The organism is Leclercia barmai, assembly GCF_049312895.1.
In the GTDB taxonomy this organism is placed as follows: Bacteria; Pseudomonadota; Gammaproteobacteria; order Enterobacterales; family Enterobacteriaceae; genus Enterobacter; species Enterobacter barmai.
This window is the reverse complement of record NZ_JBMNWZ010000003.1, coordinates 57672-288357: the sequence shown is the minus strand read 5'-3', so window position 1 is coordinate 288357 and position 230686 is coordinate 57672. Positions and strand designations below refer to the sequence as shown.

209 protein-coding genes, 3 tRNA genes, 1 pseudogene, 1 riboswitch and 1 other annotated feature (1 of these 215 running past the window's edge) are annotated in these 230686 nt (G+C 56.1%); of the genes and pseudogenes, 108 read left to right on the top strand and 105 right to left on the bottom strand.

The features are described from left to right. Window positions 1-142 precede the first annotated feature (142 nt). The 13 genes from ACOYA6_RS14030 to hpaB form a co-directional block, all read right to left on the bottom strand. Complete coding sequence (locus tag ACOYA6_RS14030) at window positions 143-1309, bottom strand: nucleotide sugar dehydrogenase (protein WP_422654866.1); 1167 nt, start codon at window positions 1307-1309, stop codon at window positions 143-145. A gap of 83 nt (window positions 1310-1392) precedes the next feature. Further along, complete coding sequence (locus ACOYA6_RS14025) at window positions 1393-2370, bottom strand: NAD-dependent epimerase/dehydratase family protein (RefSeq protein ID WP_422654865.1); 978 nt, start codon at window positions 2368-2370, stop codon at window positions 1393-1395. Next, window positions 2357-3301: an acyltransferase gene (locus ACOYA6_RS14020; RefSeq protein ID WP_422654864.1), complete on the bottom strand. Its 945-nt coding sequence runs from the start codon at window positions 3299-3301 to the stop codon at window positions 2357-2359. The genes ACOYA6_RS14025 and ACOYA6_RS14020 overlap by 14 nt, the downstream gene beginning before the upstream one ends. 18 nt (window positions 3302-3319) lie before the next feature. After that, window positions 3320-4483 (bottom strand): glycosyltransferase family 2 protein, encoded by a 1164-nt coding sequence (locus ACOYA6_RS14015; protein WP_422654863.1) that lies wholly within the window; start codon window positions 4481-4483, stop codon window positions 3320-3322. 11 nt (window positions 4484-4494) lie between these two features. Next, window positions 4495-6909, bottom strand: coding sequence for a glycosyltransferase family 2 protein (locus tag ACOYA6_RS14010; RefSeq protein ID WP_422654862.1), 2415 nt, complete (start codon window positions 6907-6909; stop codon window positions 4495-4497). Between the two features lie 2 nt (window positions 6910-6911). Then, complete coding sequence (locus tag ACOYA6_RS14005; RefSeq protein WP_422654861.1) at window positions 6912-9554, bottom strand: class I SAM-dependent methyltransferase; 2643 nt, start codon at window positions 9552-9554, stop codon at window positions 6912-6914. A gap of 121 nt (window positions 9555-9675) precedes the next feature. Beyond that, complete coding sequence (locus tag ACOYA6_RS14000) at window positions 9676-10878, bottom strand: sugar transporter (RefSeq protein WP_422654860.1); 1203 nt, start codon at window positions 10876-10878, stop codon at window positions 9676-9678. 12 nt (window positions 10879-10890) lie between these two features. Continuing rightward, on the bottom strand, window positions 10891-11541 hold the full coding sequence (locus tag ACOYA6_RS13995) for an ABC transporter ATP-binding protein (RefSeq protein WP_039030507.1): 651 nt from the start codon (window positions 11539-11541) through the stop codon (window positions 10891-10893). 11 nt (window positions 11542-11552) lie between these two features. Then, window positions 11553-12353 carry an ABC transporter permease gene (locus ACOYA6_RS13990; RefSeq protein ID WP_422654859.1) on the bottom strand — a complete coding sequence of 267 codons (801 nt, stop codon included), beginning with the start codon at window positions 12351-12353 and terminating at the stop codon, window positions 11553-11555. Window positions 12354-12407: 54 nt separating this feature from the next. Continuing rightward, on the bottom strand, window positions 12408-14147 hold the full coding sequence (locus ACOYA6_RS13985; protein ID WP_286172782.1) for a polysaccharide biosynthesis/export family protein: 1740 nt from the start codon (window positions 14145-14147) through the stop codon (window positions 12408-12410). Window positions 14148-14188: 41 nt separating this feature from the next. Then, window positions 14189-14563 (bottom strand): hypothetical protein, encoded by a 375-nt coding sequence (locus tag ACOYA6_RS13980; RefSeq protein ID WP_039030504.1) that lies wholly within the window; start codon window positions 14561-14563, stop codon window positions 14189-14191. Between the two features lie 485 nt (window positions 14564-15048). Continuing rightward, window positions 15049-15561 carry a 4-hydroxyphenylacetate 3-monooxygenase reductase subunit gene (locus ACOYA6_RS13975; protein WP_039030503.1) on the bottom strand — a complete coding sequence of 171 codons (513 nt, stop codon included), beginning with the start codon at window positions 15559-15561 and terminating at the stop codon, window positions 15049-15051. Window positions 15562-15578: 17 nt separating this feature from the next. Then, window positions 15579-17141, bottom strand: coding sequence for a 4-hydroxyphenylacetate 3-monooxygenase, oxygenase component (gene hpaB / locus ACOYA6_RS13970; RefSeq protein ID WP_039030502.1), 1563 nt, complete (start codon window positions 17139-17141; stop codon window positions 15579-15581). Window positions 17142-17425: 284 nt separating this feature from the next. On the opposite strand from hpaB, the gene ACOYA6_RS13965 reads away from it, so the two are divergent. From ACOYA6_RS13965 to ACOYA6_RS13955, 3 genes are read left to right on the top strand one after another with little or no spacing between them, the layout of a single operon-like run. Continuing rightward, on the top strand, window positions 17426-17917 hold the full coding sequence (locus ACOYA6_RS13965) for an Hcp family type VI secretion system effector (protein WP_138370352.1): 492 nt from the start codon (window positions 17426-17428) through the stop codon (window positions 17915-17917). Next, entirely contained in the window at window positions 17914-18459 is a 546-nt protein-coding gene (locus ACOYA6_RS13960) for a DUF2778 domain-containing protein (RefSeq protein ID WP_422654858.1), read from the top strand. The genes ACOYA6_RS13965 and ACOYA6_RS13960 overlap by 4 nt, the downstream gene beginning before the upstream one ends. Beyond that, window positions 18443-18730: a hypothetical protein gene (locus tag ACOYA6_RS13955; protein ID WP_422654857.1), complete on the top strand. Its 288-nt coding sequence runs from the start codon at window positions 18443-18445 to the stop codon at window positions 18728-18730. The genes ACOYA6_RS13960 and ACOYA6_RS13955 overlap by 17 nt, the downstream gene beginning before the upstream one ends. Before the next feature lie 137 nt (window positions 18731-18867). Here the strand turns inward: ACOYA6_RS13955 and ACOYA6_RS13950 are convergent, their stop codons facing one another. From ACOYA6_RS13950 to hpaG, 9 genes are all read right to left on the bottom strand, one after another. Beyond that, window positions 18868-19050: a hypothetical protein gene (locus ACOYA6_RS13950; RefSeq protein WP_422654856.1), complete on the bottom strand. Its 183-nt coding sequence runs from the start codon at window positions 19048-19050 to the stop codon at window positions 18868-18870. Window positions 19051-19177: 127 nt separating this feature from the next. Beyond that, window positions 19178-20068 (bottom strand): 4-hydroxyphenylacetate catabolism regulatory protein HpaA, encoded by an 891-nt coding sequence (gene hpaA / locus ACOYA6_RS13945; RefSeq protein WP_223074367.1) that lies wholly within the window; start codon window positions 20066-20068, stop codon window positions 19178-19180. 9 nt (window positions 20069-20077) lie between these two features. Further along, a complete protein-coding gene (gene hpaX / locus ACOYA6_RS13940) occupies window positions 20078-21424 on the bottom strand; it encodes a 4-hydroxyphenylacetate permease (protein WP_422654855.1) in 1347 nt (448 codons plus the stop codon). 21 nt (window positions 21425-21445) lie between these two features. Further along, complete coding sequence (hpaI, locus tag ACOYA6_RS13935; protein ID WP_422654854.1) at window positions 21446-22243, bottom strand: 4-hydroxy-2-oxoheptanedioate aldolase; 798 nt, start codon at window positions 22241-22243, stop codon at window positions 21446-21448. Between the two features lie 10 nt (window positions 22244-22253). Further along, on the bottom strand, window positions 22254-23057 hold the full coding sequence (hpaH, locus tag ACOYA6_RS13930) for a 2-oxo-hept-4-ene-1,7-dioate hydratase (RefSeq protein ID WP_422654853.1): 804 nt from the start codon (window positions 23055-23057) through the stop codon (window positions 22254-22256). 72 nt (window positions 23058-23129) lie between these two features. Continuing rightward, window positions 23130-23510 carry a 5-carboxymethyl-2-hydroxymuconate Delta-isomerase gene (locus tag ACOYA6_RS13925; RefSeq protein WP_139564237.1) on the bottom strand — a complete coding sequence of 127 codons (381 nt, stop codon included), beginning with the start codon at window positions 23508-23510 and terminating at the stop codon, window positions 23130-23132. Between the two features lie 9 nt (window positions 23511-23519). Next, window positions 23520-24371 (bottom strand): 3,4-dihydroxyphenylacetate 2,3-dioxygenase, encoded by an 852-nt coding sequence (gene hpaD, locus ACOYA6_RS13920; RefSeq protein WP_422654852.1) that lies wholly within the window; start codon window positions 24369-24371, stop codon window positions 23520-23522. 1 nt (window position 24372) lies between these two features. Further along, window positions 24373-25839, bottom strand: coding sequence for a 5-carboxymethyl-2-hydroxymuconate semialdehyde dehydrogenase (gene hpaE / locus ACOYA6_RS13915; protein WP_039030495.1), 1467 nt, complete (start codon window positions 25837-25839; stop codon window positions 24373-24375). Continuing rightward, window positions 25839-27125, bottom strand: coding sequence for a 4-hydroxyphenylacetate degradation bifunctional isomerase/decarboxylase (gene hpaG / locus ACOYA6_RS13910; RefSeq protein ID WP_422654851.1), 1287 nt, complete (start codon window positions 27123-27125; stop codon window positions 25839-25841). Before hpaG ends, hpaE begins: the two co-directional genes overlap by 1 nt. A 272-nt stretch (window positions 27126-27397) precedes the next feature. Between hpaG and hpaR the strand changes: the two genes are divergently transcribed. Both hpaR and tsr read left to right on the top strand, forming a co-directional pair. Further along, window positions 27398-27838: a homoprotocatechuate degradation operon regulator HpaR gene (gene hpaR / locus ACOYA6_RS13905; protein WP_139564241.1), complete on the top strand. Its 441-nt coding sequence runs from the start codon at window positions 27398-27400 to the stop codon at window positions 27836-27838. 86 nt (window positions 27839-27924) lie between these two features. Further along, window positions 27925-29589 (top strand): methyl-accepting chemotaxis protein, encoded by a 1665-nt coding sequence (gene tsr / locus ACOYA6_RS13900; RefSeq protein WP_039030492.1) that lies wholly within the window; start codon window positions 27925-27927, stop codon window positions 29587-29589. A gap of 129 nt (window positions 29590-29718) precedes the next feature. On the opposite strand, the gene opgB is transcribed toward tsr, so the two are convergent. The 8 genes from opgB to ACOYA6_RS13860 all read right to left on the bottom strand — a co-directional run bounded on the left by opgB (window position 29719) and on the right by ACOYA6_RS13860 (window position 36593). Beyond that, window positions 29719-32010: a phosphatidylglycerol--membrane-oligosaccharide glycerophosphotransferase gene (opgB, locus tag ACOYA6_RS13895; RefSeq protein ID WP_422654850.1), complete on the bottom strand. Its 2292-nt coding sequence runs from the start codon at window positions 32008-32010 to the stop codon at window positions 29719-29721. A 216-nt stretch (window positions 32011-32226) separates the two neighbouring features. Continuing rightward, on the bottom strand, window positions 32227-32718 hold the full coding sequence (locus ACOYA6_RS13890; RefSeq protein WP_223074361.1) for a YjjA family protein: 492 nt from the start codon (window positions 32716-32718) through the stop codon (window positions 32227-32229). Between the two features lie 82 nt (window positions 32719-32800). Next, window positions 32801-33538 (bottom strand): replicative helicase loader DnaC, encoded by a 738-nt coding sequence (gene dnaC / locus ACOYA6_RS13885; RefSeq protein ID WP_039030489.1) that lies wholly within the window; start codon window positions 33536-33538, stop codon window positions 32801-32803. Then, the gene (gene dnaT / locus ACOYA6_RS13880) at window positions 33535-34080 is read right to left on the bottom strand and encodes a primosomal protein DnaT (protein WP_138370369.1); all 546 of its coding nucleotides are present in this window, start codon (window positions 34078-34080) and stop codon (window positions 33535-33537) included. The genes dnaC and dnaT overlap by 4 nt, the downstream gene beginning before the upstream one ends. A gap of 105 nt (window positions 34081-34185) precedes the next feature. Next, a complete protein-coding gene (locus tag ACOYA6_RS13875) occupies window positions 34186-34614 on the bottom strand; it encodes an organic hydroperoxide resistance protein (RefSeq protein WP_039030487.1) in 429 nt (142 codons plus the stop codon). 30 nt (window positions 34615-34644) lie between these two features. Further along, window positions 34645-35286 carry a TetR family transcriptional regulator gene (locus tag ACOYA6_RS13870; RefSeq protein ID WP_422654849.1) on the bottom strand — a complete coding sequence of 214 codons (642 nt, stop codon included), beginning with the start codon at window positions 35284-35286 and terminating at the stop codon, window positions 34645-34647. 66 nt (window positions 35287-35352) lie between these two features. Continuing rightward, on the bottom strand, window positions 35353-35826 hold the full coding sequence (locus ACOYA6_RS13865; RefSeq protein ID WP_039030485.1) for a threonine/serine exporter: 474 nt from the start codon (window positions 35824-35826) through the stop codon (window positions 35353-35355). After that, the gene (locus ACOYA6_RS13860; protein ID WP_039030484.1) at window positions 35817-36593 is read right to left on the bottom strand and encodes a threonine/serine exporter family protein; all 777 of its coding nucleotides are present in this window, start codon (window positions 36591-36593) and stop codon (window positions 35817-35819) included. Before ACOYA6_RS13860 ends, ACOYA6_RS13865 begins: the two co-directional genes overlap by 10 nt. Window positions 36594-37102: 509 nt before the next feature. On the opposite strand from ACOYA6_RS13860, the gene ACOYA6_RS13855 reads away from it, so the two are divergent. Together ACOYA6_RS13855 and bglJ are read left to right on the top strand one after the other, a co-directional pair. After that, complete coding sequence (locus ACOYA6_RS13855) at window positions 37103-37759, top strand: helix-turn-helix transcriptional regulator (RefSeq protein WP_251929683.1); 657 nt, start codon at window positions 37103-37105, stop codon at window positions 37757-37759. Further along, window positions 37759-38394, top strand: a complete 636-nt coding sequence (bglJ, locus tag ACOYA6_RS13850; RefSeq protein WP_422654973.1) for a DNA-binding transcriptional activator BglJ — start codon at window positions 37759-37761, stop codon at window positions 38392-38394. The genes ACOYA6_RS13855 and bglJ overlap by 1 nt, the downstream gene beginning before the upstream one ends. A 42-nt stretch (window positions 38395-38436) precedes the next feature. Here the strand turns inward: bglJ and ACOYA6_RS13845 are convergent, their stop codons facing one another. Next, window positions 38437-38895: a YbaK/EbsC family protein gene (locus ACOYA6_RS13845; protein WP_039030482.1), complete on the bottom strand. Its 459-nt coding sequence runs from the start codon at window positions 38893-38895 to the stop codon at window positions 38437-38439. A gap of 328 nt (window positions 38896-39223) precedes the next feature. Between ACOYA6_RS13845 and ACOYA6_RS13840 the strand changes: the two genes are divergently transcribed. Then, on the top strand, window positions 39224-40567 hold the full coding sequence (locus tag ACOYA6_RS13840; protein ID WP_039030481.1) for a PTS sugar transporter subunit IIC: 1344 nt from the start codon (window positions 39224-39226) through the stop codon (window positions 40565-40567). Window positions 40568-40663: 96 nt separating this feature from the next. On the opposite strand, the gene fhuF is transcribed toward ACOYA6_RS13840, so the two are convergent. Then, window positions 40664-41452 (bottom strand): siderophore-iron reductase FhuF, encoded by a 789-nt coding sequence (gene fhuF, locus ACOYA6_RS13835; protein ID WP_223075008.1) that lies wholly within the window; start codon window positions 41450-41452, stop codon window positions 40664-40666. A gap of 156 nt (window positions 41453-41608) precedes the next feature. On the opposite strand from fhuF, the gene ACOYA6_RS13830 reads away from it, so the two are divergent. After that, window positions 41609-41839, top strand: coding sequence for a DUF1435 domain-containing protein (locus ACOYA6_RS13830; RefSeq protein WP_039030479.1), 231 nt, complete (start codon window positions 41609-41611; stop codon window positions 41837-41839). Between the two features lie 39 nt (window positions 41840-41878). On the opposite strand, the gene ACOYA6_RS13825 is transcribed toward ACOYA6_RS13830, so the two are convergent. The 4 genes from ACOYA6_RS13825 to rsmC all read right to left on the bottom strand — a co-directional run bounded on the left by ACOYA6_RS13825 (window position 41879) and on the right by rsmC (window position 43366). Beyond that, a tRNA-Leu gene (locus tag ACOYA6_RS13825) sits at window positions 41879-41964 on the bottom strand. Between the two features lie 32 nt (window positions 41965-41996). After that, window positions 41997-42083, bottom strand: a tRNA-Leu gene (locus ACOYA6_RS13820). Window positions 42084-42112: 29 nt separating this feature from the next. After that, window positions 42113-42198, bottom strand: a tRNA-Leu gene (locus ACOYA6_RS13815). Between the two features lie 139 nt (window positions 42199-42337). Then, entirely contained in the window at window positions 42338-43366 is a 1029-nt protein-coding gene (gene rsmC / locus ACOYA6_RS13810; protein ID WP_139564251.1) for a 16S rRNA (guanine(1207)-N(2))-methyltransferase RsmC, read from the bottom strand. A gap of 102 nt (window positions 43367-43468) precedes the next feature. Between rsmC and ACOYA6_RS13805 the strand changes: the two genes are divergently transcribed. The 8 genes from ACOYA6_RS13805 (at window position 43469) to ACOYA6_RS13770 (ending at window position 49878) form a co-directional block, all read left to right on the top strand. Further along, entirely contained in the window at window positions 43469-43882 is a 414-nt protein-coding gene (locus ACOYA6_RS13805) for a DNA polymerase III subunit psi (RefSeq protein ID WP_422654848.1), read from the top strand. Then, window positions 43851-44294 (top strand): ribosomal protein S18-alanine N-acetyltransferase, encoded by a 444-nt coding sequence (gene rimI / locus ACOYA6_RS13800; RefSeq protein WP_138370374.1) that lies wholly within the window; start codon window positions 43851-43853, stop codon window positions 44292-44294. Before ACOYA6_RS13805 ends, rimI begins: the two co-directional genes overlap by 32 nt. An 18-nt stretch (window positions 44295-44312) precedes the next feature. Then, window positions 44313-44990, top strand: coding sequence for a pyrimidine 5'-nucleotidase (gene yjjG, locus ACOYA6_RS13795; protein WP_138370375.1), 678 nt, complete (start codon window positions 44313-44315; stop codon window positions 44988-44990). Window positions 44991-45080: 90 nt separating this feature from the next. After that, on the top strand, window positions 45081-46670 hold the full coding sequence (prfC, locus tag ACOYA6_RS13790) for a peptide chain release factor 3 (protein ID WP_039030474.1): 1590 nt from the start codon (window positions 45081-45083) through the stop codon (window positions 46668-46670). A 314-nt stretch (window positions 46671-46984) separates the two neighbouring features. Further along, a complete protein-coding gene (gene osmY, locus ACOYA6_RS13785; protein WP_039030473.1) occupies window positions 46985-47602 on the top strand; it encodes a molecular chaperone OsmY in 618 nt (205 codons plus the stop codon). Between the two features lie 127 nt (window positions 47603-47729). Next, window positions 47730-47891: a DUF1328 domain-containing protein gene (locus ACOYA6_RS13780; protein ID WP_002887716.1), complete on the top strand. Its 162-nt coding sequence runs from the start codon at window positions 47730-47732 to the stop codon at window positions 47889-47891. Between the two features lie 137 nt (window positions 47892-48028). Further along, complete coding sequence (locus tag ACOYA6_RS13775; protein WP_422654847.1) at window positions 48029-49099, top strand: patatin-like phospholipase family protein; 1071 nt, start codon at window positions 48029-48031, stop codon at window positions 49097-49099. Next, window positions 49096-49878 (top strand): TatD family hydrolase, encoded by a 783-nt coding sequence (locus ACOYA6_RS13770; protein ID WP_422654846.1) that lies wholly within the window; start codon window positions 49096-49098, stop codon window positions 49876-49878. The genes ACOYA6_RS13775 and ACOYA6_RS13770 overlap by 4 nt, the downstream gene beginning before the upstream one ends. On the opposite strand, the gene ACOYA6_RS13765 is transcribed toward ACOYA6_RS13770, so the two are convergent. Together ACOYA6_RS13765 and ACOYA6_RS13760 are read right to left on the bottom strand one after the other, a co-directional pair. Continuing rightward, a complete protein-coding gene (locus ACOYA6_RS13765; RefSeq protein ID WP_039030470.1) occupies window positions 49873-50733 on the bottom strand; it encodes a YjjW family glycine radical enzyme activase in 861 nt (286 codons plus the stop codon). The two genes, ACOYA6_RS13770 and ACOYA6_RS13765, sit on opposite strands and share 6 nt — an antisense overlap. Further along, a complete protein-coding gene (locus ACOYA6_RS13760) occupies window positions 50705-52255 on the bottom strand; it encodes a YjjI family glycine radical enzyme (protein WP_422654845.1) in 1551 nt (516 codons plus the stop codon). The genes ACOYA6_RS13765 and ACOYA6_RS13760 overlap by 29 nt, the downstream gene beginning before the upstream one ends. Before the next feature lie 261 nt (window positions 52256-52516). Here ACOYA6_RS13760 and deoC point away from each other — a divergent pair, with 261 nt between their 5' ends. The 5 genes from deoC (at window position 52517) to yjjJ (ending at window position 58309) form a co-directional block, all read left to right on the top strand. Next, on the top strand, window positions 52517-53296 hold the full coding sequence (deoC, locus tag ACOYA6_RS13755; RefSeq protein ID WP_052246194.1) for a deoxyribose-phosphate aldolase: 780 nt from the start codon (window positions 52517-52519) through the stop codon (window positions 53294-53296). Window positions 53297-53420: 124 nt separating this feature from the next. Then, window positions 53421-54743: a thymidine phosphorylase gene (gene deoA / locus ACOYA6_RS13750; protein WP_422654844.1), complete on the top strand. Its 1323-nt coding sequence runs from the start codon at window positions 53421-53423 to the stop codon at window positions 54741-54743. 51 nt (window positions 54744-54794) lie between these two features. Further along, the gene (gene deoB, locus ACOYA6_RS13745; RefSeq protein WP_039030466.1) at window positions 54795-56018 is read left to right on the top strand and encodes a phosphopentomutase; all 1224 of its coding nucleotides are present in this window, start codon (window positions 54795-54797) and stop codon (window positions 56016-56018) included. A gap of 102 nt (window positions 56019-56120) precedes the next feature. Next, window positions 56121-56843 carry a purine-nucleoside phosphorylase gene (deoD, locus tag ACOYA6_RS13740; protein ID WP_014068806.1) on the top strand — a complete coding sequence of 241 codons (723 nt, stop codon included), beginning with the start codon at window positions 56121-56123 and terminating at the stop codon, window positions 56841-56843. Between the two features lie 137 nt (window positions 56844-56980). Further along, the gene (gene yjjJ / locus ACOYA6_RS13735) at window positions 56981-58309 is read left to right on the top strand and encodes a type II toxin-antitoxin system HipA family toxin YjjJ (RefSeq protein WP_422654843.1); all 1329 of its coding nucleotides are present in this window, start codon (window positions 56981-56983) and stop codon (window positions 58307-58309) included. 60 nt (window positions 58310-58369) lie between these two features. Here yjjJ and lplA read toward each other — a convergent pair whose 3' ends face one another. Together lplA and ACOYA6_RS13725 are read right to left on the bottom strand one after the other, a co-directional pair. Continuing rightward, window positions 58370-59386, bottom strand: a complete 1017-nt coding sequence (gene lplA / locus ACOYA6_RS13730; protein WP_138370381.1) for a lipoate--protein ligase — start codon at window positions 59384-59386, stop codon at window positions 58370-58372. 38 nt (window positions 59387-59424) lie between these two features. Continuing rightward, on the bottom strand, window positions 59425-60069 hold the full coding sequence (locus ACOYA6_RS13725; RefSeq protein ID WP_039030464.1) for a YtjB family periplasmic protein: 645 nt from the start codon (window positions 60067-60069) through the stop codon (window positions 59425-59427). Window positions 60070-60190: 121 nt separating this feature from the next. On the opposite strand from ACOYA6_RS13725, the gene serB reads away from it, so the two are divergent. The 3 genes from serB to nadR all read left to right on the top strand — a co-directional run bounded on the left by serB (window position 60191) and on the right by nadR (window position 63888). Then, window positions 60191-61159 carry a phosphoserine phosphatase gene (gene serB / locus ACOYA6_RS13720; protein ID WP_138370382.1) on the top strand — a complete coding sequence of 323 codons (969 nt, stop codon included), beginning with the start codon at window positions 60191-60193 and terminating at the stop codon, window positions 61157-61159. Between the two features lie 75 nt (window positions 61160-61234). Continuing rightward, entirely contained in the window at window positions 61235-62620 is a 1386-nt protein-coding gene (radA, locus tag ACOYA6_RS13715; RefSeq protein ID WP_039030462.1) for a DNA repair protein RadA, read from the top strand. A gap of 35 nt (window positions 62621-62655) precedes the next feature. Next, entirely contained in the window at window positions 62656-63888 is a 1233-nt protein-coding gene (gene nadR / locus ACOYA6_RS13710) for a multifunctional transcriptional regulator/nicotinamide-nucleotide adenylyltransferase/ribosylnicotinamide kinase NadR (protein WP_223074998.1), read from the top strand. 91 nt (window positions 63889-63979) lie between these two features. Here the strand turns inward: nadR and ettA are convergent, their stop codons facing one another. Next, a complete protein-coding gene (ettA, locus tag ACOYA6_RS13705; protein ID WP_039030460.1) occupies window positions 63980-65647 on the bottom strand; it encodes an energy-dependent translational throttle protein EttA in 1668 nt (555 codons plus the stop codon). Window positions 65648-65867: 220 nt separating this feature from the next. Here ettA and sltY point away from each other — a divergent pair, with 220 nt between their 5' ends. Continuing rightward, window positions 65868-67805 (top strand): murein transglycosylase, encoded by a 1938-nt coding sequence (gene sltY, locus ACOYA6_RS13700; protein ID WP_039030459.1) that lies wholly within the window; start codon window positions 65868-65870, stop codon window positions 67803-67805. Between the two features lie 56 nt (window positions 67806-67861). Beyond that, window positions 67862-68191, top strand: a complete 330-nt coding sequence (gene trpR, locus ACOYA6_RS13695; protein ID WP_422654842.1) for a trp operon repressor — start codon at window positions 67862-67864, stop codon at window positions 68189-68191. Between the two features lie 30 nt (window positions 68192-68221). Here the strand turns inward: trpR and yjjX are convergent, their stop codons facing one another. After that, on the bottom strand, window positions 68222-68737 hold the full coding sequence (yjjX, locus tag ACOYA6_RS13690) for an inosine/xanthosine triphosphatase (RefSeq protein ID WP_039030628.1): 516 nt from the start codon (window positions 68735-68737) through the stop codon (window positions 68222-68224). A gap of 49 nt (window positions 68738-68786) precedes the next feature. Here yjjX and gpmB point away from each other — a divergent pair, with 49 nt between their 5' ends. Further along, window positions 68787-69434 carry a 2,3-diphosphoglycerate-dependent phosphoglycerate mutase GpmB gene (gene gpmB / locus ACOYA6_RS13685; RefSeq protein ID WP_039030457.1) on the top strand — a complete coding sequence of 216 codons (648 nt, stop codon included), beginning with the start codon at window positions 68787-68789 and terminating at the stop codon, window positions 69432-69434. Here gpmB and robA read toward each other — a convergent pair. Then, entirely contained in the window at window positions 69431-70300 is an 870-nt protein-coding gene (robA, locus tag ACOYA6_RS13680; RefSeq protein WP_039030456.1) for an MDR efflux pump AcrAB transcriptional activator RobA, read from the bottom strand. The genes gpmB and robA overlap by 4 nt on opposite strands. Window positions 70301-70512: 212 nt before the next feature. On the opposite strand from robA, the gene creA reads away from it, so the two are divergent. Genes creA through creD form a run of 4 tightly spaced genes read left to right on the top strand, consistent with a single transcriptional unit; the run spans window position 70513 to window position 74519 of the window. Beyond that, window positions 70513-70983, top strand: coding sequence for a protein CreA (gene creA / locus ACOYA6_RS13675; protein ID WP_039030455.1), 471 nt, complete (start codon window positions 70513-70515; stop codon window positions 70981-70983). A 14-nt stretch (window positions 70984-70997) separates the two neighbouring features. Continuing rightward, the gene (gene creB / locus ACOYA6_RS13670; RefSeq protein ID WP_039030454.1) at window positions 70998-71687 is read left to right on the top strand and encodes a two-component system response regulator CreB; all 690 of its coding nucleotides are present in this window, start codon (window positions 70998-71000) and stop codon (window positions 71685-71687) included. After that, window positions 71687-73111 carry a two-component system sensor histidine kinase CreC gene (gene creC, locus ACOYA6_RS13665; RefSeq protein WP_422654841.1) on the top strand — a complete coding sequence of 475 codons (1425 nt, stop codon included), beginning with the start codon at window positions 71687-71689 and terminating at the stop codon, window positions 73109-73111. Before creB ends, creC begins: the two co-directional genes overlap by 1 nt. Before the next feature lie 58 nt (window positions 73112-73169). Further along, complete coding sequence (gene creD, locus ACOYA6_RS13660) at window positions 73170-74519, top strand: cell envelope integrity protein CreD (protein ID WP_422654840.1); 1350 nt, start codon at window positions 73170-73172, stop codon at window positions 74517-74519. A 45-nt stretch (window positions 74520-74564) separates the two neighbouring features. Here the strand turns inward: creD and arcA are convergent, their stop codons facing one another. Then, entirely contained in the window at window positions 74565-75281 is a 717-nt protein-coding gene (arcA, locus tag ACOYA6_RS13655) for a two-component system response regulator ArcA (RefSeq protein ID WP_039030451.1), read from the bottom strand. A gap of 95 nt (window positions 75282-75376) precedes the next feature. Here arcA and yjjY point away from each other — a divergent pair, with 95 nt between their 5' ends. The 7 genes from yjjY (at window position 75377) to ACOYA6_RS13620 (ending at window position 82187) form a co-directional block, all read left to right on the top strand. Then, a complete protein-coding gene (yjjY, locus tag ACOYA6_RS13650) occupies window positions 75377-75517 on the top strand; it encodes a YjjY family protein (protein ID WP_001541509.1) in 141 nt (46 codons plus the stop codon). Window positions 75518-75916: 399 nt separating this feature from the next. Then, on the top strand, window positions 75917-76603 hold the full coding sequence (locus ACOYA6_RS13645; RefSeq protein ID WP_039030450.1) for a tRNA/rRNA methyltransferase: 687 nt from the start codon (window positions 75917-75919) through the stop codon (window positions 76601-76603). A 212-nt stretch (window positions 76604-76815) separates the two neighbouring features. After that, window positions 76816-76884, top strand: coding sequence for a thr operon leader peptide (thrL, locus tag ACOYA6_RS13640; protein WP_138370475.1), 69 nt, complete (start codon window positions 76816-76818; stop codon window positions 76882-76884). Beyond that, window positions 76823-76940 (top strand) — a sequence feature (Thr leader region). (Overlaps the previous gene by 62 nt.) A gap of 25 nt (window positions 76941-76965) precedes the next feature. Further along, complete coding sequence (thrA, locus tag ACOYA6_RS13635) at window positions 76966-79428, top strand: bifunctional aspartate kinase/homoserine dehydrogenase I (protein WP_138370389.1); 2463 nt, start codon at window positions 76966-76968, stop codon at window positions 79426-79428. Window position 79429: 1 nt separating this feature from the next. Then, entirely contained in the window at window positions 79430-80359 is a 930-nt protein-coding gene (gene thrB / locus ACOYA6_RS13630; protein WP_039030449.1) for a homoserine kinase, read from the top strand. A 3-nt stretch (window positions 80360-80362) separates the two neighbouring features. Next, entirely contained in the window at window positions 80363-81649 is a 1287-nt protein-coding gene (thrC, locus tag ACOYA6_RS13625) for a threonine synthase (protein ID WP_139564281.1), read from the top strand. A gap of 250 nt (window positions 81650-81899) precedes the next feature. Next, the gene (locus tag ACOYA6_RS13620; protein ID WP_039030447.1) at window positions 81900-82187 is read left to right on the top strand and encodes a DUF2502 domain-containing protein; all 288 of its coding nucleotides are present in this window, start codon (window positions 81900-81902) and stop codon (window positions 82185-82187) included. A 30-nt stretch (window positions 82188-82217) separates the two neighbouring features. On the opposite strand, the gene yaaA is transcribed toward ACOYA6_RS13620, so the two are convergent. Together yaaA and ACOYA6_RS13610 are read right to left on the bottom strand one after the other, a co-directional pair. Next, on the bottom strand, window positions 82218-82991 hold the full coding sequence (gene yaaA / locus ACOYA6_RS13615) for a peroxide stress protein YaaA (protein WP_039030446.1): 774 nt from the start codon (window positions 82989-82991) through the stop codon (window positions 82218-82220). Between the two features lie 66 nt (window positions 82992-83057). After that, window positions 83058-84488, bottom strand: coding sequence for an alanine/glycine:cation symporter family protein (locus ACOYA6_RS13610; RefSeq protein ID WP_422654839.1), 1431 nt, complete (start codon window positions 84486-84488; stop codon window positions 83058-83060). Between the two features lie 261 nt (window positions 84489-84749). Between ACOYA6_RS13610 and tal the strand changes: the two genes are divergently transcribed. From tal to ACOYA6_RS13595, 3 genes are all read left to right on the top strand, one after another. Continuing rightward, window positions 84750-85703 (top strand): transaldolase, encoded by a 954-nt coding sequence (gene tal, locus ACOYA6_RS13605; protein ID WP_039030444.1) that lies wholly within the window; start codon window positions 84750-84752, stop codon window positions 85701-85703. 111 nt (window positions 85704-85814) lie between these two features. After that, the gene (gene mog / locus ACOYA6_RS13600; protein WP_422654838.1) at window positions 85815-86402 is read left to right on the top strand and encodes a molybdopterin adenylyltransferase; all 588 of its coding nucleotides are present in this window, start codon (window positions 85815-85817) and stop codon (window positions 86400-86402) included. A 123-nt stretch (window positions 86403-86525) separates the two neighbouring features. Next, on the top strand, window positions 86526-87815 hold the full coding sequence (locus ACOYA6_RS13595) for an MFS transporter (RefSeq protein ID WP_139564289.1): 1290 nt from the start codon (window positions 86526-86528) through the stop codon (window positions 87813-87815). Window positions 87816-87844: 29 nt separating this feature from the next. Here ACOYA6_RS13595 and ACOYA6_RS13590 read toward each other — a convergent pair whose 3' ends face one another. The 4 genes from ACOYA6_RS13590 to satP all read right to left on the bottom strand — a co-directional run bounded on the left by ACOYA6_RS13590 (window position 87845) and on the right by satP (window position 91665). Next, window positions 87845-88981 (bottom strand): ABC transporter substrate-binding protein, encoded by a 1137-nt coding sequence (locus tag ACOYA6_RS13590; protein ID WP_422654837.1) that lies wholly within the window; start codon window positions 88979-88981, stop codon window positions 87845-87847. 15 nt (window positions 88982-88996) lie between these two features. Then, complete coding sequence (locus tag ACOYA6_RS13585) at window positions 88997-89773, bottom strand: ABC transporter ATP-binding protein (protein WP_138370396.1); 777 nt, start codon at window positions 89771-89773, stop codon at window positions 88997-88999. After that, window positions 89770-90843 carry a FecCD family ABC transporter permease gene (locus ACOYA6_RS13580; protein WP_039030439.1) on the bottom strand — a complete coding sequence of 358 codons (1074 nt, stop codon included), beginning with the start codon at window positions 90841-90843 and terminating at the stop codon, window positions 89770-89772. Before ACOYA6_RS13580 ends, ACOYA6_RS13585 begins: the two co-directional genes overlap by 4 nt. 252 nt (window positions 90844-91095) lie before the next feature. Beyond that, the gene (satP, locus tag ACOYA6_RS13575; protein ID WP_039030438.1) at window positions 91096-91665 is read right to left on the bottom strand and encodes an acetate uptake transporter; all 570 of its coding nucleotides are present in this window, start codon (window positions 91663-91665) and stop codon (window positions 91096-91098) included. Window positions 91666-91961: 296 nt separating this feature from the next. On the opposite strand from satP, the gene dnaK reads away from it, so the two are divergent. The 4 genes from dnaK to nhaR all read left to right on the top strand — a co-directional run bounded on the left by dnaK (window position 91962) and on the right by nhaR (window position 97406). Beyond that, window positions 91962-93881, top strand: coding sequence for a molecular chaperone DnaK (gene dnaK / locus ACOYA6_RS13570; RefSeq protein WP_039030437.1), 1920 nt, complete (start codon window positions 91962-91964; stop codon window positions 93879-93881). 86 nt (window positions 93882-93967) lie between these two features. Then, on the top strand, window positions 93968-95101 hold the full coding sequence (gene dnaJ, locus ACOYA6_RS13565) for a molecular chaperone DnaJ (protein ID WP_039030436.1): 1134 nt from the start codon (window positions 93968-93970) through the stop codon (window positions 95099-95101). A gap of 171 nt (window positions 95102-95272) precedes the next feature. Continuing rightward, window positions 95273-96448, top strand: coding sequence for a Na+/H+ antiporter NhaA (gene nhaA / locus ACOYA6_RS13560; protein ID WP_422654836.1), 1176 nt, complete (start codon window positions 95273-95275; stop codon window positions 96446-96448). 58 nt (window positions 96449-96506) lie between these two features. After that, the gene (gene nhaR, locus ACOYA6_RS13555; protein ID WP_039030434.1) at window positions 96507-97406 is read left to right on the top strand and encodes a transcriptional activator NhaR; all 900 of its coding nucleotides are present in this window, start codon (window positions 96507-96509) and stop codon (window positions 97404-97406) included. A 57-nt stretch (window positions 97407-97463) separates the two neighbouring features. Here the strand turns inward: nhaR and rpsT are convergent, their stop codons facing one another. Beyond that, the gene (gene rpsT / locus ACOYA6_RS13550) at window positions 97464-97727 is read right to left on the bottom strand and encodes a 30S ribosomal protein S20 (protein ID WP_012015991.1); all 264 of its coding nucleotides are present in this window, start codon (window positions 97725-97727) and stop codon (window positions 97464-97466) included. A 101-nt stretch (window positions 97728-97828) separates the two neighbouring features. Here rpsT and ACOYA6_RS13545 point away from each other — a divergent pair. From ACOYA6_RS13545 to ispH, 6 genes and pseudogenes are all read left to right on the top strand, one after another. Beyond that, window positions 97829-98047: pseudogene (locus ACOYA6_RS13545) on the top strand (DUF2575 domain-containing protein). A 7-nt stretch (window positions 98048-98054) separates the two neighbouring features. After that, complete coding sequence (gene ribF / locus ACOYA6_RS13540) at window positions 98055-98993, top strand: bifunctional riboflavin kinase/FAD synthetase (RefSeq protein WP_138370399.1); 939 nt, start codon at window positions 98055-98057, stop codon at window positions 98991-98993. Between the two features lie 33 nt (window positions 98994-99026). Continuing rightward, window positions 99027-101843: an isoleucine--tRNA ligase gene (gene ileS, locus ACOYA6_RS13535; RefSeq protein WP_039030432.1), complete on the top strand. Its 2817-nt coding sequence runs from the start codon at window positions 99027-99029 to the stop codon at window positions 101841-101843. Then, entirely contained in the window at window positions 101843-102343 is a 501-nt protein-coding gene (gene lspA / locus ACOYA6_RS13530; RefSeq protein WP_039030431.1) for a signal peptidase II, read from the top strand. Before ileS ends, lspA begins: the two co-directional genes overlap by 1 nt. Before the next feature lie 93 nt (window positions 102344-102436). Then, window positions 102437-102907 carry an FKBP-type peptidyl-prolyl cis-trans isomerase gene (gene fkpB / locus ACOYA6_RS13525; RefSeq protein WP_138370401.1) on the top strand — a complete coding sequence of 157 codons (471 nt, stop codon included), beginning with the start codon at window positions 102437-102439 and terminating at the stop codon, window positions 102905-102907. Next, window positions 102888-103838 (top strand): 4-hydroxy-3-methylbut-2-enyl diphosphate reductase, encoded by a 951-nt coding sequence (gene ispH, locus ACOYA6_RS13520; RefSeq protein WP_039030429.1) that lies wholly within the window; start codon window positions 102888-102890, stop codon window positions 103836-103838. The genes fkpB and ispH overlap by 20 nt, the downstream gene beginning before the upstream one ends. A gap of 17 nt (window positions 103839-103855) precedes the next feature. Here ispH and ACOYA6_RS13515 read toward each other — a convergent pair whose 3' ends face one another. After that, on the bottom strand, window positions 103856-104761 hold the full coding sequence (locus ACOYA6_RS13515; RefSeq protein ID WP_039030428.1) for a LysR family transcriptional regulator: 906 nt from the start codon (window positions 104759-104761) through the stop codon (window positions 103856-103858). A gap of 92 nt (window positions 104762-104853) precedes the next feature. Between ACOYA6_RS13515 and ACOYA6_RS13510 the strand changes: the two genes are divergently transcribed. From ACOYA6_RS13510 to ACOYA6_RS13500, 3 genes are all read left to right on the top strand, one after another. Further along, window positions 104854-105498 (top strand): alanyl-tRNA editing protein, encoded by a 645-nt coding sequence (locus ACOYA6_RS13510; protein WP_422654835.1) that lies wholly within the window; start codon window positions 104854-104856, stop codon window positions 105496-105498. A 100-nt stretch (window positions 105499-105598) separates the two neighbouring features. Beyond that, window positions 105599-106162, top strand: coding sequence for a glucose-6-phosphate isomerase family protein (locus ACOYA6_RS13505; protein WP_039030426.1), 564 nt, complete (start codon window positions 105599-105601; stop codon window positions 106160-106162). Next, window positions 106155-106925, top strand: a complete 771-nt coding sequence (locus ACOYA6_RS13500) for a glucose-6-phosphate isomerase family protein (protein ID WP_138370405.1) — start codon at window positions 106155-106157, stop codon at window positions 106923-106925. The genes ACOYA6_RS13505 and ACOYA6_RS13500 overlap by 8 nt, the downstream gene beginning before the upstream one ends. Window positions 106926-106952: 27 nt before the next feature. On the opposite strand, the gene ACOYA6_RS13495 is transcribed toward ACOYA6_RS13500, so the two are convergent. The 5 genes from ACOYA6_RS13495 to ACOYA6_RS13475 are packed head-to-tail and all read right to left on the bottom strand — an operon-like array spanning window position 106953 to window position 111257. After that, window positions 106953-107771 carry a PTS system mannose/fructose/sorbose family transporter subunit IID gene (locus ACOYA6_RS13495; protein ID WP_422654834.1) on the bottom strand — a complete coding sequence of 273 codons (819 nt, stop codon included), beginning with the start codon at window positions 107769-107771 and terminating at the stop codon, window positions 106953-106955. After that, window positions 107771-108568, bottom strand: coding sequence for a PTS mannose/fructose/sorbose/N-acetylgalactosamine transporter subunit IIC (locus tag ACOYA6_RS13490; RefSeq protein WP_039030423.1), 798 nt, complete (start codon window positions 108566-108568; stop codon window positions 107771-107773). Before ACOYA6_RS13490 ends, ACOYA6_RS13495 begins: the two co-directional genes overlap by 1 nt. Window positions 108569-108578: 10 nt before the next feature. After that, entirely contained in the window at window positions 108579-109073 is a 495-nt protein-coding gene (locus ACOYA6_RS13485; protein ID WP_039030422.1) for a PTS sugar transporter subunit IIB, read from the bottom strand. A gap of 10 nt (window positions 109074-109083) precedes the next feature. Beyond that, the gene (locus tag ACOYA6_RS13480) at window positions 109084-109512 is read right to left on the bottom strand and encodes a PTS sugar transporter subunit IIA (RefSeq protein WP_422654833.1); all 429 of its coding nucleotides are present in this window, start codon (window positions 109510-109512) and stop codon (window positions 109084-109086) included. A gap of 2 nt (window positions 109513-109514) precedes the next feature. Next, window positions 109515-111257 (bottom strand): class I mannose-6-phosphate isomerase, encoded by a 1743-nt coding sequence (locus tag ACOYA6_RS13475; RefSeq protein WP_422654832.1) that lies wholly within the window; start codon window positions 111255-111257, stop codon window positions 109515-109517. 187 nt (window positions 111258-111444) lie between these two features. Here ACOYA6_RS13475 and ACOYA6_RS13470 point away from each other — a divergent pair, with 187 nt between their 5' ends. The 5 genes from ACOYA6_RS13470 to ACOYA6_RS13450 all read left to right on the top strand — a co-directional run bounded on the left by ACOYA6_RS13470 (window position 111445) and on the right by ACOYA6_RS13450 (window position 118675). Further along, entirely contained in the window at window positions 111445-112452 is a 1008-nt protein-coding gene (locus ACOYA6_RS13470) for a LacI family DNA-binding transcriptional regulator (protein ID WP_039030419.1), read from the top strand. Window positions 112453-112584: 132 nt separating this feature from the next. Continuing rightward, window positions 112585-113406 carry a 4-hydroxy-tetrahydrodipicolinate reductase gene (dapB, locus tag ACOYA6_RS13465; protein WP_138370411.1) on the top strand — a complete coding sequence of 274 codons (822 nt, stop codon included), beginning with the start codon at window positions 112585-112587 and terminating at the stop codon, window positions 113404-113406. A gap of 455 nt (window positions 113407-113861) precedes the next feature. Further along, window positions 113862-115010 carry a glutamine-hydrolyzing carbamoyl-phosphate synthase small subunit gene (gene carA / locus ACOYA6_RS13460; RefSeq protein ID WP_039030417.1) on the top strand — a complete coding sequence of 383 codons (1149 nt, stop codon included), beginning with the start codon at window positions 113862-113864 and terminating at the stop codon, window positions 115008-115010. A gap of 18 nt (window positions 115011-115028) precedes the next feature. Next, complete coding sequence (carB, locus tag ACOYA6_RS13455) at window positions 115029-118253, top strand: carbamoyl-phosphate synthase large subunit (protein WP_223074979.1); 3225 nt, start codon at window positions 115029-115031, stop codon at window positions 118251-118253. Between the two features lie 188 nt (window positions 118254-118441). Further along, window positions 118442-118675, top strand: a complete 234-nt coding sequence (locus ACOYA6_RS13450) for a YgdI/YgdR family lipoprotein (protein WP_223074978.1) — start codon at window positions 118442-118444, stop codon at window positions 118673-118675. 51 nt (window positions 118676-118726) lie between these two features. On the opposite strand, the gene ACOYA6_RS13445 is transcribed toward ACOYA6_RS13450, so the two are convergent. After that, entirely contained in the window at window positions 118727-120721 is a 1995-nt protein-coding gene (locus ACOYA6_RS13445; RefSeq protein ID WP_422654831.1) for an autotransporter family protein, read from the bottom strand. A gap of 316 nt (window positions 120722-121037) precedes the next feature. Between ACOYA6_RS13445 and ACOYA6_RS13440 the strand changes: the two genes are divergently transcribed. The 4 genes from ACOYA6_RS13440 (at window position 121038) to folA (ending at window position 124962) form a co-directional block, all read left to right on the top strand. Further along, window positions 121038-121577 carry a hypothetical protein gene (locus ACOYA6_RS13440; RefSeq protein ID WP_231568137.1) on the top strand — a complete coding sequence of 180 codons (540 nt, stop codon included), beginning with the start codon at window positions 121038-121040 and terminating at the stop codon, window positions 121575-121577. 402 nt (window positions 121578-121979) lie between these two features. Continuing rightward, entirely contained in the window at window positions 121980-122510 is a 531-nt protein-coding gene (gene kefF, locus ACOYA6_RS13435) for a glutathione-regulated potassium-efflux system oxidoreductase KefF (protein WP_039030413.1), read from the top strand. Then, window positions 122503-124368 (top strand): glutathione-regulated potassium-efflux system protein KefC, encoded by a 1866-nt coding sequence (kefC, locus tag ACOYA6_RS13430; RefSeq protein ID WP_422654830.1) that lies wholly within the window; start codon window positions 122503-122505, stop codon window positions 124366-124368. Before kefF ends, kefC begins: the two co-directional genes overlap by 8 nt. A 114-nt stretch (window positions 124369-124482) precedes the next feature. Beyond that, window positions 124483-124962 carry a type 3 dihydrofolate reductase gene (gene folA, locus ACOYA6_RS13425; RefSeq protein WP_039030411.1) on the top strand — a complete coding sequence of 160 codons (480 nt, stop codon included), beginning with the start codon at window positions 124483-124485 and terminating at the stop codon, window positions 124960-124962. 44 nt (window positions 124963-125006) lie between these two features. On the opposite strand, the gene apaH is transcribed toward folA, so the two are convergent. The 6 genes from apaH to lptD are packed head-to-tail and all read right to left on the bottom strand — an operon-like array spanning window position 125007 to window position 131731. Continuing rightward, window positions 125007-125855 carry a bis(5'-nucleosyl)-tetraphosphatase (symmetrical) ApaH gene (apaH, locus tag ACOYA6_RS13420; protein WP_138370414.1) on the bottom strand — a complete coding sequence of 283 codons (849 nt, stop codon included), beginning with the start codon at window positions 125853-125855 and terminating at the stop codon, window positions 125007-125009. A gap of 2 nt (window positions 125856-125857) precedes the next feature. After that, window positions 125858-126235 (bottom strand): Co2+/Mg2+ efflux protein ApaG, encoded by a 378-nt coding sequence (gene apaG, locus ACOYA6_RS13415; protein WP_039030409.1) that lies wholly within the window; start codon window positions 126233-126235, stop codon window positions 125858-125860. Window positions 126236-126238: 3 nt separating this feature from the next. Then, complete coding sequence (gene rsmA / locus ACOYA6_RS13410) at window positions 126239-127060, bottom strand: 16S rRNA (adenine(1518)-N(6)/adenine(1519)-N(6))-dimethyltransferase RsmA (RefSeq protein ID WP_039030408.1); 822 nt, start codon at window positions 127058-127060, stop codon at window positions 126239-126241. Next, entirely contained in the window at window positions 127057-128043 is a 987-nt protein-coding gene (gene pdxA / locus ACOYA6_RS13405) for a 4-hydroxythreonine-4-phosphate dehydrogenase PdxA (protein ID WP_138370415.1), read from the bottom strand. The genes rsmA and pdxA overlap by 4 nt, the downstream gene beginning before the upstream one ends. After that, window positions 128043-129329, bottom strand: a complete 1287-nt coding sequence (surA, locus tag ACOYA6_RS13400; protein WP_039030406.1) for a peptidylprolyl isomerase SurA — start codon at window positions 129327-129329, stop codon at window positions 128043-128045. The genes pdxA and surA overlap by 1 nt, the downstream gene beginning before the upstream one ends. A 53-nt stretch (window positions 129330-129382) precedes the next feature. Then, complete coding sequence (lptD, locus tag ACOYA6_RS13395; protein ID WP_138370417.1) at window positions 129383-131731, bottom strand: LPS assembly protein LptD; 2349 nt, start codon at window positions 131729-131731, stop codon at window positions 129383-129385. Between the two features lie 240 nt (window positions 131732-131971). On the opposite strand from lptD, the gene djlA reads away from it, so the two are divergent. Beyond that, entirely contained in the window at window positions 131972-132790 is an 819-nt protein-coding gene (gene djlA, locus ACOYA6_RS13390) for a co-chaperone DjlA (protein ID WP_039030404.1), read from the top strand. Window positions 132791-132830: 40 nt separating this feature from the next. Here the strand turns inward: djlA and rluA are convergent, their stop codons facing one another. From rluA to araB, 6 genes are all read right to left on the bottom strand, one after another. Beyond that, window positions 132831-133490 carry a bifunctional tRNA pseudouridine(32) synthase/23S rRNA pseudouridine(746) synthase RluA gene (gene rluA / locus ACOYA6_RS13385; RefSeq protein ID WP_422654829.1) on the bottom strand — a complete coding sequence of 220 codons (660 nt, stop codon included), beginning with the start codon at window positions 133488-133490 and terminating at the stop codon, window positions 132831-132833. A gap of 12 nt (window positions 133491-133502) precedes the next feature. Further along, a complete protein-coding gene (rapA, locus tag ACOYA6_RS13380; protein WP_039030402.1) occupies window positions 133503-136409 on the bottom strand; it encodes an RNA polymerase-associated protein RapA in 2907 nt (968 codons plus the stop codon). Window positions 136410-136538: 129 nt separating this feature from the next. Further along, a complete protein-coding gene (gene polB / locus ACOYA6_RS13375) occupies window positions 136539-138896 on the bottom strand; it encodes a DNA polymerase II (protein WP_422654828.1) in 2358 nt (785 codons plus the stop codon). Window positions 138897-139050: 154 nt separating this feature from the next. Further along, on the bottom strand, window positions 139051-139746 hold the full coding sequence (gene araD, locus ACOYA6_RS13370; protein ID WP_138370419.1) for an L-ribulose-5-phosphate 4-epimerase: 696 nt from the start codon (window positions 139744-139746) through the stop codon (window positions 139051-139053). Window positions 139747-139797: 51 nt separating this feature from the next. Further along, window positions 139798-141300: an L-arabinose isomerase gene (gene araA, locus ACOYA6_RS13365; protein WP_039030399.1), complete on the bottom strand. Its 1503-nt coding sequence runs from the start codon at window positions 141298-141300 to the stop codon at window positions 139798-139800. A 10-nt stretch (window positions 141301-141310) separates the two neighbouring features. Then, complete coding sequence (gene araB / locus ACOYA6_RS13360) at window positions 141311-143020, bottom strand: ribulokinase (protein ID WP_039030398.1); 1710 nt, start codon at window positions 143018-143020, stop codon at window positions 141311-141313. A 335-nt stretch (window positions 143021-143355) separates the two neighbouring features. Here araB and araC point away from each other — a divergent pair, with 335 nt between their 5' ends. Further along, a complete protein-coding gene (araC, locus tag ACOYA6_RS13355) occupies window positions 143356-144201 on the top strand; it encodes an arabinose operon transcriptional regulator AraC (RefSeq protein ID WP_039030397.1) in 846 nt (281 codons plus the stop codon). Window positions 144202-144330: 129 nt separating this feature from the next. Further along, a complete protein-coding gene (locus ACOYA6_RS13350; protein ID WP_422654827.1) occupies window positions 144331-145098 on the top strand; it encodes a DedA family protein in 768 nt (255 codons plus the stop codon). 6 nt (window positions 145099-145104) lie between these two features. On the opposite strand, the gene thiQ is transcribed toward ACOYA6_RS13350, so the two are convergent. From thiQ to sgrR, 4 genes are all read right to left on the bottom strand, one after another. Continuing rightward, window positions 145105-145800 (bottom strand): thiamine ABC transporter ATP-binding protein ThiQ, encoded by a 696-nt coding sequence (gene thiQ / locus ACOYA6_RS13345; protein WP_039030395.1) that lies wholly within the window; start codon window positions 145798-145800, stop codon window positions 145105-145107. Then, window positions 145784-147394 carry a thiamine/thiamine pyrophosphate ABC transporter permease ThiP gene (gene thiP / locus ACOYA6_RS13340; protein ID WP_422654826.1) on the bottom strand — a complete coding sequence of 537 codons (1611 nt, stop codon included), beginning with the start codon at window positions 147392-147394 and terminating at the stop codon, window positions 145784-145786. Before thiP ends, thiQ begins: the two co-directional genes overlap by 17 nt. Then, window positions 147370-148353, bottom strand: a complete 984-nt coding sequence (gene thiB, locus ACOYA6_RS13335; protein WP_138370423.1) for a thiamine ABC transporter substrate binding subunit — start codon at window positions 148351-148353, stop codon at window positions 147370-147372. The genes thiP and thiB overlap by 25 nt, the downstream gene beginning before the upstream one ends. A gap of 34 nt (window positions 148354-148387) precedes the next feature. Then, window positions 148388-148487: riboswitch (TPP riboswitch) on the bottom strand. 36 nt (window positions 148488-148523) lie between these two features. Then, window positions 148524-150179: an HTH-type transcriptional regulator SgrR gene (gene sgrR / locus ACOYA6_RS13330; protein ID WP_422654825.1), complete on the bottom strand. Its 1656-nt coding sequence runs from the start codon at window positions 150177-150179 to the stop codon at window positions 148524-148526. An 87-nt stretch (window positions 150180-150266) separates the two neighbouring features. On the opposite strand from sgrR, the gene sgrT reads away from it, so the two are divergent. Together sgrT and ACOYA6_RS13320 are read left to right on the top strand one after the other, a co-directional pair. Then, the gene (sgrT, locus tag ACOYA6_RS13325; protein WP_072036676.1) at window positions 150267-150419 is read left to right on the top strand and encodes a glucose uptake inhibitor SgrT; all 153 of its coding nucleotides are present in this window, start codon (window positions 150267-150269) and stop codon (window positions 150417-150419) included. A gap of 103 nt (window positions 150420-150522) precedes the next feature. After that, window positions 150523-151701, top strand: a complete 1179-nt coding sequence (locus ACOYA6_RS13320; protein ID WP_039030391.1) for a sugar efflux transporter — start codon at window positions 150523-150525, stop codon at window positions 151699-151701. A gap of 55 nt (window positions 151702-151756) precedes the next feature. Here the strand turns inward: ACOYA6_RS13320 and leuD are convergent, their stop codons facing one another. The 5 genes from leuD to leuL form a co-directional block, all read right to left on the bottom strand. Next, entirely contained in the window at window positions 151757-152362 is a 606-nt protein-coding gene (gene leuD, locus ACOYA6_RS13315; RefSeq protein ID WP_422654824.1) for a 3-isopropylmalate dehydratase small subunit, read from the bottom strand. Between the two features lie 10 nt (window positions 152363-152372). Next, complete coding sequence (leuC, locus tag ACOYA6_RS13310; protein WP_039030389.1) at window positions 152373-153773, bottom strand: 3-isopropylmalate dehydratase large subunit; 1401 nt, start codon at window positions 153771-153773, stop codon at window positions 152373-152375. A 2-nt stretch (window positions 153774-153775) separates the two neighbouring features. Further along, window positions 153776-154867, bottom strand: a complete 1092-nt coding sequence (gene leuB / locus ACOYA6_RS13305) for a 3-isopropylmalate dehydrogenase (protein ID WP_422654823.1) — start codon at window positions 154865-154867, stop codon at window positions 153776-153778. After that, the gene (gene leuA, locus ACOYA6_RS13300; protein ID WP_039030387.1) at window positions 154867-156438 is read right to left on the bottom strand and encodes a 2-isopropylmalate synthase; all 1572 of its coding nucleotides are present in this window, start codon (window positions 156436-156438) and stop codon (window positions 154867-154869) included. The genes leuB and leuA overlap by 1 nt, the downstream gene beginning before the upstream one ends. 94 nt (window positions 156439-156532) lie before the next feature. Beyond that, a complete protein-coding gene (gene leuL, locus ACOYA6_RS13295; protein ID WP_072036675.1) occupies window positions 156533-156619 on the bottom strand; it encodes a leu operon leader peptide in 87 nt (28 codons plus the stop codon). Window positions 156620-157254: 635 nt separating this feature from the next. On the opposite strand from leuL, the gene leuO reads away from it, so the two are divergent. The 23 genes from leuO to mutT all read left to right on the top strand — a co-directional run bounded on the left by leuO (window position 157255) and on the right by mutT (window position 184408). Further along, on the top strand, window positions 157255-158199 hold the full coding sequence (leuO, locus tag ACOYA6_RS13290) for a transcriptional regulator LeuO (protein ID WP_039030386.1): 945 nt from the start codon (window positions 157255-157257) through the stop codon (window positions 158197-158199). A 385-nt stretch (window positions 158200-158584) separates the two neighbouring features. Beyond that, window positions 158585-160309 (top strand): acetolactate synthase 3 large subunit, encoded by a 1725-nt coding sequence (gene ilvI, locus ACOYA6_RS13285; protein WP_422654822.1) that lies wholly within the window; start codon window positions 158585-158587, stop codon window positions 160307-160309. Between the two features lies 1 nt (window position 160310). After that, complete coding sequence (gene ilvN / locus ACOYA6_RS13280; RefSeq protein ID WP_032616525.1) at window positions 160311-160802, top strand: acetolactate synthase small subunit; 492 nt, start codon at window positions 160311-160313, stop codon at window positions 160800-160802. Window positions 160803-160981: 179 nt separating this feature from the next. After that, a complete protein-coding gene (gene cra / locus ACOYA6_RS13275) occupies window positions 160982-161986 on the top strand; it encodes a catabolite repressor/activator (protein ID WP_039030384.1) in 1005 nt (334 codons plus the stop codon). Window positions 161987-162585: 599 nt separating this feature from the next. Continuing rightward, window positions 162586-163044: a division/cell wall cluster transcriptional repressor MraZ gene (mraZ, locus tag ACOYA6_RS13270; RefSeq protein ID WP_039030383.1), complete on the top strand. Its 459-nt coding sequence runs from the start codon at window positions 162586-162588 to the stop codon at window positions 163042-163044. A gap of 2 nt (window positions 163045-163046) precedes the next feature. Further along, a complete protein-coding gene (rsmH, locus tag ACOYA6_RS13265; RefSeq protein WP_422654821.1) occupies window positions 163047-163988 on the top strand; it encodes a 16S rRNA (cytosine(1402)-N(4))-methyltransferase RsmH in 942 nt (313 codons plus the stop codon). Continuing rightward, window positions 163985-164350: a cell division protein FtsL gene (gene ftsL / locus ACOYA6_RS13260; RefSeq protein WP_039030381.1), complete on the top strand. Its 366-nt coding sequence runs from the start codon at window positions 163985-163987 to the stop codon at window positions 164348-164350. The genes rsmH and ftsL overlap by 4 nt, the downstream gene beginning before the upstream one ends. A gap of 15 nt (window positions 164351-164365) precedes the next feature. After that, window positions 164366-166132, top strand: a complete 1767-nt coding sequence (locus tag ACOYA6_RS13255; protein ID WP_039030380.1) for a peptidoglycan glycosyltransferase FtsI — start codon at window positions 164366-164368, stop codon at window positions 166130-166132. After that, on the top strand, window positions 166119-167606 hold the full coding sequence (gene murE, locus ACOYA6_RS13250) for a UDP-N-acetylmuramoyl-L-alanyl-D-glutamate--2,6-diaminopimelate ligase (RefSeq protein WP_139564330.1): 1488 nt from the start codon (window positions 166119-166121) through the stop codon (window positions 167604-167606). The genes ACOYA6_RS13255 and murE overlap by 14 nt, the downstream gene beginning before the upstream one ends. Continuing rightward, on the top strand, window positions 167603-168961 hold the full coding sequence (gene murF, locus ACOYA6_RS13245; protein WP_422654820.1) for a UDP-N-acetylmuramoyl-tripeptide--D-alanyl-D-alanine ligase: 1359 nt from the start codon (window positions 167603-167605) through the stop codon (window positions 168959-168961). Before murE ends, murF begins: the two co-directional genes overlap by 4 nt. Beyond that, complete coding sequence (gene mraY / locus ACOYA6_RS13240) at window positions 168955-170037, top strand: phospho-N-acetylmuramoyl-pentapeptide-transferase (RefSeq protein ID WP_422654819.1); 1083 nt, start codon at window positions 168955-168957, stop codon at window positions 170035-170037. Before murF ends, mraY begins: the two co-directional genes overlap by 7 nt. A 2-nt stretch (window positions 170038-170039) precedes the next feature. Further along, a complete protein-coding gene (gene murD / locus ACOYA6_RS13235; protein ID WP_422654818.1) occupies window positions 170040-171356 on the top strand; it encodes a UDP-N-acetylmuramoyl-L-alanine--D-glutamate ligase in 1317 nt (438 codons plus the stop codon). Further along, a complete protein-coding gene (gene ftsW, locus ACOYA6_RS13230; protein WP_039030375.1) occupies window positions 171356-172600 on the top strand; it encodes a cell division protein FtsW in 1245 nt (414 codons plus the stop codon). The genes murD and ftsW overlap by 1 nt, the downstream gene beginning before the upstream one ends. After that, window positions 172597-173661, top strand: a complete 1065-nt coding sequence (murG, locus tag ACOYA6_RS13225; RefSeq protein ID WP_039030374.1) for an undecaprenyldiphospho-muramoylpentapeptide beta-N-acetylglucosaminyltransferase — start codon at window positions 172597-172599, stop codon at window positions 173659-173661. The genes ftsW and murG overlap by 4 nt, the downstream gene beginning before the upstream one ends. 59 nt (window positions 173662-173720) lie before the next feature. Beyond that, window positions 173721-175196, top strand: coding sequence for a UDP-N-acetylmuramate--L-alanine ligase (murC, locus tag ACOYA6_RS13220; RefSeq protein WP_039030373.1), 1476 nt, complete (start codon window positions 173721-173723; stop codon window positions 175194-175196). After that, the gene (locus tag ACOYA6_RS13215) at window positions 175189-176109 is read left to right on the top strand and encodes a D-alanine--D-alanine ligase (protein WP_422654817.1); all 921 of its coding nucleotides are present in this window, start codon (window positions 175189-175191) and stop codon (window positions 176107-176109) included. The genes murC and ACOYA6_RS13215 overlap by 8 nt, the downstream gene beginning before the upstream one ends. A gap of 1 nt (window position 176110) precedes the next feature. After that, window positions 176111-176944 carry a cell division protein FtsQ gene (gene ftsQ / locus ACOYA6_RS13210; RefSeq protein ID WP_039030371.1) on the top strand — a complete coding sequence of 278 codons (834 nt, stop codon included), beginning with the start codon at window positions 176111-176113 and terminating at the stop codon, window positions 176942-176944. Window positions 176945-176946: 2 nt separating this feature from the next. Next, window positions 176947-178203 (top strand): cell division protein FtsA, encoded by a 1257-nt coding sequence (gene ftsA, locus ACOYA6_RS13205; protein ID WP_039030370.1) that lies wholly within the window; start codon window positions 176947-176949, stop codon window positions 178201-178203. A gap of 63 nt (window positions 178204-178266) precedes the next feature. Then, on the top strand, window positions 178267-179418 hold the full coding sequence (ftsZ, locus tag ACOYA6_RS13200) for a cell division protein FtsZ (RefSeq protein WP_039030369.1): 1152 nt from the start codon (window positions 178267-178269) through the stop codon (window positions 179416-179418). Window positions 179419-179519: 101 nt separating this feature from the next. After that, window positions 179520-180437, top strand: a complete 918-nt coding sequence (gene lpxC / locus ACOYA6_RS13195; protein WP_039030368.1) for a UDP-3-O-acyl-N-acetylglucosamine deacetylase — start codon at window positions 179520-179522, stop codon at window positions 180435-180437. Between the two features lie 251 nt (window positions 180438-180688). Then, the gene (secM, locus tag ACOYA6_RS13190) at window positions 180689-181192 is read left to right on the top strand and encodes a secA translation cis-regulator SecM (RefSeq protein ID WP_171029968.1); all 504 of its coding nucleotides are present in this window, start codon (window positions 180689-180691) and stop codon (window positions 181190-181192) included. 60 nt (window positions 181193-181252) lie between these two features. Then, complete coding sequence (secA, locus tag ACOYA6_RS13185; RefSeq protein WP_039030367.1) at window positions 181253-183958, top strand: preprotein translocase subunit SecA; 2706 nt, start codon at window positions 181253-181255, stop codon at window positions 183956-183958. Window positions 183959-184015: 57 nt separating this feature from the next. Further along, window positions 184016-184408: an 8-oxo-dGTP diphosphatase MutT gene (mutT, locus tag ACOYA6_RS13180; RefSeq protein ID WP_223074961.1), complete on the top strand. Its 393-nt coding sequence runs from the start codon at window positions 184016-184018 to the stop codon at window positions 184406-184408. A gap of 34 nt (window positions 184409-184442) precedes the next feature. Here mutT and yacG read toward each other — a convergent pair whose 3' ends face one another. Genes yacG through coaE form a run of 3 tightly spaced genes read right to left on the bottom strand, consistent with a single transcriptional unit; the run spans window position 184443 to window position 186001 of the window. Continuing rightward, the gene (yacG, locus tag ACOYA6_RS13175; protein ID WP_039030365.1) at window positions 184443-184637 is read right to left on the bottom strand and encodes a DNA gyrase inhibitor YacG; all 195 of its coding nucleotides are present in this window, start codon (window positions 184635-184637) and stop codon (window positions 184443-184445) included. Between the two features lie 9 nt (window positions 184638-184646). Next, window positions 184647-185390 (bottom strand): cell division protein ZapD, encoded by a 744-nt coding sequence (zapD, locus tag ACOYA6_RS13170; protein WP_039030364.1) that lies wholly within the window; start codon window positions 185388-185390, stop codon window positions 184647-184649. Continuing rightward, entirely contained in the window at window positions 185390-186001 is a 612-nt protein-coding gene (gene coaE, locus ACOYA6_RS13165) for a dephospho-CoA kinase (RefSeq protein ID WP_039030363.1), read from the bottom strand. The genes zapD and coaE overlap by 1 nt, the downstream gene beginning before the upstream one ends. A 236-nt stretch (window positions 186002-186237) precedes the next feature. On the opposite strand from coaE, the gene ACOYA6_RS13160 reads away from it, so the two are divergent. Further along, the gene (locus tag ACOYA6_RS13160) at window positions 186238-187281 is read left to right on the top strand and encodes a GMP reductase (RefSeq protein WP_039030362.1); all 1044 of its coding nucleotides are present in this window, start codon (window positions 186238-186240) and stop codon (window positions 187279-187281) included. A gap of 30 nt (window positions 187282-187311) precedes the next feature. On the opposite strand, the gene hofC is transcribed toward ACOYA6_RS13160, so the two are convergent. From hofC to nadC, 4 genes are all read right to left on the bottom strand, one after another. Beyond that, on the bottom strand, window positions 187312-188508 hold the full coding sequence (gene hofC / locus ACOYA6_RS13155; RefSeq protein ID WP_422654816.1) for a protein transport protein HofC: 1197 nt from the start codon (window positions 188506-188508) through the stop codon (window positions 187312-187314). Then, the gene (gspE, locus tag ACOYA6_RS13150; RefSeq protein WP_422654815.1) at window positions 188498-189883 is read right to left on the bottom strand and encodes a type II secretion system protein GspE; all 1386 of its coding nucleotides are present in this window, start codon (window positions 189881-189883) and stop codon (window positions 188498-188500) included. Before gspE ends, hofC begins: the two co-directional genes overlap by 11 nt. Further along, the gene (gene ppdD / locus ACOYA6_RS13145) at window positions 189873-190331 is read right to left on the bottom strand and encodes a prepilin peptidase-dependent pilin (protein ID WP_039030359.1); all 459 of its coding nucleotides are present in this window, start codon (window positions 190329-190331) and stop codon (window positions 189873-189875) included. Before ppdD ends, gspE begins: the two co-directional genes overlap by 11 nt. Window positions 190332-190515: 184 nt before the next feature. Beyond that, complete coding sequence (nadC, locus tag ACOYA6_RS13140) at window positions 190516-191409, bottom strand: carboxylating nicotinate-nucleotide diphosphorylase (RefSeq protein ID WP_139564339.1); 894 nt, start codon at window positions 191407-191409, stop codon at window positions 190516-190518. A gap of 87 nt (window positions 191410-191496) precedes the next feature. Between nadC and ampD the strand changes: the two genes are divergently transcribed. Continuing rightward, a complete protein-coding gene (ampD, locus tag ACOYA6_RS13135) occupies window positions 191497-192060 on the top strand; it encodes a 1,6-anhydro-N-acetylmuramyl-L-alanine amidase AmpD (protein ID WP_138370439.1) in 564 nt (187 codons plus the stop codon). Then, window positions 192057-192911 carry a beta-lactamase regulator AmpE gene (ampE, locus tag ACOYA6_RS13130; protein ID WP_039030356.1) on the top strand — a complete coding sequence of 285 codons (855 nt, stop codon included), beginning with the start codon at window positions 192057-192059 and terminating at the stop codon, window positions 192909-192911. The genes ampD and ampE overlap by 4 nt, the downstream gene beginning before the upstream one ends. A gap of 18 nt (window positions 192912-192929) precedes the next feature. On the opposite strand, the gene ACOYA6_RS13125 is transcribed toward ampE, so the two are convergent. From ACOYA6_RS13125 to aroP, 3 genes are all read right to left on the bottom strand, one after another. Then, on the bottom strand, window positions 192930-193880 hold the full coding sequence (locus tag ACOYA6_RS13125) for a glycoside hydrolase family 43 protein (RefSeq protein ID WP_422654814.1): 951 nt from the start codon (window positions 193878-193880) through the stop codon (window positions 192930-192932). Window positions 193881-193890: 10 nt separating this feature from the next. After that, window positions 193891-195288: a glycoside-pentoside-hexuronide (GPH):cation symporter gene (locus ACOYA6_RS13120; RefSeq protein WP_039030354.1), complete on the bottom strand. Its 1398-nt coding sequence runs from the start codon at window positions 195286-195288 to the stop codon at window positions 193891-193893. Window positions 195289-195449: 161 nt separating this feature from the next. After that, window positions 195450-196820 (bottom strand): aromatic amino acid transporter AroP, encoded by a 1371-nt coding sequence (aroP, locus tag ACOYA6_RS13115; protein ID WP_422654813.1) that lies wholly within the window; start codon window positions 196818-196820, stop codon window positions 195450-195452. Window positions 196821-197358: 538 nt separating this feature from the next. Here aroP and pdhR point away from each other — a divergent pair. The 4 genes from pdhR to lpdA all read left to right on the top strand — a co-directional run bounded on the left by pdhR (window position 197359) and on the right by lpdA (window position 204545). Beyond that, entirely contained in the window at window positions 197359-198123 is a 765-nt protein-coding gene (gene pdhR, locus ACOYA6_RS13110; RefSeq protein WP_422654812.1) for a pyruvate dehydrogenase complex transcriptional repressor PdhR, read from the top strand. Window positions 198124-198365: 242 nt separating this feature from the next. Beyond that, a complete protein-coding gene (aceE, locus tag ACOYA6_RS13105; protein ID WP_039030351.1) occupies window positions 198366-201029 on the top strand; it encodes a pyruvate dehydrogenase (acetyl-transferring), homodimeric type in 2664 nt (887 codons plus the stop codon). A 14-nt stretch (window positions 201030-201043) separates the two neighbouring features. Beyond that, window positions 201044-202945, top strand: coding sequence for a pyruvate dehydrogenase complex dihydrolipoyllysine-residue acetyltransferase (gene aceF, locus ACOYA6_RS13100; protein WP_223074953.1), 1902 nt, complete (start codon window positions 201044-201046; stop codon window positions 202943-202945). A gap of 175 nt (window positions 202946-203120) precedes the next feature. After that, window positions 203121-204545, top strand: coding sequence for a dihydrolipoyl dehydrogenase (gene lpdA, locus ACOYA6_RS13095; RefSeq protein ID WP_039030349.1), 1425 nt, complete (start codon window positions 203121-203123; stop codon window positions 204543-204545). A gap of 55 nt (window positions 204546-204600) precedes the next feature. Here the strand turns inward: lpdA and ACOYA6_RS13090 are convergent, their stop codons facing one another. Both ACOYA6_RS13090 and ACOYA6_RS13085 read right to left on the bottom strand, forming a co-directional pair. After that, window positions 204601-205395, bottom strand: coding sequence for a DUF2950 family protein (locus tag ACOYA6_RS13090; protein ID WP_422654811.1), 795 nt, complete (start codon window positions 205393-205395; stop codon window positions 204601-204603). An 11-nt stretch (window positions 205396-205406) separates the two neighbouring features. Then, the gene (locus tag ACOYA6_RS13085) at window positions 205407-207029 is read right to left on the bottom strand and encodes a DUF3300 domain-containing protein (RefSeq protein WP_422654810.1); all 1623 of its coding nucleotides are present in this window, start codon (window positions 207027-207029) and stop codon (window positions 205407-205409) included. A gap of 510 nt (window positions 207030-207539) precedes the next feature. On the opposite strand from ACOYA6_RS13085, the gene acnB reads away from it, so the two are divergent. Together acnB and yacL are read left to right on the top strand one after the other, a co-directional pair. Continuing rightward, window positions 207540-210137, top strand: a complete 2598-nt coding sequence (gene acnB / locus ACOYA6_RS13080; protein ID WP_072036672.1) for a bifunctional aconitate hydratase 2/2-methylisocitrate dehydratase — start codon at window positions 207540-207542, stop codon at window positions 210135-210137. Between the two features lie 242 nt (window positions 210138-210379). Beyond that, window positions 210380-210742 (top strand): protein YacL, encoded by a 363-nt coding sequence (yacL, locus tag ACOYA6_RS13075; protein ID WP_039030345.1) that lies wholly within the window; start codon window positions 210380-210382, stop codon window positions 210740-210742. A gap of 30 nt (window positions 210743-210772) precedes the next feature. Here yacL and speD read toward each other — a convergent pair whose 3' ends face one another. The 3 genes from speD to ACOYA6_RS13060 form a co-directional block, all read right to left on the bottom strand. Continuing rightward, a complete protein-coding gene (speD, locus tag ACOYA6_RS13070) occupies window positions 210773-211567 on the bottom strand; it encodes an adenosylmethionine decarboxylase (protein WP_039030344.1) in 795 nt (264 codons plus the stop codon). Window positions 211568-211572: 5 nt separating this feature from the next. Further along, window positions 211573-212430, bottom strand: a complete 858-nt coding sequence (gene speE / locus ACOYA6_RS13065; RefSeq protein ID WP_138370446.1) for a polyamine aminopropyltransferase — start codon at window positions 212428-212430, stop codon at window positions 211573-211575. 110 nt (window positions 212431-212540) lie between these two features. Next, the gene (locus ACOYA6_RS13060; protein WP_039030342.1) at window positions 212541-212888 is read right to left on the bottom strand and encodes a YacC family pilotin-like protein; all 348 of its coding nucleotides are present in this window, start codon (window positions 212886-212888) and stop codon (window positions 212541-212543) included. 145 nt (window positions 212889-213033) lie between these two features. Between ACOYA6_RS13060 and cueO the strand changes: the two genes are divergently transcribed. Beyond that, window positions 213034-214575 (top strand): multicopper oxidase CueO, encoded by a 1542-nt coding sequence (gene cueO / locus ACOYA6_RS13055; protein ID WP_422654809.1) that lies wholly within the window; start codon window positions 213034-213036, stop codon window positions 214573-214575. A 95-nt stretch (window positions 214576-214670) separates the two neighbouring features. On the opposite strand, the gene ACOYA6_RS13050 is transcribed toward cueO, so the two are convergent. Beyond that, window positions 214671-217061 (bottom strand): glucose/quinate/shikimate family membrane-bound PQQ-dependent dehydrogenase, encoded by a 2391-nt coding sequence (locus ACOYA6_RS13050; protein WP_138370448.1) that lies wholly within the window; start codon window positions 217059-217061, stop codon window positions 214671-214673. Window positions 217062-217266: 205 nt separating this feature from the next. Between ACOYA6_RS13050 and hpt the strand changes: the two genes are divergently transcribed. Beyond that, the gene (gene hpt / locus ACOYA6_RS13045) at window positions 217267-217803 is read left to right on the top strand and encodes a hypoxanthine phosphoribosyltransferase (protein WP_138370449.1); all 537 of its coding nucleotides are present in this window, start codon (window positions 217267-217269) and stop codon (window positions 217801-217803) included. 89 nt (window positions 217804-217892) lie between these two features. Here hpt and can read toward each other — a convergent pair whose 3' ends face one another. Further along, window positions 217893-218555: a carbonate dehydratase gene (gene can, locus ACOYA6_RS13040; RefSeq protein WP_039030338.1), complete on the bottom strand. Its 663-nt coding sequence runs from the start codon at window positions 218553-218555 to the stop codon at window positions 217893-217895. Between the two features lie 107 nt (window positions 218556-218662). Here can and ACOYA6_RS13035 point away from each other — a divergent pair, with 107 nt between their 5' ends. From ACOYA6_RS13035 to ACOYA6_RS13020, 4 genes are all read left to right on the top strand, one after another. Continuing rightward, window positions 218663-219589: an ABC transporter ATP-binding protein gene (locus tag ACOYA6_RS13035; RefSeq protein WP_039030337.1), complete on the top strand. Its 927-nt coding sequence runs from the start codon at window positions 218663-218665 to the stop codon at window positions 219587-219589. Further along, the gene (locus ACOYA6_RS13030) at window positions 219586-220356 is read left to right on the top strand and encodes an ABC transporter permease (RefSeq protein WP_032616576.1); all 771 of its coding nucleotides are present in this window, start codon (window positions 219586-219588) and stop codon (window positions 220354-220356) included. The genes ACOYA6_RS13035 and ACOYA6_RS13030 overlap by 4 nt, the downstream gene beginning before the upstream one ends. 105 nt (window positions 220357-220461) lie before the next feature. Next, window positions 220462-220902, top strand: coding sequence for a PTS sugar transporter subunit IIA (locus ACOYA6_RS13025; RefSeq protein ID WP_422654808.1), 441 nt, complete (start codon window positions 220462-220464; stop codon window positions 220900-220902). A 65-nt stretch (window positions 220903-220967) separates the two neighbouring features. Further along, window positions 220968-222215: a polysaccharide deacetylase family protein gene (locus ACOYA6_RS13020; protein WP_422654807.1), complete on the top strand. Its 1248-nt coding sequence runs from the start codon at window positions 220968-220970 to the stop codon at window positions 222213-222215. A 2-nt stretch (window positions 222216-222217) separates the two neighbouring features. On the opposite strand, the gene panD is transcribed toward ACOYA6_RS13020, so the two are convergent. The 9 genes from panD to thpR all read right to left on the bottom strand — a co-directional run bounded on the left by panD (window position 222218) and on the right by thpR (window position 229231). Continuing rightward, complete coding sequence (panD, locus tag ACOYA6_RS13015) at window positions 222218-222598, bottom strand: aspartate 1-decarboxylase (protein WP_039030334.1); 381 nt, start codon at window positions 222596-222598, stop codon at window positions 222218-222220. 85 nt (window positions 222599-222683) lie between these two features. Further along, window positions 222684-223538, bottom strand: a complete 855-nt coding sequence (gene panC / locus ACOYA6_RS13010) for a pantoate--beta-alanine ligase (RefSeq protein ID WP_138370452.1) — start codon at window positions 223536-223538, stop codon at window positions 222684-222686. Window positions 223539-223549: 11 nt separating this feature from the next. Next, window positions 223550-224341, bottom strand: a complete 792-nt coding sequence (panB, locus tag ACOYA6_RS13005; RefSeq protein WP_039030332.1) for a 3-methyl-2-oxobutanoate hydroxymethyltransferase — start codon at window positions 224339-224341, stop codon at window positions 223550-223552. Window positions 224342-224463: 122 nt separating this feature from the next. Continuing rightward, the gene (gene folK / locus ACOYA6_RS13000; protein ID WP_422654806.1) at window positions 224464-224943 is read right to left on the bottom strand and encodes a 2-amino-4-hydroxy-6-hydroxymethyldihydropteridine diphosphokinase; all 480 of its coding nucleotides are present in this window, start codon (window positions 224941-224943) and stop codon (window positions 224464-224466) included. Beyond that, a complete protein-coding gene (gene pcnB / locus ACOYA6_RS12995; RefSeq protein WP_205735744.1) occupies window positions 224940-226337 on the bottom strand; it encodes a polynucleotide adenylyltransferase PcnB in 1398 nt (465 codons plus the stop codon). Before pcnB ends, folK begins: the two co-directional genes overlap by 4 nt. A 53-nt stretch (window positions 226338-226390) precedes the next feature. Beyond that, window positions 226391-227281 (bottom strand): tRNA glutamyl-Q(34) synthetase GluQRS, encoded by an 891-nt coding sequence (gene gluQRS / locus ACOYA6_RS12990; protein WP_422654972.1) that lies wholly within the window; start codon window positions 227279-227281, stop codon window positions 226391-226393. Window positions 227282-227350: 69 nt separating this feature from the next. Next, entirely contained in the window at window positions 227351-227806 is a 456-nt protein-coding gene (gene dksA, locus ACOYA6_RS12985; RefSeq protein ID WP_012016093.1) for an RNA polymerase-binding protein DksA, read from the bottom strand. Between the two features lie 177 nt (window positions 227807-227983). Beyond that, window positions 227984-228688 carry a DNA/RNA nuclease SfsA gene (gene sfsA, locus ACOYA6_RS12980; protein ID WP_039030329.1) on the bottom strand — a complete coding sequence of 235 codons (705 nt, stop codon included), beginning with the start codon at window positions 228686-228688 and terminating at the stop codon, window positions 227984-227986. Between the two features lie 12 nt (window positions 228689-228700). Continuing rightward, window positions 228701-229231, bottom strand: a complete 531-nt coding sequence (thpR, locus tag ACOYA6_RS12975) for an RNA 2',3'-cyclic phosphodiesterase (RefSeq protein WP_138370456.1) — start codon at window positions 229229-229231, stop codon at window positions 228701-228703. Window positions 229232-229304: 73 nt separating this feature from the next. Here thpR and hrpB point away from each other — a divergent pair, with 73 nt between their 5' ends. After that, window positions 229305-230686: the 5' portion of an ATP-dependent helicase HrpB gene (gene hrpB / locus ACOYA6_RS12970; protein ID WP_422654805.1), read on the top strand. Its footprint extends 1048 nt past the window's final position; only the first 1382 of its 2430 coding nucleotides appear in the window; its start codon is at window positions 229305-229307; its stop codon lies off the right edge, out of view.

Here is a 230686-nt window from a genome sequence, read left to right as displayed (position 1 = left end):
AACGAAATTTAAAAGGCCCGATTAACGCTCCAATACATGCTTAATCATGCGGAACAGTAATGTTCGCAGAACCGAGGGCAGTTAAAACATGCAATCCGGAGTCTGTGAATTCAGCTTTCCTTGCTGGTAATTTCCTTTTTAATCAATCAGATCCAAAAAGATCTCTTGTGTAGACTTTGTCCTTAACATCACTTAACTCGCTTGCCATTCTGTTGCACAGAATCACGTCGCTCATGTCTTTAAATTCGTTCAGATCGCGAATGACACGGGAGTTAAAGAAGCTGTCGGTTTTAATGGTGGGTTCAAACACCACCACTTCGATACCCTTCGCCTTGATACGCTTCATGATCCCCTGAATCGCGGAGGAGCGGAAGTTGTCAGAACCGGCTTTCATGACCAGACGGTGAATACCCACAACCTTAGGCTGGCGGGCGATGACGCTGTCGGCAATAAAGTCCTTACGAGTGGTATTCGCATCGACGATTGCGCGGATCAGGTTGTTAGGCACTTCCTGATAGTTGGCTAACAACTGCTTGGTGTCTTTAGGCAGACAGTAGCCGCCATAGCCAAACGAAGGGTTGTTGTAATGCGTGCCAATACGCGGGTCCAGACCGATACCTTCGATAATCTGACGGCTATCCAACCCATGAGACTGAGCATAAGTATCCAGCTCGTTGAAATACGCCACTCGCATGGCGAGGTAGGTATTCGCAAAGAGCTTGATTGCTTCGGCTTCAGTACTGCCGGTTAGCAGCACCTGCACATCCTGCTTGATAGCACCTTCTTTGAGCAGATCGGCAAAACGCTGTGCACGCTCGCTGCATTCACCTACCACGATACGAGACGGATGCAGGTTGTCATACAGAGCGCGACCTTCACGCAGGAACTCAGGAGAGAAAATCAGATTCTCTGTATTAAACTCCTGGCGCATGCGTTCAGTAAAGCCCACCGGGATGGTGGATTTGATGACCATAACCGCATGTGAGTTAATGCTCATGACATCACGAATAACGGCTTCGACGGTGCTGGTATTAAAGTAGTTGGTCTCAGGATCGTAGTCGGTCGGCGTGGCGATAATGACAAAATCGGCGCTTTCGTAGGCTTCAAATTTATCCAGCGTGGCCCGAAGATTCAGAGGTTTATTCGCTAAATACTCTTCAAGCTCTTTGTCTGCAATCGGGGACTGTCGTTGGTTAATTTGCTCGACCTTCTCAGGTACTACGTCCAGAGCAATGACTTGATGGTGCTGTGCCAAAAGAACGGCGTTGGAAAGACCGACATAGCCGGTTCCGGCGATAGTTATTTTCATTATAGATCGCTTAAATAAAGTAATTACATTCCATTGAAAGACAATATTGACAAAGCCATCTCAGCCAATACATAAAGATATCGTTATAATTTATGATATTCCCTGAACCAGGCGACGAAGCGATTGATTCCTGATTGAAGGTTAGTATCAGGTGAGAATCCGACAGCCTGGTTTAATTTACTAGTATCAGCGTAGGTTACAGGAACATCGCCATCCTGCATTGGGTAATTAACTTTTTGAGCCTCAATGCCACAAGCTTTTTCTATCGCTGCAATAAAATCTGCTAGTTTTTCAGGTCGATTATTACCGATGTTATAAATTTCATATGGCAAGTCTTTACCTGGTGGAGTGTCAATCAATCTGACTATGCCTTCTACAATATCATCGATATAAGTAAAATCTCGCAGCATATCCCCATTGTTGAAAACTTTAATAGGACGGTTATACAAAATGGCATCTGTGAATAGCCATGGTGCCATATCAGGACGTCCCCATGGGCCATATACTGTAAAGAAGCGAAGTCCAGAAACAGGTAGATTGTATAAATGCGAATAACTTGCAGCCATTACTTCATTCGCTTTTTTAGTCGCTGCGTAGTAACTCACCGGCAGATCAACGCGATCTTCTTCAGAGAAAGGTACTTTTTCATTTCGACCATACACGCTTGATGAACTGGCAAATATCAAATGCTTTATTTTGTGATGGCGGCAGGCTTCCAGAATATTTGAAAAACCGACCAGATTGCTTTCTGTATAAGCCCTAGGGTTTTCAATTGAGTATCTAACACCGGCCTGAGCTGCGAGATTGACCACGTAGTCGAATTGGTATTTTTCATAAAGTTCATCCAATGACTGGTAGTCTGCAATGTCCATTTGATAAAAAGCAAAATCAGGATGACCTTGCAGGGTAGCTAATCTTAATTTTTTAAGCTCAACGGAATAATAAGTATTCATATTATCAATACCTACTACTTCGTAATTTCCAATTCTTAAAAGATAGTTGCTTAGAGCATGACCAATAAACCCTGCTGCACCAGTTATCAGTATTTTATTTTTCTTCATGTATCATATCTTCCATAACAATATCAGCAATGTGAATTAATTCACTAGGAGTTTTAGCATATAATGAATAAAAATCACTTACTTCTAATAAATGCTCAAATCCACAGTCTATATAGACTTGCTTATCTTCTTCCATTTTAAAAAAAGTTCTAACAACATCTGGTCTTTTTTTATTAATTGATAATGTGTTAGAGGAGTATTGTGTTTTAACCAAAATATCATTTAGCTCAGGGTGGAGTAACCATCCTCGTAAGAAAAATCCATCGTGACATGAGATATATGAGTTGAACTTCATATCAAGATGATATCTAAGTTCTGAATTTTTATCCTCTAGACTAAATTTTGCTAAGGGAAGTTCCCTTCTATCTTTTAGTCGCTTGGCTGGGTTTCCTGCAATGATCGAATATTCAGGGAAAGACTTAGTTACAACTGCCCCGGCAGCAACAATACTATGACTGCCTATTTTTGAACCATCAAGGATAATTGCATTTGCTCCAACCCATACATCATCACCCAAAATTACACCCTTACTTGTAGAAGGTTGATCCTTTATATAGATATCAGTACGGCTGTGACCATGATTGAAACCATATATGGATACCAGACTAGCTATTCTACATCCTGTGCCGATTTCAACTTTACCTGCAATGTGTGCATTTGGATTTACAGAGCAATGTGGTCCGATAGATACTTCACCACGGATTATGGACCCAGAGGCTATCCAAGAGTTTTCACCCAAATAGAATTTTGAAGTGAAAATATTTGCATCAGAAGCTATATAACAATTATCAGCTATTTTTGCATTGGCTTTTTTACGTAATAATTCTTTTATTTTTTCCTGTTCATCACTTTCATTGATGCTATTTATTGTCAACCATGGTTGTATTTGTTTTTTTCTTTTGTCATAAAGTTCTTCATTTAAATTATGCATGCTTATATACCATGGACCTTAAACTGGATAAATGTTATGGTCGATAAAGCCATTAGTTATTTTTATATTTTTTGTTTTTTTCTTGTCTATTTTGTACGAAAAACCACAAAGCATTCGATCAGTTTTTTCCGAACCTAGTATTGCTTTTACAACATCAGGCCTTTTGATGTTTGGTTGCAGTCGTTTCTCGCCATCTTCACTATAAATTACTAATTCATAGTTGGTTCCGATTTTGTTAATGGCCCAGCAAGATACTGTGCTTTCATTAAGTAAATCTATATGAAAATAAGAGTTAGCATTCAAATATTCTTCAAAGTGCTGAAGATAAAAAGGAATGTGGCCTAACTTTATTTTAGAAAATGCAACTAGTTCGGCTATTTTGAGGTACGTATTATGAATAATAGTATCATTAACTTTTTCAGTAACTTCATTTCTATCATAACTTAAGAAATAGCTCTTTCTATCAACTGGTCTTTGTGTGGAGGCATTTCCTCTTAAAGATTTCCCCACAAAATACTCTTGAAGCGATTTTATAACATAATGGTTTATTCTAATTGTTTCCCAATTAACATCTTTAGATAAGCCTATGCCTAAAGTAGGATGGTTAATTAGTTTACTCCCGTCAGAAACAACATATTTTTGAGACGTTTTTATATGATGTGGATTTACAAAGCCACTTGAGTCTTTGGCCCTAAAGATTGTTTTGTAGTGATGATTTGCTGAAAAAGCATTTAATGAGTGCTGTGTGAAACGCTCAATGGCTAGGCCTGGCTCTTTAAATATTGCATTGCTAGAACCATAATTGCACCAGTTAACTGCTAAAGCACCGACATCTTTATTTGAAAAAATGTTGTTTATCAGCGTGTTTATTTTTACGTCGCCATTCGTTGGATATAAAAATTCATCAGCATCAATAAAAGCCATTAAGTCACATTGATGCTTGTATTTTTCAAGCATGTAATTAAAAGCTGGTAGTTGAGGTCTGGATGATTTAGGTGTTTCAAAATCAAAATATTCAAGGTTACAAAAGTCGCTTAGTAATTCTAATATTTCTACCGTCGCGTCTGAACTTTCGTTGTTCGCAACAATGAACGAGTCGACTCCAATAGCCAGATGATAACATATCCATTCAATTAATGAATCGGCTTCATTTTTCATCATCGTTGCAATGCAAAGTTTCATATCTAGGCCTTTTAAATTGAAAAATCTTCTCTGTCTTTTGTGAGATTCTGGCTATAGAAAGGATCAATATCTAAATGAGCGCCCCATTTAGTTTTCATGAAATTAACTTCCTGAGCAAATCGGGCAATTTTCTCTGGTGAGTCTTCTGCGCCACGACTTATCGACTCATAATGATAAAGTTCTGCGTAAGGCGTCCAGAGGTTGCGATACCCGGCTTCACGTACCTTGAGGCAAAAATCAACATCGTTAAACGCAACCTTGAGATTTTCTTCATCGAGGCCAGAAACTAAATCAAAGATCTCTTTACGAATCAGCAAACAAGCTGCTGTAACTGCGGAGAGTGATTGTGGCAGCACTAGCCGACTGAAATAGCCAGGATGCTGGCGAGGGAAGTGTTTATGTGAATGCCCACCGACACCACCAATTCCAAGGATAACGCCACCGTGCTGTACTGTATCGTTGCTGTAGTAGAGCTTGGCACCGACACAACCAATTTCAGGTCGCAGACATTGGCTTACCATTTCGGTTAACCATTCTGTGTTGATCACTTCGACATCATTATTTACTAAGCCAATAACGGAACCTTTAGCATGGCGCGCACCGAAGTTGTTAATTGCTGAGTAGTTAAATGGGAAGTCATACGCCAGCACTTTAACGCGACGATCTTCTAACTGGATATCACGGAAAAATTCCAGGGTATCGGCTTCGACGCTGCCGTTATCCAAAATAAGAATCTCGAAATTGGTATAGGTACTTTTCTCAAGAATACTGCGCACTGCCGTCTCAGTCAGTGAACGACGGTCACGAGTAGGAATTAACAAGCTAACCAGTGGTGCGGGCTCGGGTATTGGGTAACGTACCCGATAGGTGTTTGGTACCAGACCGGCATCAACTTCTACGCCTGGTTGCTGGGTTGCAAAATAATCGCGTAACGCTTTAATGCCCGCATCGGTGGTATAGCTTTTCTCGCCTGAAGCCAGTGCTGTCGAGCCTTCAATGGTACGCCAGTGATATAGCACACGAGGGATATGCACGATCTGGTCTGCTTGCACATGCGGCAGGCAACGCAGCAGCAGATCCTGATCCTGACTGCCTTCTACACCCAGACGGAATCCACCGATTTGCTGAAGCAGTTTGCGGCGATAAACCCCAAGGTGAGAGACGTAGTTTTGTGAGAAGAACAGATCCGGGTTCCAGTCGCTTTTGAAATGAGGATCAAAACGTTCTCCGCGGCCGTTGAGTTTGTCTTCATCGCTGTAAAGAATCTGCGTTTCTGGCTGGGCATTAATGGCCTGAGCCATAAACAGTAGGGCATGCTCTGGGAGAGCATCATCGTGATCAAGTAACGCCACAAAATCGCCTTTGGCAATTTCCAGGGCGCTGTTAGACGCTGCTGAAATGTGCCCATTCTGTTGGCGGTAGACCACTTTAATACGCTTATCTTTGGCTTCGTATTCACGCAGCACCCGCTGGACATGTTCTTTTGGGGATTTGTCGTCAGCGATGCACAGCTCCCAATGAGGGTAGCTTTGTGCAATGACTGAATCTAAGCAGGCACGCAAGTAGATTTCTGCCGGGTTATAGACAGGCATCACTACTGAAATAACAGGCGGTGTAGCCATCGTCGCCAGTATCGCGGCAACGTCTTCCCGATTGGGCAGGGATGGCGTTTCGACGGTCTCGATCCACTCTTCATAGTCCACGGAAGGTAGCGTGAAACTAAAGGTCTCGTTATAGAGGGACACCAGGCGATCCATCGACAGGCTACCGCTTTCAGAAGAAATAGATTCCTTAATCTTCGTCAATTCCATATCACGATAGCTTTGGTGTTCCTGCTGGATGCGTGCCAGCAATGCAGGTTCTATTTGGCTGTCGCTGATTGCCATGATTTCGAACTGACTGACTGAGAATGCACCTTCTTGTTCCAGGGGATCAAAGCGCAGCGCAACAAGCGGAGAATCGAGATAAAAAAGGCGGCTCGCCGTTACTGCTTTTTTGTAGGGCAGAGTCACGGTTTCAAATTCATTAAATCCTTTTCCGGTATCCAGATAGAACTTGGCTAACCCTTGTTTTCCTGAGCAATCCAGCGTCAGGTTAAACTGATACCACCCTTTTCCTGTTTGAGACAGGTGCTCTAAATCAAGGATGAAATAAGGGTCATTCCCTTCTGAAGTCCACCCATGCATGCGCTCAGGATCTACGGAAAGTTGGTTCAGTGCGATCCATGGCAGATGTACTGCTGGTGCCACTGGACTTAGTGCCGAAATTACCCAGTCAGCACAGGGTTTACGTCCCAGCAGCGTACCATAGCGTTTGAAATGCTCTCTGGCAGGTAATCCTGTCTGGCTTACGTCCCGATAGGTCTGTAAATACCATTGCTCATCAAAATGCGTGAGCAGCTCGTCCTTGTTGTATTCAACTGTCATTGTTATTTTCTCGTGTTGTCTGGCAGGCAATGACGCTGTTCTGCCTTTCCGTGCAGTATGTAATGAAGTAATGGATTGATAGAGCCTTGCGCTACGTCCGCATAAGTCTGCAAGTACCAGCGCGTATCAAATAAAGCACTCGGGCTATAACCTTTATCAGCACCAATCTGGATAAAGTGCTCAAGAGCCGACAGACCGGAGTCCGCAACTTCCGGATAACGATGCGAATACCAGAGTTCGTCGAACAGGCCAGATGCCGCAATACGTTCTGCATTGCTCATGGAAACCGCTGGTGTAGCTGTTGGATTTTCTTTAAATGTGCGGCCCAGGGCGCGCACGGGGGCGGTCAGTTTCCAGGACACGGTCTGCTTCAGGTTTTGAGCGCGATCTTTTGCTTTCTGGAGTTGCTGTTCTTTTTGTTGCAGTTCGCGAGTTAATTGCTCGGTATGGCGTGTCATGGTTGCCAGTTCGCGGAAACGTTCGCTGACACTGGATTCCAGCGCTTCGTTTTGCTTAACCAGATCATTAATACGCGACCCAAGCTGAGCTTGCTGCTGCGTGGCTTGCTGCTTGAGGGTCGTCAGCTGCTGTTGCAGGTCTGTATTAGTCTGGGCCAGGCTGGCTTGCTCTTTAAGCCATGCTTGCTGATGATCGTTGTATTCTACAGCCGCTTTAATTGCTGCATGGTCACGCTCTTCCAGGGTGCGGGTTAGTGTTGCGATCTCAGTAGCCTGTTCACTCAGCGTTTGTCTCAGATCGCTCACCTGCTGATGATGCTCTTCTGTCAGTTTTCTCTGTTCATTTACTGACGTCTGCTCACGCTCTTCAAGCCATTGGGTCAGCGTTGCGATCTCAGTAAACCGTTCGCTCAGGCTTTGATTTAGCTGGCTCAACTGTTGCTGAGATTCCGCTTGTTCTGCATGGTGTCGCTGCAGCAATACCGCGAGTTCATCACGGGCCAACTCAAGCTCATTATTCTGCTTATCAATTGTCTGAGTGCTTTCTGCGAGGCTCTGGGTCAGATGATTAATTTCGCGATCACGAGCATCTAAGGCGCTATCCAACTCCTGCTCGCGCGTCTGCCATATTTGCTGTGCCGCTTCAAACTGCTCCAGCACAGCGCGACTTGCCGCGAGATCGGTAGTCAGGGCATCGCACTGAGACTGTAGCTCGTCATGCGCTTCAGTCAGTGTTTGTTTCTGCTGTTGCCAGTGGCTGGCTTCGGTCGCCAGAGTCTGGCTGAGTTGATCCTGCTGCTGATGTGCTGCAGTCAGTGCGGTAGTCAGCTCATCAATCTGCTGCTGCAATGCGCTGAGCTGTAGTGAATACTCACTAAGCACCACGTTGTTTTTATTAAGCGCGAGGGTCAGTTGCGCGGCACGCTGAGTTTCTTCATTAAGGTGCAATGTTTGCTCATGCAGTTGCTGTTGCAGGACGTTCTGCTGTTCCTGCGCTTCTGTTTGTTGTTCCTGCAGTGTGTGCTTTTCTTGTGCAATCAGGTCACGTTCGGCAACCGCCTGGGTAAATTGCTCTCGAGTTTCTGCAAGCAGAGTTTCCAGGTTTTGCTGATTTGCCAGACCTTCGTCTCGTTGTTGTTCACAAAGGGTGAGGGTCGTTTGCAGTTTGGCGGCATGCTGGTTGGATTTTTCTAACTCTGCGGTTAACGCGCTGACCTGCTGCTTCTGATGGGAGAGTTCAGTGGTTTGATCGGCCTGTTGCGCGAGCTTTTCTTCCAGCGCTTTAATGGTGTGGTGCTGAGCGGTGATGCGTTCCGCCAGACGTCCCCTTTCCAGGGCCTGTTGCTCCATCACATCCTGGGTTTCTGCTTGCTGGCTTGCTTGCAGCGCAACCATCTGGCGCTTTATTTCGCTGTTTTCCCAGCTATAACCACAGGCTTTACCCAGACGAGAGAAGACTTCCTGTACCTGTCTGGTAGCAGATGGATTATCTGAGAGACCATACAGGCTCATCATCTCTGATGACTGCTCGCTGCCGACACCAATCACGCCCAGCCCGTGCCCATGGGCAAACTCAAAATGAGGGTACTGCTGCTTAAGCTCATCCAGAAGCTGGAATACTCCAAAGCCGCGCTCACGTACGTTGGTGTCATGCATGATGACAACGGCTCTATTAGAGAGCTTCGGCAACCAGCTCTCAAAATCATGACGTACAGCTTCCAGGGTATGCAGGCCATCGATATGCAGCAAATCAATGCTGCCTTGCGGGAAGTGTTCCAGTGCCTGATCGAATGTGCTGCGTACGAGGGTAGAGAAGTCAGAGTAATGTTGCTGGTTGTATTCAGAAACCTGACGATAAACCTCTTCGCCATACTGGCCTGCATGTTCATCACCGCCCCAGGTATCTACCGCATAGCATTGGGTCTGGAGATCCAGCTTGGTCACGGCCTGGCAGAAAGAAAAATAGGAGCTGCCGTAATGGGTACCCAGCTCAACAATCTTGCGGGGTTGCAGGGTGTCAATTAACCAGAAAGCAAACGGAATATGTTCTAACCAGGCGGATTGCGCAATGTAGGAAGGACGCCAAAAAATAGGGCGCTTAAAAATAAAATCCAGCTCGGTTTTTGTTTGTTTTTCGGATGCTTGTTTTAGGCGCGCCTGTGAACGGCTGCTTTGCTGAGTGCCCATGGGATATCCCTTCAATATGAGAACAATGGTTAATTAGCGTGATCGGCAGGTTGACCACTTTATGATTGTTGCGTGTGAGCCAGATCCCCTGGTTGGGTTCTGGCTCAATCACAGGATGTTGTTAGTCCTGATGCTCTCGCAGAGTTGCCAGGCCCATCACGATCAAACCGTATAACAGGCACAGCAGAACGCCGATGGTAGCCAGGTTATAAAGGCGACGTGGGTATTCGGCATCTTCAGCCAGCGTTGGCTGACTGATAACCAGCAGGTGTTTAAGTTTGCGGAACGCTTCAATTCTGGCTTGCTCCAGGCTGATAAGGCCTGTTTTATAGAGGTCCGCCGCAAGTGTGGCCTGCGTTTGAACATCCATATAGCTGGCGGTCACTTCATTCATCGAGTTTTTATCCGACCCGGTGAGTCGGGCTTGTTCTTGCGCTAACTGCTCGGTTAACGCATCGACTCGAGCCTGAACGGAAACAACAGCAGGTGCGGTTGATTTCATATAGCTTTGCAGCTGTTTTAATTGGGCCTGTTGCTGTGCTAGTTGAGCTTCAATCTGGCTTACTACACCCATGCGGGCCGTGCTGGTTGATTCTGGACTAATAAGGTGATGGGTATTTTGAAACTCCAGCACTTTGGCTTTTTCGGTCTGTAATCGTTGATAGGCGTGATCAACTTCTTTTTCAACAAAGGCCAATTGTTCCAGTGCGACCTGGTGTCCTAGTTTATTGATAAAGCCTTCGGACTCTTTAAGCATTACTCCAACCACTTTTTGCCCATAGGCAGGGTCGAAGGCCTGAAGCTCAATCGTCAGCACACCGGAGATATCATCCAGACGCAATGTAAGATGTTCACGGTAGTATTTAAGAAATTCTTCGCGGCTGACATTGTCTGGAAGGCGAGAGAAGTAATCGACTTTGTGGCTTTGATAATGAGCTTTCAGACCTAGCTCTTTATCTAGCTTGTTAAGAAGATCGGCAGATTTAAGATAGTCCTGAATCAGCAGCACATCCTGATGATTGTTGCCGCCCAGCCCTAACATCGATAGGGCATCAGGCAACATTTTAATCTGGTCTGCTTGCTTAACTACTAACTCTGCCCGGCTCACATAACGATCTGAAGCAATAAATCCAAAATAGATAACTGCGATAGCAAAGCAGGCCACTACCCACTGGAAGCTACCAAGTTTGAGGCTCTGTTTCCAGGAGTGCTGGGCAAGGCGATAACCTTTAGAATCGACAATAAAATGTTTTGGTTTCGTTTTTAATTTATTTAGCTTGCGCATCAAGCCGGAGGATTTGTTGGAACGAATTGGCTGAGTCATGATTTTAACTTGTTATAAATTCTGATAAATACGGATGGCGTCGTCAATATTGTCGAATATCTCAAGGGTACTGTTTCGTAGCAAAATGCCCATATCACATTGTTGACGTAAATTCTTCATATCGTGTGACACCATAATCAGGCTGGCGGTCTCGCGTTTTTGGTTAAAAACATCAATGCATTTCTGTTTAAAACGGGCATCACCTACGGAGGTGATTTCATCGGTCAGGTAGATTTCAAAATCAAAGGCCATACTGACAGCAAAAGAGAATTTTGATTTCATGCCGCTGGAGTAGGCTTTAATCGGCAGTTCGAAATGCTGACCGATTTCTGAAAACTCTTTTACCCACTCTTCAATAGCCTGAGTATCACGAACACCATGTATACGGCACACAAAACGGGTGTTTTCGCGTCCGGTCATACTTCCCTGAAATCCGCCCCCTAATGCAAGTGGCCATGAGACACGACAATGACGTGTTACTTTTCCTTTGCTTGGCGTATCCATCCCGCCCAGCAAACGCAGCAAGGTCGATTTACCAGCTCCGTTGGCACCCAAAATACCGATATTGCGGTCGCGGGGCAGTGTGATGCTCACATCGCGTAATACATAGTTTCGACCAAACTTGGTGGGATAATACTTTGAGACGTTATCTAAAATGATCATCGTAATTCGCTTTAGCTGGCAATCAGGCGACGATGGCTCAGACGGTAGCAACTCATCGCAAAGGTCAGCAACACTAAGGTAACCACGGATAAATACATCCAACTGACATTCGGGCTGGTATAACCGGCAATCCAACCCGCTCGAATCAGCTCAACTGCATGTACAAGTGGGTTCCACAAGAACCAATGCTGAAACTGCGCAGGTACGGTTGCAAGGGGATACATGACGCATGAGATAAACATAAGCGGCATCATCAGTAAATCGAGAAACTTATTGGCTTCTTTGAATAAATTGCCTAGCACGCAAAAAACGATGCCTAACGAAAATGAAAAGATCATTAATAGGAAATAGATAATAATTACTTGTAAAGGGTCGCTAGGAATAGCATCAAAACCAAACCAAATTAATCCTAATACCAGAACGCAACCCACCACCAACCCAATGATGACTTCGAGAATAAAGCGAGCAACAAAAGTCGCGAAGGGGGTCACCTGTCGATAACAAAATAGTCCCATATTGGCACCAACCGCCGACTTCAACTGGCTGACTACTTTGTTGAAAAACATGAATGGCAAATAACCTGCAGTAATGAAGACCTGCACAGGTACACCGCCAAATCCACTTTGACTACGCATCCCAAAAATCGCGCTAAACAAACCAATCATCAACAACGGATCCAACAGCGCCCAGGCATACCCCAGCCGGTAACTCCCAAATCTCGTTTTCAGTTCACGAATAAGCAGGCCAAACGTCACATCGCGCAGCACCTGGAACGAGCTGCGGGGCGTTTGATTGAGAACAGGTTTAAGCATAAGAAGGCCGATGTAACAGAACGGGCCCGCGAGAAAGCGAGCCCGCTTTGAGGGTTAATTCAGGACCACGTTGGCCGCCACGGCAACCTGATAGATGACCTGGGTGATGTCCTTGATGGACTGCATCATTTTGCTGTCCACTTTCGGCATGACCAGAATCTGATCGCCCGGCATCACATCACCGCCGTCTTTAAACTCCATCAGCCCGTTGGCATGTACCACGGCAATACGACTGTCGTTAGCACGGTCGGTAAAGCCGCCTGCCCAGGCCACGTAGTCTTCCAGGCTGGCGTTTTTGTTGAATACCACCGCCTGCGGCATCATCACTTCGCCACCCACCTGAATCAGGTCGGTTTTGTTCGGGATCACAATCTGGTCGCCCTGTTCCAGCAGGATGTTGGCGATCACGCCCTTATCTGACACCACCACTTTACCCAGCGGCTGGATCTTGCGGGCTTTTTCCACAAAGCGCATCACCAGTTCGGCTTCTTTGGTACGGATGGAGGCTTCACCGTCGGAGCTGGCTGGCGCGGTAAACACGCTGCGCTCCAGGCGGTTGAGGGAGTCTTCCAGCATCTCTTTCTGCCGCGCGGCCACGCTCTTACGCATGATGTAGATCGAGCCGTAATCCGCCATGTTCGGGTCAATCGGGATGTGGTTCAGCAGATCGTGCAGACGGGTCTCTTTACGCACGGTGAAGTAAGACGGCCCACGGTAGCTGCCCATCACCTGCACGTCGTACACCTGCGCATGCATGTCGTCGTTGAACAGCACTTTGTCGCCGTCGCTCAGCTGAATGCGGTCGAAATCTTTATACGGCATATAGACCGAGAACGGACCGTTGGAGCGATCGCCAATCACGCCCACATGGCTGACCTTGGCGAGCGGCAGGGCATAGTCGATCAGTTCAGAGCCCAGCGCGGTGCTGTTCTTCAGCTCGAAACGGAACGGGTTACGCACTTTCCCCGCCACGTTGATCATCGGCCCCTGCGGTTCAACCAGGATCACGTCCTGATCTTTCAGCGACAGCTTCGGCATTCTGCCCTGCTGCATAAACTCGTAAAGGTCGATCTGCTGGATCACGCGGTTCTGGCGCAATACTTTAATATGGCGATAGCTTCCGCGGTCGGAGTCGATCCCTCCCGCGCGTTTCAGAAAATATAAAACGCTGTCGGATGACTGTCCGGCATATTGTCCAGGGCGGATCACCGGCCCGGTGACATATACGCTGACCGGCGTCGCGGTCAATAAATTAACGTAAACATTAACGTTATTGGTGAATACTTCGCTGATATGGCTGGTGACTAAGTTATTAACCTTGCTCGCCGCAACGTTTTTAACGTTAATTGGCCCGACATCAGGAATGAAAATATTACCCTGATTATCCACGGTCACGACGTTGGAGAAATTTACTGCGCCCCAGATCCAGATATTCAGCTTGTCGCCGGGGGCAATCAGGTAATTATCGTTCAGGCCGTCGCTGCGCTCGGTTTCATAGCCACCGGCAAACAGGTTGGCACCGTAAGGAGGGGGCAGGCCGGACTCGGACTGCGGGAGTAATTTACGCACGTCGGACTCGCCCGGCAGTAACATGCCCTGACGGTTTTGCTGCGCGAAAGTCCCGGTGGTGGAGGAGGTGTTCGCCTGGCCGCTCATCGCCTGCTCGCCGCCAAGTTGCAGTCGGCCATCGCCGTTATCTGCCGGGGTGTTCATCCCAAAAGCCTGGGCTTCTTGCTGGGTGGGGGCGGCTAAAGATGCGCAGGAGACGCAGGCCAGCAACAGAACGGCACTCAATTGCCGTAAATTCGTTATCTTCACAACATTTCTCTTCAAAATTATTGCACGGCAAGCAGGTTACTGGCGGAAGCCTGTTCCAGCTGTGGTACCAGATACCAGGTATCACCGTTCTTGCAGGTCACACCGCGCTGGGACTGGTTGTAGTTGCGGTTACGCAGCAGTTCAATGCATTCCAGCCCAAGGGCAGAGACATAGCGCTGGCCTAAAGTGTAGGTATTGCCATTGGCGCTGAGCGATGCGCCCTGCGGCAGCGTGTTCAGAGGTTGTTGCAGGTTGGCTGCCATAGCCTGGAGGTCGGTAGAAGCAGTCTGATTCACAAGCGGTCGGGACGCTTCAACCTGCTTCGGGGAATATGCGCAGCCACTCAGCATGAGGGCGAGCGAAATCACCAGAAGGCGAGTTGCATTCTTCATAAGATCAATATTTTCCAACAATTCTAAAACTGGAATGTGAAATAAAACTTTGATGATATTCGGCTGATTTTAATAGCAAATCAGCGGAGAAATCTTGCAGGCGCAGGAGTTGCAAAAACGCAGGCGTAAGTAAGAGAATCCAAAAAAAGGGTAGGCTACCGCACGGAAAAGTCCCATTCCGGCTAAAAATTGCGCAGCTTTTATTGTAATGACGCAGGGGTACTATTCAGCCAACAACTAATTTGACTTTTATTATTCACTAAAATGTTTGCGTGACGGAGATTACATAATTAGGACGATTCTGTCATTTGAAATTCATTCAATTTGCGTATCGATCGCGGAAAAATAGCAAAAGCCTATTAACTCTGGTGGGGGCGAGAAAATTCTTATTGGGCTATGAGAATTAATGTCAGTGATTATTTCTAAGGTAAACTAAATCGTATGAAAAATAGCCAGCCGCGAAGGCGGCTGGCTGGGGGAGGGAATTAAACGGTTAATTCTTGCTCAATTAACACCGGATGAAATCTGCGTTTAAAGTAAATCAGCCCGTGTCCGTCCTCACTTAAGTGGATATTTTTGATTGCCACCAGGTAGACCAGGTGGGTGCCGATGGTCTGTACCTGGCTAATCTCACCTTCCAGGCTCGCCAGCGCTCCGCTTAACACCGGCTGGGCCAGCGCCCCTTTTTGCCAGCAGGAGAGGGTGAACCGCTCCTCCATCGCCATACCGGTCATTCCGGCAAAATGCCGCGCCATCAGCTCCTGTTCGTGGTTGAGCACGTTAATGCACAGCTTACCGTTCCCCTGGAAAACCGGGTTCATGGCGCTGTTGGCATTCAGGCACACCATCACCGACGGTGGGGTATCCGTTACCGAGCAGACGGCGGTAGCAGTGATGCCACAGCGTCCGGCTTCGCCGTCGGTGGTAATGACATTGACCGCCGCAGAGAGGCTGGCCATCGCGTCGCGAAAACGCAGGCGTTGTTCATCATGTTGCATGTTTACCTCCCGCTGCCTTATTTCAGCAGCTTGTCCAGCAGGTTGATATCGGTGTTGTTGTGCAAGTGCGGAACCGTCCAGCCGTTCTGGTCGTACTCAGACAGGCAGCGGTCGACCATCGCCATCATCTTGTCCATGTTGCCGGAGGTCTGCGCCTGGCGCAGGCACTGCAGGCGGATCTCATCCTGGCTACCGGAGTAGTTGATCTCGTACAGCTCGTGGCGACCGCCGAACTCGCTGCCGATGGCATCCCACATCAGTTTTAAGATCTTGATGCGCTCGACGTGGTCCATGCCGTTGGAGCCGCGCACGTATTTCGCCAGATATTTGTCGATCTGCGGATTGTTCAGATCCCGGGCGCTGGACGGCAGGTAGATCAGGCCGCTGGTGACGTTGCGCTCGATAATGTTTTTGATCTTCGCGTAGGCCATCGGGGCCATCACGCGGTAGGTTTGCAGCGCAGCGTGGTCCGGCAGGTACGCACCGTTGACCCATGGGGTGGCTTCGGAACACATGGAGTCGCTCAGCGCCCAGAACATGTTGCGCCAGGCCACCACTTCGCCCAGATCGGCCTGCACGCCGCGGAATTCGGCGGTGCCGGTACACTCCAGCGACTTTTTCAGCAGCCCGGTGATGAAGTCGAGCTTCACCGCCAGGCGCACGCACGCCTGCAGGGGATACATGCGGGCGAAACCGCCCTCCATGGTCCAGCGACGGCAGCGGTCGAAGTCGCGGTAAATCAGCACGTTCTCCCAGGGAATGAGCACGTTATCCATCACCAGGATCGCATCGTTCTCGTCAAAGCGGCTGGTGAGCGGGTAGTCGTAAGGGGAGCCAGTCGCGCCGGCCACCAGTTCGTAAGAGGCGCGGGAGATCAGCTTCACCCCTTCGGCATCCATCGGTGCGACAAACATTAAAGCGAAGTCGGGGTTATCGCCCATGACCTGCGCCGAGCCAAAGCCGATCATGTTGTAGTGGGTCAGCGCCGAGTTAGTGGCAACTACTTTTGCGCCGCTGACGATGATCCCCGCGTCGGTCTCTTTTTCCAGCTTGATGTAGACGTCTTTCACTTCGTCGGCCGGTTTGTGACGATCGATCGGCGGGTTGACGATAGCGTGGTTAAAGTACAAGCCGGTTTCCTGAATGCGGGTGTACCAGTTCCGGGCATTCTGCTCGAACTGACCATAAAACGCCGGGTTAGCGCCCAGCGCACAGCCGAAGGCGGCTTTGTAGTCCGGGGTGCGTCCCATCCAGCCGTAGCTCAGGCGGGACCACTCGGCGATGGCGTCGCGCTGCTGGCGCAGATCGCTGGCACTTTTCGCCACGCGGAAGAACTTATGGGTGTAACCGCCGCTGCCGGTATCGGTGTTCCAGCACAGCGTGTCCTGCATATCAGGTTTGTGCAGCGCATCGTATAGCTGCGCGACCGAGGCCGCCGCATTGCGAAACGCCGGATGGGTGGTCACATCTTTCACGCGCTCGCCGTAGATGTAGATCTCACGGCCATCCTGCAGGCTCTTCAGATACTCTTCGCCGGTTAACGGACGTTGGGTGCTCGCGCGGAAATCTTCAGGTTTCATAGGGACCTCGTATCGGAATAGGGTTGTTAAATTTATGTGTTGTTTTTGTTGTTTAATTGAAGCGTGAGAGAGGCGGGCCGTGAAGGGACGAATGGGTCAACGACGGGTACTTTTCAGGCGGGTTTGAGAATTGTGATCGGGGTGGGGTTTGAGGGTGGGTTGCACCGGACTACTGAACGAATGATGACGGCCAAAAATTCAGAAAATAACCATACGATTTAGCACGATATTTTTTTGAGAAAGGATTAATAAGGATTGAGCATAAAATAAACAAGGAGAGTATTATGGCCGTTCCCGCTTATCTCTGGCTTTATAACCAGTCCGGTACGCTTATCCCTGGTGGAAGCCAGGTCCTGAGCCGTGAAGGTGCAATAGAAATGCAGAGCTTTAATCACGGTGTACATATTCCCTACGATTACAACATGGGCCGGCTGACCGGTACTCGCGTCCATGACCAGTTAAGTGTCACTAAGGAGTTTGATAAATCCACGCCGTTTCTTTACCGTGCCGTATCGACCGGTGAACCTCTTCAAAAGGCGATAATTAAATGGTATCGCATCAGTGACGCAGGTGTAGAGGAGGAGTTTATGCACTTTATCCTCGAAAATGTGAAAATCGTGGCGGTAACACCGGTAATGCATAATTTCAAGAGTGCATCTGGTTTAAGCAGTAACCCTACTGAATCAATATCGCTGGCATACGAGAGAATTACCTGGCTATATCTCGACGGTAATATCAAATTCACGGACTCGTGGAACCAGAGGATGACGGCATGATCCATTGTCGGCTGGACTTTAATAATCTTTATGATGATGGCCGGGTGGCACGTCTCGATGTAGGCGGCGTGGGGTCATTCCCCGTTTTTAGTGGTCTTGGTGAGTTAGCGAATAAACCGGAATGCTCGTATCTATCAAATGCAGCCGTTCCGCCGGGTAGTTACTGGATTGTTGACCGGCCAACAGGCGGGGCGCGTTCGCGTGCAGAAACCTGGCTAAAACATGCCTTCACTGGCAATAATTATTACGACTGGTTTGCACTCTTTCGCAAAGATGGCGTGATTGATGATGTTATGCGGTTTGATGTCGGTACTTTCCATTACAACCGAAAACATTTCCGGCTACATCCGCCCCGCCCGGACGGCTCAGGAATTAGTGAGGGTTGTGTTACGTTCTTCCGTAACGTGGATTTTTACCTCGTAAGAGCCGCGCTTCTGCGGGCGCATAAACATAAAATTTTGGGAGGGAGTGAGTTGTGGGCTTACGGCGATATTACCGTGATTGGCAATACAAATGGAGTTTGTAATGTTAAGGCCCCTTAAATGGTTGCTTCGTATTTTCCTGTTTCTGGCAATTACATTTCTGTTCCTGATAAGCGGCATTTTTGATCCACTGGCTGAAAGCCTGAGAGTACCCATTGCCAGATTTATGACCCGGTTTAATCATGATGATTTCACTCTGTATGCGGATTACTACTCTGACAACCGGGAAAATGCCTGGCTGTATATTTATGTGTTGCTGAATGTCATCGTCGGCATAGTTTCTGTCGCAACATTTGAGTTTCTGGCCAAATTAGCCAGAAAGAGTAATTAACTTCCTGCTGATGGCCCGCAAAATGCGGGCTTTTTTATTCGGTCTTATTTGGCGTCCATCATGGCTGTCAGGCTGCATGTCAGTGCGGCCTGCCTGCCGGGTGGCGCTTCGCTTACCCGGCCTACAGTTCGGAAAATCTACACGACTGCGTGCTGCCCGGAGATTGTCGCAATGCGGGAGCCAGGAAATCCAGTGGCAGACGCGACGGCTGCAACGCGTTTAGCGTTAACCGTCATTCCGCCGGTGGCTTCAATCTCAAGAAATGCCTGGTGAAGGTAGATCGGTGCAAATGCAGGATCCTCTTTGAGGAGTTTAACCATCGCATCATCATGAAGCACTGACTTCGTCCGCTTAAAGCCAGCCGGGTGGAATCTGGAAGCATGCTCGTAAATTATTTTCGTAGCCCCGGTAAGCGTAGCGCCACCGGGGAAGAAGGCCGCAGAGGAGTCAAGACACCGGCACCTTCTGCGCCCGATACATGCTTGGCGAGCACCCCACTAACCGGTTAAAAAACCGCGCGAAATAGGCCGGGTCTTTAAACCCCAGCTGCCAGGCGATCTCATTCACCGCGCTGTCGGAAAAGACCAGCAGCCGTTTGGCTTCGCGCAACTGGCGGTCGAAGATGAGCCGTTTCGGCGGGCGGTTGGCAAAGCGGCGGCAGATGTCGGTCAGGCGCGATTCGGTGAGGTGCAGCTCGCTGGCGTAATCGGGCACCGTCCAGTGCTGGTGGAAGTGCCCGTCGACCATCTGGTTGAAACGCTGAAACAGCTTCAGCTCGCCGCGCATGCCGTTAGCCGCATGATCGTCGAGCTTCGCGTTGCGCAGCAGCAGGGTGAAGACCGCCTGCGCCAGCAGCACCAGGGTGTGTTCCCGTCCGGGCAGATCCCCGGTGGACTCCCGTTCAATCAGCCGCCAGTAGTGGCTGAGCGCCGCCAGCTCGTCCGGTTTATCGGCGAGTGACAGGCACATACCCGGCAGCCCGAAGGTCTCCCGGGTCCCGGGGTAGAGCACTTCCAGCAGCGGCCAGATGAGATCTTCGTGTACCGTCAGCACGTGCCCGTCGCTGTCCGATTCGGTGAAAAACGCGTGCGGCACCGACGGCGGGGTCAGGACAAACAGCGGGGCCTGCACCGAGTAGCGGTGATCGTCCAGCTGGAGCTCGATCTGCCCGGTATCAAGAAAGTGCATCTGAAAATAGTGGTCGTGGCGATGGGCCTGCATATCGCGGCCAAAAAAGGCCGCCATGCGGGCAAAGGACTGGTAGTGCACATCGTCAGTACCCAGACTCTCGTCGTACTCTTTGCTGATGTCGATATTGGCAATCGGGCTCTGGCACATAGCTGCTCCTCAGTGGATCTTCTGCGTCGCCATGTCCGGCACGGTTTCCCGGCTCTCCTGCCGGGTCATTGGAATACGCGTCAGCACCAGCGCTCCCACCACCAGCAGCCCGGCCACGAACCACAACCCGGAGCTGAAGCTGCCGGTGGCGTCGCGCAGAATGCCGATCAGCAGCGGGCTGACGGCGGAGCCGACGTTGCCGATGGCGTTGATCACCGCCAGCGCCACCGCCCGGGACTGCAGGCTAATAACCTGATCCGGGGTGGTCCAGAAGATCGCCATGGCGGTAAATGACCCGGTTGAGGCCATGATGATGCCAAGCAGCTGGATCAGGCTGTGATCGGTCGCCGACGCCAGCAGCCATCCCGCCGCCGCGAACAGATACGGCAGGATGGTGTGCTTTTTTCGCTCTTTCAGCCTGTCGGAGCGGCGGCTCCACCAGATCATCCCGAGGATGGTGCAAAACTGCGGGATTGCCGCCAGCAGGCCAATCACGATATTGCTGCTGCCGGTGTTAAAGCTCTGCAGGATCTGCGGCGTCCAGATGTTGATGGCGCTCAGGGTGTTGGTCAGGCAGAAGTAGGCCAGGGTGTAGAGCAGCACCGCCGGGGTCAATACCTCGCGAAGCGTCGAGCGCGGTGTCGCGGCGTGGGCAATGGCGTTCTCCTGCTCCCGGGCGATCATCGTCTTCAGGGTCTGCTTCTCTTCATCGTCAAGCCAGGTGGCCTGATCCGGCGTGTCGTTCAGGAAGAACCAGGTCACCACGCCGAGCACCACCGACGGCAGCCCCTCCAGCAGGAACAGCCACTGCCAGCCCTTCAGGTTCCACAGGCCGTCCATCGCCAGAATGTAGCCCGAGAGGATCGAGCCCAGCATCATGGTCACCGGCATGGCGATCATAAACAGCGCGTTGGCGCGGGCGCGGTGATAGGCGGGGAACCACCAGGTGAGATAAACCAGGATCCCCGGCAGGAAACCGGCTTCGGCAATGCCCACCAGCATGCGCAGAACGTAGAGCGTTTGCGGGCTGGTGGCGAACATGGTGCAGGTGGAGGCGATGCCCCACACCACCATGATCCCGGCGATCCAGCGGCGGGCGCCGATCTTCGCCAGCATGATGTTGCTGGGGATCCCGCACAGCACGTAAGTGACGTAAAACAGCGTCGCGGCCAGGCCAAACATGGTGGAGGTGAGGCCCAGATCTTTGCCCATCGTCAGCCCGGCGAAGCCGATGTTGATGCGGTCGAGAAACGAAAAGACAAACAGGATAAAGAGAAACACGATCAAGCGACGAAACAGCTTATTGATCACGCGATGTTCAACGGCTTTACTGTCTTGTGTTTGTAGGGTCGTCATGGTGCGCTCCAGATCTTACGTTTAGTAGACGGATTTATTGTTATTAACTGACGTAACTGGGTTATCGATAAAACGTGCTGCCAGGGCTTCGGCGCCGCGGGCGAGCAGGGTGGTGTCCACGCCGACGGCGACAAACAGCGCCCCGAGTTCAAGGTAGCGACGGGCCAGCTGTTCGTTGGCCATCAGGATGCCGGGCGCTTTGCCCGCAGCACGGATCTGCGCGATGGCCTGTTCAATGGCGGCCTGCACCTCCGGGTGCTGCGGATTACCGGCAAAGCCCATGTCGGCGCTGAGATCCGCCGGGCCGATAAAGACGCCGTCCACCCCTTCGACATCCAGGATCTGCGGCAGATTTTTCAGTGCCTCACGGGTTTCAATTTGCACCAGCACGCACATGGCGTCGTTGGCCTGTTGCAGGTAATCCGGGACGCGGTTCCAGCGCGAGGCGCGGGCCAGAGCGCTGCCGACGCCGCGAATGCCCGCGGGAGGATAACGGGTCGAGCGCACCGCCAGCCGCGCTTCGTCGGCATTTTGCACCATCGGCAGCAGCAGGGTTTGCGCCCCGACGTCCAGCAATTGTTTGATCTGCACCGGATCGTTCCACGACGGGCGCACCACCGGCTGGCTGGGGTAGGGGGCGATAGCCTGCAGTTGGGTCAGAACGGTCTGCACGCTGTTGGGCGCATGCTCGCCGTCGATCAGCAGCCAGTCGAAACCGGCTCCGGCCAGCAGTTCGGCGCTGTAGCTGCTGGTGAGCCCCAGCCATAAGCCGATCTGCGGTTTGCCCGCTTTCAGCGCGTCTTTGAATCTGTTTTCCATGCGCTTCTCCTTAGACAAAGCGGCAGCTGATGGAGCCCATGTTGCCGTAATCGACGTGGAAGGTGTCGCCCTTGCTCGCCGCCACCGGACGGGTAAAGGAGCCGCCGAGGATGATCTGGCCGGGTTCCAGCTGCACGTCGTAGGGTGCCAGCTTGTTCGCCAGCCACGCCACGCCGTTCGCCGGGTGGTTCAGCACACCTGCGGCGACGCCGGTCTCCTCGATCACGCCGTTGCGGTAGAGCAGGGCGGAGATCCAGCGCAGATCCAGCTCGTCAGGGCGGATCGGGCGACCGCCGAGGATCACCCCGGCGTTGGCGGCGTTATCGGAGATGGTGTCGAACACCTTGCGCGGGCGCTGGGTTTCCGGGTCGATGTTGTGGCAGCGGGCGTCGATCAGCTCCAGCGCCGGGATCACGTAATCCGTGGCGTTGTAGACGTCGAACATCGTGCAGTTCGGGCCGCGCAGGGGTTTGGCCAGCACGAAGGCCAGCTCCACTTCAATGCGCGGGACGATAAAGCGGTCGGTGGGGATATCGCTGCCGTCGTGAAAGAACATGTCGTCGAGCAGGGCACCGTAGTCAGGCTCGCTGATCTGCGAGCTGGCCTGCATCGCTTTCGAGGTCAGGCCGATTTTGTGGCCCTTGAGCACGCGGCCTTCGGCGATCTTCAGGTTCACCCATTCGCGCTGGACGGCGTAGGCATCCTCGATGGTGATGGACGGGTAGTCCAGCGAGATCGCACGGATCTGCTCCCGGGTCTGTTCCGCCTGATGCAGGCGATGGGCAATCAGGGTATGGGTGTGTTTATCGAGCATGGCGGTATCCTGTGACGGTATTATCCCCTCTCCCCTGTGGGGAGAGGGTCAGGGTGAGGGGCAAGCAGACGGCTACTTAAACAAGGCGTGCACGTTGTTCTGCTTGAAGTTCAGCGTCGGGTGCAGCTCTTCGATCTCAAACGACAGCGCCAGATAGCGCGCCGCCATCAGCCCGGCGAAATGGTCTTTAATCAACCCAAAAAGCATCTCGCCCACCTGCTGACGGCTCTCCAGGCTGCGGCCGGTGCCGATTTTCAGCGTCATATGCACAAACGCGTAGTCGTGCTTGCCGTCGGCCATCTGCCAGGTATCCACCCAGTGCGCACGGCTGCGGATGCCGCCGAGGGGGAAGATCCCGGTGGCTGCCAGCGCCTCATTGACCTGAGCAAACAGGCCCGGCAGGTCCGCCTGGTCGCGGATGTTCTCGGTACATTCGACAATAAAGTGCGGCATGGGGCGTCCTTATGCGGGCAGAGGGAAGACGGCGTTAACCTGGCCGGTGCCGGAGCTCGGGAACAGCTCGGTGAGAAACTCCACCTTGCCGTCGTATTTGTCCCAGCCGAGCATGCCCAGCAGCATCACCGTGTCGTGCATGTTGCCCTCGCCGTAGCAGTAGTCTGCGTACTCCGGCAGCATGCTGCAAAACTCTTTGAACTGGCCTTCGCGCCACAGCTTCACCACGCGCTCGTCCATCTGCCGGTCGAACTCGCGGGTGTAGCTGTTCATCCCCTCTTCGGCGCGCTGGTCGTCAATAAAGCGGTGCGACAGCGAGCCGCTGGCGAGCACCGCCACGGTGCCGTCATATTTTTCGATGGCGCTGACGATGGCCTCGCCCAGCCTGCGGCTGTCGGCAAAGTCATGCACGGTGCAGAAGGCGGAGATCGACACCACTTTGAAGTGCTTATCCGCGTTCATGTAGCGCATCGGCACCAGGGTGCCGTACTCCAGCTTCAGGCTCGGGATGTTATGCGCTTTGGCGCGCACGCCCTTTGCCACCGCTTCGTCGGCGATCAGCTGGCCCAGCGCCGGGTTGCCGTCGTAGTCGTAGGTCATGTCGCGGATAAAGTGCGGCAGCTCGTTGCTGGTGTAGACGCCTTTAAAATGATCCGCACAGTTGATGTGATAGGCGCTGTTCACCAGCCAGTGGGTATCGAACACGATGATGGTATCAACGCCCATCTCGCGACAGCGCCTGCCGATCTCTTTATGCCCGTCGATAGCCCCCTGACGGCAGCCAAAGTTTTTGCCAGGTATCTCAGAGAGATACATCGACGGAACGTGCGTGATTTTTGCTGCTAACGCTAACTTGCCCATTTCACACCCCCCATTTTGGGATCGGATGGTCGCCCATCGAGATACAGACGTTTTTCATCTCGGCGAACACCTCAAAGCTGTACTCACCGCCTTCGCGGCCGGTACCCGAGGCCTTCACGCCGCCAAACGGCTGACGCAGATCGCGCACGTTCTGGGTGTTCACAAACACCATGCCCGCTTCGATGTTGCGCGCCAGACGCAGCACTTTGCTGATGTCCTGGGTCCAGATGTACGACGCCAGGCCGTATTCCACGTCGTTAGCCAGACGCAGCCCTTCGGCTTCATCCTTAAACGGCAGCAGGCAGGCCACCGGCCCGAAGATCTCTTCCTGGGCGACGCGCATGCGGTTGTCGACATCCGCCAGCACCGTCGGGCGCAGGAAGTGGCCGTTTTTCAGGTGCGCAGGCAGATCGGATGGTTTGTCCGGGCCGCCCGCCAGCAGGGTGGCGCCCTCTTCAATGCCGAGACGGATATAGCCGGAGACTTTCTCCCAGTGCTGTTGGCTGATAAGCGCCCCGACCTGGGTGTTCGGATCGGTCGGATCGCCCACCCGCAGGCGGTTGGCGCGTTCGGCAAAGCGCTTGACGAATTCCGGGTAGATGCTCTGCTGAATAAAGATGCGCGAGCCTGCGGTGCAGCGTTCGCCGTTGATGGAGAAGATGGTGAACAGGGCGGCATCCAGGGCGCGTTCGATGTCGGCATCTTCAAACACCAGTACCGGCGATTTACCGCCCAGCTCCATCGAGTATTTTTTCAGTCCGGCGCTCTGCATGATGCGCCGTCCGGTGGCGGTGCCGCCGGTGAACGACACGGCGCGCACGTCATGATGGCGCACCAGCGCGTCGCCCGCCGTCGCGCCATAGCCCTGCACCACGTTCAGCACGCCCGCCGGAATGCCGGCTTCCAGCGCCAGCTCCCCCAGACGGTCGGCGGTCAGCGGCGAGAGTTCCGACATCTTCAGTACCGCGGTGTTGCCCAGCGCCAGGCAGGGCGCAACCTTCCAGGTGGCGGTCATAAAGGGCACGTTCCACGGCGACACAAGGGCGCAAACCCCCACCGGCTGCACCAGGGTGTAGTTCAGCATCTTGTCATCGACCGGGTAGGTCTTGCCGTTCATCTGCTGGCACACTTCGGCAAAAAACTCGAAGTTGTGCGAGGCGCGCGGGATCAGCACGTTTTTGGTCTGGTGGATCGGCAGGCCGGTGTCGGCGGTCTCCATGGCGGCGATCTCCGGCACGTTCTGGTCAATCAGATCGCCCAGACGGCGCATCAGGCGCGCGCGCTCCTTCATCGGCAGGTTGGCCCATTTCGGGAACGCCGCTTTCGCCGCCTCTACCGCCTGGTTTATCTCGGCTTCGCCGCCGGAGGCCACTTCCGCCAGCACCTCGCCGGTGGCCGGGTTGGTGGTGTGGAAGTAGTCGTTACCCGCTACGTTTTTACCGTTGATCCAGTGGTTAATCTTCTTCATTACCGTGTCTCCTCGCTGACAATCCGGTTGACCTGACGGCCAACGCCTTCCACTTCCACTACCACTTCATCCCCCGGGCGTACGTCGGCCAGCCCTTTCGGCGTGCCGGTGGCGATCATGTCCCCCGGCTGCAGGGTCATAAATTCACTCAGGTACGCGATCAGGAACGGGACGCTGAAGATCAGATCCCGGGTGCTGCCCTGCTGGCGCAGTTCGCCGTTGACCCAGGTGCGCAGGGTGAGGTTGTGCGGGTCGGCAATCGCCGATTTATCCACGATATCCGGGCCGATGGGCGTCAGGCCGTCGCGGCTTTTTACCCGCAGGTTGGGGCGGTAGTAATTCTCCAGATAGTCGCGGATCGCATAGTCGTTACAGACCGTGTAGCCCGCCACATAGTCCATGGCGTCGGCCTCAGAGACGTTGCGGGCGGTTTTGCCGATCACCACCACCAGCTCGGCTTCGTAGTGCATGTACTCGACGTTGTCCGGGCGCACCGAGGTCTGGTTATGTTCGTTAAAGGTGTTTGGCGCTTTGATAAATACCAGCGGCTCGGTAGGCGGCTTAAAGTCCAGCTCGCTGGCGTGATCGGCGTAGTTCAGCCCCAGGGCAAACAAGGTGCCGCTGGTGGAGAGCGGCCAGGCAAAGGTGCGGTTTTCCGGCAGCTCGCGGGCGTTGATCACGCTGTTTTCCAGGGTCGGCAGGCCTGCGGCCAGCACGCGTACGCTGTCGCCCGGGTGCAGGGCCACGCGGGACTGCGGGGTGCCCAGCAGAATGGCGTCGCCGGGGTTCAGGGTGGCGAAGGCGCTCAGCTCGCTCAGCAGGGTGGCGGCGTTGCGTTGCAGATCGGCGGTGTTCCAGCGATCCACTTCCCGGCCGTTGATCTCGGTGGTGATGTTCAGGTTATCGACGCTGTTTATCGTCGCCATCTCGCCTACGGGGCAAAAACCGTCCCGGCATTTGGCTTTGATCGCCGGGCGGTAGAAGCTCTCTTCCGGCAGGCTCACTTCGTTTGCGAGGGCGTAGCCGGCGATGTATTCCGCCGCCTCTTCCGGGCGGATTTTTGTCGCGGTTTTGCCCACAATCAGCGCTACCGTGGCGCCGCTCAGCACCTGTTCTCCTTCCGGATGCGGGATGGTATCGCCGGAGCGGATCAGGGTGTTGCGCGGTTTGATAAACCAGACGGCGGTTTTCGGCGGCGTGTTGTAAGGGGGCTGGTTAAATGCGTCGCGCCAGGCGTCGAGCTGGCTGCGGTGATTGAGTGCCACCGCGAAAACAGTACCTTTCATTCCTTTCTCCTCTGGCCCGCTTACCGGGTTTTGAGTTCATTAATATGTTAATGAATAGGTTTTAGACCTCCGGTGTGCGTTTGGCAAACAGAAGTAAATAATTTGTGATAGTGATAACAATAAATTTACATGTATATATAATTAGTGTTATATATCAGTAAGTTAATTTTTTAATGTGATATCTGTTAGACTTTTCAGTCGCGCCGCTGGCGTGCAGATGCAGCATTATGCATTGATTGTTTCGTTATTAATGATGTTGAGGTGGGAGCGCCATGCACGATTCGTTAACTATCGCACTACTCCAGGCGCGGGAAACCGCGATGACCTTTTTTCGCCCGATTATTAAGCAGCAGAATCTGACGGAGCAGCAGTGGCGGATCGTGCGCGTGCTGGCGGAACATCCGTCGATGGATTTTCACGACCTGGCGTTTCGCACCTGCATTCTGCGCCCGAGCCTGACCGGCATTCTCACGCGGATGGAGCGTGACGGGCTGGTGCTGCGCTTAAAGCCGCTCAACGACCAGCGCAAGCTGTACGTGTCGCTTACCAGCGAGGGTAACGCGCTGTATGAACGCGCCCAGGCGCAGGTGGAAGAGGCCTATCAGCGGATTGAGGCGCAATACACGCCGGAGAAAATGCAGCAGCTGACGGCGCTGCTGCAGGAGTTTATTGCTCTGGGTGACGGAACGGGGATGCCAGAAGAAGAGGAGTAGATCGCTGCGGTCATCAACACAATTTCCGTAAAGTTTTCCTGTTTCAGGCCGAAAATTCTGTACCAGTCTGGTGGGAAAGAGAAATCATGTTAAAACGTATCAAAATTGTTACCAGCTTATTGCTGGTCTTAGTTATTTTTGGCCTTTTACAGCTCACATCCGGTGGTCTTTTCTTTAATGCCCTGAAGCATGACAAAGAAAACTTCACCGTCCTGCAAACCATTCGTCAGCAACAGTCCACGCTTAACGGCAGCTGGGTAGCGTTGCTGCAAACCCGTAACACCCTGAACCGCGCGGGCATCCGCTACATGATGGATCAGAACAACATCGGTAGCGGCGCGACCGTAAACGATCTGATGCAGATTGCGGCGGCTTCCCTGAAGCAGGCGGAAAAGAACTGGGCGGATTACGAAGCTCTGCCGCGCGACCCGCGCCAGAGTGAAGGCGCCGCGCTGGAAATCAAACGCAACTATGATATCTATCACGGTGCGCTGGCCGAACTGATCCAGCTCCTGGGTGCTGGCAAGATCAACGAGTTCTTCGATCAGCCGACCCAGAGCTACCAGGACGGCTTTGAGAAGCAGTACGTGAACTATCTGCAGCAGAACGATCATCTGTATCAGACCGCCGTGGATGACAGCAACAGCTCCTACAGCCAGGCTATCTGGATCCTGTTAAGCGTGCTGATCCTGGTGCTGGTGGTGATCGTCGGCGTCTGGCTGGGTATCCGTCACTCGCTGATCTCTCCGCTGAACCGCCTGACCGACAGCATTCGCCACATCGCCAGCGGCGATCTGGTGAAACGCATCGAAGTTGACGGCTCTAACGAGATGGGCCAGCTGGCCGATACGCTGCGTCATATGCAGGCTGAACTGATGCGTACCGTGGGCGACGTGCGTAATGGCGCGAACGCCATCTACAGCGGCGCAAGCGAAATCTCCATGGGTAACAACGATCTCTCCTCCCGTACCGAGCAGCAGGCGGCCTCGCTGGAAGAGACCGCTGCGAGCATGGAAGAGCTGACCGCCACCGTGAAGCAGAACGCCGAAAACGCCCGTCAGGCGAGCCATCTGGCGCTGAGCGCGTCCGAGACCGCGCAGAAGGGCGGTAAAGTGGTGGATAACGTGGTGCAAACCATGCGTGACATCGCCGGCAGTTCGCAGAAGATTGCCGACATCATCAGCGTGATCGACGGTATTGCCTTCCAGACCAACATTCTGGCACTGAACGCGGCGGTAGAAGCAGCGCGTGCCGGTGAGCAGGGTCGTGGTTTTGCGGTGGTGGCGGGTGAAGTGCGTAACCTGGCCCAGCGCAGTGCCCAGGCGGCACGCGAAATTAAGAGCCTGATCGAAGACTCTGTAGGTCGCGTTGAGCTGGGTTCCACGCTGGTAGAAAGCGCCGGTGAGACCATGGGTGAAATCGTCAGCGCGGTGACCCGCGTGACCGACATCATGGGCGAGATCGCCTCTGCCTCTGACGAGCAGAGCCGCGGTATCGACCAGGTGGGTCTGGCGGTGGCTGAGATGGATCGCGTCACGCAGCAGAACGCCTCGCTGGTGCAGGAATCTGCAGCGGCAGCGGCGGCACTGGAAGAGCAGGCGAGCCGCCTGACTCAGGCGGTGGCGGTGTTCCGTATTCAGCAGGAGCAGCAGAAAGCCCGTGCCAACGCAGCGGTGAAAACCGTGGTGTCGCCGGTCACGACGCGTAAAGCGGCCGTAACCGACAGCGGTGATAACTGGGAAACCTTCTGATGTAAAAAGCGCCCTGTTCAGGCAGGGCGCGCGTATTTTTGCCGGGTGGCGCTTCGCTTACCCGGCCTACAAAACCACGCCATCATCCCTGTAGGCCCGCGCAAGCGAAGCGCCGCCGGGCGATGCTCATTACCCTTCGGCGTTAACCACTTTGATCTCCACCATGCCAATTCCCAGCTGACGCGGAGAGTGGCCGAGAATATTCCCTTCGTTGGTGGACTCCGGTGCAGGCGGCACAATCACCAGCGTGCTGCTGCGCGACGGGTTGTCGAAATGCAGCGTGGTGGTGGTGACGTCATGACCCAGCGTCAGGGTCTGTTCTTTATCGCCAATGCGCACCGGGATCGGCTTGTTGACGTTCGGCCCCCAGGCTTTGGCGGTGATCACCAGATCGAATTTCGCCGGCAGCGGCTGGTTGTATTCGATCTTCACCTCATTGCCCAACTGGGCGTTGGACCAGCGGCCCCAGGTTTCCGGACGTGAAATCCCGCTGAACTGCTTCACCTCTTCTGGCGCGCCGGCCACGTTAAAGACAAAGCTGTCGGCCTTGTAGCGGATATCGTTGTCGGACACTTTCAACAACTCGACGTTACGCTGATAGCGATCGGTGCTGATCACCGTATCCTTAAACGCCGTCTTGCCTTTCCACTGCGCTTTATCGACGTGCTGCACGGTCTGCTCGCCGCCCAGCTGGCCCTGAGAAACGCACCAGTCGGTGGAAAGCGCCAGCGGCTGCGACCACAGCTGGCCCATCTTGTAGCAGCGATCGACCCAGACGAAGTTGTCCCGCGGGGCAAAGTCCGCCAGCTGATAGCGCAGCGGAGCGGAGTACTCGCTTTCCGGCAGCGGTTCGACCCGCTTATCGGAGACGCGCAGCAGCAGCGGCAGACGGAAATGGCTGCCAGAGAAGGCCATCATGTTTTTCTGGCTGTCGATGGTGAAGTCTTTCAGCTCTTTCGGGAAGTTCCACAGACGGATCACGTCCGGTTTCCACGCCAGCACCTTTTCCTTCATGTTAAGGAACACTTCGGAGAGCGACTGCCCGGAGAGGCTACTGCGCCCGAGGCCGATAAAGTTATCCCCGCCGAGGATATCCAGCACCGTGGCGCCGTTATCCATGGTGTTGCGCTTCACCGCCATCACCTCCTGCTGGGGCTTATCGCCACGCAGAATAAAGAACAGGTTGCTGCGATCGAGTTTGTTCAGCGCATCCCAGGCGGTGTTTTTCATCGCCAGATGGTCGGAAGAGACCACAATCACCGTGTTTTTAAAGTATGGCGAGGCTTTGATTTTTTCGATCAGCGCCGCGATATGCTCCTGGCTGCAGCCCACCGCGCTGAACGACTGGTTCGGTTTGCCGTCAATCGCGTAGCGCTTGCGCTGACAGGTGCGGGAGATAAAGCCGTCCGGGTGGTGGGTATCCACCGTCAGGGCAAACAGCGAGAAACGTTTGCCGGACTTCGACAGCTCCTCGAATTTTTTCCAGGTTTCATCCAGCACCGTATCGTCGTAGAAGCCCCAGTCGTTGCGGTACTTAGGGTCTGCCACGGTGGTTTTCAGCTCTTCTGCGCCATACAGATGGTCAAAGCCGTGGGACTGCAGGAACACGTCTTTCCCGGCGAAACGCAGGTTGGCGCCCTGCATGAAATAGTTCTGATAACCGGAGTTTTTCAGGATATCGCCGAGGCAGATATTCTGCGGGAAGAAGCTGGACACCGACGCGGAGGCGTTGCCTTCAAACGGGGCGAACAGCGGAATACCGCACTGGGAGGCGACCATCCCGGCGATGGTGTAGTCGGTGCCGGGCAGCTGCGCGGTATGGCTGAAATCGATCCCTTCGTTCTTGATAGCACCCAGCTCCGGGGCGAGATCCGGGAAGGCGTCGTTATCAAAATAGGTCCGCTCCAGGCTTTCGCCGTAGATATAGACCAGATTGAGCTTCGGATTGGGAATGGTTTTACCCGGCTCTTTGTAATACGCCGCAAAGTCCGGATCGCCATCGCGGGACTGCGATTTCACCAGCTCGGTGATCTGGTGAAACGCCGGGCTGGCGTCCACCGAGGCGAGGGCCAGCACCAGCGCCAGAAGGCTGTAGCCGAGATGGTGCGGATGATGGCGACGGCGGCGCAGGATCCAGCCCAGCAGGCCGAACACCGTCACCAGCGCTACCACGATGCCCACACCAGGAAGTATGTACTTACTAACCCCAGCGCCGGTCAGGCTGTTGGTCAGGGTGTAGAGAACGGCATCGTTAATGCCATCACCGGTAAAGTAATCACTGGCGTAGAGGGTAATGTTTAAAACGACAAAAAGCCCCAGCACCATAAGGGTGACGGCAAACCACCAGGTGTTACGACCCGCTTTGCGGGAATAGATAACGACCGAGGCGAGAAACAGGGCAACAGAAATAAACTCTGACAACAGCTTATCCTCAACAAAGGCATCCGCAGATCAGCGGATTAACTGTTTAATTTTTGGGTGATCCAATGTAATGGCGATGCCATCAAGCTGCAATTGTAGTGTCACGTAATTGTGCTGTTGTTAGGATTTGGTTTAGAAAATCGAATGTTTGACCGGGGTCGCTTTCTGCGGGGGATGGGGGTAAACGCCGCGGCAAGAGTCGCGGCGTTTCGGGGATCAGGAGATAAAGCTCATGCCCTGTTTCAGGACAAAATCACAGGCCTGGGCTTTGACCTTTTTCGCCAGCGGTGAGTTACCGATGGTTTCCAGATTCAGCTGCTCGCCGTTATTGGCATTCAGCAGACCCTGGATGCCCTCCAGATAGTTGGTGTCCTGCTGCTGCTCTTGCGGGGTATCGATACCCAGTTTCCCCAGCACCTGGTTTTTAATATTGGTGGCATCGGTCATCGAGGCCAGCTTCTCTTTGGCGCAGTACTCGAGGATCCCGGCGGCGTTATTCATGTTGCTGGCGGAGAGCGACTCGGTGCCGCTGCCCAGCAGACCGGTCAATGCGGAAGCGGAGAGGCCGCCGCTCTGGGAAGAGGTGCTGCCCGCGCTAAGCTGGCTGGCGGCGCTGTTAAGCGTGTCCTGCCAGGAGGAGGCTGCTTGTGCTGCACCCGTCATCAGAAGGGCGCTGACTGCGGCGCTGAGAAGAAAATGTGTTTTCATAAAGCATGCTCTGTCGATTGCCCGTCGGGCGGAATGGCAGCCAGTATAAACCTCATGCTTGTGCGCTTCGCGGTAAACAATCCTAATACTCTTTACCGGTAACGCGGCTGCGATAGCTTTCCCAGTCAAAAATCACATACAGGCTGTTGCCGAGCTTCATGCGATCCATCACCCGCTCGCCCAGCAGACGCGTCATTTCATCAACGTTATGGTTGGTGAGCATGCCGGTCGGGCGCTTGGAAGAGGAGCGGCGATCGACGATCTGGTTGATGATCACTTTTTCATAGCGCGATTCGGTCTGCACGCCGATCTCGTCAATCACCAGCAGGTCGACGTTGCTGAGATCGTTAAGCAGCTGCTCCTCGCTGGTCTCCCGGTTGCTGAAGGTATCCTTCATGGCTGACATGATGTCGGCCACGGTGATAATCAGCACCGATTTACCGCGCAGCAGCAGCTCGTTGCAGATGGCCGCCGCGAGATGGTTTTTGCCGGTGCCCGGCTTGCCGCTGAAGATAAAGCTGGCGATGTTGCCGTCGAACTCTTCAACGTACTGGCGCGCCTGCTGCAGGGCTTTCAGCTGCCCCTGACTCTCCACTTTGTAGTTATCGAAGGAGCAGTTCTGATGCAGGGGACGAATGCCGGAGCGGTTAAAGGTGCGCTGCATTTTCATGGCGCGGTTTTCCCGTGCCAGCGCCGCCGCGCGGATTTCTCCCTGCTCTTTTTGCCACGCCAGTAGCTCTTCGCCGGTGGTAAAGGCCGGTTTGACGTTGGCCGGCATCATCTTTTGCAGACGCTTCATCAGTTCGCCGAACTCTTTCATTTGGCACCTCGGAATCCGTGGGGGATCTGTTTATCCGGTTCTGAAAAGGTATTCACATCGCGTTTGGCCTGACCGCCGTTGCTGGCCCGGTTGATCTGCACGCTGCGCGCCAGCTTTTGCTGCCACTGGATATGATGAAACACTTTCCCTTCCGCCTGCCAGTAGGCGGTGAAGGCGGCCAGCTCTTCCGGGGCAACAGGCTGGGTGAGGGCGATGCCCCACAAAGCCGCCTGGCGTTGAAAGTCGGGGTCAGGCTGCCAGCCGTTATACATGGCGAATTTCCCCATCGGCACCGCAACCGGCGCGCTGGTGGGTTCGTCGAAGAATTGGGTATCCAGAGTGACATCGCTGGTCGGGCGCGACAGGCGCGCTTCCGTTTCCAGCAGCTCGGCCAGACGCTGCGGCGTGATCGCATAAAACGCCGGTGCGTTATCGGCAAATACGGCGACGGTACCGCCTTGCGCATTCGCCAGCACGCCGCGGGGATCGTGCATAAAGGCATCAATGCCAGTGACGCTGGTGGTCAGGATTCTGGAGGACATAGCACTTCTCTACTGAATTACTGCGGACGAGATATGGGCTTATGGTAGCACAGAGAGGAGGGGGCAGGCAGGGGTCTGAGACCCGCTCCCTGACCCCCTGAAAAGTCAGGAGATAATATTCAGCGTCACGTCAATATTGTTGCGGGTGGCGTTAGAATACGGGCAGACAATGTGTGCCGCATCGACCAGTTTTTTCGCCTCGGCGGCGTCCATCCCCGGCAGGTGAATATTCAGTTTTGCTTCGATGCCAAACCCGGTTGGCAGCGGCCCAATTCCCACTTCGCCTTCAATAAAGGCATCCTGCGGCATGGTGATTTTGTCGCGCCCGGCCACGAACTTCATCGCGCCGAGGAAACAGGCTGAATAGCCCGCCGCAAACAGCTGTTCCGGGTTGGTGACTTCACCGCCCGCGCCGCCCATCTCTTTGGGGACGCCCAGCTTCACATCGAGCACGCCATCGGACGAGGTGGCGCGACCATCACGGCCGCCGGTGGCTTTGGCTTTGGCGGTATAGACAACTTTTTCTAAAGACATGGCTGGTTCCTTATCTCAGGGTTGAGTGAGCTAAGGACAGGTATAACGCAAGGCAACCTGAACCGCCATTTTTCGGTAGTGTTGCCGCTGGGCCTGTTCATCGGCCCCGTCTTCAAACAGCAGGGTGAAGGTGTAGCTGTTGGCCACATAGTGAAAGCTGAAGCTGCTGATCAGGCGGTGCAGATCCCGGGCGTTCACCGTCTCATTAAACAGCTGCTTCTCTTTGCCGCGGTTAAGGATGGTTTCCAGCAGATCCAGCGCGCTGCGGTTGACCTGGCGCAATAAGGCTGACTGCTGCATAAACCGGCCGCGCTGCATGTTCTCCATGCAGATGATACGAATGTAGTCGGGATGATCGGCGTGATAGTCAAAGGTGGTTTCCACCAGCTGCACCAGCGCTTCCACCGGCGGCATCGCCTCCAGACTGAGCTGCTTTTCACTGGTGCGGATCTGGGTGTAGACATACTCCAGTATCAGCAGGTAGAGGTTCTCTTTGGTCTTAAAGTGATACACCACCATTCGCTTGGTGGTGCCCGCTTTCTCGGCAATCTGCTCCATGCGCGCGCCGTTAAGCCCGTACTCGGCAAACAGCGAGAGGGCGCTGAGGAAGATTTTATCTTTCAGGCGGGATCCGTCGCTGTTTTCTGCGTTTTCGCTGCCAGGGTTAGCCACATCCGCTCCTTACTTAGCCATATGAGAACAGAGGATTATCGCCACGGCTGCGGGAGAACACAACTCTCAGACCCGGGGACGCTTGCGGTAGAGCCAGAGTCCGGGTATCGACAGCCCGATTGAGAGGGCGCCGACAATCGACGAGGCCTTCAGGAAATTGGTCAGCAGCATGATCATCTGCGCTTCGCTGTAGCCAAAATGGCTAATCTTCACCGCCGAAATCATCGCGGTATAGGCTGAGATCCCCGGAAACATCGGGATCACCGCGGCGACGGTGAAGACTTTCGGGTGCGCCAGATACCAGCGCGACCACTGGATCCCGATGCTGCCGACCAGCATTGAGGCCATAAAGGTCGACCATTCGATATTCATTCCAGCGGTCATCATCGCCATGCGCGAGCCGTGGCCGATAGCCCCCAGCAGCGCGCACCACGGCAGGGCGCGACGGGGAACGTTAAACACCATGGCAAACCCCACCGCCGGAATGGCCGCCAGGATCATGTCCTGGGCCAGCGCCCAGAGAAAATCGATTACGCCCATCCGCGAAGCCCCCATAAGGTCATGGCCATCACCACCCCGATACAGGTGGCGAGGGTCAGTAAGCTGGCAATCGCCCAGCGTGCCAGGCCGGTATTAATGTGCCCTTTAAACATATCCGCCACGGCATTGATCAGCGGAAAGCCCGGCACCAGCAGCAGCACGCTGGCGGCCATGGCGATGGTGGGTGTCGTGGCGAAACCCGGCAGTCGCAGCAGTAGCCCGGAGACGGTGGTTGCGACGAACGCGGTGATACAGAAATTAATTTGCGGGTGCAGATGCCGGCCTGTCAGCACCTGTCGTACGTACATGGCGAGGGTACTGGCGATGAAGGTGATCAGGGCGCCGTCCCAGCCGCCATTGTTGAGCTTGCAGAAGCAGGCGCAGGAGAGGCCCACCATCAGCACCACCAGCCAGCGGGGATAGCGCAACGGCCTGATCTGGCTAAAGCGTTTTTCGACGCCCTGCATATCCAGCAGCTTGTGTTCCGCCATGATCACGATGTGTTGCACCTCGGTGACGACGTGCATGTTGATCCCGCGATCGTGGTTTTTTCGCGTTGAGGTCAGGCACTGGCCCCCTTTGATGGTGGTCAGCACAATGGCGTTGGAGGAGATGGAACTTTCTACGCTGTCCATGCCCAGCGCCAGCCCCAGGCGGGTGGAGAGCTCTTCGACCAGGGCGCTTTCGGCGCCGTGTTGTAATAAAAAAAGGCCGCACTGAATACACAGTCGCGTGGCGGCGCGTTGTGGGGACTGATCTGCCTGCATCTGTTGCCCTGAGGGAGAGTTGGTGTTGAATGGCCGGAATGTCTACTTTTAGCACACAACCCTGTGGCGCTTGCGCTGGGCCAGATCAAGGTTTAAGCAGATTGGTGCTGTCACCAGGCGTTATTTTCAGATGATTAATTATTAATTTCTATGTTTTTTATATTTTTATATTTATTAAATTTATATTTAGAGTATCTAATTTACTCTTTCTGAAAATATCACGGGGCAAGGGTTAACATTTAGTCATTATTTTGCGATATTAACGCCGTTTTGGCGGTGTATACATTTGTGATGCTGGTTCTTATCGCACTCTCATTTTGCTCAGCTAACGAAAAAGGAAAAACATTACATTTTTACGTCGCCATTTTAAATGATCAGGTATTTCAACTGGATGAAAGACACGGAATGGCCGTATGAATGGATTCGGAACACAAGTACCGACAATAGCTTGTAAAAGCGTAATAATAATTGGTAAATCACCCATAATGCAAACCGGTATCGGGAGCATTATGTCACGCTATTTCCCAGACTACGAACGTTCATACTGCCGCTCCCATGAAGAACTCACGCTTCTTCAACTGCGTCGCGCCATTGTGATCATCGTTGATATTTCAGGTGAACAGCATAATCCGCGTAATATTTGCAATCAGTATTACGCATTACAAAATCAGTATAGAGATATTCACTGGATATTTTTGGTTTCTCGCGCATTTTATCCTCTTGCCGTTGAACTTCTGATGCGACCAGAAAGTACGTTACTGTCTGACGCAGAACCTGTCGAAGGCCTGGTTAAGGCAGTTCGTTCCGGCAGTGAACATGCCGAACGTATTAGTCAGACGTTATTAAGACCCGATCCGGAAGAGTTTTATGACAATCAGGACGATGTCATGTTGACGTTCTCGGAGCGTAAAGTATTACGCTTGCTTGGGAAAGGATGGGGAATTAATCAAATCGCCGCATTGCTCAAAAAGAGTAATAAAACGGTAAGCGCGCAAAAAAATAGCGCAATGAGAAGACTCGCCTTAACGAGTAACGCCGAAATGTATGCGTGGATTAACAGCACCAAGGGAATGAAAGAGCTGAGTTTATTCTCTGCCTATGGAGAGCAAGACGAATGGAAAAGAGCGCTACAAAAAGACATATCGCTATCGTCGAAAAGTGCATGATGAGTGCTATGGGGCTGAAGCATCTTTTTGCCAGTCCGGCATTCAAAGGTTATGAAGTCCATCTGTTTAGTAATATTGCCAGTTTTCAGTCCTCACTTAATTTTGTTCCGTACGCGTCTTTGATTTATTCGCTCTCTGATGAGCGTGAAGAGCGGCGTAACTGTCTGGTATGTATTAAGGAAATTTCAGCCACTCACGGTGCTATCCAGCGAATTGTGCTGGCATCGGATGCGTCAGAAGCAAGCCTGATTAATCAGCTTTCGCCGTCACGTCTGCACGGAGTCCTTCTGAAATCCGCGCCGCTGGCCGACCTGCAGGAGCAACTGAGCAAATTATTGAGTGAAAACCGGCGGGTAAATGACGGCCATAATAATCACTGGAATATTCACCGTGGGCGTTTGCTGAGCCCGACTGAACGTGCCATTTTGCAGTTCATGTCGTGCGGCTTTTCCATCCCGGAAATCGCCATCCGACTGGATCGCAACATCAAAACCATTCGTGCGCATAAGTTTAATGCCATGCTTAAGCTTGGTGTACGTTCTGACGTGGGGTTACTGCACGCGGCAGATATCCTGACGCATTTCCCCGTACCGGATCACCGCGCGCCGCGCTTTATTGTTCCGCATTTTTCATAATCGGCATATAAGACTGCGCCAGAATAATGTCTGGCGCGGGTCTTACAGACAAACGTCCACCCATGTAGCCTGTGTGAGCTCCGCCATTCTTTCCGGAGAAATGCGCACCGCGCTGTGGATCGCCCCGGCGGCAGGCAGAACTTCCGCATACTCCCTGAGCGAAATATCACAGTAAACCGCCAGCGGCGTTTCCAGTCCAAACGGGCAGACGCCACCAACGGGATGTCCCGTTATTGTCACCACTTCATCGCTGCTAAGCATCCGGGCTTTTGCGCCAAACGTCTGCTTCAGCTTTTTGTTATCAAGGCGCGCATCGCCTTTGGCGACCACGAGGATCACCTCGTCTTTAATTTTCAGCGACAGCGTTTTCGCTATCTGTCCCGGCGCAACGTTGTGCGCTTCGGCCGCCAGCGCAACGGTGGCGGTACTCTGACCCAGCTCGATGACTTCAACATCCGGGGCGTGATCAGCAAAAAACTGGCGCACAGACTGCAAACTCATTGTTTCCTCCAGAAAAATACTCTGCGTAATCTGTCATAAGAAATTATGCTCTGTAAATATTTCCTAAATCACCCACTTCTGATATCAGCGATTTCTGGATCCTCTTCACAATCACGGAAACCGGTTACAGTAACCGGTTGCAGACCATGATGCGGAGATTAATACTGATTACGTCATTTCCCCTGTATCCAATAATAAGAGTCGATTATGAAACCTATCCGTTTGAGCAGTACCGCTGGTATGCGAACCAGCAAGGTGGTGAAAGTGGTATATGGAACAACGTGCGGCGTAACAGCGCCCGAACCGATCGTCTGACAGGAGAGCCGTTATGTCTGCCAACCATGCTGCGTTTAACCTGATATTCCGCTTTGTCGAAAACTATGTCAGCCCCATTGCCGGACGCATCTCTTCCCAGCGTCACGTGATGGCGATCCGCGACGGCTTTATCTCCGCCATGCCGTTTATGATTGTCGGCTCGTTCTTATTAGTGTTTGCCTACCCGCCGTTTTCACCGGACACCACCCTGGGCTTCGCCCGCGCCTGGCTGGATATGGCGAAACAGTTCGAAGGCCAGATCCTCACCCCCTTCGATATGACGATGGGCGTGATGTCCCTCTATATTTGTGCCGCTATCGCTTACAACCTCGGCAAGCATTACGTTAAGTCGCATCAGCTCGATCCCTTCATGTGCGCCATGCTGTCGCTGATGGCCTTCCTGCTGATTGCCGCGCCAAAAACCAAAGGTGCGTTGCCGGTGGATAGCCTCGGCGGCACGGGGATCTTCACCGCCATTCTGGTGGCGATCTACTGTGTGGAGATGATGCGTTTTCTGAAGGCTCACAACATCGGTATTCGCCTGCCTGACCAGGTGCCGCCGATGATCAAAAACTCTTTTGATCTGCTGATCCCGGTGCTGGTGGTGGTGTTAACCCTCTATCCGCTGAGCCTGCTTATTCAGTCACAGTTTGGCATGCTGATCCCGCAGGCGATCATGGCCATCTTTAAACCGCTGGTGGCAGCGGCGGACTCGCTGCCGGCGATACTGCTGGCGGTGCTGATTGGGCACCTGCTGTGGTTTGCGGGCATTCACGGGGCGGCGATTGTCTCCGGGATGCTGCAGATGTTCTGGCTCACCAACCTGGGGATGAACCAGACCGCGCTGGCACAAAGCACGCCGCTGCCGCACATCTTTATGGAGGCGTTCTGGACCTTCTTCATTGTGATTGGTGGCTCCGGGGCTACGATGGGGCTGGTGTTCTGCTATCTGCGTAGTCGCTCCGCGCATCTGCGCTCCATTGGGCGTCTGAGCGTGGTACCGAGCATTTTCAACATCAACGAACCGGTGATCTTCGGTACGCCAATCGTCATGAACCCGGTGTTCTTTATCCCGTTCCTGCTGGCGCCAATGGTTAACGCCGTGCTGGCGTGGGCGGCGATGAAGCTGGATCTGATTGGCCGTGTGATTTCCGTTGTTCCCTGGACCGCGCCTGCGCCTGTAGGAGCCGCATGGGCGCTGGGCTGGGACTTCCGCGCGGCGATCCTCGTAGTGCTGCTCGCCGTGGTTTCCGCCATCATCTACTACCCGTTCTTTAAGGTGTATGAGAAACAGCTCCTGGCGCAGGAGGCCGAAGAGGCCCAGCGCACAGAAGAGGAAAGCCAGCAGGTGGCATAGGTAAAAGCAAAACGGCGACCCAAGGTCGCCGTTTTTAGTGTTTGTTCCCTCTCCCTGTGGGAGAGGGCCAGGGTGAGGGCATCAGGCCGCACCTGTTTATTTAAGCGTGCAATCCCCGCACTGTTGAACATCCGGCAGGCGATAGCGCTGACAGCAGGTGCGGCGCACCAGCAGCCCGTCGCGTGGAACGACGGTGCGGTAAAGCGGGTTGTCACGGCCATCAGAAAGCTGGCGGGCAAAGAAAATTCCTTGACGCAGGGCGTCCACTTTCTCATCCCCCAGCAGGGTTTTCATTTCGGTCAGATACCAGTGAATTAAGTAGCCGGTATTGCTCCAGATAAGTTTGGCGTTGATCTCGCCCGTCTCTTCCAGCGCTTCCACAACCGGGATCAGCGCGCGGGTAATCAGCACGTCCATCCGCTGCTGCGCCGAAAGCGAGGTCGTCTGGCTGTCTTCGTGGACGTCGATCCAGAAGCAGGCGGCGCGCCCGGTCTCATGGAACTCAACGTGGAAGTGCTCAGGAGAAAGATCCAGCGCCACGTCCTGGGTAAGCAGGGCCAGCATCAATGGCGGCACCATCAGCCCGATATACCACTGCGCCCACAGCGACAGCAGCGGCTTGTTCTCGCGCGCCAGCGTAGGCTGATTACGGTAAATATGATCGGAGTAGGTCGCCAGCAACGACTGCAGCTCGGCAGGGCGTTGCCACTGCGCCAGCGTCAGAGCGTGATGCGGATGGGGTTCGTCCAGCTTGATGACGTCCAGCAGATAGGCACGCGTCCCGGCAATGGTCTCACGCACCGCGTCCGCAAGCCCTGAAGGCCCGGTCGGGAGGGGAGTTTGCCAGATGATATTCTCGACGGCTTGTGCAGAACGTATGGACATAAGTTAGCTGGATAAAAATCTAAATGATAATGATTGCCAATCCTAACTATAGATAAAACCGTTCGCAAGGAATTTTACGCATTCAGACTTAACGCTGACAAATGAGAAAATCTATCATATGATATTGGTTATCATTATCGAGATGAGAGACGGATCATGTTGAGCAGGGCGTTAGGAAGTGGATGGGGAGTGATACTGCCGGGCATGGTGATTGCCGGGCTGGCGTGTACCGATCTGTCGCTGGCGGTCTGGAAAGTGATTATCGCGTCGGGATTGCTGATTTCATCTGCCATGATCTGGCATAAACAACTGCGGCATTTCGTGCTGCTGCCATCATGTGTCGCGCTGATAGCGGGCATGTGGGTTCTGGTGATGAATCTGAACTAACGGGAGAAAGAGAGAATTTCTAAGGAGAGATAAGATAATTGGTGCGAGGGGGGGGACTCGAACCCCCACATCCTAAGGACACTAACACCTGAAGCTAGCGCGTCTACCAATTCCGCCACCTTCGCACAGTCATCTTATTTTGTTGATATCGCCTCGTTGGTGCGAGGGGGGGGACTCGAACCCCCACATCCGTAAGGACACTAACACCTGAAGCTAGCGCGTCTACCAATTCCGCCACCTTCGCCCAGTGCGAGCAATATCAATCATGGTTATTGGTGCGAGGGGGGGGACTCGAACCCCCACATCCTAAGGACACTAACACCTGAAGCTAGCGCGTCTACCAATTCCGCCACCTTCGCATACCATCGATACAAAAAAAGTATCGTAACCACGGAGGCGCATTCTAGATGTTTTCAGCTGTTCGTCAACAGATAATTGTGCCGGATGTTTTATTTGTTGCAAAAATGGCCTGATCGGGCGGATCAGGCCTGGGGGGCGTTATTTCTTCGCCTGGCGGGTCATGATCGCGCGGTAGATCTTAAAGCGGCCGGTTTGCGCCAGCACTTCGTGGAAACCAAAGACTTCGTCCAGCACTTTCGGGTACGGCAGGAAGGCGTTTGCCACGATACGCAGCTCGCCGCCGCTGTTCAGATGACGCACCGCGGTGCGGATCAGGGTCTGCGCCGCTTCGAGGGTGGTTTCTACCCCATCATGGAACGGCGGGTTAGAGATAATCATATCGAAACGGCCGGTCACGTCGGACAGAACGTTGGAGGCAAACACTTCACCTTCAATGCCGTTGGCCGCAAGGGTGGCGCGGCTGGCTTCGATGGCTGATGCGCCAACATCCGTCAGGGTTAAACGCACTTTTGGTGAGTGGCTGGCCAGCACGGCGGAGAGCACGCCTGCGCCACAGCCGACGTCCAGCACTTTGCCTTTGGTGTGCGGCGTGAAGGTGGAGAGCAGCAGCTGGCTGCCCACGTCCAGGCCGTCGCGGCTGAAGACGCCCGGCAGGGTTTTGATGGTCAGGCCATCAAGCTGATATTCGCCCCAGTATTTTTCCGCGTCGAAGGACGGTTTTTTGTCCAGACGGCCATGATAGAAGCCGCAGCGACGGGCGCTGTCGATTTTGGTCAGGGTGGCGTACTCCGCCAGCATCTGCTCAGCGCTGCGCACGCCGCTGCGGTTTTCACCGACAACGAAGATATCGCAACCCACCGGCAGCAGGGAGAGCAGGTTCATCAGCTGGAACTGGGCTTCAGGTTTGTTCTTCGGCCAGTAGTAGATCAGCGTGTCGCAGTCGGCCACGTCGGCCTGTTCGGCCACCAGGCTGAAACGGACGCGCTCGCCCATCTGACGGCTCAGCACCTGCCAGTGGTGATACTGCTGGGTGTGCGCACGGCTGTCGGCACACTCGAAACGGGCAGGCAGGTCATCCTGCATATCTCCGGCAAACAGAATACGGCTTTGTTCGAAATCATCACTGTGGCGCAGCAAGACTTCACTTGCCGGGGTAAATGCAGACATGAATTGTTCCTCAATAAACTCAGGCGGGGATTATAGTAGGTAGATGGCGCAGATTCGACACATTTGGTATATTTGCGCGCCTGACAAACAGGAGTTTTGGCAATGGCATCCCGACGAGACAGGCAATTACAGCAACTGGGCATTACCCAGTGGGCGCTGCGCCGCCCGGCGGCATTGCAGGGTGAAATCGCCATCTCGCTTCCGGCGCATATTCGTCTGGTAATGGTGGCGAAGAGCCTGCCCGCGCTGAGCGAGCCGGTGGTGGCCGACGTGCTGCGCGCGCTGAGGCTGGGGGCCGATCAGGTGCTGCAGCTGACGCCCGATCGCGTCGCCATGCTGCCCGAGGGCAGCCGCTGCAACAGCTGGCAGCTTGGCGTACAGGAAGAGATTGCTCTGGAGGGCGCGAGCATGGCCACGCCAGCCCTGGACGAACTTAACGTAAACCCGGCGGCATGTCGCGCGCTGTGGCAACAAATCTGCGAACATGAACACAATTTCTTCCCTCAAGACGACTGATTTAGCGCAGGCTTTTGACATCGAAAAACGCGCCCACGCCTTTCCGTGGAGTGAAAAAACCTTTGCCAGCAACCAGGGTGAGCGTTACCTCAACTATCGGCTGGATGTCGATAATCAGCTGGCGGCATTTGCCATCACGCAGGTCGTTCTGGATGAAGCGACGCTGTTTAACATCGCTGTAGATCCTGCTTTCCAGCGCCGTGGGCTGGGCAGAGAACTGCTGGAACATTTAATTCGCGAGCTGGAAGCACGAGACGTGTTCACGCTGTGGCTGGAAGTACGGGCCTCGAACGTCGCCGCCATCGCACTCTATGAAAGCCTGGGCTTTAACGAGGCGACGATCCGCCGTAACTATTACCCCACCGCAGAAGGACGTGAAGACGCCATCATCATGGCTCTGCCGCTTGGATAACTAATAAAGGTTGTAACGATGAACTGGGACTGGATTTTCTTTGATGCTGACGAAACGCTGTTTACCTTTGACGCGTACGGCGGCTTACAGCGGATGTTTCTCGACTACAGCGTGACCTTCACCGCTGAAGACTTCCAGGATTACCAGACGGTGAATAAACCGCTGTGGGTGGACTACCAGAACGGCGCTATCACCGCGTTACAGCTTCAGCACCAGCGTTTCCAGGGGTGGTCCGATCGCCTTAACGTTCCGCCAGGCGATCTGAACAATGCCTTCCTGAATGCGATGGCCGAGATCTGCGCCCCGCTGCCGGGCGCCGCGTCGCTGCTCGCCTCCCTGAAGGGCAAGGCGAAGCTCGGGATCATCACCAACGGCTTCACCGCGCTCCAGCAGATCCGCCTTGAGCGGACCGGTTTTCGTGACTACTTTGATTTATTAGTGATTTCAGAACAGGTTGGCGTGGCCAAACCGGCCCCGCAAATCTTCGATTATGCGCTGGCTCAGGCCGGGAACCCTGACCGGTCAAAAGTGCTGATGGTAGGGGACACGGCGGAGTCCGATATCCTTGGCGGGATGAACGCCGGGCTGTCAACCTGCTGGCTGAACGCGCACAATCGCACCCTGCCTGAGGGAATCAAACCGACCTGGACCGTGACCTCCCTCGGCGAACTGGAGCAACTCCTGTGTAAACATTGATTGCCTGCCCCCCATTGATGGGTAAAATAGCCGCATTTTCGTATTCATGATGCGCGGCCTGCTGTCGCGCTTTTTAAAGAAGATTTAATTATGACGTTGTCTCCTTATCTGCAAGAGGTGGCGAAACGCCGTACTTTTGCCATTATCTCTCACCCGGATGCCGGTAAAACGACAATCACCGAAAAGGTGTTGCTGTTCGGACAGGCTATCCAGACCGCCGGTACGGTAAAAGGCCGTGGCTCCGCCCAGCATGCAAAATCGGACTGGATGGAGATGGAAAAGCAGCGTGGTATCTCTATTACCACCTCCGTGATGCAGTTCCCGTATCACGACTGCCTGGTGAACCTGCTGGACACCCCGGGTCACGAAGACTTCTCCGAAGATACCTACCGTACCCTGACGGCGGTGGACTGCTGCCTGATGGTTATCGATGCCGCAAAAGGCGTTGAGGATCGTACCCGTAAGCTGATGGAAGTTACCCGTCTGCGCGATACGCCGATCCTGACCTTCATGAACAAACTCGACCGCGACATTCGCGATCCGATGGAAGTGATGGATGAAGTGGAGCGCGAGCTGAAGATCGCTTGCGCGCCAATCACCTGGCCGATTGGCTGCGGCAAACTGTTTAAGGGCGTTTACCACCTCTATAAAGACGAAACCTACCTGTATCAGACCGGTAAAGGTCACACCATCCAGGAAGTGCGCGTCGTGAAAGGGCTGGATAACCCGGATCTGGACGCGGCGGTAGGCGAAGAGCTGGCTGGCCAGCTGCGTGATGAGCTGGAGCTGGTCAAAGGCGCTTCCCACGAATTTGACCAGGAGCTGTTCCTGAGCGGCGAAATTACCCCGGTCTTCTTCGGTACCGCACTGGGTAACTTCGGCGTAGACCATATGCTTGACGGCCTGGTGGAGTGGGCGCCGCAGCCGATGCCGCGTAACACCGACACCCGTGAAGTGGTCGCCAGTGAAGAGAAGTTCACCGGCTTCGTCTTTAAGATTCAGGCCAACATGGACCCGAAACACCGCGACCGCGTGGCGTTTATGCGTGTGGTCTCCGGCAAATATGAAAAAGGCATGAAGCTGCGCCAGGTGCGCACCGGTAAAGACGTGGTGATCTCGGATGCGCTGACCTTTATGGCCGGCGACCGTTCCCACGTGGAAGAGGCGTACCCGGGCGACATCATCGGTCTGCATAACCACGGCACCATCCAGATTGGTGACACCTTTACCCAGGGCGAGATGATGAAGTTCACCGGTATTCCGAACTTCGCACCAGAACTGTTCCGCCGTATCCGCCTGAAGGATCCGCTGAAGCAGAAACAGCTGCTGAAAGGGCTGGTTCAGCTGTCGGAAGAGGGCGCGGTACAGGTGTTCCGTCCAATCGCCAACAACGACCTGATCGTGGGCGCCGTGGGTGTGCTGCAGTTTGACGTGGTAGTTGCCCGTCTGAAGAGCGAGTACAACGTTGAAGCGATTTACGAATCGGTGAACGTGGCGACCGCCCGCTGGGTAGAGTGTTCTGACGTGAAGAAATTCGAAGAGTTCAAGCGTAAGAACGAGATCCAACTGGCGCTCGACGGCGGTGATAACCTCACCTATATCGCCCCGACCATGGTTAACCTGAACCTGGCGCACGATCGTTATCCGGATATTCAGTTCCGCAAAACCCGCGAGCACTAATCCCTTCCCGGAGCACGGCAGCCGCCGTGCTCTGCTTAAATTTCTTTAAATCCCTGCCTTATTAATCCCTTGCGGAATGTTCTTAATTCAACGGCTTTTGCTGCTTATTGCTCATTTTTTGCCCGATTCTGAAAGCGCGCCTGTGAGAGTGATCTATATTTAACTCAGTGTTTAACACCGGGCGCAGATGAAAGCTCTATTCAATGCGTGTTGATAAGGTTCTCATCTCGCCCGAGTGTTGATTGGTAGTAATAAAGACTACTTGCACGTAATGATTGACGCTCGAAGTCGGAGCAAAACACAGGAATACATCGATGAATACTAAAAAACTGAAGATTTCGAAAACTCTGCTGGCGGTAATGATGGGTAGCGCACTGGTATGCGGTTCTGCGATGGCGGAAACCACTGCAACCGACAAAGCGCAATCCACAGCCAATACCGCTGGTGAAAAAATCGATAACTCTATGAATAAAGTCGGTAACTTCATGGATGACAGCTCTATCACAGCAAAAGTAAAAGCTGCGCTGGTGGATGCTGATGACATTAAGAGCACCGATATTTCCGTAGAAACCGATAAAAACGTCGTTACGCTGAGTGGCTTTGTAGAAAGCCAGGCGCAGGCTGAAAAAGCCGTTAGCGTGGCGAAAGGTGTTGAAGGTGTGAAATCCGTCAGCGATAAACTGCATGTCCGTGATGGCAAAGAGCAATCTGCCAAGGGCTATGCCGGTGACGCAGCGACCACCAGCGAAATTAAAGCCAAACTGCTGGCCGATGACATCGTCCCATCACGTCACGTGAAAGTGGAAACCACTGACGGCGTGGTACAGCTGAGCGGTGAAGTAGAGTCAAAAGCACAGAGCGACCGTGCTGAAAGCATCGCCAAAGCTATTGATGGCGTGAAAAGCGTTAAAAACGATCTGAAAGTGAAATAAAAATCGATAATTCGTCCTTCTGGCTGAGGCCAGAAGGCGAGATAAGAATTAAACATGTAGATATCGCCGTGAGCAAACCTGAGCGCTCACCATGCGGTCGACATTAACTATGGTAAAGGAGAGTCATATGTTTCGTTGGGGCATCATTTTTCTGGTTATCGCGTTAATTGCCGCCGCTCTGGGTTTTGGTGGTCTGGCGGGTACCGCGGCGGGTGCGGCGAAAATTGTCTTCGTCGTCGGTATTATCCTGTTCCTGGTAAGCCTGTTCACCGGACGCCGTCGTCCATAGCTCAGGTAACCGTTATGCTGAAGAAAAGGCCCATGTTAAGCATGGGCCTTTTTATTTGGCGTACATCCGGTTTGGGAAAACCGGCGGGTGTGCGCTACTGTGTAGGGATATAACAAATAAAAAAACAGGAAGCAGAGGTGGGGCAGCGAATTCCGGTTACGCTCGGCAACATTGCGCCGTTAGCACTGAAACCCTTTCGGCCAGGCCAGATTGCGCTGGTATGTGAAGGCGGTGGGCAGCGAGGGATCTTCACGGCCGGCGTGCTGGATGAGTTTATGCGCGCGCAGTTTAACCCGTTCGATCTCTTTTTTGGCACTTCCGCCGGAGCGCAGAATCTTTCGGCCTATGTCTGTAATCAGCCGGGTTACGCCCGCAAAGTGATCATGCGTTATACCACCTCCCGCGACTTCTTCGATCCGCTGCGCTTTGTGCGCGGCGGCAATCTGATCGATCTCGACTGGCTGCTGGATGCCACCGCCAGCAAAATGCCGCTGGCGATGGACAGCGCCTCGCGCCTGTTTGATGCCGGCAAAGCCTTCTGGATGTGCGCCTGTCGCGGCGATGACTACTCGGCAAGCTACTTTTCGCCGCAAAAAGAGAACTGGCTGGATATTCTTCGCGCCAGCAGCGCCATCCCCGGTTTCTACCGCACGGGGGCGCTGCTGGACGGGATTAGCTATCTGGACGGCGGCGTCAGCGATGCGATCCCGGTGCAGGAGGCGGCCCGACGCGGCGCGAATACCATCGTTGTGATCCGCACCGTGCCGTCGCAGATGTACTATACGCCACAGTGGTTTAAGCGGATGGAGCGCTGGCTGGGTGAAAGCAGCCTGCAACCAATGCTCAACCTGGTGTCGCACCATGAGGCGAGCTATCACGCCATCCAGCATTTTATTGAAAAGCCGCCGGGCAAACTCAGGATCTTCGAAATCTATCCGCCAAAACCGCTTAACAGCATGGCGCTGGGCAGCCGCATCCCCGCCCTGCGGGAAGACTACAAAACCGGACGTCTGTGCGGGCGCTATTTCCTGGCGACGGTGGGCAAACTGCTGGCCGAACAGCCGCCGCTGCGCCGCCACCAGCGGATCATCGCCCCGGCCACGGTGGTGGTTCCTCCTGCAAGCGTGGCCAACGATGCGCTTACCACCCCGCTCGTGGATGCCCCGCAGGCCAACGACACCCTGTTTGATAACGAGGATCTGGCGTGACTTACCGCTTTGTTGATACCCATTGTCACTTTGATTTCTTCCCCTTTACCGGTGATGAGCCCGGCAGCATCCAGCGTGCCGCCGAGGCGGGCGTTATGGCCATCGTGGTTCCGGCCATTGATGTGGCGAGCATCGATCGGGTGCTGGATCTCGGGGCGCGCTATCCGGCGCTGTATATGGCCCTGGGTCTGCATCCCATTGTGATTGAATCCCATCAGGATGCGCATCTGGACACGCTGGAAGCGGCGCTGGCGGCAAAGCCGGAAAGGCTGGTGGCGGTGGGGGAGATCGGCCTCGATCTCTATCGCGAGGATCCTCACTTCGAACGACAGGAAGCGATCCTCGATGCCCAGCTGAAGCTGGCGAAACGCTACGATCTGCCGGTGATCCTCCATTCCCGGCGCACCCACGACAAGCTGGCGATGCACCTCAGGCGCCACAATCTGCCGCGAACCGGGGTGGTCCATGGCTTTGCCGGAAGCCTGCAGCAGGCCCAGCGTTTTGTGGAGATGGGCTATAAAATTGGCGTCGGCGGCACCATCACCTATCCCCGCGCGAGTAAAACCCGCGATGTGATGGCGCAGCTACCGCTCTCCGCCCTGTTGCTGGAGACCGACGCCCCCGATATGCCGCTCAACGGTTTTCAGGGCCAGCCGAACCGCCCCGAGCAGGCGGCGAGGGTATTTACAACGCTATGTGAACTGCGCCCGGAGCCTGCGGATGAGATCGCCCAGGCGCTGCTGGATAACACCCGGGCGCTGTTCAACCTGCCGCTATAGATAGAGCGCCGGGCGGATCACTGCGATCTGCTCCCGCTCCAGCAGCTGCGCCAGCGGTTCGACATCATCGGCCGTCGCGCTGCGCCAGTGACGGGCTTCGCCGTAGACGCCATGGGCATGAAAAGCGTTGATCCTGACCGGAACATCCCCCAGCTGACGGATAAATTTGACCAGTTCGCGATGGTGCGTCAGGTAATCACAGCGATCCGGGATCACCAGTAAACGCAGCTCGCTCAGCCGGTGGTGTGCCGCCAGCCAGCGAATGCTGTGCTTGATAAGCGCGTTGTCGCGCCCGGTCAGAAAACGGTGATGGGCGTTGTCCCAGGCCTTAAGATCGACCATTGCGCCATCAAACACCGGGAGCAGCTTTTGCCAGCCGGTTTCGCTTAGCAGGCCGTTACTGTCCACCAGACAGGACAAATGCTGCAGCTGCGGATCGGCTTTCAGCGCGGAAAACAGCGCCACCAGAAACGGCAGCTGGGTGGTGGCTTCCCCGCCGCTGACGGTGATGCCGGAGATAAAGGGCGCGACCTTGCGGATCTGCACGATAACCTCCTCCACGCTTAACCGCTGCGCCATGGGCGTCGCCTGCTGCGGGCACATCTGCAGACAGGTATCGCACTGCTGGCAGGTCGCGTCATCCCACCAGACCCGTCCGGCCTGAATATTCAGCGCATCGTGCGGGCAGTGCGGCACGCAGGCGGCGCAGTCGTTGCAGCGCCCGATGGTCCACGGGTTGTGGCAGGTTTTGCAGCGCAGGTTGCACCCCTGCAGAAACAGGGCCAGGCGGCTGCCGGGCCCGTCAACGCAGGAGAACGGGATAACCTTACTGACTAAAGCGCATCTGCTGTTCATGGCTTATCACGCGCGGCTGGCGCTCCAGTATGCGGGTGTTGCGGGCGGCCTCTTCGCCCAGCCAGGTGGTGTTGGTGCGCGAGCCTTCGGCGCGGTATTTTTCCAGATCGGACAGCCGCACCATATACCCCGTCACACGAACCAGATCGTTCCCTGAAACGTTAGCGCTGAATTCGCGCATCCCGGCGCGGAAAGCGCCCAGACAGAGTTCCACCACCGCCTGCGGATTGCGCTTCACGGTTTCATCCAGGGTCAGGATGTCGCTGATCCCGGCGTGGTAGTGGCGATGATGCGGCGCGACCGCCAGCAGGTGGCTAATCGGATCCGGCTCATCGCCATACGGCAGACGCGCCCCCGGCGTGGTGTCCACGTCAGAGCTGATCCCCGACTGGGCATGGAGCATGGCGCGGTGTCGCCAGCCATGTTTGACCGGGGTGGCTTCCACAAAGGCCGCCAGCTGTTCGCTGATGCGATACCCCAGCGCATTGGCCTGGTCATCTTTGCCGTAGCGCCCGTGAATCCCCGCTTTTTCGCACAGCACGTTCACCGCTTCGGCGAGACCGTACATGCCGAACATCGGCACAAAACGGTCGGGATCGATCAGCCCTTCTTTCACCAGGAAGCTATTCTCAAAGAAGCCGGAACGCTGATACAGGAAGTCGCAGCGCGCATCGATGATGGCAATCTGCTGCTGACAGTAGTGCGGCAGGGTGTGGGTAAAGAACGCCTCGAGGGTTTCGCTCTGCTCCGCGATGGCCTTCAGGTTGAGGCGCACCAGGGTGCTTCCCCCGCCTGCCAGCGGCAGCGAGTTGTAACAGCTGACCACGCCAAAGCCATTTTTTGTGAAAATTTTATCATTTACCGGCCCGTTGGAGATATGCGGTTTACTGCATTCGCAGATGTTCTTCGCCACCTCCAGCAGCAGTTCGTCCGGCGTGATTTTGGGATCGTAAATAAAGGTGAGATTGGGTGAAACCTGCTTAAGCTCTGCATCGGCGCGTAAAATGGCGCGCGTTACCGGGCCGTCTGCCGGGCCGATGTTGGCATGGACGAAGGCATCCGGCAGGGTACGATCGAGGTAGCGCCAGAAACGTTTTATTCGAATATCGATTTCTTCTTGTGTTAGAATTCTAACATACGGCTGCAGCAGCGTATCGAGATGGCCGAGGAACACCGGCATGGCGGTAACGGACGGAACATGGTGGTAAAGGATGGTCAGCAGCGACAGCGCATCATCCAGATCCTGAGCGCCTTCCAGTTCCAGCCATTTTGAACCCTGTTTCAGGAACAGCGCATAGTCAGGCAACACGTAGCGCGGTTTGTAAGGCGCGTGGCCTTCAAACATATCGCAGATAAATCCCCCGGCCAGCGCCAGACGCGCATCGTTATCCAGGGCCGGGTAGGGCAGATTGTTTTCCGCCTCCAGCGCCAGAAAGTGGCGTTTTTGTTCGGGACTTAACACCGGGCTTGTCACAATTTTCTGGCAACGTTGTTGCAGGGCGGCGGGGGTGGATGGGGACATTGTCGCTTCCTTATTCTTCTGCATGGACAGGGGAAGATTGTAGAAAGACTCCTGCCAGCTGCTTTTGATCCTGCGCGGGTGCCTGACGCTTTAATCAGCAGTTGTAGCTAAATTATTTGAAGTTGATCTCATTATGGTTATGCAAATTTGTATGCATATTTCATTAACTGTGATGAATGTCGAAGTGAGAAAGCGGGTGAATGTTAGAATACTCACAGACCCGCAAGGTGAAATTTTACGGCTATACGCCCGGAGAATGTTATGACCGATTTAACCGCAAGCAGCCTGCGTGCTTTAAAACTGATGGATCTGACCACCCTGAATGACGACGACACGAACGAGAAAGTGATCGCCCTGTGTCATCAGGCGAAAACCCCGGTGGGCACCACGGCGGCTATCTGTATTTATCCGCGTTTCATTCCGATCGCGCGTAAGACCCTGAAAGAGCAGGGCACGCCGGACGTGCGTATTGCCACCGTGACCAACTTCCCACACGGTAACGACGACATCGAAATCGCGCTGGCAGAGACCCGCGCCGCCATCGCTTACGGCGCTGACGAAGTGGACGTGGTCTTCCCGTACCGTGCGCTGATTGCCGGTAACGAGCAGGTGGGCTTTGAGCTGGTGAAAGCCTGTAAAGAGGCCTGCGCGGCGGCAAACGTGCTGCTGAAAGTGATCATCGAAACCGGCGAGCTGAAAGAAGAGGCTTTAATCCGTAAAGCGTCTGAAATCTCTATTAAAGCGGGTGCAGACTTCATTAAAACCTCCACCGGTAAAGTGCCGGTCAATGCCACCCCGGAAAGCGCACGCATCATGATGGAAGTGATCCGCGATATGGGCGTGGAAAAAACCGTGGGCTTCAAACCGGCGGGCGGCGTGCGTACCGCAGAAGACGCGCAGCAGTTCCTGGCGATTGCCGATGAGCTGTTCGGTGCCGACTGGGCTGATTCCCGCCACTACCGTTTTGGCGCATCCAGCCTGCTGGCCAGCCTGCTGAAAGCACTGGGCCACGGCGACGGTAAGAGCGCAAGCAGCTACTAATAGCACTATTCGTTGTAGGCCGGATAAGGCGTAGCCGCCATCCGGCGTTGTTCCGGTTCGCCGGGTGGCGCTACGCTTACCCGGCCTACGGTTAGCCTTCGACTCACTTCCTCAGGGGGTTATTTTGTTTCTCGCACAAGAAATTATTCGTAAAAAACGTGATGGTCATGCTTTAAGCGACGAAGAGATCCGTTTCTTTATCAACGGCATTCGCGACAATACCATCTCTGAAGGGCAGATTGCCGCCCTGGCGATGACCATTTTCTTCCACGATATGGCGATGCCGGAGCGCGTGTCGCTGACCATGGCGATGCGGGATTCAGGAACCGTTCTGGACTGGAAGAGCCTTAACCTTAATGGCCCGATCGTGGACAAACACTCCACCGGCGGCGTGGGCGATGTCACCTCGCTGATGCTGGGGCCAATGGTCGCTGCCTGCGGCGGCTACATTCCAATGATTTCCGGGCGCGGCCTCGGTCATACCGGCGGCACGCTCGACAAACTGGAAGCCATTCCGGGCTTCGATATCTTCCCGGATGACAACCGCTTCCGCGACATTATTAAAGATGTGGGTGTGGCGATTATCGGCCAGACCAGCTCCCTTGCTCCGGCGGACAAGCGTTTTTACGCCACGCGTGACATTACCGCGACCGTCGACTCCATCCCGCTGATCACCGCTTCGATTCTTGCCAAGAAACTGGCCGAAGGTCTGGATGCGCTGGTAATGGACGTGAAAGTGGGCAGCGGCGCCTTTATGCCGACCTACGAACTCTCAGCGGCGCTTGCCGAAGCGATCGTTGGCGTTGCCAATGGCGCTGGCGTGCGCACCACCGCACTGCTTACCGACATGAACCAGGTGCTGGCTTCCAGCGCGGGTAACGCGGTTGAAGTGCGCGAAGCGGTACAGTTCCTGACAGGTGAATACCGCAACCCGCGCCTGTTCGAGGTGACCATGGCGCTGTGCGTCGAGATGCTCATCTCAGGCAAACTGGCGAAAGATGACGCTGACGCCCGGGCGAAACTGCAGGCGGTGCTGGATAACGGCAAAGCGGCTGAGATCTTTGGCCGCATGGTTGCTGCCCAGAAAGGCCCGACCGATTTCGTGGAAAACTACGCCAAATACCTGCCAACCGCGATGCTCAGCAAAGCGGTGTACGCGGATACCGAAGGCTTCGTCTCGGCGATGGACACTCGCGCGCTGGGTATGGCGGTAGTCTCCATGGGCGGCGGTCGTCGTCAGGCTTCCGACAGCATTGATTACAGCGTCGGCTTCACCGATATGGCCCGTCTGGGCGACAGCGTTGACGGTCAACGTCCGCTGGCGGTGATCCACGCGAAAGATGAAAACAGCTGGCAGGACGCGGCGAAAGCCGTGAAGGCTGCCATTACTCTGGCGGATAATGCCCCAGAAAGCTCGCCTTCGGTCTATCGTCGTATTACCGAATAGCGGTATACTGATCTGATCGCTTTTTTATGAAGCACTGAGTACGGAGAACATATGAAACGTGCATTTATTATGGTGCTGGACTCTTTCGGCATCGGCGCTACAGAAGATGCAGATCGCTTTGGTGACACCGGTGCAGACACCATGGGTCACATTGCTGAAGCCTGTGCAAAAGGCGAAGCGAACAACGGTCGTCAGGGCCCGCTGAATCTGCCAAACCTGACCCGTCTGGGCCTGGTTAAAGCCCATGAAGGTTCCACCGGTAAAGTGGCAGCCGGTATGGACGCCAACGCCGAAGTGGTTGGCGCATACGCCTGGGCGCACGAGCTCTCTTCCGGGAAAGACACCCCGTCAGGCCACTGGGAAATCGCCGGTGTGCCGGTTCTGTTCGACTGGGGCTATTTCTCCGATCACGAGAACAGCTTCCCGCAGGAGTTGCTGGATAAGCTGGTTGAGCGCGCAAACCTGCCGGGCTATCTCGGCAACTGCCACTCTTCCGGCACCGTCATTCTGGACCAGCTCGGCGAAGAGCACATGAAAACCGGCAAGCCGATTTTCTACACCTCTGCTGACTCCGTGTTCCAGATTGCCTGCCACGAAGAGACCTTTGGCCTGGATCGTCTTTACGAGCTGTGCGAAATCGCCCGTGAAGAGCTGACCGAAGGCGGCTACAACATTGGCCGCGTGATCGCGCGTCCGTTTGTGGGCGACAAACCGGGCAACTTCCAGCGTACCGGCAACCGTCACGATCTGGCCGTAGAACCGCCAGCGCCGACCGTGCTGCAGAAACTGGTTGAAGAGAAAGACGGGCAGGTGGTTTCCGTCGGTAAGATTGCGGATATCTACGCTAACTGCGGCATCACCAAAAAAGTGAAAGCCACCGGTCTGGACGCGCTGTTTGACGCTACCGTGAAAGAGATGAAAGAGGCGGGCGACAAGACTATCGTCTTCACCAACTTCGTCGATTTCGACTCCTCCTGGGGTCACCGTCGCGACGTCGCTGGCTACGCTGCGGGTCTGGAGCTGTTCGACCGCCGTCTGCCGGAGCTGATGGAGCTGGTGGGTGAAGATGACATTCTGATCCTGACCGCCGACCACGGCTGCGACCCGACCTGGACCGGTACCGACCACACCCGCGAGCACATTCCGGTGCTGGTGTACGGCCCGAAAGTAAAACCAGGCTCTCTGGGTCACCGTGAATCCTTCGCGGACATCGGCCAGACCATTGCGAAATACTTTGGTACGTCTGATATGGAATATGGCAAGGCCATGTTCTGATAGCTTCGCCCGGTGGCGCTTTGCTTACCGGGCCTGTGGTTTGTAGGCCGGGTCAGGCGCAGCCGCCACCCGGCAAAAACAACAATGTAAAAGGAACTGAAGATGGCAACTCCTCACATTAATGCAGAGATGGGTGATTTCGCTGACGTCGTATTGATGCCTGGCGACCCGCTGCGTGCGAAGCACATTGCAGAAACCTTCCTCGAAGACGTGCGTGAAGTGAACAACGTTCGCGGCATGCTGGGCTTCACCGGGACCTACAAAGGCCGCAAAATTTCCGTAATGGGTCACGGTATGGGTATCCCATCCTGCTCCATCTACACCAAAGAGCTGATCACCGATTTCGGCGTGAAGAAGATCATCCGCGTGGGCTCCTGTGGCGCCGTGCGTATGGACGTGAAGCTGCGTGACATCGTTATCGGGATGGGTGCCTGCACCGACTCCAAAGTTAACCGCATGCGCTTCAAAGACCACGACTTTGCGGCAATCGCTGACTTCGGCATGGTACGCGACGCCGTTGACGCAGCCAAAGCGCTGGGCGTTGACGCTCGCGTGGGCAACATCTTCTCCGCGGACCTGTTCTACGCGCCAGACGGCGGCGAGATGTTCGACGTGATGGAGAAATACGGCATCCTGGGCGTGGAGATGGAAGCGGCAGGTATCTACGGCGTAGCGGCTGAGTTCGGTGCGAAAGCCCTGACCATCTGCACCGTGTCTGACCACATCCGCACTCACGAGCAGACCACTGCCGCTGAGCGTCAGACCACCTTCAACGACATGATCAAAATCGCGCTGGAATCCGTTCTGCTGGGCGATAAAGAGTAAGACTCTTCCTCGGGGGCGTTCTGCCCCCGCTTTTCAATCTATTCATCTTTATCTTTCTGCTTAGCTATTTCTCTTTGCATTTCAGCTGAATATAGTACTAAATTTATTCAAGTATCTATTCATGAAACCATTCACTGATGACGACGATAAGTGACCTGTTACTGCAGGGACCGCGTGCGGCTCCCGAGCTTCGCCAGCAGCTTGGCATCAGCCAGGCGACATTTTCACGTCTGGTTTCCGCCCAGGATCGAGTGATCCAGTTTGGAAAAGCACGCGCCACTCGCTACGCCCTGATAAGGCCGGTGCGGGGCGTCAGCGCGTTTCCATTCTGGCAGGTAAATGCCCAGGGAAAGGCCGTCAAAGGTGGCGAGATTTACCCTACCTGGCCCCAGGGAAGTTGTCTGGTGCTGCAGGCTGATGGGCAATGGCAATGGTTTGATGGTCTTCCCTGGTACCTGACCGATCTCCGTCCTCAGGGCTTTTTAGGACGCGCCTGGGGTCGTCGTATGGCGCAGCAATTCTCACTCCCGGAAGATATCCGCCTGTGGCAGGAAAACGATGTGCTTTATGCGCTAAGCCAGTTTTCAGGTGAGCACTCTGGCGGCTGGCTGGTAGGGGAAGAAAACTATCAACGCTGGCTCTCTGCGACGCCGCCTGATGCTATCGCCGACGATCAAAAAAATCGGATTTATACGCAGCTATCCCGCGAGGCGCTGGCGGGGGAGATCGTGGGGTCTTCGGCAGGCGGAGAACAGCCTAAGTTCTCCTGCTTTTCCCGAACGGTATCGGGTGATGCACATGTGCTGGTTAAGTTTACCGCCCCGCAACTGAGCGCGGTTTCAGTACGCTGGGGCGATCTGCTACTGGCGGAGGCCATTGCCCTCAGCACCCTGGCATCTGCAGGGCTGGCAGCCAGCGATGCCGTCGTGCTGCAGGGTGAAAACGGACAGGTTTTTCTTGAGGCGAAACGCTTTGACTGCGAAGGCGTAACGGGCAGACGGGCCATCGTGTCTCTGGAGGCAGTGCAAAGTGAATTTGTCACCGCCAGTGGCGCATGGCCGCACACGGTCGATAAGCTGGTACAGGCTGGGATCGTGGAGGACACCGCCGCCGGGCAGGTGGAAAAAATCTGGGCATTTGGTCGCCTTATCGCTAACAGCGATATGCACGCGGGGAACCTCTCTTTTTATTATTCTGCGTTCCCGTTATCCCTGACGCCCGTTTATGACATGTTGCCCATGGCGTTTGCGCCTTCCAGTGCAGGTATGATGCGGGAAGAAGCATGTGAGTTGCGTTTCGACAGCACGATATCGCGTCAGGCCTGGGAGTTTGCCCTGCCTCTGGCGACACAGTTCTGGGAGCGGGTAACGGCGGAGAAGCGAATAAGTGAAAACTTTCGCACAATCGCAGCGGGCATGAAAGCGCGGTTAAGTGCCATCGATGGAATGGTGCAGAGAATGGCCTGAGGAGAGCTGCCCGGTGGCGTTTCGCTTACCGGGCGTACAGTTTTCCATCCGGCTTTTTTATTACCGCACCGCCCCCGCAATCCACGCCGACAGCTCCCGTAGCTCTTTTTCCTGTTCCGGGAAGTCGCCAGTCAGGGCATCACACTCCTGCTGCAACATATCCGCCCGATACAGGCAGCCCTGCAGACGCGCCGCCAGCGCCTCTAACGGGGCCGGGTTCAGGCTGTCGGTAAAGACTTGCGTGCGTGAGATATGGCCCTTCTCGACGTCGAAGTGCAGCTCCACGCCGCCCCAGGTAAAGCGTTCATCCAGCAGATGTGAGAAAGCAGGTGCCTGACCAAAGTTCCACTCCCAGCTGCTCTGGCGGGCAAAGGTTTCGGCGAAGTTTGGCAGATCCGGCGTTTTGTCAGGGGAGATGACTTCGGCTTCAACGCGCTCGCCATAGTGGGCAAAAAACGCCTCTGTAACGGCGTCGCAGATCCGCTCATGGGTGATGCCCGGCAGCAGATCCACCAGATTCGCCACCCGGCCACGCACGGAGGTGATGCCCTTGGCCTGCAGCTTTTTCTGGTCGGGATTGAGGTAGTTCGCCAGGCGGCTGAGATCGGCATTCAGCAGTAGGGTACCGTGGTGAAAACCGCGATCCATGGTTTCGCGGTAGGCCGAGCCGGAGACCTTCCGGTCACCCTCTGCCGTTTTTACTACCAGGTCGTTGCGCCCGGAGGCTTCCGCCGTGGCGCCCAGGGCCTGCAGCGCATTCAGCACAATGCGGGTGGAGATGGTTTTGTCGTACTCCGGCTTTCCGGCCATAAAGGTAAAGCAGGTATTGCCGAGGTCGTGAAACACCGCGCCACCGCCGCTGCTGCGACGCGCCAGGCGCACGTTGTCCTCTTCCATGCGTCGCGTGTTGCACTCTTTCCACGGGTTTTGCGCCCGGCCAATCACCACCGTGTCGGCGTTGCGCCACAGGAACAGCACGCGCTGGGTGGCGGGCATCTGGCGGAAGATGCACTCTTCCACCGCAAGGTTAAACCAGGGATCGTATGAATCTGAGATAAGCAGACGCAATGTAGACATGCAGATTTCCTTTCCTGAAACGGTTATCGACAAAACCACTAGGTTTTCTTTTCGCTCTCTTCCTCTTCGGGTACCGATTTACTGGCGGTGAGCAGGAACGGCGACTGCTGCCAGCGGGTGCGTTTGCCCTGCAGCAGCGTGCGGGTCAGCACCACGCCAATCGCCAGCGACAGCAGCAGCATCAGGCGCAGAATATTGGTGGTGTTATCCACCTGTTTGGCCTCGGTGGCCAGGGTATGGGTGTCGAGCGTCAGGCGCAGATAGCCGAGCGGACCGTTTTTGCCCTGAATTGGCTCCACCAGCTGCTGGTTAAAGTAGCCGCCGGCTTTTTTACCGTCCAGCGCCAGCCGGTCGCGTACCTCGACCTGCTCCCCTGAGCGGGCAATCAAGCCACCTTCTTCGTCGTAAACGCTGGCGTCGAGGATGCGGCTCTCTTCCGTCAGAACATGCAGCACCTGGCTGATGCGCTTCTCATCCGGCGTTTCGGTTCGCATCAGCGGGGCGATGTTGAGCGACACCTGTCGCGCCAGCGTGTGCGCCAGCTCTTCAAGCTGCGGATTGCGCTGCCGTTGATGATTCTGGCTGAACCACGATGCGCCCTGCATCAGCGCCACTAACAGGGCGAGACAGGAGAGGACAATCACGGCACGATGAAGCCGGAATTTCAGTTTTGCACGAGCCATATTCCACCTGCTGAAAATTTTCGGGGTTAATGTTGCCAGAAGTGATGGTTACAAGGTAGCCTCATGCGTTATTTTCACCCCCTGGATGATTCCCGGCGCGAACGATTTTACAGGAGCTTTAATGCCAAACATTACCTGGTGCGACCTGCCCAATGATGTCTCTCTCTGGCCAGGATTGCCGCTCTCATTAAGTGGCGATGAGGTAATGCCACTGGATTACCATGCTGGCCGTAGCGGCTGGCTGCTGTATGGACGCGGCCTGGATAAACAGCAGTTAACAACCTATCAGCGCAAGCTGGGCGCGGCGATGGTGATCGTGGCGGCCTGGTGCGTGGAAGACTACCAGGTGATCCGCCTGGCCGGCTCCCTGACCCAGCGCGCCACCCGTCTGGCGCACGACGCGGGCCTCGATGTGGCACCGCTGGGTAAAATCCCGCACCTGAAAACCCCGGGATTGCTGGTGATGGACATGGATTCTACCGCCATTCAGATCGAATGCATCGACGAGATTGCTAAACTTGCCGGTACGGGCGAGATGGTGGCCGAAGTGACCGAGCGCGCCATGCGTGGCGAACTGGACTTCACCGCCAGCCTGAAACAGCGCGTGGCGACCCTGAAAGATGCCGATGCGAATATCCTGATGCAGGTGCGTGAAAAGCTGCCCCTGATGCCGGGCCTGGTGCAGCTGGTGCTGAAGCTGGAGACCCTGGGCTGGAAAGTGGCTATCGCCTCCGGCGGCTTCACCTTCTTTGCCGAGTATCTGCGCGACAAGCTGCGTCTGGACGCCGTAGTTGCCAACGAGCTGGAGATCCGCGACGGCAAACTTACCGGGAAGGTGATTGGCGAGATCGTCGACGCCCAGTTTAAGGCCAACACCCTGACGCGTCTGGCGGAAAAATATGACATCCCGGTTGCCCAGACGGTGGCGATTGGCGACGGCGCGAACGATCTGCCGATGATTAAAGTGGCCGGGCTTGGCATTGCCTATCATGCCAAACCGACCGTGAATGAAAAGACGGAAGTCATTATCCGTCATGCTGACCTGATGGGGGTGTTCTGCATTCTCTCCGGCAGCGTAAACCAGAAATAGTTGTATAGGCCTGCTTGCCGGGCAAGCGAGAGCACCACCCCGCAAGCAGGCCGCGCAGAAATAAAGAGGTAAAACGTGGCGAAAGCTCCAAAACGCGCATTTGTCTGTAATGAATGTGGGGCGGATTATCCGCGCTGGCAGGGGCAGTGCAGCGCCTGTCATGCCTGGAACACCATCACCGAAGTGCGCGGCATTGCCGCTTCGCCAACCGTTGCCCGTAACGAGCGTCTGAGCGGTTATGCGGGCAATGCGGGCGTATCGAAAGTCCAGAAACTCTCCGAGATCAGCCTCGAAGCCCTGCCGCGCTTTTCCACCGGTTTTAAAGAGTTTGACCGGGTGCTGGGCGGCGGCGTGGTGCCGGGCAGCGCCATTCTGATTGGCGGTAGCCCGGGGGCGGGTAAATCGACCCTGCTGCTGCAAACCCTCTGCAAGCTCGCGTCGCAGATGAAAACGCTCTATGTCACCGGGGAAGAGTCGCTGCAGCAGGTGGCGATGCGCGCCCACCGGCTGGGGCTGCCCACCAACGACCTCAATATGCTCTCCGAAACCAGCATCGAGCAGATCTGCATGATTGCTGAAGAAGAGCAGCCGAAGCTGATGGTGATCGACTCCATTCAGGTGATGCACATGGCGGACGTCCAGTCGTCGCCGGGCAGCGTCGCCCAGGTGCGCGAAACCGCCGCCTACCTGACGCGCTTTGCCAAAACGCGCGGCGTGGCAATCATCATGGTCGGCCACGTCACCAAAGATGGCGCCCTGGCAGGCCCGAAAGTGCTCGAGCACTGTATCGACTGCTCGGTAATGCTGGATGGCGATGCTGATACCCGTTTCCGCACCCTGCGTAGCCACAAAAACCGCTTTGGCGCGGTGAACGAGCTGGGCGTGTTTGCCATGACCGAGCAGGGGCTGCGTGAAGTCAGCAACCCGTCGGCCATCTTCCTGAGCCGCGGCGATGAAGTCACCTCCGGCAGTTCGGTGATGGTGGTCTGGGAAGGAACGCGTCCGCTGCTGGTGGAGATCCAGGCCCTGGTCGATCACTCGATGATGGGCAATCCCCGTCGTGTGGCAGTGGGTCTTGAGCAAAACCGTCTGGCGATCCTGCTGGCGGTACTGCACCGTCACGGCGGCCTGCAGATGGCGGATCAGGATGTGTTTGTGAACGTGGTCGGTGGGGTCAAAGTCACCGAAACCAGCGCCGACCTGGCGCTGCTGCTGGCGATGGTCTCCAGCCTGCGCGACCGTCCGTTGCCGCAGGATCTGGTGGTCTTTGGCGAAGTCGGTCTGGCCGGTGAGATCCGTCCGGTGCCGAGCGGTCAGGAGCGCATTTCCGAGGCGGCAAAACACGGCTTCCGCCGGGCGATTGTGCCCGCCGCCAACGTGCCGAAAAAAATCCCCGAAGGGATGAAAGTGTTTGGGGTGAAGAAACTCGCAGATGCGTTAAACGTCTTTGACGACTTATAATTACCTATTCGATGTTGCAGGAGGCACCGTAATTTATGTCGTCATTTGACTATATCAAGACCGCAATCCGCCAGAAAGGCTGCACCCTGCAGCAGGTGGCGGAAGCCAGCGGTATGACCAAGGGCTATTTAAGCCAGCTGCTGAATGCCAAAATCAAAAGCCCCAGCGCGCAGAAGCTGGAAGCGCTGCACCGCTTTCTGGGACTTGAATTTCCGCGGATGCAGAAGAACATCGGCGTGGTGTTCGGCAAGTTCTATCCGCTGCATACCGGGCATATCTATCTGATCCAGCGCGCCTGTAGCCAGGTGGACGAGCTGCATATCATCATGGGCTATGATGAGAAGCGCGATCGCGAGCTGTTCGAAGCGAGCGCCATGTCCCAGCAGCCCACCGTCCCCGACCGCCTGCGCTGGCTGTTGCAGACCTTTAAGTACCAGAAAAATATCCGCATTCATGCTTTCAACGAAGAGGGCATGGAGCCGTATCCGCACGGCTGGGACGTGTGGAGCAACGGCATCAAAGCCTTTATGGAAGAGAAGGGCATCCAGCCTGACTTTATCTACACCTCTGAAGAGTCTGACGCCTCGCAATATCCCGAACATCTGGGCACGGAAACGGTGCTGATCGACCCTAAACGCACCTTTATGAACATCAGCGGGGCGCAGATCCGTGAGAACCCGTTCCGCTACTGGGAGTACATCCCGACGGAAGTGAAGCCGTTCTTTGTGCGCACGGTGGCGATCCTCGGCGGCGAATCCAGCGGTAAGTCGACCCTGGTCAACAAGCTGGCCAACATCTTCAACACCACCAGCGCCTGGGAATATGGCCGGGATTACGTCTTCTCGCACCTCGGCGGCGATGAGATGGCGCTGCAGTATTCCGACTACGACAAGATTGCGCTGGGGCACGCACAGTACATTGATTTCGCGGTGAAATACGCCAATAAAGTGGCGTTTGTCGATACCGATTTCGTCACCACCCAGGCGTTCTGTAAAAAATACGAAGGGCGCGAGCACCCGTTTGTGCAGGCGCTGATCGACGAATACCGCTTCGACCTGGTGATCCTGCTGGAGAACAACACCCCCTGGGTGGCGGATGGGATGCGCAGTCTCGGCAGTTCAGTGGACAGAAAAGAGTTCCAGACCATGCTGGTAGAGATGCTCGACGCGAACAATATCGACTTTGTGCATGTGGAAGAGGCGGACTATGACAACCGCTTCCTGCGCTGCGTGGAGCTGGTGAAAGAGATGATGGGGGAGAAGGGGTAGGTTTGTGCGGCCTGATGCCCTCACCCTGGCCCTCTCCCACAGGGAGAGGGTACAAACACTAAAAAAGGCAACCGAGGTTGCCTTTTTGCGTTTATTTCGAAATACGCTTGTACTTGATACGCTTCGGCTCCAGGGCGTCGGCGCCCAGGGTGCGTTTCTTGTACTCTTCGTACTCGGTGAAGTTACCTTCGAAGAACTCCACTTTACCTTCATCCTGGTAATCCAGAATGTGGGTAGCGATACGGTCGAGGAACCAACGGTCGTGGGAGATAACCATTGCGCAGCCCGGGAACTCCAGCATGGCGTTTTCCAGCGCACGCAGGGTTTCGATGTCCAGGTCGTTGGTCGGTTCATCGAGCAGCAGGACGTTACCGCCAACCTGCAGCAGTTTCGCCAGATGCAGACGACCACGCTCACCGCCGGACAGCTCGCCCACGCGTTTACCCTGATCAACACCTTTGAAGTTGAAGCGCCCTACATAGGCACGGCTTGGCATTTCGGTGTTGCCGATACGCATGATATCCAGGCCGCCGGAAACTTCTTCCCAGACGGTTTTGCTGTTATCCATTGCGTCACGGAACTGGTCAACGGATGCCAGCTTCACGGTTTCGCCGAGGGTGATGGTGCCGCTGTCAGGCTGTTCCTGACCGGACATCATGCGGAACAGGGTCGATTTACCCGCGCCGTTCGGACCGATGATCCCAACGATAGCGCCTTTCGGTACCGAGAAGCTCAGATCGTCGATCAGAACGCGGTCGCCGTAGGATTTACGCAGGTTGCTGACCTCAACGACTTTATCCCCCAGACGTGCTCCAGGCGGAATAAACAGTTCGTTGGTTTCGTTACGTTTCTGGTATTCGGTATTGTTCAGCTCTTCAAAGCGTGCCAGACGGGCTTTGCCCTTAGACTGACGGCCTTTAGTGCCCTGACGAACCCACTCCAGCTCTTTCTCAATCGACTTACGACGCGCCGCTTCCTGAGAAGCTTCCTGCGCCAGACGCTGATCTTTCTGCTCCAGCCAGGAGGAGTAGTTACCTTCCCACGGAATACCTTCACCGCGGTCCAGCTCCAGGATCCAACCGGCAACGTTATCGAGGAAGTAACGGTCGTGGGTGATCGCCACAACGGTCCCTTCGAAGTCGTGCAGGAAGCGTTCCAGCCAGGCTACGGATTCCGCATCCAGGTGGTTCGTTGGTTCGTCGAGCAGCAGCATGTCTGGCTTTTCCAGCAGCAGACGGCACAGCGCAACGCGGCGGCGTTCACCACCGGACAGTTTTTCAATTTTTGCATCCCAGTCTGGCAGGCGCAGGGCATCGGCCGCACGCTCCAGCTGCACGTTCAGGTTGTGACCGTCGTGTGCCTGGATGATCTCTTCATATTTACCCTGCTGGGCAGCGAGCTTGTCGAAGTCCGCATCCGGCTCGGCGTACTTCGCGTACACTTCGTCCAGACCCTTCAGCGCGTTAACCACTTCGGAAACGGCTTCTTCAACGGATTCGCGAACGGTGTGTTCCGGGTTCAGCTTCGGTTCCTGTGGCAGGTAACCGATTTTGAGGCCAGGCTGCGGACGGGCTTCACCTTCGATGTCTGTATCGATGCCCGCCATGATGCGCAGCAAGGTGGACTTACCGGCACCGTTGAGACCCAGCACACCAATTTTTGCGCCCGGGAAGAAGCTCAGCGAGATATTTTTAAGAATATGACGTTTCGGCGGTACCACTTTGCCGACACGATGCATGGTATAAACGAATTGAGCCACGTTGGACTTCGCCTCTTTTATCGTGATGAGAATAGTGGCGAAGTGTAGCCTTTTTCCCCGCCTAATCCCAGCCATCGACGTCTGGAGTGTTAAAACGCGCAAGAAAGGTAAAAATGTGTCGGTAACGTGGCGCGTTGGGGGATGCCTGGTTAGCATAAGTTAATTACGCTTTTGCGCGGCACGATGCTGCATTTAATGACGATTAACAGAGGATGAGCGTGTGGTAAAAGCCAAACAAGTGGGCTGGCGACTGTTGGCTGCCAGCGTCTGCGTGCTGACCATCAGCAGCGCAGCGCGAGCCGATTCACTGGATGAACAACGTAACCGCTATGCACAGATCAAACAGGCATGGGATCAGCGACAGATGGAGACAGTGCAGGCCCTGATGCCGACGCTGAAAGCGTATCCGCTCTATCCCTATCTGGAATACCGTCAGCTTACCGACGATCTGATGAACCAGCCGACGATCACCGTCAAAAACTTTATTCAGGCCAACCCGACGCTGCCCCCGGCGCGCACCCTGCAGTCGCGCTTTGTGAACGAACTGGCGCGACGTGAAGACTGGCGCGGCCTGCTGGCCTTTAGCCCGGATAAACCGGGCACTACCGAAGCGCAGTGCAACTACTATTACGCAAAATGGGCGACGGGCCAGCAGGAAGAGGCCTGGAACGGCGCCAAAGAGCTGTGGCTCACCGGTAAAAGCCAGCCTAACGCCTGCGACTCGCTGTTTGGCGCCTGGCGCGCTTCCGGCAAACAGGATCCTCTGGCGTATCTGGAGCGTATTCGTCTGGCGATGAAAGCGGGTAATACCCGTCTGGTCACCACCCTTGCCGGGCAGATGCCGTCGGATTATCAGACCATCTCCAGCGCCCTGATCCAGCTGGCGAACGATCCGAAAACGGTGATGGACTTCGCCCGCAACACCGGCGCGACCGATTTTACCCGTCAGATGGCGGCGGTGGCCTTCACCAGCGTGGCGCGGGATGACGTGGAAAACGCCCGGCTGATGATCCCAACCCTCGCTCAGGCGCAGCAGCTTAATGAGGATCAAACCCAGGAGCTGCGCGATATCGTGGCGTGGCGACTGATGGGCAATGACCTCACCGACGAGCAGGCACGCTGGCGTGATGACGCCATCATGCGTTCAAACTCCACCTCGCTGGTGGAGCGTCGTGTGCGCATGGCATTGGGGAACGGCGATCGCCGCGGCCTGAACACCTGGCTGGCGCGTCTGCCGATGGAAGCAAAAGAGAAGGATGAATGGCGCTACTGGCAGGCGGATCTGCTGCTGGAGAGGGGGCGTAATGAGGAGGCAAAATCGATCCTGCGCAGCCTGATGCAGCAGCGCGGTTTCTATCCGATGGTGGCGGCCCAGCGGCTTGGCGAAGAGTATACCCTTAAGATTGATAAAGCGCCGTCCGGCGTCAACGCCGCGCTGGTGCAAGGGCCGGAGATGGCGCGGGTGCGCGAGCTGATGTACTGGAATCTGGATAACACCGCCCGCAGCGAATGGGCGAACCTGGTCACCAGCCGTACCGTAGATGAAAAAGCCCAGCTTGCGCGCTATGCCTTCGATAATCACTGGTGGGATCTCAGCGTGCAGGCGACGATCGCCGGCAAGCTTTGGGATCATCTCGAGGAGCGTTTCCCGCTGGCCTATAAAGATCTGTTCGATCGTTACACCAGCGGGAAAGACATTCCCCAGAGCTATGCGATGGCGATTGCCCGTCAGGAGAGCGCCTGGAACCCGAAAGTGCGCTCGCCGGTCGGGGCCAGCGGTCTGATGCAGGTAATGCCCGCCACGGCTGCCCACACGGTGAAGAAGTTTGGTATTCCGGGCTACTCCAGTCCGTCGCAGCTGCTGGATCCTGAGACCAACATCAACATCGGCACCACCTATCTGCAGAGCGTCTACGACCAGTTCGGCGACAACCGCATCTTCGCCTCGGCGGCCTATAACGCCGGGCCGGGACGCGTACGCACCTGGCTTGGCAACAGCGCTGGACGCATCGACGCGGTGGCGTTTGTTGAGAGCATTCCGTTCTCGGAAACCCGCGGCTATGTGAAGAACGTGCTGGCGTATGATGCTTACTATCGCTACTTCATGGGGCAGAAAGATACCCTGATGAGCGACAGTGAGTGGCAGCGACGTTACTGATCGGTGAGGGTTATGTTATGCTTGTACTCGTTTAAGAGTACGAAAGGCGGCATAACATGACCCAGAATTCACCTTACTCATCGGCGATGGCCGAGCAGCGTCATCAGGAGTGGCTTCGTTTTGTGGAGCTGCTTCGCCAGTCATATGAACAGGATCTGCATCTGCCGCTGCTGCAGCTGATGCTCACCCCCGACGAGCGCGAGGCGCTGGGTACCCGTGTGCGCATCATTGAGGAGTTGCTGCGCGGTGAAATGAGCCAGCGCGAGCTGAAAAGCGAGCTGGGGGCGGGGATCGCGACCATCACCCGCGGCTCAAACAGCCTGAAGTCCGCGCCGGTAGAATTACGCCAGTGGCTGGAACAGATATTGCTTGAAGGCAAACCGTAGGCCGGATAAGGCGAAGCCGCCATCCGGCAATTAACGGTAAATCGCGTTATGAAACGGGCTTAACGCCAGGATCACCGCCTGGTGGTAAACGCTTGAACGCGTGAGCGCACCGGCGGTAAACACCCCAATCGCCCCCTCTTTACGTCCGATCTCATCGATGCCGGTGTATTTCGACATCACCGGCCCAAGGGCTTCCCCTTCGCGTACTTTATCCAGAATGATCGCCGGTAACGGCAGGGTGGCGGAACGTGCTTCACCGCGCTGATGTGCGCTTTCGATCACCACCCAGCTGAAGGTACTGCCTTCGTCGATCCCGGCTTCAATGGCGACCCAAAAGTCCGCTTGCGGATATGCCTGCCTGGCGTTTGCCACGCGATTCCGTGCGCCAGCGCGGGTTTCTTCGCTGCCGATTGGCTGTTCCGGGACGCCGCTCTCGACGTTGACGGATTCGATATGGCAGGATCCTTCGCCGAAGATCTCGGCAAATGCCCTTAGAATTGCCTGAATTTTGGCAGGATTAGTGGTAGCTGAGACAACCTGGTGCATAATTAAGCCTAACTCTAAAAATATCATCGCAGTATAACGGAAAAAAAGCATGTTACAGGTATACCTTGTTCGCCACGGTGAAACGCAGTGGAACGCCGAGCGACGTATTCAAGGCCAGTCAGACAGTCCACTCACTGCCAAGGGCGAGCAACAGGCCTGGCAGGTTGGCGAACGTGCCAAAACACTGGGCATCACCCACATCATCGCCAGCGATTTAGGTCGCACGCGACGCACAGCGGAGATCATCGCGCAGGCCTGCGGCTGCGATGTCACTGTGGATGCCCGCCTGCGCGAGCTGGATATGGGGGTGCTGGAACAGCGTCTTATCGATACCCTGACCGAAGAAGAAGAGGGCTGGCGTCGTACGCTGGTCAACGGCAGCGAAGAGGGCCGTATCCCGCAAGGTGAATCGATGCTGGAGCTGAGCGAGCGTATGCACGCGGCGCTGGCGGCCTGCCTGGATCTTCCGCAGGGGAGCCGACCGCTGCTGGTCAGTCACGGGATGGCGTTGGGCTGTCTGGTCAGCACCATTCTCGGGCTTCCGGCATGGGCTGAACGCCGCCTGCGTCTGCGCAACTGCTCGCTTTCCCGCATCGACTATCAGCAGAGTCCGTGGCTGGCTTCAGGCTGGATTGTGGAGATGGCAGGGGATATCTCGCATCTCGATGCCCCTGCGTTAGATGAGCTGCAGCGTTAACGGCGGACAGGAATCAGGTATTCGCAACGCAGTTCGATAGGACCTTCTTCCGGTTTCAACTCAGTGGCAGGATAGTAACGTTCAATATCCTGCCCCTTTCTGCGGTTCAGGTTCAGCATCGGCATGCAGGTGCCGTAGACCGTCAGGATAAAGTCCTGCACGCCGGTCCCCAGCCCTTCGTAGGTGAACATCACGTATTCACCGCCTTCCAGCACAACCGGTTTCGACCCCTGAATATAGCCATTGGCCATTTCCGGCGTTAACGCGGTGGTGTAGAAGACCTCCTGCTCGTCGTCTTTTTCCAGACTTGGACGCGTCTCGTTCAGGCCATACAGCAGCGGCGGGATGGCCGGCGCGTGACTGAGGAACTCGCGCCAGAACTGGACGCGCATCTGATGACGGAATTCGGAGATCTGCTCCAGCGAGCAGGAGTAGCTCTGCGTGGTGCCGATCAGGTGGGTCTCTGGCAGAGTGATGAACTCATGCTGCGGCATGGTGAACTCGCCGAGGCGCAGCGGCGGACGCATGCCGAACGAGCTCCAGTCCGGCGAGCGGCGATAGAGCGCAGGCGTCAGCGAGAACTGTTTTTTGAACGCGCGGGTGAAGGTCTGCTGTGAATCAAAACGGTACTGCAGGGCGATATCCAGAATGGGACGCGCAGTCAGGCGAAGCGCCACGGCGGATTTGGAAAGACGACGGGCGCGGATATAGGCGCCAATGGCGTGACCGGTGACATCCTTAAACATCCGCTGTAAATGCCACTTAGAATATCCCGCTTTTGCCGCTACATTATCGAGTGACAAAGGCTGATCCAGATGGCCTTCCAGCCAGGTAAGAAGATCGCGAATAATTCCAGCCTGATCCATATACTATCCTCATCCTTAAAACAGCAGGTACCCTGCTAACAGGTTAGCGGATAATAGCATTTTTTGATGTTTTAGCATTCAGTGTTTTTTTTGCGCTTAAATGCGATTTTCCTGATGATCCGGAAGGATATTTTCTAATGCTGTGATCTTGCTGCTTTTTTTATATGATTGTTGAATAATTACGCAGTTCAATTTTCAAATATGGTAACAATATGAAATACAAGACATTGATCGTCACGGCGCTGCTGGTATTAACCGGTCAGGCCGCGCAGGCAGAGGAAATTGGCTCTGTTGATACCGTGTTCAAGGTTTTCGGGCCGGACCACAAAATTGTCGTTGAAGCCTTTGACGATCCCGATGTGAAGAACGTGACCTGCTATATCAGCCGGGCAAAAACCGGCGGGATAAAAGGGGGCCTTGGGCTGGCGGAAGACACCTCTGATGCCGCCATCTCCTGCCAGCAGGTGGGGCCAGTCGAGCTGAGCGAGAAGATCAAAAACGGTAAATCCCAGGGTGACGTTGTGTTCCAGAAACGCACCTCGCTGGTGTTCAAAAAACTGCAGGTAGTGCGTTTCTATGATGCGAAACGTAACACCCTGGCTTACCTGGCCTACTCGGATAAAGTCGTCGAAGGTTCGCCGAAAAACGCGCTGAGCGCGGTGCCAATTATGCCGTGGCATTAATTCAGGGATACAGCATGCAGCAACCTGTGGTCTGGCTGGTTGAAGATGAAATCAGCATTGCCGATACGCTGATCTATATGCTCCAGCAGGAGGGGTTTGCGGTGACGGCCTTTGAGCGTGGCCTGCCGGTGCTGGAGGAGGCGCGCCGACAGAGCCCGGCGATCGCCATCCTGGACGTGGGGCTGCCGGATATCAGCGGGTTTGAACTGTGCCGTCAGCTTTTGGCCCTGCATCCCTCGCTGCCGGTGCTGTTCCTGACGGCCCGCAGCGATGAGGTGGATAAGCTGCTCGGGCTTGAGATCGGTGCGGATGATTACGTCGCCAAACCCTTTTCCCCCCGGGAGGTATGCGCCCGGGTGCGGACCATTCTGCGGCGCATGCAAAAATCCGCCGCGCCTTCAGAGATCGTTCGTATCGGCCAGTTTGAGCTGAACGAACCTGCCGCCAGAATCAGCTGGTTTGGTGAGCCCTTACCCCTGACGCGCTACGAGTTCCTGCTGCTCAAAACGCTGCTGAACGCGCCGGGCCGCGTCTTTTCTCGCCAGCAGCTGATGGATAAGGTGTGGGGGGAAGAGGGCGACAGTTTCGATCGCACCGTCGACACTCATATCAAAACTCTGCGCGCCAAGCTTCGGGCGGTAAACGATCGGCTCTCCCCCATCAGTACCCATCGCGGCATGGGCTATAGTCTGGGACTGTATTAATGCGCATCGGCATGCGGCTGTTGCTGGGCTACTTCCTGATCGTGGCCATCGCCGCGTGGTTTGTGCTGTCGATCTTTGTTCAGGAGGTGAAGCCCGGCGTGCGCAGGGCCACCGAAGGGACGCTGATTGACACCGCGACGCTGCTGGCGGAGGTGGGGCGAGACGACTTGCTCTCGGACAACCCGCAGGAAGGCAAGCTGGCCCAGGCCTTTTCCCGCCTCCATCAGCGTCCGTTTCGCGCCAATATTGGCGGCATCCACAAAGTGCGTAACGAGTATCACGTCTACATGACCGATGCCCGCGGCAGGGTAGTATTTGACTCCGCCGGACGTGCGGTGGGCGAGGATTACTCACGCTGGAACGACGTCTGGCTGACCCTGCGCGGGGAGTACGGCGCCCGCAGCACTCCGGGCAATCCGCAGGATCCTGAGAGCACGGTGATGTACGTTGCCGCGCCGGTGGTGGATCAGGGCAAGATCATCGGCGTGCTGTCGGTCGGAAAACCCAACAGCGCGATGGCGCCGGTGATCCAGCGCAGCGAGCGGCGGATCCTGTGGGCAGGCGGGGCGTTGCTGGGCCTGGCGTTGCTCATTGGTCTGGCGGTGGCCTGGTGGATCAACCGCTCGATTAACACGCTGTCGCGCTATGCCGACTCGGTGACCACGGATAGCCCTCTGCCGTTGCCCGATCCGGGCAGCAGTGAACTGCGCAAGCTGGCGCAGGCATTAGAGAACATGCGCGTTCGCCTGGAGGGGAAAAATTACATCGAACACTATGTGCACGCGCTCACCCACGAGCTGAAAAGCCCGCTGGCCGCCATTCGCGGGGCGGCGGAGATCCTGGCAGAGCAGCCCCCGCCGCAGGTGGCGGCGCGGTTTATCGATAACATTCTGGTGCAAAACGCGCGCATGCAGTCGCTGGTGGAAAAACTTCTCGCTCAGGCGCGGCTGGAAAACCGGGTCGAGATTGTTCCGGTCAGCGTCAGCATTGACGAGCTGTTCTCGCGACTTGCCGACGCGCGCGCGGCGACGCTGGCCTCGCGAAATATCACCCTGAGCTGGCAAAAGAGCGGGTGCTGCGTGGAGGGGGATGCCGATCTGCTTGAGCAGGCGCTGGGCAATTTACTGGATAACGCTATCGACTTCACGCCGCAGGGTGGGACGATCCAGCTTGCGGCCAATCAGTCTCACAGGCAGGTTGAGATCGCCGTGACCGATACCGGAAGTGGGATACCGGATTACGCCCGGCCGCGAATTTTTGAACGCTTCTATTCGCTCCCGCGCCAGAACGGGCTGAAAAGCAGCGGGTTGGGGTTGGCGTTTGTGCAGGAGGTGGCGCGTCTGCATCAGGGAAGTATCGATCTGCAAAACCGTACTGACGGCGGCGTGATCGCCACGCTGACACTTCACCGTCCCTTCACATAACTTCAAACTGGCCCCACATAGCGTTGTTAGGCTCTCCCCATCACAAAGGAGACCTGATATGAAATCCCCCCTGTTCTGGAAAGTCACCACCCTGTTGGGGTGCATCCTGCTGTTACTCGTCCCGCTGATGATGGTGGGCAACCTGATTTCGGAGCGCGAGAGCTACCGCGACGAGGTCGAAAATACCCTGCGTCAAAGCACCAGCGGCCCGCAGCAGCTGGTCGGCCCGCTGATCGCCATTCCGGTGACGGAGGTCTATTACAAGCAGGAGGACGCGAAAAAGGTAGAGTACAAGAAGCGTTATATGCACTTCATTCTGCCGGAGACGCTCCGTGTCGATGGCAAGCAGCACGTGCAGACGCGAAGCATCGGCATTTATGACGGGCAAATCTGGAATAGCGATCTCAACATTAAGGCGCAGTTCACCACGGAAAAACTGGCGGAGCTTGAGGGTGAGACGATGACGCTCGGCAAGCCGTTTATCGTGGTCGGCGTGGGTGACGCGCGCGGGATTGGCGCAGTGAGCATCTCAAAAATCAATGGTGAGACGCTTAACATCGAGCCCGGCGCTGGCGTGTATGGGGCGTTATCCGGCATTCATATTCCGCTGACCGACAAGGCGCTGGAGTCTAAAACCCTCTCGCTGGAGATGTCGCTGAATCTGGCCGGCACCGGTAGCTTTGCGGTGGTTCCGGTGGGACGTAACAGCGAGATGACCCTTACCAGCAACTGGCCGCACCCGGGCTTTATGGGCAATTACCTGCCGGTTAAGCATGAGATTAGCGCGTCCGGTTTCCAGGCGAACTGGAAAAGCAGCTGGTTTGCGAACAATCTGGCGGGCTGGTTCAACGACAATGAGGTTCCAGAATGGAACGCGATCCCGGCGTTCAGCGTCACGGTTGCGACCCCTGCCGACCAGTATCAGCTGACCGACCGGGCGATTAAGTACGCCATTCTACTGATTGCGTTGACGTTTATGGCCTTCTTCGTCTTCGAAACCTTAACCGGGCTGCGGCTGCACCCGATGCAGTATCTGCTGGTGGGGCTGGCGCTGGTGCTGTTCTACCTGGTGCTGCTGGCGTTATCTGAGCATGTGGGATTCACTCCGGCATGGATTATCGCCAGCCTGGTGGGAGCATTAATGAACGGTGTCTACCTGCAGGCGGTGCTGAAAAGCTGGAAACGCAGCGGCCTGTTTGTGCTGGCGCTGCTGGGGCTGGACGTGGTGATGTGGTTCCTGCTGCGTTCGGAAGACAGCGCGTTGCTGCTGGGTTCAGCCGTACTGGCACTGGCGCTGTTTGCGGTGATGTACCTTACGCGGCACTTTGACTGGTACTCGCTCTCCCAGCCGAAACGCACGGAGCCACCGGCGTCACCGGATAAAGATGCGATGCGGATATGGAAATAAAAAAACGGCGCGAAAGCGCCGTTTTTTTATGGCTTGCGTGCGGGATTACTCCTGCAGGTCGCCGCAGAAACGATAGCCTTCACCATGAATGGTGGCGATGATTTCTGGGGTATCCGGCGTGGATTCGAAGTGTTTACGAATACGGCGGATAGTTACATCGACGGTACGGTCGTGCGGCTTCAGCTCACGGCCGGTCATTTTTTTCAGCAGTTCTGCACGGGACTGGATCTTGCCCGGGTTTTCGCAGAAGTGCAGCATGGCGCGGAATTCACTGCGCGGCAGCTTATACTGGTCGCCCTGTGGACTCACCAGAGAACGGCTATTGATATCAAGTTCCCAGCCGTTGAATTTGTAGCTCTCTACGCTACGACGCTCTTCGCTGACCGTGCCCAGGTTCATGGTGCGGGACAGCAGGTTGCGTGCACGAATGGTTAACTCGCGTGGGTTAAACGGTTTGGTGATGTAGTCATCCGCACCGATTTCCAGGCCAAGAATTTTATCAACTTCGTTGTCGCGGCCGGTCAGGAACATTAACGCAACGTTCGCCTGCTCGCGCAGTTCACGCGCCAGCAGAAGGCCGTTTTTACCCGGCAGGTTAATGTCCATGATAACCAGGTTGATATCATTTTCAGAAAGGATCTGATGCATCTCTGCGCCATCGGTCGCTTCAAAGACATCGTAGCCTTCTGCTTCGAAAATGCTCTTTAACGTGTTGCGTGTTACCAACTCGTCTTCAACGATAAGAATGTGCGGGGTCTGCATGTTTGCTACCTAAATTGCCAACTAAATCGAAACAGGAAGTACAAAAGTCCCTGACCTGCCTGATACATGCCACAAATTAACATGACCGGCGTAACGTGACTAAAGTACGTAATTGCGTTCTTGATGCACTTTCCATCAACGTCAACAACATCATTAGCTTGGTCGTGGGTACTTTCCCTCTGGACCCGACAGTGTCAAAAACGGCTGTCATCCTAACCATTTTAACAGCAACATAACAGGCTAAGTGACACCGGACACCCAATAAAACTACGCTTCGTTGACATATATCAAGTTCAATTGTAGCACGTTAACAGTTTGATGAAATCATCGTAGCGGATTGCTAGCCTTTGTCACAAATTTTCAATAAACCAACTAGTTGCAGTAGTTTATTAATAAACAAGGTGAATCCAATGTCAACATTGAGCCTGAGAAACTATTATCATTATTAAACATAAGGATAAGCGTTGTTCTTTAACATTATCGCGTAAAGTTCATTCATGAAATAGTTTAGTGTTTTTAATTTGTAGTGAAACGCTATTTCGGTGATTTCTGTTGCAAATTTGTAAATTCGTGATGCGTAATATGATGATGCCCATCACATTTTTATCGGCTAACTGCCTAAAAAGAGAACATAAATGCATTTGTCTATCGTACTGGTTTCCCCAGCAAGAGCAGAGAATATCGGCGCCGCCGCACGGGCCATGAAGACCATGGGGTTTACCGATTTACGTATTGTCGCCAGTGAAGCGCACGCCGAGCCTGCGGCGCGTCGTGTCGCGCATGGATCGGGAGATATCCTCGATAATTTAACCACTTACGAAACGCTTGCCGACGCGCTGCACGATATTTCTTTTACCGTAGCGACGACCGCCCGCGGTCGCTCAAAGTTCCATTACTACGCCACGCCCGCTGAGCTGGTGCCTTTACTGGCAGAAAAAAGTCAGTGGCTGCCCAAAATGGCGCTGGTTTTTGGCCGCGAAGATTCCGGCCTGACGAACGAGGAACTGGAACTTGCGGACGTGCTGACCGGCGTGCCGATGGTGGCAGATTATCCGTCGCTGAATTTGGGTCAGGCCGTGATGGTCTACTGCTATCAATTAGCATCCTTGATGCAAAACCCTGCTTCGCCTCCGGCTGAGGTGGATGAAAACCAACTTTCTGCTTTGCGTTCGCGCACTGAACGTCTGTTGACGTCGCTGAATGTCGCCGACGACCAAAAAATGGCGGAGTGGTTACAGCAGCGGTTGGGTCTGTTAGGACAGCGAGACACGGCAATGTTGCACAGATTACTGCACGATATCGAAAAAAAACTGGCAGAGTAAAACGCTGTCATAGTTTTTCGTTATGGTTGAATGCTCCAAAAAGTGAGCTGTGTACGGTCTGATCTGGACGGAAATAAAAACTCAGGCAGAGAGACGTGAAAGGGCCGGAAAATGTGATCAAATTAGAAATTCGTTGACTTACCGGCAGGTTTGCTTTAACCAATAGAGTCAGACAGCACAGACAGATAAAAATTACAGAGTACACAACATCCATGAAACGCATCAGCATCATCACCATTACCACAACCATCACCATTACCACAGGTAACGGTGCGGGCTGACGCGTACAGGAAACACAGAAAAAAGCCCGCACCTGAACAGTGCGGGCTTTTTTTTCGGCCAAAGATTACGAGGTAACAACCATGCGAGTGTTGAAGTTCGGCGGTACATCAGTGGCAAATGCAGAACGATTTCTGCGTGTTGCCGATATCCTGGAGAGTAATGCCAGGCAGGGGCAGGTGGCGACGGTACTCTCTGCCCCGGCTAAAATTACCAATCACCTGGTGGCGATGATTGAGAAAACCATCGGGGGTCAGGATGCGCTGGTGAACATCAGCGACGCTGAGCAGATTTTTGCCAGCCTGCTGCAGGGCCTGGCAGATGCACAACCTGGTTTTCCTCACGCCCAGCTCAAGGCCTTTGTTGAGCAAGAATTCGCCCAGATCAAACACGTTCTGCATGGTATCAGCCTGTTGGGGCAGTGCCCGGACAGCATTAACGCGGCGCTGATCTGCCGCGGTGAAAAGCTCTCTATCGCCATCATGGCGGGCCTTTTGGAAGCGCGCGGCCATAACGTCACGGTGATCGATCCCGTCGAAAAACTGCTCGCTGTTGGTCATTACCTCGAATCCACCGTAGATATCGCCGAATCTACCCGCCGCATTGCGGCAGGCAAAATCCCTGCCGACCATATGATCCTGATGGCGGGCTTCACCGCCGGGAATGAAAAAGGGGAGCTGGTGGTGCTGGGCCGTAACGGCTCTGACTACTCCGCCGCCGTGCTGGCCGCCTGTCTGCGCGCCGACTGCTGTGAAATCTGGACCGACGTCGACGGCGTCTATACCTGCGACCCGCGCCAGGTGCCCGATGCCCGCCTGCTGAAGTCGATGTCTTATCAGGAAGCGATGGAGCTCTCCTACTTCGGCGCCAAAGTGCTTCACCCTCGTACCATCGCCCCTATCGCCCAGTTCCAGATCCCTTGCCTGATTAAAAATACCGGCAATCCGCAGGCGCCAGGTACGCTGATTGGCGCCAGCAGCAATGAAGATGGGCTGCCGGTGAAAGGCATCTCCAACCTCAATAACATGGCGATGTTCAACGTCTCCGGGCCGGGCATGAAAGGCATGGTCGGCATGGCGGCGCGCGTGTTTGCGGCTATGTCGCGCAACGGTATCTCGGTGGTGCTCATCACCCAGTCCTCGTCTGAATACAGCATCAGCTTCTGCGTCCCGCAGGTGGACTGCCTGCGTGCCCGCCGCGCGCTGGAAGAAGAGTTCTATCTGGAGCTGAAAGAAGAGCTTCTGGAGCCGATGGCGATTCAGGAGCATCTGGCGATCATCTCCGTGGTGGGTGACGGCATGCGCACCCTGCGCGGCATCTCTGCGAAGTTCTTTGCCGCGCTGGCGCGGGCGAACATCAATATTGTCGCCATTGCCCAGGGCTCCTCGGAGCGTTCTATCTCCGTGGTGGTGAATAATGACGATGCCACTACCGGCGTGCGCGTGACGCACCAGATGCTGTTCAACACCGATCAGGTCATCGAGGTATTCCTGATTGGCGTCGGCGGCGTCGGTGGAGCGTTACTGGAGCAGCTTAAGCGCCAGCAGGAGTGGCTCAAGAAAAAGCATATCGACCTGCGCGTCTGCGGTATTGCCAACTCCAGAGCCCTGCTGACCAACGTTCACGGGCTGAATCTGGAGAACTGGCAGGCAGAGCTGGCGGAAGCGAAAGAGCCGTTTAATCTTGGCCGCCTGATCCGCCTTGTGAAAGAGTACCATCTGCTGAACCCGGTGATTGTCGACTGTACGTCCCATCAGGCGGTGGCCGATCAGTATGCCGACTTCCTGCGCGAAGGTTTCCACGTGGTGACGCCAAACAAAAAGGCCAACACCTCGTCGATGGATTACTACCATCAGATGCGCCATGCGGCGGCGAAATCACGGCGTAAGTTCCTGTATGACACCAACGTTGGTGCCGGGCTGCCGGTTATCGAAAACCTGCAAAACCTGCTCAACGCCGGTGATGAACTCCAGCGTTTTTCCGGCATCCTGTCGGGCTCGCTCTCCTTTATCTTTGGCAAGCTGGACGAGGGCATGAGCCTGTCGGAAGCGACCAAAGTGGCGCGTGAGCTGGGTTACACCGAACCCGACCCGCGTGACGATCTCTCCGGCATGGATGTGGCGCGCAAGCTGCTGATCCTCGCCCGCGAAACGGGGCGTGAGCTGGAGCTGTCGGATATCGTCATCGAACCGGTCCTGCCGGAAGGTTTTGACGACTCGGGCGATGTTGCGACTTTTATGGCTAACCTGCCGCAGCTGGATGACGCTTTTGCGTCCCGCGTCGCAAAAGCCCGTGATGAAGGCAAGGTATTGCGCTATGTTGGCAACATCGAAGAAGACGGCGTCTGCCGGGTCAAAGTCGCGGCGGTAGACGGTAACGATCCGCTGTTCAAAGTGAAAAATGGCGAAAACGCCCTCGCGTTTTACAGCCACTATTATCAGCCACTGCCGTTGGTCCTTCGCGGCTATGGCGCGGGGAACGATGTCACGGCGGCGGGGGTGTTTGCCGATCTGCTGCGTACCCTGTCATGGAAGTTAGGAGTTTAACATGGTCAAAGTTTATGCCCCGGCTTCCAGCGCCAATATGAGCGTCGGGTTTGATGTGCTGGGCGCGGCGGTGACGCCGGTGAATGGCGCATTGCTGGGTGATACGGTTACGGTAGAAGCCGCGGAGAGCTTCAGTCTGAACAACGTCGGGCGTTTCGCCAGCAAGCTGCCGACCGACCCGCGCGAGAATATTGTCTATCAGTGCTGGGAGCGTTTTTGTCAGGAGATCGGTAAAAACGTGCCGGTCGCCATGACGCTGGAAAAAAGCATGCCGATTGGCTCCGGGCTGGGTTCGAGCGCCTGTTCGGTGGTCGCCGGGCTGGTGGCGATGAACGAACATTGCGGCAAACCGCTGAATAACACCCGTCTGCTGGCCCTGATGGGCGAGCTGGAAGGGCGCATCTCCGGCAGCATTCATTATGATAACGTCGCCCCTTGTTTCCTGGGCGGTATGCAGCTGATGATCGAAGAGAACGGCATCATCAGCCAGCAGGTGCCAGGCTTTGACGAGTGGCTGTGGGTACTGGCGTATCCGGGCATTAAAGTGTCGACCGCGGAAGCGCGCGCCATTCTGCCGGCGCAGTATCGCCGTCAGGACTGCATCGCGCACGGTCGTCATCTGGCGGGCTTTATTCATGCCTGCTATACCCGTCAGCCGCTTCTTGCGGCAAAACTGATGAAAGATGTTATTGCTGAGCCGTACCGCACCAAACTGCTGCCTGGCTTCAATGAAGCCCGCAGCGCCGCGCTGGATATCGGCGCGCTGGCCTGCGGTATTTCCGGTTCCGGGCCGACCCTGTTTGCACTCTGCGACAAGCCGGATACGGCTGAGCGGGTTGCGGGTTGGCTGGAGAAAAACTACCTGCAAAATCAGGAAGGCTTTGTTCATATTTGCCGTCTGGATACGGCGGGCGCACGAGTACTGGGATAAACGATGAAACTCTACAATCTTAAAGATCATAACGAGCAGGTAAGCTTTGCACAGGCCGTAACGCAGGGGCTGGGCAAAAACCAGGGGCTGTTCTTCCCGCACGACCTGCCGGAATTCGGTCTGACCGAAATCGACGACATGCTGAAGCAGGATTTCGTCACCCGCAGCACCAAAATTCTCTCCGCCTTTATCGGCGACGAGATCCCGCAGGAGCTGCTGGAAGAGCGCGTCCGCGCGGCCTTTGCCTTCCCGGCACCGGTAAGCCAGGTGGAGCCGGACGTCGGCTGTCTTGAGCTGTTCCACGGCCCGACGCTGGCCTTTAAAGATTTCGGCGGCCGCTTTATGGCGCAGATGCTGACCCACATCAGCGGCGATAAGCCGGTGACCATCCTGACGGCCACCTCCGGCGATACCGGTGCGGCGGTTGCGCATGCCTTCTACGGCCTGAAAAACGTCCGCGTGGTGATCCTCTATCCGCAGGGGAAAATCAGTCCGCTGCAGGAAAAACTGTTCTGTACTCTCGGCGGCAACATTGAAACCGTCGCCATCGACGGCGATTTCGATGCCTGTCAGGCGCTGGTTAAGCAGGCCTTCGATGATGAAGAGCTGAAGGTAGCGCTGGGTCTGAACTCCGCAAACTCCATCAACATCAGCCGTCTGCTGGCGCAGATCTGCTACTACTTCGAAGCGGTGGCGCAGCTGCCGCAGGAAGCGCGTAACCAGCTGGTGATCTCGGTGCCGAGCGGCAACTTTGGCGACCTGACCGCAGGCCTGCTGGCGAAGTCTCTGGGCCTGCCGGTGAAACGCTTTATCGCCGCCACCAACGCCAACGACACCGTTCCGCGCTTCCTGAAAGAGGGCAAGTGGACGCCAAACGTTACGCAGGCCACCCTGTCTAACGCGATGGATGTGTCCCAGCCTAACAACTGGCCGCGTGTGGAAGAGCTGTTCCGCCGTAAAATCTGGCGTCTGAACGAGCTGGGCTACGCGGCGGTGACCGACGAAACCACCAAAGAGACCATGCGTGAGCTGAAGCAGGTGGGTTACACCTCTGAACCGCACGCTGCGGTGGCCTATCGTGCCCTGCGCGATCAGCTGAACCCGGGCGAGTACGGCCTGTTCCTCGGCACGGCGCATCCGGCGAAGTTCAAAGAGAGCGTGGACGAGATCCTCGGTGAATCTCTGCCGCTGCCGAAAGAGCTGGCCGAGCGCGCCGATCTGCCGCTGCTGTCGCACAACCTGCCGGCCGATTTTGCTGCGCTGCGTAAGTTGATGATGACCCGCGGGTAAGCGCTTTTTGCCCGGTGGCGCTGCGCTTACCGGGCCTACAAAACATGCGATCGCGTAGGCCGGGTAAGGCGAAGCCGCCACCCGGCTTTTTTGTGAAGAAATTAAGGAGAAAAATAGCAGGGAAAAAGTAGAAATTCCCAATAAATGCGGTCACTTACAGAATAGGATTGCAGAGAATAACATCCTCCATGCCCCTCACGTAATCTCCTTACATCGGCCCACAACGGGCAGGATTAATAAGGAGTAACCTATGTCTAAACTGAAACCTGTGCTTATCGCGCTTTCTCTGATGCTGGTGGCTCCGATGGCGGTTCAGGCCTCTGAAATCACCCTGGTACCGGCGGTCAAATTACAGATTGGCGATCGGGATAAACAGGGACACTACTGGGATGGCGGCCGCTGGCGCGACCATGACTGGTGGAAGTCACATTATGAGTGGCGGGACAACCGCTGGCACCCGCATGACGGCCATCACGATAATCACCACAACGATCGTCATGACGATCACCGTCCGGGACCGGACTGGAAGCATCATTAACAAAACCCCGCCAGGTGGCGGGGTTTTGCATTACTGTTCGTGACGCTTAAAGACCAACTCGCCTTTTCCTGAAGCTTCTTCATCAAAGAAATAACCTTCGCTGTTAAAGGCGGTCAGTTGCTCTGGCTTCGTCAGGCGATTTTCAATGATGTAGCGGCTCATCAGTCCACGCGCCTTCTTGGCATAAAAGCTGATGACTTTAAACTTGCCGTTTTTCTCGTCGAGGAAGACCGGCTTAATAATCTCTGCATTCAGCTTCTTCGGTTTGACGGCTTTGAAATACTCATCCGACGCCAGATTGATGACAATGTTGTCACCCTGGGCTTCCAGGGCATCGTTCAGCTTGTTGGTAATGGTCTCGCCCCAGAATTGATAGAGATCTTTCCCTTTCGCATTTTCCAGGCGGATCCCCATCTCCAGACGGTAAGGCTGCATCAGATCCAGCGGGCGCAGCACGCCGTACAGGCCGGAGAGCATACGCAAATGCTGCTGGGCGAAATCAAAATCCGCTTCGCTAAAGGTTTCTGCCTGCAGGCCAGTGTAGACGTCGCCTTTGAAGGCCAGAATCGCCTGACGCGCATTCGACGGCGTGAAATCCGGCTGCCAGTCGTGAAAACGGGTGGCATTCAGATCCGCCAGCTTGTCACTGATGCTCATCAGGGTCGCAATTTGCGGGGCCGAAAGCTTACGCGCTTCGCGGATCAGCTGTTGCGAATGATCCAGCAGTTCCGGCTGGGTATAGCGCCCGGTGGCAAGTGGGCTCTGGTAGTCGAGCGTTTTAGCAGGTGAAATCAGAATCAGCATATCCAGTCCTTGCAGGGGAAGTGGTGCGACTTTATCAAAAAAACCGCCTCGAGTGATCGATGGCTGTTATCGACGCGGCAAATCATCCCAGGCGCCGGGGGCAAGCTGCTCTTCAATCTCGGGATAACGCGAGACGTCGAAAACCGGCTGAACCCCCAGCTTGCGCTGGCGCAGATAGTCCCGGGCGATCAGGGTCACCACCGGGGAGAGCAGCAGGATGGCCGTCAGGTTAGTGATCGCCATCAGGGCCATGATGATATCCGCCAGCTGCCAGACCGTCGGCAGGCTCAGCAGCGATCCGAGCAGCACCATCACTGCAACGCCGCCCCGCAACAGCCAGCGCGAGCGCCGGGCATCAGGGTGCAAAAAGAGCAGGTTGTTTTCGGCATAAATGTAATTCACCACAATTGAGCTGAAGGCGAACAGGATGATGATGAATCCCACGAATCCGGCACCCCAGCCTCCGGTCAGATTTATCAGCGCCTGCTGTATTATCTGTATGCCTGCGGTATCTGCCGGGAGATCCACCGGGCCTGCCAGCAGCACAATCATGGCGCTGGCGGTACAGATGATGATGGTATCGACGAATACGCCGATCATCTGCACGATCCCTTGGGAGGCCGGGTGAGGGGGCCAGGACGCGGCAGCTGCGGCGGCATTGGGGGTTGAGCCCATACCCGCTTCGTTGGAAAACATGCCGCGCTGAAAACCTGCCGTCAGGGCCTGACTCAGGGTGTAGCCCAGCGCTCCGGCCGCCGCTTCGCGCCAGCCAAAGGCGCTTTTAAAGATCAGGTTGAAAACCGCCGGTAACTGTTCGGCATGCCAGGCACAGATAAGCAGGCTGGCCATCACCCACAGCAGCGCCATCACCGGCACCATCCACTGCATCAACCTGGCGACGCCTTTAATACCGGTGACGACCACCACCAGGGTGAGCGCGGCCAGCGTGCCGCCGGTCAGGAGCTCAGGGCAATCGAAGGCAAAGCGCAGCGCGTGGGCGACAGAGTGGGCCTGAACGGTGTTGAAAATGAGGCCGTAGGCGACGAGCAAAAAGATCGAAAACAGCACGCCCATCCAGCGCATGCCCAGCCCGCGGGCCATATACCAGGCCGGGCCGCCGCGAAACTGCCCCTGTTTATCCGCTTCTTTATACAGCTGCGCTAACGAGCACTCCGCGAAGGAGGTCGCCATGCCGATGATGGCGGTCATCCACATCCAGAATATTGCCCCTGGACCACCGGCGGAGATCGCCAGCGCGACCCCGGCTAAATTCCCGCTGCCGACCCGGGCCGCCAGGCTGGTGCAGAGCGCCTGGAACGAGGTTAAACCTCCCGGCTGGGGGCTCAGGCTATTTTTCAGATTCTTTCGCAGTTGGGGGATAGAGCGAAACTGAATAAAGCCGCTGCGAACGGTGAACCAGATACCTGCCGCAAAAAGCAGGTAAATCATCATCGAACCCCACAGGACTTCATTAATAAACGACAGATAATCAGGCATTAACGTCCCTCTTGTTGATGCCAAAGTGAATAGGTAATCGTTTCGAATGATTGAGCAAACAGTTAATTAGCAGCCAATTAATTTGAGGAGTTTATCACAGTATTCTTCAGCGCATTGTCTGCGGTTGCGCTGACATTCCGTCGTGTTATCATCAGGGCAGACCGGTTACATCCCCCTAACAAGTAAACCTGTCATTTTTCCGTTTCTGGCATCCTGCTGGTAACGCGAATTATCCAGGGCAAGTTAAAGAGAAACACTATCATGACGGATAAATTAACCTCCCTTCGTCAGTTCACGACTGTTGTCGCTGACACCGGAGATATCGCGGCAATGAAGTTGTACCAGCCGCAGGATGCCACAACGAACCCTTCTCTGATCCTTAACGCTGCACAGATCCCTGAATACCGCAAACTGATTGATGAGGCTGTTGCCTGGGCGAAAAGCCAGAGCGATTCCCGCGATCAGCAGGTTGTTGATGCGACCGACAAACTGGCCGTCAACATTGGTCTGGAGATCCTGAAGCTGGTTCCGGGCCGTATCTCTACCGAAGTGGATGCGCGTCTGTCCTACGACACCGAAGCGTCCATCGCTAAAGCCAAACGCCTGATCAAACTGTACAACGATGCTGGCATCAGCAACGACCGTATCCTGATCAAACTGGCTTCCACCTGGCAGGGCATCCGCGCTGCAGAGCAGCTGGAAAAAGAAGGCATCAACTGTAACCTGACCCTGCTGTTCTCCTTCGCGCAGGCGCGCGCATGTGCAGAAGCGGGCGTGTTCCTGATCTCTCCATTCGTGGGCCGTATTCTGGACTGGTACAAATCCAATACCGATAAGAAAGAGTACGCGGCAGCTGAAGATCCGGGCGTGGTTTCCGTTACCGAGATTTACGAATACTACAAGCAGCACGGCTATGAAACCGTGGTGATGGGCGCAAGCTTCCGTAACGTGGGCGAGATCCTGGAACTGGCTGGCTGTGACCGCCTGACCATCGCACCTGCGCTGCTGAAAGAGCTGGCAGAAAGCGAAGGCGCAATCGAGCGTAAGCTGAGCTTCAGCGGCGAAGTGAAAGCCCGTCCAGAGCGCATCACTGAATCCGAGTTCCTGTGGCAGCACAACCAGGATCCAATGGCGGTAGACAAACTGGCGGACGGTATCCGTAAGTTTGCCATCGACCAGGAAAAACTGGAAAAAATGATCGGCGAACTGCTGTAATCATTCTGGCGTGACCGGGCTCCCGGTCACGCTACCTCTCTCGTATCCTGTCTCAATCTCCTTCCTGCGTGTATCATTCCCCTCAATCTGTATTGTTTGAATGGAATGAATATGAATACCTTACGCATTGGCTTAGTTTCTGTCTCTGACCGCGCCTCCAGCGGTGTTTATGAAGATAAAGGCATTCCTGCGCTGGAAGCCTGGCTGGCTTCTGCCCTGACTACGCCGTTTGAAGTGCAAACGCGTCTGATCCCGGATGAGCAGGCCGTCATCAAGCAAACCCTGTGTGAACTGGTTGATGAAATGAGCTGTCATCTGGTGCTGACCACGGGCGGAACAGGGCCCGCGCGCCGGGATGTGACGCCGGACGCAACCCTTGCCGTTGCCGACCGTGAAATGCCGGGCTTTGGCGAACAGATGCGCCAGATCAGTCTACACTTTGTGCCAACGGCAATCCTGTCACGCCAGGTCGGGGTGATCCGCAAGCAGGCGCTGATCCTCAACTTACCGGGCCAGCCGAAGTCGATCAAAGAGACGCTGGAAGGCGTAAAAGAGGCTGACGGCAAGGTGGTGGTGGCGGGAATTTTTGCCAGCGTACCGTATTGTGTACAGCTTCTGGAAGGGCCTTACGTCGAAACCGATCCGCAGGTGGTAGCAGCTTTTCGCCCGAAAAGCGCAAGGCGTGAAATAATCTCCTGAAATTAACAATAATGTGACATAAGCTGTAACGACGGTAGCCTGCTAATTGATTTACGGTATAGTAATTTTTTCTTTACGATTGCTGTAAATATAACTCAACAATTCAGCCCATAATGGTTCGCTATGTCACACTACACCCGGCCTCTCAATCGTCAGGATTATAAAACCCTCACGCTTGCCGCTCTCGGCGGCGCGCTGGAGTTTTATGACTTCATCATCTTCGTCTTTTTCGCCGCTGTCGTAGGGGAGCTGTTCTTCCCGGCAGACATCCCCGAATGGCTGCGTCAGGTTCAGACCTTTGGCATTTTCGCCGCCGGTTATCTGGCGCGCCCGCTTGGCGGCATCGTGATGGCCCACTTTGGCGATCTGGTGGGGCGCAAAAAGATGTTCACCCTCAGCATCCTGCTGATGGCGGTACCGACTCTGGCGATTGGCCTGCTGCCGACCTATGCCTCGATGGGCATTCTCGCGCCGGTACTGCTGCTGCTGATGCGCATCCTGCAAGGGGCGGCGATTGGCGGTGAAGTGCCGGGCGCATGGGTGTTTGTGGCGGAACATGTTCCGGCCCGGCGGATCGGCATTGCCTGCGGCACGCTGACCGCAGGGCTGACCGTCGGCATTCTGCTCGGCTCGGTGGTGGCGACGCTGGTCAATACCAGCATGACCCAGCAGGCGGTGCACGACTGGGGCTGGCGTATTCCGTTCCTGCTGGGCGGGGCCTTTGGTCTGGTGGCCATGTATCTGCGTCGCTGGCTGCAGGAGACGCCTGTATTTCTTGAGATGCAGCAGCGCAAGGCGCTGGCGCAGGAGCTGCCGGTTAAAGCGGTAGTGGTGCGGCACAGAAAGGCGGTGGTGGTATCGATGCTGCTGACCTGGCTGCTGTCGGCGGGCATCGTGGTGGTGATCCTGATGTCGCCGGTCTGGCTGCAGAAACAGTACGGCTTTGCCCCGGCGGTGACCCTGCAGGCCAACAGTATTGCCACCATCATGCTGTGCTTTGGCTGCCTGATTGCCGGTCTGGCGGTGGATCGTATTGGCTCCAGCCTGACCTTTATCATCGGCAGCCTGCTGCTGGCCGGGTCGAGCTGGGCGTTTTACCATCTGGCGGGCAGCCATCCCGAACAGCTGTTCCTGCTGTATGGCACGGTGGGGCTGTGTGTGGGCGTGGTGGGTGCGGTGCCTTACGTGATGGTCCGCGCCTTCCCGCCGGAAGTACGCTTCACCGGTATTTCGTTCTCCTATAACGTTTCATACGCCATCTTCGGCGGGCTGACGCCGGTTGCCGTCACCCTGTTGATGGGCGTGTCGCCGATGGCGCCCGCGTGGTACGTGCTGGCGCTGTCGCTGATGGGGCTGGCGCTGGGGATCTGGCTGCGTCAGAAACCGGTGGAAGTACCGGTCCTCGCGGGATAAAAAATGCCGGGCTCTGCCCGGCATTTTTATTAGTGCGAAGGGGTGTAGCTCAGGATGATGTTGTCATCCGGGATGTGGGTGAAATCAGTGATGATGGCGTGGTAATCCGCCTGCGGATCCACATCCTTAAACAGCGTTGGATAGAAGATTTTGCTCAACGTCTCGATGGCGACGATGTTGTATGGGTTGTTATAGAAGTGGTGATAGAGCGCCCCGGTATGGCCCTGAGCTACCGCCGGAATGCTGGCCACTCCCTGACGCCCCACCAGCGCGTTGAACGCCGTCGTTACTTCGCCTGCCGGGACGTTATAGCCAAACGGGATTATGGCCGTGCCCTTGCCCGGACGTTTTGAGCCGGTCATCAGGTAGTAATCCGGGTTGAGGGAGATGATCTTCTCCACAGAGACATTCCCGGTCGCGCCAGGCAGCAACTGTGACCCGATATTGGTCCCGCCCGCGGCTTCTACCAGTCCGCCCCAGCCGTTACGCGCGTGGGTAAAGCAGCAGCCATTATCCAGCCCGCCGACGCCGGCAATAGGTTCGACAAAGACCAGCGGTTTTTTGCTGGCGGTTGAAAGACGCTGGTGGATTTTATCCAGACGCTGCTGATAGAAATCGATATAGGTCTGGGCGCGGTCGGTCTGGCCCAGCACCTTACCCAGCAGGGCAATGCTCGGCAGGGTGTTTTCTACCGGGTGCAGCTCGTAGTCAACGAAGATGACCGGAATGTGCAGGGCTTCGAGCTTCGTGAGTACGCCGGACTGCACCAGCGAGGGCTTAGCGCGCAGCTGGGCGATCATCAGGTCTGGCTGGCGGGAGATAACCGTTTCGAGGTCGACATTTCCCTGGTCGGAAAACTTCATGTCGAGGATCTTCTCCGCTTCCGGCCACTTGCCCTTCAGCACATTCCAGGTTTCGGTATCCTGCTTTTTCGGCAGATTGTTCCACGCCACCACTTTCGCGAACGGGTTATCGCGCTCCAGCAGCGCCAGGGCGAAGATGTCGCGTCCGTCCTGCAAAATAATGCGCTGCGGTTCGTGTTCTACCGTGACCGTGCGGTTATCCATATCCTTGACCGTTACCGGCCAGCTCTGCGCCTGGGCGATGAGCGGCGTAATGAACAGTGCCAGCCCTCCGGCGGCGGCGATGAGTTTTTTTAGCGTCATGTTTTCCCCGTCTTTTTATGGTGTTAACCCGTCGACCACCACATGGGGCAGTCCGCGGGAGCAGTATTCAACCCGGCCGTCCACGCCATAAACCGCTGCCAGATTGACGGGCGTGACCACCTCTCCCGGCAGGCCGCTGGCGATCAGCTCGCCGGCTTTCAGCATCAGGGCATAGTCCGCATGGCGCAGGGCAATGTTGATGTCGTGGATCACCACGACGGTGACGATGTTGCGCAGCCGCGTTTCGCGGGCGACGATGTCCATCACATGGAACTGGTAGTTAAGATCGAGGGCGCTCAGGGGCTCGTCCAGCAACAGCAGGTCGGGCTGGCGGATCAGAGACTGCGCGAGGCCAATCAGCTGCTTTTGCCCGCCGGAAAGCTGATCCAGAAAACTCATTGCCAGATGGGCGACGCCCAGCTTTTCAAGAATGGCGTACGCCTCCTGCTCAACGTTTTGCGTATTCACGCTGCCGCTGGCACGACGGGCAACGATCACCGATTCCAGCGCATGCAGATGCACGCCCTGGGGCAGGGATTGCGGGAGATAAACCACCTTCTGCGCCCGCTTTGCGGGGGGCAAAGTCATCAGATCCTCGCCATTAAGCAGTAGCTCGCCCTGAGCGGGATTGAGGTCTGCCAGCGCGCGCAGCAGGGTCGATTTACCCGAGCCGTTCGGCCCCAGCAGGGCGGTGATCTGTCCGCGAGGAAGTCGTGGGGTGGTTAGCCCGCTGATGACTTTTTTCTTGCGATAGCCGGTGTGCAGATCCCGGACGCGAAGGCCGTCGGTCATACGTTCCCCCGGTTACGAATAATGATGCTCAGGAAGAACGGCACCCCCACCAGCGAGGTGACAATGCCAACAGGAATGATGACGCCGGGAACGATGTTCTTGGAAAACACGGAGGCCAGCGAAAGCACCAGAGCGCCAATCAGCATGCTGCCGGGCAGATAAAAACGGTGATCCTCGCCAAACATCATGCGCGAGATATGCGGCGCCACCAGGCCAATAAAGCCCACCGGCCCGACAAAGGCGACGGTCAGCGCCGAAATAATGCTGATGCGTAGCAGCGTCGCCAGGCGCAGCTTTTTGACGTTAATCCCGAAGCTGACGGCGCGATCTTCTCCCAGACGCAGCGCCGTTAGCTTCCAGGCGTTTTTCAGTGACAGCGGCACGATAATCAGCAGCGCCACGGCCAGGATCGCCAGCTTATCCCATGAGGCCCTTGCCAGGCTGCCCATTGTCCAGAAGACCAGCCCCTGCAGGGTGTCTTCGCTGGCAACAAACTGCAGAATGGAAATCAGGGCGTTGAAGGTAAAGACCAGCGCGATGCCGAACAGCACCACGCCGGACGTCGCCACGCGGGTCCAGCGGCTGATGCCATCCAGAATAAAGCAGGCCAGCAGGGCAAAGACAAAGGCGTTTGCCGGAATAAACCACTTATCGGCAATACCGGGAATGCCCAGCCCGAGCACAATCGCCAGGGCAGCGCCGAAGGAGGCGGCAGACGACACCCCAAGCGTGAACGGGCTGGCGAGCGGGTTGTTAAGGATGGTTTGCATCTCGGCTCCGGCAAGCCCCAGCGCCATACCGACGGCGACCGCCATCAGCGCAAACGGCAGCCGCAGCTCCCAGACAATGACGCGCGTACCGGCATCGACTGAAGCGGCATCGACCAGGGTGTGCCAGAGCGTAGAAACGGAGATGCCCGAAGGACCGAGCGTGAAATCGAGGATCAGGGAGCAAAGTATAAAGAAGAGCAGCACGCCTGCCAGGGTAAAACGCCTGACAAGGACTTTACGGTAATGCGACGCGATAATGGCTTCGCCAGTTTGCTCGCGGGCGGCAAGGCTGGAATTCATCAGATAACCCTATGCAACACAAAAGAATCATTTATCCCCTGCTGGTTCCATTTTGGTGGCTGCCTGATATCCATTATCCGGGATGCGCGGGTCACACTATTCGCAATGATAATGCTTATCAATTAAATGAGGTGATTATTGCCGTTCTGTTTACGTATCGTTTCTGATGCGGCTAAAAAACAGTCAGATTTAAAAAGGGGAAAGCGCAACCGCAGAGGGGAGTTCGTGCCCGCAGGGCGGGCACGAAGGGGATCAGTGTTTTTCACCAATCGGCAGCACGGTACGACCGAACTGCTCGTTCAGGACTTCACCCATTGCCAGGTAAATGGCGCTGGCGCCGCAGACCAGGCCAATCCAGCCCGCCACGTGAATAATGGCTTCGCCGTTGCTCACCAGGTGGCCTACGCACAGCAGGGCGAACAGCACGGTCAGGCTCAGGAACACGAACTGCAGCGCGCGGTTACCCACCAGCGTGCCGAAGAACATGAACAGCGTGAAGACGCCCCACAGGCCCAGATAAACGCCCAGGAACTGCGGGTTTGCCGCTTCGGTCAGGCCCATTTTCGGCATCAGCAGAATGGCGACCAGGGTCAGCCAGAATGAACCGTAAGAGGTGAACGCGGTTAAACCGAAGGTGTTGCCTTTCTTATATTCCAGCAGGCCCGCGAAGATCTGTGCGATACCGCCATAAAAAATGCCCATCGCCAGGATAATGCCGTCCATCGGGAAGAACCCGATGTTGTGCAGGTTCAGCAGGATGGTGGTCATGCCAAAACCCATCAGGCCCAGCGGAGCCGGATTAGCCAACTTAGTGTTGCCCATAAGTCCTCAAAAAAATCATCATTAATATGGTGAAATGGTGAATCCCACGCCAATTCTCCCTGGCGGGGCGCGGCATCATAATGGGCGCTATCGATGCCGTCTATGATCTAATCAGGGTGAAATTAAAAATTTTTTTATCTGCCCCCCTTGATGGTTGCCGTTGCGACCCCATCTTGTAGTCAACCGCAGTGTGTGGACCTGAAAAAATTCAAATCTGGACAGTTGAAAAAGCATCTTCTGCCCTTATTACAGGTACACAACCACATGTTGACCGAATTTATAGTGGAGACGTTTAGATGGGTAAAATTATTGGTATCGACCTGGGTACTACCAACTCTTGTGTAGCGATTATGGACGGCACTACTGCACGTGTGCTGGAGAATGCCGAGGGCGATCGCACCACGCCTTCTATCATTGCCTATACCCAGGATGGTGAAACTCTGGTTGGTCAGCCGGCTAAACGTCAGGCAGTGACAAACCCGCAAAACACACTGTTTGCGATCAAGCGCCTGATTGGCCGTCGCTTCCAGGACGAAGAAGTGCAGCGCGATGAAGCCATCATGCCGTACAAAATCATCGGCGCTGAAAACGGCGACGCCTGGATTGATGTTAAAGGTCAGAAAATGGCACCGCCGCAGATCTCTGCTGAAGTGCTGAAAAAAATGAAGAAAACTGCTGAAGATTACCTGGGTGAGCCGGTAACTGAAGCCGTTATCACCGTTCCAGCTTACTTCAACGATGCTCAGCGTCAGGCGACCAAAGACGCCGGCCGTATCGCGGGTCTGGAAGTCAAACGTATCATCAACGAACCAACCGCAGCGGCACTGGCCTACGGTCTGGATAAAGAAGTTGGCAACCGCACCATCGCGGTATACGACCTCGGTGGCGGTACTTTCGATATCTCTATTATCGAAATCGACGAAGTTGACGGCGAAAAAACCTTCGAAGTTCTGGCAACCAACGGTGATACCCACCTGGGTGGTGAAGACTTCGACAGCCGCATGATCAACTATCTCGTTGACGAATTTAAGAAAGATCAGGGCATTGACCTGCGTAACGACCCGCTGGCCATGCAGCGCCTGAAAGAAGCCGCAGAAAAAGCGAAAATTGAGCTCTCTTCTGCGCAGCAGACCGACGTGAACCTGCCGTACATCACTGCAGACGCGACCGGTCCAAAACACATGAACATCAAAGTGACTCGCGCGAAACTGGAAAGCCTGGTAGAAGACCTGGTTAACCGTTCCATCGAGCCGCTGAAAGTTGCTCTGCAGGACGCGGGCCTGTCCGTATCCGAAATCCAGGACGTTATCCTGGTCGGTGGTCAGACGCGTATGCCAATGGTTCAGAAGAAAGTGGCTGAATTCTTTGGTAAAGAGCCGCGTAAAGACGTTAACCCGGACGAAGCCGTTGCTATCGGTGCTGCCGTTCAGGGTGGTGTACTGACCGGTGAAGTGAAAGACGTACTGCTGCTGGACGTTACCCCGCTGTCTCTGGGTATCGAAACCATGGGCGGTGTGATGACGGCGCTGATCGCCAAAAACACCACCATCCCGACCAAGCACAGCCAGGTGTTCTCTACCGCTGAAGACAACCAGTCTGCGGTAACCATCCATGTGCTGCAGGGCGAGCGTAAACGTGCTGCGGATAACAAAGATCTGGGCCAGTTTAACCTCGATGGTATCAGCCCGGCGCCGCGCGGCATGCCACAGATCGAAGTCACCTTCGACATCGATGCTGACGGTATCCTGCACGTTTCCGCGAAGGACAAAAACAGCGGTAAAGAGCAGAAGATCACCATCAAGGCCTCTTCCGGTCTGAATGAAGAAGAGATCCAGAAAATGGTTCGCGAAGCAGAAGCGAACGCCGAGTCTGACCGTAAGTTTGAAGAGCTGGTTCAGACCCGCAACCAGGGTGACCATCTGCTGCACAGCACCCGTAAGCAGGTTGAAGAAGCAGGCGATAAACTGCCAGCTGACGACAAAACGGCTATCGAGTCTGCACTGAGCGCGCTGGAAGCGTCCCTGAAAGGCGAAGACAAAGCCGACATCGAAGCGAAGATGCAGGCGCTGGCGCAGGCTTCCGAGAAGCTGATGGAGATCGCTCAGCAGCAACACGCACAGCAGCAGGCTGGCGCGGGTGCTGACGCTTCTGCCAACAACGCGAAAGATGACGATGTTGTCGACGCAGAGTTTGAAGAAGTGAAAGACAAAAAATAATCGCCCTTTGAACGGGTAATACACTGGCACGGGCGAAGAGGTTTCCTCTCCGCCCGTGCACGCATGTTAGGGGCAGATAAAACAAGATGGCAAAGCAAGACTATTACGAGATTTTGGGCGTTTCCAAAACAGCGGAAGAGCGTGAAATCAAAAAGGCGTATAAGCGCCTGGCCATGAAATATCACCCGGACCGCAACCAGGGTGACAAAGAGGCCGAAGCCAGGTTTAAAGAGATCAAAGAAGCCTACGAAATCCTGACCGATGCGCAGAAACGTGCAGCCTACGATCAGTACGGCCATGCCGCGTTTGAACAGGGCGGTATGGGCGGCGGCGGATTCGGTGGCGGCGGCGCAGATTTCAGCGATATCTTTGGTGACGTGTTCGGCGACATCTTCGGTGGCGGCCGCGGTCGTCAGCGTGCAGCCCGTGGCGCAGACCTGCGTTACAACATGGAGCTGACGCTGGAAGAGGCGGTGCGTGGCGTGACGAAAGAGATCCGCATCCCGACTCTTGAAGAGTGCGACGTCTGCCACGGCAGCGGCGCGAAAGTCGGCACCAAGCCACAGACCTGTCCAACCTGTCACGGTTCAGGCCAGGTGCAGATGCGCCAGGGCTTCTTCGCGGTGCAGCAGAGCTGTCCGCACTGTCAGGGTCGCGGTACGCTGATCAAGGATCCATGCAACAAATGTCACGGCCATGGTCGCGTCGAGAAGACCAAAACTCTGTCGGTTAAAATCCCGGCGGGCGTGGATACCGGCGATCGTATTCGTCTGTCTGGCGAAGGCGAAGCAGGGGAGCACGGCGCACCGGCAGGCGATCTGTACGTTCAGGTGCAGGTGAAGCAGCACGCGATTTTTGAACGTGAAGGCAACAACCTGTACTGCGAAGTGCCGATCAACTTTGCCATGGCGGCAATGGGCGGCGAGATCGAAGTGCCAACGCTGGACGGTCGCGTAAACCTGAAAGTGCCTGGCGAAACCCAGACCGGCAAGCTGTTCCGCATGCGCGGTAAAGGTGTGAAATCCGTCCGTGGCGGCGCTCAGGGCGACCTGCTTTGCCGCGTGGTGGTGGAAACCCCGGTTGGCCTGAACGAGAAGCAGAAGCAACTGCTGCGAGAACTGCAGGAGAGCTTTGGCGGCCCGACGGGTGAGAACAACAGCCCGCGTTCCAAAAGCTTCTTTGATGGCGTAAAAAAGTTCTTTGACGATTTGACTCGCTAACGCTGAGCTGATGTCGTTCCCGAAGCCCGGAAGCGATTCCGGGCTTTTTTATATCTGCTAAATTTAGATCGGAAAAACTGAATCAACAGTCAATATTAACCTGCTTTTACCGATGAATTTCCGCGCGTATGATGGTTTAACGAAGGATTGTCGTAAAAAGAGAGAGTAATAGTGAAACTTCTGAATCGTTTTTTCCAGAATGAGGCTGCGGGCGGCATCATTCTTATCCTGGCCGCAGCCATCGCCATGCTGCTGGCAAATCTGGGCGCGACCCGCGACCTGTACCACGCTTTTCTGGAAACCCCCGTTGAGTTACGGGTCGGCGTGCTGGAAATCAACAAGAACATGCTGCTGTGGATCAACGATGCCCTGATGGCGGTCTTTTTCCTGCTGGTGGGGCTGGAGGTCAAGCGTGAGCTGATTCAGGGCTCCCTGGCAAGCCGTCAGCGTGCGGCATTCCCGGTGATTGCCGCTATCGGCGGGATGGTCGTCCCGGCGCTTATCTATCTGGCGTTTAACTATCAGGATCCCATTGCCCGTGATGGCTGGGCGATCCCGGCGGCCACGGATATTGCCTTTGCATTAGGCGTCCTGGCGCTGTTAGGCAACCGCGTGCCGATGGCGTTGAAAATCTTCCTGATGGCGCTGGCAATCATCGATGACCTGGGCGCGATAGTTATTATTGCCCTGTTCTATACCAGCGAGCTGTCGATGCTGTCCCTGGGCGTGGCGGCGGCAGCTATCGCCGCACTGGCGCTGCTGAACATCTTCAACGTGCGTCGGATTGGTATCTATGTGCTGGTGGGGATGGTGCTGTGGACGGCCGTACTGAAATCGGGCGTGCATGCCACCCTGGCCGGGGTGATTATTGGCTTCTTCGTGCCGCTGAAGAAGCAGGACGGTAAATCGCCAGCGAAGCAGCTGGAGCACGTGCTGCATCCATGGGCCGCTTTTATGATCCTGCCGCTCTTCGCCTTTGCTAACGCCGGTGTCTCCCTTAAGGGCGTCACGCTGGATGGAATGATGTCAATGCTGCCGCTGGGGATCATCGCCGGGCTGTTTATCGGTAAGCCGCTGGGGATCAGCCTCTTCTGCTGGCTGGCGCTGAAGCTGAAGCTGGCCACCTTGCCGCACGGAACCACCTGCCGCCAGATCATGGCCGTTGGCGTCCTTTGCGGGATTGGCTTTACAATGTCGATCTTTATTTCCACGTTGGCGTTTGGCGCGAGTGCACCTGAGCTCATCGACTGGGCTAAGTTGGCTATCTTAACCGGATCGCTGTTGTCGGCATTCACTGGCTATGCCTTACTGAAAACGAAATTGCCGGGGCAGGTGCATCCGGAGTAACGGGACTCCGGGAGGGCAGGCCGCCCTCCCGTTAACACTATCAGGGAGCGAGGAGCGTATGTCTCATCTTAATTACAACCATCTTTACTATTTCTGGCATGTCTATAAAGAGGGCTCGGTTGTCGGCGCGGCGGAGGCGCTCTATCTGACGCCACAGACCATTACCGGGCAGATCAAAGCCCTTGAAGAACGCCTGCAGGGGAAGCTGTTCAAGCGCAAAGGGCGCGGTATCGAGCCAAGCGAACTGGGCGAGCTGGTGTTTCGCTACGCGGACAAAATGTTCACCCTGAGCCAGGAGATGCTCGATATCGTCAACTATCGCAAGGAGTCGAACCTGCTCTTCGACGTGGGCATTGCGGATGCGTTGTCAAAACGGCTGGTCAGCGGGGTGCTGGATGCGGCGGTGGTGAAGGATGAGCAGATCCATCTGCGCTGTTTTGAATCCACGCACGAGATGCTGCTGGAGCAACTGAGCCAGCACAAGCTGGACATGATTATCTCCGACTGCCCTATCGACTCCACCCAGCAGGAAGGTCTTTTCTCAGTGAAAATTGGCGAGTGCGGCGTCAGCTTCTGGTGCAGCAATCCGCCGCCAGAAAAGCCGTTTCCCGCCTGTCTGGAAGAGCGGCGTTTACTGGTGCCCGGACGTCGTTCGATGCTGGGCCGCAAGCTGCTGAACTGGTTTAACTCCCAGGGGCTGAACGTTGAAATTCTGGGTGAGTTTGACGATGCCGCGCTAATGAAAGCCTTCGGTGAGGCGCATAACGCGATTTTTGTCGCCCCAACGCTGTATGCCCAGGATCTGTATGCGGACGAGAAAATTACCGAGATAGGGCGGGTGGACAACGTGATGGAAGAGTATCACGCGATATTTGCTGCAAGAATGATTCAGCACCCGGCGGTGCAGCGTATCTGTAACCAGGATTACAGCGCGTTGTTTACGCCACCGGCACTCTGAAGGCATAAAAAAACCCGCGTTAAGCGGGTTCTTTAAACAAGCAACAACAAGTGGCGATTAAGCCAGTTTGCTGATCTGCGCGGTCAGATTTGCTTTATGACGCGCTGCTTTGTTTTTGTGGATCAGACCTTTAGCAGCCTGACGATCCACGATTGGTTGCATTTCGTTAAATGCGTTCTGCGCTGCAGCTTTGTCGCCAGCTTCGATTGCTGCGTATACTTTCTTGATGAAAGTACGCATCATAGAGCGACGGCTTGCGTTGTGCTTACGAGCCTTTTCAGACTGAACGGCACGTTTCTTAGCTGATTTGATATTAGCCAAGTCCAACTCCCAAATATGATCTATGTGGACAATTCAAAGGCCGAGGAATATGCCCTCTTTGCCCTCTTTTGTCAATGGATTTGTGCAAATAAGCGCCGTTAATTAGCGACGCTACGTTACGTAGTGATGGCGCAGGATTCTACCAGCTTGTCTCTCCTGAATACAGCTTTTCGACACAAAAAACGTCATCTGTAGACAGATTTTTTCGCTGTGAAAGGCAACCCTGATGAAATCATTACGGCTTTCTGTTTTGCGTGAACAATCGCCGGTTAACCTTAACCGCTGTACAAGGTATACTTTGGCGATTTTCACTGTTTTGAGCCAGTCATGAAGCTGATACGCGGCATACATAATCTGAGTCAGGCCCCGCACGGGTGTGTGCTGACTATTGGTAATTTCGACGGCGTGCATCGTGGGCATCAGGTGCTGTTGCAGGGATTGCGTGAAGAAGGGCGGGCTCGTGGTCTGCCGGTTGTAGTCATGATTTTTGAGCCGCAGCCGCTGGAGCTGTTTGCCAGCGATAAGGCGCCTGCACGCCTGACCCGCCTGCGTGAAAAATTACGTTATCTCGCGCAGTGCGGCGTGGACTATGTCCTGTGCGTCCGTTTCGACCGACGTTTTGCCGCGCTGACGGCACAAAATTTTGTCGGCGACCTGCTGGTCGATCGTCTTGGCGTGCAGTTTTTGGCTGTGGGCGATGATTTCCGCTTTGGCGCTGGTCGTCAGGGGGATTTCTTGCTATTACAGAAGGCTGGCCTGGAGTATGGCTTTGACGTCACCAGCACCCAGACCTTTTGCGAAGGCGGCGTGCGCATCAGCAGCACGGCGGTTCGTCAGGCCTTAGCCGATGACGATCTCGATACCGCAGCAAAACTGCTCGGACGCCCGTTCTCCATTTCCGGGCGTGTGGTGCATGGCGATGAACTGGGTCGCACCATTGGTTTCCCTACGGCGAATTTACCGTTGCGCCGTCAGGTTTCCCCGGTCAAAGGGGTTTATGCGGTAGAAGTGACGGGGCTCGGCGATAAGCCTTTACCCGGCGTCGCCAATATTGGCACCCGTCCGACAGTGGCTGGCATACGCCAGCAGCTCGAAGTGCATTTGCTGGACGTTGTAATGGACCTCTACGGTCGCCATATAGATGTAATCCTGCGTAAAAAAATACGCAATGAGCAGCGATTCGCCTCGCTTGATGAGCTGAAAGCGCAAATCGCGAGAGATGAATTAACAGCCCGCGACATTTTTGGGCTATCAAACCCGGCTTAATGCCTGAGATATAAATACGGAACCGAGAATCTGATGAGTGACTATAAATCAACCCTGAATTTGCCGGAAACAGGGTTCCCGATGCGCGGCGACCTCGCCAAGCGTGAACCGGGAATGCTGGCGCGTTGGACCGATGATGACCTGTACGGCATCATCCGTGCAGCCAAAAAAGGTAAAAAAACTTTCATTCTGCATGATGGCCCTCCCTATGCGAATGGCAGCATTCATATTGGTCACTCTGTAAACAAGATTCTGAAAGACATTATCGTTAAGTCCAAAGGCTTAATGGGCTATGACTCGCCTTACGTTCCAGGCTGGGACTGTCACGGTCTGCCGATCGAGCTGAAAGTGGAGCAGGAGTTCGGCAAGCCGGGCGAGAAGTTCACCGCTGCTGAATTCCGTGCCAAATGCCGTGAATACGCCGCTACCCAGGTTGACGGTCAGCGCGAAGACTTTATTCGTCTGGGCGTGCTGGGCGACTGGTCGCACCCGTACCTGACCATGGACTTCAAAACCGAAGCCAACATCATCCGTGCGCTGGGCAAAATCATCGGCAACGGCCACCTGCACAAAGGCGCCAAGCCGGTGCACTGGTGCGTGGACTGCCGCTCTGCGCTGGCTGAGGCGGAAGTTGAGTATTACGACAAAACGTCTCCATCCATCGACGTGGCCTTTGAAGGTGTCGATCAGGATGCGCTGCAGGCCAAGTTTGGTCTGCCGGGCGTCAATGGCCCAATCTCACTGGTTATCTGGACCACCACGCCGTGGACCCTGCCTGCTAACCGCGCGATCTCCCTCTCTGCGGAGTTCGAATACGCGCTGGTACAGGTTGAAGGCCGCGCGCTGATCCTGGCAAAAGATCTGGTTGAGAGCGTGCTGAAGCGCGCCAACATCACCGATTACAAAATCCTCGGCACCGTGAAGGGTGCTGAGCTGGAGCTGATGCGCTTTAAACACCCGTTCCTTGATTTCGACGTTCCGGCAATCCTGGGCGAGCACGTTACCCTGGAAGCGGGTACCGGTGCGGTACATACCGCCGGTGGTCACGGTCCGGATGACTACAACATCAGCCTGCAGTACGGTCTGGAAATCGCTAACCCGGTTGGCCCGGACGGCGCTTACCTGCCAGGCACGTACCCGGCGCTGGACGGCATCAACGTCTTTAAAGCCAACGACATCATCGTCAACCTGCTGCGCGACAACGGCTCGCTGCTGCACGTTGAGAAAATGCAGCACAGCTATCCATGCTGCTGGCGCCACAAGACGCCGATCATCTTCCGTGCGACCCCGCAGTGGTTCGTCAGCATGGATCAGAAAGGCCTGCGCGCGCAGTCCCTCTCCGAGATCAAAGGCGTGCAGTGGATCCCTGACTGGGGCCAGGCGCGTATCGAATCCATGGTCGCGAACCGTCCTGACTGGTGTATCTCCCGTCAGCGTACCTGGGGCGTACCTATGTCCCTGTTCGTCCATAAAGAGACCCAGGAGCTGCACCCGCGCACCCTGGAGCTGATGGAAGAAGTGGCCAAACGCGTTGAGGTTGACGGCATTCAGGCGTGGTGGGATCTCGACTCCCGCGACATCCTGGGCGACGACGCTGATACCTACGAGAAAGTGCCGGATACCCTGGACGTCTGGTTCGACTCCGGTTCTACCCACTCCTCCGTGGTTGACGTGCGTCCGGAATTTGCCGGTCACGCCGCCGACATGTATCTGGAAGGTTCTGACCAACACCGTGGCTGGTTCATGTCATCTCTGATGATCTCCACCGCCATGAAGGGCAAAGCGCCATACCGTCAGGTACTGACTCACGGCTTCACCGTGGATGGTCAGGGCCGCAAGATGTCCAAATCTATCGGTAACACCGTTTCTCCGCAGGACGTGATGAACAAGCTGGGCGCGGATATTCTGCGTCTGTGGGTGGCATCGACCGACTACACCGGCGAGATGGCGGTCTCCGACGAGATCCTGAAACGTGCCGCCGACAGCTATCGTCGTATCCGTAACACCGCGCGCTTCCTGCTGGCGAACCTCAACGGTTTCGATCCGGCAAAAGATATGGTGAAACCGGAAGAAATGGTGGTACTGGATCGCTGGGCGGTAGGCTGTGCCCAGGCGGCGCAGGAAGACATCGTTAAAGCGTATGACTCTTACGATTTCCACGAAGTGGTGCAGCGCCTGATGCGCTTCTGCTCCATCGAGATGGGCTCTTTCTACCTCGACATTATCAAAGACCGTCAGTACACCGCCAAAGCGGACAGCGTGGCGCGTCGCAGCTGCCAGACCGCGCTGTACCACATCGCGGAAGCGCTGGTGCGCTGGATGGCACCGATCATGTCCTTCACCGCAGATGAGATCTGGGGCTATCTGCCAGGCGACCGTGAGAAGTATGTCTTCACCGGCGAGTGGTATGAAGGCCTGTTTGGTCTGGCTGAAACTGAAGCCATGAACGATGCTTTCTGGGACGAGCTGCTGAAAGTGCGCGGCGAAGTGAACAAGGTGATCGAGCAGGCGCGTACCGATAAGAAAGTGGGCGGCTCTCTGGAAGCGGCAGTGACCCTGTACGCTGAGCCAGAACTGGCCGCGAAGCTGACGGCGCTGGGCGATGAATTACGATTTGTCCTGTTGACCTCCGGTGCGAAAGTTGCGGATTATGCCGACGCGAGCGCTGATGCCCAGCAGAGCGAACTGCTCAAAGGGCTGAAAGTGGCGCTGGTGAAAGCCGATGGTGATAAGTGCCCGCGTTGCTGGCATTACACCACCGATGTCGGCAAGGTGGCGGAACACGCAGATATCTGCGGACGCTGTGTCAGCAACGTCGCCGGTGATGGCGAAAAACGTAAGTTTGCCTGATGAGTAAATCACTCTCTTCAACAGGGCTGCGCTGGCTGTGGCTGGTGGTAGTCGTGCTGATTATTGATTTGGGCAGCAAGTACCTGATCCTCCAGAACTTTGCTCTGGGGGATACCGTACCGCTGTTCCCGTCGCTTAATCTGCACTATGCGCGTAACTATGGCGCGGCGTTTAGCTTCCTGGCCGACAGCGGCGGCTGGCAGCGCTGGTTCTTTGCAGGTATCGCGCTCGGTATCTGTGTGGTGCTGGCTGTGCTGATGTACCGCGGGAAAGCCACGCAAAAGCTGAACAACATTGCCTACGCGCTGATCATTGGCGGTGCGCTGGGTAACCTGTTCGACCGTCTGTGGCACGGCTTTGTGGTCGATATGATCGACTTCTACGTCGGCAACTGGCACTTCGCCACCTTCAACCTGGCCGATACGGCGATTTGTATCGGTGCGGCGCTGATTGTGCTGGAAGGCTTCTTGCCGAAACCCGCAGCGAAAGAGCAGGCGTAACAGTAAATGCCGGGTGGCGCTATGCTTACCCGGCCTACGATTTTGTAGGCCCGGTAAGCGCAGCGCCACCGGGCAAACCTCAGGCTAAATTGCATGTCTAAATCCGTACAGTCCAACAGCGCGATGCTGGTTCATTTCACGCTGAAACTTGATGATGGCTCCACGGCGGAGTCCACCCGCAATAACGGCAAACCGGCGCTGTTCCGTCTGGGTGATACCTCTCTGTCTGAAGGTCTTGAGCAGCAGCTGCTGGGGCTGAAAGAAGGGGATAAAAAAACCTTCTCTCTGGAGCCAGATGCCGCGTTTGGCGTGCCGTCCCCGGACCTGATCCAGTACTTCTCGCGTCGTGAATTCATGGATGCGGGGGAACCTGAGATTGGGGCGATTATGCTCTTTACCGCTATGGATGGCAGCGAAATGCCAGGCGTGATCCGTGAAATCAACGGCGACTCGATTACCGTCGATTTCAACCACCCCCTCGCCGGGCGTACCGTCCATTTTGATGTTGAAGTGCTGGAAATCGACCCGGTACTGGAGGATGTGAATGCAGATCCTGTTGGCTAACCCGCGCGGCTTCTGCGCCGGTGTAGACCGCGCTATCAGCATTGTTGAAAACGCGCTGGAGCTTTACGGCGCGCCTATTTATGTCCGTCACGAAGTGGTGCATAACCGCTACGTGGTGGATAGCCTGCGCGCACGCGGGGCAATCTTTATTGAGCAGATCGACGAAGTGCCGGATGGCGCGATCCTGATCTTCTCCGCACATGGCGTCTCTCAGGCGGTGCGTAACGAAGCGAAAAATCGCGATCTGACCGTTTTCGACGCCACCTGCCCGCTGGTGACCAAAGTGCATATGGAAGTGGCCCGTGCCAGCCGCCGTGGCGAAGAGTCGATTCTGATTGGTCACGCAGGCCACCCGGAAGTGGAAGGGACTATGGGACAGTACAGCAACCCGGAAGGGGGCATGTATCTGGTCGAGTCCCCTGAAGATGTGCTGACGCTGAACGTCAAAAACGAAGCCAAACTGTCGTTTATGACCCAGACCACGCTCTCCGTGGATGATACGTCCGACGTTATCGATGCGCTGCGAAGCCGCTTCCCGAAAATCGTTGGCCCGCGTAAAGATGACATCTGCTACGCCACCACCAACCGTCAGGAAGCGGTGCGCGCCCTGGCGGAGCAGGCGGATGTGGTGCTGGTTGTCGGCTCGAAAAACTCCTCTAACTCCAACCGTCTGGCCGAACTGGCGCAGCGAATGGGGAAAGCGGCGTTCCTGATCGACGATGCTACCGACATTCAGGAAGCCTGGGTAAAAGAGGTGCAATGCGTTGGCGTGACGGCCGGTGCCTCGGCGCCGGATATTCTGGTGCAGAACGTGATTGCGCGTCTGCAGGAGCTGGGCGGCGGGGAAGCCATTCCGCTGGCGGGCCGCGAAGAGAATATCGTCTTCGAAGTGCCGAAAGAGCTGCGTATCGACGCGCGAGAAGTCGAGTAAGGTTTAAAAAATGCCAGTCACTTAATGACTGGCATTTTTTCATTCAGATAGTTGATCATTGCCCGCATTCTGGCTGGCATATGTTTGTTGCGCGTCCACAGCAGCCAGAGGTCGCCCGTATAGCTGCTGATAAACTCCCAAGCCGGCAGAACCTGCACAATCTCCCCTCGTTCCAGAGCCTCTCGCGCGGTAAACAGCGGTAAACTCCCGATGCCGACATGCTGTTTGACCGCATCCAGCCGCACGCCCGTGTGGTTAGCAGCGTAGCGTCCGTGCGTCTGGACGATCTCCGTTTTCCCCTGCAAGGTGAATTTCCAGCGTGAATCGGCCGGGGTTTCACCGAGCGAAATACAGCTATGTGCCCGCAGGTCGTGCGGATGCTGTGGCGTACCTCTGCGACGAAGGTATTCTGGCGTGGCGCAAATAACATGGGTTACCGGCATCAGCGGTTTTCCATACAGGCCAGGAGAGGGCGTCCTGGTGATGCGTAATGCCAGATCGACACCATCCTCGATCAGGTCCATGTAACGATCTTCCAGACGCAGGCAGACGTCAATTTGTGGGTAGCGCTCCAGGAACGCCGGGATCAGCGGATGGATCACAAACCGTCCTACGGCTTTCGGCACGCTCAAGGTGAGCTTTCCCTGGGCAACGGTTTGCAGACTGCTACCGGAATCTATTGCCTGTTGCGCCGCTTCCAGCATATCCAGCGCGTGTTCATAAACCGATTTTCCGGTTTCAGTAAGGGCCAGCTTGCGCGTGGTGCGGTGCAGTAACTTACATCCCATCTCCTTTTCGAGGCGTGAAACACAGCGGCTGATCGCCGAGGGCGTTGCTCCCGTAATACGGGCAGCCGTTGAAAAGTTGCCGTGCTCTATGATGGTCACGAAGGTAGCAAGATCGGGTAGGAGCGCAGGTTTCATTTGTGTCTGCCAGGCAATAGTGCATTGTTTGAAAGCAGGATTATCGATGCTTAAGTAATGAATATACTGTCAGGGTACAGAGGAGGACAACCATGACAGAACGACTTTATTACATAAGTGACGCGACAGAAGGCCACGCGAAGGTGGTCCGATGCACATCCGAGCCTGATGGCCGCTACGCCGTTGAGCTGGAGCGGACCCTTTTCCATCCGCAGGGTGGCGGACAGCCAGCGGATCGGGGTGCGATCGCGGGGATTGCGGTGGAGGGAGTGAGCCTGCGCGGGGAGACTGTTATTCACATTCTGGCTCAACCGCTTGCGCCAGGCGCGGTGGTGGAAATGCAGATCGATAAAAGTACGCGAGCGCGTCATTCCCGCTGGCACAGCGCAGGCCATTTGATTGGTTACGCCGGTGAGCGGTTTGGTTGGGAGCCAGTAAAAGCCCATCACTGGCCCGGTGAGGGACGAATTACTTTTATCCCCCGGGAGCAACAGATATCGATGCCTGATGCCAACGCGCTGCTCGCGATGATTAAAGGCTGGCAAGCAGACAACCTGCTTCTTTATACCGACATTGAAGCGGGCAGGCGCAAGGTTCGCTTTGGCGATCTTCCTGCCTATCCGTGTGGTGGAACGCATGTTAAACAGCTGGCTGAAACCGATGGGATGCAGATCCTAGGGCTGAAAATGAAAAAAGGGCAGCTGGTGGTGACTTATGCCCTCCATGAGCAGGCATAACAGGCGTGTGATTAACCCGACAAAGCGGGCGGCTTCTCAGGAGGATAACGGGTTAATCTGGTAAGCTTGCCATGTTGTTCTCCTCGGGCCGGAGATAAACATGAATCCTGACGTAATCCTGCCACCCCAGGTGGCGTGGGCCAGCGGTGTATTCGCTAATGCTCCACTGATCCGCAAGACGACACGCCTCGCCGATCTGCCAGACCTTTTCAGTGATAACAACGCATGGCGTGGCTGCGATCCGCAGCAGCGCCTCTATGACGTTGAAACGATCGACTCCCCGTCGGGTGAAGGGGCGCTGTACGTCGGCGTTACCCATCTGTATGCGGGCAAAATCGGTGACGAGTTTTTTATGACGCGCGGTCATTTTCACCAGCGCCGTGAACAGGGCGAGGTCTATTTTGGCCTGTGCGGACGCGGCCTGCTGCTGCTTCAGACGGCGTCCGGTGAGGCGCGCCTTGAGCGCGTGAAGCCCGGCTCTGTGCACATCATCCCCTCCTTTACTGCGCACCGTCTGATTAACACCGGCGATGAGACGCTTTCTGCGCTGGCGGTCTGGCCCAGCGTGGCCGGGCATGACTATGCGGCTTTGGCCGGTGGTTTTGCGCTTCGCGTATTTGCCTCTGACCATCACTTGCAGGAATGGGAGGCGCGCAATGATTAATTTCGGACTGGATATGACCATTGCGCATCGACCATTGGGCTTCAGCTACGGAGATGACGTTACCGGCCCGATGCCGGAAATTCGCACCCTGGATCAGATCCGTCCGTCGCTGCGCAATCCCGACTGCGAAGGGCCGGAGCAGGTTTATGCTATCGCGATGGACGTGGCGCGCCTGGCGGACAGGCAAGAGCTCGAAAAACGGATGCTGCTGTTTGGCGTGGTGACCTACGCCGCAGGCACGCTCGGCGATGAGCCGGTCCGCAGCCAGGGGCATGTGCACCGTATCAGCCAACACAGCGGATGGTCGCCCCCTGAGCTGTATGAAATCTGGCAGGGTAAAGCGATTATCTATATGCAGGAGTTTGTTGATGACGATCCGGGACGCTGCTTTGCGGTGCTGGCGGGACCGGGTGAAAAAGTGCTGGTTCCGCCCGGATGGGGCCATGCGACCATTTCAGCCTCTGCCGGGGAGCCGCTGACCTTTGGCGCGTGGTGCGATCGGGAATACGGCTTTGAGTATGACGCCGTGCGTGCGCGCAAAGGGCTGGCATGGTATCCCCTGGTTCAGGGCGATCATATTGTCTGGCAGCAAAATAGCCACTACAGGCCGGGGCGATTACAGATGATTACGCCGCGCGGTTATTCGGAATTCGGTATTACCGATGCCCCTATTTATCAGCAGTTTATCGACGATCCGGCGCGGTTTCAGTTTATCTCACGACCGGATAAAACCGCCGGGCTGTGGGAAAACTTCCATCCATAAAGTGACCGGGGCCTCGCCCCGGTTCTCTTATCCGGCGAACAAACCTGACGCCACGCCAAGCGCGGCCAGAACCAGCAGTAATAGCATGGCCTTAACCGGCGACACGCCGCGTTTTGCCATCAGATACCAGGTTCCCAGCACCACCGTCAGCGGAAGCAGCTGTGGGAAAATACCGTCCAGCATCTGCTGCACGTGAATGTTAACCCCGTCCCGGGTGATGAACTCCAGGCCGGTGCCGAGCTTCACGTAGCTGGCTGCCACGCCGCCCATAACGAACACCCCGAGGAGGGAGAGCGCCTCCCGAAGCCGGGTGGATTTACTGCTGACCAGCATCTCCACGGAGCCTGAGCCCATCTGGTAGCCTTTGAGAAACAGAAACCAGGAGCCGGGAATGATAATGGCCAGCCAGGCGACGGTGTAAAACAGCGGGCCGAGGATATTTCCGCCTGCCGCCAGCGCCATCCCGATACTTAGGAGGATCGGGATCAGCATGCCCGGGATCATAGAATCGCCGATGCCGGCGATCGGCCCCATCAGGCCTACCTTCAGGGTGTTAATGGTTTCACCATCAATTGGCTCGCCGTTGGCTTTTTTCTCCTCCAGACCCAGCACCATACCGTTGACGATCGCGCCAATTTGCGGCTCTGTGTTGTAGAACGACGCGTGACGGCGCAGCATTTCAGTGCGTTGAGCCGCATCAGGATAGAGCTTTTTTGCCACCGGCAGCATGCTCAGGCAGAAGCCGAAGGATTCCAGACGTTCAAAGCTCATGGAGGAGAGGTTATGCATCATCCACGCCCGCCAGCAGCGGCGCAGATCTCTGCGGGTAAGTTTATGTTCTTCCATCAGAATTCATCCTCGTCGTCAGCGACCGGCGCAGAAGCCACGGCCTGCGGCGTTTCAGGTTTGTAGTTGTAATGGATGAGTGCCAGCAGGGCGCCCACGATCACCAGCGCAACCATATTGAGTTTGAGAAATACGATGCAGACGAAGCCCACCAGGAAGTAGATGAGCATGGTATAGCTTTTGATGATCTGCTTAAGCAGGATGGCGATACCGACGGCGGGTAAAATACCGCCCAGCACGTTCATGGTGGAGAGGACGATCTGCGGCAGGCTATCCATAAAGCCGCTGATGTACTGCGCGCCGAAAAAGACGGCAATAAAGGTCGGGACAAAGCGCAGTACAAAGTTCATCGCCTGCGGCCAGATGGCGCTGTTGAGGTAGATCCCGCGCTCGTCGCCGTGCTCAAGCGCCACATCCGCCCGATGGTTCCAGAATGAGTTCAGTACCATCATCGCATTAAACAGAATGGTGCCAGCGATACCGATAGTGGCGGCCAGCGCCACCGCGACCTCTGGCCCTTTGCCGGAGAGGATCCCCAGCGCGATGGCCGGATAGGCCACGAAGTTTAAATCTGCTGGCATCGAGCCGCCGGGTGTCACCATCGCGATATAGACCGCCTGCACGGCTACGCCAATGATAATCCCGGTTTTGATATCGCCCAGGATCAGGCCAACCAGCATCCCGGAGATGAGCGGGCGGGAGATGAGATACCAGCCGCCAGTCAGCCCCAGAAGCCACGGGCTGCTGAGGGCGCCCAGATAACAGAGCAAACCAATTAACGCCGCTTCGATAATCATGATCCGCTCCTTATTTCAGCTTCAGTCTGGCGTCCTGCCAGCGGTAAAAACTGGCATCGGGAACCAGGCGAAATTCAATTTCGTGCCCCTGGCCGGTTAGCCACTCGAAGGCCGCGGCTTCCTCGTTCGTTACCGACTGATTCGGGCCGATGGTAATCGTGTTCGCCCGGGCGCTCATCGGCCCTACGTTAATTTTGCCATTGCTGTTTTTCAGGCTGATACCCGCCTGTTCAATGCGCTGTAGCGTGAGCGGCGATTTACCAATCACAAAATAGCGTTTCTCGCTGGCGATCACTTTTGGCAGTTTTTCAATGGCCGTTGCCGTATCAAAAAGCCACACTTTGGTGTCAGAGACGGCTCCTTTCATGACTGACGACAGCAGCGGATCGGCCGCAACGGCATCGTCAATGGCAACGATGCCGTCACAGGGCAGCTCCCTGGCCCAGCGTGTAATGAGCTGCCCATGGATGACGCGATCGTCAATACGTACAAAAGAAATACTCATATGCGGCTCCTCAAAAATCGTCTGTCTGTACAGACTCTGTCGGCGTTGCCTGAATCAGCGTCGGTAGAGTGAGTTCGATAAGTTGCGCGGCGGCGTGATGGACATCGCTTGCCGCCATCACTTCGTCGGTTTGCAGTAACATCGGGAAGTTGACCCCCGCCACCACGGCGACCGGGGGCCGCGTTTGTGGATTAAAGGCGACCTCGCACGCCACGTTCCACGGCGTGCCGCTTTGCATATCGCACAGCACCAGCACGCCGTCGGCATCGGCGCCCGCGGCTTTCAGCGTGGCGCAAAAATCCCGGCGAAAACCCTCAATTCCCGCCTGTTCGCTCAGGCAGACGGCGTGCACGCCGGGCAGGTCGCTGTACACCATCCGGCCACTCTCAAGCAGCGCGGCGGCAAGCGGGCCGTGGGTTGCAACTATAAAATGAATCATCGTTAGCTCCTCACCCAGGCTTTGATGGTGGCCAGCTGCTGTCCAGACGCGCTGGCGGCAGGCGAAATGCGGTATTCACCCACCCTTGCCGGGATAATGAAAGTTTCGGCGTAATGGACGGTAAACGGCGCGAAAGCGCCGGTAGGGCTGTCGACAATCGCTTCGTCGCCCTCAATAAGATTGAGCACATTCACACCACCCGCGGTGTTATGGATAACGGGTTCGCTAAACCAGTGGCGACGCGTTTCGATAAATTCACGCTCGTGCAGGCCGGTGCGTTCTTCGCGCCAGCGCTCTCCTTGCGCAATGGGTTCAAACTGATTCACCAGATGCTGATGGACCCACTGCGTGTCGCGCTGCCAGTCGATGACCTGTTCACCATGTTCCAGATGTACCGGACGCGGCAGGCCGTCCAGGCCCAGGCGGCCCCAGTCCCACAGTTTGAAGGTGAAGATGTATGGCGTGGCGCTGATCTCCAGCACCATTGTTCCAGCGCCGGAGCAGTGCACCGTACCTGCAGGGATCAGAAAATGGTCGTGTTTTTTCGCCGGGATCTGATTAACGAACCGGGCGTCATCAAAAGATTTTTCACCGCGCCCGGCACGCCTGAGGTCGTCCATCATTGCCCGGGGATCGGTACCGGTTTTGGTGCCCAGGTAGACCACGGCACCCGGCCCGGCTTCCAGGATGTAATAGCTCTCATCCTGGGTGTAGTGCATCCCAAACTGCTGCTGGATGTACTCGGTAACAGGGTGGACCTGGAAGCTCAGGTTCTGGCCACCGATGGTATCCAGGAAGTCAAAACGGATCGGGAACTCCGCGCCGAAACGCGCGTGAACTTTCTCGCCCAGCAGCGCACGAGGCTCAAGTAAAACCAGGTCCTGAGAGGGGATCTCGATCCGCACCGCGCCAAAACGCAGTAACAGGCTGTTCTCCTCGGGCACGCAGTCAAAACACCATGCGTAATTGGGTGCAGAGGGATCGAGATCGAATTGCTGTTTCATCCACTGGCCGCCCCAAACGCCGGGATCGAAAAATGGCACCACGCGAAATGGCTGAGCAGTGGTCTGGGTCAGCCCGGCCCGCAGCGCCTTGCCGGTGACCATCGCAGGAAGCGCTTTGCGGGTGGTATCCAGTAAAAAATCGGCGCGCCTGAGCAGGGGGGTTTTATGGCGATCGAAGACGCGCCACTCAACAAAAAAAGCCCGCTTGTAGCGACGAAGCATATCCTCGTGCTGATTCTCTGCCCCCCAGTTGCCCATCTCACCGCTGCGCATACGCTGCTGGATCTCCCAGCGCGGAAGATCGGCGTACACCAGCACGTCACCCGGATGAATAAGCGCCGCACCGGGGCCGTAAATGACAATCAGCCCTGCGGAACACTGGCTCACCTGAGTCTGCAATGCCTCCAGACGCGCGGCGTCAAAAAATTCAACCAGCTGGTGGCAGGAGAGCACGCCAAAGACGCGATCGTCGGTGAGGTTGCGGGCAATCATCTCATGGATGGCCTGCGCACCCTGTCGTGCCTGCCCGGCATTAATCGTCAGCGCCGGGCGTAGGCGCGGCAGCACGTTGTCTTCAAGTTCGGTCATGCGCACGCCCGGATAACAATCGATCACCAGTACGGTGCGGCTGCGCGGCTGGGTTTTTGCTTCAAGGGCATTGGTAATCGCCTCCCATCCTTGCCAGGCGCTGTCGTCATAACCCTGGATCGTCACCGTGGGGAATTTGTCGTAGGCAGTCATTTTATCCTCCATAATCGTGACTTAAGGTTATTCGATTAACCGCGTTTGAGAAGAGTGGTTAACGCGATTAACCCGCCATAAATGGCAATGTAATCCCGATCGGTAGCGGTAATGTGAAGAGACTCACAGGGAAAAATGCATAAAAAAGGTTATTCGATTAATCTTGTATGAAACGCAAGGAGACAGCATGACGGGAATGACACTGGCAGACGTCGCGAAACGCGCTGGCGTATCAACGGCAACGGTCTCAATGGTGCTCTGTAACAAAGGCCGTATTTCGCAAAGTACGCGCGAGCGCGTGCTAAAGGCGCTGGATGAAACGGGCTACGTCTATAACCAGACGGCGGCCAATTTACGTAATCGCCGCAGTAACCAGGTGGGTCTGCTTTTGCACGATATCACCAACCCTTTTTACGGAGAGATGACCGCAGGGCTAAGCCATGAAATGGAACGCCATGAGCTGCTGCTTTTTCTGGCCAACAGCGAGGAGTCCGCAGAGCGACAGCAAAAATTTGTCGATTCGCTGATGCGCAATAACGTGGGAGGGATGGTGCTGTGTGCGGCCCGCGAAACGCCGCAGGCTTTTTTTGATGGGCTAAAGCGGCGCAACATTCCGGCTATCATGGTTGTGCGCCCGCTGAAGGATCCGGATTTTGATTTTGTCGGAACGGACAACTTCCTGGGCACGCAGATGGCGACAGAGCATCTGCTCAGAATGGGCCATCGGCATATTGCGTTTATCGGGGGGAGCCAGAACTCGGGTTCGCGGGCGCAGCGTATCGGTGGTTTTACCAGCAAGCTGCTGGAATTCGGCGTGACGCCGAATCCTGCCTGGATCAGAACGTCGCAGGCCAGCCAGAGCGATGGCGCGCGCGTAGCGGAGGCGTTACTCCTTGAAAATCCAGAAATCAGCGCTGCAATTTGCTACCAGGATATTGTGGCGCTGGGGGTGATGCAAAGTTTACGCAAGATGGGCCGCGAACCGGGGCGTGATTTTGCGCTGATCGGCTTCGATGACATTACCGAAGCGGCTCTGGTCCAGCCGGCATTGACCACCGTGTCGGTGGCGGCAAAGGAGATTGGCCGCAAGGCGGGGGAGCTGCTGTACAGCCGCATCCAGGGCAATGACGAACCCGCCAAACGGATCATCCTGCCGCCTGCGCTGGTGGTGCGGGAATCATGCGGTTTTCGCTGACGATCATGTCTTTAACTGATATCTATCCCTGTTTATCATTAAATTCTAATTATTGGCGTTTTCTGTGGCGGCCTTTGCGAAGGCTGGTTAATCTGAAAACGGTTTACATCATTTTAACGTAAGAGAATAACTATGCATGATGCACAGATCCGTGTCGCCATTGCCGGCGCGGGTGGTCGTATGGGCCGCCAGTTAATTCAGGCGACATTGCAGATGGATGGCGTGGCGCTGGGGGCGGCGCTGGAGCGTGAAGGTTCCACGCTGTTGGGTGCCGATGCTGGCGAACTGGCGGGCGCAGGCAAGTCAGGCGTCACCGTCCAGAGCAGCCTTGAGGCGGTTAAAGACGACTTCGATGTCTTCATCGACTTCACTCGCCCGGAAGGCACGCTGCACCACCTGGCGTTTTGTCGTCAGCACGGCAAAGGCATGGTTATTGGTACCACCGGTTTCGATGATGCCGGTAAGCAGGCCATTCAGGATGCGGCAAAAGCGATCCCTGTCGTGTTTGCAGCCAACTTCAGTGTGGGCGTGAACGTGATGCTCAAGCTGCTGGAGAAAGCGGCGAAGGTAATGGGGGATTACACCGACATCGAGATCGTCGAAGCTCACCACCGCTACAAAGTGGATGCGCCGTCCGGCACCGCGCTGGCGATGGGCGAGGCGATTGCCCAGGCGATGGATAAAGATCTGAAAGAGTGTGCCGTCTATACCCGGGAAGGGCATACCGGTGAACGCGTTCCTGGCACTATTGGTTTTGCCACCGTGCGTGCCGGCGACATTGTTGGTGAACATACCGCCATGTTTGCCGACATCGGTGAGCGCGTTGAAATCACCCATAAGGCCTCCAGTCGCATGACTTTTGCAAATGGGGCTGTTCGTTCTGCAATGTGGTTGAAAGGCAAAAAAGATGGTCTTTATGACATGCGAGATGTGCTCGATCTCAACAATTTATAATCATAGTTACCCTTCGTGATGTGGTTATTGCAGTCGTAATTACTTGATTGCAGAGGGCAATAAATTATTGCCCTTTAATTTTACAAGCTTGAGGTATGTTTTTATTCCAAGCGCGATAAAAAATAACTTATACCATGATTTTTTGTTTCAATATTGTGAATTTTGACCAGATGGTCCACTTTTTCAGGCCGGGTCAGATGTTTTAACAACAAACTCGTCTCGCAAGCGTTTTCCTGAGTGATTTAGTTGATCTTTTTAGCCATTAATAATCCTCCGCCCGGTCAGTGACACGAAAACCACAAACAAAACCCACTTTTTAAGTTGACTTCTCCCGGGTAAATCTCCAGAATGCCGCCGTTTGCCGAAAATCCACTGGCAGCAGATTTGCATTGATTCAGACTGTGGTTATGAATTAATATGCAAATAAAGTGAGTGAATATTCTCTGGAGGGTGTTTTGATTAAGTCAGCGCTATTGGTTCTGGAAGACGGAACCCAGTTTATCGGTCGGGCCATTGGGGCAACAGGTTCGGCGGTTGGGGAAGTCGTTTTCAATACTTCAATGACCGGTTATCAAGAAATCCTCACTGATCCTTCCTATTCCCGCCAAATCGTCACTTTAACTTATCCCCATATCGGTAATGTCGGCTCTAACGCCGCTGATGAAGAGTCCTCCCAGGTACATGCACAAGGTCTGATCATTCGTGACCTGCCGCTGATTGCCAGCAACTACCGCAATACTGAAGACCTCTCTTCCTACCTGAAGCGCCATAACATCGTGGCGATTGCCGATATCGATACCCGTAAACTGACGCGTCTGCTGCGTGAAAAAGGTGCCCAGAACGGCTGCATCATCGCTGGCGACAACCTGGACGCGGCCCTGGCGCAAGAAAAAGCCAAAGCCTTCCCGGGTCTGAACGGCATGGATCTGGCAAAAGAAGTGACCACAGCTGAATCCTACAGCTGGACGCAGGGTAGCTGGACGCTGGCAGACGAACTGCCGGAAGCAAAAAAAGAAGAAGAGCTGCCGTTCCACGTGGTGGCCTACGACTACGGCGCCAAGCGTAACATCCTGCGTATGCTGGTTGACCGCGGCTGCCGCCTGACCGTTGTGCCGGCTAAAACCCCGGCAGATGAAGTGCTGAAGATGAATCCGGACGGGATCTTCCTCTCTAACGGCCCGGGCGATCCGGCACCGTGCGACTATGCTATCGACGCGATCAAGACCTTCCTTGAAACCGACATTCCGGTGTTCGGCATCTGTCTCGGCCATCAGCTGCTGGCGCTGGCGAGCGGTGCGAAAACCGTGAAGATGAAGTTCGGTCACCACGGTGGTAACCACCCGGTGAAAGATATCGACAACAACACGGTAATGATTACCGCGCAGAACCACGGTTTTGCCGTCGATGAAGCCTCCATGCCTGCCAACCTGCGCGTTACGCACAAGTCGCTGTTCGATGGCACCCTGCAGGGTATCCATCGTACCGACAAACCGGCGTTCAGCTTCCAGGGTCACCCGGAGGCAAGCCCAGGCCCGCACGATGCCGCGCCGCTGTTCGATCACTTCATCGAACTTATCGAGCAATACCGTAAGACCGCTAAATAATCAGGAGCCGAGAAGACCATGCCAAAACGTACAGACATAAAAAGCATCCTGATCCTTGGCGCTGGCCCGATTGTTATCGGCCAGGCCTGTGAATTCGACTACTCTGGCGCACAGGCGTGTAAAGCCCTGCGCGAAGAGGGCTACCGCGTTATCCTGGTAAACTCCAACCCGGCCACCATCATGACCGACCCGGAAATGGCTGATGCCACCTACATCGAGCCAATTCACTGGGAAGTCGTGCGCAAAATCATCGAAAAAGAGCGTCCGGATGCGGTGCTGCCGACCATGGGCGGCCAGACGGCGCTGAACTGCGCGCTGGAGCTGGAGCGTCAGGGCGTGCTGGCTGAGTTCGGCGTGACCATGATTGGCGCCACTGCCGATGCGATTGATAAAGCAGAAGACCGCCGCCGTTTCGACGTGGCGATGAAAAAAATTGGCCTCGACACTGCGCGCTCCGGTATCGCCCATAATATGGAAGAAGCGCTGGCGGTTGCCGCTGACGTGGGTTATCCGTGCATCATCCGTCCTAGCTTCACCATGGGCGGCACCGGCGGCGGTATCGCGTACAACCGTGAAGAGTTCGAAGAGATTTGCGCCCGTGGTCTGGACCTCTCTCCAACCAACGAACTGCTGATTGACGAATCGCTGATCGGCTGGAAAGAGTACGAGATGGAAGTGGTGCGTGATAAAAACGACAACTGCATCATCGTCTGCTCCATCGAAAACTTCGACGCCATGGGGATCCACACCGGTGACTCCATCACCGTGGCACCGGCCCAGACCCTGACCGACAAAGAGTACCAAATCATGCGTAACGCCTCGATGGCGGTACTGCGTGAGATTGGCGTCGAAACCGGCGGCTCTAACGTTCAGTTCTCGGTTAACCCGAAAAACGGTCGTCTGATTGTTATCGAAATGAACCCGCGCGTTTCCCGCTCCTCTGCGCTGGCATCGAAAGCCACCGGCTTCCCGATTGCGAAAGTCGCGGCGAAGCTGGCGGTAGGTTACACCCTCGACGAACTGATGAATGACATCACCGGCGGACGTACTCCGGCATCCTTTGAGCCGTCCATCGACTACGTTGTGACAAAAATTCCTCGCTTCAACTTCGAGAAGTTTGCCGGCGCCAACGACCGTCTGACTACCCAGATGAAATCTGTTGGGGAAGTGATGGCGATTGGCCGTACCCAGCAGGAATCTCTGCAGAAAGCGCTGCGCGGCCTGGAAGTGGGCGCCACCGGTTTCGACCCGAAAGTGAGCCTGGACGACCCGGAAGCGCTGACCAAAATCCGCCGCGAACTGAAAGACGCGGGCGCCGAGCGTATCTGGTACATCGCCGATGCTTTCCGCGCTGGCCTGTCCGTCGATGGCGTCTTCAACCTGACCAACATCGACCGTTGGTTCCTGGTGCAGATTGAAGAGCTGGTGCGTCTGGAAGAGAAAGTCGCTGAGATTGGCATCAACGGCCTCGACGCTGACTTCCTGCGCATGCTGAAGCGTAAGGGCTTCGCCGATGCGCGTCTGGCAAAACTGGCGGGCGTGCGTGAAGCGGAAATCCGCAAGCTGCGTGACCAGTATGACCTGCACCCGGTCTACAAGCGCGTGGATACCTGTGCGGCAGAATTTGCGACCGACACCGCGTACATGTACTCCACCTATGAAGACGAGTGCGAAGCGAACCCGTCCGTTGACCGCGACAAAATCATGGTGCTGGGCGGCGGTCCAAACCGTATCGGCCAGGGCATCGAGTTCGACTACTGCTGCGTACACGCCTCACTGGCGCTGCGCGAAGACGGTTACGAGACCATCATGGTCAACTGTAACCCGGAAACCGTCTCTACCGACTACGACACCTCCGACCGTCTCTACTTCGAGCCGGTAACTCTGGAAGACGTGCTGGAAATCGTGCGCATCGAGAAGCCAAAAGGCGTTATCGTGCAGTACGGCGGCCAGACGCCGTTGAAGCTGGCGCGCGCGCTGGAAGCGGCAGGCGTACCGGTCATCGGTACCAGCCCGGATGCGATTGACCGTGCGGAAGACCGCGAGCGTTTCCAGCATGCCGTTGACCGTCTGAAGCTGAAACAGCCGGCTAACGCCACCGTCACCGCCATTGAGCAGGCGGTTGAGAAGGCCAAAGAGATCACCTACCCGCTGGTGGTGCGTCCTTCCTACGTGCTGGGCGGCCGTGCGATGGAAATCGTCTACGACGAAGCCGACCTGCGCCGTTACTTCCAGACTGCGGTCAGCGTCTCTAACGACGCACCGGTACTGCTGGACCGCTTCCTGGATGACGCAGTCGAAGTGGACGTTGATGCTATCTGCGACGGCGAAATGGTGCTGATTGGCGGCATCATGGAGCACATCGAGCAGGCGGGCGTTCACTCCGGCGACTCCGCCTGTTCTCTGCCAGCCTATACGCTGAGCAAAGAGATTCAGGACGTGATGCGCGACCAGGTGAAGAAGCTGGCCTTCGAGCTGCAGGTTCGCGGTCTGATGAACGTGCAGTTTGCGGTGAAAGACAACGAAGTCTACCTGATTGAAGTCAACCCGCGTGCGGCGCGTACCGTACCGTTCGTCTCCAAAGCAACCGGCATCCCGCTGGCGAAAGTGGCGGCGCGCGTGATGGCTGGCCAGACGCTGGCACAGCAGGGCGTGACCAAAGAGATTATCCCGCCGTACTACTCGGTGAAAGAAGTGGTGCTGCCGTTCAACAAATTCCCGGGCGTTGACCCGCTGTTAGGGCCAGAAATGCGCTCTACCGGTGAAGTCATGGGCGTGGGCCGCACCTTCGCAGAAGCGTTCGCCAAGGCGCAGCTGGGCAGTAACTCCACCATGAAGAAACAGGGCCGTGCGCTGCTGTCCGTGCGTGAAGGGGATAAAGAGCGTGTGGTCGACCTGGCGGCGAAACTGCTGAAACAGGGCTTCGAACTGGACGCCACCCACGGTACCGCGATTGTGCTGGGTGAAGCCGGTATCAACCCGCGTCTGGTGAACAAGGTGCATGAAGGTCGTCCGCACATTCAGGACCGTATCAAGAATGGTGAATACACCTACATCATCAACACCACCGAAGGACGTCAGGCGATTGAAGACTCCAAGCTGATTCGCCGCAGCGCGCTGCAGTACAAAGTACACTACGACACCACCCTGAATGGCGGTTTTGCGACAGCGATGGCGCTGAACGCGGATGCCACCGAGAAGGTGATTTCGGTGCAGGAGATGCACGCGCAGATTAACAAGTAATACGGCTGTTATCGTAGGCCCGGCAAGCGAAAGCGTCGCCGGGCAAACGGCGGGTGGCGCTTCGCTTACCCGCCCTACGATAGCGTTCTCCCTCTTCAGAACCTTCTGCTTTTCCATCTCCCGTCAGTCAGTTAGCCTAAAATTGTCAGGTCGATAATTAAATCCAACTGAAAAGCAGGGAGAACACCATGCGAAATAAACTTTTGCTGACTTCTATTTTTGCTGCCGCAGCGCTGTTCACCGTAGCCGGTTGTTCATCTAACCAGGCGGTGAAAACCACCGATGGCAAAACTATCGTCACCGACGGTAAACCGCAGGTGGATGATGATACCGGTCTGGTGTCCTATGAAAATGCGGAAACCGGGCAGACCGAGCAGATCAACCGCGATCAGGTTAAATCCATGGGTGAGCTGGATAACTGATAAAAAAATGCAGTGGCCTGGGCCACTGCATTTTTCATTACGGAACGGGAATTACCAGCGGTGATTTAACAGGATATGGCCGCCATAGGCGTCATAGCTGTTTTCGCCCCATTCGCCGCTGGCGCGCAGGGAGATTAGCGTGGTCTCGTTCAGCTTGCCGGTTACGCCCAGCTCCAGCTGGCCGCGGTCGTCCGGGGTGTCGTTACTGAAGGCTTCGCCGTTAAAGGCCAGGTCATTCTGTCCGGCGCTTTTCAGCCAGTTCACCGCCACATACGGCTGCCACGCCTGTACATCTTTCTGGTTAAAGTAGCTGGATTTCACACCCAGGCGACCCAGTATGCTGTCGTTATCAAGCGTGGTGATACGTACGCCGTCGGCGTCAGTATGATCGTCCTGATCAAGATAGCTGTAGACCGCCTGGATCTGCGGCTCGATTTTCCAGGTTCTTTCGTTTTCTGAATCCACAATCCACGCATGACCTGCTTCCAGCGACACGGCAAAACCGCTGCTGTTGTAGGATTCATTGTCGCGTCCGTCGCTTCTCAGCTTGTTGTGATACCAGCCGTATGAGGCCCAGCTGTCGATATAGCTGCCTTTACGCAGCTGCTGATCTTCCTGCCAGGTGGCGTATACCCCGACGTTCACACCATCGACCTTGCCGTGCGCGGAACGCTTGCTGCCCACAGAGGTGGAGTCGGTTTTGGCCTGGCCTGCACCAAACATCATCCCACCATGCAGGACGCCGGTATCCATCTGTTTGCTGATGAAATCGCTGCCGACCTGCATCACATACTGGGTGGTGTCGTAGTTGACTTTCCCGCCCGCCACGTCGTTATCATGATAACGGCCTTTGACATACATCCAGGTGTTGAGGTCTTCGCCGTTGCGCAGCGTGAGCTGATCGCGATCGTCACGTTTATGCAGGAACATCCCCTGGGCGGCCAGATAGTTACCCAGATAAGCACCGACTTCAGGTGCCATTACCTCAGGCGCTACCGGAGTTGTATTTCCGCCGTTATCGTTGTTTCCGCCGTTATCGGTATTAGCGCCGTTATCGTTGTCACCGTCGTTGTCGGTATTGTCGGTGCTGCTACCGTCATCATCGCCGCCGTTGTTCTGGTTATCATCTGAAGGTGGCGTTTTGGATTCAAGGTACCAGTTGCCATCGCTCTTCTGATTCAGGTTGTATTCCCACGCACCCACTACAGCAGGTTTCGCCAGGGTAAAGGCCGCATCAGAGTTTCCGCCGACGTTGATAATTTCTATCCCGTTGACCGTCTGCGCCCCGAGGCCGCCAATATTGCTGAGCTTGATACCGGACTGACCCGCGCTGTTGCCGGTAATGGTCAGATGATCGGTACGGGAACTGTCCTCGCCCAGGATGCTGTTCATGACGATCTTACTGCCGCTCTGGCCGGTATAGTCGCCGTTGATGGTGAATTTATTGCCGACATAGTCGTTGAGGCCGCTGATTTGCAGCGTGCCGCTGTTGTTAACATTGCCGTTGATGGTGTTAGCCGTGGCGGAAAGGGTGTCGTTATTGCCGGATACCGCATTCCAGGAAGCCAGCACGCCGCCGCTCAGGATATCAACATTGTTGTTAACAGTCCCTGCGCTGGCGAAGGTGGCGCCATCCGCTACCGTCACGGTCGCGGTGTTGCCTGCGCTGCCCAGCGTTGCGCCTTCAGCGACCAGCGTCGTGCCGCTATTCAGCAGCGTATTGCCGGTGTAGCTGTTGTTGCCGGACAGTATTAACGTATGGGCATCGATTTTTTGCACGTTACCGCTGCCGGTAATGTCCGTCGCGAAAGTGGAGTCGGAGCCCTGATTAAAGATCAACGTGCCGTTATTGCTCACTGTGCCGGTCAATGAACCGGTATTCGTGCCGTCACCCAACTGTAGAGCTGCATCGTTGGCGATCAGGGTGTTTCCGGCGCTGTTTTTCACATCGCCTGCCAGCGTCAATTTACCGGTGTTGACCTTAATCGAGTTGTTGGAGCCGATCACATCGACATTGCCGGTCAACGTCCAATCGTTACCGCTCATAGTCAGGGAAGCGAAGCCGTCACCCGCATTCATGCCACGGAAGTTACTGTCTTCTGAGCCCGTGCCTCGTAATGTTAAAGTGTTGGTTCTGGAGTTCGTCGAGATGACATCGCCATTAAGTATGGAACCAGTATCCAATGTTAGCGTGTTAGTTTGGTTACTTGCAAAGGTGATTGCGCTGTCTGAACCACTTATCATCCCGCTATTACCGAGCTGAAGTCTGTGAGCGTCGGACACGATAACACCATTCAGCCCACCATCAATCACTCCGGCAGTACTATTATTAAGATTACTTTTTCCAGCAGTAGTTAGCTCTATGCCATTACCGCCGTTGCTTTTTAAAAGGCCCTCATTATTGATTATGACGCTAGCTTCTGCGAAGAGCGCTGTTTTACCTTCGAGAGTGCCGGTATTAGCGACGTTGACGTTGCTTGAGTCTTCCAGAATCTTAATGCCGAACTCAGCACCACTAATCTTGCCTGCGTTATTTATTTCCCCGCCCATATTGGCAACGGTAATTCCGTTGGCACCAGTAGAGTTAATGAGTGCATTTTCCTGGTTTGTTACGACAATTTGCTGGGATCCTGTAGAGATGAGCATCCCATCACCCTTGCCAGTAATCTGCCCGCCATTCGTGACGCTGACGATGATGCCATCCGTAATAGTGACTGAGGGCAAAATGGAATCAGGGGTAATGTTGATCCCTTCCGGGATGATGTATGAGGTATCCGATGAAAAGACCTGTACTGCGTCCGTAGAACCGCTAATTGTAGTTTCTGCGAATCCCATTAGTGGAGTGAATGCAATTAACGCTGATAAGGCCGGAAAAAGACTTTTAAGAAATGTTGTCGTCTGATTTAATTGCGGTGTTCTTGTTTTCATTGCCACATCCATTTTGTGATTATAAAAATGTCTATTTAGATAACAACTTTTTAACTATCTGTTTTTTTAAGACTTAAATGGCAGCTTAAAAGCAAAATTATTGGTTCTTAACTATTTCTTGTATAGCTATTCATTTTAAATTTTTGATTAATTTTAATTTAATTATTCCATTGCTTTTATTATTTCTGATTAATTGGTTTGAATAATAAATATTATATTTTCTTGATATATTTTTAATGGAAATGATTATTCTGACCAGAAAGTGATTTACCAATCTTTGCGGTTAACCCCGGCAAGGGCACAGAGCCCTTCAAACGCCTCCCTTTCCTGTCTACACTGACTCTTACAACAAGAAAGCAGTTAAACCAGGTTAATCATGATACTCATTGTCTATGCGCATCCTTATCCGCACCATTCCCATGCGAATAAGCGGATGCTTGATCAGGTAAGGACACTTGAAGGGGTGGAAATCCGCTCTCTTTATCAACTCTATCCGGATTTCAATATCGATATCGCCGCCGAACAAGAGGCGATATCCCGTGCCGATCTCATCGTCTGGCAGCATCCGATGCAGTGGTACAGCATACCGCCGCTGCTGAAGCTGTGGATCGATAAGGTGTTCTCTCACGGCTGGGCATACGGCCATAACGGCAGGGCGCTGAAGGGCAAAAGTCTGCTGTGGGCGGTGACCACCGGTGGTGGTGAAAGCCATTTTGATATCGGTTCTTTCCCGGGGTTTGAGGTGCTGGCGCAGCCGCTGCAGGCCACCGCGCTCTACTGTGGGCTGAACTGGCTCCCGCCGTTTGCCATGCACTGCACGTTCGTCTGCGACGACGAAACCCTTCAGGCGCAGGCGCGTCACTATAAACAACGTTTACTCGACTGGCAGGAGGCGCACCATGGATAGCCATACGCTGATTCAGGCGCTGATTTACCTGGGCGCCGCGGCGCTGATTGTGCCCGTTGCCGTGCGCCTTGGGCTTGGCTCGGTGCTGGGCTATCTGATCGCCGGCTGCGTCATTGGCCCGTGGGGGCTACGGCTGGTCACCGATGCCGAGTCGATTCTGCACTTTGCGGAAATCGGCGTAGTGCTGATGCTCTTCGTCATCGGTCTGGAGCTGGATCCGCGTCGCCTGTGGAAGCTGCGCGCCTCGGTATTTGGCGGCGGGGCGTTGCAGATGCTGGCCTGCGGCCTGCTGCTGGGCGGGTTCTGCATCCTGCTGGGCATGGACTGGAAAGTGGCTGAGCTGATCGGCATGACCCTGGCGCTCTCGTCCACGGCCATCGCCATGCAGGCCATGAATGAACGCAACCTGACGGTTTCCCAGATGGGGCGCAGCGCCTTCTCGGTGCTGTTGTTCCAGGATATTGCCGCTATTCCGCTGGTGGCGATGATCCCGCTGCTGGCTACCTCCGGAGCGTCTACGACCCTGGGCGCATTTGCGCTTTCTGCATTAAAAGTCGCCGGGGCGCTGACCCTGGTGGTTCTGCTGGGCCGGTACGTCAGCCGGCCATTATTGCGTTTTGTTGCCCGTTCCGGCCTGCGGGAAGTGTTCAGCGCCGTGGCCCTGTTCCTGGTCTTCGGTTTTGGCCTGATGCTGGAAGAGGCCGGGCTCTCTATGGCGATGGGCGCGTTCCTGGCAGGCGTGCTGCTGGCGAGCTCCGAGTATCGCCACGCGCTGGAAAGCGATATTGAGCCCTTCAAGGGCCTGCTGCTGGGGCTGTTCTTCATCGGCGTGGGGATGTCCGTTGACTTCGGGACGCTGGTGACCCATCCGCTGCGCATCGCCATCCTGCTGGTGGGCTTCCTGGTCATTAAAATGGCCATGCTCTGGCTGGTGGCTCGCCCGCTGAAGGTTCCCGCAAAACAGCGTCGCTGGTTTGCGGTGCTGCTGGGCCAGGGGAGTGAGTTTGCGTTTGTGGTCTTTGGCGCAGCGAACATGGCGAACGTGCTCGATCCTGAATGGGCGAAGGCGCTGACGCTGGCGGTCGCACTGTCGATGGCGGTAACACCGCTGCTGCTGGTGGTGTTGACGCGTCTGGAGGCCGCCGACAGTGGTCAGCAGCACGAGGCTGATGAAATTGACGAAGAACAGCCGCGGGTGATCATCGCCGGGTTTGGTCGCTTCGGCCAGATTGCAGGCCGTCTGTTGCTCTCCAGCGGCGTCAAGATGGTCATCCTCGATCACGATCCGGACCACGTTGAAACCTTGCGCAAGTTTGATATGAAGGTCTTTTATGGCGATGCCACCCGGGTTGATCTGCTCGAGTCCGCCGGGGCGCAGAAGGCCGAAGTGTTAATCAACGCAATAGACGATCCGAAGAACAGCCTGCAGCTGGCGGAGCTGGCGAAGACGCATTTTCCGCATCTGAAGATCATCTCCCGCGCCCGCGATGTTGATCATTACATCCAGCTCCGCCAGATGGGTATCGACGCGCCGGAGCGTGAAACCTTCGAAGGCGCGCTCAAATCCGGTCGGCTGGCGCTGGAGAGCCTCGGTCTCGGGGCTTATGAGGCCCGGGAGCGCGCCGATCTGTTCCGCCGGTTTAATATGGAGATGGTCGAAGAGATGGCGGCGATGGTTGAAAACGATGCTACCTCGCGCGCGGCGGTGGTGAAACGCACCAGCGCCATGCTGACGGAGATCATCAATGAAGACCGAAATCACCTCTCGCTGACCCAGCGCCATGGCTGGCAGGGAACCGAAGAGGGTAAGCATACCGGCGATCCGCACGATGAGCCGGAGAGTAAACCTGTAGCGTGAAGCGGGGTTGCCAGCAAATATAAAAAATTTCCTGTTCTTTACTCTGCCGCCAGTCGACGAAAGATTAAGCTTTCCGTATAGTGGCGGCAATTTTTTGCATCCGGGAAATAACCAATGATCAGTCTGATTGCGGCGCTTGCGGTAGATCGCGTGATTGGCATGGAAAACGCCATGCCGTGGAATCTGCCTGCCGATCTCGCGTGGTTTAAACGTACAACGTTGAACAAGCCGGTAGTAATGGGTCGCCTGACCTGGGAGTCAATCGGGCGCCCGTTGCCGGGCCGTAAAAACATCGTAATAAGCAGCCAGCCCGGCACCGATGAGCGGGTTGAGTGGGTTAAATCCATTGACGAAGCCATTGCTGCCTGCGGCGATGCTGAAGAGATAATGGTGATTGGCGGGGGGCGCGTGTATGAGCAGTTCCTGCCGAAAGCGCAGAAGTTATATCTGACCCATATTGATGCTGAAGTGGAAGGGGATACCCATTTCCCGGACTACGATCCTGACGAGTGGGAATCGGTGTTCAGCGAATTCCACGACGCTGACGCGCAAAATTCGCATAGCTACTGCTTCGAGATCCTTGAACGCCGCTAATGTGTTAACTGCACCTTTCCCGCCGGGAGAGGTGCAGCTCTCTTCTACGACGCTACTGCTTCATTCTCACCTGAATCCTGGTGCCGGTTCGAAGGCTGCATAAAGTAGGCTTTATCTTCCCAGCGCAGACAGGTGAGTTCTCCGCCCCAGCAGCAACCCGTATCCAGCCCATAAATGCCTTCAGGCGTGCCTCTCCCTTCCAGCGATGCCCAGTGTCCGAAGATCACGCTGTACTGGTCCGTCACCGGCCCGGGGATAGCAAACCACGGCTTGAGCGGGGTCGGCGCGTTTTCCGGCACATCCTTGCAGTACATATCCAGCTGACCGTTCGGGAAGCAGTAGCGCATGCGGGTAAAAGCGTTCGTGATAAAACGCAGGCGCGCAACGCCGCTCAGCTCCGTGCTCCAGTTGTTGGGCATGTCGCCATACATGGCATCGAGGAAGAACGGGTATGAGTCGCTGGCGAGCACCGCTTCGACGTCACGGGCGCACTCTTTTGCGGTTTGCAGATCCCACTGGGGAGTAATGCCCGCGTGGGCCATCACCAGCTTTTTCTCTTCGTCGATCTGTAGCAGCGGCTGGCGACGCAGCCAGTTAATCAGCTCATCGGCGTCAGGCGCATCCAGCAGCGGGGTGATCCTGTCTTTCGGTTTATTACGGCTGATCCCGGCATAGACGGCCAGCAGATGCAGGTCGTGGTTGCCAAGGACGATCCGTACGCTGTCGCCCAGAGATTTAACATAGCGCAGGACGTCAAGCGAGGCAGGGCCGCGGGCAACGAGATCGCCCGTAAGCCACAGCGTGTCTGTACCCGGGGTAAAATCCACCTGCTTTAACAATGCGATCAGTTCATCGTAGCAACCGTGAACGTCGCCAATGAGATATGTAGACATGTTTAGTGAATGAGTGTTGGTACAGCCAGACGGAAAACAGGAATGGCAATGCGGAATGCATTACCCTCGGCATCGACCATTTCATAATGGCCCTGCATGGTACCCAGCGGCGTTTCGATTACCGCGCCGCTGGTGTACTGATACTCTTCGCCGGGCGCAATGTGCGGCTGTTCACCCACCACACCTTCGCCCTGCACTTCAATTTCACGGCCGTTGCCGTTGGTGATAAGCCAGTAACGCCCCAGCAGCTGCACAGGAGTTCGCCCGAGATTGCGAATGGTCACGGTGTAAGCAAAAACAAAACGTTCTTCATCCGGCGTGGATTGAGACTCGATATAAAGGCTTTGCACCTGAACACATACGCGGGGCGAATTAATCATGGCTTAGCTCTCCTTCGGCGGCGCATTTTCGCTGATGTAATTAGCCAGCTTGCAGTACTGTTCTACGGAAATGTTCTCCGCACGCATTGCCGGGTCGATACCCAGCCCGGCTAACACTTCAACGGTAAACAGATTGCCAAGGCTGTTACGAATCGTTTTACGACGCTGGTTAAAGGCTTCGGTGGTGATGCGGCTCAGCACGCGCAGCTCTTTGACCGGATACGGCTTCGTTTTATGCGGCACCAGGCGCACCACCGCAGAGTCAACTTTCGGCGGCGGCGTAAACGCTGACGGCGGCACTTCGAGTACCGGGATCACGTTACAGAAATACTGTGCCATCACGCTTAAACGACCATACGCTTTACTGTTCGGCCCTGCAACCAGTCGATTAACGACCTCTTTTTGCAACATGAAGTGCATGTCCGCAATGGCATCAGTATAGCTAAACAGGTGGAACATCAGCGGCGTGGAGATGTTATACGGCAGGTTGCCGAAAACGCGCAGCGGCTGACCCATTTTCTCCGCCAGTTCGCCGAAGTTCATGGTCATGGCATCCTGCTGATAAATCGTCAGCTTTGGCCCAAGGAACGGGTGCGTCTGCAGGCGGGCTGCCAGATCGCGGTCCAGTTCGATGACGGTCAGTTCATCGAGGCGCTCACCAACCGGTTCGGTCAGTGCAGCCAGACCCGGCCCGATCTCGACCATCGCCTGGCCTTTTTGTGGATTGATAGCCGAAACAATACTTTCGATCACGAACTGATCGTTGAGGAAGTTTTGCCCGAAACGTTTACGGGCTAAATGGCCCTGGTGGACGCGATTATTCATTGAGTATTAACAATCATTTTGATGGCGAGATTAAGCGCCGTAATAAAACTGCCGACATCTGCTTTTCCCTGGCCTGCTAAATCGAGTGCAGTACCGTGGTCAACAGAAGTTCGAATAAAGGGTAAACCGAGGGTGATATTCACGCCGCGGCCAAAGCCCTGGTATTTTAGCACGGGAAGGCCCTGATCGTGGTACATCGCCAGCACGGCGTCGGCATGATCAAGGTATTTCGGCTGGAAAAGGGTATCTGCAGGCAGCGGCCCGCTGAGATTCATTCCCTGAGCACGCATCTCATCCAGTACCGGAATGATGGTATCGATCTCTTCCATTCCCATATGCCCGCCTTCGCCCGCGTGCGGATTCAGGCCACACACCAGCACGTGCGGGCTGGCAATACCGAATTTGGTGCGTAAATCGTGATGCAGAATGGCGATGACGTCGCGCAGCAGATCCGGCGTAATGGCGTCGGAAACGGCTTTGATCGGCAGGTGCGTGGTGGCCAGAGCAACCCGCAGCTCCTCGGTTGCCAGCATCATCACCACTTTAGGGCTATGCGAACGCTCTTCAAAAAATTCGGTATGACCGGTAAAGGCCACGCCGGCGTCGTTGATCACCCCTTTATGAACGGGGCCGGTGATCAGCGCGGCAAATTCCCCGCTCAGACAGCCGTCACAGGCGCGCGCCAGCGTCTCCACCACATAATGGCCATTTTCGGTACTCAGTTGACCTGGGATAACCGGGGCACGTAGCGGAATGGGTAACAGCGTTAAGGTACCCGCTTGCTGGGGGAGGGGGGCGTTTTCAGCCTGATACGGCAGAAGCGTGAGCGGCAGATTAAGCTGCTTCGCCCGCGCTTCGAGCACGCTGGCATCGGCACAGATCACCAGTTCGACCGGCCAGCTGCGCTGGGCAAGCTGGACGACCAGGTCGGGACCAATCCCGGCGGGTTCGCCGGGAGTGATGACAACACGATGTTGTTTCATTAGTTGCTCAGAACTTTGACGTAGGCGCTGGCGCGTTGTTCCTGCATCCAGGTCGCTGCTTCTTCAGAGAACTTACGGTTGAACAGCATGCGGTAGGCGCGATCTTTTTGCGCCGCATCGGTTTTATCCACGTTGCGGGTGTCCAGCAGCTCAATCAGGTGCCAGCCGAAGGTGGAGTGAACCGGGTCGCTCAACTGACCTTTGTTCATTTTCATCAGCGCATCGCGGAAGGCCGGATCGTAAATATCCGCTGCCGCCCAGCCCAGATCGCCGCCCTGATTGGCTGAACCTGGATCCTGGGAGAACTCTTTCGCCGCGTTAGCGAAGGAGGTTTTTCCGCTGCGGATGTCGGCGGCAATCTGCTGCAGTTTCGCCCGCGCCTGATCGTCATTCATCAGCGGGGAAGGTTTCAGCAGAATGTGACGGGCATGCACTTCGGTAACGGAGATGCTCTGGCTCTGGCCGCGCAGATCGTTCACTTTCAGAATGTGGAAGCCAACGCCGGAACGGATTGGACCCACGATATCGCCTTTCTTCGCCGTGCTCAGCGCCTGGGCAAAGATAGAAGGCAGCTCCTGAATACGACCCCAGCCCATCTGGCCGCCTTTCAGCGCCTGCTGGTCAGCCGAATAGGTGATCGCCAGTTTACCGAAATCACCGCCGTTACGCGCCTGATCGACGATAGAGCGAGCCTGGCTTTCCGCCTCGGCTACCTGGTCAGAGGATGGGTTTTCTGACAGCGGGATCAGGATGTGGCTCAGGTTCAGTTCGGTGCTGGCATCGTTCTGATTGCCAACCTGCTTAGCCAGCGCATCCACTTCCTGCGGCAGGATGGTGACGCGACGACGCACTTCGTTATTACGCACTTCTGAAATCAGCATCTCTTTGCGGATCTGATTACGGTAGGTCGAATAGCTGATGCCGTCATAGGCCAGACGGCTGCGCATCTGGTCGGCGGACATGTTGTTCTGCTTCGCAATGTTGGCGATAGCCTGATCGAGCTGCTCATCAGAGATCTTCACACCCATCTTCTGACCCATCTGCAGAACGATCTGATCCATGATCAAACGTTCAAGGATCTGATGACGCAGCGTGGAATCATCCGGAAGTTGCTGACCTGCCTGACCCGCGTTGAGCTTCACAGACTGCATTAAACCATCAACGTCGCTCTCAAGTACCACACCGTTGTTCACAACGGCAGCGACTTTGTCGACAACCTGTGGGGCCGCGAAGCTGGTATTCGCGACCATAGCGATACCGAGCAGCAGCGTTTTCCAGTTCTTCATACTTTTTCCATATCAATTAACCGCAAAGCGGATTACGTGTTAAATCAAGTACATCATAATGAACTACGGTACGGCAGAATCGGTGAGCGCAGCATCTGCTGAGTACCCAGACCATAGTTGGAACTCAGGCCACGCAGCTCGATGTTAAAGCCGATGACGTTATCGTACTCGCTCTGACCTTTGTCAGGATCCCAGCCGTTCAGCTTACGCTCGTAACCGACGCGGATCGCGTAACAGCAGGAGTTATACTGCAGACCCAGCATCTGATCCGCCGACTTACTCTGATTGGTGTCAAAGTAGTACGCGCCGACGATTGACCAGCGATCGGCAATAGGCCAGCTTGCCGTGCCACCCACTTGCGAAATGCCCTCTTTGTACTGTTCGGCCGTCGAGAAGTTAGGTAACGTTGCCTGGATATACTCCGGGCTGGCGTAACGGTAGCTCAGCTGCACCATACGGTCTTCATCACGGCGATACTCAACGGTGGCACTGCTGGTGGCAATGTTATCCAGACGCGTATCGTACTGCAGGCCGCCACGCAGCCCCCAGCGATCCGTCATGCGCCAGTAGGTATCACCCGCCCAGACCAGGGAGCCGGTTTTGTCGTTTTTCTCCCAGTTGATGTTGTCATCGCCAGTACGCGATTCGGTGAAATAGTAGATTTGACCAATGGAAGCATTAAAACGTTCAACCGCAGCATCATCAAATACGCGGGTTGTGACACCGGTAGTCACCTGGTTAGCCGAAGCAATGCGGTCCAGACCACCGTAAGTACGGTCGCGGAACAGGCCGCTATAGTCGGATTGCAGCAGAGAAGAGTCGTAGTTATTGATGTTGCTCTGATCGCGATACGGCACGTACAGGTACTGCGCGCGCGGCTCCAGCGTCTGGGTGTAACCCTCGCTCCAGTTCATGTCGCGCTCGAAGATGAGCTTTCCGTCCATCTTGAACTGCGGCAGCGTACGGTTAACGGACTCTTCCAGATGGGTACCGTTATTGGCGTTGTACGTCTCCAGATTATCCTGCTGATAGTGGGTCGCCATCAGCTTCACTTCGGTATCCAGGCTCGCCCAGTCGTTTGACACCGGCAGGTTAATGGTCGGCTCAAGGTGAATACGCGTCGCTTCCGGCATATCGGAGTTGGTGTTCACGAAATGCACGGCCTGGCCGTAGATGCGGGTATCAAACGGACCGACGTCGTTCTGGTACCAGTTGACGTCCAGCTGCGGTTCCGCACCGTAGGTGCTGGCGTTCTGGCTGCTGAACACCTGGAACTGACGGGTCGATACGGTGGCGTCAAAGTTTTTGACCGCGTAGCCTGCGCTGAAGATCTGCGTGGCGTAGCCGTCGGTACTTGAACCGTATTTCGAGGTGAAATCGTTGAAATAATAAGGATCGCTGACTTTGGTATAGTTAACGTTGAAGCGCCATACCTGATCCATTACCCCGGCGTGCTGCCAGTAGTACAGCCAGCGGTGTTTATCGCCTTCTGTTGGATGCTCGTCCTGGAAGACCTTATCCGATGGCAGATAGTCCAGCTCCATCAGACCTTCACCCGCTTGCGTCAGATAGCGGAACTCGTTTTCCCACATGATGTTGCCGCGCTTGTGGATATAGTGCGGCGTGATCGTGGCGTCCATGTTGGGCGCGATGTTCCAGTAGTACGGCAGATAGAACTCAAAATAGTTTGAGGTGCTGTACTTGGCGTTGGGGATCAGGAAACCTGAGCGACGTTTATCGCCCACGGGTAACTGCAGATACGGGCTGTAGAAGACCGGTACCGGGCCGAGCTTAAAGCGGGCGTTCCAGATCTCCGCCACCTGCTCTTCGCGGTCGTGGATCACTTCGCTACCGACCACGCTCCAGGTATCTGAGCCTGGCAGACAGGAGGTAAAGGTCCCGTTCTCAAGAATGGTGTAGCGGTTTTCACCGCGCTGTTTCATCAGGTCGGCTTTACCGCGGCCCTGACGGCCTACCATCTGGTAATCACCTTCCCAGACGTTAGTGTCCTTGGTATTCAGGTTTGACCAGGCTTTCGGACCTTTCAGGATGACCTGATTATCGTCATAGTGCACATTACCCAGCGCATCCACCGTTCGTACCGGTTCGGCCGCGCCTTCTGGCTGTTTCTGGTGCAACTGAACTTCATCGGCCTGCAGGCGGCTGTTGCCCTGGTTAATATCTACATTCCCGCTAAACACGGCGTCGTCAGGATAGTTCCCTTTCGCGTTGTCAGCGGTGATGGTAACCGGTAGCGTGTTCGTATCACCCTGAACCAGCGGGCGATCATAGCTGGGAATACCCAACATACATTGCGAGGCGAGATCGGCTGCCAGACCCTGTTGACTATACAGAGCCGTAGCTATCATCGTGGCCAGGAGGGTGGGGATACGTTTTTTCATACGTTTTATTTATTGTTCCGTCATCAGTGGCTTATCGCTGGCAAACGGTCAGAGACTATCTTACTCATCATCACAGTGCCAGCGTTAATCCTGCCCGTAAACAAGCCATGGTGATAGGCTCGTTATTGAATGACGAGTATGATAATGCAAATTATAGGCGATGTCCTTCACTTGACCGTGGCCAGGCCACCGGAATGATGGCGTTGCGCTGGTTTAAATACATCACCATTTGGGGAGTATATGCAGTATTGGGGAAAAATTATCGGCGTGGCGTTCGCTTTACTGATGGGCGCGGGCTTCTGGGGTATCGTTCTGGGGCTGCTTATCGGCCATATGTTTGATAAAGCACGAAGTCGTAAGATGGCCTGGTTCGCCAACCAGCGTGAACGCCAGGCGCTTTTTTTTGCGACGACGTTCGAGGTTATGGGCCATCTGACCAAATCGAAAGGGCGGGTGACCGAGGCCGACATCCACATCGCCAGCCAGTTTATGGATCGCATGAACCTGCACGGCGACTCCCGGGCGGCGGCGCAACACGCATTTCGTATCGGCAAGGCGGACAACTATCCCTTGCGCGAAAAAATGCGTCAGTTCCGCAGTATCTGCTTCGGGCGCTTCGACTTAATTCGGATGTTTCTGGAGATTCAAATCCAGGCAGCGTTTGCCGACGGTTCGCTCCACCCGAACGAACGTGAGGTGCTGTATGTCATCGCCGAAGAGCTGGGCATCTCCCGAACCCAGTTCGATCAGTTCCTGCGCATGATGCAGGGCGGGGCGCAGTTTGGCGGCGGCTATCAGCAACAGCAGGCGGGCGGTGGCGGCTGGCAGCAGGCGCAGCGCGGACCAACCCTGGAAGATGCCTGTAACGTGCTGGGCGTGAAGCCGACCGATGAGCCAACGACCATCAAGCGCGCCTACCGCAAGCTGATGAGCGAGCATCACCCGGATAAGCTGGTGGCGAAAGGGTTACCGCCAGAGATGATGGAGATGGCGAAGCAAAAAGCGCAGGAAATTCAGAAAGCCTACGAGCTCATTAAAGAGCAGAAGGGTTTTAAATAAGAGGATATGCCCGGCAAGCGTCGTGCCGCCGGGCAAGTCGTCAGAAATCCGCCGGTGCCTTAAAGGTCATCGGCGTGCCATATTCCGGATGGGTGATGGTGAGCATCTCAGCGTGCAGCTGCAGGCGCGGCGCCATGGCCAGGGCTTCTGGCGTGGCATAAAAGCGATCCCCCAGAATTGGATGACCCAGCGCCAGCATATGCACGCGCAGCTGGTGCGAGCGACCGGTAATGGGTTTTAACAGCACGCGGGCGCTGTTGTCCGCCGCGTACTCCAGCACTTCATACTCGGTTTGCGCCGCCTTGCCGGTCTCGTAGCAGACCTTCTGCTTCGGGCGATTAGGCCAGTCGCAGATGAGCGGCAGATCAACCAGCCCTTCAGACGGCTGTGGATGTCCCCAGACGCGCGCAAGGTACTGCTTCTTCGGCTCGCGCTCACGAAACTGACGCTTCAGCTCGCGCTCTGCCGCCTTGGTCAGCGCCACCAGAATCACACCGCTGGTCGCCATGTCCAGACGGTGGACGGACTCTGCCTGCGGATAATCGCGCTGCACGCGCGTCATCACGCTGTCTTTGTGCTCATCCAGCCTGCCCGGCACGGACAACAAGCCGCTCGGCTTGTTGACCACCATAATGTGCTCATCCTGATACAGAATGACCAGCCACGGATCCTGCGGCGGATTGTAGGGTTCCATCAACATGTTTCGCTCCGCTTACTGATGCGTCACAACGATAAGGCGTAGCGCATCCAGACGCCATCCCGCCTGCTCGAGGCTCTCAAGCACCTGCTGGCGATTGGTTTCAATCGCCGCCAGTTCATCGTCACGAATATTCGGATTCACCGCACGCAGGGCCTCCAGACGCGACAGCTCCGCCGACAGTTTTTCATCCGCTTCGCTACGCGCTGCGTCAATGAGGGCACGCGCCGCTTTCTCGATCTGAGGTTCACCCTGCTGGAGAATGGTATACACGTCCTGCTGCACCGCGTTTACCAGCTTGCTGCCGGTATGGCGATTCACCGCGCTCAGCTGACGGTTAAAGCTTTCAAACTCGACCTGCGCCGCCAGGTTGGTTCCGTTCTTATCCAGCAGCAGACGTACTGGCGTTGCCGGCAGGAAGCGGTTGAGCTGTAGCTGTTTCGGCGCCTGGGCTTCAACCACGTAGATCAGCTCCAGCAGCAGGGTGCCGACCGGCAGCGCCTTGTTCTTCAGCAGCGAAATGGTGCTGCTGCCGGTGTCGCCGGAGAGGATCAGATCCAGACCGTTGCGGATCAGCGGATGCTCCCAGGTAATGAACTGCGCGTCTTCGCGGGAAAGCGCCACGTCACGCTCGAAGGTGATGGTGCAGCCATCTTCCGGCAGGCCCGGGAAGTCCGGCACCAGCATATGGTCGGACGGGGTCAGCACAATCAGGTTCTCGCCGCGATCGTCCTGGTTGATACCGACGATATCAAACAGGTTCATGGCGAAGCTGATCAGGCTGGTATCGTCATCCTGCTCTTCAATGCTCTCGGCCAGCGCCTGGGCCTTTTCGCCGCCGTTGGAGTGGATCTCCAGCAGACGGTCGCGGCCCTGTTCCAGCTGCGCTTTCAGGGCGTCATGCTGTTCACGGCAGGTTTTGATCAGATCGTCGAAGCCGTCGGTGTTTTCCGGTGAGGCCAGATAGCCTGTCAGCTCGCTGTGCACGCTGTCGTAAATGGTACGGCCGGTCGGGCAGGTATGTTCAAACGCATCCAGTCCTTCGTGGAACCAGCGCACCAGCACGGACTGGGCGGTTTTTTCCAGATACGGGACGTGGATCTGAATGTCGTGCGCCTGACCGATACGATCCAGACGGCCGATACGCTGCTCCAGCAGATCCGGGTTGAACGGTAAATCGAACATCACCAGACGGCTGGCGAACTGGAAGTTACGCCCTTCGGAACCGATTTCGGAGCAGAGCAGCACCTGCGCGCCGCTGTCCTCTTCGGAGAACCATGCCGCCGCGCGGTCGCGTTCGATAATGGACATGCCTTCATGGAACACCGCCGCGCGAATACCTTCCCGCTCGCGCAGAACCTGCTCCAGCTGCAGCGCGGTGGTGGCTTTGGCGCAGATAACCAGCACCTTCTGGGAACGGTTGGCGGTCAGATAGCCCATCAGCCACTCAACGCGCGGGTCGAAGTTCCACCAGGTGCCGCTGTCGCCTTCAAATTCCTGATAAATCTGTTCCGGATAGAGCATATCCCGGGCGCGCTCTTCCGCCGTTTTGCGTGCGCCCATGATGCCGGAGACCTTGATGGCCGTCTGGTACTGGGTTGGCAGCGGCAGACGGATGGTGTGCAGCTCGCGTTTCGGGAAGCCTTTAACCCCGTTACGGGTGTTACGGAACAGGACGCGGCTGGTGCCGTGGCGGTCCATCAGCATGGAGACCAGCTCCTGGCGAGCGGCGTCGGCGCCGTCACGATCGCTGTTGGCGGCCTGCAGTAACGGCTCGATATCCTGTTCACCAATCAGATCGCTCAGGGTGTTGAGCTCTTCGTTGGAGAGGTGTTTGCCTGCCAGCAGCAGGGCAACGGCGTCCGCCACCGGGCGGTAATTTTTCTGCTCTTCGACAAAGAGGTCAAAGTCATGGAAACGGTTTGGATCCAGCAGGCGCAGACGCGCAAAGTGGCTCTCCAGACCCAGCTGTTCCGGGGTTGCGGTCAACAGCAGCACGCCAGGCACGCGCTCGGCCAGCTGTTCAATCGCCATATATTCGCGGCTTGGGGCATCGACGCTCCACACCAGATGGTGCGCTTCATCGACCACCATGATGTCCCATTCGGCATCGCACAGGTGCTCAAGACGCTGCTTGCTGCGGCGCACGAAGTCCAGGGAGCAGATCACCAGCTGTTCGGTTTCGAACGGGTTATCGGCATCGTGCTGGGCTTCGGCGTAGCGCTCGTCGTCAAACAGGGAAAAACGCAGGTTGAAGCGACGCAGCATCTCCACCAGCCACTGGTGCTGCAGGGTTTCTGGCACCACAATCAGCACGCGCTCGGCCGCGCCGGAGAGCAGCTGTTGATGCAAAATCATGCCCGCTTCGATGGTTTTACCTAAGCCGACCTCATCCGCCAGCAGGACGCGCGGCGCATGGCGACGGCCCACGTCATGAGCGATGTTTAGCTGATGGGGGATCAGGCTGGTGCGCTGGCCGCGCAGGCCGCTCCAGGGCATACGGTACTGCTCGCTCTGGAACTTACGCGCGCGGTAGCGCAGCGAGAAGCGATCCATGCGGTCAATCTGACCGGCGAACAGGCGATCCTGAGGCTTGCTGAACACCAGCTTGCTGTCGAGCAGCACTTCGCGCAGCATGACATCGGTCTCGTCGGTATCAAGACGGGTACCAATATAGGCGAGCAGTCCATTCTCTTCTTTTACGTCTTCAATCTTCAGCTGCCAGCCTTCATGGCTGGTAACGGTGTCGCCCGGGTTGAACATCACGCGGGTCACAGGGGAATCATTGCGCGCATACAGACGGTTTTCACCGGTGGCGGGGAAAAGGAGAGTCACCATACGCGCATCCAGCGCCACGACAGTTCCTAACCCAAGTTCGCTTTCTGTGTCGCTGATCCAGCGTTGACCAAGTGTAAAAGGCATATTTGTTCGGCTCTAATCTTTAATTGCAGGCAATAGTTCAACCACCGTCGGGAAATGACGGTAATCGAATAATGGGTCCGGGAATGGAAAGGGCGCTATGGTACTGGATGGCAGCGATTTCGTCACCTGTCAAAATAGCCCCAACTGACCTGTCATCAGTGTAGCAAAGTCGTCGTCCATGAACGGTAAAATTCCCTCCGCGACGGGCTGTAGCTGGCGCGTAAGGTAGTGGTCATAGTCAAGGGGCGAACGCTGATAATCCACCGGTTCCGGGCCACTGGTGGTCCAGACGTACTTGATGGTGCCGCGGTTCTGATACTGCGGCGCGCGCCCGAGGCGGACGTTCTCTTCATCGGCAAGCCGGGCGGCGCGGACGTGGGGCGGGACGTTGCGCTGATACTCCGCAAGCGGGCGGCGCAGGCGCTTGCGGTAGACCAGCTGCGCATCCAGTTCGCCCGCCATCAGGCTGGCGATGGTTTCGCGCACAAACTCCTGATAGGGCTCGCGACGGAAGATTTTCAGATAAAGCTCCTGCTGGAAGCGCTGCGCCAGCGGGGTCCAGTCGGTACGCACGGTTTCCAGCCCTTTGAACACCATCCGCTGCTTTTCCCCCTCCTGGATAAGCCCGGCGTAGCGTTTCTTGCTGCCCTGATCGGTTCCCCGGATGGTGGGCATTAAAAAGCGGCAGAAGTGGGTCTCATATTCCAGCTCCAGGGCGCTGGTCAGGCCCGCGTTCTGCAGTTGGGTTCGCCACCAGCTGTTAACGTACTCCACCAGCGACTGGCCGATGGCGGCAGCCTCCGCTTCGCTTTTCGCGCCCTTCAGCCAGACGAAGGTGGAGTCGGTGTCGCCATAAATCACGTCATAGCCCTGGGACTCCACCAGCACTTTGGTCTGGCGCATGATCTCGTGGCCGCGCATGGTAATCGATGAGGCCAGGCGCGGATCGAAGAAGCGGCAGGCGCTGGTGCCAAGCACGCCGTAAAAGGCGTTCATGATGATCTTCAGGGCCTGGGAGAGCGGCTTATTGCCGTGGCGTTTGGCCTCTTCGCGCCCGTACCAGATCTGGCTGACGATCTCCGGCAGGCAGTGTTTTTCCCGGGAGAAGCGCGCCCCGAGGAATCCTTCGGTGCTGTGCTGCTCATCCGGTTGTGCGAGGCCTTCCACCAGCCCGACCGGATCGATAAGAAAGGTGCGAATGATCGACGGATAAAGGCTTTTATAATCCAGCACCAGCACCGAGTCGTACAGGCCGGGGCGGGAGTCCATCACGTAGCCGCCGGGGCTGGCCTGGGGCGGCACGTCACCGAGATTCGGGGCCACATAGCCCGCCCGGTGCATGCGCGGAAAGTAGAGATGGCTGAAGGCGGCCACCGAGCCGCCGTGCCGGTCGACCGCCAGGCCATTGACCGTGGCGCGCTCCAGCAGAAACGGCATGATCTCGGTTTTGTGGAAAATGCGCGTGACCAGCTCGCAGTCTTTCAGGTTATAGGTGGCCAGAGCGGGTTTATCTTCCGCGAACCGGCGGTCAATTTCGTCCATCCTGTCCCACGGGTTGTCGATGGATTTGCCCTCGCCGAGCAGCTCCTGCGACACCGACTCCAGCGAAAATGACGAGAAGCTCCAGAACGCCGATTTCAGCGCCTCGATGCCGTCGATAATCAAGCGCCCGTTAGCCTGGGCAAAGAAGACGCCGTTTTTAAACCCGTGCTCGCGCCACTCCAGCTCGCTGTTGCCGCGCCCGAGCAGGAGAGGAATGCGGTAGCGTTCGGCGTGTTTTTGTAGAACCCGCAAATCAAACTGCACCACGTTCCAGCCGATGATGACGTCCGGATCGTGCTGCGCAAACCAGGCGTTAAGTTTCTCGATCAGGTGCGGGCGGCTGTTGACGTACTCCAGCTGAAAATCGAGCCCGGAGGCGTCCCCATTCGCCGGGCCCAGCATATAGACAACCCGCTGGCCGCAGCCTTCAATGCCGATGCAGTAGAGCTCGCCGTGGCGGGTGGTTTCAATATCCACCGACGCCCATTTCAGGGGCGGGCGATAGTGTGGGTTGGGCTTGAGACGGGCATCGATCAGCCGACTGCCCTGGGGCGTACCGTCCACCCACACCGGGGCGGTGATAAAGCGCTCCATCAGAAAGCGCTCCGGGGGACGAACATCGGCTTCGTACAGGGTCACGCCCGCCTCGCGGAGCAGCTTTTCATAGCGCATCAGCTGGCGATGGGCGCGGCAGTAGAGGCCGTACACCGGACGGCGGTGGAAATCTTTCAATTCAAGCGGGGTCAGCCGCCAGCCGTTTTCACCCTGCAGCAGCTGGCGGGCTTTTTCGACGTCAGGCTCAGGAATAAACGCGACGGACTCCTGGGCAGGCAGGGTGACGTTCAGCGGACCGTTATCGGTCGCCAGCCAGAATTCAACTTCGGTACCCTGGGGCGTATCCCGCCAGTGCCGGGTGAGTAAAAAGCCTTGTTGCGCCTGCGCCACGCCGTTCTCTCATAAAACAAAACCAGGCCTGATTATAGCCTGGTTGCGGGTGGTGTGCTGAGGTTTTATACAGTGGTGCATTTGCCGGATGGCGCTGCGCTTATCCGGCCTACGGGACCAGTAGGCCCGGTAAGCGTAGCGCCACCGGGCGGTTTTACTGCCCGTAATACGCCTTCGCGCCGTGCTTGCGCAGATAATGTTTATCCAGCAGGGTTTGCTGCATATCCGGCAACTGCGGCGCCAGCTGACGGCAGAAGATGCCCATATAGGCCACCTCTTCCAGCACAATGGCGTTATGCACTGCGTCTTCGGCGTTTTTACCCCAGGCAAACGGGCCGTGAGAGTGAACCAGCACCCCCGGCATCTGCGCGGCGTCGATTCCCTGTTTCTCAAAGGTTTCGACAATCACGTTACCGGTTTCCCACTCATACTCGCCATTGATCTCGGCATCGGTCATCTTGCGGGTGCAGGGGATGGTGCCATAGAAGTAGTCGGCGTGGGTGGTACCGGTCGCCGGGATTGGCTGCCCTGCCTGCGCCCAGATGGTGGCATGACGGGAGTGGGTGTGAACAATGCCGCCAATCGACGGGAAAGCCTGATAGAGCAGGCGATGGGTTGGCGTATCGGAGGAGGGCTTTTTCTTCCCTTCCACCACTTCGCCGGTGGCGAGACTGACCACTACCATGTCGTCGGCGGTCATCACCCGGTAGTCGACGCCGGACGGTTTAATCACGAACACGCCTGCTTCGCGGTCGACGGCACTGACGTTGCCCCAGGTCAGGGTAACGAGGTTATGTTCCGGCAGGGCCAGGTTAGCTTCAAGCACCTGACGTTTGAGATCTTCCAGCATGTATCCTCCAGGAAAAAAGGCCCGCCCTGCGGCAGGCCAAAGGTTCCCCTGTTAACGTTTTGAACCGTAGTAGACTTCGTTCCAGCGCAGCGCATCTTTAAAGGCCGGCAGACGGGTGTCGTTATCAATGACCGTCAGTTCGATGTCGTGCAGCTCCGCGAACTGACGCATGTCGTTGAGATCCAGCGCATGGCTGAAGACGGTGTGGTGCGCGCCGCCCGCCACGATCCAGGCTTCGGACGCGGTCGCCAGATCCGGCTGGGCTTTCCACAGGGCGTTGGCGACCGGCAGTTTCGGCAGGGAGTGCGGGGTTTCAACGGCGTCAACGCAGTTCACCAGCAGGCGGAAACGATCCCCCAGATCGATCAGGCTGGCGTTGATGGCCGGGCCGGTACGGGTGTTGAAGATCAGACGCGCCGGATCGGCTTTGCCACCGATGCCAAGATGCTGCACGTCAAGGATCGGTTTTTCATCCACGGCGATCGACGGGCAGACTTCCAGCATGTGCGAGCCCAGCACCAGATCGTTGCCGTTCTCGAAGTGGTAGGTGTAATCCTCCATAAAGGAGGTGCCGCCCTGCAGACCGGTCGACATCACTTTCATGATGCGTAGCAGAGCGGCAGTTTTCCAGTCGCCTTCACCGGCAAAGCCGTAGCCCTGCTGCATCAGACGTTGTACCGCCAGGCCCGGCAGCTGCTTGAGGCCGTGCAGATCTTCGAAGGTGGTGGTGAACGCATGGAAGCCGCCCTGTTCCAGGAAGCGCTTCATACCCAGCTCAATACGGGCCGCATCCAGCACGTTCTGGCGCTTATCCCCGTTAACCTGTGCCGCCGCCGTCAGGCGATAGCTACTTTCGTACTCATCCACCAGCGCATTAACGTCGCCGTCGCTGATTTCATTGACCACCTGCACCAGATCGCCCACCGCCCAGGTGTTGACGGAAAAACCAAACTTAATCTGCGCGGCCACTTTATCGCCGTCGGTCACCGCCACTTCGCGCATGTTGTCGCCGAAGCGCACCACTTTCAGCTGACGGGTATCCTGTTTCGATACTGCCTGGCGCATCCAGGAACCGATTCGCTGATGAGCCTGTTTGTCCTGCCAGTGGCCGGTTACCACCGCGTGCTGTTGGCGCATACGCGCCCCGATGAAGCCGAACTCACGGCCGCCGTGTGCGGTCTGGTTCAGGTTCATAAAGTCCATGTCGATGCTGTCCCACGGCAGCGCCGCGTTGAACTGGGTATGGAACTGCAGCAGCGGTTTGTTGAGGATGGAAAGACCGTTGATCCACATCTTGGCCGGGGAGAAGGTGTGCAGCCACACCACCAGGCCCGCGCATTTATCATCGTAGTTGGCGTCGCGGCAGATGTGGGTGATTTCATCCGGGGAGGTCCCCAGCGGTTTAAGCACCAGCTTGCACGGCAGTTTTGCTTCCGCATTCAGGGCATTGACCACATGTTCTGCATGCTGTGTTACCTGGCGCAGGGCTTCCGGCCCGTAAAGATGCTGGCTACCAATCACAAACCACACTTCATAATTATTAAAAATCGTCATTATCGTGTCCTTAATGTGTCAGGGTTGCCGTGGATTCCGGGATGCTCTTAACCGGGGCGGCGACAGGGAGATAGTGCTGCTCAGCGCTCTTCGCCCACTGCTGGTAGCGCTGATAAAGCTGTTCAAAACGTTGCGCCTGCTGCGCGCGCGGCTGCAGGGTGCTTTCCACCTTGCTCGCCATATGCTGCTGGGCCGTCGGGATATCGGCGTGCACGCCTGCCGCCACTGCGGCGAAGATCGCCGCGCCCAGGGCACAGCACTGATCCGAGGCGACAATCTGCAGCGGACGGTTCAGCACGTCGCAGCAGGCCTGCATAATCACCGGGTTTTTACGGGCGATACCGCCCAGGGCCATCACTTCGTTAACGGCGATCCCCTGCTCGGTGAAGCACTCCATAATGGCGCGCGCGCCGAAAGCGGTGGCTGCCACCAGCCCGCCAAACAGCGCCGGGGCGTCGGTGGCGAGGTTGAGATCGGTAATCACCCCCTTCAGGCGCTGGTTAGCATTCGGCGTACGGCGGCCGTTAAACCAGTCCAGAACCACCGGGAGATGATCAAGGGAAGGATTTTTCGCCCAGGCTTCAGTCAGCTGCGGCAGCAGCTGTTTTTTGCTCTCGGCAATCTGGGTTTTCAGTTCCGGATGCGCAGCCGCCAGCCGATCCAGCGGCCAGCCCAGCACGCGGCCAAACCAGGCGTAGATGTCGCCGAAGGCGGACTGACCCGCTTCCAGGCCGATAAAATCAGGCACCACGCTGCCGTCCACCTGGCCGCAGATACCTTTCACGGCGCGATCGCCGACGCTGGCTTTATCCGCCGTCAGGATGTCGCAGGTAGAGGTGCCGATCACTTTCACCAGCGTGTTGGGCTGAGCCCCCGCGCCAACCGCGCCCATGTGGCAGTCGAAGGCGCCGCCGGAGATGGCAACGGTCTGCGGCAGACCCAGACGTTCCGCCCACTCGGCGCACAGCGTGCCGACCGGAATATCGGCGGTCCAGGTATCGGTAAACAGGGGGTAGTCGAGGTTCTGGTTGATGATCGGGTCGAGTTCGTCAAAGAAGGCGGCAGGCGGCAGGCCACCCCAGCTCTCATGCCAGAGGGATTTATGCCCGGCGCTGCAGCGACCGCGACGGATATCCTGCGGGCGGGTGGTACCGGAGAGCAGGGCCGGAACCCAGTCGCACAGCTCAATCCATGACACAGCCGCTTGCGCCACCTGCGGATCCTGACGGGTAACGTGCAGGATTTTCGCCCAGAACCACTCGCTGGAGTAAATGCCGCCAATGTAGCGGGAGTAGTCGTTTTTGCCGGGCTGATGGCACAAACGGGTGATGGCTTCGGCTTCTTCTACCGCGGTATGGTCTTTCCACAGCACGAACATGGCGTTCGGGTTATCGGCGAACGCCGGCTGCAGCGCCAGGACGTGGCCGTCGGCGTCAATCGGTGCCGGGGTTGAACCGGTACTGTCCACGCCAATCCCGACGATCTGAGCGCGCTGCGCTTCACTTAACTCTGCCAGCACGGTTTTGATCGCCGCTTCCATCGACTCGATATAGTCACGCGGGTGATGGCGGAACTGATTGTTCGGCGCATCGCAATAGCGCCCCTCCTGCCAGCGCGGATACCACTCGACGCTGGTCGCTATCTCCTGACCCGTTGTGCACTCCACTGCCAGGGCGCGTACTGAGTCACTGCCAAAATCGAGGCCAATCGCAATTGCCATGGTGTTGCTCCATCAAAAAACAGATATGAATGAACATTAGAGAGTGAGGGGAAAAATCGTCAGGCAGGATCCGCTAATCTTATGGATGATTTTGCTGTGACATGAGAAAGTGTGACGCCGTGCAAATAATCAATGTGGACATTTCTGCCGTGGTTATAGACACTTTTGTTACCGCCGACCCGCCCGATGTTACGGATAAATCGCAACGGAAGCGTGATGATGGCGGACCTAAAAACGGGCTGATGCCTTTTGGATCTTTGAGCGCCCCGTTTTTATGCCGCTTTTGATGATATGGACAAATGGTTTCCTTCAGGACTGCCAGGAGTACTGAAAATATGGCTGAAACGCAAAGTGATCCCCTGCTGCCGGGCTACTCGTTTAACGCGCATCTGGTTGCAGGACTGACGCCCATTGAGGCGGAAGGCTATCTCGATTTTTACGTTGACCGACCGCTGGGGATGAAGGGCTATATCCTCAACCTGACCGTGCGCGGAGAGGGGGTCATCAAGAATGGCGAGCAAACCTTTGTCTGCCGTCCGGGGGATATTTTGCTCTTTCCGCCGGGTGAAATTCACCACTACGGCCGTCATCCCGATGCCCGGGAGTGGTATCACCAGTGGGTCTACTTTCGCCCCCGCGCCTACTGGCAGGAGTGGCTGGCTTGGCCGTCGATGTTTGCCCATACCGGCTTCTACCGTCCGGACGAAGCGCATCAGCCGCAGTTTCGTGAACTGTTCGCCCAGATCATTGAGGCCGGACAGGCCGGGGGGCGCTATGCCGAGCTGCTGGCCATCAATCTGCTGGAACAGCTCCTGCTGCGCCGGATGGAGGCGATCAACGAATCGCTGAACCCACCGCTGGATCACCGGGTGCGCGAAGCCTGTCAGTACATTAGCGATCATCTGGCGGACAGCCAGTTCGATATCGCCAGCGTCGCCCAGCATGTTTGCCTGTCGCCGTCGCGGCTGTCGCACCTGTTCCGGCAGCAACTGGGGGTGAGCGTGCTGAGCTGGCGCGAAGATCAGCGCATCAGCCAGGCTAAGCTGCTGCTCAGCACCACCCGCATGCCGATTGCCACCGTCGGGCGCAACGTGGGCTTTGAGGATCAGCTCTACTTTTCCCGGGTCTTTAAAAAATGCACCGGGGCCAGCCCGAGCGAATTCCGCGCGGGGTGTGAATAAAAGGTAAATAAAACTAAACAAGATCACTCGATCCTGCTCACACCCGGTAAACTATTCAGACAATTGTTGTCTTGACGCAGCAGGCCTCTGTTCGCAGAATCCCTGCTTCGTCACCTGACCGGAACTGTTATGCAGGCATTGCTGGAACATTTTATTACTCAGTCCGTTACCTATTCGCTCATCGCCGTGGCGTTAGTGGCCTTTCTGGAATCCCTGGCGCTGGTCGGACTGATCCTGCCCGGCACGGTGCTGATGGCCGGGCTCGGCGCGCTGATTGGCAGCGGCGAGGTTAACTTCTGGCAGGCGTGGCTGGCGGGGATCGTCGGTTGCCTGCTGGGGGACTGGATCTCATTCTGGCTGGGCTGGCGCTTCAAAAAGCCGCTGCACCGCTGGTCATTCATGAAGAAAAACAAAGCGCTGCTCGATAAAACCGAGCATGCCCTGCATCAACACAGCATGTTTACCATTCTGGTGGGCCGCTTTGTGGGCCCGACGCGTCCGCTGGTGCCAATGGTGGCGGGGATGCTGGATCTGCCGGTCGCCAAGTTTATCGTGCCGAACCTGATTGGCTGCCTGTTGTGGCCGCCGTTTTACTTCCTGCCGGGCATTCTGGCCGGGGCAGCGATTGATATTCCTGCCGATGTTCAGAGCGGGGGCTTTAAATGGCTGTTGCTGGCAACCGCGCTGCTGCTGTGGCTGGCGGCCTGGCTCTGCTGGCGGCTGTGGCGCAGCGGAAAGGCGGCGTCGGATCGCCTGAGCGATTACCTGCCGCGTGGACGCCTGTTCTGGCTTGCGCCCGTCACCCTGGGTGTTGCGGTGGCCGCGCTGGTGATGCTGGTTCGCCACCCGCTGATGCCGGTCTACGGCGAGATCTTATTGAAGGTGGTCAGCCGCTGACCCTTGTCAGTGGATCCCCAGCAGGCGCGACGCGCTCGCTTTCCCACTTGCCAGCTGTTCCGTATCGCCATCCCAGGCGATACGGCCATCGGCAATCACCACCGACCGTCGGGCGATCCTGACCGCATCTTCCACGCTGTGCGACACCATCAACATCGTCAGCTGCTGGCGCTCGCACACCTCTTTGACCAGCAACAGCATCTCCTGACGTAACGCGGGATCGAGGGCCGAAAAGGGCTCATCCAGCAGCAGGATGGGCTGTTCGCGCACCAGACAGCGCGCAAGGGCCACACGCTGGCGCTGTCCACCCGAGAGCTCGCCCGGCAGGCGTTCCAGCAGATCGTCTATCCCCATCTGAAGCGCAATGTCGCTTAGCTTCTGCTGCTGGGCAGCGTTCAGCTTCAGGCCCGGATGCATGCCGAGGCCAATGTTCTGACGCACGGTCAGATGAGTGAAAAGATTGTTTTCCTGGAACAGCATCGACACAGGGCGCTGTGACGGCGGCGTGCGGGTATGGTCATGGCCGTTAATCGTGATGCTGCCGTTGGCCGGTTGCAGAAAACCGGCGATCAGGTTGAGGAGCGTGCTTTTCCCCGCGCCGCTGGGGCCGAGCACGGCGATAAGTTCGCCCTGGCCCACGGACAGGGTAAAGCGCATCGGCAGGTGCTGATAAAGCCAGGTTACATCAGTCAGTTTTAACATCACGCCCCGGAAGTTTTTCAATTACGGTAAATAACGCAAAGCATAGCAAGAGCAGCAGCAGCGCCGTGACGGCACCGTCCTGGCTGCGATACGAGCCAATTTGCTGGTAAAGCCAGAACGGCAGGGTGCGGAAATCATCGTTGCCAAACAGGGCCACCACGCCGAAATCACCGATCGACAGCACGCAGGCAAAGGCCAGCGCCTGGGCCAGAGGGCGTTTCAGGGCGCGCAGTTCCACCACCTTCAGCCGCTGCCAGCCGTGCATTCCCAGAGAGTCGCAGAGCAGGGTATAGCGGGCGCTGAGATCGCGCATCGGGTTTTCCAGCACTTTCAGCGCGTAGGGGATCGCCATCAGGGCGTTGGTAAAGATGACTATGCCATCGGCCGATTCAGGCAGGCCGACAGTGCTGTTGAACAGCAGGAAAAAACCGCTCGCCAGCACGATGCCGGGCATCGCCAGGATCAGCATGCCGCTGAGATCCAGCGCCTGTCCAGCTACGAACGCCTGGCGGGCATACAGCTCCCGGCTGGTCCACAGCAGCATCATGGTCAGCAGCACGCAGAGCAGCCCGGCACCCAGCGCAATGCGCAGTGAGGTGCCCAGCGCCTGCCAGAGCACCGGCTGTTGCAGCACCGACAGCAGGTTGAGATTCAGACCGTCGGCCACCACCGCCAGCAGCGGCGGGATCAGCAGCAGTAGCGCCAGGGCGATCAGCAGGCCATCGGTCAGACGGCTACGCAGGTTGTCCTGCGGATCGCGCCAGCCCGCGAGCTGGTTACTGCCGACGGGGATGGCTTTTCCCAGCCGCTGGCTCAGCATCACCAGCCCCAGACAGCAGACCATCTGCACGATGGCAAGCAGTGCCGCGCGGCCCGGATCGTAGTCGTAGCTCAGGGCCTGATAGATAGCGAGCTCGATGGTTGTGGCCTGCGGGCCGCCGCCGAGCGAGAGCACGGTGGCGAAGCTGGCAAAGCAGAGCATGAAGATCAGCGCCGCAACCGGCGGGATCTGACGGCGTAGCCAGGGCCACTCAACGAAGCGGAAAAATGACCAGCCGCGCATTCCGAGCTGGGCCGCAAGCTGGCGCTGCTCGCCGGGGATATTCTCCAGCGCCTGCAGCAGCAGACGCGTGGCCATCGGCATGTTGAAAAAGACGTGCGCCAGCAGGATCCCCTGCAGGCCATAGGGCGAGAAGGTCCACTCAAGTCCGAGCGCCTGGCACAGGGCGGCCAGCCAGCCCTGACGTCCGTAGACGCTGAGAATGCCAAATATCGCTACCAGCACTGGCAGGATCAGGGTCATGGCGCACAGGCGCAGCAGCGCCTGCCTGCCCGGAAACCGTCGCCGGTAGAGGGCGCGGGCAAGAAATATGGCGGGGGTAACCGAGAGCAGGGCGGAGAGAAACGCCTGCCAGAAAGAGAAGCGGATAACGTGCCACAGATAGCTGTCGTGCAGCAGCGCCGCGACGTCGGTGGCTGGCGCGTTAAACCACAGCGCCAGAAAGGCCCCCAGGGCGACGGCCACCATCAGGATGGCGGCCAGCAGCCCCGGAAGTAACCAGCCGGCGATTAGCGGCTGACGGCGCGTTGCCATTCACTGACCCAGGCTGCACGTTTCCCGGCCACTTCCTGTGGGGTAAATTCCAGGGTGGTTTGCGGTTTCACCAGGGTGTCAAAACCGGCCGGTAACGTCACGTTGGTCACCGGGTACATCCAGTTGCCGGTCGGGATGGCGTTCTGGAACGACGGAGAGACCATAAATTTCAGGAACTTCTCAGCCAGTTCCGGCTGTTTGCTGGCAGCGGTACGGGCGGCAACTTCCACCTGCAGATAGTGGCCTTCGGCAAAGTCCGCGGCGGCGTAGTTCTCTTTTTTCTCCGAAATAATGTGGTACGCCGGAGAGGTGGTGTAGCTCAGCACCAGGTCGCTCTCGCCTTTCAGGAACAGACCGTAGGCTTCGCTCCAGCCTTTGGTCACGGTGACAGTTTTAGCGGCCAGCTTCTGCCAGGCTTCCGGCGTCTTGTCGCCGTACACTTTTTGCATCCACAGCAGCAGACCCAGTCCCGGGGTGCTGGTGCGCGGATCTTCGTAGATCACACGCCATTTTTTATCGCTCTCGACCAGCTCTTTCAGGCTTTTCGGTGGGTTTTTCAGCTTGTTTTTGTCATAGACAAAGGCGAAGTAGCCGTAATCGAAAGGCACAAAGGTGTCGTTTTTCCAGCCGCCAGGGACGTTAACCGCATCGGTCGGCACGCCGCTTTTGGCGAACAGGCCGGTTTGTGTCGCTGCTTCCAGCAGGTTGTTATCCAGACCCAGCACCACGTCGGCTTTGCTGTTTTTACCTTCCATACGCAGGCGGTTGAGCAGCGAGACGCCATCCTCCAGCGCCACAAACTTCAGCTCGCACTTGCAGTCGGCTTCAAAGGCTTTTTTAACCGCCGGGCCAGGGCCCCAGTCGGCAGCGAAAGAGTCGTAGGTGTAGACCGTCAGTACAGGACTGGCAACGGCAGGCAGCGCAACCAGCGCCAGCAGGGGAAGAACAGTTTTGAACACTTTGCACCTCATCGTTTGAGAGTGGCAAAGGATTTTGAGCGACAGCCTCAAATCCCTTCGCCGGCGTTATCCGGATCAGGTTCGACGGGTATTTTCTCAGCACACGCTTTCGCGCAGCACCCCGTTGAGAACGGCGGTATTGTAATGATTTGGTGAATATTACGAAAGTGTTATGGTTCCGGCGGCGCAAACCACGCCGATTTAAAGTCAAACCAGCCCAGCGTATTCATGCGTAAGCCGCGCATACTGCGCTGCCCCTGGATCATCAGCCAGTGGTGGATCAGCGGGACGATCGCCTGCTGGGCCAGCAGCTGCTGGCACCAGACCGCAAGATTCATCTCCCCGGCGCGCCACTGGGCGGCGTCCTGCTGCCAGTCCCGCGCGATGCAGTTTTGCAGAAGCGGTACCTCATACAGATGGGAGAACAGCGAGAAATCCAGCGGCAGGGTGAAGTTGACGCTGTTGAGCCAGATGTCGCTTACGATCTCTCCGCGATGCCACTCCTCGTAGCTGACCTCCTGAATGTTGAGCGTCACCTGCTCGGCCGCCAGCAGTTCGCTCATCATTCTGGCGATCACCCGATGTTCAATATGTTCGCGGTAGAAGGTCAGGGTGATGCTCTCCAGCCCGGCCGGTTTATCGCCGCGTCCCGGGCGGGCGTGATGCCAGCGCGGCAGCAGGCCATACGCCGGGAACCAGTAGGACTGGTACATCTCTTCGGCCTGATAGATAAGGTTGGCTGGCGAAAGGATCCGGCTTATCCACTGGCGCACCTCGCCGCTGGCACCGCGATGGGAGCGGGCATCGAACAGCAGATAGTAGCACCCCTCTTCGAGGCGGCTCTCTACCGCCTTTTCTCCCTCTGTTGGCCCTTCGAGGGTCAGGCCGACGCTCAGCTCTTCGTTGAGATCCGGCAACACCCAGACGTTCACTTCGTCAATCAAGGCCCGGTAGCCAAAGTAATCCTCGAAGGCGCGGATCTTCAGCTGATTATTGTTGTTGCGGGAAACGGCGTAAGGCCCGGTCCCCACCGGATGGGCGGCAAAGTTGGGCATGGTTTCCCACTCGCGTGGCAGGAGCATCGAGGGTACATACCCCAGCAGCCACGGCAGCCAGCGGTCGGGCTGAGAGAGCTGGATGTCCAGAGTCCAGGCGGTGGGGGACTGGATCCGACTGATGTGCGAGTAAAGAGGCAATTCGCGGGCGCGCTGCAACGTGGCGATGACGTCGGCCATCTCCAGCTCGCGTCCATGATGGAAATGGATGCCGGGCCGTAAAAAAAATCGCCAGTGCAGCGGGGAAAGCTGCTGCCAGTGGTGAGCAATGTCGGCTTCCAGTTCCCCATTTTCCTCATTTATGCGCGTCAGGCCGCTAAAAATCTGCCGCGCCATGTGGGTTTCAGATCGCCGTAATGCGCTGCCCGGCAACAGATTTTTCATCGGACGATAGTAGAGCACGCGCAGGATGTGTTTGCCCTGGCGGAAGCTGCGTCCGAGGTGGGATACCAGCATCTGGCGCACCGCGGCTTTATCGCCCACCAGCTGCACCAGCTGTTCGATGCGATCCTGCTCGAGCAGGTCTTCCGCCCGCTGCTGCTGGAGCGCGAGGCCGGTGTAGAGGAAGGTGAGGCGCGAACGCTTGCCGCGCCCGGCTTCGGCTTCCCAGCTCAGCCATCCCTGCTGCTGCATGGTGTTAAGCAGGGTCCGCATATGGCGACGCGAACAGCTGAGCAGATCGGCCAGCTCGCTGAGCGTGGTGTCCCGGGTCTGGCCGTCACAGCACTGCCACAGGCGGATGAATTGTTGTTGCAGACGACCAGAAGGCATAAAAGGGGAACTCCTGACAAAAAATCAGCAATTTATTAATCCCTATATTAAGCCAATAATTCACTTCGATGAAGCGAGGAGGTGAATATGAAGAGGTCTGCCACAAATCAGTTTTACCAACAGTACTTCTCAGCGACAAAGGGAGTGTCCTGGCTGGCCCGCCGGTGTGCAGAGCAGCGGCTGAAAATACTGGAAGATCTGATGCAGTGGGAGGTGACAACGTCGACCTCGGAACGCTGAATTGCTTCGATCATGTGTGACTGAGTATTGGTGCCAATCACCACGCCAGCAGGTATTATCTGCTGGCTTTTTTCGTTTTCACGTGCGCTAAAGGGAACAGTGAATGCTCTGGTTAATGACGATGGGACGCCGTCTCAACGGTGTTTATGCCGCTTTTTTAATGGTGGCTTTTATGATGGGCGTAGCCGGGGCACTGCAGGCGCCGACCCTGAGTCTGTTCCTGAGCCGCGAGGTGGGCGCTCAACCTTTCTGGGTGGGGCTGTTCTATACCGTCAACGCCGTCGCCGGGATCCTGGTCAGCCTCTGGTTGGCGAAGCGTTCCGACAGCCAGGGCGATCGCCGCAAGCTAATCCTCTTTTGCTGCGCGATGGCGATTGGCAACGCGCTGCTGTTTGCCTTTAACCGTCATTATCTGACCTTATTAACCTGCGGCGTGCTGCTGGCCTCACTTGCCAACACCGCCATGCCGCAGCTGTTTGCCCTGGCGCGGGAATATGCCGACAGCTCCGCGCGTGAAGTGGTGATGTTCAGCTCGGTGATGCGTGCCCAGCTTTCGCTGGCGTGGGTTATCGGCCCGCCGCTAGCGTTTATGCTGGCGCTTAACTACGGCTTTACCGCCATGTTCTCCATTGCGGCGGCCATTTTTGCCATCAGCCTGGGGCTGATTGCCTTCGCGCTGCCTTCCGTTGCGCGGGTGGAATCGGCGACCGCCGTGCCGGTGACCGAGGTCAGCGGCTGGAAAAACAAAAATGTCCGCAGGCTCTTTATCGCCTCCACGCTGATGTGGACCTGCAACACCATGTATATCATCGACATGCCGCTGTGGATCAGCAGCGATCTGGGCCTGCCTGACAAGCTGGCCGGGATCTTAATGGGCACCGCCGCCGGGCTGGAAATCCCGGCGATGATCCTTGCAGGCTACTACGTGAAATATTTCGGCAAGCGCCGGATGATGGTGGTTGCGGTGGCGGCGGGTGTGCTGTTTTATCTGGGATTGATCCTGTTTCACAGCCGTGAAGCGCTGCTCGCCCTGCAGCTGTTTAACGCGGTCTTTATCGGCATCATCGCCGGGATCGGCATGCTCTGGTTCCAGGATTTGATGCCGGGACGTGCGGGCTCTGCCACGACGTTATTTACCAATAGCATTTCAACCGGCGTGATTCTGGCGGGGATCGTCCAGGGGGCGCTGGCGCAAAGCTACGGTCATTCTGCGGTTTACTTGGCTATTGCGGGGATTTCGCTGGTGACGCTGGTGCTCACCTGGCGGGTTAAAGATGTCTGAATAAAAAAGAGTCCATTGCTCGTGCAATGGACTCTTTATCGTGCGGGTTAAATCTTTAGCTCATAAAGGCTGGCTGTTTATTCTCGTAGGCGGAAATCGCCTCTTCGTGCTGCAGGGTCAGCCCGATGCTGTCCAGACCGTTGATCATGCAGTGGCGGCGGAAGGCGTCGATGTTAAAGCTGTAGGTTTTCTCCCCGGCTTTGACCACCTGCGCTTCCAGATCCACTTCGAAGGTGATGCCCGGGTTGCTTTGCACTAATGTAAACAGCTCATCGACATGCTCGTCGCTTAAGGTGACCGGCAGGAGCTGGTTGTTGAAGCTGTTGCCGTAGAAGATGTCGGCAAAGCTCGGCGCAATCACCACTTTGAAACCGTAATCGGTCAGCGCCCACGGTGCATGCTCGCGCGATGAACCGCAGCCAAAGTTTTCCCGCGCCAGCAGGATCGACGCCCCTTTAAATGCCGGGAAGTTCAGCACGAACTCCGGATTTGGCACTTCGCCTTTGTCATCCAGAAAACGCCAGTCGTTAAACAGGTGGGCACCAAAACCGGTGCGGGTCACCTTCTGCAAAAACTGCTTCGGAATGATGGCGTCGGTATCGACGTTAGCCGCGTCCAGAGGGACCACCAGGCCAGTATGTTGGGTAAATTTCTCTGCCATGATGGTCTCCTTATTTCAGGCTGCGAATATCAGCGAAATGGCCGGTCACTGCGGCGGCCGCGGCCATCGCCGGGCTAACCAGATGTGTGCGCCCACCGCGCCCCTGACGACCTTCAAAGTTACGGTTGCTGGTGGAGGCGCAGCGCTCGCCCGGATTCAGGCGGTCGTTGTTCATGGCCAGACACATGGAGCAACCCGGCAGACGCCACTCGAAGCCTGCTTCGATGAAAATCTTGTCCAGGCCTTCGGCTTCTGCCTGCGCTTTTACCGGGCCGGAGCCAGGAACCACCAGCGCCTGTACGCCCGGTGCCACTTTACGGCCTTTTGCCACTTCTGCCGCCGCGCGCAGATCTTCAATGCGCGAGTTGGTGCAGGAGCCAATAAACACTTTATCAATGTTCACGTCGGTCAACGGCACGCCCGGTTTCAGACCCATATAGGCCAGCGCTTTCTCTGCGCTGGCGCGCTCAACCGGATCGGCGAACGAGGCCGGATCGGGAATGTTGTCGTTAACGGAGATGACCTGGCCCGGGTTAGTGCCCCAGGTGACCTGAGGCGCAATCGCTTCGGCCTGCAGGGTGACAACGGTGTCGAACACCGCGCCTTCGTCGGTTTTCAGGGTTTTCCAGTAGGCGACCGCGTCGTCGTAATGCTGGCCTTTAGGGGCATGCAGACGATCTTTCACATAGGCGAAAGTGGTCTCATCCGGCGCAACCAGACCGGCTTTCGCACCCATTTCAATGGCCATGTTGCACAGGGTCATACGACCTTCCATGCTCAGGGCCTGAATTGCGCTGCCGCAGAACTCCACCACATGCCCGGTACCGCCTGCGCTACCGGTTTTACCGATGATCGCCAGCACGATGTCTTTGGCGGTGATGCCCGGGGCAGCCTCGCCGGTAACTTCAATTTTCATGGTCTTCGCGCGGCCCTGTTTCAGGGTCTGAGTCGCCAGCACATGTTCTACTTCTGAGGTGCCGATACCGAACGCCAGGGCGCCGAACGCGCCGTGGGTCGCGGTATGGGAGTCGCCGCAGACGATGGTCATCCCTGGCAGGGTGATGCCCTGCTCAGGACCCATCACGTGGACAATCCCCTGATACGGGTGATTCAGGTCGTACAGCTCAACGCCGAACTCTTTGCAGTTCTTAATCAGCTCCTGCATCTGAATTCGCGCCATCTCACCGGAGGCGTTGATGTCTTTAGTCTGCGTCGAGACGTTATGGTCCATCGTCGCAAAGGTTTTACCAGGCTGACGCACCGGGCGATGGTGCGCGCGCAGGCCATCAAACGCCTGCGGGGACGTCACTTCATGCACCAGGTGGCGGTCGATATAGAGCAGCGGGGTTTCGTTCGGCGCTTCGAAGACCACGTGCGCATCAAACAATTTTTCGTACAACGTCTTCGCCATGATTACACCCCTTCAGCGACATAGCGGGCGATGATATCACCCATTTCATCAGTACCGACTGCGGCCGCACCACGGGCCAAATCACCGGTGCGAATGCCTTCTTCCAGCGCGCGGTTGATGGCGTTTTCGATGGCCGTCGCCGCGTCGTCAGCGTTCAGGCTGTAGCGCAGCAACAGCGCCAGAGAGAGGATCTGCGCAATCGGGTTCGCAATATTTTTGCCTGCGATGTCCGGGGCGGAGCCGCCTGCCGGTTCGTACAGGCCAAAACCTTCTTCGTTCAGGCTGGCGGATGGCAGCATGCCCATAGAGCCGGTGATCATCGCGCACTCGTCGGAGAGAATGTCGCCGAACAGGTTGGAGCACAGCAGTACGTCGAACTGGGACGGTTCTTTAATCAGCTGCATAGTGGCATTGTCGATATACATATGCGCCAGCTGAACGTCCGGGTACTCCTGAGCGATCTCGTTGACGATTTCGCGCCACAGGATCGAAGATTGCAGCACGTTCGCTTTATCAATTGAAGTCACTTTATGGCCGCGTTTGCGGGCAGATTCGAACGCAATACGGGCGATACGTTCGATCTCAAAACGGTGATACACCTCGGTATCAAACGCTTTTTCGTGCTGGCCGCTGCCTTCACGGCCTTTCGGCTGACCGAAGTAGATGCCGCCGGTCAGTTCACGGACGCACAGAATGTCGAAGCCGTTGGCGGCGATATCGGCGCGCAGCGGGCAGAACTCTTCCAGACCCTGATACAGTTTGGCCGGACGCAGGTTGCTGAACAGCTTGAAGTGTTTACGTAATGGCAGCAGCGCGCCGCGCTCTGGCTGCTCGGCCGGCGGCAGGTGTTCCCATTTCGGGCCACCCACGGAACCGAACAATACCGCGTCGGCATTCTCACAGCCGGTCACCGTTGCCTGCGGCAGCGGCGTACCCTGGTTATCGATCGCGATACCGCCCACGTCGTAGTGGCTGGTTGTAATTTTCATCGCAAAACGGGTGCGGACAGCTTCCAGAACCTTCAGCGCCTGTGCCATAACTTCCGGGCCAATTCCGTCACCCGGCAACACAGCAATATGGTAATTCTTCGACATTACACGGTTTCCTTATTGTTCTCTTTATTCTGAGCTTTGCGTTGCAACTCTTTTTCAACTTCCGCGGCGCGCCAGATATTGTTCAGGACGTGAACCATGGCTTTAGCGGAGGATTCGACGATATCGGTCGCCAGGCCCACGCCGTGGAAGCGACGGCCGTTATAGTTGACCACGATGTCGACCTGACCCAGCGCGTTTTTGCCCTGGCCTTTCGCCGTCAGGTCATATTTGACCAGTTCAACGTCGTAATCGGTGACGCGGTTAATGGCCTGGTAGATGGCATCGACCGGACCGTTGCCGTTAGCCGCTTCGGCTTTAATCTCTTCACCGCAGGCCAGCTTGACGGAGGCGGTGGCTATATCGCTTGAACCCGACTGCACGCTGAAGTAGTCCAGACGGAAATGCTCTGGCTCTTCCTGCTGCTTGTTGATAAACGCCAGCGCTTCCAGATCGTAATCAAAGACCTGACCTTTCTTATCGGCCAGCTTCAGGAAGGCGTCGTACAGGTGATCCATGTTGTAGTCGGTATCTTTGTAACCCATCTCTTCCATGCGGTGTTTTACCGCCGCACGGCCAGAGCGGGAAGTCAGGTTCAACTGCACCTGATTCAGACCGATAGATTCCGGGGTCATGATTTCGTAGTTTTCACGGTTCTTCAGCACGCCGTCCTGGTGGATACCGGAGGAGTGGGCGAAAGCACCGGTGCCAACAATCGCTTTATTCGCCGGGACCGGCATGTTGCAGATCTGGCTGACGGTCTGGCTGGTGCGCCAGATCTCCTGATGATTGATGCGGGTCTGCACATTCATGATGTCTTTGCGCACTTTGATCGCCATGATCACTTCTTCCAGCGAGCAGTTACCGGCGCGCTCGCCGATACCGTTCATGGCGCCTTCAACCTGACGTGCGCCGGCATGGACCGCGGCAATGGCGTTACCCACCGCCAGGCCTAAATCGTCATGGGTATGAACAGAGATAATCGCTTTATCAATGTTCGGCACGCGCTCATACAGGCCGGTAATGATATTGGAGAACTCGAACGGCATGGTGTAGCCGACGGTATCAGGGATGTTGATGGTGGTGGCACCGGCACGGATGGCCGCTTCAACCACACGGGCCAGATCGTCAATCGGCGTACGGCCTGCATCTTCACAGGAGAACTCAACGTCGTCGGTATAGTTACGGGCGCGTTTTACCATATAGATGGAGCGCTCGATCACCTCATCCAGCGTGCTGCGCAGCTTGGTGGCGATATGCATCGGCGAGGTGGCAATAAAGGTATGAATACGGAAGGCTTCGGCGACTTTCAGCGACTCCGCGGCGACATCAATATCTTTCTCGACGCAGCGAGCCAGCGCACAGACCCGGCTGTTTTTAATGGTGCGGGCGATGGTCTGAACGGACTCAAAATCACCTGGAGAAGAGACCGGGAAGCCCACTTCCATTACGTCTACGCCCATACGTTCAAGGGCCAGAGCAATCTGCAATTTCTCTTTAACGCTCAGGCTTGCCTGTAATGCCTGTTCACCGTCACGTAAGGTCGTATCGAAAATAATGACTTGCTGGCTCATGGTTTAGGTCCTTGTCTGAATTTGGGCGCCTTGCTACGAGCATAAAAAAACCCGCGCAGTGGCGCGGGTTTTTTGTCTTAACCGGGGGAACGATTCAACGCTGAATTTCGCCCGCCAGTCTACCGCGCACAGTGGATGCGTTTAGTAGTAGTAGACCGGTGAAACGAGTGCTGTGAATCATGAGTCATGCCCCAGAGAAATAAGATATGCTTTTAGTGGTACTGGATACGCGGTTTGATGTCAACCCCTCAGATGTGAAAACGGCCCTTTGCTCCCCTGACATGTCAGAATGAAATTAGCTTATTGTGCTGGTTTTTCCCTGTCAGACAATTTTGTTCTTCTGATTTATGTCGGCGAATTTAACGGTGGAATTATTTGAATATATTTAATTGCAATTGTTTAAACTTTCGAAACAATAAGTCTGGCTTTTGAATTCTTTAACTTTCATTAAGTTACCATGATGAGACAGTCGAGAAAGATGAGAAAGTAATTTTCCCGATAATGAAATGTTAATTAATTTAATTATTTTACTATTAATCTTTCATTAGTACTTAATTGGACCTTAACGAAATGCCATGTTGTTTATTTGTGTGATCTATGGTTTCATTTGCAATATAAACTAATTGATATGTTTTGTTGTTTTTTGAACATGTTCTCTTATCTTATGCCTTAGTCCTGTCACTGCTGACGGGTATTTATATATTCCTAATTTGTAACATTTCTCTTTAGCTTGTTTTATATGCGTGATAAATCATATTTTTTAAATTTATTGTTGCACACGAGAAAAGGGAGTTCAGCGTGACAGTGGAGCAGGATATGTCTGAAGAAAGTAGCGAAAAATCGCCTGTGTCAGAGGGGACGAAACCCCAACTTCGTACGGTGGATCTGAACCTTTTAACTGTCTTTGATGCGGTGATGCAGGAGCAAAATATTACGCGCGCCGCCCAGTCTCTGGGGATGTCGCAGCCCGCTGTCAGCAATGCTGTCGCAAGACTCAAGGTCATGTTTAACGATGAATTATTTGTTCGTTATGGCCGCGGTATTCAGCCTACTGCCCGGGCCTATCAGCTGTTTGCATCGGTACGCCAGGCGCTACAGCTGGTGCAGAATGAACTGCCGGGATCGGGGTTTGACTCCAGCAGCAGCGAGCGTATTTTCCATTTATGCGTTTGTAGCCCTCTGGATAATTATCTCACCTCGCTTATTTATAATAAGGTTGAGGAGGTTGCACCTAATATTCAGCTGGTTTTCAAATCATCCCTTAACCAGAATACGGAACATCAGCTGCGGTATCAGGAAACGGAGTTTGTTATTGGCTACGAAGAGTTTCGTCGCCCGGAGTTTTCCTGCGTGCCGTTATTCAGAGATGAAATGGTGCTGGTGACCAGCAAAACCCATCCGCGCCTGAATGGTATGTTGCTGGAAAGCGATATTTATCGCGAACAGCATGCGGTTGTCGCCCTCGATCGCTACGCTTCATTTAGCCAGCCATGGTACGACACGCCAGATAAGCAGGCCTGTGTGGCCTATCAGGGAATGGCGATGGTCAGCGTATTGAATATTGTCTCGCAAACCCACCTGGTCGCCATTGCCCCGCGCTGGCTGGTTGAAGAGTTTGCCGAGCCGCTGAACCTGCGAATTATGCCGCTGCCGCTGAACCTTAACTCGCGTACCTGCTATCTCTCATGGCATGAAGCAGCCGGTCGCGATAAAGGCCATCAGTGGATGGAAGAGTTGCTGGTCAGCGTCTGCCGACGATAAACACCGTCAGGATAAATTTCAGTGTTATTGTTATTTATCCTGACTCTCTGATTATTTCTGAAATTTTATTCTGTTGGTGAATTTTTTATTGTTATTGTCTGGCAGTAAAAATGCATGAATTCCTGCGCCTCCCCCTTTTCAAATGACGAACGCTCACTCCTCCTCGTTATCGTAGTAGATTTATCCATAACAAATATTAATACCTCTTATTTCTTCTTTTTGGTTTATGCGCCAGCCGAGGTTTGCTAATTGCCTGCCTTCCGGCGAGCGGTTATGGTAACTGTCACTCTGCACAATAAAAATCGCCAGGGGTAACCCTGACAAAAATGACGGCTCAGAACCTGGATCTCCTGTCCGTCTGAAACGATAAGCCTGGAGGCAAATCATGGAGATGTTGTCTGGCGCCGAAATGGTCGTCCGATCGTTAATCGATCAGGGCGTGAAGCAAGTGTTCGGTTACCCTGGGGGCGCGGTCCTCGATATTTACGACGCACTACATACCGTTGGCGGTATCGATCACGTCCTGGTGCGTCATGAGCAAGCTGCCGTGCATATGGCCGACGGACTGGCGCGTGCGACAGGTGAGGTGGGCGTTGTGCTGGTGACATCCGGTCCTGGCGCGACCAACGCTATTACCGGTATCGCCACGGCCTATATGGATTCCATCCCGATGGTGGTGCTCTCCGGTCAGGTTGCGACCTCGCTGATTGGCTACGATGCCTTTCAGGAGTGCGACATGGTTGGCATCTCGCGTCCGGTGGTGAAACACAGTTTCCTGGTCAAGCAGACGGAAGATATTCCGGGCGTGCTGAAAAAGGCCTTCTGGCTGGCGGCCAGCGGACGTCCGGGGCCGGTGGTGGTTGACCTTCCCAAAGATATTCTGAATCCGGCAAACAAATTGCCTTATGTCTGGCCAGAGTCGGTCAGCATGCGTTCTTATAACCCAACCACTCAGGGGCACAAGGGCCAGATTAAGCGCGCCCTGCAAACCCTGGCGACGGCCAAAAAACCGGTGGTGTACGTTGGCGGCGGAGCGGTCAATGCCCAGTGTGAAACACAGCTGCGGACGCTTATCGAAAAGCTGAATCTGCCGGTAGCCTCTTCATTAATGGGACTCGGGGCGTTCCCGGCCACGCATCGCCAGGCGCTTGGTATGCTCGGCATGCATGGCACGTATGAAGCTAACATGACGATGCACAATTCCGATGTCATCTTTGCCGTGGGGGTGCGCTTTGACGATCGCACTACCAATAACCTGGCGAAATACTGCCCCAATGCCACGGTGCTGCACATCGACATCGATCCTACCTCTATTTCCAAAACCGTTCCGGCGGATGTGCCAATTGTGGGCGACGCACGTCAGGTTCTGGATCAGATGCTGGAGCTGCTGGCGCAGGAAAACTATGTTCAGCCGCTCGATGATATTCGTGACTGGTGGCTGCAAATTGAGCAGTGGCGTGCGCGTCAGTGTCTGAAGTACGACACCCAAAGCGAGAACATCAAACCGCAGGCGGTGATTGAAACCCTCTGGCGGCTGACCAACGGCGAGGCTTACGTTACGTCTGACGTCGGCCAGCACCAGATGTTCGCCGCGCTCTATTACCCGTTTGATAAGCCACGTCGCTGGATCAACTCCGGCGGCCTCGGCACCATGGGCTTTGGCCTGCCTGCCGCGCTGGGCGTTAAGCTGGCGTTACCGGAAGAGACGGTGGTCTGCGTGACCGGCGATGGCAGTATCCAGATGAACATCCAGGAGCTCTCCACCGCGCTGCAGTATGAGCTGCCGGTGCTGGTGCTCAACCTGAACAACGGCTATCTGGGCATGGTGAAGCAGTGGCAGGACATGATCTATTCCGGTCGTCATTCGCAGTCTTACATGAACTCGTTGCCTGATTTTGTGCGTCTGGCAGAAGCTTACGGCCACATTGGTATGCGCATCAACAATCCGGCAGAGCTGGAAGCGAAGCTCAGCGAAGCCCTTGAGCACGTTAAAAATAACCGTCTGGTCTTTGTTGATGTGGTTGTGGATGGCACTGAACATGTTTATCCGATGCATATTCGCGGCGGCGGTATGGATGAAATGTGGTTAAGCAAAACGGAGAGAACCTGATATGCGCCGGATATTATCTGTATTACTGGAAAACGAGTCCGGGGCGCTGTCGCGCGTGATTGGGCTCTTTGCACAGCGCGGCTATAACATCGAAAGCCTGACGGTTGCCCCGACGGACGATCCAACGCTTTCCCGCATGACCATTCAGACGGTGGGTGATGCCAAGGTGCTGGAGCAGATCGAAAAGCAGCTGCATAAACTGGTGGATGTCTTACGCGTCAGCGAGCTGGGGCAGGGGGCTTACGTTGAACGCGAGATCATGCTGGTGAAAATTCAGGCCACCGGCTACGGGCGTGAAGAGGTGAAACGCAACGCGGATATTTTCCGTGGGCAGATCATCGATGTCACCCCGTCTATCTACACCGTTCAGCTTGCCGGTACCAGCGATAAGCTGGATGCCTTCCTTGCCTCGGTGCGGGATGTGGCAAAAATTGTTGAAGTGGCGCGTTCTGGCGTCGTGGGGCTCTCTCGCGGTGACAAAGTGATGCGTTAAGGATAAAAAGTTCGCCTCTCTATTGCCCGGTGCGATTAACCGGGCTTTTTTTTGCGCACCGATGCCGTTGTACGGACAAAAGCGGTTGCCGCACAGACTATTCTGCGCTTAGATGTTACAAGATTTAGTCTTAACCCTGACAAGGTCATGGACTCTTTTATACTTTTTAAGGGGCAATTGTGAAACTGGATGAAATCGCCAGGCTCGCCGGCGTGTCGCGAACAACGGCAAGCTATGTGATTAACGGTAAAGCGAAGCAGTATCGGGTCAGCGACAAGACCGTTGAGAAAGTGATGGCCGTGGTTCGTGAACATAACTACCATCCGAATGCTGTCGCGGCAGGTTTACGCGCCGGCCGCACCCGTTCGATCGGCCTGGTGATCCCGGATCTGGAAAACACCAGTTACACCCGGATCGCAAACTACCTTGAGCGCCAGGCGCGTCAGCGCGGCTATCAACTGTTGATCGCCTGTTCGGAAGATCAGCCCGATAATGAAATGCGTTGTATTGAGCACCTGCTGCAGCGTCAGGTTGATGCCATTATCGTTTCAACCTCACTTCCCCCGGAGCATCCGTTCTACCAGCGCTGGGCCAATGATTCCTTCCCTATTGTCGCCCTCGACCGTGCATTAGACCGCGAACATTTTACAAGCGTAGTGGGTGCCGATCAGGATGATGCCGAGATGCTGGCGGCGGAGCTGCGGACCTTCCCGGCGGAAAACGTCCTCTATCTGGGCGCCTTACCTGAGCTTTCCGTGAGCTTCCTGCGCGAGCAAGGGTTCCGCACCGCATGGAAAGACGATCCCCGCGAAGTGGACTTCCTCTATGCCAACAGCTACGAGCGTGAAGCCTCGGCGCAGCTTTTTGAGAAGTGGCTGGAAACCCATCCGATGCCGCAGGCGCTGTTCACCACCTCTTTTGCGCTGCTGCAGGGGGTGATGGATGTGACGTTGCGCCGCGAGGGCAAGCTGCCTTCGGATCTGGCGATTGCGACCTTCGGCGATCACGAGCTGCTCGATTTCCTGCAGTGTCCGGTGCTGGCCGTTGCCCAGCGTCATCGCGACGTGGCAGAACGGGTGCTGGAGATCGTACTGGCGAGCCTCGATGAGCCGCGTAAGCCTAAACCAGGGCTAACGCGCATCCGTCGTAATCTCTACCGTCGTGGCATATTAAGCCGTACGTAAGGGTAGCAGGGCAGTGAAAGCTGCCCTGTATTTATTGCCATTACTGCACGCAGGAATTCCCTTATTATTTTTAAGATAATTCTCTAAAACACATCGCCTGCTATGCTTTTTATTTCCCCTGGCTATTTAAAACTTCTTTTCATGTTTATTTAATTGCCATAGATGACATCAATTGTATTATTTTGTTACATAACCGATCGCTATTGCTGAATTATCAGCCATTTTTTCCCTTGCACTATCCCACTCTCTGTTTACGCGCTACCGGCATGGCGGCCGCGTTGAATCTGGCGCTGTTATCCCCCGAGAATATGGCTTAAAATGCCGCCCGCGTCGCAAACTGACACTTTATATTTCGTTGCGATGAGATGAGTGATTTTTAACGCTGGTATGCATATCTGAGTTTTTTCTCGCAAATATTCATCACGTTAATTTTGCCTCGCCAGTTGTACGGTTAATAGCCTGATTAACTTCCGTTCGTAAATCAGTAACATTTAGACTGATGTCGCGGAAGTCCTGGCTTGACAAGCTTTTCCATCGCTCCGTAAACTCCCTTAAGTGGGAATTTGTGGGTAAAAGTGGTGAGGAGGGGTGAGACTGGCATGTTCCGTGGAGCGACGTTAGTCAATCTCGACAGCAAAGGGCGTTTATCGGTCCCAACACGATATCGCGATCGGCTGAACGAGAGCGCTTCTGGTCAAATGGTCTGCACCATTGACATCAACCACGCCTGCCTGCTGCTTTACCCCTTGCCTGAATGGGAAATCATTGAGCAAAAGCTGTCTCGACTGTCGAGCATGAACCCGCAGGAACGCCGCGTGCAGCGGCTGTTATTGGGTCATGCCAGTGAATGTCAGATGGATAGCGCGGGGCGTCTGTTGATTGCGCCTGTGCTGCGGCAACATGCCGGTCTGACAAAAGAAGTGATGCTGGTCGGACAGTTCAATAAATTTGAACTGTGGGATGAAACGGCCTGGTATCAACGGGTCAAGGAAGATATCGACGCAGAGCAGTCTGATTCCGCGACATTGTCGGAACGATTGCAGGATTTGTCTCTATAAATATGATGGAAAATTATAAACATACGACGGTGCTACTGGATGAGGCCGTCAATGGCCTGAATATTCGTCCTGATGGCATCTATATTGATGGCACTTTTGGCCGGGGTGGTCACTCGCGTTTGATCCTCTCCCAACTGGGAGCGGAAGGCCGTTTGCTGGCAATCGATCGCGATCCACAGGCGATTGAGGTGGCAAAAACCATCGATGACCCACGCTTTTCCATCGTTCACGGTCCTTTTTCCGCGTTGGCTGATTACGTCAGCGAGCGTGGTTTAACCGGCAAGATCGACGGCATTCTTCTCGATCTTGGCGTCTCCTCACCGCAGCTTGACGATGCTGAACGCGGTTTCTCCTTTATGCGCGATGGTCCACTGGACATGCGCATGGATCCAACGCGCGGCCAGTCCGCCGCCGAGTGGCTGCAAACCGCCGAAGAAGCCGATATCGCCTGGGTGATCAAAACCTTTGGTGAAGAGCGTTTTGGCAAGCGTATAGCCCGAGCCATCGTTGAGCGCAACCGCATTGAGCCGATGACCCGCACCAAAGAGCTGGCGGAAGTGATCGCCGCGGCAACCCCGGTGAAGGACAAATACAAACATCCCGCCACCCGCACCTTCCAGGCCGTTCGCATCTGGGTGAACAGCGAGCTGGACGAGATCGAGCAGGCGCTGAAGAGTTCACTTGGCGTGCTTGCCCCGGGTGGGCGCCTGTCGATTATCAGCTTCCACTCGCTGGAAGATCGCATCGTGAAGCGCTTTATGCGCGAGCAAAGCCGCGGCCCGCAGGTTCCGGCCGGGTTACCGATGACGGAAGAGCAGCTCAAAAAGCTGGGTGGTCGTCAGCTGCGGGCATTGGGCAAATTAATGCCGGGCGAAGCAGAAGTGGAAGAGAACCCACGCGCCCGTAGTTCCGTGCTGCGTATTGCAGAAAGGACGAGCGCATGATTGGCAAGGTGGCAGATACCTTCAGCAAGGTTAAAGATTCGCTTAGCAGCAACGAGCGTCATGCCTTGCCCGGCGTCATCTGGGACGATCTGTTGCGTTTCGGCAAGCTGCCACTGTGCCTGTTTATTTGCATCATTGTGTCGGCGGTCACTGTCGTGACCACCGCTCACCATACCCGTTTGTTAACGGCGCAGCGCGAACAGCTGGTGCTGGAGCGTGATGCGCTGGATATCGAGTGGCGAAATCTGATCCTCGAAGAAAATGCGCTCGGCGATCATAGCCGGGTTGAACGGATCGCAACGGAAAAGCTGCAGATGCAGCATGTTGATCCTTCTCAGGAAAATATCGTAGTACAAAAATAAGGAAAAACGCGACGCATGAAATCGGCGGCGAAGGCGCTAAAACCAAAACGTCAGGAAGAACAGGCCAGCTTTATCAGCTGGCGTTTTGCGTTGCTGTGCGGCTGCATTTTACTGGCGCTGGGTTTCCTGCTGGGACGCGTGGCGTGGCTGCAGATCATTGCGCCCGACATGCTGGTGCGTCAGGGTGACATGCGTTCCCTGCGCGTTCAGGAAGTCTCCACCTCGCGCGGCCTGATCACCGACCGCTCGGGTCGTCCGCTGGCGGTCAGCGTGCCGGTAAAAGCGATCTGGGCGGATCCTAAAGAGCTGCATGACGCCGGTGGGATCTCGCTGGATAACCGCTGGAAAGCGCTGTCAGACGCGCTGAAAATGCCGCTCGATCAGCTGGCGGCGCGCGTGAATGCCAACCCGAAAGGGCGCTTTATCTATCTTGCGCGTCAGGTTAACCCTGACATGGCCGACTACATCAAAAAACTGAAGTTGCCCGGCATTCACCTGCGTGAAGAGTCACGTCGCTACTACCCATCCGGGGAAGTGACTGCCCACCTGATCGGCTTCACTAACGTCGACAGCCAGGGTATTGAAGGCGTAGAGAAGAGCTTCGATAAGTGGCTGACCGGTCAACCGGGCGAGCGCGTGGTGCGTAAAGACCGCTACGGCCGCGTAATTGAAGATATCTCTTCAACGGATAGCCAGGCGGCGCACAACCTGGCGCTGAGCATTGACGAACGTCTGCAGGCGCTGGTGTATCGTGAGCTGAATAACGCCGTGGCCTTTAACAAAGCGGAATCCGGCAGTGCGGTACTGGTGGATGTCAGCACTGGCGAAGTGCTGGCGATGGCCAGCAGCCCGTCCTACAACCCGAACAATTTTGCCGGAACGGCCAAAGACGCCATGCGTAACCGTTCGATCACTGACGTCTTCGAGCCGGGTTCAACGGTCAAACCGATGGTGGTGATGACGGCCCTGCAGCGCGGCATCGTCAATGAAAATACCGTGCTCAACACCATTCCTTACCGAATTAACGGTCACGAAATCAAAGACGTGGCGCGTTACAGCGAATTGACCCTCACCGGGGTTTTACAGAAGTCGAGTAACGTCGGCGTTTCTAAGCTGGCGTTAGCGATGCCGTCCTCAGCGTTGGTAGAAACTTACTCACGTTTTGGGCTGGGAAAAGCGACCAATTTGGGGTTGGTCGGAGAACGCAGTGGCTTATATCCTCAAAAACAACGGTGGTCTGACATAGAGAGGGCCACCTTCTCTTTCGGCTACGGGCTAATGGTAACACCGTTACAGTTGGCGCGAGTCTATGCAACGATTGGCAGCTATGGCGTCTATCGCCCGCTCTCAATCACCAAAGTTGATCCCCCGGTTCCCGGTGAGCGCGTCTTCCCGGAATCGATCGTCCGTACCGTCGTTCACATGATGGAAAGCGTGGCGCTGCCCGGCGGCGGCGGCGTGAAGGCGGCGATCAAAGGCTATCGCATCGCGATCAAAACCGGTACGGCGAAAAAAGTCGGTCCGGACGGCCGCTACATCAATAAATACATTGCATACACCGCAGGCGTTGCGCCTGCGAGTAATCCGCGTTTTGCGCTGGTGGTGGTCATCAACGATCCACAGGCGGGTAAATACTACGGTGGCGCCGTTTCCGCGCCGGTCTTCGGTGCCATCATGGGCGGCGTACTGCGCACCATGAACATCGAGCCGGATGCGCTGGCAACGGGCGAGAAAAGTGAATTTGTAATTAATCAAGGCGAGGGAACAGGTGGCAGATCGTAATTTGCGCGACCTTCTTGCTCCGTGGGTATCAGGTTTACCTGCGCGAGTACTGCGAGAGATGGTACTCGACAGCCGTTTGGCTGCGTCGGGCGATCTTTTTGTGGCAGTAGTGGGTCATCAGGCGGACGGGCGTCGGTATATCCCGCAGGCGATAGCGCAAGGTGTAGCTGCCATTATTGCTGAGGCAAAAGATGAGGCCACTGACGGTGAAATCCGTGAAATGCACGGCGTGCCGGTCATCTACCTCAGCCAGTTGAATGAACGTCTCTCTGCGCTGGCGGGACGTTTTTATAACGAACCCTCTGACCGGCTGCGTCTGGTTGGCGTCACCGGGACTAACGGTAAAACCACGACCACGCAGCTGATGGCGCAGTGGGCGCAGTTGCTGGGTGAAACCAGCGCGGTAATGGGAACCGTGGGCAACGGCCTGCTGGGCAAAGTCAACCCAACGGAAAACACCACCGGCTCTGCGGTCGACGTCCAGCACGTGCTGGCGGGCCTGGCAGGGCAGGGCGCTACCTTCGCGGCAATGGAAGTCTCTTCCCACGGGCTGGTACAGCACCGTGTTGCGGCCCTGAAATTTGCGGCCTCCGTGTTCACTAACCTGAGCCGGGACCATCTCGATTACCATGGCGATATGGAAAACTACGAAGCGGCGAAATGGCAACTGTATGCCACGCATCACTGCGGTCAGGCGATTATCAACGCCGATGACGAAGTGGGACGCCGCTGGCTGGCTAAGCTGCCGGATGCCGTTGCGGTCTCCATGGCCGACCATATCAACCCGAACTGCCACGGCCGCTGGCTGAAAGCCACCGACGTGACCTACCACGACAGCGGGGCGACCATTCGCTTTACCTCCTCATGGGGCGAAGGCGAAATCGAAAGCCGCCTGATGGGGGCCTTCAACGTCAGCAACCTGCTGCTGGCTCTCGCCACCCTGCTGGCACTGGATTATCCGCTGGCGGACCTGCTCAGCACCTCCGCGCGCCTGCTGCCGGTCTGTGGTCGTATGGAAGTGTTCACTGCCCCTGGCAAACCGACCGTGGTGGTGGATTATGCCCACACGCCGGACGCACTGGAAAAAGCGCTGGAAGCCGCGCGCCTGCACTGTGCCGGTAAGCTGTGGTGCGTCTTTGGCTGCGGCGGCGATCGCGACAAAGGCAAACGCCCGCTGATGGGGGCTATTGCCGAGCAGTTCGCGGACATCGCGGTAGTTACCGATGACAACCCGCGCACCGAAGAGCCGCGCGCCATCATCAACGACATTCTGGCCGGTATGCTGGATGCGGGTCGCGCCCGCGTGGTGGAAGGCCGCGCAGAAGCGGTGACCAACGCCATTATGCAGGCTAACGAAAACGACGTAGTGCTGCTGGCCGGTAAAGGCCACGAAGACTATCAAATTGTCGGCACCAACCGTCTGGATTACTCCGACCGTGTGACCGCGGCGCGTCTGCTGGGAGTGGTGGCATGATTAGCGTAACGCTAAACCAGCTGGCGAGGATCCTGGGCGCTGACGTCAGCGGCGACGATCTGACCTTCGATGCTGTCACCACCGACACGCGCAAAATCACCCCTGGCTGCCTGTTTGTGGCGCTGAAGGGTGAGCGTTTCGATGCCCACGATTTTGCAGAACAGGCGAAAGCCGCCGGTGCTGGCGCACTGCTGGTAAGCCGTAAGCTGGATAACGACCTGCCACAGGCGGTAGTGAAAGATACCCGTCTGGCGTTTGGTGAGCTGGCGGCATGGGTTCGCCAGCAGGTTCCGGCGCGCGTTGTGGCGCTGACCGGCTCCTCCGGTAAAACCTCCGTTAAGGAGATGACCGCCGCCATCCTCTCGCAGTGTGGCAACACGCTTTATACCGCAGGCAATCTGAACAACGACATCGGCGTGCCGATGACGCTGCTGCGCCTGACGCCCGAGCACGAATTTGCGGTGATCGAGCTGGGGGCTAATCACCAGGGTGAAATCGCCTGGACCGTCAATCTGACCCGTCCGGAAGCGGCGCTGGTGAACAACCTTGCTGCGGCGCACCTCGAAGGTTTCGGCTCACTCGAAGGCGTGGCGAAAGCGAAAGGCGAGATTTATACCGGCCTGCCGGCAAACGGCATCGCCATTATGAATGCCGATAACAACGACTGGCTGAACTGGAAAAGCGTCATCGGGGATCGTAAAACCTGGCGCTTCTCGCCGAATGCTGCCAACAGCGACTTCACCGCGACCAACGTCCACGTGACCTCCCACGGCACCGAATTTACGCTCCAGACCCCAACCGGCAATGTGGATGTGCTGCTGCCCCTGCCGGGTCGCCACAACATCGCCAATGCCCTGGCGGCAAGTTCGCTGGCGATGGCCGTCGGCGCGCCGCTATCGGCTATCAAAGCCGGGCTGGCAAACCTCAAAGCCGTCCCTGGACGCCTGTTCCCTGTTCAGTTGGCAGAAAACAAACTGCTGCTGGATGACTCCTACAACGCCAACGTCGGCTCTATGACCGCCGCCGTACAGGTGCTGTCTGAGATGCCGGGCTATCGCGTGATGGTGGTCGGAGATATGGCCGAGCTGGGTGATGAGAGCGAGGCCTGCCACACCGAGGTGGGTGAGGCGGCGAAAGCCTCCGGTATCGATCGCGTGTTAAGCGCCGGTCATCTCAGTAAAAATATCAGCCAGGCCAGCGGCGTCGGTGAGCATTTTGCCGATAAAGCGGCGTTGATCGCCCGCCTCAGGGCGCTGGTTGCAGAACAACAAATAGTGACAGTTTTAGTGAAAGGTTCACGTAGTGCCGCCATGGAAGAGGTTGTGCACGCTTTACAGGAGAATGGGACATGTTAGTTTGGCTGGCCGAGCATTTGGTCAAATATTATTCCGGCTTTAACGTCTTTTCCTATCTGACGTTTCGCGCCATCGTCAGCCTGCTGACTGCGCTGTTCATCTCGCTGTGGATGGGCCCGCGCATGATTGCCCGTCTGCAAAAACTCTCTTTCGGTCAGGTTGTGCGTAACGACGGTCCGGAATCACACTTCAGCAAACGCGGTACGCCGACCATGGGCGGCATTATGATCCTTACCGCGATTGTGGTGTCGGTGCTGCTGTGGGCTTATCCGTCAAACCCGTACGTCTGGTGCGTGCTGGTGGTGCTGGTCGGGTACGGGATTATCGGTTTCGTCGATGACTACCGCAAAGTGGTGCGCAAGGACACCAAAGGCCTGATCGCCTGCTGGAAGTATTTCTGGATGTCGGTGATTGCGCTGGGCGTGGCGTTTGCGCTCTATCTGGCAGGCAAAGACACGCCAGCCACCGAACTGGTGGTGCCGTTCTTCAAAGACGTGATGCCGCAGTTGGGCCTGTTCTACATCCTGCTGGCCTACTTCGTGATTGTCGGTACCGGTAACGCAGTAAACCTGACTGACGGCCTCGACGGCCTGGCGATTATGCCTACCGTCTTCGTGGCGGCGGGCTTTGCGCTGGTGGCGTGGGCGAGCGGCAACATGAACTTCGCCAGCTATCTGCACATTCCGTATCTGCGTCATGCCGGTGAACTGGTGATCGTCTGCACGGCGATTGTCGGAGCAGGTTTAGGGTTCCTGTGGTTTAACACCTACCCGGCGCAGGTCTTTATGGGCGACGTGGGTTCGCTGGCACTGGGCGGCGCGCTGGGCATTATCGCCGTGCTGCTGCGCCAGGAGTTCCTGCTGGTGATCATGGGCGGCGTGTTTGTGGTTGAAACCCTGTCGGTGATCCTGCAGGTGGGTTCATTCAAGCTGCGCGGACAGCGCATCTTCCGGATGGCCCCTATCCATCACCACTATGAACTGAAAGGCTGGCCGGAACCGCGCGTCATCGTGCGCTTCTGGATTATTTCGCTGATGCTGGTGCTGATTGGCCTGGCAACGCTGAAGGTACGTTAATCATGGCAGATTACCAGGGTAAAAAAGTCGTTATCATCGGGTTAGGCTTAACCGGCCTCTCCTGCGTGGACTTTTTCCTCGCGCGCGGCGTCACGCCTCGCGTGATGGATACGCGTGTCTCTCCGCCTGGTCTGGACAAACTGCCGGAACAGGTTGAACGCCACCTTGGTGGTCTGAATGAAGAGTGGCTGAACGCCGCCGATCTGATTGTCGCAAGCCCAGGTATCGCCCTGGCGCACCCGGCCCTGAGCGCTGCCGCCGAGGCGGGCGTTGAGATCGTCGGCGATATCGAACTATTCTGCCGTGAAGCCCAGGCGCCAGTTATTGCCATTACCGGTTCAAACGGTAAAAGCACCGTCACTACGCTGGTCGGTGAGATGGCGAAAGCGGCGGGCGTCAATGTGGGGGTCGGCGGCAACATCGGCCTACCGGCACTGATGCTGCTCGATCCCGCGCGTGAGCTCTACATCCTTGAGCTCTCCAGCTTCCAGCTGGAAACCACTTCAAGCCTGCAGGCGGTGGCGGCGACCATCCTCAACGTCACCGAAGATCATATGGATCGCTATCCGTTTGGTCTGCAGCAGTACCGCGCCGCCAAGCTGCGCATCTATGAAAATGCCCGCGTGTGCGTGGTGAACGCCGATGATGCGCTGACCATGCCGGTACGCGGCGCGGATGAGCGCTGCGTGAGCTTTGGCATCAATATGGGCGACTATCACCTTAACCGTCAGCAGGGCGAAACCTGGCTGCGGGCAAACGGTGAAAAGGTGCTGAACGTTAAAGAGATGCCGCTTTCGGGCCAGCACAACTACACCAACGCCCTTGCGGCGCTGGCGCTGGCGGACGCTGCGGGATTACCCCGCGCCACCAGCCTGAAAGCCCTCACCACCTTTACGGGCCTGGCGCACCGCTTCCAGCTGGCGCTGGAGCATAACGGCGTGCGCTGGATCAACGATTCAAAAGCCACCAACGTCGGCAGTACGGAAGCGGCGCTGAATGGCCTGCACGTCCACGGCACCCTGCATCTGCTGCTGGGTGGCGACGGCAAATCCGCCGATTTCTCTTCGCTGAAACAGTATCTCAGCGGCGATAACGTGCGTCTCTACTGCTTTGGCCGTGACGGTGCCGAACTGGCAGCGCTGCGTCCGGACATCGCCGAACAAACCGGGACCATGGAACAGGCGATGCGGCTGATCGCCCCGCGCGTGAAGCCGGGCGATATGGTGCTGCTCTCTCCGGCCTGCGCCAGCCTCGATCAGTTTAAGAATTTCGAACAGCGGGGCGATCTCTTCACCCGCCTGGCGAAGGAGTTAGGCTGATGCGCTTCTCTCTCCCTCGCCCGAAAATGCCGCGCCTGCCAGGATTTGGCATCCTGGTGTGGATCTCGTCGGCGTTAAAAGGCTGGGTCATGGGCTCCCGGGATAAAGATTCCGATAGCCTGGTGATGTACGACCGCATGCTGCTCTGGCTAACGCTGGGGCTGGCGGCGATTGGTTTTATTATGGTGACCTCGGCCTCGATGCCCGTCGGGCAGCGTCTGGCGAACGATCCCTTCCTGTTTGCCAAGCGTGACGGGCTGTACATCATCCTCGCGTTCTGTCTGGCGATGGTGACCTTACGTCTGCCGATGGCGTTCTGGCAGCGACACAGTACCGCGATGCTGATCGCCTCGATCGTCATGCTGCTGATCGTACTGGTGGTGGGTAGCTCGGTGAACGGGGCATCGCGCTGGATTGCCTTCGGCCCGCTGCGTATCCAGCCGGCGGAATTTACCAAGCTGTCGCTCTTCTGCTATCTCGCCAACTACCTGGTGCGTAAGGTTGATGAGGTGCGTAACAACCTGCGCGGCTTCTTAAAACCGATGGGCGTGATTCTGGTGCTGGCGGTTCTGCTGCTGGCCCAGCCTGACCTCGGTACCGTGGTAGTACTGTTTGTCACCACGCTGGCGATGCTGTTCCTGGCGGGGGCGAAACTGTGGCAGTTCATCGCCATCATCGGAATGGGGATCTCCGCGGTCGTGCTGCTGATCCTCGCCGAGCCGTATCGTATCCGCCGCGTGACCTCTTTCTGGAACCCCTGGGAAGATCCGTTTGGCAGCGGTTATCAGCTGACACAGTCGCTGATGGCGTTTGGCCGCGGTGAAATGTGGGGTCAGGGGCTTGGGAATTCAGTCCAGAAACTGGAGTATTTACCCGAGGCACATACCGACTTTATCTTCTCCATTATTGGGGAAGAACTGGGTTATATCGGTGTGGTATTGGCGCTTTTAATGGTATTCTTCGTCGCTTTCCGTGCGATGTCGATCGGTCGTAAAGCGCTGGTGATTGACCACCGTTTCTCGGGCTTTTTAGCCTGTTCGATCGGTATCTGGTTCAGTTTTCAGGCATTAGTCAACGTAGGTGCAGCAGCAGGTATGCTGCCGACCAAAGGTCTGACGTTGCCGTTAATCAGTTACGGTGGTTCGAGTCTGTTGATCATGTCGACCGCCATTATGTTTTTGTTGCGCATAGATTATGAAACGCGTCTGGAGAATGCCCAGGCGTTTACACGAGGTTCACGATGAATCAACCGAAGCGGTTAATGGTGATGGCGGGCGGTACCGGCGGACATGTTTTCCCGGGGCTCGCGGTTGCACACCATTTAATGGATCAGGGCTGGCAGGTACGCTGGCTGGGAACCGCAGACCGCATGGAAGCCGATCTGGTGCCAAAACACGGTATTGAGATCGACTTTATTCGTATTTCTGGCCTGCGCGGCAAAGGGATCAAAGCCCTGGCGCTGGCGCCGGTGCGTATTTTTAACGCCTGGCGTCAGGCGCGGGCGATCATGAAGCGCTTTAAGCCGGACGTGGTGCTGGGGATGGGCGGTTATGTCTCGGGTCCTGGCGGACTGGCGGCGTGGTCGCTGGGGATCCCGGTTGTGCTCCACGAGCAGAACGGTATTGCGGGCCTCACCAATAAATGGCTGGCAAAAATCGCCAGCAAAGTGATGCAGGCATTCCCGGGCGCATTCCCGAAAGCCGACGTGGTGGGCAACCCGGTGCGCGTCGACGTGCTGGCGCTGCCATTGCCGCAGGAGCGACTCACCGGCCGTGAAGGGCCGGTACGCGTGCTGGTGGTAGGGGGATCGCAGGGCGCGCGCGTCCTGAATCAGACCATGCCGCAGGTGGCCGCGAAGCTTAACGATAGCGTAACGATCTGGCATCAAAGCGGAAAGGGCGCTCAGCAATCGGTAGAGCAGGCCTATGCCGATGCGGGCCAGCCGCAGCACAAAGTAACCGAATTTATCGACGACATGGCGGCGGCATATGCCTGGGCCGATGTCGTTGTCTGCCGTTCCGGCGCGCTGACGGTGAGTGAGATCGCCGCTGCCGGTTTGCCGGCACTGTTTGTGCCCTTCCAGCACAAAGACCGTCAGCAGTACTGGAATGCGCTGCCGCTTGAAAAAGCCGGGGCAGCCAAAATTTTTGAACAGCCGCAGTTTACCGCCGAGGCGGTCGCCACCACCCTGGCGGGCTGGGACCGGGAGACATTACTGGCGATGGCGCAGCACGCACGTGCGGCGGCGATCCCGGATGCAACGGAGCGGGTGGCGAAAGAAGTGAGCCTGGCAGCCCAGGTTTAACCCTCGCAGCGCGTGTTGCGCTGCACGATTTTTTTGAAGTAGTCGATGGCGTTTAGAGAATGAATACACAACAACTGGCGAAACTGCGTTCAATCGTGCCCGAGATGCGTCGCGTCCGGCACATTCACTTTGTTGGCATCGGCGGCGCCGGTATGGGCGGTATTGCCGAGGTGCTGGCGAATGAAGGCTACCAGATCAGCGGGTCCGATCTGGCGCCGAACCCTGTTACGCAACAGTTGGCGTCGCTGGGTGCGACAATCTATTTCAACCATCGCCCGGAAAACGTTCTTGATGCGAGCGTGGTGGTGGTCTCCAGCGCCATTTCTGCCGATAACCCGGAGATCGTTGCGGCACACGAAGCGCGTATTCCGGTGATCCGCCGCGCAGAGATGCTGGCAGAACTGATGCGTTTTCGTCACGGCATTGCCATTGCCGGTACGCACGGTAAAACCACGACCACGGCGATGGTCTCCAGCATTTATGCTGAAGCGGGCCTCGATCCGACCTTCGTTAACGGCGGCCTGGTGAAAGCTGCGGGCGTTCACGCTCGCCTGGGGCACAGCCGCTATCTCATCGCTGAAGCGGATGAAAGCGACGCGTCGTTCCTGCACCTGCAGCCGATGGTCGCGATTGTGACCAACATCGAAGCCGACCACATGGATACCTACCAGGGCGATTTCGAAAATTTAAAGCAAACCTTTATAAACTTTTTGCACAACCTGCCGTTTTATGGACGTGCCGTAATGTGCGTTGACGATCCGGTGATCCGCGAGCTGCTGCCGCGCGTAGGACGTCAGATCACCACCTACGGTTTCAGCGAAGACGCTGATGTCCGCGTGGAGAGTTACAGGCAGGTTGGTGCGCAGGGGCATTTCACCCTGGCGCGTCAGGACAAAGAGCTGTTGCAGGTGACGCTTAACGCGCCGGGACGCCATAACGCACTGAACGCGGCGGCGGCCGTTGCGGTCGCCACGGAAGAGGGCATTGACGACGAGGATATCCTGCGGGCGCTCGAAAGCTTCCAGGGGACCGGTCGTCGTTTTGATTTCCTCGGCGAGTTCCCGCTGGAAAGCGTTAACGGGAAAAGCGGTACCGCAATGCTGGTGGATGACTACGGCCATCACCCGACGGAAGTGGACGCCACGATCAAAGCGGCGCGCGCGGGCTGGCCGGACAAAAATCTGGTTATGCTGTTCCAGCCACACCGTTACACCCGTACGCGTGACTTATACGACGATTTCGCTAATGTGCTGTCACAGGTTGATACGCTGCTGATGCTGGAAGTGTACGCGGCAGGTGAGGCGGCTATTCCGGGTGCCGACAGCCGTTCGCTGTGCCGTACCATTCGTGGTCGCGGCAAGATCGATCCGATTCTGGTCTCCGATCACGCCCAGGCGGCAGCGATGCTTGCCCCGGTATTGACCGGCAATGATTTGATTCTGGTGCAGGGTGCCGGAAATATCGGCAAAATCGCCCGTACGCTGGCCGAAATCAAACTTAAGCCGCAAATTTCGGAGGAAGAGCGCCATGGCTGATAAGATTGCGGTCCTCTCTGGCGGCACCTCTGCCGAGCGCGAGGTTTCCCTGAATTCCGGCGCGGCCGTGCTGGCAGGGCTGCGCGAAGGCGGCGTTAATGCGCACCTGGTCGATCCGAAAGAGACCGACGTGACGCGCCTGAAAGAGCTGGGCTTTGATAAAGTTTTTATCGCGCTGCACGGTCGCGGCGGTGAGGATGGCACGCTGCAAGGCTTGTTGGACATCATCGGCCTGCCTTACACCGGCAGCGGTGTGATGGCGTCGGCCATTTCCATGGACAAACTGCGCAGCAAACTGCTGTGGCAGGGTGCCGGTTTACCGGTTGCCCCCTGGGTGGCACTGACGCGTCGTGAATTTGAGCAGGGCCTGACAGCCAGCGTTAGCGGGCGCATTACCGCGCTGGGTTTACCGGTGATTGTTAAGCCCAGCCGTGAGGGCTCAAGCGTAGGAATGTCTAAAGTTGATAAAGCTGACGATATATCATCAGCATTAGCGCTGGCTTTTCAACATGATGAAGAAGTTCTGGTGGAGAAATGGCTAAGCGGACCGGAATTTACCGTCGCGATGCTCGGTGAAGAAATTTTACCGTCAATTCGTATCCAACCAGCCGGAACCTTCTATGATTATGAGGCGAAGTATCTCTCTGATGAGACGCAATATTTCTGCCCAAGTGGTCTGGATGCCGGGCATGAAGCTGAAATCAACGCGCTGGTGCTTAAAGCCTGGCAAGTTCTTGGCTGCTATGGATGGGGAAGAATCGACGTCATGCAGGATAGCGACGGACAGTTTTATCTGCTGGAAGCCAATACCTCACCGGGCATGACCAGTCATAGCCTGGTGCCGATGGCGGCTCGCCAGGCTGGCATGAGCTTCTCGCAGCTGGTAGTCCGCATTCTGGATCAGGCGGGCTGATATGTCTCAGGCTGCGCTGAACACGCGAAACCGCGAAGAGGAAGAAGAATATTCTTCACGGCGGAGTAATGGAACGCGTCTTGCAGGGATCACCTTCCTGCTTGCCGTGCTGTGTACTGTGTTTGTCAGCGGCTGGATGGTGCTCGGCTGGATGGAAGATGCACAGCGTCTGCCTCTGTCGAAACTGGTGGTGACCGGCGACCGTCACTACACGCGTAATGACGATATCCGTCAGTCGATCCTGGCATTAGGGTCGCCTGGCACCTTCATGACGCAGGATGTGAACATCATCCAGAGTCAGATTGAGCGCCTGCCCTGGATTAAACAGGCGAGCGTCAGAAAGCAGTGGCCCGATGAATTGAAGATTCATCTGGTTGAATATGTACCCATTGCGCGTTGGAATGATCAGCATATGGTTGACGTAGATGGAGTTTCTTTCAGCGTCCCGGCCGATCGTGTCAGCAAGCAAAATTTACCTATGTTGTATGGGCCGGAAGGCAGCGAAAACGAAGTACTGGAAGGTTTTCGTAGCATGGGTAAAGTGCTGGCTAAGGATCGTTTTACCCTGAAACAGGCTGCAATGACGGCGCGTCGTTCCTGGCAGTTAACGCTGACGAACGATATCAAGCTGAATCTGGGGCGGGGTGACACGATGAAGCGTCTGGAACGTTTTGTAGAACTTTATCCCGTTCTGCAGCAGCAGGCGCAGGCTGAAGGCAAAAGGATTAGCTACGTTGATTTGCGCTATGACTCAGGCGCATCGGTCGGGTGGTCCCCGGCCCCGGTTGAGGAACCTAATCAGCAACAGAATCAGGCTCAGGTACAGGCAGAATAACAATGATCAAGGCGACGGACAGAAAACTGGTAGTAGGACTGGAGATCGGCACTGCGAAGGTTGCCGCTTTAGTAGGGGAAGTTCTGCCCGACGGTGTGGTCAATATCATTGGTGTGGGTAGCTGCCCGTCCCGTGGTATGGATAAAGGTGGGGTAAACGACCTCGAGTCGGTGGTGAAATGCGTACAGCGCGCCATCGATCAGGCCGAACTGATGGCAGATTGCCAGATTTCCTCCGTGTATCTGGCACTCTCTGGCAAGCACATTAGCTGCCAGAACGAGATCGGTATGGTGCCGATCTCAGAAGAAGAAGTCTCGCAGGAAGACGTCGAGAACGTAGTGCATACTGCGAAGTCGGTACGTGTTCGCGACGAGCATCGCGTCCTGCATGTGATCCCGCAGGAATATGCGATCGACTACCAGGAAGGTATTAAGAATCCGGTAGGACTTTCAGGCGTGCGTATGCAGGCAAAAGTGCACTTGATCACATGTCACAACGATATGGCGAAGAACATCGTCAAAGCCGTTGAACGTTGTGGCCTGAAAGTTGACCAACTTATTTTCGCCGGTCTGGCGGCAAGTTATTCGGTGCTGACGGAAGACGAACGTGAACTGGGCGTCTGTGTCGTCGATATCGGCGGTGGTACTATGGACATGGCCGTCTACACCGGTGGTGCGCTGCGCCACACCAAGGTTATCCCTTATGCAGGGAATGTGGTCACCAGCGATATCGCGTACGCCTTCGGTACGCCACCGAGCGATGCCGAGGCAATTAAAGTGCGCCACGGCTGTGCACTGGGCTCCATCGTGGGTAAAGATGAGAGCGTTGAAGTGCCAAGCGTCGGTGGTCGTCCGCCGCGCAGCCTGCAGCGCCAGACCTTAGCCGAAGTGATTGAGCCGCGTTATACCGAGCTGCTTAACCTGGTGAACGAAGAGATTTTGCAATTACAGGAACAGCTTCGCCAGCAGGGTGTTAAACATCATCTTGCGGCGGGGATTGTATTAACCGGCGGCGCGGCGCAAATTGAAGGTCTTGCGGCCTGCGCTCAGCGGGTGTTTCATACGCAGGTGCGTATTGGTGCACCGCTGAACATCACCGGTCTGACGGATTATGCTCAGGAGCCGTATTACTCAACGGCAGTGGGCTTGCTTCATTACGGGAAGGAAACCCATCTCAGTGGCGAAGCAGAAGTAGAAAAACGTACGTCGGTAGGTTCGTGGTTTAAGCGAATCAATACCTGGCTGCGAAAAGAATTTTAATTTTAGTAAGAGACCGGAGAGAATTAACGGTTTCAGGCGACAGGCACAAAACGGAGAGAAACTATGTTTGAACCTATGGAACTGACCAACGACGCGGTGATTAAAGTCATCGGCGTCGGTGGCGGCGGCGGTAATGCTGTAGAGCACATGGTGCGCGAGCGCATCGAAGGTGTTGAGTTCTTCGCGGTGAACACCGATGCGCAGGCACTGCGTAAGACGGCTGTTGGCCAGACAATCCAGATCGGTGGCGGCATCACCAAAGGGCTGGGCGCTGGGGCAAACCCGGAAGTCGGCCGTAATGCTGCAGAAGAAGACCGTGAAGCACTGCGTGCTGCGCTGGATGGTGCAGACATGGTGTTTATCGCCGCAGGTATGGGCGGTGGTACCGGAACCGGTGCTGCGCCAGTTGTTGCGGAAGTGGCTAAAGATTTAGGTATCCTGACTGTTGCCGTAGTGACCAAGCCTTTCAACTTTGAAGGCAAGAAGCGTATGGCGTTTGCAGAGCAGGGTATCACCGAGCTGTCCAAGCACGTGGACTCGCTGATCACCATTCCAAACGACAAGCTGCTTAAAGTGCTGGGCCGTGGCATCTCTCTGCTGGACGCTTTTGGCGCGGCGAACGATGTCCTTAAAGGCGCAGTCCAGGGTATTGCCGAGCTGATTACCCGTCCTGGCCTGATGAACGTCGACTTTGCTGACGTGCGCACCGTGATGTCCGAAATGGGCTACGCGATGATGGGCTCCGGCGTGGCGAAAGGTGAAGACCGTGCAGAAGAAGCCGCTGAAATGGCGATCTCTTCTCCGCTGCTGGAAGATATCGATCTGTCCGGCGCGCGCGGCGTGCTGGTTAACATCACTGCGGGCTTCGACCTGCGTCTGGATGAGTTCGAAACCGTGGGTAACACCATCCGTGCGTTCGCTTCTGACAACGCCACCGTGGTAATCGGTACTTCCCTTGATCCGGAAATGAACGATGAACTGCGCGTAACGGTTGTTGCGACCGGTATTGGCATGGACAAACGTCCTGAGATCACTCTGGTGACCAACAAACCTGCTCAGCAGCCGGTGATGGATCGTTACCAGCAGCACGGTATGGCGCCGCTGACCCAGGAGCAGAAACCAGCCGCTAAGGTGGTTAATGACAATACTCCACAAACTCAGAAAGAGCCGGATTATCTGGACATTCCCGCGTTCCTGCGTAAGCAAGCTGATTAAGAATTAGCTGGAATTAGGGGATTTACGCTCTTTGTGCTAAACTGGCCGCCCGATAGTGATGTACACTCTCGGTTGGATAAGTAACTTGGCGAGATTATACGATGATCAAACAAAGGACATTAAAACGTATCGTTCAGGCGACAGGTGTCGGTTTACATACCGGCAAGAAAGTCACCCTGACGTTGCGCCCTGCGCCGGCCAACACCGGGGTCATCTATCGTCGCACCGACTTGAATCCACCGGTAGATTTCCCGGCTGATGCCAAATCTGTGCGTGATACCATGCTCTGTACTTGCCTGGTGAATGAGCATGACGTGCGGATCTCTACCGTAGAGCACCTGAATGCCGCCCTGGCGGGTCTGGGTATCGACAACATCGTTATTGAAGTCGATGCGCCGGAAATCCCAATTATGGATGGCAGTGCTGCACCGTTTGTCTATCTGTTGCTGGATGCCGGCATCGAAGAACTGAACAGCGCGAAGAAATTCGTACGCATTAAAGAGACCGTTCGTGTCCAGGATGGCGACAAATGGGCAGAATTCAAGCCGTTTAATGGTTTTTCGTTGGATTTCACCATCGATTTTAACCACCCGGCGATTGATTCCAGCACTCAGCGCTATGCGATGAACTTCTCTGCTGATGCGTTTATGCGTCAGATCAGTCGAGCGCGTACGTTTGGTTTCATGCGTGATATCGAATATCTGCAGTCCCGTGGCCTGTGCCTGGGCGGCAGCTTCGATTGTGCCATCGTTGTTGACGATTATCGCGTACTGAACGAAGACGGCCTGCGTTTTGAAGATGAATTCGTTCGTCACAAAATGCTGGATGCGATCGGCGACCTGTTCATGTGTGGTCACAACATCATTGGTGCGTTTACCGCGTATAAATCCGGTCACGCGCTGAACAACAAACTGTTGCAGGCTGTTCTGGCAAAACAGGAAGCCTGGGAATATGTGACCTTCGAAGACGAAGCTGAACTGCCACTGGCATTCAAAGCACCGAGCACGGTTCTGGCGTAACGGCACACTCCGTTATGTAAATTCGACTGGTTGACCTGGCACTCTCTCCGGCCAGGAAGACCAGTCGTTTTTGTTTTTGCCTTTCCCGAATCGCTGTAGTCAATGGCGCGTTTGCTGATTTCATCACCATTTTTAACCTCCCCGGTGCCTCAATACTGCTGCTGTGAAGTAGCTTTAGTGGTACTATCTTGGCGCGAAAATATAAAAATCATACGGTGAGCCTGAAAGCTTACTTACTTGTGGTGGGGCAATTGAGCGGAATTCTGACGCGCTGGCGACAATTTGGCAGACGTTACTTCTGGCCGCATCTCCTTCTGGGGATGGTCGCGGCGAGTCTTGGCCTGCCCGCGCTCAGCAGTAACGCCGAAGCCGCCAGTACTGCCAGGACCACCACCACCCGCCACGATCTGAACACGCGGGTTAATTTCACCAATCTTGCCCTGCTGGAAGCGAACCGCCGACCGAATTTCACGGTAGATTACTGGCATCAGCATGCCATTCGTACCGTCATCCGGCATCTCTCCTTTGCCATGGCGCCGCAGGCATTACCTGCGGTTGAAGAGTCCTTACCGGTTCAGGCGCACCATCTGGCGCTGCTGGATACGCTCAATACGCTTCTGACGCAACAGAGCAAGCCGCCGGTTATTGTCCGTCAGGTCGCGCTTGCTGCATTCGAGCCACACACCGCTTTCTCCGTGTCCGCCTGGATTAGCCAGGTACAGGGCATCCGCGCCGGACCTCAACGCCTCAGCTAAATTAACCGTCTTTCAATACCTTAATTTAACTGCCCATGATGGGGCGTTTGAGAATTTATTATGTTAATCAAATTACTAACTAAAGTTTTCGGTAGCCGTAACGATCGTACCCTGCGCCGCATGCGCAAAGCTGTCAGCGTCATCAATGGCCTCGAGCCAGCGATGGAAAAACTTTCTGATGACGAGCTGAAAGCCAAAACCGCTGAATTCCGTGCCCGCCTCGAAAAAGGTGAAACCGTTGAAAGCCTGATTCCGGAAGCGTTCGCCGTTGTGCGCGAAGCAAGTAAGCGCGTGTTCGGCATGCGTCACTTCGACGTGCAGCTGTTGGGTGGTATGGTTCTGAACGACCGCTGCATCGCCGAGATGCGTACCGGTGAAGGTAAAACCCTGACCGCGACTCTGCCAGCCTACGTTAACGCCCTGTCGGGTAAAGGTGTGCACGTGGTGACCGTCAACGACTATCTGGCCCAGCGTGACGCCGAAAACAACCGTCCTCTGTTCGAATTCCTCGGTATGAGCGTCGGGATCAACATGTCAGGCCTGCCGGCTCCCGCTAAACGCGAAGCCTACAACGCTGACATCACCTACGGTACCAACAACGAATATGGCTTCGACTACCTGCGCGACAACATGGCGTTCAGCCCTGAAGAGCGCGTCCAGCGCAAACTGCACTATGCGCTGGTGGATGAGGTGGACTCCATCCTGATCGACGAAGCGCGTACGCCGCTGATCATCTCCGGCCCGGCTGAAGACAGCTCCGAGATGTATCGCAAAGTCGACAAAATCATTCCGCACCTGATCCGTCAGGAAAAAGAGGACTCCGACACCTTCCAGGGTGAAGGTCACTTCTCCGTGGACGAAAAAGCCCGTCAGGTGAACCTGACCGAGCGTGGCCTGGTCCAGATTGAAGAGCTGCTGGTTGCCCAGGGCATTATGGAAGAGGGCGAGTCGCTCTACTCTCCGGGCAACATCATGCTGATGCACCACGTGACTGCCGCCCTGCGCGCGCACGTGCTCTTTACCCGTGACGTGGACTACATCGTTAAGGATGGCGAAGTCATCATCGTCGACGAACACACCGGTCGTACCATGCAGGGTCGCCGCTGGTCCGATGGTCTGCATCAGGCGGTTGAAGCCAAAGAGAACGTCGATATCCAGAACGAGAACCAGACCCTGGCATCGATCACCTTCCAGAACTACTTCCGTCTGTACGAGAAGCTGGCAGGGATGACCGGTACGGCGGATACCGAAGCCTTCGAATTCAGCTCTATCTATAAGCTGGATACCGTGGTGGTGCCAACCAACCGTCCGATGATCCGTAAAGATATGCCGGACCTGGTCTACATGACCGAAGCGGAAAAAATTCAGGCCATCATCGAAGATATCCGCGATCGTACCGCTGCGGGCCAGCCGGTGCTGGTAGGGACTATCTCCATCGAAAAATCGGAAGTGGTCTCCGAAGAGCTGACCAAAGCCGGTATTAAGCACAACGTGCTCAACGCCAAATTCCACGCCAAAGAAGCAGATATCGTTGCGCAGGCGGGTTATCCGTCAGCCGTGACCATCGCCACCAACATGGCGGGTCGTGGTACTGACATCATGCTGGGCGGTAGCTGGCAGGCAGAAGTGGCCGCGCTGGAAAACCCAACGCCGGAGCAGATCGCGCAGATCAAAGCCGACTGGCAGGTTCGTCACGATGCGGTGCTGGCTGCGGGCGGTCTGCACATCATTGGTACTGAGCGCCATGAATCCCGTCGTATCGATAACCAGCTGCGCGGCCGTGCGGGTCGTCAGGGTGATGCCGGTTCTTCACGCTTCTACCTGTCGATGGAAGATGCGCTGATGCGTATTTTCGCCTCTGACCGTGTGTCGGGCATGATGCGTAAGCTGGGCATGAAGCCGGGCGAAGCGATTGAACACCCATGGGTGACCAAAGCCATCGCCAACGCCCAACGCAAAGTGGAAAGCCGTAACTTCGATATTCGTAAGCAGCTGCTTGAGTATGATGACGTGGCCAACGATCAGCGTCGCGCGATCTACACCCAGCGTAACGAGCTGCTGGACGTTTCCGACGTGAGCGAAACCATTAACAGCATCCGCGAAGACGTGTTTAAAGCCACCATCGATGGGCACATTCCTCCGCAGTCCCTGGAAGAGATGTGGGATGTTGAAGGTCTGCAGGCGCGTCTGAAAAACGACTTCGACCTGGATCTGCCGATTCAGGAGTGGCTGGATAAAGAGCCGGAGCTGCACGAAGAGACCCTGCGCGAGCGTATTTTTGCTAACGCCCTTGAGGTGTATAAGCGCAAAGAAGAAGTTGTTGGTGCTGAGATGATGCGTCACTTCGAAAAAGGCGTGATGCTGCAAACCCTGGACTCCCTGTGGAAAGAGCACCTGGCGGCGATGGACTACCTGCGTCAGGGCATCCACCTGCGTGGCTATGCACAAAAAGATCCGAAGCAGGAGTACAAGCGCGAATCCTTTGCGATGTTTGCCTCCATGCTTGAATCACTGAAGTATGAAGTGATCAGCACTCTGAGCAAAGTTCAGGTGCGCATGCCGGAAGAAGTGGAAGAGATGGAGCAGCAGCGTCGTGAAGAAGCTGAGCGTCTGGCCCAGATGCAGCAGCTCAGCCATCAGGACGACGAAGAAGCCGCAGCCGCCGCGATTGCCGCGCAGTCCGGTGAGCGTAAGGTCGGTCGTAACGATCCGTGCCCATGCGGTTCCGGTAAAAAATACAAACAGTGCCATGGCCGTCTGAGCTAAGCCTGAAACACACCTGAAAGGCGCAGATATCTGCGCCTTTTTTATGGACGTAAGACAATGAAAATACTGCAAATCGCTGTCGGGATCATTCGCAATTCAGATAACCAAATCTTTATTACCCAGCGTGCAGCGGATGCGCACATGGCAAATAAATGGGAGTTTCCGGGCGGCAAAATCGAGTCTGGCGAGACGCCGGAACAGGCGCTGGCCCGCGAACTTCAGGAAGAGGTGGGGATCACCCCGCTCGGTGCGACCCTGTTCGACAAACTGGAATATACCTTCCCCGATCGCCATATCACGCTGTGGTTCTGGCTGGTGGAAAGCTGGGAGGGGGAGCCCTGGGGCAAAGAGGGACAGCCTGGAAACTGGGTGACGCTGAGCGCGCAGGATGCCGATAAATTCCCACCGGCAAACGCGCCTGTTATCGCCCGTTTAGTGGACAATCTGTAAGCCTGCCGGACAAAGCGCCAGCAGGCATTAAACGTTACTGCTGGCTTTCACTCCAGTCGTCGCTGTCAGAGAGATCGCCTTCGCTTGGAATGCGTTTCTCTTCCGCGGCCCACTCACCCAGATCGATCAGCTGACAACGCTTGCTGCAAAAAGGACGAAACGGGCTCTGCTCGCCCCAGACGACGGGCTTCCCACAGGTGGGGCAGTTCACGGTAGTAACATCAGACATCTTAACTCCTTAACAACAGGCCAGTTCAAAGTCGAGGCGTTCCGGCACCAGGCCATGTTCACTGTCGAGCGGCATGAAACGAATCGCAAAGCGGCTTTTATGGCCTGAAATCTGCGGATAAAGCTGAGCGGCAAGGGGCAACTGCAGACGCAGCAGATCGGCATCTTCCCCATTATCCTGATAAAAACCGTTCAGGCTGGTTTGTTTGCGGAACGGCGCGGAGTTGCGGATCAGGTCGAGGATCAGCGTCAACGCCTGGTTCAACGGCTCAAGGCTGACCAGCCAGTTTTGTACCTGGATATCGCGCTGCTCCTGCGGCATATGCAGCCAGATGTGCAGGGTCGGTAAATCGAAACTGCAGCAGCCGCCGGGAATGCTCAGACGCTGACGCACCAGCGCTACCAGGCGGTCTTCCCGCAGAAACTGGCCGATACGGGGTGCGGCCATTAACACTCCGCTGCTGTTTTTCAGCTGCTGGCGCAGGCTGTCGATGCGGCTGTTGTCCACTCCCGGCACTTCTGCCCAGGCCTGCAATTTACGCTGCTGACGCTCCAGCTCTTTCACTAAATCAGTGCGGACTTCGCCACGCTCTAACACATCCAGCAGGTCGCCCACGTTACGGAAAAAATGCAGCGCCGTGGTGTGGTCGTGAACCGGAAGCAGGCTCGAAAGCTGCTGGATTAAAAACTCAATGCGCAGCCAGGTGCGCATTTTTTCATTGAGGGGATGCTCAAAAAGAACGTGGGTGTGCATTAGGCTTTTTCCTGTAAAACGGCCTGCGCCAGGTATTGCTGATGCAGGCGAGCCACATCCGATGCAATGGCATCCGGTGCGCCGTTATTATCAATAACATCATCCGCGACGGCCAGACGCGCTTCACGCGTGGCCTGCGCGGCAAGAATTTGTTCCGCATGTTCACGCCCGACGTTATCGCGGGCAATGGTGCGCTGAATTTGTGTTGCCGGGGAGACGTCCACCACCAGCACCCGGTCCGCTTTGTCATGGAGATTATTTTCCACAAGAAGCGGGACAACCCAGAGCACATAGGGTGACGTTGCTTGTGCTATCTGCTTCTGCGTCTCCTGCTGGATAAGCGGGTGAAGCAAGGCGTTAAGCCAGGCTTTCTCTTCAGGGTGGGCAAAAATGCGTTCGCGCAGCTTCCGGCGATTAAGGGTGCCGTCAGGTGCGATCGTATCGTTGCCGAAATGTTCTGCGATAGCGCGTAGTGCGGGTGTACCGGGCTCTACCACCTGGCGGGCAAGGATGTCGGCATCAATTATTGTGACGCCCAGACGAGAGAAGGCTTCTGCCACAGTGCTTTTGCCACTGCCAATGCCTCCCGTTAGTGCAACGATGTACCCCATTAAATAAAATCCTGGGAAATATTCATTATTGATATCAATTGCTTAAGATTTAATCTTTTATCAGCAAAGATTAAGCTCTGCTTACGTACTTTTTACCAGGTAAATTTATAGGATTGTAGCGTAAAAAAAGTGATTTTCGCAGTCTTGCGCAACAGGTATTAGTGCGTATGATAGCGTCACTGGAGTTGTGTGTTACGTTTTTTCGACATTTACCCCAGTACCCCAGGAATCCGCAAATGCGTATCGAAGAAGATCTGAAGTTAGGTTTCAAAGACGTTCTTATCCGCCCTAAACGTTCTACTCTGAAAAGTCGCTCCGACGTTGAACTTGAACGTCAATTCACCTTTAAGCATTCCGGTCAGACCTGGTCTGGCGTACCTGTTATCGCCGCGAATATGGATACCGTCGGGACGTTTGCCATGGCAAAAGCGCTGGCCTCCTTCGACATCCTGACCGCTGTGCACAAGCACTACAGCGTTGAAGAGTGGAATGCGTTTGCAGGTTCCGTATCTGAAAACGTGCTGAAGCACGTGATGGTTTCCACCGGCACCTCTGATGCTGATTTCGAAAAAACAAAACAGATCCTGATTGCGAACCCAAACCTGAACTTCGTCTGTATTGATGTGGCGAATGGTTACTCCGAGCACTTCGTTCAGTTCGTCAGCAAGGCGCGTCAGGCCTGGCCGACCAAAACCATTATTGCGGGTAACGTGGTTACCGGTGAAATGTGTGAAGAGCTGATCCTGTCCGGCGCAGATATTGTGAAGGTGGGCATCGGCCCGGGCTCCGTCTGCACAACGCGTGTAAAAACTGGCGTTGGCTATCCGCAGCTGTCAGCAGTGATCGAGTGTGCGGATGCAGCCCACGGCCTGGGCGGCCAGATCATCAGCGACGGTGGATGCACCATGCCGGGCGACGTGGCGAAAGCCTTCGGCGGCGGCGCAGACTTCGTGATGCTGGGCGGTATGCTGGCGGGCCACGAAGAGAGCGGCGGCACCGTGGTTGACGAAAACGGTGAAAAATTCATGCTCTTCTACGGCATGAGCTCTGAATCTGCGATGAACCGCCACGTGGGTGGTGTTGCGCAGTATCGTGCCGCGGAAGGTAAAACCGTTAAGCTGCCTCTGCGCGGCCCGGTTGAGAATACCGCGCGTGACATCCTGGGCGGCCTGCGTTCCGCATGTACCTACGTGGGTGCATCCCGCCTGAAAGAGCTGACCAAGCGCACGACCTTTATCCGCGTTCAGGAACAGGAAAACCGCGTCTTCAACAGTCTGTAATGCCTCTCGCTGGCGCGTCTCGCGCCAGCGTTATCCCGCGCTCATCGCATCCCCCAGATGGAAAATCGGCAGATACATCGCCACCACCAGCGTGCCAATAATCAGTCCCGTCACAATCAACAGTAATGGCTCCAGCAGCGAGGCAAGATTGTCCGCCTGCTGAAAGGTCTGCTCATTGTGATGCTGCGCCAGATTGCTCAGCATGGTGTCCAGCGCTCCCGATGCCTCGCCGGTGCGAACCAGCTGAATGCAGAGTGGCGTAAAAATTGCGGCGTCGTTCAGGGCTGACCAGATGGGCATACCCTGCATAATGCGATGCCGTATCGTCTGTAATTTCTCCCGCCAGAAGGGGCACTCCAGCGTCTCCTCCGTACTTTCCAGCCCCTGTAGAAAAGCGATACCCGCCTGTTGTGTGAGCGACAAAACGGTAAAGATCTGGCTGAGCTTTTGCCCCCGCACCAGCGGGCCAATCACGGGGCTGGTCAGGAGCAGACGCTGGGTGGCGTACTGCCATCGTCGTTTGCGCCGAAGAAGCAGCAGGCCCGATATGATTGCCAGCAGGCTTAACAGCAGTACAGCGCCCTGCTCCTGGAGCGCATTTGCCAGCCCCATGACGGCCCGGGTCAGGGTAGGTAAGGGGGTGTTAAAGGTTTTGTAGATCGCAGCGAACTCCGGCAACACCAGCGTCACCATCGCCAGCACCACGGCGACAGCCAGACTGAGAATGATCACCGGATAGCGCAGCGCTTTTTTTACCTTTGCGCTGAGCTGCTGCTGGGTTTTTTGCTGGTGCGCCAGCTGACGACAACATTCATCCAGCTTGCCGGTTAGCTCCCCGGTTTTAATCATCGAGATATAGAGCGGCGGAAAGACGTGCGGCCACTTTTTCAGGGCGTCAGAGAAGGCGCACCCGGCGCTGAGGTCATCGGCGACGCTTTGCAACAGCGCCTGCCATTGCCGGGCCGGATGCTGCTGCGCCAGAAGCGACAGCCCTGCCGACAGCGTTAAGCCCGCCTGCAGCAGCGTCGCCAGCTGGTGGATAACATCGTAGCGATGCTGCGCCTGCCAGCGACTCTGCTGCGCGCATCGTCTGAGCTCAAGGGGGACAAGCTCTTTGCCCTGCAGGACGGTCCATGCCGTTTGTTTGTCGGGCGCCCAAAGCGCGCCCGCCAGGCGCTCTCCTTGTGGGCTGAGTGCCCGCCAGCGCCAGAGCTGATTACCTGCCATCCGGGGCACCCAGCATCTGCACCACCTCTTCGAGGGTGGTGTGGCCCTGTTCTACCGCCATGCAGCCATGTTCAAACAGCGTGACCATGCCCGTCTGTCGGGCCAGTTTTTCGATCTCTTCCACCGCTGCTCCGCTGGCAATGGCCGAGCGCAGTTCGCGGGTAATAACCATTACCTCGAAGATGGCCACCCGGCCATAAAAACCGTGATAGCAGCGGTCGCAACCCACCGGCTGCCAGTTTGGCAGAGAGCGAGGCCACAGCGCCTGCGGTAGCGGCGTATCCCTTAGGGCCTCCTGACGACAGTGCGGACACAGCCGGCGCACCAGCCGCTGGGCAATCACCAGAGACAACGCCGAGGAGATCATCCAGCGCGCCACGCCCATCTGCTGCAGGCGTACCAGCGTTTCGGCGGTGGAGTTGGTATGCAGCGTCGACAGCACCAGATGGCCGGTCTGCGCGGCGTTGATGGCGATCTCCGCCGTTTCGCCATCGCGTATTTCGCCCACCATGATGATGTCCGGATCCTGACGTAACAGCGCGCGCAGTACGCTCTGAAAGGTTAACCCCGCCCGGGGGTTAATGGGGGTCTGGTTTAGCCCATCAAGCGGGATTTCGACAGGATCTTCGACGCTGCAGATGTTCACTGCGGGTGTGTTGCGGGCCTGCAACGCGCTGTACAGGGTAACGGTTTTGCCGCTGCCGGTGGGCCCGGTCACCAGAATCAGCCCCTGGGATTTATGCAGTGCCCCGGCGAATAATCGCTGCTGGGTTGTGCTCATGCCCAGTTGATCGAGCAGGAGTGCCTGTTGCTCCTGCTGCAGAAGCCGCAGGACGATTTTTTCTCCGCTGCGACAGGGGAGCGTGGCAATACGAAACGAGACGGGAGCCCCTGACAGTTCAACCGTAAATTGCCCATCCTGGGGTAAGCGCCGCTCGGCGATATCCAGGTTGCCCAGCACCTTCAGCCTGGCGATAAGCGTTGTGCCCAGCTCGGATGAGAGGGGCTGTTGCGGGTACAGCACGCCATCGATGCGCAAGCGGATCTGCCAGCTCTCGTCGGCGGGCTCGATATGAATATCCGAGGCCCGCTGACTCATCGCCTGTATCAGGGTGCGGTTAAGGATCTCAATGGCGGAGCTCGTGGCGCTGGCGACGGCGGGCAGATGCGATTCTGACGCGGTTTGCCGGTGTTTTTCCATTCTCTCGCTGGTCCAGCATTCGATATCGATCCTTTTCTGTGTGGCGAAACGTAGCGCCTCCAGTAGCTCAGACGGCGGGTTACCGACAACCGCGATAGTGATTTTGTCCGGATCGCGGTTCAGCAGCTGGGCGTTATGACGCTGACACAGGGCCATTAACCGATCAGGATTCATTGCCTTTCTCCTCACCGGCCGTAAAGCGGAACACCTCTTCACAGGCCTGCTTCAGGGCACTGTCTGCGGCAATGGTACAGACGCGCTTCCAGCCGGTGATGCCATTGCCGTTATCCCACTGCGGCGTCATGACCACCTCCAGACCGTTCAGGCTCTCCTGTCCCGTCAGGGTGATGGCACCTTTGGCGATGCTCATGCCTGAGACATAGCGGGATGTCGCGGGGGAGGGGACACCGTTCACGCCCGCATCGCAGCTATCCGTCCCGCCATGATCGAGCGCGCAGAGTTCGACGGCGGTACGGTAGGGCAGGAAGGTTTGCAGCATATCGGTGAGGGCGGCTTTACGCAGGTAGTTCTGATAGGCCGGAATGCCGATGGCGCTAAGAATGGCGACAATGCCGATGACAACCATTAATTCGATGAGGGTAAATCCTTTTTGTCTTTCCATGATTCGCTCCTTGTTTAGACTGGCGCTACTGTGGCAGGCAGACAAACAGGGGGCGAGCGGCAAAACGCGTTTCGTGAAGCGGGATTCAGAGGGATGTGCTGGCGTTTCAGTGAGGTGCAACGGGCGTGCGAGAGAGGTCGTAAATCTGGCAAGCCCGGCCGGTGCAGACCGGGCTTTATGTCACTTAGCGAAAGCGCATCGACAGGTCGAGGGCGCGAATGTGTTTGGTCAGCGCGCCAACGGAGATGAAATCGACGCCGGTTTCGGCAAATTCACGTAAGGTTTCACGCGTTACGTTGCCTGAGACCTCCAGGCGGGCCTGGCCGTTGGTGCGTTTCACGGCTTCACGCATTTGCTCAGTTTCGAAGTTATCCAGCATGATGATATCAGCGCCGGCTTTCAGCGCATCCTCCAGCTCCTGCAGGCTTTCCACTTCCACTTCGACCGGCACGTCCGGATGCAGCCAGAAGGCTTTCTCCACCGCCTGGCGTACGGAGCCGGAGGCAATAATGTGGTTCTCTTTGATCAGGAACGCATCGGACAGCCCCAGACGGTGGTTCGCACCGCCGCCGCACAGCACGGCGTATTTCAGCGCGGTGCGCAGGCCCGGCAGGGTTTTACGCGTATCCAGCAGCTGGGTGTTGGTGCCTTCGAGCAGGTCAACATAGCTGCGCACTTCGCTTGCCACGCCGGAGAGCGTCTGGACAAAGTTAAGCGCGGTGCGTTCACCGGTGAGCAGCACGCGTGAAGGCCCCTCAAGTTCAAACAGCGGCTGGTTAGCCTTGATGCTGTCGCCGTCTTCAACATGCCACGTTACCTGGACCCGGTCCCCGGCCAGTTGCGTAAAGACCTCTTCCACCCAACGTTTACCACAGAAAACCCCGTCCTCACGGGTGATGACGACGGCATGTGAACGGGCATCTTCCGCCAGCAGCTGGGCGGTAATGTCGTTGTCAGCGTTGACGTCTCCGCCCAGATCTTCGCGCAGCGCGTTGGCGACGCTTGCCGGAATATCCATATTTATACGTTCCAGCAGTACGTTACGTCTGTGGTCGGGGTTGTAGCGGCGTGGCGGCATGTTAAAACTCCAAATTGGTAACGAATCATAAGATTGAAACATGCTACTCTGAACCGGGAATCAGCACCATATATAAGGAGATCCTGCATGCACTCAGAACATGGCTGGCTGGCAGATGCACGGCGCGTTCCTTCGCCACACCACGATTGCCGTCCGGAAGATGAAATTCCGTCGCTGCTGGTTGTGCATAACATCAGCCTGCCGCCCGGCGAATTTGGCGGCCCGTGGATTGACGCATTATTCACCGGGACAATCGATCCTGATGCTCACCCCTTCTTCGCGGAAATCGCCCACCTGCGCGTTTCTGCCCATTGTCTGATTCGTCGTGACGGCGAGATCGTCCAGTATGTTCCTTTCGATAAACGAGCCTGGCATGCGGGCGTGTCTCAGTATCAGGGGCGTGAACGCTGCAATGACTTTTCTATCGGCATCGAGCTTGAAGGGACAGATACGCTGCCCTACACCGACGCGCAATATGAGCAGTTGGCCGCGGTAACGCGCACGCTGATTTCGCTCTATCCGGCTATCGCCCGCAACCTGACCGGGCATAGCGATATTGCGCCGCAGCGCAAGACCGATCCCGGCCCAGCGTTTGACTGGGAAAGATTTAAAACCTTGCTTACCGCCCTGTCAGAAAAGGAGATGACATGACGTTATTTACCATGCTGCTGGTGATGATTGCTGAGCGTTTATTTAAGCTGGGCGAACACTGGCATCTGGACCATCGGATGGAAGTGCTGTTTCGTCGCATCCGCCACTTTTCCATGATCCGCACGATGCTGATGACGGCGGGCGTGATGGTGGTGGTGTTCCTGCTGCTGCGCTCGCTGTATGGCCTGTTCTTCAACGTGCCGCTGCTGGTGGTGTGGATCCTGCTCGGCGTGCTCTGTATTGGCGCGGGGAAGGTGCGTCTGCATTATCATGCCTATCTGAAGGCCGCCACCAACAATGATGCCCATGCCCGTGGGGCGATGGCCAGCGAGCTGACGCTTATTCACGGCATCCCGCCGGAGTGCGATGAACGCGAATTTTTACGCGAGCTGCAGAACGCGCTGCTGTGGATTAACTTCCGCTATTATCTGGCGCCGTTGTTCTGGTTTGTGGTGGGGGGCGCATGGGGCCCGGTTCTGCTGATGGGCTATGCGTTCTTACGTGCCTGGCAGAGCTGGCTGGCACGCTATCTGACCCCGCACGAGCGTTTGCAGTCCGGCATCGACGCAATTCTGCACGTGGTGGACTGGCTGCCGGTACGGCTGTTCGGCGTGGTGTATGCCCTGATTGGCCACGGCGAGAAAGCCCTGCCGGCGTGGTTCGCTTCGCTGGGGGATCGCCATACCTCACAGTATCTGGTGTTAACGCGTCTGGCGCAGTTCTCCCTGGCGCGGGAGCCGCATACGGATAAGATCGAAACGCCAAAAGCGGCCGTTTCGATGGCCAAGAAAACCTCTTTTGTGGTGGTGGTGATTGTGGCGCTGCTGACCATTTACGGCACGCTGATCTAAACCAGCGTGCCGCAGGCCTTACACTGTATCAGCTGACGGGATGCCGAAATCGGGCATCCCGTTTTCTTTCCAGACAACGGTTTTCAGGCGGGTGTGGCGGTTCGGATCGTACAGCGGATCGCCCTCGATCTCGGTGTAGTTGCGCGCATGGTAAACCAGTACGTCTTCACCGTCCGGCGTTTGGGTAAAGCTGTTGTGCCCCGGCCCGTACTGGCGGTTCTCGTAGCTGGTGGTGAATACCGGCTGCGGGGATTTATGCCAGTTCGCCGGGTTGCGTGGGTCGGCATTGAGGTCGATCCACAGCAGTCCCATGCAGTAGTTTTCATCGGTGGCGCTGGCGGAGTAGCTGATAAACAAGCGGTCACCGTGGAACAGAACCGCCGGGCCTTCATTGACCCAGAACCCACGGCACTCCCAGTCATATTCCGGTTTGCTGAGCATCACCGGTTCGCCTTTGAGCGTCCAGGGATTTTCCATTTCGCACAGATAAAGGTTCGAGTTACCGGCGATATCCGGGGCTTTTTGTGCCCAGAGATACCAGCGTTTGCCCTGGTGAACAAAGGTGGTCGCATCCAGCGCAAAGGTGTCGAACGGGGTGGTGATTTGCCCTTTCTCTACCCATGTACCGGTGAGCGGATCGCTCTCGGTACATTCCAGGGCAAACATCCGGTGCTGGAACATACCGAGCTTGTCCAGCGCCTGGGTATGGGTGGCGGCAAAGTAGATGTACCATTTGCCGTCAATGCAGTGCAGTTCCGGCGCCCAGATAAGCTCACTCATCGGGCCGGTCTCAGGCTTGCGCCAGACCACGACCTGCTCCGCGCTGCGCAGTCCGTCCAGCGATTCGGCGCGGCGGATCTCCAGCCGGTCGTACTCCGGGACCGAGGCAATAAAGTAGTACTCTCCTTCATGGCGAAGAATGTACGGATCGGCGCGTTGTTCAATAAACGGGTTTGGCCAGGTTTGCATTTGGCTCTCCTTATTTAGTCTCAGCGGCTTTGAGTTCCTGATAGTCGTTCAGCTCGCGATAGTTGTTCCGGCGTTTCTCCAGATCTTGCTGAATCTGCTTCATGGTTTCGCGGTCCACCTTCAGCAGACGCACCACGCCTGCGGTAATGAGATACCCGACGCCAGGGATCACAGTGAAGAGCAGGACGATGCCGTTGATGGCGTCAGCGCTTTGCGCTTTTGCACCCGCATCATAACCGTACCAGGAGAGCAGGAAGCCCACCATGGCACCGGCAATTGCCAGCCCGAGCTTGAGGAAGAAGATGTTGCCGGAGAAGCTGATCCCGGTGATACGTTTCCCGGTTTTCCATTCGCCGTAGTCATCCACGTCGGCCATCAGGGACCAGTGCAGCGGAGACGGGATCTGGTGCAGGATGTTCAGCAGGAAGTAAAGCACTACGATGGTTACGGTGGCTTTCGGATCGAAGAAATAGAAGGCGGTTGAGAAGATCGCCAGCACGATGTTGGTCCAGAAGAAGACCTTCAGCTTACACCAGCGGTCGGTCAGCACTTTTGCCAGCACGCTGCCCAGCATCATTCCTACCACGCCCAGGCTGATAAACAGGGTGGCGAAGTGAGTGCTCTGGCCCATCACCCAGGTGACGTAGTACATGGTGGCCGCCATGCGGATAAAGCCAGGGCAGACGTTGCAGAGGGTCAGCAGCAGAATGCGCACCCACTGGTCGTTCTTCCACACGTCCTTGAGATCGTTTTTCAGTTCGTCATTGGTTTGTACCGCCGGTTGCACACGCTCGCGCACGGTAGAGAAGCTGAACAGGAACATGCAGGTGCCAATCAGTGCCAGCACGGTCATCGCCATCTGGTAGCCCTTGGCCTTGTCCTCACCGCCGAACCAGTCGGCCATCGGCAGCAGGGTCAGGGACAGCAGCAGGGTGGCAATGCCCACCAGCACAAAGCGGTAGGACTGACAGGCAACACGCTCTTTCGGATCGTTGGTAATAACCCCGCCCAGCGAGCAGTACGGAATATTGATTGCCGTATAGGTCAGAGAAAGCAGGAAATAGGTGACAAAGGCATAGATAACTTTGCTGTTGTAGGTCCAGTCCGGGGTGGTGAACATCAGGATACTGAACAGCGCATAAGGGAAAGCGATCCACAGCAGCCATGGACGAAATCGCCCATACTTACTGCGGGTACGGTCGGCGATAGCGCCCATAATCGGGTCGGTAACGGCATCGATGACGCGCACCGAGAGCAGCAGGACGCCCACCAGCGCAGGGGCCAGGCCGAAAATGTCCGTATAAAAATAGTTCACAAACAACATGATGGCGCCAAAGATGATGTTGCACCCGGCATCACCCATCCCATAGCCGATCTTTTCTTTCACTGATAGTTTATTGTTATCCATCGACGTTTCTCCGAGTAACGGTATGGAGAGAATTATTCGCTGGCAAAGCAAAATATGCGTTGCAGTATAACGTCGGTGATATGGATAAAATTGCTGTAGACGGGAAAGTGTGAGGAAGGTAACAACCCTCTGCACCCGGTAAAGGTGCAGAGGGGAGGGGATTAGTGCGCTTTTACCGTTTTGGCATTTTTCTGTTTACACATGTAGCCCACCCCGAGGACCACAATCCAGACCGGGATCAGGTAGACCGAAATGGCCATGCCTGGGGTCATCAGCATGATAACCAGTACGGCCGCCATAAACAGCAGGCAAACCCAGTTACCCAGCGGGTAGAGCAGGGCAGGGAAGCGTGTTTTCACGCCCTGCTGCTGCTTGGCACGACGGAACTTCATGTGCGCCAGGCTAATCATCGCCCAGTTGATCACCAGAGCAGATACCACCAGCGCCATCAGCAGGCCGAAGGCCGATTCCGGTGCCAGGTAGTTGATCAGCACGCACAGTGCGGTCACCACAGCCGACACGATAATGGTATTCACCGGCACGCCACGCTTATCCACGTTGAGCAGCGCTTTCGGGGCGTTGCCCTGCTGGGCCAGGCCGAACAGCATACGGCTGTTACAGTAAACGCAGCTGTTGTAAACCGACAGTGCCGCGGTCAGTACCACCACGTTCAGCGCGTTCGCCACGAAGGTGTCGCCCAGCTCGTGGAAGATCAGGACAAACGGGCTGGTGTCAGCGGTAACGCGGGTCCAAGGCAGCAGGGAGAGCAGCACGGCCAGCGAGCCCACATAGAAGATCAGGATACGGTAGATAACCTGGTTAGTGGCTTTCGGGATGCTCTGCTCCGGGTTGTCGGCTTCCGCAGCGGTGATACCCACCAGTTCCAGACCGCCGAAGGAGAACATGATGATCGCCATCATCATTACCAGCCCGGTCATGCCGTGCGGCAGGAAGCCGCCCTGATCCCAGAGGTTGCTCACGGAAGCCTGCGGGCCGCCGTTGCCGCTGAACAGCAGCCAGCCGCCGAACAGGATCATCGCCACAACCGCGATAACTTTAATAATGGCGAACCAGAACTCCATCTCCCCGAACACTTTGACGTTGGTCAGGTTGATGGCGTTGATCACCACAAAGAAGACCGCCGCTGAGGCCCAGGTTGGGATTTCAGGCCACCAGAACTGGATGTATTTCCCGACCGCGGTCAGTTCCGCCATCGCGACAAGGACGTACAGCACCCAGTAGTTCCAGCCGGACGCGAAACCGGCAAAGCTGCCCCAGTATTTGTAAGCAAAATGGCTGAAGGAACCGGCTACCGGCTCTTCGACCACCATTTCACCCAGTTGACGCATAATAAGGAATGCAATAAAACCGGCAATGGCGTAGCCCAGAATAATACCCGGACCGGCAGACTGAATGACCGATGCGCTACCCAGGAACAGGCCTGTGCCAATAGCGCCACCAAGAGCAATAAGCTGTATATGGCGATTTTTGAGGCCGCGCTTTAGCTGATCGCCGTGCTGTTGACCTTCCATTATAAAACCTCGTGTGTGGTTGTTATGTTCACGCTCGGGCGTGTGTAATTATGAAATTCCATTTCATGTATTTATAAGTTTACGGTTCAATTGGCTGAAATAAACGGATGTGTCTTCCGTAATCGGAAGAATAGTGGTAAGCGACAGCGAATGCACCTGCTTTATGCGAGGAGAAAGCGAGTTCGAATAAAAAGAAAGCATTTGTAAATCGTCCCGTTTAAGTCCCTTTATCAACCTATAGAATAAAAATGCTCCATAAGTGGGCAGATTTTCATTTTTTACTCCGCTAAATCGGTTCAGATCGCACTTTCCACCGTTTCATTAAAGTTAAAACTGCCTCTTTTGGGGTAATCAATTCATTTGTGCAGAGTTACATTTTTGAAACGTTATTTCTGTAAGGTTGTTAAAATAAGCAGGGTTTAATGATTTCAATCAAAACCAATATGGACACAAGGTGAATACTTTGTTACTTTAGCGATACGAACATGAAATTGGTAAGACCAATTGACTCCGGGCAAAAAGGCGTAAGACAGGGAATATGGCCTACAGCAAAATTCGCCAACCAAAATTATCCGATGTGATTGAGCAGCAGCTGGAGTTTTTGATCCTTGAGGGGACCCTGCGCCCCGGTGAAAAACTACCACCTGAACGCGAACTGGCTAAACAGTTCGACGTTTCCCGTCCCTCGCTGCGTGAGGCGATCCAACGCCTCGAAGCCAAGGGCCTTCTGCTTCGTCGCCAGGGTGGCGGAACCTTTGTGCAAAACAGCCTGTGGCAGAGTTTCAGCGACCCGTTAGTGGAGCTGCTCTCCGACCACCCAGAATCCCAGTTTGATCTGCTTGAGACCCGTCACGCGCTTGAAGGCATCGCGGCCTATTACGCGGCGCTGCGCAGCAATGAGGCCGATCGCGAGCGTATCCGCGAGCTGCATCAGGCCATCGAACGGGCCCAGGAATCCGGCGATCTCGACGCCGAGTCCGACGCCGTTGTCCAGTATCAAATTGCCGTCACCGAAGCTGCCCACAACGTGGTGCTACTCCATCTGCTACGCTGCATGGAGCCAATGCTTGCCCAAAACGTTCGTCAGAATTTTGAATTGTTGTATGCCCGCCGGGAGATGCTTCCGCTGGTCAGCAACCATCGCACCCGAATCTTCGAGGCGATAATGGCCGGGGAGCCGGAGCAGGCGCGTGAAGCGTCGCACCGTCACCTGGCTTTCATTGAGGAAATCTTGCTGGACCGCAGCCGTGAACAGTCGCGTCGCGAACGTTCATTACGCCGCATACAGCAACGAAAGGATTAAGCGCCAGTTTTTTAGAGCGCGGCAACTAAACGCAGAACCTGTCTTATTGCGCTTTTAGTTTTCGAAATAGTTCGGGTTGTATCGCGGCGGCAAGCGCGCGAATCCCCAGGAGCATAGTTAACTATGTGACTGGGGTGAGGAAGCGCAGCCAACAAAGAGACAGCCTGAAATATGAAGAAAAGAAAGTGCAATGGGACAGGTTCCAGACAAATCAACGTATTAGATAGATAAGGAATACCCCCATGTCAGAACGTCTCCAAAATGACGTGGATCCGATCGAAACTCGCGACTGGCAACAGGCGATCGAATCGGTCATCCGTGAAGAAGGTGTTGAGCGCGCTCAGTATCTGATTGAACAGATGCTTTCTGAAGCCCGCAAAGGCGGCGTGAAAGTAGCTGCAGGTGCAGGGGCTAACAACTACGTAAACACGATTGCCGTCGAAGACGAACCGGAATACCCGGGCAATCTGGATCTGGAACGCCGCATCCGTTCTGCAATTCGCTGGAACGCCATCATGACCGTTCTGCGCGCGTCCAAAAAAGATCTGGAGCTGGGCGGCCACATGGCTTCCTTCCAGTCTTCTGCAACCGTTTATGAAGTGTGCTTCAACCACTTCTTCCGCGCGCGCACCGAAAAAGACGGCGGCGACCTGGTGTACTTCCAGGGCCACATCTCTCCGGGCGTCTACGCACGTGCTTTCCTGGAAGGTCGTCTGACTGAAGAGCAGATGAACAACTTCCGTCAGGAAGTTCACGGTAAAGGTCTGTCTTCTTACCCGCACCCGAAACTGATGCCAGAATTCTGGCAGTTCCCGACCGTATCTATGGGTCTGGGTCCAATCGGTGCGATCTACCAGGCTAAATTCCTGAAATATCTGGAACACCGTGGTCTGAAAGACACCTCCCAGCAGACCGTTTATGCCTTCCTGGGCGACGGCGAGATGGATGAGCCAGAATCTAAAGGTGCGATCACCATCGCAACCCGTGAGAAGCTGGACAACCTCTGCTTCATCATCAACTGTAACCTGCAGCGTCTGGATGGTCCTGTAACCGGTAACGGCAAGATCATCAACGAACTGGAAGGCATCTTCGCAGGTGCTGGCTGGAACGTGATTAAAGTCATGTGGGGCGGTCGTTGGGATGAGCTGCTGCGTAAAGACACCAGCGGTAAACTGCTCCAGCTGATGCAGGAAACCGTTGACGGCGACTACCAGACCTTCAAATCCAAAGACGGTGCCTATGTACGTGAGCACTTCTTCGGTAAATACCCTGAGACCGCAGCCCTGGTTGCAGACTGGACTGACGATCAGATCTGGGCCCTGAACCGTGGTGGTCACGATCCGAAGAAAGTCTACGCTGCACTGAAAAAAGCGCAGGACACCAAAGGCAAAGCAACTGTAATCCTGGCGCATACCGTTAAAGGTTATGGTATGGGTGACACTGCCGAAGGTAAAAACATCGCGCACCAGGTTAAGAAAATGAACATGGACGGCGTGCGTTATATCCGCGACCGTTTCAACGTTCCAGTGACCGACGAGCAGGTTGAAAACCTCTCTTACATCACCTTCCCGGAAGGTTCTGAAGAGCACACCTATCTGCACGCCCAGCGTCAGAAGCTGAATGGCTACCTGCCGTCTCGCCAGGTGAACTTCACTGAGAAACTGGAACTGCCAGCGCTGGAAGACTTCTCTCAGCTGCTGGAAGAGCAGAACAAAGAGATCTCCACCACTATCGCCTTCGTGCGTGCCCTGAACGTGATGCTGAAGAACAAGTCGATCAAAGATCGTCTGGTTCCAATCATCGCTGACGAAGCGCGTACCTTTGGTATGGAAGGTCTGTTCCGTCAGATCGGTATCTACAGCCCGAACGGTCAGCAGTACACCCCGCAGGACCGCGAGCAGGTTGCATACTACAAAGAAGACGAGAAAGGACAGATCCTGCAGGAAGGTATCAACGAGCTGGGCGCAGGCGCATCCTGGCTGGCTGCTGCGACCTCATACAGCACCAACAACCTGCCGATGATCCCGTTCTACATCTACTACTCCATGTTCGGTTTCCAGCGTATCGGTGACCTGTGCTGGCAGGCTGGCGACCAACAGGCTCGCGGCTTCCTGGTAGGTGGTACTTCCGGTCGTACGACCCTGAACGGTGAAGGTCTGCAGCACGAAGATGGCCACAGCCACATTCAGTCTCTGACTATCCCTAACTGTATCTCTTACGACCCGTCTTACGCGTACGAAGTGGCGGTCATCATGCATGACGGTCTGACCCGTATGTACGGTGAAGCGCAAGAGAACATTTACTACTACATCACCACCCTGAACGAAAACTACCACATGCCGGCTATGCCAGCAGGTGCCGAGGAAGGTATCCGTAAAGGTATCTACAAACTCGAAACCATCGAAGGTAGCAAAGGTAAAGTTCAGCTGCTGGGCTCCGGTTCTATCCTGCGTCACGTCCGTGAAGCAGCGCAGATCCTGGCGAACGACTACGGCGTAGGTTCTGACGTGTACAGCGTCACCTCCTTCACCGAACTGGCGCGTGATGGCCAGGATTGCGAGCGCTGGAACATGCTGCACCCACTGGAAACTCCACGCGTTCCTTACATCGCTCAGGTGATGAACGACGCGCCAGCGGTGGCGTCTACTGACTATATGAAACTGTTCGCTGAGCAGGTTCGTACTTACGTTCCAGCTGATGATTATCGCGTACTGGGTACTGACGGCTTCGGTCGTTCTGACAGCCGCGAAAACCTGCGTCACCACTTCGAAGTTGATGCTTCTTACGTGGTTGTAGCAGCACTGGGCGAACTGGCTAAACGTGGCGAAATCGATAAGAAAGTGGTTGCGGAAGCAATTACCAAATTCAACATCGATGCAGAAAAAGTTAACCCGCGTCTGGCGTAAGAGGTAAAAGAATAATGGCTATCGAAATCAATGTACCGGACATCGGGGCTGATGAAGTTGAAATCACCGAGATCCTGGTCAAAGTAGGCGACAAAGTTGAAGCTGAACAGTCGCTGATCACCGTAGAAGGCGACAAAGCCTCTATGGAAGTCCCGTCTCCTCAGGCTGGCATCGTCAAAGAGATTAAAGTCTCTGTGGGCGATAAAACCGAGACTGGCAAACTGATCATGATTTTCGATTCCGCCGACGGTGCAGCAGCTGCTGCACCTGCGCAGGAAGAGAAGAAAGAAGCTGCTCCGGCTGCCGCTGCTCCAGCAGCTGCCGCGGCAGCGAAAGAAGTGAACGTGCCTGACATCGGCGGTGATGAAGTTGAAGTCACTGAAATCCTGGTGAAAGTGGGCGATACCGTTGCGGCTGAGCAGTCACTGATCACCGTAGAAGGCGACAAAGCCTCTATGGAAGTGCCGGCACCGTTCGCGGGTACCGTTAAAGAGATCAAGATCAACACCGGTGACAAAGTCTCTACCGGCTCCCTGATCATGGTCTTCGAAGTGGCGGGCGCAGCGCCTGCTGCTGCTCCTGCACAGGCTGCCGCTCCGGCACCTGCTGCTGCTCCGGCTGCGGCTGGCGGCGCGAAAGACGTTAACGTACCAGACATCGGCGGTGACGAAGTTGAAGTGACCGAAGTGATGGTGAAAGTGGGCGACAAAGTTGCCGCTGAGCAGTCACTGATCACCGTTGAAGGCGACAAGGCTTCTATGGAAGTTCCTGCGCCATTCGCCGGTACCGTTAAAGAGATCAAAATCAGCACCGGCGACAAAGTCTCTACCGGTTCCCTGATTATGGTCTTCGAAGTAGAAGGCGCTGCGCCTGCAGCAGCTCCGGCTGCCGCTGCTGCTCCAGCACCTGCTGCTGCACCGGCTCAGGCGGCTAAACCTGCTGCTGCTCCGGCTGCTAAAGCGGAAGGCAAATCTGAGTTTGCTGAAAACGACGCTTACGTCCACGCTACCCCACTGATTCGTCGCCTGGCGCGTGAATTCGGTGTGAACCTGGCGAAAGTGAAAGGGACTGGCCGTAAAGGTCGTATCCTGCGCGAAGACGTTCAGGCTTACGTTAAAGAAGCGGTGAAACGCGCTGAAGCGGCTCCTGCTGCTGCCACCGGCGGCGGTATCCCGGGCATGCTGCCATGGCCGAAAGTGGACTTCAGCAAGTTCGGCGAAATCGAAGAAGTGGAACTGGGCCGTATCCAGAAAATCTCTGGTGCCAACCTGAGCCGTAACTGGGTGATGATCCCGCACGTTACGCACTTCGACAAAACCGATATCACCGATCTGGAAGCGTTCCGTAAACAGCAGAACGCCGAAGCTGAGAAGCGTAAACTGGACGTGAAATTCACCCCAGTGGTCTTCATCATGAAAGCCGTTGCTGCGGCGCTTGAGCAGATGCCACGCTTCAACAGCTCCCTGTCCGAAGATGGCCAGAAGCTGACGCTGAAGAAATACATCAACATCGGTGTTGCGGTTGATACGCCAAATGGTCTGGTTGTTCCGGTCTTCAAAGACGTGAACAAGAAGAGCATTACTGAGCTGTCTCGCGAACTGACCACCATCTCCAAAAAAGCGCGTGATGGCAAGCTGACTGCTGGCGAAATGCAGGGCGGTTGCTTCACCATCTCCAGCATCGGCGGCCTGGGTACTACCCACTTCGCACCGATTGTTAACGCGCCGGAAGTGGCGATCCTCGGTGTGTCCAAGTCCGCGATGGAGCCGGTATGGAATGGCAAAGAGTTCATGCCGCGTCTGATGATGCCAATCTCTCTGTCCTTCGACCACCGCGTGATCGACGGTGCTGATGGTGCTCGCTTCATTACCATCATCAACAACACCCTGAGCGACATTCGCCGCCTGGTGATGTAATCGAAGAGCCGGCCTGACGGCCGGCTTTTTTCTGGTAATCTCATGAAGTTTGTGAGGTTATTAGCGAAAGCGACAATTCGTGAGCCGTTTGTTGTTTCAAAATTGTTAACAATTTTGTAAACTGCGGGCGGATTGAACGACCCGGTGGACGACGGGTATAAATTAAGAGGTCATGATGAGCACAGAAATCAAAACTCAGGTCGTAGTACTTGGGGCAGGCCCGGCAGGTTATTCCGCAGCATTCCGTGCCGCGGATTTAGGTCTGGAAACCGTCATCGTAGAACGTTACAACACCCTCGGCGGTGTTTGTCTGAACGTCGGCTGTATCCCTTCTAAAGCGCTGCTGCACGTTGCTAAAGTTATCGAAGAAGCCAAAGCGCTGGCTGAGCACGGTATCGTTTTCGGCGAGCCGAAAACCGATATCGACAAAATTCGTACCTGGAAAGAGAAAGTTATCACCCAACTGACCGGTGGTCTGGCCGGTATGGCCAAAGGCCGTAAAGTGAAAGTGGTAAACGGTCTGGGTAAATTTACCGGGGCAAACACCCTGGAAGTGGAAGGCGAGAACGGCAAAACCGTAATCAACTTTGACAACGCGATCATCGCGGCGGGCTCCCGTCCGATCGAACTGCCGTTCATTCCACATGAAGATCCGCGCGTGTGGGATTCCACCGACGCGCTGGAACTGAAAACCGTTCCAAAACGCCTGCTGGTTATGGGTGGCGGTATCATCGGTCTGGAAATGGGTACCGTGTACCATGCGCTGGGTTCAGAGATTGACGTGGTTGAAATGTTCGACCAGGTTATCCCGGCTGCTGACAAAGACATCGTTAAAGTCTTCACCAAACGCATCAGCAAGAAGTTCAACCTGATGCTGGAAACCAAAGTGACTGCCGTTGAAGCGAAAGAAGACGGTATTTACGTTTCCATGGAAGGCAAAAAAGCCCCTGCGGAAGCACAGCGTTATGACGCGGTGCTGGTGGCTATCGGTCGTGTACCGAACGGTAAAAACCTCAATGCAGGTGCAGCGGGCGTGGAAGTTGACGACCGCGGCTTTATCCGCGTTGATAAACAGCTGCGCACCAACGTGCCGCACATCTTTGCTATCGGCGATATCGTCGGTCAGCCAATGCTGGCACACAAAGGTGTTCACGAAGGCCACGTTGCCGCAGAAGTTATCGCCGGCATGAAGCACTACTTCGACCCGAAAGTGATCCCATCTATCGCGTACACCGAGCCAGAAGTTGCATGGGTTGGTCTGACCGAGAAAGAAGCGAAAGAGAAAGGCATCAGCTACGAAACTGCCACCTTCCCGTGGGCTGCTTCTGGCCGTGCTATCGCTTCCGACTGCGCAGATGGTATGACCAAACTGATCTTCGACAAAGAGACTCACCGTGTGATCGGTGGTGCGATTGTCGGCACCAACGGCGGCGAGCTGCTGGGTGAGATCGGCCTGGCGATCGAAATGGGCTGTGACGCTGAAGACATCGCGCTGACCATCCACGCTCACCCGACTCTGCACGAGTCAGTTGGCCTGGCTGCAGAAGTGTTTGAAGGCAGCATCACCGACCTGCCAAACGCGAAAGCGAAGAAGAAGTAATTCTTCCGGCATGAAAAAAGCGGCTCAAGAGCCGCTTTTTTTTATGCCTGAAAGGTTACTGGGCGACCAGCTGCCAGCGGTCGTCCGGTTTAAACGCCGCCATCGCTTTCGCTTCCTCTGCCGACTTCTCGCCGAGATTCGCCTGCCACACCCGATCGTCGCCGTTGATCATAAAGCTCATCACCCCGGTTTCGCCGTAGCTTACCGGCCAGGCGATCATCGCGAAGCCTGATTTGGTATCCGGCAGAATACGGAAGTGATAGCCGTGATAGCCCTGACCGGGCTCTTTCGGGCTGAAGGCCGGGCCGAGCGGGCTGGGCGCTTCGCCAGGTTTTACCGGCCAGTACAGACCATCTTTTTTGCCCTCGCTGCTGACAATCTTCTGCGCGTAGTGCGTGGTGAGGGCGTAGTAGCTGTCCTGGGCATCCACATAGGCATGCAGCGCTTCAATGGCGGCAAGCTCGTTGCGACCCACCTCGCGGTTCAGGATCTCCTCTTTGGCTTCCTGCATGTCGAAATGCCAGCCTTTGTCGGTTTTCACCACCGGGATCGGCAACTGCCAGTGGTACTCCCCGACGGTCAGCCAGGCCATGTCGCCGTCGATCACCGTATGGTGATTTACCTGCCAGTCGCGTTTAAAGCGATCCACGGCTTCGGGGTCGACGCCATCCGCCGGTAAGAAGCTGCGCCAGTCTTCTCCGAGAAGGTCGCCCAGCGCCGTTTCGTTCTGCTCGTTGATGGCTTTTGCCAGCGCATCGGTCGCCTGTTCGGGCGTGCTGAAATGGTGTTGGGCAAAGACGCCGGTCGATACCATGAACAACATCATTCCGCTGAGTAGTTTACTTTTCATTGTCGTCTCCCTTAACGATGACGGAATTCACGGTGTTCGCCACCACTGCGGCGCTCAGACATCTGCGCCCGGCCGCCGCTGCGTTCGACATTACGTGCCGTCTGCTGACGGCTCTGCATGCCGCGCTGCTGCTGCGCCTGCCAGTTGGCCGAACGGCTGTCGTTGCCGCTGAGCGCATTGGCCCGCTGGTGAGTCTGCGTCGCACGCTGTTGGTTCTGTGCGGTGCGCTGCTGAGTTTGTGCCTTACGGGCGGTCTCCTGGCGTGCCGCCGTACGCTGCGTATCGCGCTGGGTGCTGGTAGCCCGTTTCGCCGTTTGCGGTCGATCGTTGTCGTATCCGCGGTAGTTGTTGCGCTGGGAGATTTGATTCAGCTGCTTATTTGCCGCCTGACGCTGCCCGTCGCGGGTGGCAGGACGCGCCGTCTGGGACAGGTTTTTCCCCGTTGAACGTTCCATCTGCGTCATTGCCGCCTGGCGCTGGGCGTCGCGGTTGACGCTGCCCTGCGGCGTGGCTGGGCTGAGGCTGGTGGTATTCCGGCGCACCGCAGGCGTGTTCTGCGCGTAGCGATTATTTAGCTGGCTGGAGGCATAAGGCACGCCGCCGCGATAGGCCGGGTTGTGCTGCCAGCCCCGGTTGGCATCAAGTCGCTCACCGCTGATTTTATTGAAGTTATCCACGTTGATATTGATGTTGTTATCACCGTTTCGCGAATAACCGCCGTGGTGATCGTCATCGTGGTGATGGTGATCCCAGTCGTCATCGTCATCCCAGTCGATGTTGCTGAAGATGGCGTAGGTCGTCGCCACGCCGAGACTAAAGCCAAGCCCTTTGACCAGGCTGTCGGTGAACTGCTCCCCCGGAGGCGGCGGCAGATAGACCGGCGGATAGCTGGTGTTAGGCCAGGTGCCGTAGACCGTGCTGGGGTTGTAGGTCGGGACGTAAACCACCTGTGGATCGGCGGATTCAATCTTGATGACCGTCGGGGCAGGGGCCGGGGTTGATGTGGTCGATGTGGATGTGGTGGACGATGAGCTCACTTTGGCGGGCTCGGTTTTCGTCACGGTGGTCACCTTCTGCTGCGGCGTGGACTGCAGCGCGCCGGTCTGCTGCGCCAGCAGACGTAAGCGCTGAACGGAGTCCATCACATCCTTCGGCTGGGCCAGAAACGCATCGCCGAGACTCTGCACCCACGGCGGGTTTTCCCCCATCAGCGACATCAGTTGCGGGAAGGCGACCAGCGATTTCACGCTCGGATCCCAGGGCTGCCCGGCGACGGCCTGAATCGCCGCATCCCCCTGCATGCGCGGGTTATCACGCGACCACTGCGCCGCCTGTATCACGTTCGTCGGATAGGTCGCGGCCATTAAAATTTGCGACAGCAGGGCATCCGGATAGAGCGCGATGGGTGCCACCCACTGGTCGATCTGCGCGGCGGTATAGACCACCGGCGCGGGTTGCCCCTGAGCCGGTGCAGGGGCTGATGCAGTTTGTGCTGTCGGTGCGGGCTGTGCTGGCGGTGGTGGCTGAGTGACGGTCTCTGGCGCACGGCTGTTGACGTAGACAACGCCAGATGCGGCTAATAGCCCGGCGCTACACAGGAGAACAAGCAGATGTGGCTTAAAGGGCAACTTCATAGTAAGACTCCGACGAAAGCGAGGCCGTGAGGCGTTTACGTTGCCGCGAGTATATGCACCCGGGTATTACTTTTTTGACTTAAACTGGGAACCGTTGCGAATGGCCTGATAAAGAGTGTGAGCAGTTATTACACAGATTATATCCGATAGCGAAAAACGCGTTGGGGTATTCAAACCCGCTTGCAAGTCATCTTATTGCGTAGCAAAATCTTTCTCGTTGGGGTTTTGCCACAAATCTGCCAACCCGGTGTGCTACCACCGCAAGGCAACAAACTAACCGCTTAACGGCGGTTTTTTTGTGCCTGAAATTCTTCCCGCCTCGCCGCTATACCATGCTTAACGATTCAGCAAACAATTTAATGTTGCTTTTTTGTAAACGGATTAACACTGTCTGAAAATCCTGCTATGCTGCCCGACGCGGTATCGGGCATATACCCTACAAACTGCTGTCTCACAGGAGCGTGAAGAGAACGCCCGCCGCATATGACAATGAGAGCGAGGAGAACCGTCGTGCTAGAAGAATACCGTAAGCACGTAGCAGAACGTGCCGCCGAGGGGATTGTACCCAAACCTTTAGATGCAACCCAAATGGCCGCGCTCGTCGAGCTGCTGAAGAATCCGCCAAAAGGCGAAGAAGAATTCCTGTTAGATCTGTTGATCAACCGCGTACCGCCAGGCGTAGATGAAGCTGCCTACGTAAAAGCCGGTTTCCTTGCTGCGATTGCCAAAGGCGAAGCAACCTCCCCACTGGTTACCCCTGAAAAAGCGATTGAACTGCTCGGCACCATGCAGGGTGGTTACAACATTCATCCGCTGATTGATGCCCTGGACAGCGACACGCTGGCACCGATTGCCGCTAAAGCCCTGTCCCACACGCTGCTGATGTTCGATAACTTCTACGACGTAGAAGAGAAAGCCAAAGCGGGCAACCGCTATGCGAAGCAGGTTATGCAGTCCTGGGCTGATGCCGAATGGTTCCTGAGCCGCCCTGCGCTTGCAGAAAAAATGACCGTCACCGTCTTCAAGGTGACTGGTGAAACAAACACCGATGACCTGTCTCCGGCACCGGATGCCTGGTCACGCCCGGATATCCCACTGCACGCCCTGGCGATGCTGAAAAACGCCCGTGAAGGCATTGAGCCGGATCAGCCAGGCGTGGTCGGCCCGATCAAACAGATCGAAGCGCTGGCACAGAAAGGCTTCCCGCTGGCGTACGTCGGTGACGTGGTCGGGACCGGTTCTTCCCGTAAATCGGCAACCAACTCCGTGCTGTGGTTCATGGGTGATGATATCCCGAACGTGCCGAACAAACGCGGCGGCGGCCTGTGCCTCGGCGGTAAAATCGCCCCTATCTTCTTCAACACCATGGAAGATGCCGGCGCACTGCCAATTGAAGTGGACGTTAACAACCTGAACATGGGCGACGTGATTGACGTTTATCCGTTCAAAGGTGAAGTGCGTAACCACGAAACCAACGAGCTGCTGGCGAGCTTTGAACTGAAAACCGACGTACTGATCGACGAAGTACGTGCCGGTGGCCGTATCCCGCTGATCATCGGTCGTGGCTTGACCACCAAGGCGCGTGAAGCGCTGGGTCTGCCGCACTCAGACGTATTCCGTCAGGCGAAAGACGTGGCGGAAAGCGACCGTGGTTACTCTCTGGCGCAGAAAATGGTAGGCCGCGCGTGCGGCGTAGCCGGTATCCGTCCGGGTGCCTACTGCGAGCCGAAGATGACCTCCGTGGGCTCTCAGGACACCACCGGTCCAATGACCCGTGACGAACTGAAAGACCTGGCGTGCCTGGGCTTCTCTTCTGATCTGGTGATGCAGTCCTTCTGCCATACAGCGGCCTATCCGAAGCCGGTTGACGTTACCACCCACCACACCCTGCCAGACTTCATCATGAACCGCGGCGGTGTCTCCCTGCGTCCGGGCGACGGCGTTATCCACTCCTGGCTGAACCGTATGCTGCTGCCAGATACCGTGGGTACCGGTGGTGACTCCCACACCCGTTTCCCGATTGGGATCTCCTTCCCGGCGGGCTCCGGCCTGGTGGCGTTTGCGGCTGCGACCGGCGTAATGCCGCTGGACATGCCGGAATCCGTTCTGGTGCGTTTCAAAGGTAAAATGCAGCCGGGCATCACCCTGCGCGACCTGGTGCATGCGATCCCGCTGTACGCTATCAAGCAGGGCCTGCTGACCGTTGAGAAGAAGGGCAAGAAGAACATCTTCTCTGGCCGTATCCTCGAGATCGAAGGTCTGCCGGATCTGAAAGTGGAGCAGGCGTTCGAACTGACCGATGCGTCCGCTGAGCGTTCTGCTGCCGGATGTACCATCAAGCTGAACCAGGCACCAATCGAAGAGTACCTGACCTCCAACATCGTGCTGCTGAAGTGGATGATTGCAGAAGGCTACGGCGACCGCCGTACTCTGGAGCGTCGTATTCAGGGCATGGAGAAATGGCTGGCGGATCCACAGCTGCTGGAAGCCGACGCTGATGCAGAATATGCCGCAGTGATCGACATCGATCTGGCCGACATTAAAGAGCCAATCCTGTGTGCGCCGAACGATCCGGACGACGCGCGTCTGCTCTCTGACGTTCAGGGCGACAAGATTGACGAAGTGTTCATCGGCTCCTGCATGACCAACATCGGTCACTTCCGTGCGGCCGGTAAACTGCTTGATACCCATAAAGGCCAGCTGCCAACTCGTCTGTGGGTGGCTCCGCCAACCCGTATGGACGCGGCGCAGCTGACCGAAGAGGGTTACTACAGCGTGTTTGGTAAGAGCGGCGCGCGTATCGAAATCCCTGGCTGTTCCCTCTGTATGGGTAACCAGGCGCGCGTGGCGGACGGTGCGACGGTGGTTTCTACCTCAACCCGTAACTTCCCGAACCGTTTAGGAACGGGGGCAAACGTCTACCTGGCCTCTGCGGAGCTGGCGGCGGTTGCGGCGCTGATTGGCAAACTGCCAACGCCGGAAGAGTACCAGACCTTTGTGGCTCAGGTTGATAAGACAGCGGTGGATACCTATCGCTATCTGAACTTCGACCAGCTCTCTCAGTACACCGAGAAAGCGGACGGGGTTATCTTCCAGACCGCAGTATAAACAGCAAAACCGTCTCTTCAGAGACGGTTTTTAGTGTTTGTTCCCTCGGACTAAAGGAGAGGGCCAGGGTGAGGGCACCAGACCGCACCTGACCCACCGCCCGGTGGCGCTACGCTTACCGGGCCTACAAAACCCATCGCAACTGCGGTGGGTTTTTTATTTTCATTCCTTCCACCCGTTCCGCTTTTTTTCTTCCTCCGGGCTGCGATAATTACTGCAAGAGCTTTGCAGAGGAAAATACTATGGATTACGAATTTCTGCGTGATATCACCGGTGTGGTGAAAGTGCGTATGTCGATGGGCCACGAAGTGGTCGGTCACTGGTTCAATGAGGAAGTGAAAGAGAACCTGAGCCTGCTCGATGAAGTGGAACAGGCTGCACGCACGGTAAAAGGCAGTGAACGATCCTGGCAACGTGCCGGCCATGAATACACGCTGTGGATGGACGGCGAAGAGGTCATGGTTCGCGCCAATCAGCTGGAGTTTTCCGGCGACGAGATGGAAGAGGGGATGAGCTACTACGATGAAGAGAGTCTGTCGCTGTGCGGCGTAGAGGATTTTCTGCAGGTGGTAGCGGCCTACCGCGAGTTTGTGAAACAGAAATAATATCAGGAGCGTCCCTGCTCCAGACGGGTCTTATACGGTCGCGATATTGCGGCCGTAGTAAATTTCACGCATCTCTTTCCACAGCAGGTCGGTAATGACCTTGCGCTCTTCTTCGCTTAAATCTTCCGGCCGGGTATGGAACATGTAGTGCTTAAGATCGAACTCCTTAAGCAGCATCTTGGTATGGAAGATATTCTCCTGATAGACGTTTACATCCATCATGTCATACAGCGCTTTCATATCCTCGGACATGAAGTTCTGAATCGAGTTAATTTCATGATCGATAAAGTGCTTCATACCGTTGATATCACGGGTAAAGCCGCGCACGCGATAGTCGATGGTCACGATGTCAGACTCAAGCTGATGAATTAAGTAATTCAGCGCATTGAGCGGGGAGATCACGCCGCAGGTCGAGACTTCTATATCGGCGCGGAAGGTACATAACCCGCCCTCAGGATGGCTCTCCGGGTAGGTATGCACGCAGATATGGCTCTTATCGAGATGGGCAACCACCGCCTCCGGCAGCGGGCCGGGGTGCTCGGTATGGTCGATGAGCCCAGGATCAACGGGCTCTTCGCTGACCAGAATGGTCACGCTGGCACCCTGGGGTTCATAATCCTGACGGGCGATGTTCAGGATATTGGCGCCGATAATAGAGCAGGTTTCTGACAGGATCTCGGTCAGTCGGTTGGCGTTATAGAGTTCATCGATATAGGCGATATAACCATCGCGCTCTTCCGCCGTTTTTACATAGCAGATATCGTAAATACAAAAACTCAGGCTTTTGGTCAGGTTGTTAAAGCCATGCAGTTTCAGCTTTTTCAATTCATTCACCCCCTCAGAGCATCTTGCAAATATTGTGGTAAGGCAAAGGCTGCGGTATGCACGGCCGGATTGTAGTAGCGGCAGGCCAGATTCGCTTGCTGGAAGCGCGCCTGAATAATGCCGGTAGAGAGATGGCGCAGGGCTTCGTTGTCCGTCGCCCAGGCAAAGGTCATCACGCCGCCGTAGTAAGTCGGGATCGCCGCCTGGTAGAAGCTGACGTCAGTAAAGTAGTGGCTCAGCTTACGGTGGCTGTCGATGGCCTCGTCCTGCTGCAGGAAGCAGACGCCGTTCTGGGCCACAAAGACACCGCCGGGATTCAGGCAGCGTTTGCAGCCCTCGTAGAACGCCGAGGTAAACAGGCTCTCCCCTGGCCCAATCGGGTCGGTGCAGTCGGAGATGATCACATCGAAGGTGCGCGTCGTCTGGTTAACAAAATTAACGCCATCGTCGATGACCAGCGTGAAGCGCGGATCGTCGTAGCTACCGGCATTGTGGTTAGGCAGATACTGGCGACAGAAGGAGACCACGCCAGCGTCGATCTCGACCATGGTGATGCTTTCGATGGATTTGTGGCGGGACACTTCGCGCAGCATAGCGCCGTCGCCGCCGCCGATAATCAGGACATGTTTCGCGTTGCCGTGCGCCAGCAGCGGGACGTGAGTCATCATTTCATGATAGATGAATTCATCACGTTCTGTGGTTTGCACCACGCCATCCAGCGCCATCACCCGGCCAAAGGCCGCGTTTTCGAAAATGATCAGATCCTGATGATCGGTTTTCTCATGATAGAGCACGTTATCAATGGCAAAGTACTGCCCAAAATGGTCATGCAGCGTTTCATGCCACACATTTTTTTCGGCCATGGGATGATACCTCCTTTGTTAACACCCGCTTAAAACGGGGGCAACATCATAGCTAACAATGACCGTGGTTGCACGGTCATAAATTCAGCAAAGGGGCATCGGGAGAAGAGTTACTTAACGTAGGCGAGGAGGCTCAGCGAGTCGCGAGCCAGGGCTTTACATTTTTTTGCCGTAGGGATGCCGATGCCGCTGAGATCGCGGTAGCTGTCTTCACCGAGGGTTTTCATATCGAAACTGTCGTAGTTGCTCAGATCCCACTGGTTCTGCTGAGCAAAAAAGACCAGTGCGCGACGGATCTGGCCGTTAGGTAAGTTCTGGTAGCCGCAGTCGTTTTTCAGAAACACAAACACCGCCGTTAAATCCGCCATATCTTCGGCTTCATTTTCACTCAGCGCATAGCTGTTTGCGCAGCCCATCATTAGTGTGGTGAACAGGATTGTTCGGAAAAACGTCTTCATTGCTTCTACCAATACGTCACGGAAATTCAACGTTAGCACACTTCCCGCCGGTGCGACGATCTTTATTATTGCTGCTTTTCTTGACCTTCCGGCAAGGGGAGGGTTTATGCTCAGGAGATCGACTGCTGCGAATAAGGAGATGAACATGCAACGCCGTGATTTTTTAAAATATTCTGCCGCCCTGGGTGTCGCCAGTGCGCTTCCGCTCTGGAGCCGCGCGGCTTTTGCCGCCGACCGGCCCGTTTTGCCTATCCCGAATTTACTCACCCCTGATGCGCGTAATCAGGTGCGCCTGGTGGTGCAGGCGGGCAAAACCACGTTTGGACCACACAACGCCACCACCTGGGGCTACAACGGCAACCTGCTGGGCCCGGCTATCCAGCTGCGCAAGGGAAAAGCGCTGACCGTTAACATCCACAACACCCTGAACGAAGAGACCACCGTCCACTGGCACGGTCTGGAAGTGCCGGGAGAGGTAGACGGCGGCCCGCACGGCATCATTAAGCCAGGCGGCCAGCGGACGGTGACCTTTACGCCGGAGCAACGAGCGGCAACCTGCTGGTTCCATCCCCATCAGCACGGCAAGACCGGGCATCAGGTGGCGATGGGATTAGCCGGGTTGGTCCTGATTGATGATGACGAAAGCCGCCTGCTGCGCCTGCCGAAGCAGTGGGGCATCGACGATGTGCCGGTAGTCGTGCAGGACAAGAAATTTACCGCCGACGGGCAAATTGACTATCAGCTGGATGTGATGAGCGCCGCGGTGGGCTGGTTTGGCGACACCCTGCTGACCAACGGGGCGATTTACCCCCAGCACAATGCGCCGAAAGGCTGGCTGCGCCTGCGACTGCTAAACGGCTGTAACGCCCGCTCGCTCAACTTCGCGGCCAGCGATAAGCGACCGCTATACGTCGTTGCCAGCGACGGCGGACTGCTGGCTGAGCCGGTTAAAGTGACCGAACTGCCGATGCTGATGGGCGAGCGTTTTGAAGTGCTGGTGGACATCAGCGACGGCAAGCCGTTTGACCTGATTACTCTGCCGGTGAGCCAGATGGGGATGGCGGTGGCGCCATTCGATAAACCGCAGCCGGTGCTGCGCATTCAGCCGCTGCTGGTCACCGCCTCGGGCGCGTTGCCGGATACGCTGGCCAAAATGCCCGTTCTGCCGTCGCTCGAAGGAGTGACCCAGCGCAAGCTCCAGCTGTCGATGGATCCGATGCTCGATATGATGGGCATGCAGGCATTGATGAAGAAGTATGGCGACCAGGCGATGGCGGGGATGCATCACGGCCAGATGGGCCATATGAATCACGGCCAGATGGATCACAGCATGCACGGGTTTGATTTCCGTAACGGCAACCGGATTAACGGCAAAGCCTTCGATATGCACACCCCGCAGTTTGCTGCTGCCAAAGGGCAGTACGAGCGCTGGGTGATCTCAGGCGAGGGCGACATGATGCTGCATCCATTCCATATTCACGGTACTCAGTTCCGCATCCTGACGGAAAACGGCAGGCCGCCAGCAGTACATCGTGCGGGCTGGAAAGACACGGTACGCGTAGAGGGTGGGGTGAGCGAGGTGCTAGTGAAGTTCGATCATGACGCGCCGAAAGAGTACGCCTATATGGCGCACTGCCATCTGCTGGAGCATGAAGATACCGGGATGATGCTGGGGTTCACGGTGTAAAAAAGCCCGGTGGCGCTAACGCTTACCGGGCCTACAAAACAAGATGTGCACGAACCGTAGGCCGGGTAAGGCGTAGCCGCCACCCGGCTTTTTAGTTACTTCGCGTCGTCAGGCAGCGCATAAGCAACAATGTAGTCGCCCATCTTCGTACCAAACGAACCGTGACCACCGGCAGAGATGACAACGAACTGCTTGCCATTCACTTCATAGGTCATCGGTGTGGCCTGTCCACCGGCTGGCAGGCGACCCTGCCACAGTTTTTCACCGTTGCTCATGTTGTATGCACGCAGGTAGTTGTCCGCGGTCGCACCAATGAACAGCACGTTACCGGCGGTGGAGATTGGGCCACCCAGCATCGGCATACCCATATTGAACGGCACCGGGATCGGCATCGGGAACGGCATGCTGTCCTGTGGCGTACCAATACGTTTTTTCCAGACGACCTGGTTGGTTTTCAGATCCAGCGCTGAAATATAACCCCAGGCAGGCTGTTTACACGGCAGGCCAAACGGAGACAGGAACGGGTTCAGCGTTACGCCGTACGGCACGCCGTACTGCGGCTGAATGCCGGATTCAGTCCCGGTACCCTGCGCGTCTTTCGGCTGTTCCATCGGGTTGCCCGGGCCGCGTGGGATCAGTTTAGAGACAAACGGCAGCGCCATCGGGTTGGCAATCGCCACCTGACGGTTCGGATCAACGGAGATACCGCCCCATTCGAACATCCCCAGGTTACCCGGGAACACCAGCGTACCCTGCTCGGACGGCGGGGTGAAGATGCCTTCATAGCGCATCTGATGGAACATCACGCGGCACACCAGCTGGTCGAACATGGTGGCGCCCCACATGTCCGCCCCGCTGAGATCTTTCTTCGGACGGAAGCTCAGATCGGAGAACGGCTGGGTTTTAGTGACGTAGTCGCCTTTTGCCGCACCCTGCGGAACCGGTTTTTCCGGTGCCGGTACGACCAGCTCGCCGTTACGACGGTCCAGCACGAAGATGTTGCCGGTTTTAGCCGGAGCATAGATCACCGGTACGGTTTTACCGTTAACGGTAATGTCGGCCAGCGTCGGCTGGGACGGCATGTCCATATCCCACAGATCGTGGTGAACGGTCTGGTAGCTCCACGCCAGTTTCCCGGTTGTCGCATTCAGGGCCACGACAGAGCTGGCGTAACGCTCCTGCTCCGGCGTACGGTTGCCACCCCAGATATCCGGCGTGGTCACGCCCATCGGCAGATAAACCAGGTCCAGCTTCGCGTCATAGGCAGCAGGTGCCCAGGAGTTTGGCGAGTTGAAGGTGAAGGTGTGTTCATCCGACGGGATAGCGTTTGGATCTTTCGCACCCGGATCGAAGGCCCACAGCAGCTTACCGGTGTTGACGTCAAAGCCGCGGATCACGCCAGAGGTTTCGCGAACGGAGAAGTTATCCGTTACCGAACCGGCAATCACGATGGTTTTATCGGTGATGATCGGCGGGGAAGTCGGCTCATACAGACCCGGGGTCTGATCCGGCATGTTGGTCTGCAGGTTCAGCACGCCTTTGTTGGCAAAGGTTTCGCACAGCTTGCCGGTTTCAGCGTTAAGGGCAAACAGACGACCGTCGTTCACCGGCAGCATGATGCGACGCGGACAGTCGGCGATAACTTCCGGGCTGGCGTTATCAGCGCGTGCTTCGTGATAAGAGACGCCACGGCAGGTCACGTGCTGGAACTGATTGTTTGTTTTCAGCTGCGGATCGAAGTGCCATTTCTCTTTACCGGTGGCCGCATCAAGCGCGAACAGACGCTGGTGGGCGGTACACAGGTAGAGCATGTTGCCCACTTTAATCGGGGTCACTTCGTTGGTCAGTTCGCCCGGATCGTTCGCTTGTTTCAGATCGCCGGTACGGAATACCCAGGCTTCTTTCAGATTGTGCACGTTATCGGCATTAATCTGTTTCAGCGGGGAGTAGCGCTGACCTTCCTGGTTACGCCCGTAGGCAGGCCAGTCGGCATCGGCTACCTCAGAGATCGCCGCTGCAGGGGTTGAATCCGCATTCAGGGTACCTTTCACTTCCTGCGGATCGTTAAAGCCCGCCCAGGTCAGCATTCCGCCGGTGATCAGCAATGCCACCACCAGCGCGGCAACCGCACCGCTGGAGCGCACCAGCAGGCGACGCCAGACGAAGGGCAGGATCAGCCAGATACCGAAGAAGACCAGAATATCGCTACGCGGCGTCAGGGCCCAGAAGTCAAAGCCGACCTCCCATACGCCCCAAATCATCGTAGCCAGCAGCAGGGCAGCGTAGAGCCACAGTGCCGATTGTTTACTGCGCCATAGAAGGAACGTCACGCCAAGCATGACGATGCCTGCAACCGGGTAGTACCAGGAGCCACCAATGGCCACCAGCCACACCCCGCCGATTAACAGATACAGTCCGCAGAATGCAGCGAACAGCGCTGTTAGCCTCACGAGTAAACGTGAATGTTGGATTTTTGTTTCCGCCATAAAAGACACTCTATAAGTTTGTTAATTATTTAGTAGCAATTAATTATAGGCTTTAACAAGTGTGATCGGAATCACAAATCTGGCTTTTATGAACTGATGCGCCAGGAGGATTCATTTGCTGGTATACTTCAGGGCTTATGAAGCGATGCCGGACGCGAATCCATCGGCATTGAGAAATTCGTTATAAAATCATACGGTTAGTAAAATGAAACATACTGTTGAAGTGATGATCCCGGAAGCGGAGATCAAAGCGCGTATCGCCGAACTCGGTCGTCAGATCACCGAACACTACAAAGACAGCGGCAGCGAAATGGTGCTGGTGGGTCTGTTACGCGGTTCCTTCATGTTTATGGCCGATCTCTGCCGCGAAGTGCAGGTATCCCATGAAGTCGATTTTATGACCGCCTCCAGCTATGGCAGCGGCATGTCGACCACCCGTGATGTGAAAATTCTCAAAGACCTGGATGAAGACATTCGCGGTAAAGATGTCCTGATCGTGGAAGACATCATCGATTCCGGTAACACCCTGTCAAAAGTGCGCGAAATTCTCAGCCTGCGTGGCCCTAAATCGCTGGCGATTTGCACCCTGCTGGACAAACCGACCCGCCGTGAGGTGAACGTTCCCGTGGAGTTTGTCGGTTTCTCAATCCCGGATGAATTCGTGGTGGGTTACGGCATTGACTACGCCCAGCGCTATCGCCATCTGCCGTATGTCGGCAAAGTGGTGCTGCTGGACGAATAAGGTGGGTATTGCCCGGTGGCGCTCCGCTTACCGGGCCTACGGGACGTGCCGTTGTAGGCCGGGTAAGGCGAAGCCGCCACCCGGCTTTTTTATTTGTGGTTATCGTGCTTCTGGGTAAGGTTGGACAGGCCCTGACGGTAGCGCTGCTCCAGGGTTTCCCGGTTGGTGGCGGTCACGTCCAGATCCCGCAACAGGCCATCATGAATACCGTAGGCCCAGCCGTGGATCGTCACTTTCTGCCCGCGTTTCCAGGCTGAGCGCATAATAGTGGAGTGGCCCAGGTTGTAGACCTGTTCCATCACGTTCAGTTCGCACAGGGTATCCAGGCGACGCTCCTGCGGCATTTGCCCCAGCAGTGAGCTATGTTTGAACCAGATATCACGAATGTGCAGCAGCCAGTTGTCGATAAGACCCAGTTCCGTGTTTTCAACCGCCGCCTGGACGCCGCCGCAGCCGTAGTGACCGCAAATAATGATGTGTTCCACTTCAAGAACATCAACGGCATACTGCACCACCGACAGGCAGTTCAGGTCGGTGTGGATCACCAGGTTTGCAACGTTGCGGTGGACGAACAGTTCGCCAGGTTCGAGGCCGGTCAGACGTTCAGCCGGAACGCGGCTGTCGGAGCATCCAATCCAGAGAAAGCGGGGTTTCTGCGCTTTAGACAGTTTCTCAAAAAATCCGGAATCTTCTTCCAGCAGCATCTTTGACCATAGTGCGTTATTGCTGATGAGTGTATCTATGTCATTCATGGAGGCTAACGGCCTGTAACCGAGTGATTGCGTTGCGCTACTATAGGGTAACCCGACTTTTAATGAAACCACACAACGTGTGTCAGAACTATAGGTAAGTTTAATTCATGGCGATTGCACTTGAGCTTGAGCAACTTAAAAAAACCTATCCGGGGGGCGTCCAGGCGCTGCGCGGCATAGATCTCAAAGTAGAAGCCGGTGATTTTTATGCGCTTCTGGGGCCTAACGGGGCAGGTAAATCCACCACCATCGGGATTATCAGCTCGCTGGTGAATAAAACCTCCGGCCGGGTAAGCGTGTTTGGCTATGACCTGGAGAAAGACGTGGTCAACGCCAAACGCCAGCTGGGGCTGGTGCCGCAGGAGTTTAACTTCAATCCGTTTGAGACCGTTCAGCAGATTGTGGTGAACCAGGCAGGCTACTACGGCGTGGAGCGCAAAGAGGCGGTTGAGCGCAGCGAAAAATACCTTAAACAGCTCGATCTGTGGGAAAAACGCAACGAACGTGCGCGGATGCTGTCCGGCGGCATGAAGCGTCGTCTGATGATTGCCCGCGCCCTGATGCATGAGCCAAAACTGCTGATACTGGATGAGCCTACCGCCGGGGTGGATATTGAACTTCGCCGCTCGATGTGGGGTTTTTTGAAGGATTTGAACGACAAAGGCACCACGATCATCCTCACCACCCACTATCTGGAAGAGGCTGAGATGCTTTGTCGTAACATCGGCATCATTCAGCACGGCGAGCTGGTGGAAAACACCTCGATGAAAGCGCTGCTCTCCAAGCTGAAATCAGAAACCTTTATTCTCGATCTGGCGGCGAAAAGCCCGCTGCCGAAGCTGGAAGGCTATCAGTACCGCCTTGTGGATACCTCAACGCTGGAAGTGGAAGTGCTGCGCGAGCAGGGGATCAACAGCGTCTTCAGCCAGCTGAGCCAGCAGGGGATTCAGGTATTAAGTATGCGTAACAAAGCAAACCGACTGGAAGAGCTGTTCGTCTCGCTGGTCCATGAGAAACAAGGAGATCGCGCATGATGCAGCTTTACTGGGTGGCGCTGAAAAGTATCTGGGCCAAAGAGATCAACCGCTTTATGCGCATCTGGATCCAGACCCTGGTGCCGCCGGTGATCACCATGACCCTCTACTTTATTATCTTCGGCAACCTGATCGGCTCGCGGATCGGTGAGATGCACGGCTTCACCTACATGCAGTTTATCGTGCCGGGCCTGATCATGATGGCGGTGATCACCAACGCCTACGCCAACGTGGCGTCATCGTTCTTCAGCGCCAAGTTCCAGCGCAACATTGAGGAGCTGCTGGTGGCCCCGGTGCCTACGCATGTTATTATCGCCGGTTACGTCGGCGGCGGGGTGGCGCGCGGGCTTTGCGTCGGCGTGCTGGTCACGGCCATTTCGCTGTTCTTCGTGCCGTTCCAGGTTCACTCCTGGCTGTTTGTCGGCCTGACGCTGCTGCTGACGGCGGTGCTGTTCTCGCTGGCGGGCCTGCTGAACGCGGTGTTCGCCAAAACCTTTGACGACATCAGCCTGATCCCGACCTTCGTCCTGACGCCGCTGACCTATCTCGGCGGGGTGTTCTACTCCCTGACGCTGCTGCCGCCGTTCTGGCAGGGGTTGTCACACCTGAACCCGATCGTCTATATGATCAGCGGCTTCCGCTTTGGCTTCCTCGGGATTTCCGACGTGCCGCTGGCGACCACCGTTGGCGTGCTGGTGATCTTTATCGTTGCCTTCTACCTGCTGTGCTGGAACCTGATCCAGCGCGGACGCGGACTGCGCAGCTAATCCTCATGCCCGGCGGCGTTCTGCGGCCGGGCTGCTTTATTGACCACAGTCACCTCCGATTCTTCTCCCTGCCGCTAAACTACCCCTTTCTGATGAGAGGTGACGATGCTGGGTTGGGTAATAACGTGTCATGATGAACATGCGCAGCAGATGGCGGATCAACTCGCCGTCCGCTTTGGGCCGCTGACGCAGTGCCAGGTGGTGAATTTCTGGCGTGGCCTCAGCAGTAATATGCTCAGCCGCATGCTGTGCGATGCCCAGCATCAGGTCGACAGCGGTGACGGGGTGATCTTTCTGACCGATATCTCCGGCGCGGCGCCGTATCGCGCGGCGGCGTTACTGAGCCACAAGCATGAGAACTGCGAAGTGATCTCCGGCATCAGCTTGCCGCTGCTGGAGATGATGTATCCCCTGCGCGAAATGACCGACAGCAGCGGCTTTCGCGACACCATCGTGGCCCGCGGCGCGCCGGACGTCAGCAGCCTGTGGCATCAGCAGCAGAAAAACCCGCCCTTTGTCCTGCTCCACGGGCTGGAGAAATATTAAGCATTGGTATTGCTGACGCTTTTGTTACAATGGCGTCCGATTTTCGTCCTGAATAACTTTCAACTATGTCCGCGCGCATCCTTTTCCTGCTTCTGCTGCTGATCTCCGGCGGCGCATCTGCCAGTCTGTTAAGCCAGCAAGGGGCTCTGGCCCGCTATATGCAAACTACCGAGGATGCGGCTATCTGGGCCCAGGTGGGCAACAACGTTGTGACGGTGGGCAACGTGCGTGCCGGGCAGATCGTGGCGGTCGTTCCTACGTCGGCGGATTACTATGAGTTCCGCTTTGGCTTTGGCACCGGCTTTATCGACAAAGGGCATCTGGGCGAGGTGCAGGGGAAACAGCGGGTGGAGGATAGCCTTGGCGATCTGAACAAGCCGCTCAGCAACCAGAACTTGATCACCTGGAAGGATACTCCGGTCTACAACGCGCCCAGCGCAGGCAGCGCCCCGTTCGGCACCCTGGCGGACAATCTGCGTTATCCGATCCTCAACAAGCTCAAGGATCGCCTGAATCAGACCTGGTATCAGATCCGCATCGCCAACCGCCTGGCCTGGGTCAGCAGCCTGGATGCGCAGGAGGATAACGGCCTGCCGGTGCTGACCTATCACCATATTCTGCGTGGCGAAGAGAACACCCGTTTCCGCCATACCTCAACCACCACCAGCGTCCGCGCCTTCAACAACCAGATGGCCTGGCTACGTGACCAGGGGTACGCCACGTTGAGCCTGTATCAGCTCGAAGGCTACGTGCGCAATAAGATGAACCTGCCGGCCCGGGCGGTGGTGATCACCTTTGACGACGGTCTGAAATCGGTCAGCCGCTACGCCTGGCCGATCCTGAAGCAATACGGCTTTCACGCCACGGCGTTTATTATCTCCTCCAGGATCAAAGCCCATCCCCTGAAATGGGATCCGAAGTCGCTGCAGTTTATGAGCATTTCCGAGCTGCGGGAGATCCAGGATGTGTTTGACGTGCAGTCGCACACCCATTTCCTGCACCGGGTGGATGCAAATCGCCATCCGATCCTGCTGAGCCGCAGCTATCACAATATCCTGATGGATTTCAAACACTCCCGTCGGGCGCTGGCGCAGTTTAACCCGCACGTGCTCTATCTCTCGTACCCGTTTGGCGGCTACAACGATATCGCGGTGAAAGCGGCGAATGATGCCGGTTTCCACCTGGCGGTGACGACGGTAAAAGGGAAGGTGAAACCGGGAGATAATCCGTTCTTACTGAAGCGCTTGTACGTTCTCAGAACGGATTCTTTAGAGACCATGTCGCGGCTGATCAGCAATCAGCCGCGGGGTTAGGATCAGGCAACCTGGACAGGGATCGCTTTCGCGGTGCGTTTCATCTCGTTGTCACCTTCGAAGTAGGCGACTTTCGGCTGCCAGCGGCGGGCTTCTTCGTCGGACATCATGACAAAGCTCGCGATGATGACGATGTCACCCACGTTGGCACAGTGCGCTGCCGCACCGTTCACGGAGATGATTTTAGAGCCCCGTTCTGCCGCGATAGCATAGGTTGAGAAACGATTGCCGTTGCTCACATTCCAGATATCAATGGCTTCGTTTTCAAGAATACCCGCCGCGTCGAGAAAATCCTGATCGATCGCGCAGGAGCCTTCATAGTGCAGATCGGCCTGAGTGACCTTCACACGGTGAAGCTTACCTTGCAGCATTTTGCGAATCATGATGTTACCTTTACTCTTCTTCGTAACCCACTTGCCCGCAAGTGGGGAGGGAAACTAATCCGTTAGCTATCTAGCAGCTCAATAGTTACTGAGCCAGTTCAACGACTGTATTGTCGATCAGGCGCGCCTGACCGAGCCACGCAGCAACCAGGATAACCGCGCGTTTGCTGGTGGCAGACAGTTCCAGCAGCGTATCGGCATCGCGGATCTGAATATCATCAGCCCGGAAACCTTTTTCATTCAGCTCTTGTTCGGCAATGGCGATAATCTCTTCGCTGCTGAGCGCTTTCTGCTGCAGCTTTTCGACCATGGCACTCATCACTTTGTACAGGCCCGGCGCGATTTTGCGCTGGTCTGGCGTCAGATAGCCGTTGCGCGAGCTCAGCGCCAGGCCGTCTTTGGCGCGCACGATGGGCACGCCAACGATGTCAATGTCGTAGCCCATGTCGGCCACCATCTTGCGGATCAGCGCCAGCTGCTGGAAGTCTTTCTCACCGAAGCAGGCGATATCCGGCTGCACCAGGTTAAACAGCTTGCTGACGATGGTAGAGACGCCGCGGAAATGACCCGGTCGGCTGGCCCCTTCGAGCATGGTGGAGATGCCCGGCACATCCACAAAGGTGGTCTCTTCGGTGCCCTTCGGATAGACATCATTCGGGGCCGGGGAGAAGACGAAATCAACCTGATGCTTTTTCAGCTTCTCGCAATCTTCCTGCAGCGTGCGCGGGTAGCGGGCCAGGTCGTCGGCGCGGTCAAACTGCATCGGGTTGACGAAAATACTCACCACCACCACATCGGCGCGGGCTTTGGCTTCGTCCACCAGCTTCATATGACCGTCATGCAGGTTGCCCATGGTAGGCACCAGCGCGATACGTTTACCTTCCTGGCGCAGGCGGCGAATATGCTGGCGCAGCAGCGGCAGGGTTTCAATGATTAGCACAACAAGACTCCTTACTGGAAACTGTGTTCTTCACCCGGGTAAACACCCGATTCAACGTCGGCAATATACTGCCTGACTGCGCCGCGCATGTCGCCTGCGTCGATAAGGAAATTCTTCGCAAATTTCGGGATGTGCCCGCCGGTAATACCAAACGCATCGTGCATCACCAGGATCTGGCCGTCGGTGACGTTACCGGCACCAATGCCGATCACCGGAATAGAGAGCGCCTCGGTGATGCGTTTCGCCAGCGCCACCGGCACGCACTCCAGCACCAGCAGCTGTGCGCCTGCGGCTTCTAAGGCCAGCGCATCATCAAACAGCGTCTGGGCGGCGTCACCGCGCCCCTGCACCTTGTAGCCGCCAAAGATATTGACCGACTGCGGGGTTAATCCCAGATGACCGCAGACCGGCACCGCGCGCTCGGTCAGCATGCGGACGGTGTCAACCAGCCAGGCGCCGCCTTCCACTTTGACCATGTTGGCCCCGGCGCGCATCACGGTGGCGGCACTTTCAAACGCCTGCTCCGGCGTGGCGTAGGCCATAAACGGCAGATCGGCGAGCAGCAGGCAGGCCGGTGCCCCGCGGCGCACCGCCCGGGTGTGATAAGCAATATCGTCTACCGTCACTGGCAGGGTGGAGTCATGTCCCTGGACCGTCATCCCTAACGAGTCGCCGACCAGCATGACGTTGATACCCTCTTCGGCAAAGAGTTTTGCGAAGCTGTAGTCATAGGCCGTAATGGTGGCGAAGCGCTGCTTGTCCTGCTTGCATTTCTGCAAGGTGGCGATGGTGGTTGGTTTCATACTGTTTCCTGATAGCCCAAAGCGAATCTTTGCGCATTCTAACAGTAACATTCGAGGGAACAATGATTTTAGGCAACCGATTAACCACAAATATTTCGTGGTTAATCAGCAGAAATTTGCTGTTACCAGCGGGCCGGTTTTTCGGCGTTCAGCTGCGCCAGCAGGGCGCGGAGGCTTTCACCGTCAGGGAAGATCAGATCGGGGGCAATTTCAAACAGCGGCCAGAGCATAAAGCCGCGATTTTTCATGTCGTAATGCGGCACAATCAGGCGTTCGGTGTTAATCACCGCATCGCCAAACAGCATGATGTCGAGATCCAGAGTACGCGGTCCCCAGCGCTCTTCCTTACGTACGCGCCCCTGCTGCAGCTCGATGCGCTGGGTGTTGTCCAGCAGCGCGTCGGCGCTAAGGTTCGTTTCCAGCGCGATGGCGGCGTTCAGGTAGTCGGGCTGATCCTGCGGGCCCAGCGGAGGGGTGCGGTAAAAGGCGGAGAGGGCGACAACGCGGGATTGCGGGACGTCGCCCAGCGCCTGGACGGCAGCATTAACCTGCTCCAGCGGAGAGGCCAGATTGCTGCCGATGGCGATATACGCAAGCGTCATGCCGCGCCTTCGCGACGTGGGGCGCGCTTGCGTGGACGACGGTGACGACGACGCGGGGCTGGCTCTTCATCGAGGTCGGTGAGCATGTCTTTCTGCGCCGGCGGGGCGGAAACCTGGAATTCACCCCACCACTGCACCAGAAGCTGCAGCTCGCGGTTGTTTTCGGCTTCGGCACGCAGGGCCATCAGATCGTAAGCGGCGCGGAATTTTGGATGCTCCATTAACTTCCAGGCGCGTTTACCCTGACGACGGGACATCCGCAGCTGAAGCTGCCAGATATCACGTACCAGCGTGGTAATGCGTTTCGGGATCGCCAGCGAACGGCAGGCTTCATCCAGCACGTCGTTGGCGGCCAGCGCGAAGGCATCGTAGTAGGCAAGGCCGCTTTCCTGGGCAATCTTCTGCGCCGTTTCCAGCAGCGGATACCAGAACATCGCCGCAAAGAGGAACGCCGGATTAACGCGCATATCGTTCTGAATGCGGTTATCGGTATTCTTCAGCACCTGGTCAATGATGCGTTCCATCGCGCTGTCACCTTGTTCGGTGAAGTTGCGCGTAATGGTCGGGAACAGGGGCTGGAACAGGCTGTATTCGCGCAGCAGCTGATAGGTGGCAAAACCGTGGCCCGCCTGCAGCAGCTTCAGCGCCTCTTCAAACAGACGCGCCGGAGGCACATCGTTGATCAGCGTTGCCAGGCGCGGGATCGGCTCGGCGGTCTCAGGGCTGATGCGCATATCCAGCTTGGCGGCGAACCGCACGGCACGCAGCATACGCACCGGATCTTCACGGTAGCGCGTCTCCGGGTTGCCGATCAGGCGGATCACGCCGGCTTTCAGATCCGGTACGCCACCGACGAAATCGCGGACGGTAAAGTCAGCCACGCTGTAATAAAGGCTGTTGATGGTGAAATCGCGACGCTGGGCATCTTCTTCGATAGAACCAAAGATGTTGTCACGCAGCAGCATGCCGTTCTGACCCTGTTGAGAGGTCGTACGGTCTGATGGGGTGCCTTCGTGATGACCACGGAAGGTGGCCACTTCGATGATCTCCGGCCCAAACATGACGTGGGCAAGACGGAAGCGGCGGCCAACCAGACGGCAGTTGCGGAATAATTTGCGCACCTGCTCAGGCGTGGCGCTGGTGGTCACGTCAAAATCTTTTGGCTTTTTGCCTAACAGTAAGTCACGCACCCCGCCACCAACGAGATACGCCTCATAGCCAGCTTTATTCAGACGATAAAGGACCTTCAGGGCGTTTTCACTGATATCTTTGCGGGAAATAGCATGCTGCTCGCGCGGAATAACCGACATCGTATTTTGAACAATGACGTCGTCCGCCATGCTCTCATCGCGGCTCAGCACCTTACGGCAAAAATTAGCGACTCGGGTAAAAATAGTACACCTCGGTAGTGTGTGTTTCAGAATTCAGGACAAAAAATAGCGGCTAATCATAGCTCAGCGAGACGCATTTGAGAATGCTGGATTTTCGGCACGCTATTTAGCGACCAGCGGGAGACCGCTTTTTCCAGCAATTCGTCGGTGCGCAGATCCTGCCACTCATTTGTTACATCCTGGTTTAGAAATTGTAAAGCATTGATAAGAACAGGGCGAGGATCGCCGGTCGGTAATGGGGGGGCATGATTCTGTTTCGAGAGTTTCATCCCTTTTTCATTCACCACCAGCGGCAGATGAATATAGTCAGGAACCGGCCAGCCAAACAGCTGGTAGAGCGAAATCTGCCGCACGGTAGGTTCAATCAGATCCGCCCCGCGAACAATTTCGGTCACCCCCTGGAAATGGTCATCCACCACGACCGCCAGGTTATAGGCAAACAGCCCGTCCCGCCGGTGGATAATAAAATCTTCTCCCGCCAGGCGCGCATCGGCGTGGAGTTCACCCTGTAAGCGATCGGTAAAGCGGGTCACCGGATGCTCCTGCACCACTCTCACCGCCGCGTTTTCCGGGCCGTGATGCAGCGTGCGGCAGTGGCCGTCATAGACGCCCCCGACGCTCTGAATGCGGGCTCGGGTACAGGTGCAGTAATACGAGAGACCCTGGGCGTGCAGCCAGGCAAGGCGTTCGCGATAGGCGTCGTGCCGTTGGGACTGCCACAGCACGTCGCCGTCCCAGTGCAGGCCGTAATGTTCCAGCTGACGCAGAATGGTCTCTGCTGCACCGGGAACTTCACGAGGAGGGTCGATATCTTCAATTCGCACACGCCAGATACCCTGTCGGGAACGGGCTTGCAGATAGCTGCCAAGCGCGGCAATGAGCGAGCCAAAATGCAGTTCGCCAGAAGGGGATGGCGCGAAGCGCCCAATATAGTCAGCAGGCATAATTACACAGCGCAGAAAGTAATCAGGCGGGAGAGGACTCCCGCCTGTGATAGCGTTATGACAGGGCTGGAATTAACCGGCCATCTGTTTTTCGCGGATTTCTGCCAGCGTTTTGCAGTCGATGCACAGGTCGGCTGTTGGACGGGCTTCCAGACGACGAATGCCGATTTCGACACCGCAGGACTCGCAGAAGCCGAAATCTTCGTCTTCGACTTTTTTCAGCGTCTTCTCAATCTTCTTAATCAGTTTGCGTTCGCGGTCACGGTTACGCAGTTCGAGGCTGAACTCCTCTTCCTGGGCGGCACGGTCTACCGGATCCGGGAAGTTAGCGGCTTCGTCCTGCATATGTGTAACGGTGCGATCGACTTCATCCCTGAGTTGATTACGCCATGCTTCAAGAATTCGCTTGAAGTGCGACAGCTGGGCTTCGTTCATATACTCTTCGCCCGGCTTCTCTTGATACGGCTCCACCCCAGCGATGGCGAGAATACTCAGGGACGATGTTTTACGGTTTTGCCCTTCTTGCATGTTGCTTCTCCTTAACACGCACTATCGATCCCCGTGTTGGGGGAAAAATCAGGCCGCTATAAATAGCAGATGCTTTTCCAGATGGCAATTATCTAAACGTAACACTTGACAAGCCTGTGAGGAAAAGCGTATTTGCGCACACGACCAGAATACTTATTAGCCAACGCTCAGCCCCCTTTATAACGAGACGGGAAGAGCGGATCTCAGAGTCATATTATCGGCAGAAAGTTCCGCTTTATAAGCCAAAACCTCCACCCCCTGCTTTTGTGCCTCATTCAACAGTTGCGCGTACTTAGGGTCAATATGGCGGGCAGGTGAAAAGCGTGCAATTGCGCTATGTAAAACCGCAAACAACAGCACGGCGCGTTTGCCCGCCGCCGCTACACTTATGAGCTCCCGGAGGTGCTTCTGCCCTCGCAGCGTCACCGCATCCGGAAAATAGCCATTGTCCTTTTCAGCTAACGTCACTGATTTCACTTCAATATAGCACTCGGGGCGATCGTCTGCCTGCAACATAAAGTCAATTCTGCTGCTTTCGCTGCCATATTTCACTTCGCTTTTTAGGGTCTTATAGCCGCACAGCTCAGGAATTAAATCCAGACTAATCGCTTCTTTGACCAACTGGTTTGCCCGCAGCGTATTTACGCAAATATATTCTCCGTCGGCGGTCTGGGTTATTTCCCAGGTGTACGGGTATTTGCGCTTGATATTGGTGGAGGTGGAGTACCACACCGTGTCGCCCGGCGTGGCGCAGCCGGTCATCGCCCCGGTATTGGGACAGTGCAGCGTCAGGGCAACGCCCTCAGGTGTCACCACATCGGCCAGAAAACGTTTATAGCGTTGCACCAGCGTGGCGGGTTGTAGGGCAGGGGTAAACTGCATGCAGATTCCTTGTTATTCGGTCAGCGTCCAGCGCTGAAGCGGCGTATAGCGCGTGCGCCCGCCGGCAAAACGGCTCTCATAGAGGACAAATTCCTTCACCGGAAACGTCCACTGAAAACCCGGCGGCGGAATGGCGACGGCATGGCTGGCGTCGCGCAGTAACGTGATATGCGGATGAAAGGGCTGCGGGCTCTGATAGCAGCCGCTGCGCGCCGCCTGGGCCCGCAGCATGTTGGCCAGCTGCAATAGCCCCCGCGGCGGCTGGCGGGTTCCCAGCCACACTACCCGGGAGCGCAGCCACTGTCCGGCATCGTCCAGGGTCAGGGTAAATCCCGGCTGGCGGATGCGTCCGGCCATCGCCGCCAGCGCCTGCTGCTTTTCAGGGCTGACATCCCCTAAAAACGCCAGCGTCAGGTGCAGGTTGGCGGCAGCCACCGGGCGGCCCGCTTCCGGCGCAAAATGGTCGGCGCGCCAGCGGACGATCTGCCGCTGGATCGGGGCAGGCATTTCAATGGCAAAGAACAACCTTTTTGACTCGGACATACGGGGTACTCGGTAATGAATTGTGGCGATGCTACAATGTACGCCGTCTAAAGTTAACCCTCTGGAGCCATTCGTGTCCTTGTTGCCGGTCGCTGCTGTCCTTCCCGATCTCCTTCTCGCGTTACAACACGCCCCCCAGGTTCTGCTGAACGCGCCAACCGGTGCGGGGAAGTCGACGTGGCTGCCGCTGCAAATTCTGGCCGGGGGGTCGGTCAACGGCAAAATCATCCTGCTTGAACCGCGCCGGATCGCGGCCCGTAACGTGGCGCAGCGTCTGGCGGAGCTGCTGGGCGAAAAGCCCGGGGAGACGGTTGGCTACCGGATGCGGGCCGAAACCTGCGTCGGGGAGAACACCCGGCTGGAGGTGGTCACCGAAGGGATCCTCACCCGCATGCTGCAGCACGATCCCGAGCTGACCGGCGTGGGGCTGGTGATCCTTGATGAATTCCACGAGCGCAGCCTGCAGGCGGATCTTGCCCTGGCGCTGCTGCTGGACGTTCAGCAGGGGCTGCGCGACGATCTTAAGCTGCTGATCATGTCCGCGACCCTGGATAACGAGCGGCTCCAGCGCCTGCTGCCGGACGCGCCGACCCTTATCTCTGAGGGCCGCACCTTCCCGGTGGAGCGCCGCTATCAGTCGCTGTCGTCCCAACTGCGCTTTGACGAGGCGGTGGCAGTGGCGACCGCCGAGCTGCTGCGTCAGGAGCCGGGCTCGCTGCTGCTGTTTTTACCGGGCGTGATTGAGATCCAGCGCGTGCAGGAGCAACTGGCGCGTCGCGTGGGCGATGACGTGGTGCTCTGCCCACTGTATGGCGCGCTGTCGCTTGCCGAGCAGCGTAAAGCGATCCTGCCCGCCCCGGCAGGACAGCGTAAAGTGGTGCTGGCGACCAACATCGCCGAAACCAGCCTGACCATCGAAGGCATCCGGCTGGTGGTGGACTCCGCCCAGGAGCGGGTGGCGAATTTCGACCCTCGCAGCGGCCTGACCCGCCTGCTGACCCAGCGCGTCAGCCAGGCATCGATGACCCAGCGCGCCGGGCGTGCCGGGCGACTGGAGCCGGGCATCTGCCTGCATCTCACGCCGTTTGAGCAGGCTGAGCGCGCTGCGGCGCAGGGTACAGCTGAAATCATGCAAAGCGATCTCAGCGGCCTGCTGATGGAGCTGCTGCAGTGGGGCTGCCGGGATCCGTCGCAGTTAAACTGGCTGGATCTGCCGCCAGCGACTAACCTTGCGGCGGCCCGTCGTTTGTTAACCCAGCTTGGGGCGCTGGCCGGGGAGCAGCTTACCGCCTTTGGTCAGAAGATGGCGAAGCTCGGCAACGATCCGCGGCTGGCGGCGATGCTGGCCAGCGCGTCGGATGAGGATGATATTGCGACGGCGGCAAAACTGGCCGCTATCCTTGAACAGCCGCCGCGCGGGGCCAGCAGCGATCTGGCTCAGGCCTTCTCCCGCAA

Excerpts from the sequence above, each read along its gene's own strand:
- ACOYA6_RS13620 (WP_039030447.1), top strand. The coding sequence starts at position 81,900 with ATGTCTAAACTGAAACCTGTGCTTATCGCGCTTTCTCTGATGCTGGTG.
- dnaK (WP_039030437.1), top strand. The coding sequence starts at position 91,962 with ATGGGTAAAATTATTGGTATCGACCTGGGTACTACCAACTCTTGTGTA.
- kefC (WP_422654830.1), top strand. The coding sequence starts at position 122,503 with ATGGATAGCCATACGCTGATTCAGGCGCTGATTTACCTGGGCGCCGCG.
- ACOYA6_RS13085 (WP_422654810.1), bottom strand. The coding sequence starts at position 207,029 with ATGAAGTTGCCCTTTAAGCCACATCTGCTTGTTCTCCTGTGTAGCGCC.
- kefF (WP_039030413.1), top strand. The coding sequence starts at position 121,980 with ATGATACTCATTGTCTATGCGCATCCTTATCCGCACCATTCCCATGCG.
- gspE (WP_422654815.1), bottom strand. The coding sequence starts at position 189,883 with ATGAATCCTGATCGGTTAATGGCCCTGTGTCAGCGTCATAACGCCCAG.
- mraZ (WP_039030383.1), top strand. The coding sequence starts at position 162,586 with ATGTTCCGTGGAGCGACGTTAGTCAATCTCGACAGCAAAGGGCGTTTA.
- ilvI (WP_422654822.1), top strand. The coding sequence starts at position 158,585 with ATGGAGATGTTGTCTGGCGCCGAAATGGTCGTCCGATCGTTAATCGAT.
- creD (WP_422654840.1), top strand. The coding sequence starts at position 73,170 with ATGAAATCCCCCCTGTTCTGGAAAGTCACCACCCTGTTGGGGTGCATC.
- ACOYA6_RS13610 (WP_422654839.1), bottom strand. The coding sequence starts at position 84,488 with ATGCCTGATTATCTGTCGTTTATTAATGAAGTCCTGTGGGGTTCGATG.
- ACOYA6_RS14000 (WP_422654860.1), bottom strand. The coding sequence starts at position 10,878 with ATGACTCAGCCAATTCGTTCCAACAAATCCTCCGGCTTGATGCGCAAG.
- ACOYA6_RS13350 (WP_422654827.1), top strand. The coding sequence starts at position 144,331 with ATGCAGGCATTGCTGGAACATTTTATTACTCAGTCCGTTACCTATTCG.
- ACOYA6_RS13765 (WP_039030470.1), bottom strand. The coding sequence starts at position 50,733 with ATGAACAGCAGATGCGCTTTAGTCAGTAAGGTTATCCCGTTCTCCTGC.
- ftsL (WP_039030381.1), top strand. The coding sequence starts at position 163,985 with ATGATTGGCAAGGTGGCAGATACCTTCAGCAAGGTTAAAGATTCGCTT.
- rsmH (WP_422654821.1), top strand. The coding sequence starts at position 163,047 with ATGATGGAAAATTATAAACATACGACGGTGCTACTGGATGAGGCCGTC.
- ACOYA6_RS13830 (WP_039030479.1), top strand. The coding sequence starts at position 41,609 with ATGTTGAGCAGGGCGTTAGGAAGTGGATGGGGAGTGATACTGCCGGGC.
- leuD (WP_422654824.1), bottom strand. The coding sequence starts at position 152,362 with ATGGCAGAGAAATTTACCCAACATACTGGCCTGGTGGTCCCTCTGGAC.
- ACOYA6_RS13320 (WP_039030391.1), top strand. The coding sequence starts at position 150,523 with ATGCTCTGGTTAATGACGATGGGACGCCGTCTCAACGGTGTTTATGCC.
- djlA (WP_039030404.1), top strand. The coding sequence starts at position 131,972 with ATGCAGTATTGGGGAAAAATTATCGGCGTGGCGTTCGCTTTACTGATG.
- ACOYA6_RS13215 (WP_422654817.1), top strand. The coding sequence starts at position 175,189 with ATGGCTGATAAGATTGCGGTCCTCTCTGGCGGCACCTCTGCCGAGCGC.
- araC (WP_039030397.1), top strand. The coding sequence starts at position 143,356 with ATGGCTGAAACGCAAAGTGATCCCCTGCTGCCGGGCTACTCGTTTAAC.
- lptD (WP_138370417.1), bottom strand. The coding sequence starts at position 131,731 with ATGAAAAAACGTATCCCCACCCTCCTGGCCACGATGATAGCTACGGCT.
- surA (WP_039030406.1), bottom strand. The coding sequence starts at position 129,329 with ATGAAGAACTGGAAAACGCTGCTGCTCGGTATCGCTATGGTCGCGAAT.
- thrA (WP_138370389.1), top strand. The coding sequence starts at position 76,966 with ATGCGAGTGTTGAAGTTCGGCGGTACATCAGTGGCAAATGCAGAACGA.
- leuA (WP_039030387.1), bottom strand. The coding sequence starts at position 156,438 with ATGAGCCAGCAAGTCATTATTTTCGATACGACCTTACGTGACGGTGAA.
- ACOYA6_RS13855 (WP_251929683.1), top strand. The coding sequence starts at position 37,103 with ATGTCACGCTATTTCCCAGACTACGAACGTTCATACTGCCGCTCCCAT.
- ACOYA6_RS13125 (WP_422654814.1), bottom strand. The coding sequence starts at position 193,880 with ATGCAAACCTGGCCAAACCCGTTTATTGAACAACGCGCCGATCCGTAC.
- hpaA (WP_223074367.1), bottom strand. The coding sequence starts at position 20,068 with ATGTGCCAGAGCCCGATTGCCAATATCGACATCAGCAAAGAGTACGAC.
- sgrT (WP_072036676.1), top strand. The coding sequence starts at position 150,267 with ATGAAGAGGTCTGCCACAAATCAGTTTTACCAACAGTACTTCTCAGCG.
- leuC (WP_039030389.1), bottom strand. The coding sequence starts at position 153,773 with ATGGCGAAGACGTTGTACGAAAAATTGTTTGATGCGCACGTGGTCTTC.
- hpaD (WP_422654852.1), bottom strand. The coding sequence starts at position 24,371 with ATGGGCAAGTTAGCGTTAGCAGCAAAAATCACGCACGTTCCGTCGATG.
- yjjG (WP_138370375.1), top strand. The coding sequence starts at position 44,313 with ATGAACTGGGACTGGATTTTCTTTGATGCTGACGAAACGCTGTTTACC.
- dapB (WP_138370411.1), top strand. The coding sequence starts at position 112,585 with ATGCATGATGCACAGATCCGTGTCGCCATTGCCGGCGCGGGTGGTCGT.
- ACOYA6_RS13890 (WP_223074361.1), bottom strand. The coding sequence starts at position 32,718 with ATGAAAACACATTTTCTTCTCAGCGCCGCAGTCAGCGCCCTTCTGATG.
- ACOYA6_RS13990 (WP_422654859.1), bottom strand. The coding sequence starts at position 12,353 with ATGCTTAAACCTGTTCTCAATCAAACGCCCCGCAGCTCGTTCCAGGTG.
- lplA (WP_138370381.1), bottom strand. The coding sequence starts at position 59,386 with ATGTCTACATTGCGTCTGCTTATCTCAGATTCATACGATCCCTGGTTT.
- thpR (WP_138370456.1), bottom strand. The coding sequence starts at position 229,231 with ATGTCCGAGTCAAAAAGGTTGTTCTTTGCCATTGAAATGCCTGCCCCG.
- araD (WP_138370419.1), bottom strand. The coding sequence starts at position 139,746 with ATGCTGGAAGATCTCAAACGTCAGGTGCTTGAAGCTAACCTGGCCCTG.
- dnaJ (WP_039030436.1), top strand. The coding sequence starts at position 93,968 with ATGGCAAAGCAAGACTATTACGAGATTTTGGGCGTTTCCAAAACAGCG.
- ACOYA6_RS13860 (WP_039030484.1), bottom strand. The coding sequence starts at position 36,593 with ATGCAGGCAGATCAGTCCCCACAACGCGCCGCCACGCGACTGTGTATT.
- folK (WP_422654806.1), bottom strand. The coding sequence starts at position 224,943 with ATGACGCTTGCGTATATCGCCATCGGCAGCAATCTGGCCTCTCCGCTG.
- ACOYA6_RS13470 (WP_039030419.1), top strand. The coding sequence starts at position 111,445 with ATGACGGGAATGACACTGGCAGACGTCGCGAAACGCGCTGGCGTATCA.
- folA (WP_039030411.1), top strand. The coding sequence starts at position 124,483 with ATGATCAGTCTGATTGCGGCGCTTGCGGTAGATCGCGTGATTGGCATG.
- thiQ (WP_039030395.1), bottom strand. The coding sequence starts at position 145,800 with ATGTTAAAACTGACTGATGTAACCTGGCTTTATCAGCACCTGCCGATG.
- ACOYA6_RS14010 (WP_422654862.1), bottom strand. The coding sequence starts at position 6,909 with ATGACAGTTGAATACAACAAGGACGAGCTGCTCACGCATTTTGATGAG.
- ACOYA6_RS13050 (WP_138370448.1), bottom strand. The coding sequence starts at position 217,061 with ATGGCGGAAACAAAAATCCAACATTCACGTTTACTCGTGAGGCTAACA.
- rsmA (WP_039030408.1), bottom strand. The coding sequence starts at position 127,060 with ATGAATAATCGCGTCCACCAGGGCCATTTAGCCCGTAAACGTTTCGGG.
- serB (WP_138370382.1), top strand. The coding sequence starts at position 60,191 with ATGCCAAACATTACCTGGTGCGACCTGCCCAATGATGTCTCTCTCTGG.
- murG (WP_039030374.1), top strand. The coding sequence starts at position 172,597 with ATGAATCAACCGAAGCGGTTAATGGTGATGGCGGGCGGTACCGGCGGA.
- ACOYA6_RS13955 (WP_422654857.1), top strand. The coding sequence starts at position 18,443 with ATGTTAAGGCCCCTTAAATGGTTGCTTCGTATTTTCCTGTTTCTGGCA.
- ACOYA6_RS13875 (WP_039030487.1), bottom strand. The coding sequence starts at position 34,614 with ATGTCTTTAGAAAAAGTTGTCTATACCGCCAAAGCCAAAGCCACCGGC.
- ACOYA6_RS14030 (WP_422654866.1), bottom strand. The coding sequence starts at position 1,309 with ATGAAAATAACTATCGCCGGAACCGGCTATGTCGGTCTTTCCAACGCC.
- ribF (WP_138370399.1), top strand. The coding sequence starts at position 98,055 with ATGAAGCTGATACGCGGCATACATAATCTGAGTCAGGCCCCGCACGGG.
- apaG (WP_039030409.1), bottom strand. The coding sequence starts at position 126,235 with ATGATTAATTCGCCCCGCGTATGTGTTCAGGTGCAAAGCCTTTATATC.
- coaE (WP_039030363.1), bottom strand. The coding sequence starts at position 186,001 with ATGGGGTACATCGTTGCACTAACGGGAGGCATTGGCAGTGGCAAAAGC.
- mog (WP_422654838.1), top strand. The coding sequence starts at position 85,815 with ATGAATACCTTACGCATTGGCTTAGTTTCTGTCTCTGACCGCGCCTCC.
- araB (WP_039030398.1), bottom strand. The coding sequence starts at position 143,020 with ATGGCAATTGCGATTGGCCTCGATTTTGGCAGTGACTCAGTACGCGCC.
- rluA (WP_422654829.1), bottom strand. The coding sequence starts at position 133,490 with ATGTTGATGGAACCCTACAATCCGCCGCAGGATCCGTGGCTGGTCATT.
- ACOYA6_RS13060 (WP_039030342.1), bottom strand. The coding sequence starts at position 212,888 with ATGAAGACGTTTTTCCGAACAATCCTGTTCACCACACTAATGATGGGC.
- ftsZ (WP_039030369.1), top strand. The coding sequence starts at position 178,267 with ATGTTTGAACCTATGGAACTGACCAACGACGCGGTGATTAAAGTCATC.
- dksA (WP_012016093.1), bottom strand. The coding sequence starts at position 227,806 with ATGCAAGAAGGGCAAAACCGTAAAACATCGTCCCTGAGTATTCTCGCC.
- pdhR (WP_422654812.1), top strand. The coding sequence starts at position 197,359 with ATGGCCTACAGCAAAATTCGCCAACCAAAATTATCCGATGTGATTGAG.
- leuB (WP_422654823.1), bottom strand. The coding sequence starts at position 154,867 with ATGTCGAAGAATTACCATATTGCTGTGTTGCCGGGTGACGGAATTGGC.
- murD (WP_422654818.1), top strand. The coding sequence starts at position 170,040 with ATGGCAGATTACCAGGGTAAAAAAGTCGTTATCATCGGGTTAGGCTTA.
- panD (WP_039030334.1), bottom strand. The coding sequence starts at position 222,598 with ATGATTCGCAAAATGCTGCAAGGTAAGCTTCACCGTGTGAAGGTCACT.
- ACOYA6_RS13515 (WP_039030428.1), bottom strand. The coding sequence starts at position 104,761 with ATGAAACCTGCGCTCCTACCCGATCTTGCTACCTTCGTGACCATCATA.
- ftsW (WP_039030375.1), top strand. The coding sequence starts at position 171,356 with ATGCGCTTCTCTCTCCCTCGCCCGAAAATGCCGCGCCTGCCAGGATTT.
- ACOYA6_RS13120 (WP_039030354.1), bottom strand. The coding sequence starts at position 195,288 with ATGGATAACAATAAACTATCAGTGAAAGAAAAGATCGGCTATGGGATG.
- murC (WP_039030373.1), top strand. The coding sequence starts at position 173,721 with ATGAATACACAACAACTGGCGAAACTGCGTTCAATCGTGCCCGAGATG.
- cueO (WP_422654809.1), top strand. The coding sequence starts at position 213,034 with ATGCAACGCCGTGATTTTTTAAAATATTCTGCCGCCCTGGGTGTCGCC.
- aceF (WP_223074953.1), top strand. The coding sequence starts at position 201,044 with ATGGCTATCGAAATCAATGTACCGGACATCGGGGCTGATGAAGTTGAA.
- sgrR (WP_422654825.1), bottom strand. The coding sequence starts at position 150,179 with ATGCCTTCTGGTCGTCTGCAACAACAATTCATCCGCCTGTGGCAGTGC.
- ACOYA6_RS13950 (WP_422654856.1), bottom strand. The coding sequence starts at position 19,050 with ATGGTTAAACTCCTCAAAGAGGATCCTGCATTTGCACCGATCTACCTT.
- prfC (WP_039030474.1), top strand. The coding sequence starts at position 45,081 with ATGACGTTGTCTCCTTATCTGCAAGAGGTGGCGAAACGCCGTACTTTT.
- tal (WP_039030444.1), top strand. The coding sequence starts at position 84,750 with ATGACGGATAAATTAACCTCCCTTCGTCAGTTCACGACTGTTGTCGCT.
- trpR (WP_422654842.1), top strand. The coding sequence starts at position 67,862 with ATGACCCAGAATTCACCTTACTCATCGGCGATGGCCGAGCAGCGTCAT.
- dnaT (WP_138370369.1), bottom strand. The coding sequence starts at position 34,080 with ATGTCCTCCAGAATCCTGACCACCAGCGTCACTGGCATTGATGCCTTT.
- murF (WP_422654820.1), top strand. The coding sequence starts at position 167,603 with ATGATTAGCGTAACGCTAAACCAGCTGGCGAGGATCCTGGGCGCTGAC.
- yjjJ (WP_422654843.1), top strand. The coding sequence starts at position 56,981 with ATGACGACGATAAGTGACCTGTTACTGCAGGGACCGCGTGCGGCTCCC.
- deoB (WP_039030466.1), top strand. The coding sequence starts at position 54,795 with ATGAAACGTGCATTTATTATGGTGCTGGACTCTTTCGGCATCGGCGCT.
- ACOYA6_RS13440 (WP_231568137.1), top strand. The coding sequence starts at position 121,038 with ATGCCATTACCGCCGTTGCTTTTTAAAAGGCCCTCATTATTGATTATG.
- yacL (WP_039030345.1), top strand. The coding sequence starts at position 210,380 with ATGGATTACGAATTTCTGCGTGATATCACCGGTGTGGTGAAAGTGCGT.
- can (WP_039030338.1), bottom strand. The coding sequence starts at position 218,555 with ATGAATGACATAGATACACTCATCAGCAATAACGCACTATGGTCAAAG.
- robA (WP_039030456.1), bottom strand. The coding sequence starts at position 70,300 with ATGGATCAGGCTGGAATTATTCGCGATCTTCTTACCTGGCTGGAAGGC.
- leuO (WP_039030386.1), top strand. The coding sequence starts at position 157,255 with ATGTCTGAAGAAAGTAGCGAAAAATCGCCTGTGTCAGAGGGGACGAAA.
- ileS (WP_039030432.1), top strand. The coding sequence starts at position 99,027 with ATGAGTGACTATAAATCAACCCTGAATTTGCCGGAAACAGGGTTCCCG.
- speE (WP_138370446.1), bottom strand. The coding sequence starts at position 212,430 with ATGGCCGAAAAAAATGTGTGGCATGAAACGCTGCATGACCATTTTGGG.
- ppdD (WP_039030359.1), bottom strand. The coding sequence starts at position 190,331 with ATGGAAAGACAAAAAGGATTTACCCTCATCGAATTAATGGTTGTCATC.
- ilvN (WP_032616525.1), top strand. The coding sequence starts at position 160,311 with ATGCGCCGGATATTATCTGTATTACTGGAAAACGAGTCCGGGGCGCTG.
- ACOYA6_RS13480 (WP_422654833.1), bottom strand. The coding sequence starts at position 109,512 with ATGATTCATTTTATAGTTGCAACCCACGGCCCGCTTGCCGCCGCGCTG.
- ACOYA6_RS13590 (WP_422654837.1), bottom strand. The coding sequence starts at position 88,981 with ATGACGCTAAAAAAACTCATCGCCGCCGCCGGAGGGCTGGCACTGTTC.
- creB (WP_039030454.1), top strand. The coding sequence starts at position 70,998 with ATGCAGCAACCTGTGGTCTGGCTGGTTGAAGATGAAATCAGCATTGCC.
- yaaA (WP_039030446.1), bottom strand. The coding sequence starts at position 82,991 with ATGCTGATTCTGATTTCACCTGCTAAAACGCTCGACTACCAGAGCCCA.
- thiP (WP_422654826.1), bottom strand. The coding sequence starts at position 147,394 with ATGGCAACGCGCCGTCAGCCGCTAATCGCCGGCTGGTTACTTCCGGGG.
- ACOYA6_RS13595 (WP_139564289.1), top strand. The coding sequence starts at position 86,526 with ATGTCACACTACACCCGGCCTCTCAATCGTCAGGATTATAAAACCCTC.
- leuL (WP_072036675.1), bottom strand. The coding sequence starts at position 156,619 with ATGATTCACAGCACTCGTTTCACCGGTCTACTACTACTAAACGCATCC.
- creC (WP_422654841.1), top strand. The coding sequence starts at position 71,687 with ATGCGCATCGGCATGCGGCTGTTGCTGGGCTACTTCCTGATCGTGGCC.
- ACOYA6_RS13510 (WP_422654835.1), top strand. The coding sequence starts at position 104,854 with ATGACAGAACGACTTTATTACATAAGTGACGCGACAGAAGGCCACGCG.
- ACOYA6_RS13725 (WP_039030464.1), bottom strand. The coding sequence starts at position 60,069 with ATGGCTCGTGCAAAACTGAAATTCCGGCTTCATCGTGCCGTGATTGTC.
- ACOYA6_RS13645 (WP_039030450.1), top strand. The coding sequence starts at position 75,917 with ATGCATTTGTCTATCGTACTGGTTTCCCCAGCAAGAGCAGAGAATATC.
- pdxA (WP_138370415.1), bottom strand. The coding sequence starts at position 128,043 with ATGAAACAACATCGTGTTGTCATCACTCCCGGCGAACCCGCCGGGATT.
- hpaG (WP_422654851.1), bottom strand. The coding sequence starts at position 27,125 with ATGAAAGGTACTGTTTTCGCGGTGGCACTCAATCACCGCAGCCAGCTC.
- ACOYA6_RS13925 (WP_139564237.1), bottom strand. The coding sequence starts at position 23,510 with ATGCCGCACTTTATTGTCGAATGTACCGAGAACATCCGCGACCAGGCG.
- dnaC (WP_039030489.1), bottom strand. The coding sequence starts at position 33,538 with ATGAAAGAGTTCGGCGAACTGATGAAGCGTCTGCAAAAGATGATGCCG.
- thrC (WP_139564281.1), top strand. The coding sequence starts at position 80,363 with ATGAAACTCTACAATCTTAAAGATCATAACGAGCAGGTAAGCTTTGCA.
- ACOYA6_RS13805 (WP_422654848.1), top strand. The coding sequence starts at position 43,469 with ATGGCATCCCGACGAGACAGGCAATTACAGCAACTGGGCATTACCCAG.
- ACOYA6_RS14005 (WP_422654861.1), bottom strand. The coding sequence starts at position 9,554 with ATGGGCACTCAGCAAAGCAGCCGTTCACAGGCGCGCCTAAAACAAGCA.
- ACOYA6_RS13490 (WP_039030423.1), bottom strand. The coding sequence starts at position 108,568 with ATGATTATCGAAGCGGCGTTAATTGGTTTGCTCTGTTATCTGGGCGCC.
- nhaR (WP_039030434.1), top strand. The coding sequence starts at position 96,507 with ATGTCTCATCTTAATTACAACCATCTTTACTATTTCTGGCATGTCTAT.
- ACOYA6_RS13445 (WP_422654831.1), bottom strand. The coding sequence starts at position 120,721 with ATGAGCGGTAACGATTGGACGTTGACCGGCAATGTCGATGTGATCGGC.
- ftsA (WP_039030370.1), top strand. The coding sequence starts at position 176,947 with ATGATCAAGGCGACGGACAGAAAACTGGTAGTAGGACTGGAGATCGGC.
- ACOYA6_RS13475 (WP_422654832.1), bottom strand. The coding sequence starts at position 111,257 with ATGACTGCCTACGACAAATTCCCCACGGTGACGATCCAGGGTTATGAC.
- deoC (WP_052246194.1), top strand. The coding sequence starts at position 52,517 with ATGACCGATTTAACCGCAAGCAGCCTGCGTGCTTTAAAACTGATGGAT.
- ACOYA6_RS14025 (WP_422654865.1), bottom strand. The coding sequence starts at position 2,370 with ATGAAGAAAAATAAAATACTGATAACTGGTGCAGCAGGGTTTATTGGT.
- arcA (WP_039030451.1), bottom strand. The coding sequence starts at position 75,281 with ATGCAGACCCCGCACATTCTTATCGTTGAAGACGAGTTGGTAACACGC.
- creA (WP_039030455.1), top strand. The coding sequence starts at position 70,513 with ATGAAATACAAGACATTGATCGTCACGGCGCTGCTGGTATTAACCGGT.
- hpaB (WP_039030502.1), bottom strand. The coding sequence starts at position 17,141 with ATGAAACCTGAAGATTTCCGCGCGAGCACCCAACGTCCGTTAACCGGC.
- ACOYA6_RS13980 (WP_039030504.1), bottom strand. The coding sequence starts at position 14,563 with ATGAAGAATGCAACTCGCCTTCTGGTGATTTCGCTCGCCCTCATGCTG.
- ACOYA6_RS13965 (WP_138370352.1), top strand. The coding sequence starts at position 17,426 with ATGGCCGTTCCCGCTTATCTCTGGCTTTATAACCAGTCCGGTACGCTT.
- lpdA (WP_039030349.1), top strand. The coding sequence starts at position 203,121 with ATGAGCACAGAAATCAAAACTCAGGTCGTAGTACTTGGGGCAGGCCCG.
- satP (WP_039030438.1), bottom strand. The coding sequence starts at position 91,665 with ATGGGCAACACTAAGTTGGCTAATCCGGCTCCGCTGGGCCTGATGGGT.
- panB (WP_039030332.1), bottom strand. The coding sequence starts at position 224,341 with ATGAAACCAACCACCATCGCCACCTTGCAGAAATGCAAGCAGGACAAG.
- ACOYA6_RS13505 (WP_039030426.1), top strand. The coding sequence starts at position 105,599 with ATGAATCCTGACGTAATCCTGCCACCCCAGGTGGCGTGGGCCAGCGGT.
- ACOYA6_RS13975 (WP_039030503.1), bottom strand. The coding sequence starts at position 15,561 with ATGCAACATGATGAACAACGCCTGCGTTTTCGCGACGCGATGGCCAGC.
- nadC (WP_139564339.1), bottom strand. The coding sequence starts at position 191,409 with ATGCCGCCACGCCGCTACAACCCCGACCACAGACGTAACGTACTGCTG.
- nadR (WP_223074998.1), top strand. The coding sequence starts at position 62,656 with ATGTCGTCATTTGACTATATCAAGACCGCAATCCGCCAGAAAGGCTGC.
- osmY (WP_039030473.1), top strand. The coding sequence starts at position 46,985 with ATGAATACTAAAAAACTGAAGATTTCGAAAACTCTGCTGGCGGTAATG.
- ACOYA6_RS14020 (WP_422654864.1), bottom strand. The coding sequence starts at position 3,301 with ATGCATAATTTAAATGAAGAACTTTATGACAAAAGAAAAAAACAAATA.
- yjjX (WP_039030628.1), bottom strand. The coding sequence starts at position 68,737 with ATGCACCAGGTTGTCTCAGCTACCACTAATCCTGCCAAAATTCAGGCA.
- apaH (WP_138370414.1), bottom strand. The coding sequence starts at position 125,855 with ATGTCTACATATCTCATTGGCGACGTTCACGGTTGCTACGATGAACTG.
- ACOYA6_RS13865 (WP_039030485.1), bottom strand. The coding sequence starts at position 35,826 with ATGGGCGTAATCGATTTTCTCTGGGCGCTGGCCCAGGACATGATCCTG.
- ispH (WP_039030429.1), top strand. The coding sequence starts at position 102,888 with ATGCAGATCCTGTTGGCTAACCCGCGCGGCTTCTGCGCCGGTGTAGAC.
- bglJ (WP_422654973.1), top strand. The coding sequence starts at position 37,759 with ATGAGTGCTATGGGGCTGAAGCATCTTTTTGCCAGTCCGGCATTCAAA.
- mraY (WP_422654819.1), top strand. The coding sequence starts at position 168,955 with ATGTTAGTTTGGCTGGCCGAGCATTTGGTCAAATATTATTCCGGCTTT.
- carB (WP_223074979.1), top strand. The coding sequence starts at position 115,029 with ATGCCAAAACGTACAGACATAAAAAGCATCCTGATCCTTGGCGCTGGC.
- fkpB (WP_138370401.1), top strand. The coding sequence starts at position 102,437 with ATGTCTAAATCCGTACAGTCCAACAGCGCGATGCTGGTTCATTTCACG.
- ACOYA6_RS13495 (WP_422654834.1), bottom strand. The coding sequence starts at position 107,771 with ATGGAAGAACATAAACTTACCCGCAGAGATCTGCGCCGCTGCTGGCGG.
- gpmB (WP_039030457.1), top strand. The coding sequence starts at position 68,787 with ATGTTACAGGTATACCTTGTTCGCCACGGTGAAACGCAGTGGAACGCC.
- hpaR (WP_139564241.1), top strand. The coding sequence starts at position 27,398 with ATGCACGATTCGTTAACTATCGCACTACTCCAGGCGCGGGAAACCGCG.
- ACOYA6_RS13090 (WP_422654811.1), bottom strand. The coding sequence starts at position 205,395 with ATGAAAAGTAAACTACTCAGCGGAATGATGTTGTTCATGGTATCGACC.
- ACOYA6_RS13760 (WP_422654845.1), bottom strand. The coding sequence starts at position 52,255 with ATGTCCCCATCCACCCCCGCCGCCCTGCAACAACGTTGCCAGAAAATT.
- ACOYA6_RS13840 (WP_039030481.1), top strand. The coding sequence starts at position 39,224 with ATGTCTGCCAACCATGCTGCGTTTAACCTGATATTCCGCTTTGTCGAA.
- ftsQ (WP_039030371.1), top strand. The coding sequence starts at position 176,111 with ATGTCTCAGGCTGCGCTGAACACGCGAAACCGCGAAGAGGAAGAAGAA.
- hofC (WP_422654816.1), bottom strand. The coding sequence starts at position 188,508 with ATGGCAGGTAATCAGCTCTGGCGCTGGCGGGCACTCAGCCCACAAGGA.
- ACOYA6_RS13960 (WP_422654858.1), top strand. The coding sequence starts at position 17,914 with ATGATCCATTGTCGGCTGGACTTTAATAATCTTTATGATGATGGCCGG.
- ACOYA6_RS13450 (WP_223074978.1), top strand. The coding sequence starts at position 118,442 with ATGCGAAATAAACTTTTGCTGACTTCTATTTTTGCTGCCGCAGCGCTG.
- tsr (WP_039030492.1), top strand. The coding sequence starts at position 27,925 with ATGTTAAAACGTATCAAAATTGTTACCAGCTTATTGCTGGTCTTAGTT.
- ACOYA6_RS13780 (WP_002887716.1), top strand. The coding sequence starts at position 47,730 with ATGTTTCGTTGGGGCATCATTTTTCTGGTTATCGCGTTAATTGCCGCC.
- ACOYA6_RS13500 (WP_138370405.1), top strand. The coding sequence starts at position 106,155 with ATGATTAATTTCGGACTGGATATGACCATTGCGCATCGACCATTGGGC.
- hpaX (WP_422654855.1), bottom strand. The coding sequence starts at position 21,424 with ATGACGACCCTACAAACACAAGACAGTAAAGCCGTTGAACATCGCGTG.
- ampD (WP_138370439.1), top strand. The coding sequence starts at position 191,497 with ATGCACTCAGAACATGGCTGGCTGGCAGATGCACGGCGCGTTCCTTCG.
- hpaI (WP_422654854.1), bottom strand. The coding sequence starts at position 22,243 with ATGGAAAACAGATTCAAAGACGCGCTGAAAGCGGGCAAACCGCAGATC.
- ampE (WP_039030356.1), top strand. The coding sequence starts at position 192,057 with ATGACGTTATTTACCATGCTGCTGGTGATGATTGCTGAGCGTTTATTT.
- rimI (WP_138370374.1), top strand. The coding sequence starts at position 43,851 with ATGAACACAATTTCTTCCCTCAAGACGACTGATTTAGCGCAGGCTTTT.
- hpt (WP_138370449.1), top strand. The coding sequence starts at position 217,267 with ATGAAACATACTGTTGAAGTGATGATCCCGGAAGCGGAGATCAAAGCG.
- ACOYA6_RS13845 (WP_039030482.1), bottom strand. The coding sequence starts at position 38,895 with ATGAGTTTGCAGTCTGTGCGCCAGTTTTTTGCTGATCACGCCCCGGAT.
- thrB (WP_039030449.1), top strand. The coding sequence starts at position 79,430 with ATGGTCAAAGTTTATGCCCCGGCTTCCAGCGCCAATATGAGCGTCGGG.
- ACOYA6_RS13030 (WP_032616576.1), top strand. The coding sequence starts at position 219,586 with ATGATGCAGCTTTACTGGGTGGCGCTGAAAAGTATCTGGGCCAAAGAG.
- ACOYA6_RS13995 (WP_039030507.1), bottom strand. The coding sequence starts at position 11,541 with ATGATCATTTTAGATAACGTCTCAAAGTATTATCCCACCAAGTTTGGT.
- secA (WP_039030367.1), top strand. The coding sequence starts at position 181,253 with ATGTTAATCAAATTACTAACTAAAGTTTTCGGTAGCCGTAACGATCGT.
- rapA (WP_039030402.1), bottom strand. The coding sequence starts at position 136,409 with ATGCCTTTTACACTTGGTCAACGCTGGATCAGCGACACAGAAAGCGAA.
- lpxC (WP_039030368.1), top strand. The coding sequence starts at position 179,520 with ATGATCAAACAAAGGACATTAAAACGTATCGTTCAGGCGACAGGTGTC.
- lspA (WP_039030431.1), top strand. The coding sequence starts at position 101,843 with ATGAGTAAATCACTCTCTTCAACAGGGCTGCGCTGGCTGTGGCTGGTG.
- rsmC (WP_139564251.1), bottom strand. The coding sequence starts at position 43,366 with ATGTCTGCATTTACCCCGGCAAGTGAAGTCTTGCTGCGCCACAGTGAT.
- ACOYA6_RS13485 (WP_039030422.1), bottom strand. The coding sequence starts at position 109,073 with ATGAGTATTTCTTTTGTACGTATTGACGATCGCGTCATCCATGGGCAG.
- ACOYA6_RS13025 (WP_422654808.1), top strand. The coding sequence starts at position 220,462 with ATGCTGGGTTGGGTAATAACGTGTCATGATGAACATGCGCAGCAGATG.
- sfsA (WP_039030329.1), bottom strand. The coding sequence starts at position 228,688 with ATGCAGTTTACCCCTGCCCTACAACCCGCCACGCTGGTGCAACGCTAT.
- ACOYA6_RS13160 (WP_039030362.1), top strand. The coding sequence starts at position 186,238 with ATGCGTATCGAAGAAGATCTGAAGTTAGGTTTCAAAGACGTTCTTATC.
- ACOYA6_RS13255 (WP_039030380.1), top strand. The coding sequence starts at position 164,366 with ATGAAATCGGCGGCGAAGGCGCTAAAACCAAAACGTCAGGAAGAACAG.
- ACOYA6_RS13585 (WP_138370396.1), bottom strand. The coding sequence starts at position 89,773 with ATGACCGACGGCCTTCGCGTCCGGGATCTGCACACCGGCTATCGCAAG.
- ACOYA6_RS13020 (WP_422654807.1), top strand. The coding sequence starts at position 220,968 with ATGTCCGCGCGCATCCTTTTCCTGCTTCTGCTGCTGATCTCCGGCGGC.
- aroP (WP_422654813.1), bottom strand. The coding sequence starts at position 196,820 with ATGGAAGGTCAACAGCACGGCGATCAGCTAAAGCGCGGCCTCAAAAAT.
- araA (WP_039030399.1), bottom strand. The coding sequence starts at position 141,300 with ATGACGATTTTTAATAATTATGAAGTGTGGTTTGTGATTGGTAGCCAG.
- ACOYA6_RS13580 (WP_039030439.1), bottom strand. The coding sequence starts at position 90,843 with ATGAATTCCAGCCTTGCCGCCCGCGAGCAAACTGGCGAAGCCATTATC.
- mutT (WP_223074961.1), top strand. The coding sequence starts at position 184,016 with ATGAAAATACTGCAAATCGCTGTCGGGATCATTCGCAATTCAGATAAC.
- yacG (WP_039030365.1), bottom strand. The coding sequence starts at position 184,637 with ATGTCTGATGTTACTACCGTGAACTGCCCCACCTGTGGGAAGCCCGTC.
- hpaE (WP_039030495.1), bottom strand. The coding sequence starts at position 25,839 with ATGAAGAAGATTAACCACTGGATCAACGGTAAAAACGTAGCGGGTAAC.
- fhuF (WP_223075008.1), bottom strand. The coding sequence starts at position 41,452 with ATGTCCATACGTTCTGCACAAGCCGTCGAGAATATCATCTGGCAAACT.
- zapD (WP_039030364.1), bottom strand. The coding sequence starts at position 185,390 with ATGCACACCCACGTTCTTTTTGAGCATCCCCTCAATGAAAAAATGCGC.
- deoD (WP_014068806.1), top strand. The coding sequence starts at position 56,121 with ATGGCAACTCCTCACATTAATGCAGAGATGGGTGATTTCGCTGACGTC.
- ACOYA6_RS13035 (WP_039030337.1), top strand. The coding sequence starts at position 218,663 with ATGGCGATTGCACTTGAGCTTGAGCAACTTAAAAAAACCTATCCGGGG.
- hpaH (WP_422654853.1), bottom strand. The coding sequence starts at position 23,057 with ATGCTCGATAAACACACCCATACCCTGATTGCCCATCGCCTGCATCAG.
- ACOYA6_RS14015 (WP_422654863.1), bottom strand. The coding sequence starts at position 4,483 with ATGAAACTTTGCATTGCAACGATGATGAAAAATGAAGCCGATTCATTA.
- aceE (WP_039030351.1), top strand. The coding sequence starts at position 198,366 with ATGTCAGAACGTCTCCAAAATGACGTGGATCCGATCGAAACTCGCGAC.